This is a genomic window from Streptomyces sp. NBC_01428, from assembly GCF_036231965.1.
Lineage (GTDB): Bacteria > Actinomycetota > Actinomycetes > Streptomycetales > Streptomycetaceae > Streptomyces.
The window spans coordinates 5261038-5491723 of record NZ_CP109499.1; the positions used below are offsets into that span (position 1 = coordinate 5261038).

Sequence of the window (230686 nt, forward strand, 5' to 3'; positions counted from 1 at the left end):
CGTGATGAGCGGCTACTTCGAGGATGCGGCGGCGACGGCGGAGGTGGTGTCACCGGACGGCTGGCTGCGCACCGGAGACGTGGGCGTCCTGGACGCCGCCGGGAACCTCCGCATCACCGACCGGATCAAGGACATGTTCATCGTCGGCGGCTTCAACGCGTATCCCGCCGAGATAGAGCAACTCCTCGGCCTGCACCCGGACGTCGCCGACGTCGCGGTCGTCGGCACCCCGGACACCCGCCTCGGCGAGGTCGGCCGCGCCTACGTCGTCCGCCGCGCCCACTCGACCCTCACCGCGGACGACCTGATCGCCTGGTCCCGCCGCGAGATGGCCAATTACAAGGTCCCCCGCACGGTCGACTTCGTCCACGAACTCCCGCGCAACGCGAGCGGGAAGGTGGTGAAGGGGGAGCTGCGGGGGCGGTGAGGCACGCGCCGGCGGCACTGTGGGGCCGCCGCCCCCGGGACCCAGGCCGACCGCGGCCGACGCCGCTTCGGCCACAGCCCACGGCGGCGCACGCCGACAGCGGCACCCGTCCACGGCGGCACCCGTCCACGGCGGCACAGGCCCAAGGCGGCAGATGCCGACAGCGGCGCAGGCCCACGGTGGCGCACGCCGACAGCGGCACCCGTCCACGACGGCGCACGCCGACGGCGGCGGGCGCCCCCCCGGGACACCCGCCGCCGTCGTTCCCCCGTCGTTGCTCCCTCCGGTCCGCTCCCGGACACGAACGGCCCCCCGTTGTTCCCCCTACAGGCCGTCCCCCGGCACACGTCGGCCGCGGCGGCTCCCCCTCCGGGCCGCCGCGGCCTCCGGTGTCCCCGTGTGGTGCGGCTCTAGGCCGGGTTGTCCGTCACGTGGGTGTTGTCCGGCTTGGCCTCGCCGTCCGACGCGGCGAGCGGCTTGATCGGGCTGCTCGTCACGTGGGTGTTCAGCGGGGTGATCTCCTCGCCGTCCTCACCACCGGTGACGTGCGTGTTGTCCGGCTCGGCGATCGGCTTCTCGGTCTCGCTCATGGTGCTGCCTCCCCTTTGGTGGCTCTTCCTGGGACTACGGGGCCCGCCCGGCCATTCCCCCGAGGACGGCCGGGCGGGCCACTCGGATCGCCCACCCTAGACTGCGAGTTCGGCGACCACTTCGGCGGTCCGTCTGCCCCCCGACGCGACGGATCGACAACACAGAGACTGCCGCGTGGCGATAAACGAACGATGAACGCCCGCTGCGGTCCGGCTCCTTGCGGCGAGCGCTCCCGTCAGGCTCTACGCGGCGGCGACCGGGGTCAGCAGGGTGCGGACCTCCGCGGCCTCCGGGGAGTCCAGCTTCTCGTAGATCTCCAGGGCCTCGCGCCAGCAGACCTGCGCCCGGCCGGACTGGCCGATGCCGCTCAGCGACTTGCCCAGGACGGTCAGGACGTTGCCCCGGCGCCACTCACCCCCGATGCCCCGCAGCACGGTCAGTGCCATCTCCGCGTTGCTCGCGGCGCGGGCCGGCTTGCGGGCGTCGAGGTCGACCTCCGCGAGGCGGCACAGGGCCATGCCCTCCCACAGGCGCTGGCGGCTGTCGCGGAAGACCCGCAGCGCCTCCTCCAGCTCGCTCGTGGCGTCGGAATGCCGGCCGCTCTTGCCGAGGGCCATCCCGAGGGCGTAGCGGCCGTTGGCCACGCGCAGGGTGTGGCCGAGGGTCTCGTAGATCTCGGTGCCCTGGCCGGCGAGGACGACGGCGCTGTCGGCCCGGCCCGTCGCGAGGTGCAGCCGCGACAGATTGCAGAGCGGGCTCGCCGACCCGGCGAGGTCGCCGCAGCCGCGGAACTCCTCGATGGCCCGGCTGAAGTAGCCCTCCGCGTCGGCATAGCGCTTCTGGTAGAAGGCGATGCTGCCGAGGATGTTCGCCGCCCAGCAGCAGGGCAGCGGGTCGTCGGACGCCTCGGCGAGCCGGAGTGCCTGCTGGGCCTCCCGGTACGCCTGGTCGAACACCCCGGAGAACAGGAGCGCGTTACTGAGGACGACGCCCGCGCGCCCTTCGGCGCGGGTGTCCGCAGCGCCGCGGGCGGCGTCGCGCAGGGCCGCGGCTGCCGCCTCGTACTCCTTGGAGTTGGCTCCGGACTCGGCGAGGTCCACCGCCGCCCACAGCAGGTCGATGGCGCGGCGCAGCGTCGGACCGGTGGCCGACTGCCGTACGCAGGCGAGCAGGGGGACCGCCTCCGAGTACAGCCAGTCCCAGGAGGCCTTCCGGTCGGCGAAGGCGAGGCCCTCCGTCCGGGTCGGCTCCAGATGGTCCACCAGCCGGTCCCCCGGGCGTTCGAGGGCGTACACGCCCGCCGCCGTGGCCAGGTAGAAGTCCAGCAGGCGGGAGAGGGCCGCCGCCCGTTCCGTCGGGGGCTGTTCGTCGCGTTCCGCGCAGGAACGGGCGTAGAGGCGGACGAGGTCGTGGTAGCGGTAGCGGCCGGGGGCGGCGGACTCCAGGAGCGAGGTGTCGACGAGGGACTCCAGGAGATCCTCGGTGTCCTCGGCGGGGAGGTCGAGCACGGCCGCCGCGGCCGCGAGGGAGATGTCGGGGCCGTCGGCCAGACCGAGCAGCCGGAAGGCACGGGCCTGGGCGGGCTCCAGCTGGCCGTAGCCGAGTTCGAAGGTGGCCTTGACGGCGAGGTCGCCGGCCTGGAGCTCGTCCAGCCGGCGCCGCTCGTCGCCGAGCTTCGCCGCGAGCACCGACACCGTCCAGGTGCGCCGCGCGGCGAGCCGGGACGCCGCGATGCGGATCGCCAGCGGCAGGAACCCGCACGCGGCGACCACGTCGAGCGCAGCCTCCCGCTCGGACGCCACCCGCTCCCGGCCGACGATCTTCGTGAAGAGCTGCAGGGCCTCCTCGGGGGACATCACGTCGAGGTCGACGAGATGGGCGCCCGCGAGGTCCACCATCCGCATCCGGGAGGTGACCAGGGCGGCGCAGCCCTCGGTGCCGGGCAGCAGCGGGCGCACCTGGGCGGCGTCCCGGGCGTTGTCGAGCAGCACGAGGACGCGGCGGCCGTCGAGGACCGAGCGGTACAGCGCCGAGCGCTCCTCCAGCGAGTCGGGGATGGCGGTGTCCGCGGTGCCGAGGGCCCGCAGGAAGGCGCCGAGCACCGCCTCGGGTTCGGCGGCCCGCGATCCGGCGCCCTGGAGGTCGACGTACAGCTGTCCGTCGGGGAAGGCGCCGCGCGACTGGTGCGCCACGTGCACGGCGAGGGTCGTCTTGCCGACGCCGCCGATGCCCGCCAGCGCGGAGACGGCCATCACGCGGCCCTCCTCGGAGGAGGCGGCGGCGAGGACGTCGCTCAGTTCCCGGACGAAGGCGGCGCGCCCGGTGAAGTCGGTCACCGTGGCCGGGAGCTGGGCGGGGCGCACGGGAGCAGCGGCGGGTTCGGCCGCCGGTGCGGAGGGTTCCGCGAGGCCGGGATCGGCCTGCAGGATGCGCTGCTGGAGTTCCCGCAGGCCCGCCCGCGGGTCCACCCCGAGCTCGTCGGCGAGCAGCCGCCGGGTGTCGGCGAACACGGCGAGGGCCTCGGCCTGCCGGCCGGAGCGGTACAGCGCCAGCATCAGCAGTTCCCGCAGCCGCTCGCGCAGCGGGTGCGCGGCGGTCAGCGCGGTGAGTTCGGAGACGGCCTCCGCGTGAGCGCCCTGCTCCAGGTCCATGTCGAGCCGGGATTCGAGGAGTTGCAGCCGCCACTCCTCCAGCCGGGCCCGCTGGGTCTCCGCGTAGGGGCCGGGGATGCTCGCGAGGGGTTCGCCGTCCCACAGGGCGAGGGTGTTCCGGAGCAGGTCGCGGGCGCGGGGCAGGTCGCCCTCGGCGCGCGCCTTCTCCGCGAGGCCGGCGAGTTCCTGGGCGCGGGTGTGGTCGAGCGCCCCCTCGCCGAGGGAGCGGATCGCGTAGCCGCCGGACTCGCTGACCAGGACCTCGGGGCCGAGCGCCTTGCGCAGCCGGGAGGCGTACGTGCGGACGGCGGCCAGGGCCTGGGAGGGCGGCTCGTCGCCCCACAGGGCGTCGATCAGTTCGGCGGCCGTGGCCGTGCGGCCGTCGCGGAGCAGCAGCGCGGCCAGCAGCGCGCGTTGCTGCGGGGACCCCGCCGGCAACGCCTCCGCGCCGAGCCAGGCGCGCACCGGTCCGAGCACGCTGAAGCGCAACGCGGCGGGCTCCTCCGAGCCCGGGCGCCGCTGCTCCGGTACCCGCGGCACACCGTCCATCGCTGTCCCCCTGCCGAACGTCAGTACAACGAGGCCAGTTTGCCTTGTTCTCGGGGGATGCGTCAGCCGTGCGAGACAGCGATCACAGGGCGGGGCACGGCTACCCCACAGGGTCCTCACACGGCCTCCGCACCCGCCCGCGGTCATCCGCGCTGCTCCGCGCGCGATCACCCGCCGGACGGAGGTCGTCCACAGCGGGCCCGACAGGGAGCTGACGGGTCGTCAGATCGGCGCTACCGTGGCCGGTATGGAGACCACGGAATCCCCGCAGAGCCCTTCGGCGGACGACGGGACCGCCTTTCCGAGGATCATCTCGGTGGACGACCACACGGTCGAACCGCCCGACGTCTGGCGGGACAGGCTGCCCGCGAAGTACCAGGACACCGGCCCGCGCATCGTCCGGGCGCCCCTGAAGGAAATGACCTTCCTGGGCGGGAAGTTCGCGCCCGTCATGGGCGCCCCGGGCGACGAGGGCCCGGTGGGTGACTGGTGGGTCTACGAGGACCTGCACCGCCCCCTCACCCGCCTCGACACGGCCGTCGGCTACGACCGCGACGAGATCAAGCTGGAGATCATCACCTACGAGCAGATGCGCCCCGGCTCGTACGACGTGCCCGAGCGGCTCGCCGACATGGACGTCAACCACGTCCAGTCCGCCCTGTGTTTCCCCACCTTTCCCCGTTTCTGCGGCCAGACGTTCACCGAGGCGGGCGACCGTGAGCTGGGGCTGCTCGGCGTGAAGGCGTACAACGACTGGATGGTGGAGGAGTGGTGCGGGCCTAAGGCCCGGGGGCGGCTGATACCCCTGACGCTCGTCCCGCTCTGGGACGCCCGGCTCGCGGCGGAGGAGGTGCGGCGCAACGCGGCGCGCGGTGTCCGGGCGGTCGCCTTCTCCGAGATCCCGCCCCACCTCGGACTGCCCTCCGTGCACACCGACGACTGGGACCCCTTCCTCGCCGCCTGCGACGAGACCGGCACCGTCATCGCCATGCACATCGGGTCCAGCAGCAGGATGCCGTCGACCTCGGCCGACGCGCCGCCCGCCGTCGGCTCCACGATCACCTTCGCCAACTGCTGCTTCTCGATGGTCGACTGGCTGATGAGCGGCAAGTTCGAGCGCTTCCCGAACCTGAAGGTGATGTACGCCGAGGGGCAGATCGGCTGGATCCCCTACATCCTCGAACGCGCCGACGTCGTGTGGGAGGAGAACCGCGGCTGGGGCGGTGTCGCGGACAAGGTCCACCGGCCGCCGTCCGAACTGTTCACCGAGCACGTCTACGGCTGCTTCTTCGACGACGCCTTCGGGCTGAAGAACCTCGACGCGATCGGCGTCGGCAACGTCCTCTACGAGACCGACTACCCGCACTCCGACTCGACCTGGCCGAAGTCCCGGGAGATCGGCGAGGCCCAGATGGGCCACCTGGACGCCGACGTGGTCGACCGGATCGTACGGCGCAACGCGATCGACCTCCTCGGGCTCACCCCCGAAGGGCTCTGGGCCGGCTGAGGCACCCCGGCGGCGGGCCGGTGCCCGCCGACCCCTTGTCTGACGAACCGTCAGCTACGACGATGGCGGCAGCCGTCACATGACGGTCCGTCAGATAAGGGGTGCGGGCCCATGCAGGTACTGCCCGAAGGGCGGCTGGCGTACGGGATGCAGCTCCCGGTCCAGTCGCAGAGCACCATGTACGCGGAGGCGTGGGAGGCGGACGCCGGACCCGCGGACCTCGTCGACATCGCCCGCGCCGCCGACCGCGCCGGCTTCGCCTACGTCGCGGCCTGCGACCACGTCGCCATCCCACACCGGCTCGCCGACGCCATGAGCACCGTCTGGTACGACCCGGTCGCCACCCTCGCCCACCTCGCGGCGGTGACCGAACGGGTCCTGCTGCTCAGCCATGTCGCCATCGTCGGGCTCCGGCATCCGCTGGTGACCGCCAAGCAGTACGCGACCCTCGACCACCTGTCCGGCGGCCGGCTCGTCCTCGGGGTCGGGGCCGGCCACGTGGAGGAGGAGTTCACCGCGGTCGGAGCGGACTTCACCCACCGGGGAGCCGTCCTCGACGAGACGATCGACGCGCTGCGCGCCGCGCTCGGGCCGGACGAGTTCCCCGTCCACCACGGCAAGACGTACGACTTCGAGGGACTCGGCCAGCGCCCCCGGCCCGCCCAGGAGCGGGTGCCCGTGTGGGTGGGCGGCTCCTCGCCCGCCGCCGTCCGCCGGGCCGCGCTGCGCGGCGACGGCTGGCTGCCGCAGGGCGATCCGCGCGACAGGCTGCCCGGCCAGATCGCCCGGCTGCGGGAACTGCGCGAGGGGGCGGGTGTCGAGGAACCCCTCACGGTCGGCGCCATCACCGAACCGCTCTACGTCGGCGAGCCCGGCTGGGAGGTCGGGCGGCGCACGCTGCACGGCGCGCCCGAGGCGCTCGCCGAGTCGCTGCGCGCGTACGGCGCGATGGGCGTGCACCAGATCCAGGTGCGGTTCCGCAGCCGGGACCGCGCCGAACTACTCAATCAGATGGCGGCGTTCGGCTCGGACGTCGCACCCCACCTCACCTAGGGAGTCGGTCATGGGCAAGCTGGACGGGCGGGTCGTCGTCATCACCGGCGCGGCGCGCGGGCAGGGCGAACAGGAGGCGCGGCTCTTCGTGGCGGAGGGCGCGCGCGTCGTCGTCGCGGACGTGCTCGACGAGCAGGGGGAGGCGCTGGCGAAGGAGATCGGCGCGCACTACGTCCATCTGGACGTGAGCCAGGAGGCCGACTGGGCGGAGGCGGTGCGCTCGGCGAAGGCCGCGTACGGACGGATCGACGGACTGGTCAACAACGCCGGCATCCTGCGCTTCAACGCGCTCGTCGACACCCCCCTCGACGAGTTCGTGCGGATCGTGCAGGTCAACCAGATCGGCGTGTTCCTCGGGATCAAGACCCTCGCGCCCGAGATCACCGAGGCGGGCGGCGGCACGATCGTGAACACGGCGTCGTTCACGGGGCTCACGGGCATGGCGTACGTGGGCGCGTACGCGGCGACCAAGCACGCCATCGTGGGCCTCACGCGGGTGGCGGCGCTCGAACTCGCCGAGAAGGGGATCCGCGTCAACGCGGTCTGCCCGGGCGCCGTCGACACGGCCATGAGCAACCCGGCGCAGCTCTCGCCCGGCTCGGACGGTGCGGAGGCCTCGCAGGCGCTGGACGCCTTCTACAGCAAGCTCGTGCCGCTCGGCCGGATCGGCCGGCCCGAGGACGTGGCACGGCTCGCCCTGTTCCTGACGGGGGAGGACTCCTCGTACATCACCGGGCAGCCGTTCGTGGTCGACGGCGGCTGGCTCGCGGGCGTCAGCGTTCTCTGACGCCGTATCAGCTCTTGACGGTCCATGCGTGCGGTGGAACAGTCGGCTCACACGATCTGACGGTTCGTCAGATAACGGGATGGGGACGGTGAACCTCCTTGGAATTCGGGCTCTTTGTACAGGGATACGTGGGCAAGCGGGCCGAGACCGATCCGCTCGCGGAGCACAAGGCGCTGATGGAGGAGACCGAGTACGTCATCCAGGCGGACAAGTCCGGCTTCAAGTACGCCTGGGCCTCCGAGCACCACTTCCTGGAGGAGTACTCGCACCTCTCGGCCAACGACGTCTACCTCGGCTATCTGGCGCACGCCACGGACCGCATCCACCTGGGCTCGGGCATCTTCAACCCGCTCGCCCAGGTCAACCACCCGGTGAAGGTGGCCGAGAAGGTCGCCATGCTCGACCATCTCACCGGCAACCGCTTCGAGTTCGGGTCCGGGCGCGGCGCGGGATCGCACGAGATCCTCGGCTTCCTCCCCGGCATCACCGACATGAACTACACGAAGGAGATCTGGGAGGAGACCATCGGGGAGTTCCCCAAGATGTGGCTCCAGGACGAGTACGTCGGCTTCCAGGGCAAGCACTGGCAGCTCCCGCCGCGCAAGATCCTGCCGAAGCCGTACGGGAAGTCGCACCCCGCGATGTGGTACGCCGCCGGGTCGCCGCCCTCGTACTCCATGGCCGCCCGCAAGGGGCTCGGCGTGCTGGGCTTCAGCGTGCAGAAGGTCTCCGACATGGAGTGGGTCCTGGAGCAGTACAAGACCGCCGTCGTGAACGCCGAACCCATCGGCGACTTCGTCAACGACAACGTGATGGTGACCACCACCGCGATCTGCGCCCCCACCCACGACGAGGCGATCCGCATCGCCGTCGCCGGCGGACTGCACTACCTGCCCTCCCTCGTCTTCCGCTACCACGACACCTTCCCGCGCCCCGAGGGCTTCCCCGTCTGGCCGGAGACCCTCCCGGAGTACAACGCGGAGTTCGTCGAACTCCTCATCCAGGAGGAGCTGTTGATCTGTGGCGACCCCGGCGAGGTGCTCAGCCAGTGCAAGCGCTGGGAGCAGGCCGGCGCCGACCAGCTCAGCTTCGGACTGCCCGTCGGCGTCCCCAAGGAGGAGACCCTCCAGACGATCCGGCTGATCGGCGAACACGTCATTCCGAAGATCGACACGGACCCGGTGCACCGCACGACCCGGTTCCGCCAGGCCGTCTAGGGGGTACTTCCGCGATGCTCGACCACCTGATCAAGGGCGCGACCGTCGTGGACGGTACGGGCGCGCCCGCCCACACCGCGGACGTCGGGATCCGGGACGGCCGCATCGCCGTGATCGGCTCGGTCACCGAGCCGTCCCGGACCAGCGAGGACGCGCGCGGGCTCGTCCTCGCCCCCGGCTTCGTCGACCCGCACACGCACTACGACGCCCAGCTCTTCTGGGACCCGTACGCCACCCCGTCCCTCAACCACGGGGTCACCACGGTCGCGGGCGGCAACTGCGGGTTCACCCTCGCCCCGCTGCACCCCGACCGCCCCGAGGACGCCGACTACACCCGCCGCATGATGTCCAAGGTCGAGGGCATGTCCCTCGTCGCCCTGGAGGAGGGCGCCCCCTGGACCTGGCACAGCTTCGGCGAGTACCTCGACGCCCTGGAGGGGCGGATCGCCGTCAACGCCGGCTTCATGGTGGGGCACTGCGCGCTGCGCCGGTACGTGATGGGCGCCGACGCGGTGGGCGGCCGGCCGACGGTGGAACAACTCGACGCCATGCTCGCCCTGTTCCACCAGGCCATGGACGCCGGCGCCTGGGGCCTGTCCACCACCCAGTCCTCCACGCACTCCGACGGCGACGGCCGCCCGGTCGCCTCCCGGCACGCGGGCCCCGAGGAACTCCTCGCCCTCGCCCGGGCGGTGGGGGAGCACGAGGGCACGCAGATCGAGGCGATCGTGGCCGGCTGCCTCGACCAGTTCAGCGACGCCGAGATCGACCTGTTCGCGGAGATGAGCGCCACGGCGGGCCGGCCGCTGAACTGGAACGTCCTGACCATCGACGCCGCCGTCCCCGAACGCGTACCGCGCCAGCTGGAGGCGAGCGAACGCGCCCGCAAGTCCGGCGGCCGGGTCGTCGCGCTCACCATGCCGATCCTCACCCCGATGAACATGTCGCTCGGCACCTTCTGCGCGCTGAACCTGATCCCCGGCTGGGGACCGGTCCTCGGACTGCCCGTCCCCGAGCGGATCGAGCGGCTCCGCGAACCGGAGGTCCGCGCCGAGATGCTGCGGCGCGCGAACAGCAAGGAGGCGGGCGTCTTCCGACGGCTCGCCGACTTCGGCCGCTACGTCATCGGCGACACCTACAGCGCCGCCAACGAGGGCCTGACCGGGCGGGTGGTCCGCGACATCGCGGCCGAACGCGGCCAGGAGCCCTTCGCCTGCCTGGTGGAGATCTGCGCGGCCGACGAGCTGCGCACGGTCCTGTGGCCGATGCCGACCGACAACGACCCCGACTCCTGGGCGCTGCGCGCCGAGACCTGGCAGCACCCCGACGTCCTGCTCGGCGGGTCCGACGCCGGCGCCCATCTCGACCGGATGTGCGGGGCCCCGTACACCACCCGCTTCCTCGGCGACTGTCTGCGCGGCCGCAGGCTCGCCTCCCTGGAGCAGGCGGTGAAGATGCTCACGGACGACCCGGCACGGCTGTTCGGGCTGCGGGAGCGCGGACGCGTCGAGGTCGGCTTCCACGCCGACCTGGTGCTGTTCGACCCGGAGCGCATCGACGCCGGCAAGGCCACCCTCGTGCACGACCTGCCGGGCGACAGCCCCCGGCTCGACTCCCGGGCGATCGGCGTACGGGCCGTGTGGGTCAACGGCGTCGAGTCGATCCGGGACGACGTGGTGACCGGCGCCGTGCCGGGGACGGTGCTGCGCTCGGGCCGCGACACCCGCACGGTGAGCACCCGGTGACGGGCGCCGGGGGAGGGCACGGGGAGCAGCGCCTGTTCATCGGCGGCTCCTGGGTGGCACCGGAGAACGGGTTCTACGAGGTGACCGACCCGGCGACCGAGCGGGTCGTCGGGCTCGCCCCCGAGGCCTCCCGGGCCCAGGTGCACGCGGCGGCGGCGGCGGCCCGCGAGGCGTTCGGGGCGTGGTCGCGCACCCCCGCGGAGGAACGGGGCGCCGTCCTCGCCCGCGCGGCGGACCACATCGGGCGCCACCTGGTCCCGTACGCCGACCTCGCGCAGGCCGAGAGCGGCGCCACCACGGGCACGGCGCGCGGGATGCAGGTGGGGGTCGGGGCGGCCAGGTTCCGGCGCTACGCGCGGCCCGAACCGGTCGAGCAGCCGCTGCCGCCGCAGATCAACGAGGCGGGCCCGTTCGGTGCGGCCGCCGTCATGGGCGCGCTCGCGGTGCGTCAGCCCGTCGGCGTGGTCACCTGCATCACCTCGTACAACAACCCGTGGGCCAACCCGGCCGGCAAGATCGCCCCCGCGCTCGCGATGGGCAACACCGTGGTGGTGAAACCGGCGCCGCAGGACCCGCTGTCGGTGTTCCGGATGGCCGAGGCGCTGGAGGCGGCGGGGGTGCCGCCGGGCGTGGTGAACGTGGTGAGCGGCTCCACGCCGGAGTCGGGCGAGGCCGCGGTCGACTCCGCGGACGTCGACATGGTCAGTTTCACCGGCTCCACCGCCGTCGGACAGCGGATCGCCGAGGTGTGCGGGCGCGGCATGAAGCGCCAGCTGATGGAGCTGGGCGGCAAGGGCGCCGCCGTCGTGTTCGACGACGCCGACCTGGCCTCGGCCGTCGCCGGCATCGGCACGACCTTCTCCTTCTACAGCGGACAGATCTGCACCGCGCCGACCCGGGTCCTGGTCCAGCGCGGCGTGCACGACCTCCTCGTTCAGCAACTCGCGGCCTACGCGGGTCACTTGAAGGTGGGTGATCCTCGGGAGAAGGGCACGGTGGTCGGCCCGGTCATCTCGGCGGCCCACCGCGACCGGGTCGAGGCCCACATCGAACTCGGCCGCAAGGAGGGTGCCCGGGTGGTCGCGGGCGGCGAACGGCCGCCCCTGGACACCGGGTTCTACGTCGCCCCGACCCTGCTCGCCGACTGCACCCCCGACATGCGGGTGGTCCGCGAGGAGATCTTCGGGCCGGTCGTCGTGGTCCTGCCCTTCGACGACGAGGACGAGGCGGTCGCCCTCGCCAACGACTCGGACTACGGCCTGATCGACTACGTCTGGTCCGGCGACGTCGCCCGCGCCTTCCGGGTGGCCCGCCGGCTGCGCGCGGGCGGCGTCGGCGTCAACACCGTCGGCCGCAACATGGAGGCCCCGTTCGGCGGCTTCAAGAAGAGCGGCGTCGGCCGGGACGTGGGGTCCTACGCCCTGCACGCGTACAGCGAGACCCAGGCGATCGTCTGGCCGGGGTGAGGCGAGAGGCTCGGCCCCCGGTCGTCGGCGGGTGGCGTCGGCGCCCCGGTGCGACGGCACCCGCCGCCGTACCGGAGGAGCCCGTCGGCCGTCGGCGGACGGCACCGTCGGACCGGCCGCCGAGGGGAAGCCGGTTACCGGGCGTCTCCCAGGAAGATCGGGTTCGTGAACGCCGCCAGCGCGCCCGGCAGCGGCCCCGCCGCCGCCTCGTGGCGCAGTTCCGCGCGTACGTACGCCGCGTAGGCAGCCGTCGTGCGCCACTCCACCGTGCCCGCCCCGGACACCGGCAGCGGGTCGGAGGTGAACAGCAGACCCTCGTCGGTGACCAGGCGGACCGTGCAGCGCGGGGCGCCGGCGGCCTCCACGCGGACGGTGACCGGGGTGTCCGGGGCGACCTTCAGCCGCTCCCCGATCCCCGCGTGCTCGCCCCGGGCGCCGGACGCGGTGAACGCGAGGGAGACCAGCTGCGACTCGGCGACGTAGGAGCGGCCCGCGCGCAGGCCCGCCTGGACGGCCTCGCGGGTCAGGTCGTCGGCGAGCACGACCGTCTGCGGGGTGCCGACCTGGTCGGGGTCGCGGTGCGCGTCGCTGTTGCCCATCGCCGGGAGCCACCCGCGGCCGTCGTGACCGCCGCCGCTCCGGACGGCGGCGACGAGCATGTTGTCCCAGTCGGCGAGGGCGATCTCGTCGTCGGGGGTGTACGGGCCGTTCCACACCTCGACCGCGTCCGCCTCGCCGAAGCCGAACTTCCAGCCGCAGCCGATGCAGGTGGCGTGCGGATGGGCCGGCACCACGAGTCCGCCCGCCTCCCGGACACGGCGGGCGAACTTCCCGAAGCGGTTGTCGCGGGCCCGGTAGCGCCAGTCGACGAAGGTGCCCGGGTCCGTGCCGAGGGCCAGCACGTGGCCGTTGCGGGTGGTGATCTCCTCGCCGAGCAGGATCAGCAGGTCGTCACCGGCCTGGTCCGCCCAGTGCGGGTGCGAGGAATGGGTGTTGTGGTCCGAGGAGTTGATGAAGTCCAGGCCCGCGGCGCGCGCCAGCGCGGCGATCTCCGCCGGGGTGCGGCGGCCGTCGGAGTACCAGGAGTGCAGATGGCAGTCGCCGCGGTACCAGGCGCGGCCGCGGCCCCGGGCGCGGGCGGGCGGGTACACCGGCTTCGGCGTCACGGCCTGCTCCCCGTACGTCAGGGTGACCGTGACCTCGTACGGGAGCCCCTGCGGTGCCACCGTGTACGGGCCGAGCGCGATGTGCCAGGTGCCGGACCGGACGGGGCCGGGGAGGTAGCCGGGGGTCGCGTCGTCGCCGCGCAGGAAGAACTCGGAGCGCGCGCCGCCCGACCAGCCGCGGAAGCCCCGGCCGCCGAGGTCGGTGCCGCGCTCGTCGAAGATGCCGATGTCCAGGGCGTTGCCCGCGGTGCCGGCCGGCACCGACGGCTTCTCGTAGGTGTAGGCGACCTTGATCTCCCGCACCCCGCGCGGGACTTCGACCGGCAGGTACACGAAGTCCGGCGAACCCGTGGGCAGGGTGCCGCGCACCGTCCGGGTCTCCGTGCCGGAGGCCGGGGTGCCGGGTCCGCCGGCCGCGTCGGCGCCGCTCGCGAAGGTCACGCTTCCCAACGTAAGGGCCGCGGCCGCTCCCGTCACGAACAGGGCACGCCGTGGCACACCGTTTCCGTGGTCGTCGTCGCACATGGGCTGCTCCCGGGATCGGCGTGGCAGTGACATGACATGTTCGGGCAGGGGGCCGGCACCGGCAAGACTGCTGTCCGGCCGTGAACACCGGGGCACGGGAAGGTGAGCGGCACCGGTGCCCCTCCGTAACGCGACGCGGCGCGCACGGAATCGGCCATGCCCTGTAACGCCTGATCAACGCGATCGTATGCTCGAAGGATGACGACCTCCGCGACGGGCGCGACTCCCGGATCCGGGCCGACGGCGAACTCCATGCGGCGTGCGCTCAAGCGCGCAAGGGACGGCGTCGCGCTCGACGTGACCGAGGCCGCGGTGCTGCTCCAGGCCCGCGGCACGGACCTCGACGACCTGACGGCCTCCGCCGCCCGGGTACGGGACGCGGGCCTCGACGCGGCCGGCCGCCCCGGTGTCATCACCTACTCCAAGAGCGTCTTCATCCCGCTCACCCGGCTGTGCCGGGACAAGTGCCACTACTGCACCTTCGTCACCGTCCCCGGCAAACTGCGCCGGGCCGGCCACGGGATGTTCATGTCCCCCGACGAGGTCCTCGACATCGCCCGCCGGGGCGCCGAACTCGGCTGCAAGGAAGCCCTGATCACCCTCGGCGACAAGCCCGAGGACCGCTGGCCCGAGGCCCGCGAGTGGCTGGACGCGCACGGCTACGACGACACGATCGCGTACGTACGGGCCATCTCCATCCGCATCCTGGAGGAGACCGGCCTGCTGCCGCACCTCAACCCGGGTGTCATGTCGTGGACCGACTTCCAGCGGCTGAAGCCCGTCGCGCCGTCGATGGGCATGATGCTGGAGACCACCGCGACCCGGCTGTGGTCCGAGCCCGGCGGCCCCCACCACGGCTCCCCGGACAAGGAGCCCGCCGTCCGGCTGCGGGTCCTGGAGGACGCCGGCCGCTCCTCCGTCCCCTTCACCAGCGGACTGCTCATCGGCATCGGCGAGACGTACGAGGAGCGCGCCGACTCCCTGTTCGCGCTGCGCCGGATCTCCCGCGCCTACCACGGCATCCAGGAACTGATCATCCAGAACTTCCGCGCCAAGCCGGACACCGCGATGCGTGGGATGCCGGACGCGGAACTCGACGAACTGATCGCCACCGTCGCCGTCGCCCGGCACATCATGGGCCCGGCCGCCTGCCTCCAGGCGCCGCCCAACCTCGTCGACAGCGAGTACGGACGGCTGATCGGCGCCGGCATCGACGACTGGGGCGGGGTCTCGCCGCTCACCATCGACCACGTCAACCCCGAACGCCCCTGGCCGCAGATCGAGCTGCTGCGCGAGCAGTCGTCCGAGGCGGGCTTCGAGCTGCGCGAACGCCTCTGCGTCTACCCCGAGTTCGTGCAGCGCGGCGAGCCCTGGCTGGACCCGCGCCTGCTGCCGCACGTCCGCGCGCTCGCCGACCCGGAGACGGGCCTCGCGCTCCCGGACGCGGTCGTCGAGGGCCACCCCTGGCAGGAGCCCGAGGAGGCCTTCACGTCCTCGGGGCGCACCGACCTGCACCACACCATCGACACCGAGGGCCGCACCGGCGACCGCCGCGACGACTTCGACGCGGTGTACGGCGACTGGGAGGCCCTGCGGGAGGCGGCCGCCCCCGGCATGGTGCCGTCCCGCATCGACACCGACGTCCGCTCGGCACTGGCCACGGCGGCCGACGACCCGACGAAGCTGACCGACGACGAGGCGCTCGCCCTGCTGCACGCCGACGGCCCGGCCCTGGACGCCCTCTGCCGGATCGCGGACGACGTGCGCCGGGCCGCGGTCGGCGACGACGTCACCTACATCGTCACCCGCAACATCAACTTCACCAACGTCTGTTACACCGGCTGCCGCTTCTGCGCGTTCGCCCAGCGCCGCACCGACGCCGACGCGTACACGCTCTCCCTGGACCAGGTCGCGGACCGCGCCGCCCAGGCGTGGGACGTGGGCGCGGTCGAGGTGTGCATGCAGGGCGGCATCCACCCGGACCTGCCCGGCACCGCCTACTTCGACATCGCGAAGGCGGTCAAGGAGCGGGTCCCCGGCATGCACGTGCACGCCTTCTCCCCCATGGAGGTGGTGAACGGCGCGACCCGCACCGGCCTGTCCATCCGCGAGTGGCTGACCGCCGCCAAGGAAGCCGGCCTCGACACCATCCCCGGCACCGCCGCCGAGATCCTCGACGACGAGGTGCGCTGGGTCCTGACGAAGGGCAAGCTGCCCGCGGCGACCTGGATCGAGGTCGTCACCACGGCCCACGAACTCGGCATCCGCTCGTCCTCCACGATGATGTACGGCCATGTCGACCAGCCCCGGCACTGGCTCGGCCACTTCCGCACGCTCTCCCGCATCCAACAGCAGACCGGCGGCTTCACGGAGTTCGTGACCCTCCCCTTCATCCACACCAACGCCCCCGTCTACCTGGCCGGCATCGCCCGCCCCGGTCCGACGACCCGCGACAACCGCGCGGTCATGGCGATGGCCCGCCTCCTGCTGCACCCGCACATCCCCAACATCCAGACGAGCTGGGTCAAGCTGGGCACCGAGGGCGCGGCCGAGATGCTCCGCTCCGGCGCGAACGACCTCGGCGGCACCCTCATGGAGGAGACCATCTCCCGCATGGCGGGCTCCAGTTACGGCTCCTACAAGTCGGTCAAGGACCTGATCGCGGTCGCCGAGGCAGCGGGCCGCCCGGCCAGGCCCCGCACGACGACCTACGGCGAGGTCCCGGAGGAACGGCAGCGGACGGCGGCGGCCTCGGACGGCCACCTGCCGGAGCTGCTGCCGGTACTGGAGTGACAGAAAACCCTTTCAGTGCTGTCAGTGGCCCCTGTTAGCTTCTTGCCGCCCGTGTGATCCACGGGCGGCAAGCACGAACAGGGGAGGGCCACTTGAACACATTCCGAAGGACCGGCAGACGCAGACGGCTGCTGGTGGCGGGTTGCGCGACGGCGCTGCTGGCGGGCGCCGCGGGCACGGCGAACGCGGTGGACAACCTGCCGCCGAAGCAGCCGCTGGTGAAGGATCTCCAGACGGGCGGGAAGGCCTGCGCGACGGGGGACGACACGGTGTACGTCGACGCGGCGCCCACGCTCAGCGCGGTGTTGTACGACCCGGAGGAGGACGACCTGCCCGCAGAGGCCAACCGGGTCAAGGGGACCTTCGAGGCTTGGTGGACGGACTCGGCCGGTGTCGAGCAGCGCCGTGCGTTCACCACCGCCGAAGGCATGTCCGGGGGACAGCGAAGCTGGCCCATGCCGACCGACATCCCGGCGAACACCGTCGTCTCGTGGCACGTCCGCGCCGACGACGGAAAGGCGACCTCGGCGTGGAGCGACGCGGGCGACGGCTCGGTCTGCTCGTTCGTCCGCGACGACGTGAGTCCGGAGCGGCCGGTCGTCACCTCGTCGGACTATCCGGAGGAACAGATCCAGGACGGCGTCGGTGTCTACGGCTCGTTCACCCTGGACTCCCCCTCCCCGGACGTGGTCGGGTATCGCTACAACTTCATCGGCGAGCCGTACGCGATCGCGCGTCCGGACGAGATGGGCGGCCCCGCCACCATCCGCTTCCTGCCTGTGAGGAGTGGCACGGACTACCTCACCGTCCAGGCGATCGACCGGTCCAGCCGTGTCAGCACCACGACCACGTACTGGATCCGTGTGAAGTCAGGGCGTGCAGCTGTCGGTCACTGGAAGCTCGACGACCCGGCCGGCTCCCGCTCCGCCGCGGCAGAGACGGGCACCGCGGCCCGCGCGGGCACCGGCGTGACCTTCGGCGGCCCGGCCCCCTCGGGCACGGAGGCAACCGCCACCGTGAGCCTCGACGGCACCGGCCACGGCTTCCTCACCCCGGACGCCCCGGCCACCGACCTCCGCAAGTCCTTCGCCGTGAGCGCCTGGGCGCGCCCCGCCGAGACCGGCCGCACGATGACGGTCGCCAGCCAGGACGCGGCCGGGAAGCCGGGCTTCACCCTCGGCCTCCGGGCCGAGGACTCCGGCCCCGCCTGGTCCTTCGCGATCGGCGGCACCCGGATCACGGGCGGAGCGCCCGAGACCGGTGAATGGGCTCACGTACTGGGCCTGTACGACGCGGAGACCGGCAAGGCGCGGCTCTACGTCAACGGCCACGAGGTCGGCACCGCGGCGGACGCGACGCCCACCGAGGCGTCCGGTGCCTTCCAGATCGGCCGCGCCCGGGGCACCGCCGGCTACCGCGACCGGTGGCACGGCGAGGTCGGCGACGTCCGGGTCCACGACCGGGTCGTGGTGCCGGACGAGGTGACCGAACTGGCGCAGCGCAAGCCGAAACTGCTCGGTCACTGGTCGCTGGAGAACGCGACGGACAGCGCGAGCCCTGAGGGCTCCGGAGGTGCGCCGCTGCGGATCGGTGGCGGCGCGACCGTCTACCGCGCCTCCGACGGCTCCTGCCTCCCCGAGGTGGACCCCGACTGCCCGTACGTGCCGCCGGCGCTGGTCGGCGACGGACACCTGAGCCTGGACGGCGAGACCGGTTACGCCGCCGCCGACGGGCCGATCGTGGACACCGGGGACAGCTTCAGTCTCGGAGTCGTCGTGCGCCTGACCGACTCCGCGCCCTCCCACCCGATGACCGTGCTCTCGCAGGCCGGTGAGCACACCGATGCCTTCAAGGTGCGGTACCAGCCCTCCGACCACGCCTGGCAGCTCGTGATGCCCGTGAGGGACGAGCCCGGAGCACCCGAGAAGGTGGTGGCCCGGCTCGCGGGCGCGGACGGCGGCGAGGGCCAGGGCCACCAGCTGACCGTGGTCTACGACGACGGGACCGACACGATCCGGCTGTACCTCGACGGCTACACCACCGCCGACGCGACCGCGAGTCTTCCGGACGGCTGGCACAGCACCGGCGCCCTCCAGATCGGACGGGGCAAGGTCGACGGTGGCTGGGGCGAGTACCTGCACGCAGATGTGGACGAGGTCCAGGCGTACGCCGGGGCTCTGAGTGGCGGGCAGGTCCTCCAGTTGGGCTTGGGTGCGGGCACCGGCCCGTGACGGCGCAGATCCCGGAGCACTGATCTCCCGACGGCCGCCGGGACACTGGCCCGGCGGCCGTTTCGGCCGTTCCGCACGGATCGAATGCCCTGGCGCGGGCCCAGTTGGGCCAGACTGGATGCGCCGGTCCGGCTCGGACCGGCCGTGCGGCGGGGGAGAGAAGGGACGCAGGGTGGGGGCGCAGCCGTCGATGCAGGAGTTGATCGAGGAGCGCAGGCGGCTCTCGTTCGTCGGGCGGGGGGCCGAACGCGCCGCGTTCCTGCGGAACTTCGACGTGCCGGTGCGCGATCCGGGGCGGCGGTTCCTGTTCCACGTGCACGGCAACGCCGGCGTCGGGAAGACGTTCCTCGTCCGTGAGTTGGAGCAGCTCGCCCGTGAGGCCGGGGCACTGACCGCGTACGTCGACGAGAGCACCGGCAGCGTGCCCGAGGCGATGGAGACGGTCTGCGCCGGGTTCGCCCGGCAGGGACGCCGGCTCAAGGACCTGGAGCGGCTGCTGGAGCGGTACCGCGAGCGGCGCCACGAGGCCGACTCGCTGACCCGGGAGGCGGCCCCGGGCGAGCCCTCCGCCGCCGGGACGGCCCTGGCGCGGGCCGGCCTCGTGGGCCTCGGCATGGTCCCCGGTGTCGGACCCTTCGCCGGGGCCGTCGATCCGGGCCGGCTCGCGGGCGCCGCCGACCGGATGCGGGCTGGGCTGAGCGCACACTTCCGCAGCCGGGACGACGTACGGCTCGTCATGTCGCCCGAAGAGGTCCTCACCCCGGTGCTGCTGGAGGAACTGGCCCGCGCCGCAGGCCGGTTCCCCCGCCAGGTCCTGTTCTTCGACACGTACGAGCGGACCGGTCTCTTCCTCGACGCCTGGCTGCACGCGACGATGGCCCTGGAACGCCACGGCGTCATGCCCGGGAACGTGGTCGTCGTGACGGCGGGCCGGAACCCGCTGGACCTGGACCGCTGGGGAAGCTGCTCGGACTCGGTGACCGAGATGCCCCTGCTGCCGTTCACCGAGCAGGAGGCGCGCGAGGTGCTCGCCGGCCGGGGCGTGGTCGCGGAACCGGTCGTCGAGGAGATCCTGCGCCTCACCGGACGCCTGCCGGTCCTCGTCTCGACCCTCGCCGAGACCCGCCCCGCCGACCCGGACGACGTCGGCGACCCGAGCGCCACCGCCGTCGACAGCTTCCTCAAGTGGGAGCACGACCCCGAGCACCGCGCCGTCGCCCTCACCTGCGCCTTCCCGAGGCGCCTGGACGCCGACGTCTTCCGCGCGGCCGCGGAACGCCCCGAGGAGGAGGCCGACGCCCTGTACGACTGGCTGCGCGGCCTGCCCTTCGTCACCGAGCGCGGCGGCGGCATCCAGTACCACGACGTCGTACGGGCGCCGATGCTGCGCTCCCAGCGGCTCCGGTCGCCGCGCGGCTGGACCGGACGGCACGGCAGGCTCGCGGAGTTCTTCGGCCGGTGGCGCGAGGAGGCGGCGGAGGGCCTGGTCGTCCCCGACGAGGTGTGGAGACACGAGCCGTGGCGCAGGCTGCGGCTGGAGGAGTCGTACCACCGGCTGTGCGCCCGGCCGCGGTCGGCGCTGGGTGACGCGCTGCGCGACGTGGTCGAGGCCTGCCGTGCCGACCGGATGACCGGGCGTACCTGGGCCAGGATGATCGAGGAGGCCGGTGAGGCGGCGGGTGACCCGGCCGTCCGCGACCTGGGCCGGGAACTGGCCGACGCCCTGGAGGACGGTGACGACGGCGTGACCAGGGCGATGGATCTGCTGCTGGCCCGCCCCGCGCTGCAGGGACCCGGGCGGGCCCTGGCCCACGGGGTACGGGCCAGGGAGCTGCGGAACGCGGGGGAGTACGAGCGGGCCCTGGCCGAGTACGGCCGGGCGGTCGACATCGATCCGGACGAGGCGCGCGTCCACTACGGCCGTGGTGTCACCCATCAGCTCCTCGGCGACCACCCCGCGGCGCTGGCCGCCTTCGACCGCGCGGACGAACTCCGGCCGGACACGGGATGGATCATCGCGGGGCGGGCGGAGACATTCCGCCTGGCGGCACGTTTCGGGGAGGCGGTGGCCGACTTCGACCGGGCCGTCGCCCTCGACCCCACGGACGCGGACGCGCTGGCGTCCCGCGCGGTGTGCCGGCACGCACTGGAGCAGTTCGACGCGGCGGCCGCCGACTTCGAACGCGCGCTGAGCATCGACGGGACCGACCTGTGGACGCTCGTCCGCCGGGCCCGGCTGCGCCGTGACACCGACGAGTGGGACCTGGCGTTCACCGATCTCGACCGGGCGGTCCGGCTGGCGCCGGACTCCGCCTGGGTCGCCTCGGAACGGGGCGACGCCTACCGTCTCGCGGGCCGCTTCGAGGACGCCGTCACCGAGCTCGGCCGGGCCATCGGCCTCGAGCCCGACCACGCCTCGGCCCTGGCGGGCCGGGGTGCCTCGCACCACGAACTGGGCGACAGCGAGCGGGCGCTGGCCGACCTCGACCGCGCCGTCACGCTGGTGCCGGAATACTCCTGGGCCCTGGTGATGCGGGCGCGGGTGAGGCGACGGCTGGACGACGTGCCGGGCGCGAACGAGGATCTGCGGCGCGCGCTCGCGGCGGGTCCGGAGGCCGACTGGATCGAGATCGAGCTGGGGAACGCCCACTGGACCGACGGCAGGCACCAGGAGGCGATCGCCGTCTTCCGGCGCGTGCTGGAGCGAGATCCCGACAACGCTTCGGCGCTGGGCTGCCTGGGAGCGACCCACCGTGACCTCAAGGAGTACGCGGAGGCGCTGAGCCTGCTGGACCGTGCCCTGACGGCCGACCCCGACTACGCCTACGCCTACGACCAGCGGGCCCGCGTCCTCCTGGCGACCGGACGGACCGAACGGGCCCTGGCCGACTGGGAACGCCGGATCGCCCTGGGCGGCGAGGTGGACGCGGCGCACTACGAGGTCATGGAGACGCTGATCCACTGCGGCCGACGCGACGAGGCGATGGCCCGGCTGTCCGAGGTCGACCCGGCGCCGGACCCGGACGACGAGCTCGTGTTCGACCGCGACCTGATGCGCGTCGAGGCCCTCCGGTACGGCGGGCAGTGGGCGCGCGCCCGGAGCCTCGCCGAGCGGCTTCGCGCCGAGGACCCGGCACCCGGCACGTTCCAGCTCGCGATGACCGAACTGCGGTCCCGTGGACCGGAGGCCGCGGACCCCTGGTGGCGTGAACTGGCCGGGCTCCTGGACACGGAGGAGCTGGACGAGACCACCCGCCTGCAGGGCCGGTGCATCGTCGGCTGGGGCCTCGGGGACTGGGCCGCCGCGGACCGGGGCCTGACCGAGATCCTGGCCCTGAACCCCGACTGGGACGACCTGGCCGTCCTCGCGGACATCGTCGATGAGCTCCTGCTCGCCCCCGCCACCGACCACGCCCGCCTCCGCCGTTGTCTCGCGACCGTCACAGCGGCCCGCGACGCCGTACGGGCGCGCTGGACGGACTGACCGGTACCGGTGGCGTCCGGTGAGGGCGGCCGGGCGGGGCCGCCGTCCTGTCGGCCGCTGCCCGTACGTGATCGGTCAGTTGTACGGGATTGAGTCCCCTGCTTGGATCCGCGACCTCAACCGACCGTTCCCGTTCGATTACAGTGCTGAACTGTCGGACGTGCGGACGGTGCCTGAGGAGGTCTCGGTGGCTGCGACAGCCGGTGCCGTCTGGGGGCGTGCGGAGCAGCAGGACTTCCGCAGCCGGGTGCGCGGGACGCTGCTCGGCGCGGCCGTCGGTGACGCCCTGGGCGCGCCCGTCGACACGCTCTCCCTGGAGGAGATCCGGGAGGCGCACGGCGCGGAGGGCCTCCTCGACCTGGCCCCGGCGTACGGCAGCCGCGGCGCCGTCACCCACCTCACCCAGCTCACCCTGTTCAGCGTCGACGGACTGGTCCGCGCGCAGGTCCGCCGGGACACCGGGGCCTGGCACCCGCCGACCGACGTGCACCGCGCCTACCGCCGTTGGGCGGCCACCCAGAGCGACTGGGGACCCGACGAGCGGCGCAAGGAGGACGGCTGGCTGGCCCGCGAGGAGTGGCTCTACGCCCGTCGCGATCCGGCCAGATCCTGCCTGCTGGGCCTCGGCGACGACATCATGGGCACGCTGGACGCGCCCAAGAACCCCGGAGAGGCGGGCCCCGAGGCCACCGCCCGCTCCGCGCCGTTCGGCCTGCTCGTCGGCTGGGAGCCCCAGCTCGTGATGCAGCTCGCCGTCGAGTGCGCCGCGCAGACCCACGGACACCCCACGGCCTACCTGTCGGCGGGCGCGTACGCCGTCGTCGTGCACGCGCTGGCCCGCGGGGAGAGCCTCGACGCGGCCGTGCAGCAGGCCCTCGCGCTGCTCGCGGGACGCCCCGGGCAGCAACAGGTCACCGACGCCCTCCAGCACGCCCTGGGGGCCGTACGGCAGGGCATGCCCTCCCCGGGCCGGGTCGAGGAACTCGCCGGGGACGGCACCGCGGAGGGACTGCTCGCCGCCGCGGTGTACTGCGTGCTCGTCGGCGACGACGTCCGGCACGGCCTGTGCCTCGCCGTGAACCACGGCGGTCCCTCCGCCGCGGCCGGCGCCCTCACCGGCGGCCTGCTGGGCGCCCTGCACGGCGAGACGGCCCTCCCGCCGGCCTGGCTGGCCGAACTGGAGGGCCGTCCCTCGGTGCTGGTCCTCGCGGACGACTTCGCGATGGAGATGACCCAGGGGCCCGCTCTGCACGGCCCCGCGGGCTCCTCCCCGGGCTGGCTCACCCGCTACCCGCGGGCCTGAGCCCGGGCGGGCCCGAGCCGGCCCGCTCAGGTCCGGGGCGCTCCTCAGTCCTTGACCGGCGTCCCCAGCACCTCCCCCTCGGGGGCCTCGGCGGGAGCCGGGACCGCGGCGGCCGTGGTGCCGTCGTCGTCCGTGTTGATCTTCTCGATGATGGCGTCCCGCTCCGGTGTGTCCTCGGGCTTCACGATGCCGATGAGGATGTACAGGACGAGGGAGATGACCATCGGGAGGGCGACCTGGTACTCCAGCTTCACATCGGTGCGCTGGGAGAAGTCCAGGTTGTAGTTGACGAGGAAGAACGCGAGCAGACCGCACGCCCAGCTCGTCAGGGCGGCCGTCGGACCCGACTTACGGAACGGCCGGAGCAGACCCAGGATGAACGGGATCGCGATCGGCCCCATCAGACCCGCCACCCACTTGATGACGACGGTGATGATGTCCTTGAACGTCGGGGAGTTGACCTGGGTGGCCACCGCCATGGAGAAGCCGAGGAAGGCGACCGTGGTGACACGGCCCGCGATCAGCCCCGTGCGGGTGTCCCAGGCGCGTGCCGCACGCGAGAACGCCGGCACCACGTCCCGCGTGAAGACGGCCGCGATGGCGTTCGCGTCCGAGGAGCACATGGCCATCGTGTGCGAGAAGAACCCGACGACGACCAGGCCCAGCAGCCCGTGCGGCAGCAACTGGTCGGCCATCAGGCCGTACGCGTCCGAGCCGTCCGGCTTCTGCGCCGTCACCAGGAGCGGCGACAGCCACATCGGGATGAACAGGATGACCGGCCACACGAACCACAGTGCGGCGGACAGGAACGCGGACCGCGTGGCCTGCTTGGCGCTGCCGGTGGCCATGTAGCGCTGCGCCTGGTTCCACATGCCGCCGTTGTACTCGAACAGCTTGATGAACAGGTACGCGATGAAGAACACCGTCATGTACGGGCCGGCGAACCCGTCCGCGTGACCGTGCAGTTTCGGCGAGTCCAGCGCCTTGGACAGACCGCCCTGGTCGGAGATCTTGTTCAGCGCGATGATCAGCATCGCGAGACCGGCCATCAACTGGATGATGAACTGGCCGAGTTCGGTCAGCGCGTCCGCCCAGAGGCCGCCGATGGTGCAGTACACCGCCGTGATGCCGCCGGTGATGAGGATGCCCTGGGTGAGCGTGACGCCGGTGAAGACGCTGAGCAGGGTGGCGATGGCCGCCCACTTCGCGCCGACGTCCACGATCTTCAGCAGGATGCCGGACCACGCCAGCGCCTGCTGGGTCTGCACGTTGTAGCGGTCCTTGAGGTACTCGAGCGGTGAGGCGACGTGCAGGCGTGAGCGCAGCCGGTTGAGCCGGGGCGCGAAGGCCTTGGCGCCGATGGCGACGCCGATGGCGATGGGCAGGGCCCAGGTGACGTACGAGGTGATGCCGTAGGTGTACGCGATGCCGGCGTACCCGGTGAACATCACCGCGCTGTAGCCCGACATGTGGTGCGAGATGCCGGACAGCCACCACGGCATCTTGCCGCCCGCGGTGAAGAAGTCGCTGACGTCGTCCACGCGCTTGTGGGACCAGATCCCGATCGCGGTCATGACACCGAAATACGCGACCAGGACGGCCCAGTCGAGACCGTTCATGTGCCCCCTCCAGGGGTCCGCCTTGTGAACCTGCAGATACCGGACGGCACTTCGCCAGTACACATGGAGGTCCCTCCCCGCTCGGCCGGAGCCGAGCGATCGAAGGAGGGGCGGGGCCCCGTGCGGGAGCGGGGACTTGGGGGATTGAACCGCTGCGGCGACCGGCCGGTCAAGACCTCGCGCGGTCACGGATATGAACGCAGATCAGAAAGCAGAACGATTTTGCCTCTACTTTACCCGTCCGGCTGTTGTCGTGCTCGTGACGTGGAACACACGATGAGCGGGCACTTCGCCAGACCCACAGAGCAACGACACGACGACAGCCGTACGGGATGCGGGTCCCGTGCGCCTGGGAGAGGGGGCCCTCGGGCCGTACCGCCTACCGCATGAGTTCGCCGGCGTTCACGAGCAGCGACTGCCCCGTGATCGCCCGCGCCCGGTCGCACGCCAGGAACACCGCGGCGTCCGCGACGTCCCCGTCCGTGGCCAGCTCCGGCAGCGCCATCCGCTCGGTGAGCCGGCGCAGCACGTCCGCCTCGGGCACCTGCTCCGTGTGGGCCGTGAACTGCACGTACGCCTCGACGGGCGGGCCCCACATCCAGCCGGGCAGCACGGTGTTGACCCGGATCCGGTGCGGGCCGAGCTCCCGGGCCATCGAGTACATCGCACTCGTCAGCGCGCCCTTGGAGGCCGCGTAGGCGGCCTGCCGCACCTGGCTCGGCGCGGCGACCGACGACTGGGTGCCGATGACGACCACCGAACCGCCGCGCTCCTTCAGGGCGGGCAGGCAGGCGCGGGTCATCCGCAGGGTGCCGAGCAGGTTCACGTCGATGACCGACTGCCAGGTCGTGAAGTCCGCGTCCTCCAGACCGCCGAAGTAGCTGTCCCAGGCGGCGACATGGACGACCGCGTCGATCCTCCCGAACCGCTCCACCGCGAGCGCCGCCAGCGCCTCGCACTGCCCCTCGTCGGTGATGTCCGTCGCCCGGTACGCCGTGTGCGTGCCCTCCGGGTCGAGTTCGGCCGCGGACTTCGCCAGGTTCGCCTCCGTGCGGGCGCCGAGCACGGCGTTCCCGCCGTCGCGCACCACGGCCGCCGCGACCTGGTGGCCGAGTCCCGCTCCGACGCCCGACACCACGACGGTCCTGCCGGTCAGCAGTGACATCCGGGGCCTCCCCGACTCTGGCAAATTGTCTGACGGAGCGTCAGAGTATGGGCGTCCGGCGGAGGAAGGAAGCCCCGCGCACGCTCCACCGAGGAAGGGGACCGTCATGTCGGAGGAGACCCGCAGCGACACCTACGCGGACCTGGCCGCCCTCGGCCCGTACGGCGTCCGCCCGGGCCACGCCCTGATCACCCTGGTCGAACCGCACCCGGGCCACGAGTACGCCTACAACCGCTGGTACGAGGACGACCACTACTACGCGGGCGCGATGGCCATGCCCTGGATGTACGCCGGACGCCGCTGGGTGGCGACCCGGGACCTCCAACTGCTGCGCCGCCCCGAGAAGTCCGCGGTGGCGGAGCCGGTCACCGCCGGCTGCTACCTGTCGACGTACTGGGTCACGGACGGCCGCTACGACGACCACATGAAGTGGACCGTCGGGATCAACCGGCGGCTGAACCGGGACGGCCGCGTCTACCAGGACCGTACGCACGTCTTCACGGCCTTCCAGGACCACGAGGCCACCGTGTACCGGGACGGCGCCGCGGGCCCCCGGGACTTCCACGCCCTCGACCACCCCTACGCGGGGCTCGTCCTGGAGGTCGTCGACGCCGCATCACCGGAGCAGCGGGCGGAGTTGCTGGAGTGGCTGCGCTCCCGCCACCTGCCGAGGCGCCTGGCCGGCTCTCCCGCGGCCCTGGTGACCGTCTTCCGGCCCACCCCGCTCCCGGGTGACCGGATGACGTACGTGAAGCAGGTGGAGGGCGTGGACACCCGGCTCACCCTGCTCTGGTTCCTGGAGGCGGACCCCCGGGACTGCTGGGAGGACCACTTCACGGGCCTGGACGAGGCGGTGGCCGAATCCGGCCTGGGCCGGGTCGAGTTGCTCGCCCCCTTCATCCCCACGGTCCCGGGAACGGACCGCTACGTGAACGAGCTCCGCTGAACCGACGGCACCCCACGGCGAGTGAGCCGAAGGGGCGCGCCTGTGTCGGGAGGCCGAGCGCGCGGAGGCCCCGACGGAGGAGGGGTCGAGCACGGTCGGCCTCCCGACACAGGCTTCTGCGCCCCGGAGGCGAACCGAGCCCCAAAAAAAGAGGAGGGCCCCCTCGGCCAGGACGGCGGGCCGGTCGAGAGGGCTCTGTCGGTGGAACGTATGAAGTTGTGTCGGGGTCATCCGGCGTCAGACGAGGTCGGAGGCTCCTCGGCCGACCTCGGCCACGAAGGTGTTCCACGCGTCCGCGGGAAAGGCCAGCGTGGGGCCGGCGGGAACCTTGGAGTCACGCACGGCCATCGCCGTGAGAACCGGGGACTTGACCTCGACGCAGGCGCCGTTGCCGGTGGAGTAGGAAGACTTGGTCCACGTGTCGGTGGCACCCTGCTGAATTGCCATGATCGCTCCAGAAAGCAGTCGTTCTTCGGTGAGTTGCCGCCTTCGACGCCATCGACGCGCTGTCACCGGGCTGCGGATCCACTACGGAATCCGCAGCTCGGTTTGCGCCAACGTTGTTCTTCGGTGGCGTGATCGACGCTACTCGCCAACATCGGGAGGCGAAGCGACTATTCACTCGACTGGATGGCATATTCCAGTGGGGTCTTCCATGTTGAGGTGCCGAAGGTGTAGGGTCCGGCACCTTCTCTGCGGAGGGCCTTCACAAGTCCCTTTCGTGCCCCCGCAGTTCCTCTCGGCACGCCTCAGCGCGCGTACTCCTTCGCGATGTCCGCGATGAACTGACGCGACTGCTCCACGTTCAGGGCCTGGGCGCGCAGGTGCTCGTACATCACGCTGTACTTCTGGACGTCGTTCGCCTTCTCCAGGTACAGGTCGCTCGTCACGCCCTCGATGTAGACGACGCTGGAGTCCGCCGCGTCGGGGAACTCCAGGATCGCGTACTGGCCGTTGAGACCCGGGTGCGCGCCCATCTCGAAGGGGATCACCTGCACGGTGACGTGCGGCAGTTGGGACTGCTCGACCAGGTGCTCCAGCTGCTCGCGCATGAGGGAGCGGTTGCCGACGGCGCGGCGCAGGGCGGACTCGTCGAGCACGGTCCACAGGCGCAGCGGGTTGTCGGGGGCGGAGATTCGTTCCTGCCTCTTGAGGCGGACCTGGACGCGCTTGTCGATGTCGGCGGCCGCGGTCTCCGGCAGGGCTCCCGCGATCAGGGACTCCGCGTAGGGCCGGGTCTGGAGGAGGCCCGGGACGACCTGGGGGTCGTACACGCGCAGGCTCGCCGCGTCGGTCTCCAGGCCGATGTAGACGCTGTAGGGGATGTCGCCGAAGGAGTGCCACCAGCCCTGCTGGCGCGAGTCCTTGGCCATCTGCATCAGCGAGTCGACGATCCGGTGGTCCTCGACCTCGTAGACCCCGCACAGGTCGCGGACGTCGCGCTGGCTGATGCTGCGGCGCCCGTTCTCCAGGCGGCTGATCTTCGACTGCGAGACCAGCAGTCGCTCGGCGACCTCTTCGGCCGTCATGCCCTTGAGCTCGCGGAGCCGGCGCAGCTCCTGGCCCAGCCGGCGTCGTCGGACGGTGGGATTGACACTTGACGCCACGGGACGTGCACCTCCGGCTGCGGGCCTCTGCTTTGCGTATCTGCTGTTGAGCAGATTGCCACCAAGGTGCTTTCTACCGCTGGGAAACAGCGGATATGCGCTGGGTAGGCGCACATTCGGGGTTTCGGCGGGTATTCGCGTCCCCGCGCGGGCTCCTTGGCCGTGACCGCCCGTCGCGACGCCCCGGCGCGGTCGCCGGTTCCGGTCCGCGGAGCCGGTCGCCGGACCCGCCGTGGAATGCGGCCGCGCGGGGCGGCGGAACCGTGTCGTCGTCCGGACGTACGGTCCTGTCGCCCCGCGCGAGCCAGCGGCTCCCGAACCGGATCATGGGGACTGCGGTGCGGCGCTGTTGTCCTGCGGCGGTGCTGGTGCTGCGGGTGGTGCGAGTCGTGCGGTGTGCCGTGGGACTGCGGCTCAGTGGACCACGGCGCGCGCCATCGACCCATGACGCGGTTGCATCGGAACACCGCGCGCGGTCTCCGGTGCGGACCTGACTCCGGCGGTGGCCGGACGGCCTGCCGGTGCCGGGCTGCGGCGCGGCTGTGCGGCCACACCGTTCTGAACGTCCATCACGGCGTGCGCCACGAGTCCGCCCATGGGGTCGTGCCTGATCAGGTCCCGCAGCCGGGAGCGGGACGATCGTCCCTCGTTACCCGGATACAGGTGCTTGCCGAGTCCGACCGCATGGGCCAGCGCGGCGAGCGCCGCGGTCCGCGGGTCCGGCGGGACGCCGGTGCGGATCGCGTTGTCCAGCCGGACCCTGATCTCCCGGCTGATTTCCGTGTCCGTCGCCTGATAGCGAGTCGTCGGAAGCACCCCGCACATCTGGCCGGCCACGGCATGGACCATGCCGCACCTCTCCAGATGCGAGAGATAGGTCTGGCGCAGCCCCAGCCGGGGCCCGCCAATCCAGTTGACCGCGCGTACGGGTGCTCCGCGTCGGCGAAGCAGTTCCAACGCACAGTCCAGTGTTGGATCTCCAGTCGGCCGTGGCACCACCACGGCGATACGATCCCCGTCTGGGGCTATCCGTCCGGCCAGCGCCAGCTCCACTAGCTGCGCTCCGGCCAGACCGAGGTCGAGCGACTGCGGCTGCGCGGTGGTACCCGTGGTCGGGTCCAACGCCAGCAGCAGAAGCTCCTCCGGAATTGTTCTGCGGCTCCTGCCCATCCATGCCTCCCCGCGTGGATGAATGACAGGGTGACCCCTCTCACATTGGTCTGTCGAGGGTGCGTGACCGGAATGTAGTGGAACCAGTAGGTATGTCGTTCTCGTCTACCGCAGGGGTCAATCCCTCACACAGGACACTGGTACATGGTTCGGACAGCGATGTCCGGGCGGCGGGTTAAGGGTTTGACGGTTCGGTTCGGCGCGCGGAGGGCGTGCGTCACATGGAGGAGGCATCGGTGGCGGGCGAGTCCCCCGACAGGTCGAAGCAGAACGAGTCGTCGGCGTCGTCGGCAGAAGCGACGCCGGTGACCCCGGCGCCGGTTCCGGGTCCGGCGCGGCCGGGCGATCCGTCGTCGGCGGCGTCCTCGGCGTCGCCGGGGGCCGTCGCGCCCTCGTCGGCGCAGAGCACGGCTCCGGCCGATCCGCGCATGGCGATGGCCCGCGAGCGGGCGGCCACGGTCCGGGTGGACCAGGCGACGGCGGTCTTCTCCACGAAGGCCCTGGCGGCGGACACCTCGCGCCCGGCGGAGCCGACGGCATCGGCCACGGCCGATGCCAGGGCCACGGCGGAGGCCTCGCGCACCGCCGGGTCCGAGCGGGCCGCTGAGCCCGCGTCGGGCACGGACGCGGCCGAGGCGCCCGCCGAGGGCGACACCCGGCTGCGTGCCGCGGTCGCCGCGTGGGTCGCGGGATCGGACGAGAACCCGGCGTCCCCGGGCGCGTCCGGGAGCGGCGACGGTCACGGTGACGATGCCGTGAGCGCAGCCGCCGTGGCCGAGCGCACGGACCGCTCCGACGCCGCCACGGCGGCCGAGGGGCCCGAGGACGCCGCCGAGGACTCCGCGGACGCGGAGAGCGCCGACAGCGCGGCCGACGCCGGTTCCGGCAAGGACTCGGGCCCGTCCGCCGGGCCCGCCGCGGTGTCCGTGCCCGACGCGACGGCCGACACGACGGCCGATGCCGTGCCCGCCACCGACGAGCCGCGCACCGCCCCGAGGCCGGACACCGCCTCCCGCGAGACGTCCGACGCGGGCGAGCCCGGCCCCGACGCCGGGTCCGCGAAGGCCGCCACGCCGGCCACCGCACCCGCCTCCGCACCGTCCGAGCCCGCGGACGCCGCACCCGGGCCCGCCGCGTCCGACGGCGAGCCCGCGGACGCGAAGCCCGCGTCCGCCGACGTCGAGCCCGAGGACCGGCCCGGTGCCGAACCCGTACGGGATGCGGCTCCCGCGCCCGAGGACGCCCCCGAGGACGCTCCTGCGGCCGCCCCCGCCGCCGACGCGGCCCCGGGCGCGGACGCGGCGGGTGACACCGGCCCGGACGCCACCCACGACGGCGACACCGCCCCGCAGCCCCCCGTCGACGACGCCCCCGCCGACGAGCCCCCGGTCGACCAGCCGACCGCGATCTTCAAGGCGCCGCGGCCCGCCGTGGACCAGCCCACCACCATGCTCAAGCTGGGCGACGCGGCCCGCCGCCCGGCCGGCAGGAAGGCCGACGAGAAGACCGGCGAGAAGACCGCGGACAAGGCCGCCGCCGCCAAGGCCGTGGAGGAACCGGCGGCCAAGCCCGTCGGCGAGGCCGAGCGCACCAGCCGGTTCGTCGCCCTCAAGTCGCTGGACGAGGCCGCCGCCCCGGCCCGCCCGAAGCAGCCGGCCGCCCCGGCGGGCGCCGACAAGCCGGCCTCGGCCACCGCGGTCGTCCCGCAGGTCGGACCCGAGCGCACCACCCAGCAGCCGCTTCCGCCGAAGCCCCCGCTGGACCTCCTCGCCGAGCTGACGAACACCCCGCCGCCCCCGCAGACACCGGTCCGCACGATCGTGCGGCGGGTCAAGATCTGGACGCCGCTGGTCCTGCTGCTCATCGTGATCTTTGCGGTCGCACAGGCCTTCCGTCCGCTGCCGGCAGCGGGCCTCACGCTCACCGCCGACGAGACGTACACCTTCGAGGGCGGCACGCTCGACCTGCCGTGGCCCGGCCAGGGCCAGTCCGCGATCGAGGTCGACGGCGTCGGCAGCCTCGGCACCGACGGCAAGCAGACCCCCGCTCCCGTGGCGAGCGTCGCCAAGATCATGACGGCGTACGTGATCCTCCAGGAGCACCCGCTGAAGGGGAACGAGGACGGCGAGAAGATCACCGTCGACCAGCAGGCGGAGGACGAGTCGAAGCTGCCCGACGAGTCGACGGCGGCGATGTCGAAGGGCCAGCAGTTCACCGAGCGCCAGATGCTCCAGATGCTGATGATCCCCTCCGGCAACAACGTGGCGCGGCTGCTGGCCCGCTGGGACTCCGACAGCAAGAGCTTCGTCGCCAAGATGAACGCCGCGGCCAAGGACCTCGGCATGAAGAACTCGACGTACACGGACCCGAGCGGTCTGCAGAAGACCACGGTCAGCACGGCCGTCGACCAGATCAAGCTGGCCAAGAAGGTCATGCAGAACGACGTGTTCCGCAGCGTCGTCGGGATGGCCAAGGCGGACATCCCCGGGCTGGACAACACGATCTACAACAACAACGACCTGCTGGTGCAGCAGGTCGGCGTGATCGGCCTGAAGACCGGCTCCTCGACGCCGGCCGGCGGCAACCTGGTGTGGGCCGCGACGAAGAACGTCGACGGCAAGACGCAGACGATCTACGGCGCGGTGATGAACCAGAACGCCGGCACCGGCAAGGTCTGGGACAGCCTCCACCTGGCGCTCACCAACAGCCAGAAGCTGATCGACAAGGTCCAGAAGAGCCTGACCACCGCCACCGTGGTGAAGAAGGGCCAGGTCGTCGGCTACGTGGACGACCAGCTCGGCGGACGCACCCCGGTCGTCGCCACGAAGAACATGACGGCGGTCGGCTGGCCCGGTCTCAAGACCCACCTGTCGATCGGTGCGGGCGACACCGCGGTCCCGCACACCGGCAAGGCCGGCGCGGTCGTCGGTGAGCTGACGGTCGGCGACGGATCGAGCCGCTCCGTCAAGATTCCGGTCGCGCTGAAGTCGGACCTCGCCGAGCCCGGTCTCGGCGCGAAGCTGACCCGTATCGGGTGAGCCGACAGGGGCCGCCGGCGACGTGCCGGCGGACGGATCGGTGACGTACGCCGGGGAGCGGCACCCGCACCGCACGCCGCCGGACAGTGCCCCACCCGGGCGCTGTCCGGCGGAGTGCGTGCTAGCGTCGCGACAATCGGGGCTGCTCGCGAGCCGCGGGTCCCGGCCCAGAACGGACAACGGGACACGGGGAGAACCTTGCAGTGGCGACAGCGGAGCCGACCCACGCCGACGACGCCGATCCGGGCCCTGGAACGGACCCGCGAATACCGCTGCGCGGCCGTGTCCCCGAGCCGCTCGACGAGGCGGACGACCCCGCGGATTCCGGCGCCGCCGCAGCGGTAGCGCCCTCCGGCGCCGTCCGGCCGAACCTCTTCCGCCGCCATCCCGTCCTGCTCTCCACCGTCCTCGCCGGCGTCCTGCACGTCGTGTGGTTCTTCACCTTCGCGAACAGTGGCGGTGACCTGGCGGCGCAGGACGCGTGGGCGGAGTTCGTCGGCCGGCACCCGGACTCGGCGTACAACCTCGCCTGGTACGGCGGGATGCACCCGGTGTCGTACAGCGTGGTGTCGCCGTACCTGATGTCGGTGCTCGGCGTCCGCACGACGATGATGATCGCCGGGACGCTCTCGGCCGGGCTGCTGACGATGATCCTCATCCGCAGCCGTGCGGTCAGAAATCCGACGGCTCCGGCGCTCGCCGGTGTCTTCGCGCTGCTCTGCAACGCCGCCTCGGGCCGCGTGACGTACGGCCTCGGCACGGTGTTCGCGCTCGCCGCGGTCGCCGTCGTCTTCTGCTGGCCCTACCGCTGGCGCTACAAGCGCTGGGCGAAGGCGCTGTGCGCGGCGCCGCTCGCCGCCCTCGCGACGGCCGCCTCACCGGTGGCCGGACTGTTCGTCGGCCTGATCGCGGTCGCCCTGTTCCTCCAGAAGCGCCGCCCCGGCGCCTACGCCCTCGGCATCGCGCCGGCGATCGTCGTCGCCGTCTCCGCGTGGCTGTTCCCCTTCTCCGGCACCCAGCCGATGGCCGTCTGGTCGGTCATCCTGCCGTTCCTGTACGCGGTCCTGGTCTTCTTCCTGGTCCCCAAGGAATGGACGACGGTCCGCATCACGGCGGCGGTCTCCGGGCTCGCGGTGCTCGGCGTCTGGCTGATCAGCTCGCAGATCGGGTCGAACATCACGCGTCTGTCGATGCTGTTCGGCGGCGTCGCGCTGATCGCCGCGCTGCCCTTCGCCGTCCCGAAATCACGCAAGTGGTACGCCATCGTCATCGCGTTCGTCGGCTTCAACGCCTGGGTCGGCATCAAGTCGGTCGACGACGTCGTGCACACCACCCCGGCCGCGTCCTGGGCGCGTGAGCTGGCCCCGCTCGTCAACCAGTTGCAGGTGGTGAACGCCGAGAAGGGCCGCGTCGAGGTGGTCCCGGCCCGCTCGCACCGCGAGGCGTCCGCCCTCGCCCCGTACGTGAACCTGGCCCGCGGCTGGAACCGCCAGGCCGACATGGAGCGCAACCCGCTCTTCTACGACGACACACTCAACTCGGCGAACTACCACGAGTGGCTGCAGCGCTGGGCCGTCCACTACGTCGTGCTGCCCAAGGGCGAACCGGACGGCGACGGCGGCGAACGCGAACGCCAGCTCGTGCAGCGCGGCATGCCCTACCTCCGCCAGGTCTGGGGCGACGCCAACTGGCAGCTGTTCACCGTCACCGACCCGGCCCCGCTCGCCGAACCGCACGCCGTCGTCGACCGGGCCGAGCAGGGCGAGCTGACCATCGAGGTGAAGCAGGCGGGCCGCATCCTCATCCGCATCCCGTACTCGCCGTGGCTGAGCATCGTCGACGCGGACGGCAAGAGCCTGAAGCCGCCGCAGGAGACGAAGGCGTCGAAGGAGCGCGAGGAGGGCACCGCGAAGACGTACGACAACCTCAACGGCTGCCTGATGCCGACCGAGGAGACCGCGGCGGGCGACAAGTGGACGGAGCTGCTGGCCCCGAAGCCCGGCACCTACCGGCTCGCGGCGCCGTACCAGCTCCCCCGGGGCACCCCGTGCCCGGAGGAGCTGCGCTAGATCGCCGGAGGGCCGGTCCCCGGACCCGCCGGAAGGCCGGGTCTCAGTTCCGCTCGAAGGGGCCGCAGTACGCCAGGCCCGCGTCCTCCAGCGGCTCGTCGCGGAAGAACCGCACGAGCAGGTCGCAGAAGTCCTGCGGCCGCTGGAGGTGGGCCAGGTGCCCGCACTCCGCGATCGTCGTGAAGCGGGAGCCCGGCAGGTCCGCCGCCACCGCGCGGACCATGTCGGGCGTCGTGAGCGTGTCGTGCTCGCCGGTGAACGCCAGATACGGCACGGCGGGCACGGGGGCCCGCCGGTACCACTCGTGGGCCAGCAGCCGCCGGTTCCGCTCGATCGTCACCGCCACGTCGCGCGGGGTCTGCGCCGCGAACTGCTGGTGCATCAGACGGGCCAGCGCGGTGTGCTTGCGCACGGTGAGGTCGCCCGGCGGCGGCACGAAGCACCGCACGAACTCCTCCGCGGTCTCCTCGACGCGCCCCTCCTCCAGCATCCGCACCCAGCCCACGAGCGCCTTCGCGAACCAGCCCGGGACGTGGTCCGACATGCCCTGCACGGCGATCCGCCGCAGATGCTCCGGGTGGCGCTGGGCCAGCCGCAGGCCGACGGCCCCGCCGTAGCAGCCTGCGTACAGGTTCACCGGGCCGAGCCCCAGCTCGCGCAGCATGTGCGCGGCGCACTCGGCGAGGAAGTCGATGCCGTGCTCGGCGGGCAGGAAGTCCGCGTCCCCGAAGCCGGGCAGGTCCACCGTGACGACGGTCCCCAGCGCGCCGAGCCACCGCTCGTGACGCACCCACGAGTACCGCGTCTGGTCCGAGCCGCCGAGCACGAGGAGCGGCTCCGTGACGGGGTCGTTCCGCCGGACGACCCGGGCGGTGTACGCGTACCCCTCCCACGCGAGCGGGCGCTCCTCGACTTCCGTGGACGCCCCGCCTCCCGGCGCCTGGGCGGGGACGTGGACCGAGGAAGCGACAGAAGGCACAAGGAACTCCCGGGAGGGACGAGATCACCGAAACTCCCACTGGTACACGGCTCCCGGGAGCCGTGCCCGTTCCGTCACACGAAGGTGGACGGAGCTTCACCCGAAGGTGGGCGCGGCGCAGCGCATCGGTTTCCCTCCCCCGGGAGGGGGCGGGAGCGCGGCGCACCGGTACGCGTCCGGAGGGGGCGCGCGGCTAACGATCTCCGCCCGGAGGCGCGGTACGGAGGCCCGGTCGTGCGGGCCGCTGCGTCCCGGTCCGCGCTCGGAGCGGCGTCTCGCTCGCCGCTCGGAGGGGCGCGTCCCGGTCCGCCGGTCCGCCCGGACGGTGCTGCCGCGTCCCCTTCAAGGCCGGTCCCGTCCGGACGGGGACGCGGCACATAGGCCACGCCCCCGTCCGTCCGTCTGCTAGCCGTCCGTCTCCTGGCCGACCCGCCGCCGGACCGGGCGGCCGGTCACCGTACCGGGAACGCCACGTCGCACACCGGGTCCCCCGGCCCGGCCGCGTCCCAGTCGGCGAAGTAGATCTCCCGGCACGGGCCGTCGACGGTCAGCCCCTGCCCGGCGACCCAGTGCTCGACGGCCTCGAAGGCGGCGAGGATCTGCGGGTGGGCGACCTGCGCCTTGGTGATCCGGACGTAGGCGACGCGCCGCGCCGGCTCCACCCGGACCCGTGCCCCGGTGGCCCGGCCCTGCCGCTCCGCCCATGCCCGGGCGGCGGCCTCGTCGGCGACGGGCACACAGGACTCGGCGGGCCCGTCGCTCTCCACGCTCACCTCCGCGTGGTAGACGACGAAGGGCGACCCGGTGATCCCGCCGGACTCCCCGGCGCCCTGCTCCAGCCGGGCCAGCGAGCCAGGGATCCACACCGGCAGCTCGGGCGCGAGGACGTGCCGCGTCTCGCTCAGCACGACCTGCTCGGGCACCTCGGCGGTCTCGACGACGAACTTCTCGTACATCTCGGAACTCCTCCCGGAAAGACGTCCACGGAGGTAGCCGGCGAGGGCCCGCTGCGAGGCGAACCGTGCCTCGGCGCCGTCCCAGTACGCGGCGAGCAGCGCGGCCGCGTCGGACTCCGGCGCCTCCACCACCTCGGCGATGCGCGCCAGCGGCATGTCCAGCTGGCGCAGCAGCGCGACGAGCCGGGCCCGCTCGGTCTGCCCGGCGCGGTAGTAGCGGTAGCCGCTGACCTCGTCGACGTACGCCGGGCGCAGCAGCCCGAGGCGGTCGTAGAGGCGCAGCGCCTTGGCCGACAGCCGCGCCCGCGAGGCGAACGCGCCGATGGTGAGCAGGTCCTTGTCCACCCGGTCATCCTCCGTCACCGGGCGAGGGCCGCCCGGTGAGGAGGACGCTGCCCCTTGCCCCAGGGGCAAGGTCAACGAAAGGGTTCAGCCGATGGCCTTCTCGACCGCGGAGACCAGCTCGGCGGACTCGGGCTCGGTCTGCGGGGAGAAGCGGCCCACGATGGTGCCGTCCCGCCCGATCAGGAACTTCTCGAAGTTCCAGCGGATGTCGCCGGTGTGCCCCTCGGCGTCGGCGGTGCCCACCAGGCGCTCGTACAGGCCGTGCCGCGCGTCGCCGTTCACCTCGACCTTCTCGGTCATCGGGAAGGTCACGCCGTAGGTGGCGGAGCAGAACTCGGCGATCTCCTCGGAGCTGCCGGGCTCCTGGCCCATGAACTGGTTGCAGGGCACGCCGAGGACGGTGAAGCCCTGCGCGGCGTAGCGCTCGTGCAGCTGCTCCAGACCCGCGTACTGCGGGGTCAGCCCGCACTTGGAGGCCACGTTCACGACGAGGACGGCCTTGCCCGCGTACTGGGACAGGTCGGCGGAGCCCCCCTGGAGGGAGCCGATCTCGATGTCGAGCACAGAGTCAGAGTGGTCAGTAGTCATGAGCGGATGCTAGCTCCGGTGGATGACGGGACCGTCGGCCCCGCCCTCCCGTCCCTCGCGCTGGGCCGTGACGAGCACCTCGCCGGCGGCCGTCCGCGAGTACAGCACCGACCGGCCCGCCCGCCGGCGCCGCACGAGCCGCGCGTCCAGCAGCACCCGCAGATGCCGGCCCACCGATCCGAGCCCCTGCCCGGTCACGGCGACGAGCTGGCTGGTCGAGAGCGGTGAGTCGAGGAGGACGAGGACATGGGCGCGGGCGCTCCCGAGAAGGACCCCGAGACTCTCCGGGACGGCCGCCGCCCGTACGTCGGCCAGGGCGCCGGTGCACGGGTAGACCACGGCGTAGCGCCGGGTGGCCTCCCAGGACACCCATCCGGTCCTCGGCGTGACCGGCACGAAGACCAGCTGGGCGCCGGAGATCTCGCGCGGCGGGTACTCCTGCAGGTTCACCTGGAGGCGGTTGCCGCCCAGCCAGCGGGTCCCCGGCCGCAGCCCGTCCAGCGCCGCGGCCCAGCCGCCCTGGCTCAACTGCGCCGTCCGCGCGACCACATCGGCCTCCAGGACGCGCCGCCGCCGCTCCCAGTCGGGGCGTACGGACTCCTCCCAGAGGGCGGTGAGCAGCGCGGCGGCGCGCTCCGGCAGGTCGTCACGGTCCGCGAGGACGGCGGGCAGCGGGCCGCCCGTGGAGCGGACGAGGTGGGCGCGGGCCTCCTCGGCCGGTGCCTCCCGCACGCGGGCGATCTCGGTCTCGAAGGGCTCGTCGCCGTACGGGGTCGGGGTGAGGAAGTCGGCGATCCAGCCGCGCCCGAGTCCCGAGCGGACGAGCAGCGCGCTGACGGGGTCGGCGGCCAGCCGCCCGCCGTACGCGGGCAGGTGGGTGTCCAGCCAGGCCTGTTCACCGGGGTGCGCGGCGACGCCCGCGTGCAGCAGCTTCAGACAGGCGAAGGTCTCGGCGAGCGGCGACAGCACGAAGCGGCTTCCGGCGAGTGTGTCGGCGTTGACCTGCCACCAGCCCATACGGACGTCCCCCCGTTCCTCGGCCGCCCCCGGCATACCGCGAGCCTTACCGCCTTGCGTGCTCCGCGTGCTCCGCGTGCTCTGCGTGCTCTGCGTGCTCCACCCGGCCCCGGGTGACGTTTCGCGGGTGCGCGAAACAATATCGGGCGTCCCGTCCGGGCCGGAGACTCCCCGCATGCGCAGCTACTCGGAGCTCTTCCGCACGCGGGAGTTCACCCCGCTCTTCCTGTCCGCCTGCCTCAGAACCGCCGCCTCGACCGTGAGCGGCCTCGCCCTCGCCACCCTCGTCTACCGGGCCACACGGTCCCCTCTGCTCACCGCGCTCAGCATGTTCGGTCCCGCGCTGGCCCAGGTGGTCGGCGCGACGACCATGCTGTCGGCCGCCGACCGGCTGCCGCCCCGGGCGACCGTGTCCGGCATCGCGTTCCTCTTCGGACTCGGTACGGCCGTCATGGCGATCCCCGGCCTCCCGGTCTGGACGGTCTTCGCCCTCCTGCTCCTCCTCGGCCTGGTCCAGTCGTTCGGCGGCGGCGTCCAGTGGGGGCTGGTGAACGAGATCCTCGCCAAGGAGGGCTATCTGCTGGGGCGTTCGGTGTTCAACATGATGAGCGGCCTCGCGCAGATCACCGGATACGCGGCCGGCGGCGTCCTGGTGGCCCTGCTCTCCCCGCGCATCACGCTCCTCCTCGCGGCCGGCCTCTACCTGGCGTCGGCCCTCACCGCCCGCCTCGGCCTCACACCCCGGGCGCCCCGCGCCTCCGGCCGCCCGTCGATCGCCCGGACCTGGCGGACGAACGCCCGGCTCTTCTCCTCGCCGGAACGCCGCACCCTCTATCTCCTCCTCTGGGTGCCCAACGGCCTGGTCGTCGGCTGCGAGTCGCTGTACGTGTCCTACGCGCCGAGCAGGGCCGGCGTGCTCTTCGCCTTCGCGGCGTTCGGCATGTTCCTCGGGGACGTGACGACCGGGCGCCTCCTCGCGCCCCGGGTCCGGGCCCGCCTGGGCATCCCGTTCCTGCTGCTCCTCGCGACGCCCTACCTGCTCTTCGCGCTGCGGCCCGGAATCGGGGTGGCCGCCGCCTGCGTGACCGTCGCCTCGGTCGGCTTCGGGTCGAGCCTGATCCAGCAGGAACGCCTGGTCGCCCTGATCCCCGACGACCTCAGCGGTCACGCCCTCGGCCTGCACACCGCGGGCATGCTCACCATGCAGGGCGTGAGCGCCGCGATCGCCGGAGGCGTGGCCCAACTCGCCTCGCCCGCAACGGCGATGACCGTCATGGCGGCGGCGTCGATCGCGGTGACGCTGACGCTGGCGCCGTCGCTGCGCCGGGGGAGGGCCGCGTCGCCGGACCGCCAACACCGGGAGGCACCCGCGTCAAACGGAGGCCAATCGCAGGTGAACTCTCCCTGAAGAGGCACCTTTTGGGCGGTCCGGGTCACAACCGCCCCACCCCTCCCACGGTCGAACCGGGTGTCCGGACGCGCGTAACCGAACGCAGGCGAACCGGACCTCACGAGGGAGAGCCATGTTCAGTCGTCCGAGCCGCCCGAGCCGTCCCGGTCGTCCCAGCGCCGCTCTACCGAGGGCGCTAGCGCTCGCCGTGGCGACCGTCGCCGTCTCCGCGGTGGTGGCGGTCCCCACGGCCGGCGCCGCCACCGCGCAGGGCGCCACCGCGGTCTCCACCGGCCAGAAGCTCTTCTACACGGCCGCCGCCGGGCAGACGAACCACCTGAAGATCGACTGGGCCCTCGGCCCGACCGACCCGGACTCCCAACTGGCCGACTACATCTACACGTTCGACGACACCGTGACGATCACGCCCGGCGCCGGCTGTGTCCGCCCCGACGCACGGGACACCACGAAGGCCGTCTGCACGGTCACCGAACCCAACACCTCGGCGTCCGACCTCGACACCCTGATCGTCGACCTCGGGGACGGCGACGACACCGCGAACGTCGACCCCGACAACAGCGGCTACTCCCGCATCCACGGAGGCCCGGGCGACGACACCCTCACCGGCCACGGCAGCGACGTCCTCTACGGCGACGACGGCGACGACCACCTGTCCGGAGGCGGCGGCGTCTACGGCGACGGCGCGCTCGGCGGCGCCGGCGACGACACCCTCTCCGCCTGCGGTCACACCTGCCGCGGCGGCTCCGGCGACGACCTCCTCATCGGCGGCATCAGCGAGTCCGACGAGGAGTACACCGACTACGCCAACGCCCTCTACGGCGACGACGGCGACGACATCGTCCACGGCAACGAGGGCGACGACACCATCGAGGGCGGCCGCGGCAACGACCGCCTCTACGGCGGCCCCGGCGCCGACACGATCCACGGCAACACCGGCAACGACCTCCTCCACGGCGGCCCGGCCACGGACAAACTGTCGGGAGGTGCGGGGGTGAACCGGGTGTACCAGGACTGAGGAACTGGTGCCAGGACTGAGGGGCCGGGGCCGGAGTGACCGGGCCCGGAAGCGCCGGCGTCCCGGCGGCCGGAGAGAATCTCCTTCTCCGAGGTCCGAGACGCGAGGTCCGAGGTCCATGGGAGAGGCAACGGTCCGGTCCGTTCGTGGACTCCTTTCCTTGTGGAGGAGGTGCTCATGAGGGACGGCAAGCAGGTCCGGGACGCGGAGTTCCAGCAGTTCATGACGGGCCACTGGCCACGGTTGATGCGTACGGCGTTTCTTCTCACGGGGGATCGGCACGCGGCCGAGGACCTGGCGCAGTCGACGCTGGAACGCGTCTACGCGTCCTGGCGCAGGGTCGGCGCGGCCGACGACCCCGAGGCGTACGTGAGACGCGTGATGATCAACATGCACGCCCGTAAGCACAGACGAAAGCTGAAGGAGTTCCTCGCGCCGCGGGACGACTCCGACCTCGTCGGCGACATCGCCGACGCCGACGACCTGATGGCCCGGGCCGACGACCGCGACGCACTGCTCGGGGCACTGACCGGACTGCCGCCCCGGCAACGGGAGGCGGTGGTCCTGCGCTACTGGGCCGACCTCACCGAGACGCAGACGGCGGAGGCGATGGGCTGCTCGGTCGGCACCGTCAAGAGCAACGCGGCCAAGGGGATAGCGAAGCTGCGCGCCCTGCCGGTCCTGAACGACGTCGTGGGCCAGAGGGGGCGGAAGTGATGAGCACGGACCGGGAGAACGACACCATGGCGCCGAGGGAGATCTCCCCTCTTCTCACGGACATCGCGGACGAGTTCGAGGTCGGTGCCGCCCCCGTCCAGGCCGTCATGCGCGCCGGCGGCAGGCGCCGGGCCCGGCGGCGGACGGTCACGGCCGCCGCCGCGGTGGTACTGGCGGGATCGACGGGAGCCCTGGCCATGACGGGCCTGCCCGGCACGGGTGACGACACCTCGCCCGCGAAACCCGCCCCGGCGTACGAGCGTCAGGTGGACGAGCCGCGGATCTCGCACGTCGGCTTCGGCACGTACGACGGCGCGAAGTGGGGCGTGAACGTCCAGGTGTGGCCGGCGCCCCGCGACAAGACGGGGGCCGCCCGGCAGCTGAAGGCCATGAACAGCTGGGGGCTCACCCCGGTGACCACGGGCGGACCGTCCGACCTGGTGGGCAGGACCAGTTACTTCGTCCTGCGCGGATACGGCGACACCGGCACCCGGCTGGTGACCTTCGACACCGTCGCCCGGCTGCCGCGGCCGAAGGGGACCGAGATCGACGCGATCCCGCAGCCCCTCACCGAGCGGGGTGCCCCCCTCCGCCTGGTCGTCGGCACCGTCGCCAAGACCGCGAAGCAGGTCGCCTGCCACTGGAAGAACGGCAGCACGACCCTCGCCGACCTCGCGCCCGACAACTCGGCCCAGCACGACGTCCAGGCCGTGATCCGCTCGGTCGACGGGTACCCCACCGCCAACTGGTTCGCGTGCGTGGCCCCGGCATCGACGACGTACAAGTCGGCGGAGGTGACGAAGTAGGGGACGGGCGTGAGGGGTGGGGTGGGATGGGAGATAGGAGCTGGGCCGTGTCCGTCGCCGCGTCCGCCGACCACGACCACGAAGACGGTCGGCCCCGGGTGCACAGCGCACCCGGGGCCGACCGTTTCGTACGTGGGGGAGGTCCCCCTAGTTGCTGTGCGTGGTCCGCACCGACGCCAGGTCGGGCCGCGGTGCCGCCGGCACGTCCCGCACCGGACCGGTCGCGCCCACGGCGTCCCCGGCGAGCGGCGCGGAGAGCGCCGACTTCTGCGAGGCCGCTTCGACTCCGTTGTAGAACGGGAAGTACGACACGTTCGAGGTTCCCGCGCTGATCGCCGAGCCCGCAGCCGTCAGCTCGGACGACGAGATGGACGTCGTACCGCCGAACGCGAAGACGGCGCCCACGCCCGAGGCCTGCTGGCGCAGGTAGGTCGCGTCCGTCTCCGTCAGGGTCGCGTCGTCGGACCACAGGATCGGCCCGTACCAGAGCATGCCCGCGCCCGCGGAGACACCGCCGCGCCAGCTGTCCGTCCACGCCAGGCCCACCTGGGACGGCGCCGACCACCAGAACTCGGCGAGCGCCACCGAGGTGCCGTCGTGCCCGCTGCCGCTGACCGGATAGTACGTGAAGGTGTCGGGCCACTTGGAGAAGTAGGTGTGCGTGACCGCGTACTTCGCCGTGCTGCCGATGGGGATGATCATCGTCTCGTCGGGGTCGAGCGAGTTCAGGTACGCCTGCACGGACGACGTCAGCGAGTTGCCGTCGTTGAGGACGACCGTGGCCTTGCCCCCGGTGCCGAGCGACCCGGCGGCGGCGGAGGCCGCGAGCGCCGAGTGGTAGTCCGTTCCGGTGGCGACGAAGACGTAGTCCGGCGAACTGGTCACCGTCTTGGCGACGGCCACGGACGTCGAGTAGCGGGAGGTGCCCGCCAGCCGCTTCGGGGTGAAGCCCAGCGAACTGACCTTGCTGGAGACCGCGCTGGAGAGGACGTCGGTGCCGCCGACGAGATAGACCGTGGCACCCCGCTTCAGCGTCCGCTTCAGCTCCGCCTGCGTGGCGGACGACAGCGACGACTTCGACGTGACCAGCACCGGGCCCTGCTTCTGACCGCCGAGGGACTGCGCGGTCAGCGCGTAGGACGGGCTGTCCTGGTTGATGAGGACGGCCGACTTGGCGTCGACCAGACCCGGCTCGCTCTGGCCGAGCGTGTTCCAGGTCCAGCGCGACGCGGCCATGTTGGTGCCCGCCGAGTCGGCGCCCCAGATCCGGCCGGTGTTCTGGTTGCGCAGCGGCTGCCAGGCGACGTCGACGGTCGACGACGTGTGGGGCGGCAGCGGCAGCGTGGAGATGGAGCTGTCCGCGAGGTCCAGGACACGGGTCGACGAGACGTCGTCGTCACCGGTGTTGAACGCGATCTTCGTGCCGGTCGGCGCCCACTCCGGAGTGGTGGCGTGCGCCCCGGTGGTGAGCTGCCGCTCTCCGGTGCCGTCCACGTTAGTCACGAACAGCTCGCCGACCGAGTCCACCGTGCGGACGAAGGCGACGCGCGTGCCGTCGGGCGAGATCGCCGGGTGCGAGCCGTTGTCCGCGAGCTTGGTGAAGCCCTGGGTGTCGGCGTCGAACAGCCAGATCGCCGATCCGGTCGGGCTGCCGCAGGTGTCTCCGGTACGGACGAAGGCGATCAGCCTGTTGACCGACCCGCTCGGCTGACGGTCGCAGCCGTCCTCCGCCGTGGAGAACAGCGGCTGGGCGTAGCGGGAACCGTCGGACGGGGCCCAGCGGAGCCGGCCGCTCGCCGAGTAGACGATGATCCCGCCGCCGCCGACGAACGTGGGATCGCTCGCGCTGCCCACGGAACTGCTCTTCTCCTGGATCTTCACCAGGGTGGAGCCGGTGTACCGGCGGGTCTCGACGCGACCGCCGCGGACGTACGCGATCCGGCTGCCGTCGGGCGCCCAGGCCGGCTGCGTGGCCTGGTCGGCGATGGTGGTGTACGTGCTGCTGCCCGGCTTCACGAGCTGCAGGCTCTGCTCGGCCCCGTTGCGGAACGCGAGCATGCCGTCCTTCGCGTTCCACGTCACCGGACCGGAGGCGGCCGCGCCCGGAGCGACGGCCATACCCGCCGCCACGGCCACCGCGGTGCCCAGCGCCGCGAGCACGCGACGTCTGTGAATCTTCATGTGCCCCCACAAGAGTGATCAAAGGTCTGTCGTTCGTCTCCCCGACGCGGAACGGCAACCTCACGTTCCTGACGACAGTTGGATCACCGTAGCGGTGCAGGCGGCTCGAGGGAACAGAGTTCTCACAGGAAACATGGCAGGTACAACCGGGACGGCGTCGCCGAGCACCGGCTCCCGCCCCCTGCCGGCGGCCACCGGCGACGCATCGGCCCGCGCCCAGGACGGAACGCCCTGGCAGACTGCGTTCCGTCACCGTGCTTCGAGGAGATGCCATGCACCAGGTAGCCGTGGTCACCTTTGACGGATTCAACGAGCTCGACAGCTTCATCGCCTCCGCGTTGATCAACCGGTGCCGGAAGGACGGCCTGGAGGCCTTCATCACGACACCGACGCCGGTCGTCACGTCGATGAACGGTGTCGAGGTGACCGGACAGCGCCCGATGGAGTTCGTGACGGAAGCGGATGTCGTGCTGATCGGCAGCGGGGTGAAGGCGCACGAGGTGGTCGCCGACGACCGGCTCATCTCCCGACTGCCGCTCGACCCGTCGCGACAGCTGATCGGCGCGCAGTGCTCCGGCGCTCTGGTGCTCGCCCGGCTCGGCCTGCTCACCGGCATGCCGGCCTGCACGGACCGCAAGACCCGCCCCTTCGTGGAGGCCCACGACATCACCGTGCTGGACACCCCGTTCCACGCCGAGGGCAACATCGCGACGGCCGGCGGCTGCCTTGCCTCCCCGTACCTGGCCACCTGGGTCATCACCCGCACCCTCGGCGAGACCGCCGCGCGCGACGTCCTCGACTACGTGGCTCCGGTCGGCGAGAACGAGGAGACGGTCGAGCGCGCTCTGGGCGCCGTGCACGGGGGAGAGATCGCGCTGCGCTGAGATCCGGTGGGCGAGCGGGGGGCCGCCGGCCGGGTGCGCCTGGACCCGAGTGGTGTGCCGTCGCTCCGTCCCGGCTCGGCTCGACGCGGTGGACGACGGCACCCGAGCGACGACATCCGCTCCTCGGACAACCGGCGAAGAAACACCGATGAGTTCCGCCGACCGGGCCGGTCTATCAGGACGTACGCCATCGAGCCACCGACTGGAGACCCGCCATGACGAATCCCGCGCACCCGGGCCGCAACCTGTTCGTGAACCTTCCCGTGGCAGACCTGGAGCGCAGCAAGGCGTTCTTCGCCGGGCTCGGGTTCGGCTTCAACCCGCTGTTCGCCGACGAGACGTCCGCCTGCATGCTGGTCGGCGAGAACGCCTTCGTCATGCTGCTCAGCCGGGAGAAGTTCGCGCAGTTCGCGAAACTGCCGTTGGCCGATCCCACCACGCACACGCTGGCGCTGTACTGCTTCAGCGTGTCGTCCCGCGAAGAGGTCGACAAGGTCAGCGCCGCCGCGCTCGAGGCGGGCGCCACCAAGGCGGACGACGCCGAGGACTACGGCTTCATGTACTCCCGCAGCTTCTTCGACCTCGACGGTCACGGCTGGCAGGTCATGTGGATGGACCCGACCGCGGCGGAGCAGGGCCCGGAGGCAGCCACGGCCTCGCCCCAGGAAGCCGACACCCCAGCCTGACGCACACCGCACACGGCACGGCGGCGAAGCGGTCATCGACAGCGACCCCTCACGAAGGCCCCGGACCAATACCGGTCCGGGGTCTTTTCCCTGTGCCCGGGCGGGATGGGAACCTGCGCCAGCCGTATTGGGCGCGAGGTGGGGCGCACACAGGCCTGAGTCCCACGCCAGGCACGATAGAGGGAGCCAGGTTCCCCGTTCGGCTCGGACTGGGCCGAACTGAGCCGACCTGGCTCGGACTTGGGGAGTCGAGAGCGCCATGTGGGACGGTCCCTTTTACCGCGTGCGGCGGGACGGGTACGAGATCTGTTTCGTGCCCGCTGCGGGCGAAGCGCTTGAAGACGTCTGCAACGTCGATATGTGGGTGATCTTCGCGGACGGGCTCCGGTGGTCAGGGACCATCTTCACGCTCGCCGAGGTCCAGCGGCTCATGGAGAGGTGGGCGACGACAGGTGAGGAGCTTGGAGGAAGCTTCTTCGCCTGCTGGGACGGGCTCATCGTCCGTGACGCCGGTATACCGGCCATGGTGAGCGTCGTGGATCACCTGGTCCAAGGAGATGAGTACAGAACCGTGTTTCGCCGCGTAGGCCGCGCCGACTCTGCCGCGGACTGATCCCCTGAACGCGCGCAACGGGCGTGATGGTTGCCGAGGTCTGCTGGGCCGATCACCAGGTCGCTCGGTCACTGGGTGGCTGCGAGCCGGTGGCGGTCGACTGCGGTCGTGCCGGTTGCTGCATCTCACCGCTGTCCGGCAGGCAGGTCGGTCGGCGCGCGATCGACGGACTGCCGCTGACATGCTCCGGCATCATCGCGTGTGTGACGCAGAGCGAACACGTACTGAGGATGGCCGATCTCCGGCGAGCCTGTTCCGTACTCCTCGACGAGGCGGAACGCCGGTTCGGCGACGAGGTGAACCTCTCCGAACTCCCCGTTGACTACTACTGGACCCTCGACCTCGCAGCCGCGTTCGACATGAGCCAGACGCCGGTGCAGCTCGGTTGCGGGCAGGTCGGCGATGATGCCGCTGAGATCGGGGCGGTTGCGCGACGGCCCCCAGGGGACGTCGTCGCCCTGTGGCACGATCTCGATCACGTCGCCGGTGCGCTGCGCCTGCTCGCGCATCTCGATCTGCCGCGGTGAGCACAAGGCGCCTGCTGCCTACTGTCACCGGTGGTGCGTCGGGCGCGACGGCTGAGAGTCGAACCGGGACCGTCCGGCACCACTGGATGAACGCAGTCACGGCCGGAGGTACGTCCTCGACTGCCTGACTGCCTGACTGCCGGACGGCTGACTCCGACCGCCGCTCCAACCTGGTCTGCCGCCGCAGGCCGACTACTGGGTGGGGGAGGCGAACGGATTCCCGTCGAGAAGCGGTGGGCCACTCACGTGCGCTCCCGGAAGCAGGACCGGTGCCCAGTCCGGGCCGCGTTGCTCCTGCCACCACCTGCCGATGGTCCGGAACTTGTCCTCGAACCCGCGATCCCAGCAGAGGAAGCCGGTGATCGGCGCCCGCAGGCGAGTGCGACGGCCGTCTGCTTCATACAGCACGACGACTTTGGCACCCTGGAAACCCTCGATGCGGATGGCCTGGACGTCTGCCCACTGAACAGTCCGGCGGCGGAGGCTGTGCACGGTGGCCGTCGACTCCGTGAGAGTGACGCCGAAGTACCGCCCGGCGATCAAGAGGACGAGCAGCATGCCGCCCCACATGCCGAACGACTCGGTCATCTCGGCCCCGACGGGCGTCCCAGCCATCCAGTCCCAGATTTTCGTGGCCCAGACGATGACGAGAAGCGGCAGACCAGGCATCACGGATTGAAGAAGCGTGTGCCGGTAGCGAAGGCGCGACGGCGGCCCAGCTACGACGTGCGATTGCCCCACGGTCCCTACCTCCTGCACGACGCAGCCGACGTGGGCGCGTGATCACTCGGGCAGCATCGCGGACCGAAGGCGCGCTGTCCATCGACTACGCCTGCCGGCCCGAGCAGCAAGCCGAGATGCCGGCGTGCATTCCCACGACCTCCGGCACACCGGCAACACGCCCGCCGCGTCTGGCGAGAGCCTGCGCGGGAGCGGGTGACAAGGATGAGCGCAGCACGCCCGATGGACGTACCCGGGCGGGAGGAAGCCTGACCTGCTGCCCAACACGCTTTCCAACCGTGTCGGAGGAACTGTGCACAAGGGCGTTCACCTGCGGTATCGGCGTCTGGGCTTCCGACGCTCCTTAGGCCCCGTCCCGCCTGAACGACCGTGAACAGTGCTGAATGTGTCGGAAGCTGAGACGGCCGCACGCGGTTCTAGGCGCCTTCCCAACTGAAGCGGCCCTCCAGTCGGTCGGGGCTGAGGTAGGCGAATCCGCTGCCATACGCAAAGTTCAGGAAGTACGGTCCGTCGTCCTCCATTCCGCCGAGGCAGAAGAAGAAGCGCCACGGTGCCTCTACCCCGGCCCGGTCCGGATAGGCAGGCCTGCCTCCCAGGTAGTCGCGGACATCGACCGTGCCGTCCTTCTCCAGGCTGCGCTCCACCGCCTCTGGGACAGCCGTGGTCTGGATTCGGAACTGGACGGAACTCGCCCCTCGTCGGGGTCGAACCGCCAAAGGGAACGCCCTTTGTCCCGATCGGCCCGACGGCGGCGAACTTGGGGACTCGGCCCCCGGGTTGGATGAGCAGGACGGTTTCGCCGTCTTCCGGGTCCGTCCCGCCGGTCTCTTAGTCCTCGTAGGACAGGAAGAGATACGCCATGCGCCGCTCGTCGCCCGGTCCCATAGGGACGGGGAACTGTCCGATGAAGTCCAGTGGCTCCGCAGTGCGGGGGTGTACCGGCCAGCAGGGCTCATCCAGCCATAAGGGCTCACCGCCCAGTTTGGCGACGGGCTCGGTGATCGGCTCCTCGACAGGGTGGAACGTCATTGCCAACCGGGGGAGGTACCCGGCGTCGTAGGGACCTTCGGCCTCCTCGACCGGGCGCAGCAGCAGCACGCCAGGACTGTAGCCGTTGGCAGGGTGCGGTCAGTCTTCGGCTGGGCTGGGTGCCGTGAGGTCGACCCATGTCCACGGCTTGCTGTGCCAATCACGGACCTCGCCTATAACGAGGTCGACGGTCGCGCCCACTGGCGGCAGCTCCTGCACGAGTCGCTTCACTCCCGGCTCGCTTCCGCGGCGAATCTTGTCCAGTGAGGCTCCCACCAGGTCGTACGCGTCGAGCTTTGCCGTGAGGCCCCATGGCTGGTGACTAGTGATCGTTGCTTGGACTGTCTCGCCTTGCCGAAGTTCGCTGGGAGGCCGTCTCGGTAGATTTGCCATGGCGACATCCTCCTCCTCAACCCACCACTCACCCCTGCTCTCATCCCAGCCGCCGCAGACCCACACACCGTGGAGCGGGCGTGGTTCAGGGCGTCGAGGTGAAGCGCGCCACTTTGCGAACGACCGATGTCAGCTGTAGATGGCAGAGGGGCCTCATCCACCGAGACTGGTGGATGAGGCCCCTCTGGACTGGTGCCCCGGCAGGGTTCGAACCTGCGATACCCGCTTTAGGTGCGAGGTTGGATAGTTCCGGTCCTGACCTGTGGGTTTCCATTCATGGAAGGCGTGGACCAATCCTCCTTCTGAGTACCGTAGTTGCCCTTCGGTCCCCGCCTGTTCTGGCGCGAAAGTGGCACGATGCGGGGCCTGTTGGACTGGTCGGTCGGTTGTCCGGCCGCTGCGGATCACCGGGGACCGTCCGTATCCAGGAGCGCAGTTTCCAGCAGACTGCGACGGGGCCTACGAGCATGGAAATCATCCACAGGCCCACGCTGGCGGGGGAGATCATGTAGTACTCCCACCGATCCGGAAGCAGGGCGGGAAGTGCGATCGCCAGCATGAGGGCAACCCACGTGCCTATCACCGTGAGAACGGCCTTGGACACGATTACCGCTCTCCGCATTGAATCCCCCGCCTTCGATGCTCTCTTCTGGCCGTAGGTTACATCGCGATTTTGAGGTCTGGCCTCGTATCGATCAGGTCGATGACAGGGTGCTTCCGTCGCCGGTCCGCCGCCCGGTGGGTGCCGGGTATCGGGTTCCGTGGGCTCGAGTTCGCCGAAAGTCAGGAACTGGCGACGTGCCTGCGGCGTTGCTGGATCCACCGGTGTACGGGCGGCGTCGTGCCGGCACCCACGATAAATCCGACCACGACGCTCTGGCTCGCGTACGCGACTACTCCGATAACTGCGCACAGGACCATGGCGATCACCACAAGGCCCACGACCTTGGTGCGCGACGCCAGCTGGTTCAACCATCTCACAGCCGAGAAAGTCGTGAGATACACGGTGGAGCCGAAAGCGGCCGACGCCAGAACGGTTAGAGCGTCCATTCCGCAACCTTTCAAAATCGGAAGCCGAGATGTGTATATCCGGCCATCACGGTCAGCCGTACTCCCTTTTAGCGATCAATCGGCCGGCAGTCTGTTTACGTGCGGTATCCGTTTACTTGCAGTATCCGTCGCCGCTCTTGCCGCTGTAATCCGCCAAGAGCATGGCCCACCTCAAGGTGCCCTGCCAAAGCCTTCCCCCTGCCGCCAAGCCTCGGCCGGCCCGACGACTCAGTACCGGAAGCGTGCGGTATCGCCGTTGATTCGCAACAGGAAGTCTCTGATGACCTCGCCCCCACTCTCGGGCACCAATTCGAGGCCAAGCGCGTAGATCGCCTCGTCAGCCTTGATGGCCGCGTCCTGGTCCTTGCGTTCCCAGGCAGCCCGAGATGCGTCAATGAATGGCTTGAGGGCCGGCCAGCCAGTTGAGGGCTCGAACCGGCAGTCGGTCCAGAACATATCGATGGCTTCGAGTGTGAGTACGCCGACGACCTCATGGCCTCGACACAATCGCCAGACCTGGTCTTCCATCACCGGCCCCCTTCATGGAGGTTGCACCGTACCCCGGCCGTGGACTCACAGAGCACGCATCCGATACCGACCGACCTGAACTGCTGTTTCCGACAGAAACCACAACCTTCCTCAGCTCCCATCCCGTCCGCCGTCGACCCACACACCGTGGAGCGGGCGTGGTTCATGGCGTCCAGGTGGAGCGCGCCACTGTACGAAGGACCTGGACGCCATGGGCCGCGTCTGCTCGGCTCTGCCTGGGTCGATGGTGGACGGGATGGGAGCCCCCAACGCTCGCCACGATGTGCCCGCGGCCGGGAACGGCGCCCCCTCCCACCCGGTGCCGGCCGATCCCCCGCCGGAGGCATCGTCTGTGACCGTGGGCCGAACTCGTCGGGTGCTCGACTCATGACCTCCGGGCCTATCCGCATGTGGGCGGGCGTCGGCGCAGCCGGGAGCCCGCCCGGCGGAGCGGAGCGCAGCCGGGGCTTGATGAAGTAGAGAAAGTTCTACCGCGCTGCGATCAGGCTCTTGCCGTCGTGGCTCCGTACTGAGACCCGTTGCCGTCCAGGGAATCCAGGAGCCGGATCGCGAAGACCTCGGCCATGCGCTCGCTGAGCTTTTCCGGCGTGAGCCAAGCGACCGCGGTGGATTCGCTGGACGTGCGCTCGGTGCCGCCAGAGGGCTTGCAGCGGAAGACCAGAGCGACGATGCCCCGGGTGGTGTTCTTGTAGACCCCGGTGAGCTGGTCCACCTCGACGAGGATCCCAAGAGCCGTCGTCGCCGGGTCATCCCGTTGCCCGCGCTCTGCATTGCCCCATTGCGCTGGCACCGGATGCGGCAGTCGGCGGCACAGAGCAAGGCGGGGGAGCAGCGGCAGGAGTCGGGATACGTCTTCACCACCCGCACCGGCCGCCAGGTCGGGCCGCGGAACGTCTACCGGTCCTTCACCCGGGTCGCCGAGTCCGCCGACCTTCGTGTGATCCGGCTGCACGACGCTCGGCACGGCACGGCCACCCTGCTCACGGCGGCCGGAGTGGCGCCCCGCGTGGTGATGGAGATCCTCGGGCACTCGCAGATCAGCATCACCATGGACGTGTACACGCACGTCGTGCAGGACACCCAGCGCGAGGCCATGAGTCACATGGACCGGCTGCTCAGGAAGCGCCCTGGTCGTCCGTGACCGTCGCCGTTGATGTCAGGTCTGGATGTCAGAAGGGGCCCACCTCCGAAAATTCGGAGGTGGGCCCCTTCTGAACTGGTGCCCCCGGCAGGATTCGAACCTGCGACACCCGCTTTAGGAGAGCGGTGCTCTATCCCCTGAGCTACGAAGGCGTGCGGATCGTGTGCGATCCGGTGGCTAGCCTAGCGGATGTGGGCTGGGGGCTGGGAAGGTTCCCCTTTGCACAGGTCGGCGCAGGTGGGCCCCCGTCTGAGGGTGGGCGGCGCGAGCGGGTGCTGAGCCCGCGGGGGTCCGGATCGATGGGTGGCCGTTCGGGCCAGGGCGTGGGCCGGGGGTGCGAGAGGGCCCGGCGGATCAGGGGGTGGCCCGGGAGTGTGAGAGGGCCCGCGGATCAGAGGGTGGGCCGGAGGTGGGAGAGGGCTGGGCGGATCAGGTGGAGCGTCCGGGTCAGCCACTGGTCTCCCGTCTCACGCGGCCGGTCTCCCGCCTCGCGGGCCCCTTCTCCCCACTCGTACGGCCGGTCCCCCCTCTCAGGCCGACCGTTCCCCCACTCGTACGGCCGGTCTCCCGACGCGTACGGCCGGTCCCCGGACAGGGGTAGGCGGTCCCCGGACTCGGGCCGTAGGTTCCCCGACCCCGGTCGGTGGTCGCCCAACTCGGGCCGAAGGTCCCCCCACCCGGGCCGGCGGTCTCCCGGCTCGGGTCGATGGTCTCCCGGCTCGGTTCGGTGGTCCCCCCGTTCGTGTCGGCGGTCTTCCGCCTCGCGGGGTGGTCGGTGGCCCCAGTACGTGGGGCTCGTGCCGCGGCCGGTGAGGTGGGGGAGCGTTGTCGTGCCCGTGATCAACGAGAGGAGCAGGGACGCCGCCGCCGGGACGTCGACGTTGCTGAGCAGCGAGCCGTCGGCCTTCGCCCGGCGCAGCGCCCCGTGCAGCGCGCCCAGCCAGTTGAGGTGGACGTGGAGCGCCGGGTCGTCCGGGGTGCGGATCTCCTGCGTGAGGCGGGCGCCCGCGCGGACCAGGGCGTCGCTCTCCACGAGTCGTACGACGGCGTGGGTCATCGCGGTGGCGATCTCGAAGGCCGGCGTCTCGCGCCGCGCGATCTCCGCGAGCGCCGCCCCCGACACCGCGCAGGCGTCCGCCTGGACCGCCCGCGCCAGGTCGGCCTTGGCGGCGAAGTGGAAGGACAGGGCGCCCTTGGTGACCTGCGCGCGTTCGCTGATCGCCGACAGGGTGGCGCGCTCGTAGCCGGACTGGTCGAACACCGTCGACGCCGCCCCGACGAGGTTGCGCCGGGTTCGTTCGGACCTCTCCTGCCTCACCACGGCTGCTGCCTCACCACGACGCGATCACCCGGGCTCCTGTCGTTCAGCCGCTTCCGTCTGCTGCGGACGACGCTAGGAATTCCCTTTTGGATCTGTCAACGAGGCGGTCCTTCACCGATCATCTTCACGCCACCGGGCCGCGAGGGCCCGCTAGTTCAGCGGAACCCGCCGGAAGGATCCCGCGATGCGCAGGTCCTGCTCGACGCGTGTCGCCGTCGCGTGCAGGTCGGGCAGGACATCGCGGACGCACGACTCCGCCGTACGGCGGGTGCTGTGCATCGCGACGTTCACCGCGGCCACGACCCGCCCGTCGCGGTCCCGCACCGGAACGGCGATGGACCGCAGCCCCTGCTCCAACTCGCCTTCCACCAGCGCGTATCCGGCCTCCCGTACGCGGTCGAGTTCCGCTCTGAGGCGCTCCGGGTCCGTGATGGTCCGCGGGGTCAGGGGGCCCAACTCCGTTGGCAGCGGAGCCTGTCCCTCCGGAAGATCGGCCAGAATCACGCGGCCCAGCGCGGTGGCGTACGCGGGCAGGCGGGTGCCGACGGTGATGTTGACGCTCATGACGCGACTGGTCGAGACCCGGCCGGTGTACTGGATCTCGTCACCCGCCAGCACCGCCAGGGACACCGAGTCGTGCAGCCGTTCGGAGAGCTCGCTCAGGTGGGGTGCCGCGATCTCGGGGAGCGTGGTCCGGGAGAGCGGCGGATAGCCGAGGCCCAGCACGCGCGGCGTGAGCCGGAAGACGCGGTCGTGCGCGGTGACGTATCCGAGGTGTTCCAGCGTGATCAGGGCGCGGCGGGCGGTCGCGCGGGCGAGTCCCGTCGCCTGGGCCACCGCGGTGAGGGTGAGTTCGGTGCGGCCCTCGCCGAACGCGGTGATGACGGTCAGCCCGCGGGCCAGCGACTCGACGAACTCCCGCCCCAGTTCGTGCTTGGAGGCGCTGGTCCAGTCGGCGAGACCCGAGGGTGCCGGCCGGCCCGGGGCGGTGTGCCCCGCGCGGTCGGGGAGCGGGGTCGGGCGTTCCGTCGTCAACTCCCGTTCCATGGCGGCCACCGCGGTCCGCAGGCGGGGCAGCAGGGTCTCGCGCAGATCGGCCGCGCTGTGCCGGCTGGTGTGGCTCACCACGTTCACCACGCAGGCGATCCGGCCTCCGTCGCGCACCGGCATCGAGACGGCGACCAGCCCCGGTTCGATCAGCTGGTCGTCCGAGGCCCAGCCCAGCCGGCCCGCCTCGGCCGCCCGTTCCTCGAAGTCGTCCCCCACCGCGGGGAGTCGGTTCGCCGGGGGAGTGCCCGAGGTGCCCTTCTCGGCGCGGGGCGCCCCACCGTCGCCCCCGTCCGGCCTCCGTGCCCCCTCCGGGTACGCCCTCCCCGCCCCTTCCGCGTAGGGCCCGGCGTTCTCCTCGACGTACGGCCTGCTGCGGGCCGGTACGGCGGGGAAGCCGCGGTCCTCCGGGTCGGTCGCCCGGCGCCGGCGCCAGTGCGTCCACTCCTCCTCGTTCCACTCGGACGCGAACAACGGTCCCGGGGCGGTGCGTTCGGCGGGGAGCAGGTCGCCGATGCGGAAGCTGAGGGACATCGCGCGGCGCCGGGTCGCCTGGTGGATGAAGCGGATGCCGTCGCGGTCCCCGACGGCGAGGGACACCGACTCGTCCAGCTCGTCGGCGAGCGCGTCGGCGTGCGCACCCAGCAGGCGGGGGAGCCGGAGGGCGGCGAGGTAGGCGTTGCCGAGTTCCATCAGCCGGGGGGTCAGGACCGCGTCGCGGCCGTCGAGGCGTACGTATCCCATGCGGGCGAGCGTCGCGGTGATCCGGTCGACGGTGGACCGGGCGAGGCCGGTCGAGCGTTCCAGGGCGCTCAGGCTGGACGACCCGTCCGCCGAGGTCAGCCGCCGCAGCACCGCGATCCCCCGGATCAGCGGGGTGACCGCCTCCGCGGGAACACCGTCTTCCCGGGGATTGCCGGCCTCCCCAGGGCCACCGGCTCCTCCGGAAACAACTGCCGCCCCGGGGTCACTGCCAGTCCCGGGAGCAACTGCATCCCCAAGGCCACCGGCTTCTCCGGGAACGCGGGCCTCCCCTGAGCCACCGCCACCCCCGGCAACACCCGCCTCCCCGAAGACACCGGCCGCCCCGGAAGCACTTGCCCCCCGGGAGAGCCCGGCCGCCCCTCGGACCTTCGCCGGGGTGTCCGCGGAAGCGTCCGCCGGGCCGCCGGGTCCGCCCGCCGAGGGGACCACCGGAGCGGGAGTGCTCCCCGGAACGGGAACCTCCAGGGAGGCGTCCGGCGGCGTGGCACAAGGCGGCGTCCCACGAGGCGGTGTCGCACGCGGCGGCGTGGTGTTCGACGGGGTGGCGTTCGATGACATGGGCTCTCCGTTGCGGCTCTCGGAAGAGTCACCGTGTGGCGGATCTCAGACGAGCCACGGTAGTGCGTGCCCGGCCGGCGGGGCAGGCCGGCCGCTCCCGGGCCCGGCTGCCGGGTCTGCCGCGCGCGCCCGTCCCGACGGGCCCGCGGCGGCTCGTCCGGCCGTCGGCGGTGACGTCAGCGGCGCGTCACGTACACCCGATACTTCCCCTCGGTGTCCGCGTCCGCGACCCGGACGGTGAGTCCGGCCTTCGTGTCCTTGAACGTCTCACCGGGGGAGAAGGGCGCGTCGGAGAGCTCGGCGTGCACGTTGGGGGAGCGGGTGCAGCCGCCGCTGTCGCGGTGCGCGTCGGTCACCGTGACCGGCCCGTTCCCGGTGTCCACGTCCGTGTCGACCTTGTAGACGAGGATGCCGGGGCTGCAGACGGCGGAGTCGTTGCCGGCGCGGGTGCGCAGTTCGAGGACGTACCCGCTCTTCGGGCCGAGGGGGACGATGACGAGCTTGGCGCCGCCGCGCCGCTCCAGCGGGGTCAGCTCGTACTCGGTGGTGCCGGGCGCCGCCGCGCAGCGGATCTGGGAGTCGTCGAGCCAGCCGAGCTTCCACTTGTGCCAGCCCAGGAGGTCGTTGTCGGCCCCCCAGTCCTCGCTCATGATGTCCCAGTGCCCGACGGCCCCGCCGCCGGCCTGCGTGTAGAGGTCGGGCAGGCCGAAGGTGTGGCCGTTCTCGTGCGGCAGGACGCGATAGCCGGTGTCGGCGTAGGAACCGGAGCCGTCGTCCTGGCGGCTGTAGACGAAGGACGCGTTGGAGACCGGGACGCCGTCCGCGACCGGCGCCTCGGTGTTGCCGGCGAACGTCACGGACAGCACGGTGTCCAGGGCGGAGGGTCCGGCGTTGGGGGTGACCAGCACGTTCAGGATGTCGTACGAGCGGAAGTCGACCTCGGGGTCGGCCGCGGCCACGATGTCCTGGACCAGTTCGCGGTATCCGGGGTCGAAGGGCGCGCCGCGTTCTATGCCGTAGTCCTTGAACGCCTTGGGCATCCGCAGCCAGTGCCGGATGGGGGCTTCGGGGCGGTAGTCGAGGCGGCCGTAGGAGCCGGTGCGGAACCACTCCTGCGTCTTGGGGAAGAACTCGCCGTACCGGTCGAGCGCGCTGCCCTTGCCGGGCGCGTCGGAGAAGTCGACCATCAGCGTCAGTGCGCGGACCGTACCGGTGGAGCGGGCGTAGCCGGGGGCCGTCGGGATGCCTTCGCCCATCTGGATGCCCGCCGGACCGTTGATCATGCAGGGGCCCAGTGCCGTGGATCGGGCCAGCGGCACGGAGCCCGCCGTCGCCGAGCCCGCCGTCAGGCGCCCGCTGACCGCCGAGGTGCTGACGGCCAGGGTCAGCACGGTCACGGTGGCGAGGGCGGCCAGACGGCGCGGGCGTATCCGGCGGCTGGACGGCTGCATACGGGGGCCCTTCGCTCCGCGGCAGTCGCCGGTGTCCGACTGCGCCCTTTCGATCACCCTGAGTGGGCGACGCGCCGGGCGCGCGCTGGACGAGCCCGATCGGGTTCATCCCTCGGGCGGGCTTCGAAAGGGGCGGGGGCTGGGCCGATGGGGTGCTATCCGGCGGGGCTGGAGCCCCGATTCCGGCCCTGGTCCCCTCCTGCCCCGGCGGCCGAAGGCCCCCGGCGCCCCGAGACCCTGGCGTCCCAAGACCCCGGCGCCCCAAGACCCCGGCGCTCGAAGACCCCGGAAGCGGGCCGGGGAGCCCTGGAAGCAGGCCACAGAGGCCCGGAAGCGGGGCCGGGGAGGGCTGAAATCGGGCCTCGGAGGCCCCGAAAGAGGGCCACGGAGGCCCCGGCAGTGGGCCAGGGAGGGCCAGGTCTCCGGAGCCGTCGGCGACACCCTCCCCCAATGTGACCCAGGTCACATCATCTTCTTCGCTCCGGCGGAAATAACCGGGGATCGTTTCCCCGTTTAGCTCTACGTCCGAGCGAAACGGGGACCGAATCCCCGGATCGCGATCCGACACCGAGAAGCTTCGAGGAGTACACCGTGCAGACCGCACCCCCCGTGCAGCGCAAAGTGTCCAGGCCCCGCGCCGATGCTCTGCGCAACCGGGAGCGGATCGTCGCGGCCGCCCGGGAGATGTTCGTCGAGTTCGGGGCCGAGGTGCCCTTCGACGAGATCGCCCGCCGGGCCGGCGTCGGCAACGCCACGGTGTACCGCAACTTCCCCGACCGTGACGCTCTCGCCCGCGAGGTCGTCTGCTCGGTGATGGACCGCACCTCGGAGTGGGTCGAGGAAGCGCTGGCCCGGGGCGGCGACGCCTTCGAGTCGCTGAGCGGCTTCGTGCACTTCGCCGCCGACGAGCGGATCGGCGCCCTGTGCCCGATGCTCGCCGAGGGCTTCGACCAGCACCACCCCGACCTGGTCGCCGCGCGCGACCGGATCACCGAACTGATCGAGCGGCTGATGGCCCGCGCCCGCGAGGCCGGACAGCTGCGCCCCGACGTCGAGCTGGGCGATCTCATGATCGCCGTCAGTCAGCTCACCAGGCCGCTGCCGGGCACCGCGTGCCAGGGCATCGACCGCTTCGTGCACCGTCATCTGCAGCTGTTCCTGGACGGTATGCGGGCTCCGGCCCGTTCCGAACTGCCCGGAGTGGCCGCCACCGTGGAGGAACTGCGACGAGGCTGCTGACCGCCGGGACCCGGCGCGCGACCCGCGCCCGTATCCGCCCTCGGCCCTCGTGACCCGAACCCGAACCTGACACCGCCCTCGACCACACAACCGACCGCGCGACGCCCGCGCCCACCGCGTCCTCATCACGCGCGAAGGGCACCAGGCGCTCGGCACCGGGCACCGGCCCGCGTGACGAGCCGTGCCGCGCATCCGGCCGTCACCGTCGACGAGCCGTCCCTCCTTGCCGGTCTCGCCGGTTTTTCAATGGATTTTTTCGCTACGAAGTCCCGGAGTGGGTACCCCCATGTCTGAAACAGCAACGACCAAAGCAGCCCCGGACCAGGAGTCCGACGCGCACAGCAATCGCTGGAAAGCGCTCGTCTTCATCGCGCTCGCCCAGCTGATGGTGGTGCTCGACGCGACGATCGTGAACATCGCGCTTCCCTCCGCCCAGCAGGACCTCGGTATCACCGACGGCAACCGGCAGTGGGTCGTCACGGCCTACGCCCTCGCCTTCGGCGGTCTCCTGCTCTTCGGCGGCCGGATCGCCGACCTCTGGGGCCGCAAGCGCGCCTTCGTCGTCGGCCTCGTCGGCTTCGCCCTCGCCTCCGCCCTCGGCGGCGCGTCCCAGAGCGGCGCGATGATGTTCGGCGCCCGCGCCCTGCAGGGTGTCTTCGGCGCGCTGCTCGCGCCCGCCGCCCTCTCGCTCCTCGCCGTCATGTTCACCGACGCCAAGGAGCGCGCCAAGGCGTTCGGCATCTACGGTGCGATCGCCGGTGGCGGTGGCGCCGTCGGCTTCATCCTCGGCGGTGTCCTCACCGAGTACATGAACTGGCGCTGGACCTTCTTCGTCAACATCCCCTTCGCGATCGTCGCGGCCGCGGGCGCGTACTTCGTCATCCGTGAGCCCAAGGGCGGCCGCAACCGTTCGCCGCTCGACATCCCGGGCGTCGTCCTGTCCACCCTCGGACTGGTCTCCCTGGTCTACGGCTTCACCCGCGCCGAGTCCGACGGCTGGAGCGACTCCGTGACGCTCGGCCTGTTCGTGGCCGCCGCCCTGCTGCTGGCCGCGTTCGTCTACACCGAGTCCAAGGTCAAGGCCCCGCTGCTGCCGCTGCGCGTCCTCACCGAGCGCAACCGCGGTGGCGTCTACCTCTCCCTCGGTCTCGCGATCATCGCGATGTTCGGCACGTTCCTCTTCCTGACCTACTACCTGCAGATCGTGAAGGGCTTCTCGCCCATCTCCACCGGCTTCGCCTTCCTGCCGATGGTCGCGGGCATGATCACGGGTTCCACCCAGATCGGTGCCCGTCTGATGACCCGGGTCGCCCCGCGTCTGCTCATGGGCCCCGGCTTCCTGGTCGCCGCGATCGGCATGCTGCTCCTGACGCAGCTGGAGATCGGCTCCTCGTACTCCACCGTGGTGCTGCCGGGCCTGCTGCTCCTCGGCCTCGGCATGGGTACGGCGTTCATGCCGGCCATGTCGCTCGCCACGTACGGCATCGAGCCGCGTGACGCCGGTGTCGCCTCCGCGATGGTCAACACCTCGCAGCAGGTCGGCGGCGCGATCGGTACGGCCCTGCTGAACACGTTCGCCGCCTCGGCGACGACCGCGTACATCACGGACCACATCGCCGGTGCCACCTCCCCCGCGCAGCAGAAGCTCGTGCAGGCGCAGGGCGCGGTGCACGGCTACAGCATCGCGATCTGGCTGGCCGTCGGCATCCTCGTGCTCGCCGCGGGCATCGCTTTCACCCTCATCAACACCGGCCGTCCGGACGCCAACCTGGTCTCCGGCGCGGGCGAGGGCGCGGAGGACGAGCTGAAGGTGCCCGTCATCGCCCACTGACGGCAACGGCCCGCATCGGCTCACTCCGGGTACATCGGGTACTTCGCGTACGGACGCGGGGTGGGGACGCCTCGTCCGTACGACTCCGGGGACTGCCCCGGCTCCCAGCACAGGGAGCCGGGGCAGTCCCGCGTCCCGGACCGGTCCGCTAGCGGAGCCAGGGCAGGTCCGCGCCCGCGTCCTTCGGCTGGAGCCCCTCGGCGATGATCCGCATCGCCTCGCCGAAGGCCTTCTGCTGGTCCGGGCCGAGCCGGTCGAACAGCGCCTGGCGTACGGCGGCCACATGGCCCGGCGCGGTCCGCCGCAGCACCTCGTAGCCCTCGTCGGTCAGCACCGCGAACTGGCCCCGCTTGTCGGAGGGGCAGTCCTCGCGCCGCACCCAGCCGCTCTTCTCCAGCCGGGCGACCGCGTGCGAGAGGCGGGACCGGGTGATCTTCGCGTTCATGGCCAGCTCGGTCATCCGCAGCCGGCGGCGCGGGGCCTCGGCGAGCTGGACGAGCAGGCCGTAGTAGATGTGCGGCATGCCCGCGTCGCGCTGGAGCTGGCGGTCGAGATGGTCCTCGAGGAGGGTCGTGGCGTGCATGTACGCGCGCCAGATGCGCTGTTCCTCGTCGGTGAGCCAGCGCGGCTGTTCAGCGGGAGAGGATGCCGTGTTCATGTACTCCACTGTACGACCCCTTCTTGAAAATTAAACAAACCGGGCGTAGCCTCGTCGAAGAACTTGAGACTTTAAGCAACTGCTTCAAATATCAAACATCGCGGCCGTACGATCGAACGTGAACCCGCTGGAGGGAGCCACCATGTCCGCCGCCACCGAGGAGCGCCCCGCACCGGAGCGCATGCCCGCCCTCTATCTGAGCCACGGCGCCCCGCCGCTCGCCGACGACGCGGTCTGGCCCGGCCAGCTCGCCGCCTGGTCCGCGGACCTGCCCCGCCCCAAGGCGATCCTCATGGTCTCCGCCCACTGGGAGGAGGCCCCGCTCGCCCTCGGCGCGACGGAGACCGTCCCGCTCGTCTACGACTTCTGGGGCTTCCCCGAGCACTACTACCAGGTGACCTACGCGGCCCCCGGCGCCCCGCGGCTCGCCGAGTCCGTACGGAAACTGCTCCGCGCGCCCGGCACGCCGGTGCAGGACATCCCGGACCGAGGGCTCGACCACGGCGCGTACGTCCCGCTGGTCGAGATGTTCCCGGAGGCCGACATCCCGGTGCTTCAGGTGTCCCTGCCGACGCTCGACCCGGTCCGGCTCTTCGAGATCGGACGCAGGCTCGCGCCGCTGCGCGACGAGGGCGTGCTGATCGTCGGATCCGGCTTCTTCACCCACAACCTCGCGGCGCTGCGGCACACCGGCGGGGGAGTGCCCACCTGGTCGAGCGAGTTCGACGACTGGGGGCACCGGGCCCTGGAGGCCGGTGACGTGGACGCGCTGCTCGACTTCGAGCGCAAGTCCCCGGCGGGCCGGCTCGCCCACCCGCGCACCGAGCACTTCGCCCCGCTCTTCGTGACCATGGGCGCGGCGGACGCGGCCGGCGAACTGGACGGGCAGCGGTCCGTGATCGACGGCTTCTGGCTGGGAATGGCGAAGCGGTCGGTTCAGTTCGGCTGAGCGTGCGCGATGCAGGGAGTGCCCCGGTCGTCCGGACGGCCGGGGCCGTGCTCGGCCCCGGCCCGGTGTCACCAGGCCAGGTGCCGGGCCGAGGCCGGGGCCGGTGCTACGGGGTGAGGTCCTTCTCGTACCAGGCGACGTCCCAGTAGCGGCCGAACTTGCGGCCGACCTCGCGGTAGGTGCCCACGTGATGGAACCCGAAGCGTTCGTGCAGCCGCACGGACGCTTCGTTGGGCGGCACGATCCCGGCGTAGGCCCGGTGCACGTCCTCGGCCGCGAGCGCGGCGAACAGGGACGTGTACAGGAGCGTGCCGACACCGCGCCCCCCGGCGTCCGGGGCGACGTACACGGTGACCTCGACCGAGGTCTCGTACGCGGGCTTCACCCGGAAGGCGCTGGACGTGGCGTACCCCAGGATCGCCGGTGAATCGGTGTCCGTGGCAACCATCAGGCGGTGCCGTCCGTCTTCAGGGTGGGAGAGCAACCACGGCCGACGCTCCTCCGGCGTGAAGGCGACCGTGTCGAACGTGACGGGCGTCTCGCGCACGTAGTGGTTGTAGAGGCCGGTGAGGGCGTCGAGGTCGGCGGCGACTCCTGGCCTGACCTGCACCTCTGTACGTTCCGACGGCATCAGCCCTCCCGTGTGGTGCGACAGGGTACTGCATGATCAGAAAAATCAAGGGGCGCCTTGGGAATTCTGTCCTGATTCCAGTCGTTGTTTCCTTCGGATGCCGGGCACCCGGAATGGTGAACGGAAGTCCAGGACCACCCGCAAGCCCACCATCGCAAGGGAGCACGCATGGCAACCCGTGCCGTCGCCCGTCGTAAGTCCGCCACCGGCGAGACCACCGACGCGGCACGCAGTGTTCGCGCCGTTGGCGGCGAGATCGCCGATCGCGACCTGGTCGGCATGTACCTCGACGAGATCGCGCGTACACCGCTGCTCGACGCCGCCAAGGAAGTCGAGCTGTCCCAGGTCATCGAGGCGGGTGTGTTCGCGCAGCAGATCCTCGACGGCGAGGCGGAGGCCAAGGCGGACGCCTCGCGCGAGGAGCTGGAGGCGCTCGTCGCCGACAGCGAGCGCGCGAAGGACGTCTTCATCCGCTCGAACCTCCGCCTGGTCGTCGCCGTGGCGCGCCGTTACCCGCGCAGCGGCCTCCCCCTGCTCGACCTGATCCAGGAGGGGAACGCCGGCCTGGTGCGCGCGGTCGAGAAGTTCGACTACCGCAAGGGCTTCAAGTTCTCCACGTACGCCACCTGGTGGATCCGGCAGGCCATCACCCGTTCCATAGCCGACCAGTCGCGCACGATCCGCCTCCCCGTCCACCTGGTCGAGGAGCTGGGCCGGATCCGCCGCGTCCAGCGCGAGTTCAACCGTGAGAACGGCCGGGAGCCGGAGCACGCGGAGATCGCCAAGGAGCTCGACTCGACGCCGGAGCGCGTGGGCGACGTCCTGGACTGGGCCCGCGACCCGGTCTCGCTCAACATGGCGGTGGACGACGACGGCGACACCCAGTTCGGTGACCTCCTGGAGGACACCTCCGCCGTGTCCCCCGAGCAGTCCGTCCTGACCCTGCTGCGCAGCGAGGAGCTGGACGACCTGATCGGCCGCCTCGACCAGCGCACGGCCTCCATCATCAAGATGCGGTACGGCATCGAGGACGGCCGGGAGCGCACGCTGACCGAGGTCGGCAAGGAACACGGACTGACCCGCGAGCGCATCCGCCAGATCGAGAAGCACGCCCTGCTCGAACTGAAGAAGCTCGCGCGGGACACCGGATTCGACGCGGCGGCGTGACCCGTGCGAGGGTGCGGGACGTGTCCGTGACGAGCGGGCGAGCGACGTGAGTGCGCCGTACGGGTTCACTCGCGGACGGGGTACGAGACCCCGCTCGCCCGGTTCGCGCAGGGGCACGCGTGCCACGTTGGCCACAAGTCGACCAGACATGGCCATGTAAGACCGCTTCAAGCTGCTGGGCTCAGGGAACAAGACTTCTGGGCCCAGGGTTCAGGGCTCCGTCCGGGCGGACGTGACCCGCCCCCGAGAACCGAGTCCCGACGCACACCCCCCCCCGCGCCGGGACTCTTCCAGAGCCGGGCTCCGGCGCCTTCCCCCCCCTGGCGCCGGGGCCCGGCTCCATTTTTCGTGGGGGCGGTCCCGGCGAGCGATGCTTCGAGCCGGGACCGGCGGGTGCCTGATCCGGTGCCTGATCGGATTGCGGGCAGGACGGGGACGGGCCACCCCGGACCTGAACCCCGGGGTGACCCGGATGGCAGATTCTGCCACAGCGGCATAGCCTGCCGTTCGTGAGCGGTAGTGAACGTGAGGCACGCACCCCGACCGGCCGAACGGGCCCCGACACCGCCTCCGACCCCGCCGGGCGTGCGGCCGTGGACGGCCCCTCGCTCGTCGAGCGGCGCAAGGCGGCCACCCGTATGGAGATCGCCCGGGCCGCCGCGGGTCTTTTCATGCGCAACGGACTGCGGGCCACCCGCGCGGAGGACATCGCCCGCGCGGCCGGAATCGCACCCCGCACCTTCTATCGCTACTTCGCGGCCAAGGAGGAGTCGCTCGGCCCCCTCTTCGCCGCCGGAGCCCAGCGCTGGGCCGAGGCGGTCCGCGACGCACCGGCCGGCCTGCCCGTTCCCGAGGCACTCCGGCACGCGGTCGTCTCCACGCTGACCCCCGGCGTCGGCGTCCGGTACGAGTCCCTCGACTGGGTCCGCTCCCTGCTGAGGCTGGCCGAGGCGAACCCGGCCCTGCTGCGGGTCTGGGGCGAGGCGTGCCAGACGGCGGAGCGGACGCTCGCGACGGTACTGGCGGCGAGGACGGCGGGGGAGCCCACCGGCACCGGGACTCCTGGAGAGGGGCCCCGCCCGATGGAAGCCGGGGGTTCCGGTGCGCCCGGGATTCCGGCGGTCGCCGACCTGGACGCCGGACTGCGGTTCACGGCCGCCGTGGCCAGCGCCGCCGTCCGCGTGGCCGTCGAGGCCTGGGCGGCGGGCGACGCCACCTCCGACGGACCGGCCGGCCCGGTCGCTCTCGCCCTGCGCAACCTCGAAGCGCTGGACGGCTTCCCGTGGAGCATGCGCACGGGATGAGGAGCGGGTGGGACAGCCGCCTCCACGGCCGACGCCCAGGGCGTCAGTCCCCGGCGCCGCCCGCCGCGCGACGCAGACGGGCACCCAAGTCCCGTACGTAGTGCACCAGTTCTCCGGGCTCGTGGACCGTGAACTCGCAGTCGACCATCGCTATCCGCACCGCCAGCCACTCCACGGAGTCGCCGGAGGAGGCGCGGAGCCGGCAGCTGTGCTCGTCGATCGGTTCGGGGGCGCCGAGCCAGGCGGGCAGACGTGCCGTGACGAAGTCGGCCGGTGCGGCGAAGGTGACGTCGAAGGCGTACGTCTCCTGGCGCCCGTAGACCGACTGGCGCAGGTACTCGGCGGCGCTCCCGGTCGGCAGCTCGCGCGGCGTGAACCGGGCGCCGGTCGCGACGGGTTCGGTGACCCGGTCGACGCGGAAGGTCCGCCAGTCCTCGCGGTCGAGGTCGTACGCCACGAGGTACCAGCGGCGGCCGGTGGACACCAGCCGGTACGGCTCGGTCAGCCGCCGCGACGGGGTTCCGTCCCCCGAGCGGTAGGCGAACCGCAGCCGCTCCCGGCCCGCCACGCTCGACGCCATCACGGTCAGCGTCTCCGGCGCGATACTGGCGCCGTCACCACTGGTCAGCGGTGTCGTCGCGGCCTGGAGCGTGGACACGCGGTGCCGCAGCCGGGACGGCAGGACCTGCTCCAGCTTGGCGAGCGCCCGGACGGACGCCTCGTCCACACCCTCGACCGCGTGACCGGCGCCGGCCCGCAGACCCACCGCGATCGCCACCGCCTCCTCGTCGTCGAGGACGAGCGGCGGCATCGCCTTGCCCGCGACCAGCCGGTATCCGCCGTCGGCCCCCTTGCTCGCCTGCACCGGATAACCCAGCTCGCGCAGCCGGTCGATGTCACGGCGGACCGTGCGCCGGGACACCCCGAGCCGCTCGGACAGCTCGCCGCCGGGCCATTCACGGGGTGTCTGGAGGAGGGAGAGGAGCTGGAGGAGTCGCGCCGGGGTGTCCGTCGTCATGCCCTCCAGGGTGCCGCACCACTAGGACACGATCTGACCTAATGGGGGCCTAGCTTGACCGCATGACCTCTTCCACCGAGTCCTCTGCGACAGAGACCTCAGACCTTCCCGGCGGCCCGGCCGCCGGTACCGCGGCCGACCGGCGGCGCTGGTTCGCCCTCGCCATCGTGATGACCGCGGCCTTCATGGACCTGGTCGACGTCACGATCGTCAACATCGCGATCCCGTCGATCCAGCGGGACGAGGGCGCCACGTTCAGCCAGATCCAGTGGATCACCGCCGGATACGCGCTGGCCTTCGCGGCGGGGCTCATCACCGGTGGGCGGCTCGGTGACATCCACGGCCGCAAGCGGCTCTTCCTCCTCGGCATAGCGGGCTTCACCGTCGCGTCCGCGCTGTGCGGCTTCGCGGTGAACCCGGAGATGCTCGTCGCCTCGCGCATCCTCCAGGGCGCCATGGCCGCGATGATGGTGCCGCAGGTGCTGTCGATCGTGCACGCCACCTTCCCCGCGCACGAACGCGGCAAGGTCTTCGGCCTGTTCGGCGCGATCGTCGGCCTCGGTGCCGTCTCGGGTCCCCTCCTCGGCGCCCTGCTCACCGAGTGGAACCTGTTCGGCCTGGAATGGCGGCCGATCTTCCTCATCAACCTGCCCGTCGGCATCGTCGCGCTGATCCTCGGCCGTCGCTTCATCAGCGAGTCCAAGGCCCCGCGCGCCCTCAAGCTGGACCTGGTCGGCGTCGCCCTCGTCACCCTCGCTCTGCTGATGCTGCTGTACCCGCTGACCCGCGGCCGTGAGCTGGGCTGGCCGCTGTGGGGGTACCTGTCGATGGCCGGCTCCGCCCTCGTGTTCGCGGCGCTGGTGGCCTTCGAGAAGCGGAAGGCGGCGCGGGACGGTTCGCCGCTCGTCGAGCTGTCGCTGTTCAAGGTGAAGAGCTTCGCGGCGGGCATCGCCGTGCAGACCGTCTTCGGTATCGCGCTCGGCATCTTCTTCCTGGTCTGGACGCTGTACATGCAGGTGGGCCTCGGCTGGACCGCGCTGCGGGCGGGGCTCACCGGAGTGCCGTTCTCGATCGCGGTCTCGGCCGCGGCGGGCATGTCCGTGCAGCTCCTCGTCCCGCGCTTCGGACGCAAGGTGCTCCAGGCCGGCGCCCTGCTCATGGCGCTCGGCGTCCTGCTCTACATCTGGGAGTCCGACCGGTACGGCATGGACATCGCCTCCTGGCAGATGGCCCTTCCGCTGGTCGTCATGGGCGCGGGCATGGGCTTCATCGTCGCCCCGCTGACGGACGCCGTGCTCTCCGACGTCCCGCGCGAGCACGCGGGCTCGGCATCGGGTCTGATCAACACCGTGCAGCAGATGGGCAACGCGCTCGGCCTCGGCCTGGTCTCGGTCGTCTTCTTCGGCGAGATCAGCGACCACCTGACCCGCTCCCAGGTGGGTCCCGCCTTCGTGAACGCCTTCCAGCACGCGCTGGGCTGGGTCGCCGGGGTCCTGGTCGTCATCTTCCTGGTGATGTTCGCGCTGCCCAAGAAGCCCGCCCAGCATGTGGAGGGTGTGGAGGACGCGGTCGTGACCGGGGAGACCGACCCGAAGCAGCCCGAACTCGTCGGCTGAGCCGACCGAGCGGGTCCGAGTGGGCCGACCTCCATGTCGACCGCCCGAAGGGGCCCGGCGCTTCATGTGCCGGGCCCCTTCGGGCTTTTCGGCTCTCCTCACGCGAGAGCCCCGGCGGCCCGGGAGTTCCGGCCCCCCCCCGGGTGAGCCCGGCTGCCCGGAGACTCCGGCTCCTCCCAAGAGCCCGTCCGTCCCTGCCGTCTCCCCGTTCCTCTGATGTCCGTTCGTGCCCGAAACGGGCCCGAACCTGTTTACTTCCCGGACGCGGGCGCGTAGCCTCCGTCTGAAACCACAGGTTCGGACATCAGGCGGAGGCGAACGGACATGTACGCACCGGAGCGGCAGCAGGAGATCCTGCGGCTCGCCCGTGACGGCGGCCGGGTGGACGTCCTCTCGCTGGCCGACACCTTCCAGGTCACCGCGGAGACCATCCGGCGGGACCTGAAGGCGCTGGACCGCGCCGGACTGGTGCGCCGGGTGCACGGCGGCGCGATCCCCGCGGGCCGCCTCGACTTCGAGCCGGACCTCGCCGAGCGTGAGTCGACCGCCGCCGACCAGAAGGACCGTATCGCCGAGGCCGCGATCGCCGAACTGCCGCACGACGGCACGGTGATCCTGGACGCCGGCTCCACGGTTGCCCGGCTCGCCGCGTCCCTCCCGCTGGAGGCGACGCTCACCGTCGTCACCCACAGCCTCCCGATAGCCGCCCGCCTCGCCGACCACCCCGGCGTCCAACTGCACCTCGTCGGGGGACGCGTGCGCACCCGGACCCGTGCCGCGGTGGACGCCTGGGCGCTGCGCGCGTACGCCGAGATCCGCGCCGACGTCGTCTTCGTCGCCGCCAACGGCTTCTCGCCCGCGAGCGGACTGACCACGCCCGATCTCGCGGAGGCGGCGGTCAAGCGCGCGGCCCTGCACGCCGCACGCCGGGTCGTCCTGCTCGCGGACTCCTCCAAGAGCGGCCAGGAACACTTCGCGCGGTTCGGCGACCTCGACGAGGTGGACCTGCTGATCACCGACAGCGGGCTCGACCCCGAGGACGCCTCCGCCGTCGAGAGCGGCGGCACCGAAGTGCTCCGCGTCTAGCGACCGCCGCCGGACCCCAGGACGCGCGGCCACCCTGCCGAGAGCCGAGAGCCGAGAGCCGAGAGCCGAGAGCCACCGGCGCCCCGCCGCAGGCCACGTGCCGCGAGCCGGGAAACCACTGGCCACCCGCCGCAGGCCACGTGCCGAGAAACGAGAGCGCATGATCCTCACCGTCACCCCCAACCCCTCGCTGGACCGCACGTACGAGGTCCCGGCCCTCGACCGCGGCGAGGTCATCCGGGCCACCGGGGAACGCGTGGACCCGGGCGGCAAAGGCGTGAACGTCTCCCGGGCGGTCGCCGCCGCCGGACGGCGCACGGTCGCCGTCCTGCCCCTCGGGGGCGCCCCCGGCGCGCTCGTCGCCGAACTCCTCGCGGCCCAGGGCATCGAGGTCGCGCCGGTCCCGGTCGCCGGGGCCACCCGCTCGAACATCTCGGTCGCCGAGCCGGACGGCACCCTGACGAAGATCAACGCGCCCGGCCCCGACCTCTCCGCCGCCGAGGCCGAACTCCTGCTGGAGACCGTCCGCCGCGCCCACCGCCCCGGCGACACCGGTTGGATCACCTGCTGCGGCAGCCTGCCCCGCGGACTCGCCCCGTCCTGGTACGCCGAACTCGTCGCGCGGGCCCACACGGTGGGCGCCCGGATCGCCCTCGACACCTCCGGCCCGGCGCTCCTCGCGGCGCTGCGCGAGCGGCCCGACGTGGTGAAACCCAACGCCGAGGAACTGGCCGCGGCCGTCGGCCGTCCCCTCGCCACGGTGGGCGACGCGGTGAAGGCGGCCGAGGAACTGCGCGCGATGGGCGCGGGCGCCGTGCTCGCGAGCCTCGGCGCCGACGGGCAGGTGCTCGTCGACGCCGCCGGCACCTGGTTCGGCAGCGCCCGCGTCGACACCGTACGCAGCAACGTGGGCGCCGGTGACTCCTCGCTCGCCGGGTTCCTGATCGCCGGGGGCAGCGGGCCGCACGCCCTCGCCTCGGCGGTCGCGCACGGCGCCGCCGCCGTCCAGCTCCCCGGCAGCGTGATGCCGGGCCCGGCCGACCTCGCCCCGGACGCCGTGACCGTCACCACGGAGATCCCGGAGTCCCGCCTCCTGACGGAGCCGGTGTCGTGACCGGCCCCGCCCCCACCGAACTCCACACCCCCGTCCCCACCGAACCCCGTACCCCCGTCCCCACCTCTGTCCCCGTCCCCCCTTCCGTTCCCGCCCATGACTCCCCCCGGGCGATACGCGTGCGAAGGAGCCCGCGATGAGCGAGATGATCACCGCGGACCTGGTCGATCTCGACCTGTCCGCCGACACCAAGGAGGCGGCGGCCCGTGCCCTCGCCGAGCGCATGGCCGCCCTGGGCCGGGTCACCGACCTGGACGGGTTCCTCGCCGACGTGGCCGCCCGCGAGGCCCAGATGCCGACCGGCCTGGACGGCGGCATCGGCATCCCGCACTGCCGCAGCGAACACGTCACGGAACCGACGCTCGCCTTCGGACGCAAGGCCGCCGGGATCGACTTCGGTGCGCCGGACGGCCCCGCCGACCTGATCTTCCTGATCGCCGCCCCGGCGGGCGCGGACGACGCCCACCTCACCATCCTGTCGGCCCTCGCCCGGCAGCTGACGAACACCGCGTTCACCGCCGCACTGCGGGCCGTGGGCGACACGGAGACCGCCGCGGCGCTCATCCGCGGCGACCGGACCCCGGCATCCGCGGACGTGCCCGCAGACGCCGGGAACGCCGAGCGTCCGGAGGGCTCCGGGGCGACGGAGGCGGGCGCGGCCGGCGCGGTGGCCTCCGCCGAGGACACCGCCGTGAGCGGCACGGCCCCGGTGCCGAGTGCGGGCGTCGAGGACGGATCCGACCCGGTGCCCGGCGCCACCGCTGCTCCGGACGGCCGCCCGTTCCGTGTCGTCGCCGTCACCTCCTGCCCCACCGGCATCGCGCACACCTACATGGCGGCAGAGTCCCTGGAGAACGCGGGCCGCGAGGCCGGGATCGAACTCGTCGTGGAGACGCAGGGGTCGGCCGGCTTCACCCGCCTCGACCCGGCGGTGATCGCGGCCGCCGACGGCGTGATCCTCGCCCACGACGTGCCCGTACGGGAGAAGGAACGCTTCGCCGGGAAGCCGACCGTCGACGTCGGGGTGAAGGCGGGGATCAACCGTCCCGCCGAACTCGTCGCCGAGGTACGGGAGAAGGCCGCCCGCGGCGAGGTCACCGCCGGATCGGCGCCGGGCTCCGCCGCCGGCTCGGCCTCCGGCACGCCCGTCGAGCGCACCGGCGGCACCGGCGACGGCTACGGCACCCGGCTCCGCACCTGGCTGATGTCCGGGGTGAGTTACATGGTCCCGTTCGTCGCCGCGGGCGGTCTGCTCATCGCCCTCGGCTTCGCGATCGGCGGCTGGCAGGTCAACAAGGCACCGTCCGTCATGGACCACTTCGTATGGACCCAGGCGGACAGCTGGGGCGCGCTGCTGTTCCAGATCGGCGGCGTCGCCTTCAACTTCCTGATCCCCGTCCTGGCCGGCTACATCGCCTACGGCATGGCGGACCGGCCCGGTCTCGTCCCCGGGTTCGTCGGCGGCTCGATCGCCCTCACCATCAACGCGGGCTTCCTCGGCGGCCTCGCGGCGGGCCTGATCGCCGGCGGCGTGGTCATGGCGATCCAGAAGGTCCGCATTCCGGCGGCGGTGCGCGGCATCATGCCGGTGGTGGTGATCCCGCTGATCTCCTCGGCGGTCGTCGGATTCCTGATGTTCGTGGTGATCGGCAAGCCCATCGCGTCCGCGCAGAAGGGCATGACCGACTGGCTGAACGGCCTCACCGGCGCGAACGCCGTCCTGCTCGGCGCCCTCCTCGGCCTGATGATGTGCTTCGACCTCGGCGGCCCGGTCAACAAGGTCGCCTACACCTTCGCCACCGCGGGGATCGCCGTCGCGAACCCCGGCGACTCGGCGATGAAGATCATGGCGGCCGTGATGGCGGCGGGCATGGTCCCGCCGCTGGCGATGGCCCTCGCGACGACCGTGCGCGCCCGCCTCTTCACCCCGACCGAGCGCGAGAACGGCAAGGCCGCCTGGGTGCTGGGCGCCTCCTTCATCACCGAGGGCGCGATCCCCTTCGCCGCCGCCGATCCGCTGCGCGTCATCCCCTCCGCGATGGCGGGCGGCGCCGTCACCGGCGCCCTGTCGATGACGTTCGGTGCCACGCTGCGCGCCCCGCACGGCGGCATCTTCGTGGTCCCGCTGATCGGCAACCCGTTCCTCTACCTCATCGCCGTCGCCGCAGGCGTCGGTGTCACCACCGCTCTGGTCGTCGTCCTGAAGGGCCTGCGCCAGCGGTCCCCGTCGGGTGCCGGCGCCGAGAGCACCGGCACCGGCGCGGTGTCCCCGGCCGGTTCGAAGGAGCCGGTCGCGGCCTGAACCGCCTGCCACCGTGCCCCTTTGGGGCATCTGTGAGGCGTTCACCGCTTCTGCGAGATGCGTCACGGTCCGGGGCCAAAGTCCCGGACCGTGGTGTCTACTGGGGCGCATGCCCGAGCACGTGTCGATCCTCCAGCTGACCGGCGTGGCGTTCCTCGCGCTGGCGACCGTCGTCTGGGTCGTCGGCCTGGCCCGCCTGCTGCGCGGCGGCCCTTCCGTCACCATGGCGCCGCATCCCGGCGAGGCGCTCCGGGCACTGCCCGGTCAGCGCGACCACGGCCCCGACACGGAAGCCGTGGAACTGACCCCCGAGGAACGCGTCGCCTTCGCGCGCCTGGTACGGCAGTTCAGCGACAGCCGTCCGTAGGACGGGTCCGCCAGGCCGCGCACCGGGTCGGCGGAGTCGGACAACCACGTCCGACGGCCAGACCGGGCCGGCCGAATCGGTTCAGCCGCGCCTGGGCGGGCCGAGCCGGGCCGGGTGGGCCGAGCCAGGTGGGCCACATCGCGTCAGCCGGCTCGCGTCAGTCGGCTCGCGTCAGCCGAGCCGGGTGGGTCGCATCGCGTCAGCCGAGTCGGGTCAGCCGAGTCGGGCCGCGCGCCGTTCCATGGCGTCCCGTGCCGCGTCCTCCGTGGCGTACACCTCGCACATGTGCCGGCGGTCCGGTGTCGCCGTGTGCTCGACCTCCCACAGGGAGATCTCCCGCCCGTCCCGCAGCAGGAACGCGTGCTCGTACAGCGAGAAGGACAACCCCGCCTGGCCGGTGCGTCCGGGGCGGCCGAAGGCCTGGGTGATCTGGTGCGCGAAGGCCTCGCGCAGCAGCAGTGCCGACAGCTCGGCGTCCGGCCCGTCCGCGTTCTCCGCGCGGCGCAGGAGCCGACGCGCGTGATCGGCGGAGGCGTCGGGCACGTAGGTGTGCCGAGGCTCGGGAATCGACGAAAGCTGCACGAACGCGGGCAGTTCGAAGTCCGGTGCGTCCGGCGGGAGGGCGAGCCGGGCCGTGGCCGCGCGCACCTCCTCCTCGTCGATGTACACCTCGTGCTGTGCGTCGCGGCCGACCGCCGTGTTGTGCACCAGCTCCCACAGGGTGACGGCGGAGCCGTCGGAGAGCAGCCACGTGTGCCGGTACGTCTCCCGGTGCAGTCCGGCGCTGTGGTGCGCAGAGTGCAACGAGCTGTCGTGCGCCAGCGCGCAGTCGAGAAGCCGTATCGTCTCGTCGGGCAGCTCGAACGAGTTCAGGGCGCGGCCCAGAAGCCTTTCGAGATGCTCCTCCGGAGACTCGGGCGACTCGGGTGGTTCGTACGCTGCTGTCTCGTACGGAACGCTCAAGGTTTCTCCCGGCGTTGCTGCATGTCACCTTGTGGGTGCATACCGTAGCCCCTCGGTCGGACATCATGTCCGCGAACCGAGAAAACGTACGGACGGAAAACGGGCGGGCCGGGCGGGGAGTTCCCGCGCGGCCCGCCCGGCCCTCAAAAGGCCCTCGTCAGAGGGCACTTCCGGCGGTCCAGGCACTCCACGACATGTTCCAGCCGTTGAGCCCGTTGTCCGGCGCGACCGTCTTGTCGGGCGAGTTCTTGACCGTCACGACGTCCCCGACGAGCGAGTTGTCGAAGAACCACTTGGCGGGGGTGGCGCCCTGCGTGCCCTGCTCGTCGGCGAGGCCGACACAACCGTGGCTGGTGCCCTGCCGGCCGAAGGGCGCGTTCCCGCGGCTGTACCAGTAGTTGCCGTGGATGAACGTCCCCGACGACGTCAGACGCATCGCGTGCGGCACGTCGGGGATGTCGTACTCGCCGCCGTATCCGACCGTCGAACCGTTCATCCGCGTCCGCTCGAACTTCTCCGAGATCACCATCTGCCCGTTGTACGTGGTGTGCTCGGGGCTGCCCGCCGAGATCGGCACGCTCTTGACGGTCTTCCCGTCCCGCACGACCGTCATCGTCTGGGTGTTCACGTCGACCGTGGAGACCTGGGAGCGGCCGACGGTGAAGGCGACGGTCTTCTTCTGCACCCCGTAGACGCCGTCGGCGCCCTCGACGCCGTCCAGGTCGATCTTCATCGTGACCTTGGAGCCGGCCTTCCAGTACGTCTCGGGCCGGAAGTCGAGGCGCTGCGTCCCGAACCAGTGGCCCACGACCTGCTGGCCGGTGCTGGAGGTGACCCTGATGTGCGACTGGACGGTCTTCCTGTCGCCGATCGCCTTGTCGAAGGTGAACGACACCGGCATGCCGACCCCGACCGTGGAGCCGTCGTCCGGCGTGTACGTGCCGATGAAGCTGTTGCCCGAAGAGACCGTGGTGAAGATGGAGTTGGCCGCCGCGGTCCGCCCGTCGGCGTCCTTCGCCGTCGCCGAGATCTGGTACTTCGTGCCCCGCTCCAGCTGCTCCTTCGGCTTCCAGGAGCCGCCGTCCGCCGCGATCGCCCCCGGCACGGCCGTCCCGGCTCCGGCGACCGTCATCTTCACGTCGGTCAGCCTGCCGTGGCTCACCTTCACGCCCGTCGCGTTGATGGACGCGCTCGTCGAGCCGTCCTTCGCCGAGATGACGATCCGTGCCGTGGACGTCCGGGCGGAGTTCCCGCCGCCCTTGCCGTCCTTGCCGCTGGTGGTGTCGGCGCTGGCGTCGCCGCCGCAGGCGGTGAGGGTGAGAGCGCCGATCATCAGGGCGGCACAGGCCCCCAGTGCGCGTGCTGTCCTCTTCGGCGTTGTCACGTCTGCTCCCCGTTGTCGTCGTCTGCGGCGTCCGCTGCGGTACGGGGAGAAAGAGCGAGCGGCGCCGGGAGGGGTTCCCGCCGACTCGGGCCGGGGACCGTCACGTGACACAACCAGGACAATCGCCCGCCCGACGGCCGGAAACCCCTGGGCCGGCCGCCCGGATCAGGCCCTACCCCCTCCCATAGAGCTCCTCGTACGACGGCCACACGCCGCCCGGCCCCTCCACCGGACCGGCGGCGCGCACGGCCCGCACGATGGCGCGCGTCACCAGGTCCGCGCCCGCCGCCAGGATCTCGTTCAACGCGAGCGGGTTCCCGGCGTCGAGCGCCCGCGCGCCCGTGGCCAGCGCGAACACCGTGTCCCCGTCGTTCAGCAGATGCACCGGGCGTACGGCGCGCGCGATCCCGTCGTGCGCCGTGCCCGCGAGCTTCTGCGCCTGCGCGCGCGTCAGATCGGCGTCGGTCGCGACCACGGCCAGGGTGGTGTTCAGCGGCGGCGGCGCGTTCCTCGCCGCGGTCTCCGCGAGCCGCCGCCGAGCGGCCTCGTGCACCGACCCGGCCGGATACTCCGCACGTCCCACCGTCAACTCCCCGTACAGCGCGCCCGTCACCGGTTCCACCGCCGAGCCCGCCGCGTTGGCCACCACCAGCGCGCCGACCGTGATCCCGGACTCCAGCACGACGCTCGCCGTTCCGACCCCGCCCTTGATCTCCCCGACCACCGCTCCTGTTCCGGCACCCACCCCTCCCTCGGGCACCTCGGCGCCCGGCTCGCTCGCGTCGGCCGCCTCGACCGCGGCCCGACCGGTGGCGGCGTCCGGCCGGCACCGGAAGCTCCCGCCCCGGCCCAGGTCGAAGACGCAGGCGGCGGGCACGACCGGGACGACGTGCAGCGGGTCGGGGCCCACCCGTACCCCGCGCCCCCGCTCCTCCAGCCAGGCCATCACGCCCGAGGCCGCGTCCAGCCCGTAGGCGCTGCCGCCGGTCAGCACCACCGCCTCGACCTTCTGCACGAGGTTGCGGGGATCGAGCGCGTCGGTCTCCTTGGTGCCGGGCCCGCCGCCCCGCACGTCCACGGCGGCGATCGCACCGCCTTCGGGGGTGAGCACGACCGTCGTCCCCGTGAGCCACCCGTCGCCGGTACGCGTCGCGTGCCCCACCCGCAGACCGGCCACATCCGTCAGAGCGTCAACTGTCATGCGCCCAGTGTTCCCCGGCACCTGCCCCGGCCCACTGCAGCCGCATCGGGAACCCCGGCCCCCGCGTGCCTACGCGCCCGCGTCCACCGGCGCCTCCCGCGTCACCATCCGTGCCGTCAGCACCACACCCACCGCCACGGCCAGCGCCGCGACGATCCCCGCGGCGGGCACCGCCCAGTCGCCGAGGAACGTGCACAGGATGATCAGCAGGGCGGTGGTCGGCAGGACGAGCTGCTGACCGATGCCCACCTTGAAGTAGCGCGAGTGCAGCACCCACACGGCGAGGAAGTACAGCGCGGTCGGCAGGGTCACGGCGGCGGACGCCGCGAGGGTCGAGACGTGTGCCGTGCCCACCGCCTGCTCGACCGCGACCTCCAGGCCGGCGCCGATCGCGGCGGCCGACGCGAAGATCAGATAGTGCCCGTACCCCCACAGGAACGCCTGTCCGCTGGTCCGCAGGTGTCCGTGGATCGGGACCACGAAGTAGATCCACCAGGCGGCGAACACGATCAGCAGCCCGCCCGCCGCGATCGGCAGCAACTCGCCGAGGGCGTCGTGCTCGTCCACCGCCGACTTCACCGCGACCGTGGCCGCGGCGATCGTCTCGCCCAGCACGATGATCGTGAACAGCCCGTAGCGCTCGGAGATGTGGTGCGGGTGCCAGGACGTCGAGTAGTCCTTCTCCGCGAACAGCGGCACGCACAGCTCGGCGATCACCACGACCAGGAACACCCACGGCAGGGCTCCCTCGGGCGTGAACAGCAGACCGAGCCAGCCGACCTGGCAGAGCAGCACGCCGCCCGCGTAGCGCAGCGCCATCGTTCTCTCGGCGCCCTCCGTGGAGCGCGCCACCCGCAGCCACTGGGCGATCATCGCCAGCCGCATGATCACGTAGCCGATCCAGACGACCAGGAAGTCATGGCTCTCGAACGCCTTCGACACCCCGGCGGCCAGCACCAGCACGCCCGCGATCTGCACCAGCGTGACGACCCGGTAGAGCACGTCGTCGTTGTCGTACGCCGACGCGAACCAGCTGAAGTTCATCCACGCCCACCAGATGGCGAAGAAGACCATCGCGTAGTTGAGGATGCCCTTGCCCGCGTGTCCCTCGGCCACGGCGTGCACCAGCTCGGCGCCGGCCTGGGAGATGGCCACCACGAAGCACAGGTCGAAGAAGAGCTCCAGCGGTGACGCCACCCGGTGGGCCTCGTCGCGCCCGCGGGCGGTCATTCTGCGCAGGGGCCGACGGCCCGCGGGCCGTGCCGCCGCGGTGGGCTCGGGAGTGGAACGGGAGGTCATGCGGCCAAGCACAGCAGAAAAGCGGAGCGAATTCGTGTGAAGGAGGTCACCCGCGGTCGTGGCGCCGAAGTCCCCCGGACGCCGCCGGGCGGGTGCCGTGCCGCCCGAGACGTACTCTGGAGGCATGAGTACCGCCCCCGCCTCCGAACCGCGCGATCCGAAGCCGGCGCTGGTCTTCGACGACCCGCTGAGCCAGCAGTCCTCGGACGACACGGACCGCGGATGGGGAGAGCAGGCCGACAGCACCGGTGACAGTGCCGCCGACCTGAAGCGCTTCCTCGACGAGAAGCCGCCCCACCACATCTGAGCGCGGCCCGGGGCCCCCGCCGTCAGCTTTCGCGGTGGCCGTTCCCCCGCTGGGCGACCAGCGCGTCGCGGATCTCCTTGAGCACCTCCAGCTCGGTCACGTCCATGACCTCCTTGGTGTTCTCCTTCGCCTTCTGGCGGGCGGCCTGCCGGGCCAGGAACTTGGCCATGGGCAGCACCATCAGGAAGTACACGACGGCGGCCGTGATCACGAAGCTGAGCGTGGCGCCCAGCACCGAACCCCACATGATGCGGATGCCCTCGGCGGTGTCGCCGGTTCCGCGACACGGGCTCTGCAGGCACGAGCTGTAGTTGTCGAGGTTCTTCGTCCCGATCGCCCCGACCACCGGGTTGATGATGCCCTTCACCACGGAGTTGACGATGTTGGTGAAGGCCGCGCCGATGACCACCGCGACGGCCAGGTCGATCACGTTGCCGCGCATCAGGAAGGCCTTGAAGCCCTCCCAGACGCCGGGCTGCTGCTTGTCGCTCACCAGGAGGCCCCTCTGCACAAGTCGTGGAACAAACAGCTCCGAAACCTACGGCAGGGCCTGCCGGGCGTGTCCAATTGGGTCGCTCCAACGAGGGACTTGACACGGTTCCTCCCCTCATCGCAACGTCACCGCCAGCCGTGACGTCGTGCCCGCGCCGGCCAGGCGCACGGCCGTCGGGCGGGGCACGGCGAGGACCACCAGCGCGCCGGTCTCGGTGGCGCCGACGTCCGGCACCTCGGTGACGCGCGCACCGGTCGCCACCACCCGCACGGCGCCACGGCTGTCCGCGGCCACCACGTCCACGCGGTCACCGGGGTGCAGCAGTCCGACCGTCGCACCGTCGGCGATCCGGACGGGGGCCGTCACGGTGCGGACAGGGCGCGTCCCGCGTGCGCGAGCAGGGTCGGATCCGTCGGCTGAGGCGGCCACCGAGCCCGCGGGCCGAGCGGGCGCCGGATGTCCGCGTGCCCCTTCGGCGTCCTGCGGGCCGGCCGCCACGAGAGCGGCCGCCGTCATCGCCAGGCCCGCGGCGATCGCCCGCCTCCGGTGCCTGACGAGGCGCCGCAGCCGGTACCGCCCGCCGCGCACGTGGACCGGCGCGAAGAGCGGAACGGCGCAGGTCGGAGGAGCGTCCCCGCCAGGTGGACGGTCGAGTCCCGTGAGCTGTGCCCGAGAAGGGCGTGGGTGCGGGTCATGGGACGGTGCCGGCCGCTGTGACCGCGGATGGAGCGATGCCGCCTGCTGCGGGTGCCGGGGGAGTTGGGCCCGCCGGGTGAGCTGGGCGGGGCGGGTGTACTGAGCCATGGAGACCACCACCTGTGACGAGGGACCGGCTTGCGATCCCACGATGAGGCCTCGCGGCGAAGCCCGCCGGAGCCGGTGGACGGCCGACGGATTGTGGACAACTCCCTCACCCGAACGGGAGATTCCTGCCTGTGCGCGGGCCGGGCGGGCCGGCTCCACCGACGGTGGGGCTCACCGGCGTCACCGCCGAGGAGGCTCACTGGCGCCACAGCCCGTGAGCCCCCGCCCGTCACTCACCGCCCCCGCGTCCCGAGATACGGCGCCCCGACCCCGTAACGGCAACCCGGCGGGACCCGCCCCGAAGTCCCCGGCGGAGTGCGCCTACGGCAGCTCGAACCCGGGATCCATCCCGCCCAGGGCCGTCGTGCACAGGCAGTCCCGGGAGCCGTTCTCCGGGAGCCCCGCGACCGCGTCGAAGAGCACGCCCCGCAGCCGGTCCACGTTCGCCGCGAACACCTTCAGCACGTCGTCGTGGGAAACGCCCTCGCCGCTCTCGGCGCCCGCGTCCAGGTCGGTGACCAGCGTCAACGAGGTGTAGCAGAGCTCCAGTTCGCGGGCCAGCGCCGCCTCGGGGTGACCGGTCATGCCGACCACCGACCAGCCCTGTGCCTGGTGCCAGAGGGACTCGGCCCGGGTGGAGAAGCGGGGGCCCTCCACGACGACGAGCGTGCCGCCGTCCACCGGCTCCCAGTTCCGGCCGCGCGCCGCTTCCAGGGCGACCTTGCGGCCGACGGGGCAGTAGGGGTCGGCGAGGGACACGTGCACCACGTTCGGCACCGAGTCGTCCGGCAGCGGCAGCCCGTCGAAGTAGGACTGGGCCCGCGCCTTCGTACGGTCCACGAACTGGTCCGGCACGAGCAGGGTTCCGGGCCCGTACTCCTCGCGCAGACCGCCCACGGCGCACGGCCCGAGGATCTGGCGTGCGCCGACGGAGCGCAGCGCCCACAGGTTGGCCCGGTAGTTGATGCGGTGCGGCGGCAGGTGGTGGCCGCGGCCGTGGCGGGGGAGGAAGGCGACCCGCCGGCCGGCGATCTCGCCGAGGAACAGGGAGTCGCTGGGCGGCCCGTAGGGGGTGTCGACCTGGAGTTCGGTCACGTCGTCGAGGAAGGAGTAGAAGCCCGAGCCGCCGATGACACCGATCTCGGCCCGGTCCGCCTGCTCGCCGGCCGGGCTCTGTGGGTTGTCCGTATTCGCCATGGACCGCACCCTAACCGGGCCGGAGAAACACCGAAGACCCCGTCGTCGTAGGGCGACGGGGTCGGGTGCGAACGAGCCGTGAGAGGTCTCCCGGGGCCGGGGCGGTCGCCCTGGCCGGCCGGAGAGGTCCTAGGCGGCGGAGCTGCCGGCCGAGCCGGAGCCCGACGACTTCGAGTCCGAGGACGACGAACCGGACGTCGACTTCGAGTCGGACGACGCCGCGGTGGACGTCGACGGCTTGGACGCGGGCGAGCTGCTCGACGAGGAGCCGCGGCTGTCATTGCGGTAGAAGCCGGAGCCCTTGAAGACAATGCCGACGGCCGAGAACACCTTCTTCAGGCGGCCACCGCAGTTGGGGCACTCGGTCAGGGCATCGTCGGTGAACTTCTGCACCGCCTCGAGGCCCTCGCCACACTCGGTGCACTGGTACTGGTAGGTCGGCACTTGTCTTCCTCCTGGCACTCTCACTCAATGAGTGCTAACGACGGTCCATAGTGACGTATTCCGCGGGATCAGTCCACTGTCACCGGCACTCGGTGACCGACGCCACGTGCGACCGTCCGGCTCGGGGCGCTCGTGGTGAGGCGTGACCGCAGGGTCAGGAGTGTCGCCAGCGCAAGGACCGTACCGGCCATCGGCACCAGGAAGCCGGCGCCGTCCCAGGCGTGGTCCTCCAACTGGCCGGCGACCGTGACGGCCGCCGCCTGGCCGAGCGCGACCGCGCCGGTGAGCCAGGTGAAGGCCTCGGTGCGGGCCCCCTGCGGGACCAGGCTCTCGACCAGGGTGTAGCCGGTGATCAGGGCCGGGGCGATGCACATGCCGACCAGGAGGCCGATTCCGGAGAGCACGACCACGGAGTGCGCGGCCCACAGTCCGGAGGCGGTCAGCGCGAGGGCGGCGTACCCGACGAGGAGCCGTCGCTGCGGGGCGACCTTCCAGGCGACGGCGCCGCAGACGATGCCGGAGACCATGTTGCCCGCCGCGAAGACGCCGTACAGGACGCCGTTCAGGCCGGGCTCGCCGATCGACTCGCTGAACGCGGCCAGGGAGACCTGCATGCCTCCGAAGACGGAGCCGATACCCAGGAACGTGACGATGAGGACGCGCACCCCGGGGACGCGCAGCGCGGAACCGTGGTCCACGCGCGTGTGCCGGTCGGCGGAGACGGAGGGCTGGGTGCTCCGCTGGGCGGCGAACAACAGGCCGCCGACGAGGGTCAGCGAGGCCTCCGTGAGCAGGCCGGCCGCGGGGTTGACGGCCGTACACAGGGCGGTGGCGAGCAGCGGGCCGAAGACGAAGGTCAGTTCGTCCGTGACGGACTCGAAGGCCGCCGCGGTCGTCATGAGGGGGGAGCCCTGGAGCTTCACGCCCCAGCGGGCCCGCACCATGGGGCCGACCTGGGGCACCGAGGCGCCGGTGGGCACCGCGGCGGCGAAGAGCGCCCACAGCGGGGCGTCCGCCAGTGCCAGCGCGGTCAGGGAGAGGCCCGCCACGGCGTGCACGAGGACGCCCGGCAGCAGGACGGCCCGCTGTCCGTGGCGGTCGGCCAGCCGGCCGGTGAAGGGCGCGAACAGGGCCATGGCGACGCCGGTCACGGCCGCGACGGCGCCGGCCGCTCCGTAGGAGCCGGTGGTGTGCTGCACGAGCAGCACGATGGAGATCGTCAGCATGGCGAACGGCTGCCGTGCGGCGAATCCGGGAAGCAGGAACGTCCAGGCGCCGCGGGTGCGCAGCAGTTGGCCGTATCCAGGACGGGAAGTGACCGTGGATGCCACGGCCCGTGCCTTTCTGCCGCCTGGTAGCGCGCCCGTGCGGGGGCGCCGAGAGCTGTCCTCTTGCGCGGATCTGCGGTAGATACCGGCGTCCTCGGCAGGAGGGCGTCACGGCCGCCATACGGTCGCGCCAGCTCTGCGTCAGGCAGAGTTGGTCCGATCTAGGTGTGCCTTCATCGTACAGGGGTCGGGCCTCCCCTCGCCTGTGAAAGCGAGCACCGTGGCAACGTACGCCTGGGAATGCCCGCCGTCCCCAGTGTCCCGTTAAAGGCCCTTTTGGTGGGCCGTGTGGCCGCGCTGGTTCTCCGTGGCAACCTCGCCGGTGCCCAGCCAGCCGGCCAGCTTGCCGCCCTGGCCCACCGCGCGGAGCCGCTTCTCGGCGGCGTCCCGGACCGGGTCGGTGGCCACCACCAGCAGCTCGTCGCCGAGCCGCAGCACCGTCGTGGGCATCGGCACGAAGGACTTCCCCTCGCGGACGACGAGGGTGACCGCGGCGCCCGGGGGCATCCGCAGCTCGCCCACCTCGACCCCGTGCATCCGGGACCCCTCGGGGATGGAGACCGACAGCAGGTGGCCGCGCAGCCGCTCCAGGGGGGCCGACTCGATGCCCAGGTCGGCGGCGCCGGGGGATGCTCCGAGCCGGAGCTTGCGGGCCAGCCAGGGCAGGGTCGGGCCCTGGACGAGGGTGTAGACGACGACCAGGACGAAGACGATGTTGAAGATGCGCCGGCTGTCCGAGACGCCGTTCACCATGGGGATGGTCGCCAGGATGATGGGCACGGCGCCGCGCAGGCCCGCCCAGGAGAGCAGGGTCTGCTCCTGCCAGGGCATGCGGAAGGGCGCCAGGCTGACGATCACGCTGAGGGGCCGCGCCACCATGGTCAGAATCAGGCCGACGAGCAGGGCGGGCACGATGTCGTCGCCCATCTCGTGCGGTGTGACCAGCAGGCCGAGCAGGACGAACATGCCGATCTGGGCGATCCAGCCGAGCCCCTCGGCGAAGCCGCGGGTGGCGGGCCAGTGCGGGAGCTTGGCGTTGCCCAGCAGCATCGAGGCGAGGTAGACGGCGAGGAATCCGCTGCCGTGCGCGAGGGCCCCCGCGGCGTAGGCGACGACCGCGATGGCCATCACGGCGATCGGGTAGAGGCCGGAGGCGGGCAGCGCCACGTGCCGCAGCCCGAAGGAGCCGAGCCAGCCGACCGCGATCCCGATGGCGGCGCCGATCGCGAGTTCCAGGGCTATCTCGCCGACCAGCGCGTACCAGTGCTCCACCGGTCCGGCGGTGGAGAAGGCGACGACGAGGATGACCACAGGGGCGTCGTTGAAGCCGGACTCGGCCTCCAGGATGCCCGTCACGCGCGCGGGGAGGGGGATCTTCCGCAGGACGGAGAAGACCGCCGCGGCGTCCGTCGAGGACACCACCGCCCCGACGATGAGGGCCTGCCGCCAGTCCAGGTCGATCAGGTAGTGCGCCGCCGTCGCGGTGACACCGACGCTCACCGCGACACCCACCAGTGCCAGCGAGGAGGCCGCCGGGAGCGCCGGCTTGATCTCCTTCCACTTCGTGCCGAGTCCGCCCTCGGCCAGGATCACGACCAGGGCCGCGTACCCGATGACCTGGGTCAGTTCGGCACTGTTGAAGTGGACGTCGCCGATGCCGTCCTGGCCCATGGCGACGCCGATCCCCAGGTACACGAGCAGGGTGGGGAGCCCGCTGCGTGAGGAGATCCGGACCGCCGCCACGGCGACGAGGAGGACGAGCGCGCACACGAGCAGGAGCTGGTTGAGGTGGTGGACAGTCAGGGGCTGTTCCTTTCTCGCCGATCCGGTCCCGCCGGGACGAGTACGCGGATCCGAGCACCGGAAGCCGGGTACTTCAGTGCAAGTACTTCGTTACCTTACCTAACTCTTGACGCTTTCTTGACGTTCCGGGAGGCAAGATCGAACGCCCGTGCTTCTCGGTTCCCCACTCCGCGTCAAGGCGCGGTTGGCCCTGCGCCTATGGTTGCTCCAGCACTCCAGGACCGCCTGCCGCTCGCGTTAGGACAGCAAGGACAGCGATGCCCCCCAACACCACCGCCTCTTCCGGCCAAAAGCCCGGCAAGTCCGGCAGGAAGAAGGGGCGCAAAGCCCGACTGTTCTTGATTGTCCTGGTTCTTGCCATCATCGGGGGCATCGCCTTCGGCGCGTACTGGAGCGTCAGCACCGTGCGCGCCTCCTTCCCGCAGACCAAGGGCTCCATAAAGCTCGACGGTCTGTCGGGGCCGGTGAACGTGAAGCGCGACGGCAACGGCATCCCCCAGGTCTACGCCTCGTCCGACGAGGACCTGTTCATGGCCCAGGGCTTCGTCCAGGCGCAGGACCGGTTCTACGAGATGGACGTGCGCCGCCACATGACCTCGGGCCGGCTGTCCGAGATGTTCGGCAAGGGCCAGGTCAAGAACGACGAGTTCCTGCGCACGCTGGGCTGGAACCGGGTGGCGCAGAAGGAGTACGACACCAAGCTGTCGGCCTCCACGAAGAAGCACCTCCAGGCGTACGCCAAGGGAGTCAACGCCTACCTGAAGGGCAAGGACGGCAAGGAAATCTCCCTGGAGTACGCCGCCCTCGGCTTCAGCAACGACTACACGCCCCAGCAGTGGACCCCGGTCGACTCCGTGGCCTGGCTCAAGGCGATGGCCTGGGACCTGCGCGGCAACATGCAGGACGAGATCGACCGCTCCCTGATGACGAGCCGGCTCGGACCGAAGCAGATCGCCGACCTGTACCCGGAGTACCCGTACAGCCGGAACAAGGCGATCGTCCAGGAGGGCGCGTACGACAGCGTCACCGGGACGTACGCGCGGACCGGCACCGCCTCGGGCGCGTCGTCCACGGCGGGCACGGGGCTCACGGGCAACACCGAGGCACCCGCCGGCTTCCAGAGCCAGCTCTCGGGCCTCTACGACGTGCTCGACAAGGTGCCCACCGCCGTCGGCGTCAACGGCAACGGCATCGGCTCCAACTCCTGGGTCGTCTCGGGCAGCCACACCATCACCGGCAAGCCGCTGCTCGCCAACGACCCCCACCTGTCGGCCTCGCTGCCCTCGGTCTGGTACCAGATGGGCCTGCACTGCACGGCGCTCTCCGCCAAGTGCCAGTACGACGTCGCCGGCTACACCTTCGCGGGGATGCCCGGCGTGGTCATCGGCCACAACCAGGACATCGCCTGGGGCATGACCAACTCCGGGGTCGACGTCACCGACCTCTACCTGGAGAAGATCACCGGCGAGGGCTACGAGTACGACGGCAAGGTCCGGCCCTTCAGTACCCGCAAGGAGACCATCAAGGTCGCGGGCGGTGCGAGCAAGACGATCGTGGTCCGGTCGACCGAGGACGGCATGCCGCTGCTCTCCGACCGCGACGACGAACTGGTCAAGGTCGGCAAGAAGGCCACCGTCGACGCCGGGGCGCCCGACCGCGGGGACGGCTACGCCATCGCGCTGCGCTGGACCGCGCTGGACCCCGGCAACTCGATGGACGCCGTCTTCGAGATGGACAAGGCGTCGGACTGGACCGAGTTCCGCAAGGCGTCCACGTCGTTCGACGTGCCCTCGCAGAACCTCGTGTACGCCGACACCGAGGGCAACATCGGCTACCAGCTGCCGGGACGGATCCCGACGCGCGCCGAGGGCGACGACGGTTCGCTGCCCTCGCCCGGCTGGGAGTCCAAGTACCGCTGGACCGGTTACATCAAGCAGTCCGCGCTGCCCTACGAGTACAACCCGAAGCGCGGGTACATCGTCACCGCGAACCAGGCGGTCGTCGACAAGGACAAGTACCCCTACACGCTCACCACGGACTGGGGTTACGGCACGCGCAGCCAGCGGATCAACGACCTGATCGAGTCGAAGATCAACGGCGGCGGCAAGATCTCCACCGACGACATGCGGCAGATGCAGCTCGACAACAGCAGCGAGATCGCCAAGCTGATCGTGCCGAAGCTGCTCAAGATCGACGTGGCCGACCCGGACGTCCGGCAGGCGCAGAAGCTCCTGGAGGGCTGGGACTACACCCAGGACTCCGACTCCGCGGCGGCCGCCTACTTCAACGCCACCTGGCGCAACATCCTCAAGCTCGCCTTCGGCAACAAGCTGCCCAAGGAACTGCGGGTCAAGGGCCAGTGCCTGAACGTCGACCGGGTCGACACCACGGGCCCCGCGGACGCGGACCAGAAGGTGCGCGAGTGCGGCGAGCGCGACGCGGACCAGGCGCAGCCGGACGGCGGCGACCGCTGGTTCGAGGTCGTCCGCAAGATCATCAACGATGAGAAGAACGACTGGTGGCAGCTGCCGAAGACGCGCACCCAGAAGGCGACCGACACGCGTGACGAGCTGTTCGGCCGCGCTCTGCGGGACGCCCGCTGGGAGCTCACCGCCAAGCTCGGCAAGGACATCGACACCTGGAGCTGGGGCCGGCTGCACCGCCTGTTCCTGAAGAACCAGACCCTCGGTACCGAAGGCCCCCGTTTCCTCCAGTACATGCTCAACCGCGGCCCGTGGAAGCTCGGCGGCGGCGAGGCGACGGTCAACGCGACCGGCTGGAACGCGGCGGGCGGCTACGGCGTGGTGTGGGTCCCCTCGATGCGGATGGTCGTGAACCTCGGCGACCTCGACAAGTCGAAGTGGATCAACCTGTCGGGAGCCAGCGGGCACGCGTACAGCGCGCACTACACGGACCAGACGGACCTGTGGGCCAAGGGCGAACTCCTGCCCTGGGCCTTCTCGGACAAGGCCGTCGACAAGAGGACCAGCGACACCCTCGTCCTCGAACCGTGACGGTGCCGGAGACCGGCGGGGTGTGACGCCCCGCCCCCGGCCCGGCCGAAGTGGCCCTCCACGCACGCGTGGAGGGCCACTTGGCGTTCCGGGCGGGTCAGCGGAAGCGGCGGACCCCGGAAGGGGTCACCACGGCGTGGACGGGCCGGTCGTGGGCCTCCGCCGGTACCCGCTCGACGACTTCGGTGTCGTACAGGAGCACCACCAGGGCGGGGTCCGCGCCCGACCGCTCCAGGCGGGCCAGGACGCGGTCGTAGGAACCCCCGCCGCGGCCCAGCCGCATCCCGCGCCCGTCGACGGCGAGACCGGGCAGCAGGACCACGTCCGCCCCCGAGACGGCCTCCGGGCCCAACCGGTCGCCCACAGGCTCCAGAAGGGCCATTCTCGCGCCGTGCCGGACCGGGGCGAGGGAGCCGGCCCCCTCGTACGGGCCCCAGTCCAGGTCGTTGTCCGGCAGCAGGACCGGCAGCAGAACCCGCACCCCGCGCGCGTGGAGCGCGTCCAGGAGTGCGAGGGTACCGGGCTCGCTCCCCACGGAGACGTACGCCGCCACCGAGCGCGCGTGCGCCAGTTCGGGCAGCTCCAGGGCTCGGACGGCGAGCGCCGCGGCGGACTTCCGCACGTCATCGTCCGTCAACCCGGTTCTCACCGACAGGAACCCTCGGCGCAACATTGGCTTCGTAGGGTCCGGTTCGGGTCCCAGGTGGCTCACAGGTGGCTCCCGTACTCTTCTCAATGCGCTCATATGAGAGCGAATTAACCGGAGCCACAGATTCAGCACATAGCCACCGGATATGGTTACGGGCATGACTGAGTCACACCCCAGGATCAGTAAGGCTGTCATCCCCGCGGCAGGCCTCGGGACCCGGTTCCTGCCGGCCACCAAGGCCACGCCCAAGGAGATGCTGCCGGTCGTCGACAAGCCGGCGATCCAGTACGTGGTCGAAGAGGCCGCGTCGGCGGGTCTTGACGACGTCCTGATGATCACGGGCCGCAACAAGCGCCCGCTGGAAGACCACTTCGACCGCAACTACGAGCTCGAATCGGCGCTCCAGAAGAAGGGCGACGCCGGGCGGCTCGCCAAGGTCCAGGAGTCCAGCGACCTCGCGACCATGCACTACGTGCGCCAGGGCGACCCCAAGGGACTCGGTCACGCCGTCCTGTGCGCGGCCCCGCACGTCGGCCACGAACCCTTCGCCGTCCTCCTCGGCGACGACCTGATCGACCCGCGCGACCCCCTGCTGGCCCGCATGGTCGAGGTCCAGGAGCAGCACGGCGGCAGCGTCATCGCCCTCATGGAGGTCGCTCCCGAGCAGATCCACCTCTACGGATGCGCCGCCGTCGAACCCACGGGCGAGGGCGACCTCGTGAAGGTGACCGGGCTGGTCGAGAAGCCCGACGCGTCCGACGCGCCCAGCAACTACGCCATCATCGGGCGCTACGTCCTGGACCCGCACATCTTCGACATACTGCGCACGACCGAGCCCGGCCGTGGCGGCGAGATCCAGCTCACCGACGCGCTCCAGCAGCTCGCCTCCGACGAGAAGGTCGGCGGCCCCGTGCACGGCGTCGTCTTCAAGGGCCGCCGCTATGACACCGGCGACCGTGGCGACTACCTGCGTGCCATTGTCAGACTCGCGTGCGAACGTGAAGACCTGGGACCGGACTTCCGGACCTGGCTTCGAAGTTACGTAGCCGAGGAGATGTAGGACTTTGAGCAGCGCCGCGACCCGCACCGCCGGCCAGGATCACCTCTGGTCGGTGGACGACCACCTGGAGGACATCCTCGGCACCGTCCGCCCCCTCGAACCCATCGAGCTGCAACTCCTCGACGCCCAGGGCTGCGTCCTGGTCGAGGACGTCACGGTGCCGGTGTCCCTGCCGCCCTTCGACAACAGCTCGATGGACGGGTACGCGGTCCGGGTCGCGGACGTCGCGGGCGCGAGCGAGGAGTACCCGGCGGTCCTGACGGTCGTCGGCGATGTCGCGGCCGGCCAGGCCGAGGCGCCCTACGTGGGCCCCGGCCAGGCCGTCCGCATCATGACCGGTGCCCCGCTGCCGCCCGGCGCCGAGGCCGTCGTCCCCGTCGAGTGGACGGACGGAGGACTCGGAGAGGGCCCGGTCACCGGGATGCGCGCGCACAGCGCCTCCCCGGAGGGCGCCTTCGGGCAGGTGCACATCCACCGCGCCGCCGAGGCACGCGCGCACGTGCGCGCCGCCGGCAGCGACGTGAAGGCGGGCGACCGCGCCCTCGAAGCGGGCACCATCCTCGGCCCCCCGCAGATCGGCCTGCTCGCCGCGATCGGCCGCGCCACCGTGCGCGTACGGCCCCGCCCCCGCGTGGTCGTCCTCTCGACCGGCAGCGAACTCGCCCAGCCCGGCGAGGCGTTGGGCACCGGCCAGATCTACGACTCGAACAGCTTCGCGCTGTACGCCGCCGCCCGTGACGCCGGCGCCATCGCCTACCGCGTGGGCGCGGTCGCCGACGACGCCGAGACCCTGCGCGCCACCATCGAGGACCAGCTCATCCGCGCCGACCTCGTGGTCACCACCGGCGGGGTGAGCGTCGGCGCCTACGACGTGGTCAAGGAGGCGCTGTCCTCCGTGGGCGACGAGGACGAGGCCGGCGGCGGCATCGACTTCCGCAAGCTCGCCATGCAGCCCGGCAAGCCCCAGGGCTTCGGCTCCATCGGCCCCGACCACACCCCGCTGCTCGCCCTCCCGGGCAACCCCGTCTCGTCGTACGTCTCCTTCGAGCTCTTCGTGCGCCCCGCCATCCGCACGCTCGCGGGCCTCAAGGACGTCCACCGGCCCACCACACGGGCCACCCTCGCCGCGGACAAGGCGCTGACCTCGCCGGAAGGCCGCCGCCAGTTCCTGCGTGGCACCTACGCGGACGGCACCGTGACACCGGTCGGCGGCGCCGGATCGCACCTGGTCGCCGCCCTCGCGCACGCCGACGCGCTGATCGTCGTCCCCGAGAGCGCCACCTCGGTCGAGCCCGGCACCGAGGTCGAGGTCGTGCTCCTCGGCTGAGCGGCCGGGACCCGGGCCGCCCGCCGACGCACCGCCGGGTCACGAGAGGGGCGCACGCTCATCACGGAGGCGTGGCGGCGGACGACCGGGCGGTAACGTGTCGCGCACACCAGGCCCACGCGCCGCACCGCGACGGGCCCTGACCGGGAGCGCCCACGCACATGACTGTTCCGTCCCGGGGGGACACCTCCGGACCCCCCGTGCAGGACCGACTGACGCACATCGACGAGGCGGGCGCCGCCCGCATGGTCGACGTGTCCGGGAAGGACGTGACCGCGCGCACCGCGCGGGCCAGCGGCCGCGTCCTGGTCTCGCCCCGCGTCGTCGAGCTGCTGCGCGGCGAGGGAGTTCCCAAGGGCGACGCCCTCGCCACCGCCCGCATCGCGGGGATCATGGGAGCCAAGCGCACCCCGGACCTGATCCCGCTGTGCCACCCGCTGTCCGTGTCGGGCGTCAAGGTCGACCTGTCGGTCGCGGACGACGCCGTCGAGATCCGCGCCACCGTGAGGACGACCGACCGCACCGGCGTCGAGATGGAAGCCCTCACGGCGGTCAGCATCGCGGCGCTCACCGTGATCGACATGGTGAAGGCCGTCGACAAGGGAGCGGTCATCACGGACGTCCGGGTGGAAGAGAAGACGGGCGGGAAGTCCGGCGACTGGAGCCGGACATGAGCGCCGGCACCGGCCCGGCCGCCGCGCGGACCTACCGCGCCCTGGTGGTCACCGCCTCCAACCGCGCCTCCGCCGGCGTCTACGAGGACCGGGGCGGCCCGTTGATCGCCGCCGGACTCTCCTCGTTCGGCTTCACGGTCGAGGGACCGCAGGTCGTGCCGGACGGCGACCCCGTGGAGGCCGCGCTGCGCGCCGGTGTCGAGGCGGGCTACGACGTCATCGTCACCACCGGCGGCACCGGGATCTCACCGACCGACCGCACCCCCGAGGCGACGCTCCGGGTGCTCGACCACGAGATCCCGGGCATTCCCGAGGCGATCAGGGCGTTCGGCCGGGAGAAGGTGCCGACCGCGGCGCTCTCCCGCGGGCTCGCCGGCGTCGCCCGGGGGACACTGATCGTGAACCTGCCGGGTTCCCCCGGCGGGGTGAAGGACGGCCTGGCCGTCCTGGAGCCCCTTCTGGTCCACGCCGTCGACCAACTGCGCGGCGGCGACCACCTCAGACCCAGCGGCAGTGGGGGTGCGTGCTGAACAGCCCATCCTGGCCCGTCGAGCTGGTGGACGGCGACGTCGTCCTCCGGCCGATAAGGCTGCGCGACCAGCGGACGTGGCGTGAGGTCAACCGGCGCAACCGCGACTGGCTGCGGCCCTGGGAGGCGACCATTCCGCCGCCCACGCCGAGCGGTCCGATCGCGCACCGGCCGACCTACCGTCAGATGGTCCGGCACCTGCGGGCCGAGGCCAACGCGGGCCGCATGCTGCCCTTCGTGATCGAGTACCAGGGGCGGCTGGTCGGTCAGTTGACCGTCGCCGGGATCACCTGGGGCTCGATGTGCTCGGGGCACGTCGGCTACTGGGTGGACCAGTCGGTCGCGGGCCGCGGCGTGATGCCGACGGCGGTGGCGCTGGTGACCGACCACTGCTTCCGCACGGTCGGACTGCACCGCGTCGAAGTCTGTATTCGCCCCGAGAACCGGCCCAGCCGCAGGGTCGTGGAGAAACTCGGATTCCGTGAGGAAGGGCTTCGCCCGCGCTATCTCCACATCGACGGCGCGTGGCGGGACCATCTCGTCTTCGCGCTCACCGCGGAGGAAGTGCCCGAAGGACTGCTCGCCCGCTGGCGCCGCGGCCGATCGGTCCAGACCAGGCCGGAACAGCTGGGACCGGATCAGTCGGGATCGCAGAACCCGAGCACGCCGGGCAACGCCGGTAAATGAAATGAGTGTTCGAAATTGATCGCTGTGCGATCAGCTCAGGGCATTAATTTCGCGCTCCCGGTGGCCTGCTGATCGCATCGGTCACAAAAAAAGCTCGAAATATCAGCCAGATCGTGCGACACACCGGCGCAATTGGCAGATGGCCTCACACAAACCCCTCTACCGTGTGAGGCGTGAGCAGCAGCGGCCTCATCTACGCAGTCATTGTCGGGGCCTGGGCCGCCTACTTGGTGCCGATGTGGCTCCGTAGGCAGGACGAGCTGAACGAAGCTCGTCCGACGGAACGCTTCAGCACCGCCATCCGGCTGCTGTCCGGACGGGCGGGCATGGAGCGTCGATACGCCAAGGACCTGCGGGCGCGCTCCGCCGACGAGGGGGAGCCCGACGCCGACCCGGACGACGCCACCGATTCGGTGGACGTCCGGTCCTTCGCCATGCCTCCGACCCGGCCCCAGACGGCGGTCCAGCACCGCCCACAGGTCCAGGAGCGTGTGCCGTCACCGGACCCGGCCCAGGCGGAACAGAACCAGGGCGGCCGGACGGCCGGCAGGGAGAGCGGCGCGTACGAGACACCGGGCGCGGCCCGGCCCGTACCGCAGCAGTCGTCCCCGTCCACGCCGAGACAGCCGGCCAAGTCCGCGCCCCAGCAGGCCACGTCGTCCGCGGCGGGCCGCGCACCCGGCGTGCGGCGGGCGCCCTCGGCGGAAGCCGAAGCGCGCGCCCGGCGCGTCAAGGTCCTCGCGCGCCGCCGGCGTACGACGGTCATGCTCTTCCTCGCCTTCACCCTCGGCGCGATCGTCGCGGCCGTCGGCGGCCTCGGACTCCTCTGGGCGCCCGCCGTGCCGGCCGTGATGCTGAGCTCCTACATCGTGTATCTGCGGGCCCAGGAGCGGCGGCGCTTCACCTACGTCATGGACCGCCGCCGGGCCGAGGTCGCCGCGCAGCGGCTGCGGGAGCGTCAGCCGCGCCGCCGGGCGGCCGCCGACCTCGCCGTGGACGAACCGGAGGAAGGACCAGGAGCCGACACCGACACCGGACTCTCCGCGCTCGCCGCGGACCGGCGCGCCCTCGTCGAGCAGACGGACCACGCCGAGTGGGTCGACCAGCAGCGTGAACGCCGGCGCGGCCCCCGACAGGGCGACAGCTGGGACCCGGTGCCCGTTCCGCTGCCGACCTACGTGACCGCGCCCGTCGCGCCGCGGGCCACCTCCGACGTCGACCTGGGAGCGCCGGACGCGTGGAGTTCCGCGCGGTCGAGCTCCGTCGAGCCGAGCGCCCACGAGGCCGAACCGGTCGAGGAGAACCCCGAGTGCGACGACGACTGCGCGGACGCGGCGGACGACGGCCGCAGCGACGCCCGCCGCGCCGCGTCCGCGCGCCGCGCCCGCGAACGCGGCCGCACCCCGCTCTTCGACCAGTACGAGGACGGCGAACGGCCGCGCGCGGCCAACGAGTGAGAAGCCGGACGACCGGTGCCCGGAAGGGCCTGGCTGACCAGCCAGGAACGGATTTCCAAGCACCGCGATCGGGATGCTAGAGTTTCACTCGTTGCAAGGGCCTGTGGCGCAGTCTGGTAGCGCACCTCGTTCGCATCGAGGGGGTCTGGGGTTCAAATCCCCACAGGTCCACCGCAGCCAAGAGCCCCAGTCGGAGAGATCCGACTGGGGCTCTTGCCATGTCCGCACCGTGACGCGGACAACTCCCTTCGTGGAGCGGGCCCCTGGGGCCCGCTCCGGCTGCCGCCCGCTCCGGACGCCGGGTCCTAGAGGGCCTTGGCGTAGCAGAGGCTCAGATCGTGGAAGCGGTAGTAGCCGAACTTCGCGCACGGGGCATAGCCGCTCGACGCGTAGAGGGACACCGCCTCGGGCTGTTTGGCGCCGGTCTCCAGGACCATGCGGACGCGGCCGGCCGCACGTGCGTCCTCCTCCAGGGCGGCGAGGACGCGCCGGGCGAGACCGAGACCGCGGGCCTCGGGGACCACGTACATGCGCTTGAGTTCGGCGTCGCCGTCCGAGTAGGCCTCGGCGTTCTCGTCCTGGGTGCGCCAGCCGCCCGTCGCCACCGGCCGGTCCCGCTCGTCGTAGGCGATCAGGTAGAGGCCCACGGGCGGGGCGAACATCCACGCGTCGAGGTGCGTGGCGTCGCCGTCGTCGCCGTAGCGCTCGGCGTACTCGGCCTGCACCTGGTCGTTGAGCTTCACGGCGTCGGGATGGTCGAAGGGGACCTGGCGGATGTTCATGCGGAATACCGTACATCTATGCGATTGCGGGTGATGGAGTGGTGACGCGTCGTGCGGGACCGGCGCGAGCGGTGGCTCCCGTCCTGCCGGGCGGGTGATCGAGTTCGGGTGCGGGCGCACCGGTTCAGTATCGTGCCCGGGTGCTGACTGTGACCTCTGTGAATGTGAACGGGCTCCGGGCCGCCGCGAAGAAGGGTTTCGTGGGGTGGCTCGCGGAGACCTCCGCGGACGTGCTGTGCCTCCAGGAGGTGCGGGCCGAGCCCGGGCAGCTGCCCGAGGAGGTGCGCGCGCCCGAGGGCTGGCACGTCGTGCACGCCCCCGCCGCCGCCAAGGGCCGTGCCGGTGTGTCCCTCTACACACGCCGCGAGCCGGACGCCGTCCGCGTCGGCTTCGGGTCCGAGGAGTTCGACGCCTCCGGCCGCTACGTCGAGGTGGACCTGCCCGGCGTCACCGTGGCGAGCCTCTACCTGCCCTCCGGCGAGGTCGGCACCGAGCGGCAGGACGAGAAGATCCGCTTCATGGCGGAGTTCCTCGGCCACCTCAAGGGACTCAGGGAGCGCGCCGCCGCCGACGGGCGCGAGGTCGTCGTCTGCGGCGACTGGAACATCGCCCACCAGGAGGCCGACCTCAAGAACTGGCGCGCCAACCGCAAGAACTCCGGCTTCCTGCCCGAGGAGCGCGCCTGGCTGGGCCAGGTCCTCGACGCGGCCGACGGCGGCTACGTGGATGTCGTCCGCGCCCTGCACCCGGACACCGAGGGGCCCTACTCGTGGTGGTCGTACCGGGGGCGGGCTTTCGACAATGATTCAGGGTGGAGGATCGACATGCACGTCTGCACGCCCGGGCTCGCGGCCAAGGCGGTCAAGGGCTTCGTGGAGCGCGCCGCGACGCACGAGGAGCGCTGGTCCGACCACGCGCCGGTGACGGTCGTCTACGACCTCTGAGCCGGGACGGGAGTGCCGGGACCGGCCGCCGGTGTGCGGTCGTCCCCGGCAGGCCCTACGTCCTACGCCTCACCCTCGCCGTTCTCCTTGTCCCGCAGGCGGCGGTCCAGGGCCATCGACAGTTCCGCCTCCACCACGCTCTTCGCGAGGGGGCGCAGGCGTTGGAGGTCCTGTGGGGTGCGGTCCTCGGTGAGGACCAGGGTGGTGAAGAGTTCGGCGAGGGCGTCGGTGTGGTCGCGGACGCGGCGGGCGGCGCGCAGGACGTCGGCGAGCGGGATGCCCTCGCGGACCAGCGCGGCCGAGACGTCCAGCAGACGGCGGCTGATGTGGACGATCTCGCCGCCGTCCGTGCCGAGATAGCCGAGGTCGAGGGCGGCGGCGAGGTTCTCCGGGGTCGCCTGCCCGGCGAAGACGTCGGCGAGTTCCTCGGGGGAGAGGCGGACCGGGGTCTCCTCGGTGGGCTCGCCCAGGCCGAGCAGCTCGCCCACGTCGCGCCCGTGGTCGAAGGCCTCGGCCAGCTCCGCGATGCCGTTGAGGGTGTGGCCGCGTTCCAGGAGCGCCGAGATGGTGCGCAGGCGGGCCAGGTGGGTGTCGTCGTACCAGGCGATGCGGCCCTCGCGCCGGGGCGGCGGTATGAGCTTGCGTTCCCGGTAGAAGCGCAGGGTGCGCACGGTGATGCCGGCCTTCGCGGCCAGTTCCTCCATGCGGTACTCGTGCCCGCCGGGGTCCGGGAGGCCGCTGTCGGCGAGGGGTGTCGGGCCCTGCTCGCGGGCTGCGCCCGCCTGTGCGCCGGCGCCGCGCGCGCCGTTCCCCGGCGTCCGCGCGCCCCGTGCTCGCGCCCCGGCGTCCCGCTTTCCTGATCCCTCGGCCACCTGCGCACCCTACGTCGTACCCCCGGTAACTTTCCCGTCCCCGACCCCTACCCATCAGTACGAAGCTGTTCTACGCTCCGATTGCGCCAGTGTTCACTGGCGGAGTCGTGCGGACCAGGAGGCGTCGGGATGACCGAGCACGAGCATGTACGGGTGGCGGTGATCGGGTCCGGGTTCGGCGGGCTGGGAGCCGCGGTGCGGCTGCGCCGCGAGGGCATCACCGACTTCGTCGTCCTGGAGCGGGCCGACAGCGTGGGCGGCACCTGGCGGGACAACAGCTACCCCGGGTGCGCCTGTGACGTCCCGTCGCACCTGTACTCGTTCTCGTTCGCGCCCAACCCCGAGTGGCCGCGCACCTTCTCCGGCCAGGAGCACATCCGGGCCTACCTGGAACACGTGGCCGACGTCTTCCGGCTGCGCCCGCATCTGCGGTTCAACTCCGAGGTGCGGATGATGACCTGGGACGCGGAGAAGCTGCGCTGGGGGATCGAGACGAGCAGCGGCTACCTCACGGCGGACCTCGTGGTCTCCGCGACCGGGCCGCTGTCCGACCCCAAGATCCCCGAGATCCCCGGGATCGCCACGTTCACCGGCAAGGTGTTCCACTCCGCCCGCTGGGACCACGACTACGACCTGCGCGGCAAGCGCGTCGCCATGATCGGCACCGGGGCCTCGGCCATCCAGATCGTGCCGGCGATCCAGCCGGACGTCTCCCGGCTCACCCTGTTCCAGCGCACCCCGCCCTGGGTGATGCCGCGGGTCGACCGGGCGATCACCGGTGCCGAGCGGTGGCTGCACCGGCAGCTGCCGTTCACCACGCAGGCCCGGCGCGGACTGCTGTGGGGCATCCGGGAACTGCAGGTGCAGGCGTTCACCAAGCGGCCCGACGAACTCGGCCTGGTCGAGCGGCTGGCCAAGCGGAACATCGCGCGGGCCGTGAAGGACCCGGCGCTGCGCGCGAAGCTGACGCCCGACTACCGGATCGGCTGCAAGCGCATCCTGCTGTCGAACGCCTACTATCCGGCGCTCACGAAGCCGAACGTGGACGTCGTGGCCTCCGGGCTCGCCCGGATCGAGGGGTCCACGCTGGTCGCCGCCGACGGCAGCACGGCGGAGGCCGACGCGATCGTCTTCGGGACCGGCTTCCACGTCACCGACATGCCGATCGCCGACCGCGTCGTCGGGGCGGAGGGCCGGACGCTGGCCGAGTCGTGGAAGGACGGCATGAAGTCGCTGCGCGGCGCGACCGCGGCCGGCTTCCCCAACTGGATGACGATCATCGGACCCAACACCGGGCTCGGGAACTCGTCGATGATCCTGATGATCGAGTCCCAGCTGAACTACATGGCCGACTTCGTACGGCAGTTGGACGTGCTCGGCGGGCGTGTGGCGCTCGACGCGCGGCCCGCCGCCGTCGACGCCTGGAACGACCGAGTGCAGGAACGCATGAAGCGCACCGTGTGGAACACCGGCGGCTGCACCAGCTGGTACCTCGACGCCAACGGCGTCAACACGACCGTGTGGCCCGGCACCACCACGGAGTTCCGTGGCGCCACGCGCCGGGTCGACCTGGCGGAGTACGAGGTGGTGCGCGCGGCGGAACCCGACCCCGGACCGGCTGTGACGGGCACCCGCAAGAAGAAGGCGGTGGCGGACGCGTGAGCCGGCTGACGCACGACGCGCACGGGACGTACGCGCCTCCCCCGCCCGTACGGGAACTGGTCGCGCACTCCGCGGACGGCGCGACCCTGCACGTCGAGGTGCACGGTCCCGAGGGCGCGCCCGCCGTGATCCTCGCGCACGGCTGGACCTGTTCGACGGCCTTCTGGGCGGCGCAGATCCGGGACCTCGCCGTCGACCACCGGGTCGTCGCCTACGACCAGCGCGGTCACGGGCGCAGTCCGGCGAGCGAGCTGTGCAGCACGGACGCGCTCGCCGACGACCTGGAGGCGGTGCTCGCGGCGACGCTGGCGCCGGGCGAGAAGGCCGTGCTCGTGGGGCACTCGATGGGCGGGATGACGCTGATGGCGGCGTCCACCCGGCCCCGCTTCACCGAGCACGCGGCGGCGGCGCTGCTGTGCAGCACCGGGAGCACCCGGCTGGTCGCCGAGTCGCGGGTCGTCCCGCTGCGGGCCGGCCGGCTCCGGACGCGGGTCACCGCGGCGGTGCTCGGTTCCCGCGCGCCGCTCGGGCCCGTCACACCGGTCGCCCGCCGGATCCTCAAGTACGCGACCATGGGCGCCGGTTCGTCGCCGCTGATGGTGGACGCCTGCGCGCGGATCGTGCACGCCTGCCCGCGGACCGTGCGGCACGCCTGGTCGGCGGTCCTGGAGTCGCTCGATCTCGACCACGGGGTACGGGAGTTGCGGGTGCCGACGGCGGTGATCGCCGGGACGGCGGACCGGCTCACGCCGGTCGTGCACGCGCGGGCCCTGGTGGCGGCTCTGCCGAACTGCGTCGGCAGCACCGAACTCCCGGGGGTCGGCCACATGACGCCGATCGAGGCACCGGAGCTCGTGACCGCCCGGATCCGGGAACTCGTCACGACGTACACGCAGACCGCCGAGGAGATCGAAGAGATCAAGGAGGGCGCATGAGCAAGGTGAGTCTCGAAGGACAGGTCGCGGTCGTCACGGGGGCGGCGCGCGGCGTCGGGGAGCTGCTCGCGCGCAAGCTCTCGGCGCGCGGGGCGAAGATCGCGCTGGTCGGCCTGGAGGCGGACGCGCTGAAGCAGGTCTCGGAGCGGCTGCACAGCGAGAGCGACCACTGGTACGCCGACGTCACCGACCACGAGGCGATGGCGCGGGTCGCGCAGGAGGTGAAGCAGCGGTTCGGCAAGGTCGACATCGTCGTCGCCAACGCCGGGGTGGCGAGCGGGGGCCCGTTCCTGGACTCCGACCCGGTCGCCTGGCGGCGGGTCATCGAGGTGAACCTGATCGGGTCGGCGGTGACGGCACGGGCGTTCCTGCCGGTGCTGATGGAGAGCCGCGGGTACCTGCTGCAGATCGCGTCGCTGGCGGCGATCACGCCGGCTCCGATGATGACGGCGTACTGCGCGTCCAAGTCCGGTGTGGAGGCGTACGCGCACAGCCTGCGGGCCGAGGTCGGCTACAAGGGCGTCCGGGTGGGCGTCGGCTATCTGTCGTGGACGGACACGGACATGGTGCGGGGCGCCGACCAGGACGAGGTGATGCGGGAGCTGCGGCAGCGGCTGCCGTGGCCGTCGAACAAGACGTATCCGCTGGGCCCGGCCGTCGACCGGATCGTGGCGGGGATCGAGCGCCGCTCCAGCCATGTGTACGCCCAGTGGTGGCTGCGCGGGATGCAGGGCATCCGCGGGTACCTGCCCGGGATCATCGGTGCCGTCGGGCAGCGGGAGATGCGGCGGTTCGAGCCGCGGCTCGGGACGGTGCGGACCGGGCTGGTCGGGGCCGGCGGGGCGGCCGACGAGCAGGAGCGGGAGGCGTCGGCACCCTGATTCACCGGGGGGTCTCACGGAGCGTGACTGATCGAAATGCGGGGTCCGTCCCTGCGTGTCAGTCTGATCGAGGCCCGAACACCCGTCCCTCACAACGGGATCGGGCCGACCCCCCTCACCCACTACGGGAGTGAATCTCATGGGCATGCAGGACCAGTTCAAGGACAAGGCCGAGCGTCTTCAGCAGAAGGCCAAGGGCAAGCCGGGCGCCGCGCGTGACGAGGCGAGCGAGCGGTCCCCGCAGGAGCGCGACCACGCCATGCCGGCCACGGACCGTGCCCGGCAGGAGGCGCAGGACCGCTTCGACCAGGACTTCGACGCCTGATCGGCCGTCCGTTCTGCATGAGTTGGGGTGTCCTCCACACGGAGGGCACCCCAACTCCGCTGTCCCGCCGGTGCCGTCCCGTCTCGCGGGAAGGCACCGGCCGCTGTCAGGTCGCTGTCGCTGTCAGGTCGCTGTCACTCCGGGCGCGGGGGGAGTTTCGGGCGGGTTCTGTCCGGGACATTGGAGTAGTCCGGAGGGGACGCGGCCGGCCGGCTGCGCAGCAGGTCCAGGGAGAGCTGGATGGCGTCGTCGAGCTGGGCGTGGCGGCCCTCCGCCCAGTCGAGCGGGGTCCGCAGGATCTCCAGGTCGGGGGCGACGCCGTGGTTCTCGACGGACCAGCCGTAGGCGTCGAACCAGGCCGCGTTCATCGGCACCGTGATGACGCTGCCGTCGCCGAGCTGATGGCGGCCGGTCATACCGACGACCCCGCCCCAGGTGCGCTGCCCCACCACGGGGCCGAGCTTCAGCAGTTTGAACGCGGCGGTGATCATGTCGCCGTCGGAGGAGGTCGCCTCGTCGGCGAGGGCCACGATCGGGCCGCGGGGGGCGTTGGAGGCGTACGAGACGGGCTGGGCGTTGCGGGTGAGGTCCCAGCCGAGGATGGTGCGGGTCAGTTTCTCGACGACCAGCTCGCTGATGTGACCGCCCGCGTTGCCGCGTACGTCGATGATGAGGGCCGGGCGGGAGACCTCGAGCCGCAGGTCGCGGTTGAACTGGGCCCAGCCCGAGCCGCCCAGGTCCGGGATGTGCAGATAGCCGCAGTGGCCGCCGCTCAGCTCCCGGACCACCTGGCGGCGTTTGGCCACCCAGTCCTGGTAGCGCAGCGGCCGTTCGTCGATCAGCGGGACCACCGCGACCCGGCGGGAACGGCCCGCGCCCTCGCCCTCGGTCTCGGCGGGCCGGAAGGTCAGTTCCACCGTGGTGCCGCCCGCGCCCGCGAGCAGGGGGTAGGGGCCGGTGACCGGGTCCACCGGGCGACCGTCGACATGGGTGAGGACGGCGCCCGCGCGGATGCCGGTGCCCGCCAGCGGGGAGCGCGCCTTGGAGTCGGAGGAGTCGCCGGGCAGGATCCTCTTGAGCATCCAGTTCCCGTCGCGGCACACGAGGTTGGCGCCCAGCAGGCCCTGCCGGCGCTGGTAGTGGGCGGGGCCCTCGTTGCGGCGGGCGGCGCTGACGTAGGCGTGCGAGGTGCCCAGTTCGCCGAGGACCTCGCGCAGCAGGTCGGCGAACTCGTCGGGGGAGGCGACCCGTTCGACCAGCGGGCGGTACTGCGCGAGGACCGCGTCCCAGTCGATGCCGCACATGTCCGGGTCCCAGAAGTAGGCGCGGGTGATCCGGCCGGCCTCGTCGTAGGCCTGGCGCCACTCGGCGGGCGGGTCGACCTCGTGGAGGATGCGGCGCAGGTCGATCCAGACCGTGGAGTCGCTGTCGCCGGACTCGGTGGAGGGGACGGCGCGCAGGTCGCCCTCGTCGACGACGACGAGCCGGGAGCCGTCGCCGCTGACCGCGAACCAGTCGAGGTGGTCGACGAGTTCGGACTTCTTGGCCTTGGTGATGTTGAAGAACTCCAGGGTGGGGCGGCCGGTCGTGTCGTCCGGGTTGGCGAAGGTCTCGCCGAGCGCGCCGGAGATCGGCCAGCGCAGCCAGACCAGGCCGCCGCCCGCGACCGGGTACAGCGCCGAGTACTTGGAGGCGGTGACCGGGAAGGGGGTCACCCGGCTCTCCAGCCCTTCGAGTTCGACGGTCGCCGCCGTACCGTCGTCCGACTCCTCCTCGACCGGGTCGAGGCCTCCGGCGACCGGCCGCCCGTCCGGGTTCAGGGCGAAGGGGGAGGGCGTGGCGGAGGACAGGGGGACGAGGTAGGGGCGGCAGCCGAGCGGGAAGGACAGGTCGCCGGTGTGCACGTCGTAGACGGGGTCGAAGCCGCGCCAGGACAGGAAGGCGAGGTAGCGGCCGTCCCGGGTGAACACGGGGTTCTCGTCCTCGAAGCGGCCGTTGGTGACGTCGACGACCAGGCGGTCCTTGATGCGGGCCATCTTGATCTGCCGCAGGGAGCGGCCGATCCCGGGGTGCGACCAGGTCAGCCAGGCGCCGTCCGGGGAGAACGCGAGGTCGGTGACCGGGCCGTTGATGGACCGGATCAGCTCGGTCACCTCACCGGTGGACTCCTCCGTCGCGTCCAGCAGGAGCAGCCGCCCGTCGTTCGAGGCGACGGCGAGGCGTTCGCCCTGCGGGTCCGCGACGAGTTCCAGGACGCGGCCGAGGTCGCCCGAGGCGAGGCGGCGCGGTGCGCGGTCGCCGGTCGCGCGGGGCAGGTAGGCGATCTCGACGGCGTCCTCGCCCCGCGCGTCGGTGACGTAGGCGACCTGGCCGCCCGAGCCGAGCATCTCCGGGAGCCGGACGCGGACGCCGGGGGTGTCCGCGATGGTGCGGGCGGGGCCGTCGCGGTGGGTGAGCCAGTACAGGCTGCCGCGGACGACGACGGCGCTGGCCCGGCCTGTCTCGTCGACGGAGATGCTGTCCACGTGCTGGGCGGCCGGCACCTGGTACGGGCGCCGGCCCGCGCGCGGGCCGCCGAGCCGGACGTCGAGGCGGCGCGGGACCGAGGCGGGGGAGAGGTCGTCGACGATCCACAGGTCGCCGGCGCACTGGTAGACGACGCGGGTGCCGTCGGACGCGGCGTGCCGGGCGTAGAAGGCGTCGTGGTCGGTGTGCCGGCGCAGGTCGGAGCCGTCGTGGGCGCAGGAGTAGAGGTTGCCGACGCCCTCGTGGTCGGAGAGGAAGGCGATCCGTCCGCCGACGAACATCGGGCAGGCGAGGTGGCCTCCGATGTCGGCGACGAGTTGCCGGCCGTGCAGCCAGATGCGGCCCATGGCGCCGCCCCGGTAGCGCTTCCAGACGGCGGGTTCGTGCGGGGGCGTGCCGGTGAGCAGCAGGGTCCTGCGCTCGCCGTCGATGTCGGCGACGGCGATGTCCGAGACGGGCCCCCAGGGCAGTTTGCCCCCGGGGTCGCCGTCGGTGGGGACGCTGTGGGCCCAGGTGAAGTACGAGAAGGGCTGTCCGTGCGAGGCGACGGCGAGGATGTCGCCGTCGGGGGACCAGCCGCAGACCTGGGTGTCCGGGCTGCCCCAGTAGGTGAGCCGGCGGCCGGGGCCGCCGTCGACCGGTGCCAGGTGGATCTCCGGGACGAGGCTGCGCCAGCTCGTGTAGGCGATGGTCCGGCCGTCCGGCGAGAAGCGGGGGTGGCCCACCTTGGTGCGGTCGACGGTGAGCCGCCAGGCGCGCCCGCGGCCGTCGAGCGGGGCGACCCACAGGTCGTCCTCGGTGACGAAGCAGAGCCGGTCGCCGCTCAGGTGCGGGAAGCGCAGGTAGCCGGGGGAGTGCTCGTCCGTGGTCGCGTTCTCGTGCTCGTCGCTCACCTCCCCATGCTTTTCCGCCCGGGGGGCCCCGGCAACTCGTGGAACGGGGGAATCCGGCGCCGTCGCCTTCACGGCGGCCGTCCTTTCCCCGCGCCGGCGGTCGGGTTCCCGGTGCGGGGGTGACTCAGCCCACGTACGAAACGGTTTCGTTTCGTTGACGGCGGGGGTATCTTCAGAGACATACGAATCCGTGTCGTACGAAGCAGAGGTGACCGGGATGACTGAGGCCGCAACGGTGCGTCGCAGTCGGATCACGCCCGAGCGCGAGGCCGAGCTGTACACGGCCGTGCTCGACCTGCTTCGGGAAGTCGGCTACGACGCCCTCACGATGGACGCCGTCGCCACCCGTACCCGTGCCAGCAAGGCCACGCTCTACCGCCAGTGGGGCGGCAAGGCCGAGCTCGTCGTGAAAGCGCTGCGGCACCACAAGCCGCTGAAGTTCTCCGACATGGACACGGGAAGCCTGCGGGGCGACTTCCTGGCACTCGCCGCCCGGCAGGACGACTGCCAGATGGAGCAGGACTCCGCGCTGATGCGGGGCCTGGCCATGGCGGCGCACGGGAACCCGGATCTGCTGAAGGCGTTCCGGGAATGGCTGGTCGAGCCGGAGATGGAAGAGCTGCGCCTGGTGCTCCAGCGCGGTGTCGACCGAGGTGAGATCCGTGCGGACAACCCCGCGATGCAGTTCGTGATGCACATGCTGATCGGCGGCTTCGCGGCGCGCACCATGATCGACGAACTCCCGCCGACCCAGGCCTTCCTGCATTCGTACATCGACGCCGTGGTTCTCCCCGCTCTCGGCGCCTGATTCCTCGGCCCTGCACCCCCTTCACCTTCCTCACCCTCTCCAAGCCCCTGTAGTTGCACCTGACGCGCCGCTCACGTCGTCGGGCTGATCACCCCTGCCCCCACTCGGGTGGTCACACCAGCCCCTGCCATCCCACGACCTGACCGGGAGTTCGCCCTCGTGGCCACGTTCCTCTACAAACTCGGCCGATTCGCCTTCCGGCGACGGCATTTCGTCGCCCTGATGTGGGTGGCGCTGCTGACCCTCGCGGGGGTGGGCGCGGCCTCCGCGCCCGTCGCCGGAGCGTCCTCCTTCTCGATCCCCGGCACCGAGGCGCAGAAGGCCTTCGACCTGCTGGAGAGCCGCTTCCCCGGGATGAGCGCCGACGGAGCGACCGCACGCGTCGTCTTCAAGGCCCCCGAGGGCGAGAAGATGGCGGACAAGGACAACAAGGCCACGGTCGAGAAGACCGTCAAGGTGCTCGGCACCGGGTCCGAGGTCACCTCCGTCGACGACCCGTTCGAGACGCACACCGTCAGCAAGGACGGGTCGGTCGCCTACGCCTCGGTCAAGTACAAGGTCTCCGGCATGGAGCTGGAGGACTCCTCGAAGGACGCCCTGGAGTCGGCGGCGCAGGACGCGCGGGACGCCGGGCTCACCGTCGAGGTCGGCGGTGACGCGCTCCAGGCGACACCCGAGACCGGGTCCACCGAGGTCATCGGCATCGCGATCGCCGCGGTCGTCCTCGTCATCACCTTCGGCTCACTGATCGCGGCCGGGCTGCCGCTGCTCACCGCGCTGATCGGCGTCGGTATCGGCGTCTCGACGATCACCGCGCTCGCCAGCGCCCTCGACCTCGGCTCCACGACCTCCACCCTCGCGATGATGATCGGCCTCGCGGTCGGCATCGACTACGCCCTGTTCATCGTCTCCCGCTACCGGGCGGAACTGGCCGAGGGCCGAGAACGCGAGGAGGCGGCCGGACGGGCCGTCGGCACCGCGGGCTCCGCCGTGGTCTTCGCGGGCCTGACCGTCGTCATCGCCCTGGTCGGCCTGTCGGTCGTCAACATCCCGATGCTCACGAAGATGGGCGTCGCCGCCGCGGGCACCGTCGCCATCGCCGTCCTCATCGCCCTGACGATGATCCCCGCGCTGCTCGGCTACGCGGGCCGTAGGGTCCAGCCGGCCGGCAAGAAGAGCAGGCTCCTCGGCGGCGGGCGCGCCGCCAAGAAGGAGGGCAAGCCCAACATGGGCACCCGCTGGGCGAGCTTCGTCGTCCGCCGGCCGCTCGCCGTGCTGCTGCTCGGCGTGATCGGTCTCGGCGCGGCGGCCCTCCCCGCGACCTCCCTCGAACTGGGTCTGCCCGACGACGGTTCGCAGCCCACGTCCACCACGCAGCGCCGTGCCTACGACCTGCTGTCCGACGGCTTCGGGCCCGGTTTCAACGGCCCGCTGATGATCGTCGTCGACGCGAAGGCGAGCGATGCCCCCAAGGCCGCGTTCACCAAGGTCACCGACGAGATCAAGGGCCTCAAGGGCGTCGTCAGCGTGTCGCCCGCGGTGCCCAACAAGTCCGGCGACACCGCGATGATCACGGTGGTCCCCGACTCGAAGCCGTCCTCCGTCAAGACCGAGGACCTGGTGCACGCCATCCGCGGCACCGGCGGCGAGATCAAGGCCGACACGGACGCCACGGTGCTCGTCACCGGCTCCACGGCCATGAACATCGACTTCTCGCAGAAGCTCAACGACGCGCTGATCCCGTATCTCGCGCTCGTCGTCGGCCTCGCGTTCCTGCTCCTCATCGTGGTCTTCCGCTCGATCCTCGTCCCGCTGAAGGCGGCCCTCGGCTTCCTGCTCAGCGTGATGGCGGCCCTCGGCGCGGTCGTCGCGGTCTTCCAGTGGGGCTGGCTGGCCAACCTGATGGGCGTGGAGGAGACCGGCCCGATCATGTCGATGATGCCGATCTTCATGGTGGGCGTCGTCTTCGGTCTGGCCATGGACTACGAGGTGTTCCTCGTGACCCGCATGCGCGAGGCCTACGTCCACGGCGAGAAGCCGAGCCAGGCGATCGTCACCGGGTTCCGGCACGGGGCGCGGGTCGTCACCGCGGCCGCCGTCATCATGATCGCCGTGTTCTCCGGGTTCATCGGCTCCAGCGAGTCGATGATCAAGATGATCGGCTTCGGTCTCGCGATCGCCGTCTTCTTCGACGCGTTCGTGGTCCGCATGGCCATCGTCCCGGCGGTGCTCGCCCTGCTCGGCAAGCGCGCCTGGTGGCTGCCGAAGTGGCTGGACCGCGCGCTGCCGAACGTGGACGTGGAGGGCGAGGGCCTGCGCGCCCTCGACGAGAAGCGCCGCGACGGCGACGAGGACCGGGAACTGGCCCGCGTCTGATCCGTCAGTGAGCCACCGGGGTGGCGGCCGTGTACGTGCGACGAAGGAAGCGGATCAGGGCTTTCGCGTCGAGCTGCACGACCGCCACCCCTTTCGGCGAGTGGAACTCCAGGACCGCCTGCACCCGGCCGCACGGCCAGACCCGGACGTCCCCGCTGCTGGCCGGGACCCGCAGGCCCTGCTCCAGGAGTTCACGGGCGAAGACCCATTCCTTGGGACCCGGCAGGGTGATGTGCACCTGCGGCGGATCGCTCTCCGGGTCGTAGCGGAGGGCCACCGGGACGGCCCGGTGTTCGTCCTCGGCGGAGTCGGCGGTGTCGGTGACGATGTGAGCGCGTGCGTATTGTTCGACGGCGTACATGAACCGACTCCTCACGCTGCGTAACCTGTGCGGAATGTGTGAATCCGTCACCATTCCAATGTCGCACATCTCACGGAAACCGCTCTCCGGCCGCCCGCGACCCCTCCTCCATGTGCGTCGTGTCGTTCCTGAACGTCTTCCCGGTCACGGCGCGCGCATGTCCGGAACACCGTGAGGCACTGGTCACGCTCGTCGGCACGCGGGGTGGGTGGCGGGCCGTCGTGAACTATTCGAGGGTCCCTCGCTCTTGCAAGTAGTTCGCAACTGGGCACTATCATCGAACGGTGCATGTGCCTGACGGATTCATCAACGCCCCTGTCTCCGCTGTCACGGGAGTGGTCGCCGCCGGCGCCATCGCCGTCAGCCTGCGAGGCGCCCGCCGCGAACTCGACGAGCGGACCGCCCCGCTCGCCGGCCTGGTCGCCGCCTTCATCTTCGCCGTGCAGATGCTGAACTTCCCGGTCGCCGCCGGGACCAGCGGACATCTGCTCGGCGGCGCCCTCGCCGCGATCCTCGTCGGCCCCTACACAGGGGTCCTCTGCGTCTCCGTCGTCCTGCTCATGCAGGGCATCCTGTTCGCCGACGGCGGCCTCACCGCGCTCGGCGTGAACATCACCGACATGGCGATCGTCACCACCGTCGTCTCCTACGCACTCTTCCGCGGCCTGGTGAAGGTGCTGCCCCGCACGCGGCGCTCGATCACCGTCGCCTCCTTCGTCGCCGCGCTGCTGTCCGTCCCGGCCGCCGCCGTCGCCTTCACCCTCATCTACGCCGTCGGCGGCACCACCGACATCGCGATCACCAAGGTGGCCACCGCGATGATCGGCGTCCACGTCCTCATCGGCATCGGCGAGGCGGTCATCACCGCGCTCACCGTGGGCGCCGTCGTCGCCGTACGCCCCGACCTCGTGTACGGCGCCCGCGGCCTCCAGCAGCGGCTCAAGCTGCGGGTGAACGGCGAACTCGTCGACACGCCCGCCGCACCCGCCGCGACCCCGGCGCCCGTCGCCGCCCGCTCCTCGCACCGCACGGTGTGGATCACCGGACTCGTCACCTCCCTCGTCCTCGCCGGATTCGTCAGCTTCTACGCGTCCGCCAGCCCCGACGGCCTGGAGAAGGTCGCCAAGGACAAGGGCATCGACGCGAAGACCGAGAAGCACGCCACCGAGGACTCCTCGCCGCTCGCCGGATACGGCGTCAAGGACGTCTCCGACGCCCGCGTCTCCGGCGGTCTGGCCGGCGTGATCGGCGTCGGCGTCACGGTCGTCGCCGGGACCGGCGTCTTCTGGGCGGTCCGCAGGCGCCGTACGGCCGACAGCTCGCCCACCTCCGTGCCGGAAGGCGTCTGACATGGGGGCGGGCCACACCCACAAGCTCTACCGGCACGGGCACTCGCCCGTGCACGGCCTGCCGCCGCACACCAAGCTCGCCGCCACCCTCGCCTTCGTGATCGTGGTCGTGTCCACGCCCCGCGAGGCGATGTGGGCGTTCGCGCTGTACGCCCTGCTGCTCGCCGCCGTCGCCCAGCGCGCCCGCGTACCGGCCGGCGTGCTGCTGAAGCGGCTGCTGATCGAGATCCCGTTCGTGGCGTTCGCCGTGCTCATGCCGTTCGTCGCCGAGGGCGAGCGGGTGCACGTCCTCGGCCTGTCCCTGAGCGTCAACGGGCTCTGGGGCGCCTGGAACGTCCTCGCCAAGGGCACCCTCGGCGTCGCCGCCTCCGTACTCCTCGCCTCCACCACCGAACTGCGCGAACTGCTCCTCGGCCTGCAGCGCCTGCGACTCCCGCCGCTCCTCGTGCAGATCGCCTCCTTCATGATCCGCTACGGCGACGTCATCACCGACGAGATGCGGCGCATGCGCATCGCGCGGGAGTCCCGCGGCTTCGAGGCGAGCGGGGTCCGGCACTGGGGCGTCCTCGCCAAGTCGGCGGGCGCGCTGTTCATCCGCTCCTACGAACGCGGTGAGCGCGTCCACCTCGCCATGGTGAGCCGGGGGTACGCCGGCACCATGCCCGTCATCGACGAGGTGACCGCTTCCCGGGCGCAGTGGTCGTACGCCCTCGCCCTCCCGTGCGCCGCCCTCGTCGTCTGTGTGCTGGGATGGACGCTGTGATGTCTGCCGAAACCACCGTGACGCCCTCCGGGGACCCCGTCGTGCCCGCCTCCCTGGAGGTCTCCGGCCTCGCCTTCGCCTACCCCGACGGCCACCAGGCCCTCTTCGGCGTCGACTTCACCATCGGGCGCGGCGAGCGCGTCGCACTGCTCGGTCCGAACGGCGCGGGCAAGACCACCCTCGTCCTGCACCTCAACGGCATCCTGACCGGCGGCGCCGGCACGGTGCACGTCGCCGGACTCCCGGTCGGCAAGCGGCACATGGCGGAGATCCGGCGCCGGGTCGGCATCGTCTTCCAGGACCCGGACGACCAACTGTTCATGCCGACCGTCCGCGAGGACGTCGCCTTCGGACCGGCCGCCGCGGGAGTGAAGGGCGCCGAGCTGGAGGAACGCGTCCGCACGGCCCTGGAGCGCGTCGGCATGGAGGCCTTCGCCGACCGCCCGCCGCACCATCTGTCCTTCGGACAGCGCCGCCGGGTCGCCGTCGCGACCGTCCTCGCGATGGAGCCGGAGATCCTCGTCCTCGACGAGCCCTCCTCCAACCTCGACCCCGCCTCCCGGCGTGAACTCGCCGACATCCTCCGCTCGTTGGACGTCACCGTCCTCATGGTCACCCACGACCTGCCGTACGCCCTCGAACTGTGCCCGCGCGCCCTCGTCCTCAGCGACGGCGTGATCGTCGCCGACGGCCGCACCGGCGAGCTCCTCTCCGACGACGCCCTGATGCGCACGCACCGCCTGGAGCTGCCCTTCGGCTTCGATCCGCGCTCCGTGACAATGGGAGCGTGACGAGACAAGAGGACGCCGGAGTGCCGGCCGGGCCGTACACCGCGACCCCGGCTACGGCCGGCGCGGACGGGCCCGTGGACGTGAACGGCACCGTGGCCGAGGGATTCGAACCGGTCACGGAGGCGTTCGCCCGCAACTTCGCCGCCCTCGGCGACCGGGGCGCCGCCGTCACCGTGTACCGCGACGGGCACCGGGTCGTCGACCTGTGGGCCGGCACCCGGGACGTCGACGGCACCGAGCCCTGGCAGCACGGCACCGCTCAGATCGTGCGCTCCGCGACGAAGGGCGTCGCCGCCGCCGTCGTCCTGCTCCTCGCCCAGCGCGGCCTCCTCGACCTCGACGCACCCGTCGCGTCCCACTGGCCCGCGTACAAGGCGCGCGGCAAGGAGCACACCCGGGTCCGGCACCTCCTCGCGCACCGCGCGGGCGTCCCGGTCCTCGACCGGCCGCTCACCCCCGCCGAGGCCGCCGACCCAGACATCGCGGCGGCGGCCGTGGCCGCGCAGACACCGGTCTGGCGGCCCGGGACCGACCACGGCTATCACGCGCAGACGTACAGCTGGCTGACGGGCGAGCTGGTCCGGCGGGTCACCGGGCGCACGCTCGGCGCGTGGATCGCCGACGAGATCGCCCGGCCGCTGGACCTGGACCTGTGGGTCGGACTCCCGCCCGAGCAGGCCGGCCGGGTGGGCCGGGTCGCCCAGGTCGAGGCACCGCCCGCGCCCGGCGGCCTGCGCACCCGCCCCAAGCGCGCGGTCGTGGAGGCCTACGCCGACCCGGACAGCGTCACCCGCCGCGCCTTCGCCGCGATCACGCCGATGCCCGACGAGAACGACCCCGCCTACCGGGCCGCCGTCCTGCCCGCCTCGAACGGCATCGCCACCGCCGACGGCCTGGCCCGCTTCTACGCCGCGCTGATCGGTGAGGTGGACGGCGTCCGCCTGTTCACACCGGAGACGGCGGCGCAGGCACGGGCGGAGCACTCGGCCGGACCCGACCGGGTCCTGGTGGTCAACACCCGCTTCGGCCTCGGCTACATGCTCCACGGCCCGGCCTCGCCGCTGCTCTCCCCGGATTCGTTCGGTCACCCCGGCCGCGGCGGCGCCCTCGGCTTCGCCGACCCGGAGTCGGGCATCGCCTTCGGCTACGTCACCAACGGCTTCCGCACGAGCGTGACGGCGGACGCCCGGGCGCAGGCGCTGGTCCGTGCGGTGCGGGCGGCCGTCGACGCGTAGACCGGTGAGCGGCGGGACCGGATGAGGGGGCGAGGGCGGTGAGGGGGGTGGGGTGCGGCTGGTCCTCCTTCACGCCCGAGGTGGCTTCCGGGGCGCTACCAGTACCCACCCCCCTGTGCCGCGGGCCCCGCGCGGGGGCGTCTCCGTCCGGCCTCGGTGCCGACCCTAGCGGCGCCCACTGACAACCGGCGGGCCCGCGGCGGCTATCCGGTGTGCAGCATCAGACCGATGCCGACGACCAGGAGGCCGGCCGCGGCGATCCGGGGCGCCCCGAAACGCTCCTTGAAGAACACCGCGCCGATGGCCGCGCCCACGATGATCGACGACTCCCGCAGGGCCGCGATCGGCGCCAGCTCGGCCCGCGTCTGGGCCCACAGGACCAGCCCGTACGCGGCGACCGAGAGGGCCGCGCCGAGGAACCCGACCGCGGCGACCGGCTTCAGCACCGCCAGGGTGTCGCCGCGCCAGCGGTGGATCGCGAACGCGGGGATCACGACGCCCTCGACCGCCATCAGCCAGGCGATGTACCCGAGGGAGCTGCCGGAGGCCCGTACGCCCAGACCGTCGACGACCGTGTAGGCGGCGATCGACACGCCCGTCGCGAGGGCCGCGCCGATCGCCGCCCAGTGGGGACGCCGGCCGCGCAGCCCCCACAGCGCGACCCCGGTCAGCCCCGCGCAGGACAGGGCGACCCCCGAGGCCGCCCAGCCGTCCGGCACCTCGTGCGCGAACACCGCCGCGAGGACCGTGACGATCAGCGGTGCGGTACCGCGCGCTATCGGATACGCCTGCCCGAAGTCGCCGAGCCGGAACGACCGCATCAGCAGGACGTAGTACGCGACGTGGATGACGGCGGAGGCGAGCAGGTACGGCCACGCCCCGGACGCCGGGAACGCCACGAACGGCACCATGACGAGGCCGATCAGCATGCCGCCGCCGGCGATCAGGGTGAAGCCGACGAGCTTGTCGGTGATGCGGTGCGCGATCGCGTTCCAGCACGCGTGCGTGACGGCGGCGAGCAGCACCGCCGCGGTGACGACCGGTGTCATCCGGTGCGCTCGCGCACGTCCACCAGCGTGCCGCCCGCGTGCGCGACCAGGCTCTGGGGGTCCATCGGGAAGACGGTGTACGGGGTGCCCGCCGCGGCCCACACCGTGGCGTGGTCGAGCAGGGAACGGTCGGCCAGCACACGGGTCTTCGTCCGGTGCCCGAAGGGCGGCACCCCGCCGATCGCGTACCCGGTCGTCTCCCGTACGAGGTCCGCGCGGGCCCGGGTCACCTTCTCGGCGCCGAGCGCGTCCCGGACACTTTCCACGTCGACGCGGGAGGCGCCGTCCATCAGCACGAGCACGGGGACGCCGTCCGCCGCGAAGATCAGGGACTTGCAGATCTGGTTCAGGTCGCAGCCGATCGCGGCGGCGGCCTCGGCGGCGGTGCGGGCCGCGTCCGGGAAGCGCCGGACCCGCCCGGTCAGCTCGTCGAGCCCCAACTCCCGCAGCGCTTCGGCGAACCGGGGGTGCACGGTGTCTTCGCCACGGGACGCGGATCCCGCGGAGTTCTCATCGGTGGCGGTCATGCGCAGCACGCTAGCGGTCGGTGTACCCGGCACGCGACCGGGTTCCCGTCGCACCGGGAACACGGGGAGGGGACGCCCGCGCGGGGCCCCCTCCTCGTGCCGGAACTAACTGCCCGCCTTCAGCAGCGCCGCGACGATCGGGCCGGCCGTGTCGCCGCCGTGGCCGCCCTGCTGGACGACGCCCGCGCCCGCGAGGTCGCCCTTCCACGCGGTGAACCAGCCGTTCGGCTGCTTCTGGTTGTCGACCTCGGCGGAGCCGGTCTTGGCGCCGTAGTCGGGGCCGAGGCCGGACATGGCCTCGGCGGCGGTGCCTGCGGCGGCGGTGTACTGCATGACTTCGCGCAGCTGGGACAGCGTGGACGCCGACAGGGTGCGGGAGGCCTTGGCCAGGGTGCGGTGGTCGACGTCCGGGGAGACCAGGTAGGGCTGGTGGAAGGTGCCCGACTTCACCGTGGCGGCGATGGACGCCATGTTCAGCGGGTTCATCCGGACACCGCCCTGGCCCATCAGGGACGCCGCCATCTGCGCCGCGCTCTGCACGGGCACCGAACCGTCGAACGAGGGCACACCGACGGCCCAGTTGTTCATGCTCAGCCCGAAGACCTGCTGGGCCTGCTTCGTCAGGTCGTCGTTCTCCAGCTTCTTCGCCTGGGTGATGAAGGCGGTGTTGCAGGACCGCGCGAAGCTCGCCTTGAACGTGCCGTCCTTGATCTCGAAGTCGTCGTCGTTGTGGAACTTCCAGCCGCCGTACGTCGCCGTCTTGGGGCAGGGGTGCGGCTTGTCCGCGGAGGCCAGGCCCTTGTCGAAGAGGAGCGAGGCGGTGATGACCTTCATGGTGGAGCCGGGCGCGAGGGAGCCCTGGAAGGCGGTGTTGAAGCCGTGGGAGGTGTTGGCGACGGCGAGGATCTCGCCGGTCGAGGGGCGCAGCAGGACCACCGACGCCTTCTCCTTGGCGGCGACCCGGCGTTCGGCCTCGGCCTGGAGGGCGGGGTCGAGGGTCGTCGTCACCTTGCCGGGGGTGCCCTCGCTGAGCGTCACGAGGGTCTTGTCGGGCGTCTTCTGGGCGCCCTTCTTCGCGGCCTTGCGGACCACGCGCAGTTCGATGCCGGCCTTGCCGCCGGCCGTCTTGCCGAACTTCTCGCGCAGCCCGTCGAGGACCGTGCCGAGGGACGGGTACTTGGCGGTGGTCAGTTCCCCGCCGTCGCGGTCGAGGGCGGTGACGGGCGGCGTCCCGGACGCGCCGGTGACGAGCCGGTCGCCGTCCTGGAGGTCCGGGTGGACGACGGACGGCTTCCAGCCGACCAGCGCGGCACCGTCCTTGGCCCGCCGTACGACGGTCAGCTTCGAGGAGTACGTCAGGGGCTTGGACGTGCCCTTGTAGCCGACCGTGGCCTTGACGGTGAACGGGACGTCGGTGCCCGACGGTTTGCCGCCGGTCAGGGTGACGCCGGTGATGTGGGCGTCCTTGCCGTAGCCGGTCAGGACGGTCGTGGCGGAGGCCGAGTCGTCGGTGGCGGCGGCGGCCCCGGCGACGTCGCCCTTCTGCCAGGCGGTGAGGAAGGCGGTCGACGCGGTGTGGATCTCGGTCGCCGACAGCGGGCCCGTCCTCACCGTCGTGTGCGCGCCGCCGGCGGACGTGTCGTCCCCGGCGGCGCCGCCCCCGTACAGGCTGTAGGCGCCGAACGCGCCGCCGGCGACGACCACCGCGATCACGCCGCCGATCACGGCGGGCTGTCTGGTCCTCGGTCGCTCGGCGACCCGTCTTCTCTTGCCCACGGCTGATCGTCCTCCGCTGTCCCCTGGTGCCCTGTGGCGCCCCCGCGCCTCTCGCTCCTCAACGAGATGCCCCACCCTAGGGTCCCGCCCTGTGCGAAGTGACCTCAGCCACCCGTTCGTAGCACTGCTGCGACGATCGGACCGGCCGCGTCGCCGCCGTGTCCGCCCTCCTGGGTCATGGCGGCGGCGGCGATGTCGTTGCGGTAGCCGGTGAACCAGCTGTTGGAGACGGTCTGTCCGTCGACCTCGGCGGAGCCGGTCTTGGCGCCGATGCTGCCGCCGAGTCCGGCCATCACCTGGGCCGCGGTGCCGCTGACCGCCGTGCGGTTCATCATCGTGCGCAGCTGCGCGACCGTACCGCCGGACAGGCCCTTGGCGGTGGCCAGGTCGCGGCCGTCGAGGGAGCGGGCCACGATGACCGGCTGGCGGAAGGCGCCGGTCATGGCGGTCGCGGTCACCGAGGCCATGTTGAGGGGGCTCATCTGGACCTGGCCCTGGCCGATCATGTTGGCCGCGGTGTCCGGGCCGCCGGAGGCGGGCACCGAGCCGTCGAACGACTCGATGCCGGTCTTCCAGTTGTTCCTGCCGAGCCCGAAGCGCTGCTGGGCCTCGTTCGTCAGCGAGTCGACCTTCACCTCGTCCGCGTACTTCACGAACGCGGTGTTGCACGAGCGGGAGAAGCTGTCGGACAGCGTCGCGTTCTCCTGCGGCTGCATGCCCTTGAGGTTGTGGAAGGTCTGGCTCTGCCAGGTCGCCGTGGGCGGGCAGGGCGCGGGTCCGGTCGACGTGGTGATGCCGTTGTCGATGAGGGTCGCCGCGCTGATGATCTTCATGGTGGAGCCGGGGGCGAGCTTGCCGAGGAACGCCGCGTTGAAGCCGTCCTGGCGGTGGTTGGCGACGGCCAGCACCTCGCCGGTGCTCGGCTTCACCGCCACCACGGACGACTCCGCGTACCGCTCCACCGCCTTCTCGGCGGCGGCCTGCGCGCTCGCGCTCAGCGTCGTGCGGACCTTGCCGGGACGTCCCTCGGCGAGGGTGGCCAGCGTGGTGTCGGGGGTCTCGGTGGTGCCGTGGTGGATCGCCAGCTCGATGCCGGGCGTGCCGCCCGCCTTGTCGCCGTACTTGTCGCGCAGCGCGTCCAGGATCGGCCCGAGCGAGGGGTACTTGTCCTTGCTCAGGACAACGTTGTTCCGGTCCACGGCCTCGATGGCCGGGCTGGCCGACTCGCCGGTGACCAGGGTGTCGCCGTCCTTCAGCTGCGGGTGGACGACGGACGGCTTCCAGTCCACCAGGGCCTTGCCGGTCGTCTCCCCGCGGACCACGGTCAGCCGGGAGGCGTACGCGAGGGGCTTGCTCTTCCCGTCGTAGGACACCGTCGCCTTCACGGAGAACGGCACGGTCGCCCCGGCCGTCGCGCCCGGCGTGATCCGCACACGGGTCAGGTGCGCGGCGCCGCTGTACCCGGCGAGCAGGCTCTCGGCGCCGGACTCGTAGTTCGTGTAGCCCGCCGCCTTCGCCGCGTCGCCCTTCTCCCAGGCCGCGAAGAACGCGCGGCTGGTCTCCTTGACCTCGGAGCCGCTGGGCGGCCCGGTCTTCACGGGCGCCGGCCCGGCGGCCCCGGTGCCCCCGCTGACCGCGGTGACGAAGTTGTACGCGCCGTACCCGACGCCCCCCAGTACGACGGCGAACACACTGCCGATGACGGCAGCCTTGGCCCCCTTGCGCATCGCGCGATTCCCTCCCCGTGAACCCTTCCCGAACTTCTGAACGCGTTCAGAAAAGCCGTTCTCCCCGAACTGTAGATGCGAGCGGGGCCGCCATGACAGCGGTTTCTCCGAATCGTTAGCGCGGGGCGGGCGGTTATGGGTGTGAACACCATCTATCGACGGGACCGGGTGCACGGGATCCGGCCACGGCAACGCCGGAGGGCGCGGCCACCGGCCGCGCCCTCCTGGTCCGATGCCCCGCTAGACCCACGTATCCAGCCACATCCGCGATCTCCACTGGTCGATGGGGATCGCGGTGCCGGTGTAGAGGGGCCAGAAGTAGATGAACTCTGCGAATCTCAGTCCGATGGAGCGTTGACCAGGGCTTGCAGCTCTGGTCAGCGTCACATCCGACTCCTGGGGCCGCCTACGGGCCGTGATCTTGAAATTCTGCGAGTAAAGCAGACCCCCGACCGGGCTCGGGGCGTCCGAAGCAGACGTGGCCACCGAGCCAGTCTGCGCGCCGGCTGCTGTGCGGGGGGCGTTATGTCCGACTCCCGTGGCTACTCCTGGTGGCAGCGATCTCGCCTCTAACGAGTTGGTGCGTGATAGCGGGTGAGGCGTCGTTGCTGGCTGGTGGCATGATCCGGATGTGGCGATCATGATCAAGCGATCGGTTCTCGCGCATCGAGTGTTCACCGGGCTCTCCAGGCGCCATCTCGCCCGTCTGGTTGAGGAGTTGGCCGAGCCGTGGCAGGCGGGTGTCGAGGGCCGCCATCACGCGGCACGTGGCGGTTCCGGAAGGCGGGCAGTTGGAGCCGGCACCCGACATCAGCTGGTATTCATCGACCGATTGACGGCGACCCTCATTCATCTGCGGCACGATCTGCCGCACGCCGGCCTCGGACTTTTCTACGGCGTGGACCACTCCACCATCACCCGCGCGACCGGCGAGATACGCGTCCTCCTTGCCGAGCGGGGGTGCTCGGTCCCCCGACCGCCCTGAGCTGCGTCTTCGGACCTTGCCGGGAGTCCTCGCTTAGGCCCAGGCCGAGGGCATCGAATTACGCCTGGACGCCACCGAGATCCAGGTCCGCCGACCGCCTGCCGGGTGCGGCGGACGGCGGGCGGTCGTCTCCGGAAAAAGAAGGAGAACACGATGAAGGCCACCTATATCGCCGACCAACAGGGCCGCACCTTATGGGTCGATGCCTTGCGACCTGGTCGGATACATGATGCGACCACCGCACGCAACGAAGGCATCGGGCTCTGCTTCCAGCACTTTCCCGAGGTCGAGGTACTTCTGGACGACGACTCTCTGGGGCTCCGCCGCGATCGCCCCGGCCAGGCCCTCACCCCGCCGAGGAAGGGCAACAAGATCAGCCCGCCCGAGGTCTTCGAAGCCCGTCAGCGAGCCCGTCGCCGGCACTCCTCTAAACGCATCATCGTCGAACATACCCTCGCCGACCACAAACGCTGGAAACAACTGCCCCGTTGGACTCGCCGAGGCGAGACGTTGCCCGCCACCTACCAAGCCATTGCCGGCCTCGTCTCCGACCGAGCTACTGCAGCCTGAAATCGGCCGTGAACGCGAAAAGCACGCCTCACCCGCTATCACGCACCAAATCGTAAGTCCTTACCGCGTGCCAGGATCCCCGCCTCTTGGCCGATCCTGATGGTCATGGTCCGAAGGCCATAGTTCTTCCTTGGTCACTGCAAAAACTCCATCTCCGTTTAACTAGTGGTTTCAATGTGTCGAAGGATCAGTTCGGCGATAAGTGTCGGGTGTTGTTCTGGAATCCAATGCGTTACACCTTCCAAGGGTTTGAAGCTATACTTCCCCGCAACCCAACGGCCGGTCATTTGTGCCGCTTTCTCACCGACGGCCAGATCTTTCTTTCCCCAAACGTATAGAGTGGGAACTTGAATTGATCCTGCCCTTATTCCATACGCTGCATCCAGTGGAAGTGCACGGTACCAATTCAAAGCGCCCGTGAATAGACCGCGATCTTCTGCAAATTTTGCGGCATAGGCGGCAGCAGTATCTTCTTCTAATCCGAGCTTCCTAAGCCATGCTCGCCCGAGCTGCCCGCGCCTCCTCGTAAGTAGCCATTCCGGCAGAGCGGGAAGCTGGAAGAACAATAGGTACCAAGACAAGAGAACCTGCTTACTTGTCAGCAGGGTGCGCGCGAGGGCGCGTGGGTGCGGAGTTGAAACCGCAGTCAAAGAGGCAACTCTCGACGAATGCTGATCAGCTAAGAACCAGCCCACTCCACCCCCCCAATCATGTCCGACAATGTGGGCACGTTCGCACTGCAGAGAATTCAACAGTTCTACGATATCCGCCCCCAGCTTTTTCAGTCGGTAAGCAGAAATTTTACTAGGCCGGGCGGTTGCGACATAGCCGCGCTGAAAAGGGACGATGATGCGCAGCCCGGTGGCAGAGAGTGTTTCTGCAGTGCTAACCCAACTGTTTGCGTCAGCAGGAAAGCCATGCAGTAGTACAACCACTGGTCCATCCTTTGGGCCGAAGTCCAGCACCGGGAAATCTAAACCGTCGGACGTATAACTCTTCACGATTGCCTACTAGGTCGGATTTTTTTCGGAAAGGCCGTCTCTATGAATCGACTCATGGGGTGAACCTCTGCAGAGGCTAACTCGCCAAGAATTTCGTCGACCCGCAACAACTTTGACACGTACTCGCTGTCATCAAACAGCGGACCAAATACTTTCAACCACCTAGCTGATCCGAGAAGATCGACACCCGGAGGTCGCCACAAGCGATTGATCAGCGCAACTGTCACCCATCGTGCAGATGGTTCCGCTAGAAGAACCTTTGCTGCCTCCGTATAGAAGCGCATGTGTCGGCCCTCTTGGCGCGCAATTTGACGGAGAAGTCCATCGAGAGCCGCATCACCAACCCTGTTCGCGATGTGCCTGTATGTCGTCAGAGCGATGTACTCCTGTAGTGATCCAAGCGTGCAGTAGGCAGCGTCAAGATGCGGTATCAAGGCGCCTGACACGTACAAGGCCGGCCATGTAGTTACTGACCGCACATCTCGAAACATTGGTCGTTTCTCAGGGGTACGCAGATGAACTCCGAGACGTTCAGCTGCTGCACTGAGTGCCCGACCGTGCTCGGCCTCCTCGGCTAGCCAGAGGACATTGAACTGCTTGATTGGGTTACTTCGATCGGCGCGAGTAGCGGCTAGTTTGCGACGCATGACGGCGGAATCCGTCTCGATCATGCTAAGGGCGCACAGCATCTGGCCATGCTCTAAGTCCCTACGTGCGGTGATCTTTCCGCATACTTCGCGCCATGATATCGGCCCCCACGAGCGCGCGTAGCTGTCGAAGAGGGCATCTATACGGGATTCCTGATCTGCTCGCACTGTTACCTCTAGTACCAAAGGATGACGAGGGCGTACACACCGCTCGCGGTTGCCAGTAACTGAAGAAAGGCGAATACTATGTCGCGGGGACGGCTGAATGGCATGGACTTGATCGAGCCAACTCTTTGGATTCGCTGCACTACTGCTTCGACTTCCGCATGGTAGCGACTGTTCGATTCAAGGGTTGCGCGGCTGTCTTCTACGCTCCTGAGATAGCGTCCCAATCGTGCAATCTCGCGACCCCGAAACTCCACAACCCCTCGACGCGTCAACTTGGGAGGTAGTCCCACGTAAAAGGGCAGGGTCATAACCCATTGCCCTAGGGCAGGCAGCAACACCCAGAAGCCGATTGGCTGAGGGAGTGATATCGACACCAAGACGAGGCAAAATCCGTGTAGGAGAATAGCTATGTAGGTAGGGAGTAGGACGCCCCTCGCGGCTCCCCAGCCGTGATAACCATCTCGGTTGTACGAGTCCGCCTGATAAGAAATTGTTTTACGAAGTCGCCACAAGGAGACGAGAACTCGTCCGCCGGACAGGTTCATAATGATGATGAAGTATAGGCCAGCGGTCCCAGTGCACCAGTAGAACACCGCGGTAACCGGCGCGATCTTCCAGCTGGCCCACCAGTCCGAATAGATCCTGGCGCCCCAATCGTTCCCTCCATTTTCTGCAGGGTTGAATGAGCTATAGATGCCCAATTTATATTCAGCCACGGATACCATCAGGCTGCATACTCCGGCCGCTACTAGAACAGCCTTCGCGTGGCGCCCTACCGATTCGAGGTATCTGTTCGCAGTTCTTATCTCATCTTGCATGGCAGCGCGCTCTACGACCGTGGGGGTTCTTAAGGCGCCGGTGCGCACCATGGAGGGAAGGAGTACTTCAATAGATGACCATTGTCGAAATATCAAATATGGGGTAGCGGCTAGGGCAACAATTACAAAAAGGGAGGGAATGTCCCGCCACATAGGGAAGTCGCTACTCAAGGTTGTTTGCTTGAGGCACTTCAGCTTCTCCATGTGGAGAAAAGTCGCCGCATCGCGGCAAATTTGACCACCCACGCCCCGCATGGAGAGATGACCGTAAATTGCTGACAGTACGGCCATAAAAAATAGAATCGCGGGGGCTAGCATTAGAAGCCATCCTGTGCGCCATCTGTTCGCCCGAAAGCGGGCCAGCAAAAAGGGCTCCGCTTGGAATATCTCGAATCTGTACCCGCTGACAGGCGGCAATGGAGCCACGCGTGCCCTCCGTTTTTAGATACCAAAAATGCGCTACAGGAATTTTGGTCGGCGGCAACCCGTAGCGCACCCAAAGTACAGACAGAGTATAGGGAGGGAGTGGCGGTCAGGGAACCGTGAGGAGAAGATTTTATCTTCCGGTAACCGGAGCGAGAGGTGCCACTTAGAATGATCAAACGAATATCGAACAAGTTTTGCATGCGCGGTGGCGTGTGAAGCATGCAGTGCCTTGACGGAAGAGGCCCCCGGGGGCTTTGGGGACATCCCTGGGGGCGAGCAGCCGGTCTACTGGGACGTCGTCATCGAAGCTGAGTGCTGAGAGAGTCGCTCCGATGGGATGCAAGGTTACTTGGTCGCGTTCTGGGGTGTTTGATGGCTTTAGGGTTCTTTAGGGTCGCGATCTTGTGGAGCGGACGCCACGTAGAGGCTGTCCACAGCCTCTCGGGTCCGTCCCTCACTGCTGGGCATCATGTGCGTGTACGTCCGGAGCGTGAACCCTGGATCGCTGTGACCGAGGTACTGACTCAAGGCCCGGATGTTTTCGCCAGCGTCCAGCAGCACGGACGCGTAGAAGTGCCTGAGTGCGTGCATGCCGTGCTCGGGAGCGGATGCGTATCGGGCGCCCGCGTCTCGTGTTGGGATGATGCCGGCCGTGGCCAGAGCGGGCTTCCAGTGGTGGTCGTTGAAGTTGCTGACGCGGACGTGATTGCCCTCCGGTCCGCTGAAAAGGAGCCGCTTTGTGACGGGCGGTCCGTCAGGTGTGCGCCAAGGCAGCGTCACGGTGATCGGCTCGAACTGCTTCGCATGGGCCTGTAGAGCGGCGACCACGGCCTTGGGAAGCGGCACATCCCGGACCTTGCCGCCCTTCGGCAACGCGAACACGTACTTGCCCCGGATGCGCTTGAGCTGATGGCCGACGGTCAGCCACGCTCTTTCGACGTCGAGTTCTTCGAGCGTCAGGCCGAAGATCTCGCCCTGACGCAGTCCGCACCCCGCCCCGGCGTCAACGACCGCCTGATAGCGCTGGGGAAGACTGGCGCGTACGCCGAAGACCTGCGCTGCCGTCCACGGGAGGACGCGGGGCTTGCCCGGTTTGGGGAGCTGCACGGTGCGGGCTCGGCAAGGGTTCTTGCTGAGTAGTCCGTCATCGACTGCCGCGCTCAGAGCTGCCGAGACGGTGCCAACGATGATGCGGCGATGGGACTCCGCCGGCACGGTGAGTTCGAGAGCGGCGATCCAGGCCCGGATGTGCTCGGGCTTGAACGAGCCGAGCGGGCGAGTCCCGATGTGAGGGTAAGCATGGAGGCGAAGCCGACGCTCAGCGGCTTCGCGGCTATTGATCTCGCCCGTGTGCGCTTTGACCCAACGGTCCGCGTATTGGCGGAAGGTGGTGCGCGCCTTGCGCGGGTCGATGTACTGTCCGCGCGCCATGTCGGACTCGGTCTGCGCGAGCCACAGTTCCGCGAGGCGCTTCTGACGGTCGGGGAAACTCTTGCTCTTCTCGGTGCCGTCAGGGCCGGTGTAGCGGGCTCGGTAGCGCATGCCGGTGCCGTAGCGATCGGACTTGCTTCGGACTGTCTTGCCGTTGGCGTCGTTCTCGGTCTTGAACCAGCGGTCCTGGATATGGCCGGCCATATGGTGTCTGTGTCTCCTCATGCAGAGGGAGGGCCACCGCGGTAGCCCTCCCTGGGACAGCGAATGCGGGTCTACGCCGCGTCAATCTCGGCGCGCTGCTGCTGAATGACGAATGCCTGGACATCGGCGGGGTCGTATCGCACGTGCTTGCCGATCCGGAACCCGGCCGGGCCGGTGCGCTTCTTGCGCCACTGGTAGACGGTTTCGAGGGGGACACCGAAGATCTGGGCGATGTCGTCAGGGGTGAGGTACCGATCGGGCAGGCCGCCGCGAAGGGCGGCGCGGGGGTCGGTCTGAGCGGAACTGATTCGGCTCACGGGGTTCCTCGGAGGTTGCGGCATATTGGCTTCCGGGCGCCCTCGGACTTCGTGTGTGTCCGAGGTTCGGATTTCTGCGTCACCGCGTCACCTGCGTCATTTAGGGCTCTGACCTGCGGCTTTCGGTGACGCGCCGGATCGGGCCTGCGTCACCCGTGCGTCATCGGCTGCGTCACCGGGTGACGCAGGTGACGCAGGATGACGCAGAGAAATCCGTCTGCGTCACCGCTGTTACCGCAGGCCAGGGGCCGTTTTCCGGCCGTGGTGACGCAGGTGACGCAGCGCCTTCTTACTTAGGACAAAGAAGGGGCTGCCTGTAGTAGTTCTGTGCGCCTTACAGAGCGAAGAAGGAGCCGCTGCGCGGCGCGACCTGGGGCGGCGTTCCGCCGAACAGCAAGAGGAGCACGTGCTCCTCTTGCTGTTCGCTTGAGCGCGCAGATCGCGGGTCAGAACGCCTGCGTCTGCTCGTGCGGACTCACGGTCAGGGCGACCGTGCGGGTCATTTCGAGGTAGCGGCCCGCCTTGGTGCGCCCCGAGTCGATGAGCACGCCCCGGGCCGCCAAAGTCGGTTGAAGACGCTTGAGGCGGTCCGAGAGCACCTTGCCGGTCGTCGGCCATCCCTTGGGCAGCGCACGGCCCTCGTCGCCGCTGTAGAGGCGGCTGAGGCAGGCAAGCCACTCCGTGGACGTCATCTGCTGCGCCGTTCCCGGCTCGATGGTGTCGGCATGCAGGAGGACGGTCTGCGCGAGGAGGTCACCTTCGATGACGTCGTCGTTCAGGTCGTCCAGGCTCGCCCGGTAGGCGGGGAGCGCCCCGAGCCCGGTTGCCGCGTCGAACTGCGCGCACAGGTGCGCGAAGTCAGCCATCCGCAGATCCGTGGGTGTGTCCGCGCCCACGGCGCGGACCTTGACCGTGAGGTCCAGGAGCGAGCCGAGGACGACGGGCAGCACTTCCGCGTAGTCCGCCCACAGTTCGGCCTCGGTGCGCCGGACGCGAGGCCGCTCCAGGCGCAGGGGCAGGAGCCGTTCGGCGAGGTCGGGGCGGATGACGCCGACGTCGATGCCGGTCAGGAGCAGGGGCCGGCGGTAGCCGACGCGAAACACGTCCCCGTCGGTGAACAGGGCCCGCTTGACGCTCTCGGCCCCGGTCACGATGCAGCACATCGCGTCGGACAGGTCTGGCGTCATGTGGGAGAGGTTGTCCAGCGCGGTGACCCACCCCGCCGCCACCGCGGCAATCAGGTTCTCCTCGTCCTTGGGCGCCCGGCGCAGGTCACCGCTCATGCCCTCAACAATCCGCACGAGCATCCGTCCTCCGGTCGACTTGCCCGCGCCCTGCGGCCCGGTGAGGAACGGCGCGGGTACAGGCACGGAGGGTCCAAGGCAGCCGATCAGCCACACGATGGCCAGGCATTCGGTTTCGGCGTTGGCGAAGTTGCACAGACGCATCAGCAGGTCGATCCCCTTGCCGTCGGTGTCCTTGACCGGCAGGGGAAGTTCCCCGGTGAGCTGCGTACGCCGCCAGCACACTTCACGCGGGTCGGGCGCACTTGCGCCGGGCGAATGGGTTGTGGAGCTGCACCGGACCACGTACACGGCGGACGGCACCGTGGTGGAATTCGCGATCGGCGTTCACGCGGCGACACGCTTCGCCTGGACGTACGACTTTAAGGTCCCCGACTCAGCGAAAGCGGAGGGCGAGAGCAAGTGATCTCAGCACAAGCATGGGCCGACGCTCAACGGCTCTGGGACTTCCAGCAGATGGGGCACGAGCTGCGCCCATGCTCCGTCGCGATCGGACTCGGCAGTCATGACCTCGGCGTCGCGGACACAACCGCGGATCTCTACCACCGAGGCATGACGCCGCTGATCGTCTTCACCGGGGCGACCAGCCGCACCACACGCGACCGCATGCCGCGCGGTGAGGCTGAGCACTACCGCGAGCGCGCGATGGAGCTGGGGGTGCCGGCTGACGTCATCCTCGTGGAGCCGCTGGCTCGGAACACAGGAGAGAACATCCGCTTCTCGCGCGCACTGCTGGAAGTGCACCAGGTCGCAGTGTCGTCCGTTCTGCTGGTCAGCAAGCCGTATGAGGAACGACGGGCCTACGCAACCGCACGCAAACTATGGCCCGAAGTCGAATGGGTCAGCGTATCCACGCCCATGACCCTCGCTGACTATGTCGACTCGATCGGAGACGCACGCCTGGTCATCGACATGCTGGCCGGCGCGCAGGAGCGGCTCATGCTCTACCCGCAACAGGGCTTCATGATTGAGCAGTTCGTACCCGAGGACGTGGCTGCTGCGTACGAGCGCCTACGCGACGCAGGGTTCACAAGTCGACTCGTGGCGAACACCGCAGAGCGGAAGTGACCACACCACGGTAGCCCGCGGCCTCGAAGAGGCGGCGCTCCGGCTTCCTCACTTCAACTGCCCCCCGTCGAAGAGTGGAGCGGCGCCGGTCTGAGCGAGCTTGGCGTGCGGGAGCTCTCTGCGCAGCGATGCCGCCTAAGCTGCCGAGACCCTTATCAATGCAGCGAGTTACGTGTCCAGCGTCCATCCTCAGGCCAGCGAAGACAACAGCATGAATCATCACCTCACCGCCGCCGTTGCCTTAGCCCTCCTTGATGTCGCCCATGCTATACGTCAAGGAGGGGACCGCATCGCTCAGGCCATCGAAAGGGGCACCGACGACTGACCTGATCAATGGGTACCAAGGCACCCGCCTCAAGGACGCTGTCCGTAAGGCGGGGGCCTCCTTGTCGCTCCAAGAGCAAGAACTCCAGTCCCCGTTGGAGATACCACCTACGAAGCGTTCAGCTCGGAGTGGATGGCTGCCACAAATGCGTCGCGTGCCACCTGGAGTGCATGCTCCCGCCGCAGCAGATCTATGGGGTTGTGTAGCCCGTGCATGAGGCTGTCGACCTGAACCTTCGTCAGCCGACTCAGAGAGCGCAACCCACTGTTGAGGGCATAACTTGCTGCCATCATTTGACCGTTGCGCCACTGCACCTCAGCTTGGGTGAACTGGGGGTAGAGGCTCGCCCGCACGTAAGCCTCAAACATTCTGCGAATGTTCGGCATATCGGCGTGGGATTCCGACTCTAGCTGCTCCAAGGCATCTTTCGCCTGCCGCTCCCGAGCAGCCCGTACCTCGCTGCTAGCGTTCCAGTGTGCCGCGTCCAGGAGTCTCATGGCTTGGTCTGAGAGATCCGGTGCCTCGATCCGAAGGACGTAATACGCCTCTGTGGCACGCCGGTGGATTTCCTTGATAGCCGTCTCAACAGCCTTAAAGTTCGCCTCTGTTCGATCCGCGTCCAGCCGGTCACGGTCCAACCGTTCGAACTCGGCTGTCACGACCAAGAACTGCACTCCGGCCTCGCGGCGAAGCGATCGCCGCCACTGCTCACGGTCCGAGACAGCTGTCGCCCGCACGACGTCGATCGCCGCACGCATCTGCCAGCGGCCGACCACGAGTGCCGCTGGGATGCCCAGGGCGGCGACCGCCGCAGCAGCTATCGCCCCGATGCCCGAAAGGTCCACCCGCTCATTCTCGCTTGCTAGCGCTACCTTGTCCCGCTTCTTACCCAAGCCTCTTGCGCTCCGCCGAGAGGTGTAAGGCTACGGGCGTGGACGTCAACAACACTCTGATCCCGGCTCTGGCGATCATCGCAACGACCGTCATGTCAATCGGCGCCCTGTCGCACCAGCGGCGCCAAAGTGAGGCCGCAAGGCTATGGGAACGGCGCGCAGAGTTGTACGTCGACCTGCTGGCAAACCAGCGCCCGCACCTCGCCGAGGACGTCAATGACCCGGCGGTCCGGCCGCTCTTCGGCGCGGAGACAGAGGAGGAACGAGAGCTACAGCGGACGCTGACGGCCCGTGTCGACGCGTTCGCTACAGACACGGTGGGTGCCAGATGGCGAGCCGCCATGCTCTCCATTTGGGAGGTGAACTGGTTCATCGGCGAGGAAATGAGCAACCCGCTAGCCCCGACGCCGGAGGACGAAGCAGGGATCGCACCGCTGCTAGCGGCGCGAACCGAAGCCGTCGCGGCGCTGCGGAAGCAGATCCGCACCGAACTCAAGACCGATCAGCACCGACAAGCCTCTTGGTCTCGACTCTTGTGGTCGGACCGCAGCCGTCGCCCGACCTAGCGCGCCGACACGGGCCTGCAATCGAAGGCGACGACGGCAAGCTGGAGTTGTGCCTGTCTGCAGACTAGACCGGCCTGCAGACAGGCACCGAGTAGCGGGCGTTCGGTGTATCCGAACCCGGGCCACAGGGTTCGCCAGTCCACAACCTCTTCTTCCCGAACGCGGTCAAGGACCCTCGTGACGTCGCAACAAAGGCACCAGTGCGGCCGGTCCGACTCGTTTGGCCCCCTGTATGCGCCTTCATCCTGTGGTCCACAGCCGGCCGCGCGGGGCGCAGATGTGGATGTGGGATGCCAGTCTGCACACCTGCGCTGCGAGCCTCACGGATCGCCACAACCGAGGAGCGCCTTGAGAACGCGCGGATACAGTCTGCTCCACACCACAGGGACGGCGACCCGGCCTCGTTGTCAGTGGCGGCAGATAGCGTCTGTTCAGATGAGAGAGGGCGACGGATGGCGACTCCCAACATGTACCGCTTGGTTGCAAACCTGAAGTACTGGCTTGTGGCTGGGGTGACCACGGCAGCTGGCGTGGGACTTCTGTACGTGTCAGGCATTGCCTGGTTCAAGAAACACGAGTCTCTGGGAACCCTCGCCAACCAGCTGGGGGGCCTCTTGATCGCTTCGGTTGCTCTAGCGACAATCTGGGACTTGGTGGGTCGTCGGTCGTTCTTCCTCGAGATGCTAGAAGTACTCAAGCTGAAGCATGACATTCATCTGTCTGGCCTTGAGTCTGTCAGTACTGACTACAGCAAGGTTGTTGACTGGGATGCCTGCTTGGGCTCGGCCAAGAAGGTTGACGTCTTTGCTGCGTGGGCGACCACGTGGCGAAACACGAATCAAGTGAAGCTTCAGAACCTGGTGTCGCAGAGTGATGCAAAGCTCAGGGTGTGCCTCCCTGACCCCAACGATCCCGCATGTGTCAGATTGCTCGCCACTCGCTTCAAAAGCATGTCCGCAGCTGACGTTCGAACCAAGCTTAACGAGGCGATCGACGGGTATAAACAGCTTGATGGGAACAGTCGTAGCGGCCGAGTGGAGATCTACACGACTCCTGTTTTCAGGGCTTTCACTGCTTATCGCATAGATAATCGTTTTGTGGTCACCCTCTACCATCACAAAGACAGTCGTAGCGGTTCCGTCCCGGCATTTACTTGCCATCAGGGCGGATCTCTTTATGGATTCTTCGAGGATGATTTGGAGGGCGTGCTCAGTGCAAGCGTCAAAGTCTACCCGTGATTTTCCCGCTACGGGACCTGTCCATGTGCTGGTTCACGACCTCACCCTTGATGCCTACCACCGGTTGACAGAGAGCGGACGAGTGGCGTGGGACATCGAGACGAATGGGCTAGAGCCGCAAGAGGCGATGATTGGAACGTGCCAGATCCATTCGCCGGAGGTCGGGACTTTCATCGTCACCGGAGTGGCAGGTCGGGTTCCATCGCTGCTTACGCGACTCCTCGCGAATCCGCGTGTGGTGAAAGTCTTCCATCACGCTCCATTTGACCTGTCCTTCATGGCTCACGCATGGAATGTCGAGCCGTGCAATGTTGCGTGCACCAAGATCGCCGCGAAGATACTCATGCCTGGAGAAGCGGCAGAAAAGTACTCGTTGAAGTACTTGATGGCGTGTCATTTTGGACTCGTGTTGGACAAGAAGGTTCGATTTACGGACTGGATGTCCGAGTCGTTGAGTGAGGAACAACTGCAATACGCGACGGGAGACGTCATTCGCCTGTTGGAGCTCTACGACCTCTTGAAGGGGAGGTTGGAAGAGCGAGGTCTTGACGGGCTGTACGGAGAATGCGTGGAGTTCTTGTCTGCGCATGTCCGCTTGCGCCTTCGTGGTTGCGCTGATCCGTTCAGCTACTAGGTCGGTGAGCTGGCGCAAATTTCCAGAAGGAAGGCAGTGGGTGGGGCGGCCGTGCTACGCGCGCCTATTGGGGCAGGAACCCAGGCTTCTGCTGGCCGAGTGCGTGGAGTCGCGCGAGGTAATCCTGTGCGGCCGGTTCTGAGCTGTACCGGCGCTTCATCTCGGCAGCGAGTTCGCGGCTGGTCATGATGAGCGACGGCACTGATTGGCGGTCGCCTTCGAGAGCGCCGGCTCCCATGATGAGTGCCTCCTCCAAGTCGCCCTCACGTGCCGCCGTTACTCCCAGCGTGACGCGGGCTTCCGCGTTGCGCATCGGTGAGCGCTCGCTTCCGTAGAAGTCTGTTCCGGCGCGGAGGACTTCCTCAGCGAGGGTCCGCGCGAGCTTGTCCTCACCCACCAGGCGATAACAGTCCATCGAGTAGAAGTCGAACTTCGCAGGGTCCACCACGAAGTGGTTGTCCAGGTTCTCGGGGTGCGGCATTCCTTCGAGCAGGCGCCGGCCCTTGTCGAGAGCTACCTCGACCTGTCGGCGGTCTCCGAGCCGCGCCCATGCCTTGGCCTCCTGGCCCGCGAGTTGCACGGCCACACTGTGGTGCGGCGCTACCTCGCCCCCGGCCTGGGCTGCCGAAATCACGCCGCGGTAGTCGCCGGTAGTGAGCGCGAACCATGCGCGCATCTCGTGCGCCCACCCGGCAATCTCTGAATGGTTGGCTTCGGTCGCGAGCGAGAGGGCCGCCCGCCGCGTCGACTCGGCAGCGTGGCGCGCGGCCGCTAATCAGACCTATTGAACCGAGCCCGGCGCGGGGTTGCCGGCCCCGAGGTCGAGAGCGTCGCCTGCCCAGAGCAGCCCGCTTGGCGTGGCGGTCTCCTGAGTGAGGTGTGGCGAACCCTGGCGAACAGTTAGCTCGGCCATGCGGATGTTCGGAGCCCAGGTATGTTGCGAGACGTCCGGCCGTCTCTCCAGGAGCACCTGCCTAAATCGGGCAGGTCCCAACGCAGTTGGGAACTCAGAGAGGCAGGAGGTCGGACGAGATGGAGCGATCGACAAGGCGGAGGAGGTGTCGCGGGCACCGCCAGCGGCCGGGCTGGGCGGAGTTAGCGGCACTGTTCCTCACGGCGATCACTGCCATCGCGGGGTGCGTCGAACACTTCCTCTGACGCACGAGAGGTGAGTCGGACGGCTGGTCGGGATGAGTGAGTCCGACCGACGCTTACGCGGCCGGACTCACCCGGCCCCGCGCACGAGCCTGGCTTCGGGCTGCATTCCCGAAGCCAGGCCTTGTGTGGTCGCGGGGAGACCAGAACCCAGGCGGCGTGCCCACTCGGGCACTGCTAGATGAGGTAACCCCAAGGGCGGGTATCCATCAAGCCCCCGCGGATTCGCCTAACCCCACTTTGCCCGCTTTTGCCGGTGGCTAATGATCTTGCTACCCCTAGCGTTTGACTGGCGGAAAAACTAAAGAGCCAGGTGGCAGGCTTGGGGGGGTAGCGAAACCTGGCGAATCCACTGTTGGCTTTAGCTGAAATGGGTGCCGTCTCGGAGATTTCATGCTAAGACGGTGTCTTGATTGGCTGTGGCTCGTTGTTTGGGCGTGGACATAGTTGAGCGGTTGGTGCCGGACGGCTTGTGGGAGATCTTCAGGGACGTGGCGCCGGAACCGCCGATCCGCACCCAGGGTGGAGGCCGACGGCGGTGCGATGATCGCGCGGTACTGGCGGCGATCGTGTTCGTGGCTACCTCGGGCTGCACCTGGCGGCAGCTGCCGCCGGTCTTCGGCGCGTCGTGGCAGACGGTCCATCGGCGTTTCACCGACTGGTCCGCAGCCCGGGTGTGGGCCAAGCTGCACCGGGTGGTCCTGGACCGGCTCGGTGCGAACGGCGATCTGGACTGGTCGCGGTGCGCGATCGACTCGGTCAGCGTCCGCGCGGTCAAAGGGGGCCATTGACCGGACCGAATCCGACCGATCGAGGCAAGCTCGGGTCGAAGATCCACGTCATCTGTGACCGCAACGGGCTGCCGATCTCGGTGGGTATTTCCGGCGCCAACCTGCACGACAGCCAGGCGCTGATCCCCCTGATGCGCGGCATCCCTCCGGTCCGCTCCCGCTACGGACCCCGGCGCCGTCGTCCGGCCAAGCTGCACGCGGACAAGGGCTACGACTTCGACCACCTGCGCGGATGGCTGCGCCGACGGCAAATCGTGCCGCGGATCGCCCGCCGCGGCGTCGAGAACTCCGGCCGCCTGGGCCGGCACCGCTGGGTGGTCGAGCGGACGATGTCCTGGCTGAACGGCTGCCGCCGCCTGCACCGACGTTACGAACGCAAGGCCGAGCACTTCCTCGCCTTCGTCGGCATCGCCAGTGCCCTCATCTGCTACCGCAGGCTCAGCTGACACCGTTCGCTCAACGCCGAAGCAGCCGACTCCCCGAAGGCTGCCGGCAAGTGGTTCGCTGGCGGTATGAGCGGTGCAAACAGCGGACACCTGGCCCTGATCGCCCGGTGGGTGCGCGGGGAGGTCGTAGACAACACGGTGGGCATCAAGGTGCGCGGAGGGCCGTTCAACGGCCGCACTCGCATCGTGGAACTCAACGAACGCCACCAGCCGCCGCAGCGGCAACGCGCCCGCGGCTCGCGCAAGCACCCACCGATTGACGTGTGGCACGTCTACGACCTCATGCCTGCACCCGACACGACCGCGGGATGGTCGTACGACTACGCCGGAACCGAACCTTTCGACGTCACATGACACTTCGCCAAGCCAACTGAGACAACGTCTAAGTGTCGAAGGATTGTGTGGCTCGCAGTTGGTTGGCGGTGTGTCCGCCTTGGCGCTACCTCAAAGCCTCTGCTGAGATTCGCGGCCGATGGGCGTGAGAGCCAGGCGCGGAAGCGGGAGTGGCTGGTTGCGACATCGCCGCAGGCTGAGGTCTCAGCGACAGGCCTCTGGACGAGATGTGGACGGTCGTGGCCTATTGCCGTGCTCACTACGACGTTTCGGCAGGTCAGGCCTCGGTCGTGTGGAGGTTCGCAGGAGGACTGTAAATCCGCCGTGCCCCAGAGCGGGGCCCTCTGTAGGTCTTCGGGGGCTGGCGCTGGTTGACCACCCAGCCGGCCGCGTCCGCAGTACGTCTCAGGCCAACTTGCGCAGCCCAATGTCATTGCCCGTAGCTAGTGTTCGGGCGTGGATGAACTCTTGAGTGAGGTGCTCAACCTTCAGAAGGTGTGGCAGGCGAAGAACACCGCAGAGATGCAGCGTCGTGGCTTCGTCGTTCGTACCGAGATCCGCGATTGGCTGCGTGCGCACGCCGGGGCTCTCGCTGCGGCCATGGAGATACCCCTCGACGACGTAGGAGTGGAGGGCAAGGACGGGGCCGGTCAGAGGGCTGAAGTCGTATGGACCCGGGTCTACTCGAAGAGCAGAACCCCGAGCGCAACTGACGGCTGGTACATCGTCTATCTGTTCAGCGGCGACGGTGAACGCATCTACCTGTCACTTATGCAGGGCACGACCGAGTGGATCGCCGGTGAGCTCAAGCCTCGCGAGCCGGCCGCCCTGAAGAAGCGCATCGACTGGGCCCGCCCGCTCATCGAGCAAGCTGGCGCCGAGCGCGCCGAGCGCGCCGAGCGCGCCGACTTGGTGACAGAGATCCGTCTCAATGCGCGAACGAAGCTCGGCAGGGGTTACGAGCCGGGCAACGTCGTGGCCATCGAGTACCAGCGCGATGCGATCCCCGACTCGGGCGCTCTTGGCGACGATTTGCTCTTCATGGCACGGCTCTTGGGGCGTTTGTACAAGGCCACGGACGACGCGACCTACGTTCCCGGCGACGTGGCGGTAGAGGTCCGTGAGGCAACCCAGAGCGCGGCGACCACAGCGAACCGCAGGAACGCCCGGAGGGGCGGTCAAGGGTTCCTCCTGACCGCCGACGAGCGTATGGCCATCGAGAAGCGCAGTGTCCTACTCGCCACGGAGCACTTCCAAACGCAGGGATGGGCCGTGAAGGACGTCGGCGCCAGCAAGCCGTACGACCTACACCTGACGCGAGGGGACGAGAAGCTTCACGTAGAGGTGAAGGGGACCACGTCCGATGGCAGCCAGGTCATCCTGACGCGGGCCGAGGTCGACTGGCAGCGCAGATTTGCGCCGAACAACGCCCTCGTGATCGTCCACTCCATCGAACTGGATCGCACCGATGAACCTGTGACTGCGAGCGGTGGAATCCTCCACTGCACCGCCGTGGACCATCGAGGAGAAAACCTTGACCGTCATCTCTTACATCCACCGAACCGGACTGTGAGGCGGTCGGAGAGCGACTTCCTCCCCAGGTGTTCCCCGCCAGAGGGCTGCCCACGGAACTTCGCAGCTCGTAGGCGGTCCACGGAGCCCTGTGTAAGTCTGCCCATGGGTGGGGTGGCTGTGTACGGCTAGGACGAGCACGGGCGTGGTTGCCGCCCCGGTTTCCCGGGTCGGCAACCACGTCTGGTGGCCGGACGCACCCCAAATGCGTTCTGGCCGGGGACCCAATACCTGTGATGTCCGAGTGTGGGAACCACGGCCACTCTGACCTACTGACCACGGCCCTTGCAACGGCAAGTCCGGACGAGGCTGGAACAACCAGCGGCGCAGATCGACGCTCTGGCTCGGGAAGGGTTCTGACTGTTGCTTTAGGGACTACTCGGTTGCGCTGGACAGCGTTGGAACAAAATCCGGAACGTCGCCATCCGGTGGATTCCGGGCTAGATGCTGGGACACCATCAACTGCGTGCCGCGCCGTAGAGCCCCAAACTCCCGGCCGTACAAGACGTGCATGTCCGAGTGGAATGAAACCGTGGAAAGGTTCCGACATGACCGAGACTGTTACCTGCATCGCCCCCTGTGCCCTCGTCGTCGTGATTTACGTGCTCGTCGTCGTGCTTCACACCGCCGACACGGGGCTTCGGTCGATGTGGCTCATGGTCCGCGACGACCTGGCCGCACTGACCAGTCTGGCGGCTCCGTTCATCCCCCAGGCCAGCCACGGCCAGTGCTGATCGAGTGCTCCTGATGGGCCGTCGTGAGCAGATAACTCCAGCGCACGTCCCAGAGATGGAGGAGGTGGCGCAACTGCTGCAGCAGGCGCGCCGCCTCGCTCGTCTCTCCTTCCGTCAGCTGGAGGAAATGACAGGGGTCGCCAGTTCGAGCCTGAACCGGGCTGCGAAGGGGCATCGCACATCCTGGGAAGTCGTTGAAGCGTTCGCGCACGGCTGCGGGGCCGACCCGGAGGAAGCTCTTGCCGCATGGCAGCGAGCACAGCCCGTCCGCCGCGAACTCGCAGCAAAGCCGCAGCCACAGAACATCAATACTTTCGGCGACTTGGTCTGGGCGATGCGGGTATTGCGTGCCCGCCACTCCAAGCCGCCGACCCTGAGAGAGGTCGAAAGTGCCGGATCTGGTCTGATGCCACGGTCCACCCTCAGCTCGCTTCTTGGTAGCGCCCCGCCGCGCCGGGTCCGCAAAGACCTGCTGCTTGCCTACATGCGGGCAATGGGTGAGACCGTGGACCAGGTAGAGCAGTGGGGAGCTGCGTGGGAGCGAGCAAACGCCAACTATGTGGCCAACCCACCTGTACCTGTCCGCATGATGGTGTCGCCTGCGCTCCTATCGCAACTGGCTGATCCGGAGCTGCCTCGCTGGAACTGCGTCGCCGCGCTAGTTGATCAGGCCTCCGCCGGCAGGCGTGATGGTCGGTCAAAACCAATTCGAGTGTCCCTCGCATTGGAGGCTCCATCTGACGCTGGAGGACGCCCCAGTTTGCGCGTCTCCGATGACGGCCCGGGTCTGGATGCGGATAGCCTCCTACAGAGGCTGAGTGATGGCTGGACCACCAGTACTCGCGGTCGTAACCGTGCCTTCGGTGTCAGCTTCAATATCGCCACCATGCGACTCGGAACGCTCATCACTATCCGTACAGCCCAGGCGGAAATGCGTCGATGGGCAGTGCTTAAGCTCGACCTGCGAGCGCTGGTCCGTTCTCCTGAGTCTGACTGGATAACCTTGGCGAGTGAGCGAAAGGCTAAGTCCAGTGATCACGGTACCCACATCGCCATCGATGGTCTGCGTGAGAGCTGGAGCGACGACGCTTGGCAGCAACTCCGCATTAGGCTAGGCGACCTCTATAGCTATCCGCTTCGTGAAGGACAGATAGAGATCACCATGAACGGCCGTAAGGTCAGGCCACGTATGCCTTGCGTTTGGGGGGAGCATCGTTCGGTCACGCGTTACGGCAGCGACATCAGCGCGGTGCAACGAATTGACAGCCCGCAGCGAACTGTGCACGAGTGCTTGGATTGCGGGCACAGGGGCGTCACCAGCGACGTGTGCGTGGTGTGCGGAGGGGGTGATCTACGCCCGATGACCGCCCACATCTGGGGCTGGGTGGGTGTACAGCGGTACCTTGATCGGATCGACTATGGGCTCGACTTCTACCGTAACGGTAGAAAGATTCTTACCCGGGACAAGAAGATCTTTGAATGGCACGACGACGACACCGGAAAAAGCGAGTTGGAGTACCCGATTGAACTCGGTCACCGTGGTGGCCGGATCGTCGGTGAAGTTCACTGTGACCACCTACGCGTCACCCCCACCATGGATGCATTCGCTCATGATCCGGCCGCATGGCGCGCGGTCGTAGAGGCAGTCCGTGGCACTGGCCCTCTCCGTCCTCGATATCGCGAAATGCTTGGATACGGGGTGCCTAACACCAGCCCGCTTGGGACGATTTTCAGTGCCTTCCGCAGAGTCGATCCCGGACTGAGATGCCTCATTCCAGGCGATGGGCTAAGGGCAATTCATGAAGAAGCACGGAGGTGGGCTGAGCAGTTCCACAAGGGTGACCCGAGGTACCAGAGTGACGACGTCTGGTACGAGGCTGTGCTCCACCACGAAGGGCTGGGTAGTGCCCGTCAGCTTCCCCCAGATGTCCCCCGCTGACCACGCCGTTGAAGAAACTCCCCGGTGAGGCGGTTCCGGCAGTGCCCACTGTAAATCTGCCGACAGGCCCTGAGCTGGGCCGTCCTCGGGCCGTGCGACGAGGGCCAGTAACGGCCGCCAGCGACCAACAACGACCGAAGGGGCCCGGCTGAGTGCCGGGCCCCTTCGTTTCATCTGTGCAGCTAGACCCACGTATCCAGCCACATCCGCGATCTCCACTGATCGATGGGGATCGCGGTGCCCGTGTACAGGGGCCAGAAGTAGATGAAGTTCCAGGCGATCAGGAGGACCAGGACGCCTGCCGCCGCCGCGCCGACCGTGCGGCGGCGTTCCGTCGCGCCCGGTGGGCCGAGGATCGCGCCGATCATCATCGTGACGGCCAGGCAGAGGAACGGCACGAAGACGACGGCGTAGAAGAAGAAGATCGTGCGCTCCTGGTACAGGAACCAGGGGAGGTACCCGGCGGCGACGCCGCAGGCGATCGCGCCCGCGCGCCAGTCGCGACGGAACGCCCAGCGCCACAGCACGTAGAGGATCGCGAAGCAGGCCGCCCACCACAGCAGGGGCGTGCCGAGGGCCAGCACCTCGCGGGCGCACTTGTCGCCCGCGTCGGAGGGGCAGCCGTCCTTGCCGGGCAGCGGGGACTCGTAGAAGTACGAGACCGGGCGGCCGAGGACGAGCCAGCTCCACGGGTTGGACTGGTAGGTGTGCGGCGAGGAGAGGCCGACGTGGAACTTGTAGACCTCGTGCTCGTAGTGCCACAGGCTGCGCACCCAGTCGGGCAGGAACGTCCAGGTGCCGCCCCTGCCGTCCGTCGCCGCCCAGTTGCGGAAGTAGCCGCCGCTGCCGTCGGTCGGCGACAGGATCCAGCCGGTCCAGGAGATCAGGTACACCGCGACCGCGACCGGGACCGTGGCGAGGAAGGTGATGCCGGTGTCGTGCTTGAGCGCCGCCGTGTACGGGTGGCGGGCGCCGGCGACCCGGCGCGAACCCACGTCCCACAGGACCGCCATCACGCAGAACGCGGCGAGGACGTACAGGCCGTTCCACTTCGTGCCGATGGCCAGGCCGAGCATCAGGCCGGCCGTCCAGCGCCAGGGCCGCCAGCCGAGTCGGGTGCTCTCGGCGGCCTCCGCGTCGGGCCGGACCGTGCCGTCCTCGTCGACGGGCAGCGCCGCCGCCAGCCGGGCCCTCGCCTTGTCCCGGTCGATGACCAGGCAGCCGAAGGCCGCGAGCACGAAGAACATCAGCACGCCGTCGAGCAGCGAGGTGCGGCTCATCACGAAGTGCAGGCCGTCCACCGCCATGAGCGTGCCCGCGAGACAGCCGAGGAACGTCGACCGGAACAGCCGCCGCCCGATCCGGCACAGCAGCAGCACCGACAGCGTGCCGAGCACCGCCGTCATGAAGCGCCAGCCGAAGGGGTTGAACCCGAACATCCACTCGCCGAGCCCGATGACGTACTTGCCGACCGGCGGGTGCACGACATAGGCGGCGTCGCTGGGGATCCGGACGTCGCCGTTGCCCTGGAGGATCAGGTCGTTGGCGTTCTTGGCCCAGTTCACCTCGTACCCGCGGTGGATCAGGGCCCAGGCGTCCTTGGCGTAGTACGTCTCGTCGAATATCACCGCCTTGGGGCTGCCCAGATGCCAGAACCGCAGCAGCCCGGCGAACAGGGTCACCAGGAGCGGGCCACCCCACCCCGACCAGCGGTGGAAGCGGTCGGCGACCTCCTGGCGCAGACCGAGGGCGGCCCAGATCCGCGACCGTGGCTCGGGGTACGGCGGTACGAGCCGGTCGCGCACATCGCTTCGGGGCGGCGCCGTGTAGCCGAATCGGCGCAGCCGCCGCTGCCACGACGGCCGCTGATCGTCGGCGGCCTGGCCCTGCCGGGTGTCCGTGGAGGACGCGGTACTGGTCACCGCGCCATCGTAGGGAACGCGTCTGTGGGAGTCCCGCGCCCGGGCCCTTCCGGCCGGATGAGCTTGTCGGACGGTACCCCTGCGAGGATGGGAGCGTGACAGGAATCCTTGTGTTGGCAGGCACCCCCATCGGCGACATCTCGGACGCGCCGCCACGGCTCGCCGCGGAACTGGCCGGAGCCGATGTCGTCGCCGCCGAGGACACCCGCAGGCTGCGCCGGCTCACCCAGGCGCTCGGCGTCCAGACGACCGGCCGGGTCGTCTCCTACTTCGAGGGGAACGAGGCCGCCCGGACCCCGGAGCTCGTCGAGGCGCTGGCCGGCGGGGCGCGGGTGCTGCTGGTGACCGACGCCGGGATGCCGTCCGTGTCGGACCCCGGCTACCGGCTCGTGGCCGCCGCGGTCGAGAAGGACATCAAGGTCACCGCCGTACCGGGCCCCTCCGCCGTGCTCACCGCGCTGGCCCTGTCCGGGCTGCCCGTCGACCGGTTCTGCTTCGAGGGCTTCCTGCCGAGGAAGGCCGGAGAGCGGCTCTCCCGGCTCCGGGAGGTCGCCGAGGAACGCCGGACGCTGGTCTACTTCGAGGCCCCGCACCGCCTCGACGACACCCTCGCCGCGATGGCCGAGGTCCTCGGCACGCAGCGCCGCGCCGCCGTCTGCCGCGAGCTGACCAAGACGTACGAGGAGATCAAGCGCGGCCCGCTGGGCGAGCTGGCCGCCTGGGCGGCCGAGGGGGTCCGCGGCGAGATCACCGTGGTCGTCGAGGGCGCCCCCGACAAGGGCGCCGAGGAACTCGACGCCGCCGAGCTGGTGCGCAGGGTGCAGGTGCGCGAGGAGGCGGGGGAGCGCCGCAAGGAGGCGATCGCCGCCGTCGCCGCGGAGGCCGGAATTCCCAAACGTGACGTCTTTGATGCCGTCGTCGCGGCAAAGAACGCCGCCCGAACCACCCCATAGAAGGGCAAAGGGCCGGCTTCAAAGGCAAAGCTCAGGCCGCGTAGCGGGGCCGTTCCGACAAGGAACGGCCAAGACGGCTCCAACAGTCGACAGGGCGGATGCGTTCGCGCCGGGAGAAGCGTCCACTGGATGAAGGGACGCACCCGTCCCTCGCCTGCGGCGCATCGGCGGACTCCAGGGGGAAATCCCGTCGATGGAGGTGCCGGAGGTGCTTGTCCAGCGGACAAGAGGAGCAGTCGGAATGAGTGAGACCACAGGACGGACCGGCGGCGTCGCCGCGGGTCGGGTCACCGAACAGACCGGGCATCGCAGTGCGGCGACGGCCGTTGTCCACGAATCGTATTCCTTCGCCTGCATGCGCTGCGGGCACGGCTGGGAGCAGTCCTACGCGATCGAGCACCACCACGACGGGGACGGCACCGAGTTCGTGACGTACGTGGCGGACGGCCGGACCGTGCCGTCGCCGCTCAGCCGCCCTTCCTGCCTGAACTGCGACAGCCACGTGGTGCGCATCATGCGCGCCGGCCAGGTGTCCTCCGTCCTCGATTCCCTGCACTCCGTGACCAAGCCCCGACCGGTGCCGCGGCGACCCGCCGAGGGTGCGGAAGGGGCCGCTCCGGGCGACTCCTCCGAGACGCCGAAGGAACCGCACCACTGGCACCTGTCGGACCTGCTGCACCCGTTCCAGCACCGCAAGGCCGGCTGATCCCGCAGACCCGGGCGGCGACGGCCGCGACGTGAAGGACGGCATGCCCCCTTCGTAGGATCGGGGTATGCCTTCCTCCGTGTCCGACGCCAAGGACAAGAACGCCGCGCCCCCGCTCCCCGAGCCCCTGCGCGTCCCGGTCGCCGACTCGCACACCCACCTCGACATGCAGTCCGGCACGGTCGAGGAGGCCCTCGCCAAGGCCGCGTCGGTCGGCGTCACGACCGTCGTCCAGGTCGGCTGCGACCTGAACGGCTCCCGCTGGGCGGCCGAGACGGCGGCCGCGTACGACGCCGTCCACGCCACCGTCGCCCTGCATCCCAACGAGGCGCCCCGGATCGTCCATGGCGATCCCGACGGCTGGTCCCGGCAGGGCGCCCGCCAGCCGGGCGGCGACGCCGCGCTGGACGAGGCGCTCGCGGAGATCGACCGCCTCGCGGCCCTCCCGCAGGTCAAGGGCGTCGGCGAGACCGGCCTCGACAACTTCCGCACCGGCCCCGAGGGCAAGGCCGCCCAGGAGCGCTCCTTCCGCGCCCACATCGAGATCGCCAAACGGCACGGCAAGGCCCTGGTCATCCACGACCGCGACGCCCACGCCGACGTGCTGCGCATCCTCAAGGAGGAGGGCGCCCCCGAGCGGACCGTCTTCCACTGCTACTCCGGCGACGCCGCGATGGCCGAGGTCTGCGCCCGCGCCGGCTACTTCCTGTCCTTCGCCGGGAACATGACCTTCAAGAACGCCCAGCCGCTGCGCGACGCGCTCGCCGTGGCCCCGCTCGACCTCGTCCTCGTCGAGACGGACGCGCCCTTCCTGACCCCCGCGCCGTACCGCGGACGGCCCAACGCTCCGTATCTCGTTCCGGTCACGGTGCGCGCCATGGCCGCGGTGCGCGGGATCGACGAGGACACCCTCGCGACCTCCCTCTCCGCCAACACCGCGCGCGCGTTCGATTACTGATCGATAACGGCTCCGGGGGTTTTCCCTGGTCGGACGCCCGTCTCCGGCGGGGGAGTGTCGCGACACAGCGTAGCCGCGTTGCTTGGGAGAGTGACGACCGCTCCGCTAGGTTCTGGTCGCCCGATCCGGACCCTGGAGCGTGTCGTCGTGAGCAGCTCGCGGTACGAGCAGTACGAGACGTACGGACCGACCGGTGGCGCCGACGCCACCACGGTCGTCGACGCCACCGGCGCCGCCGTGACCGCCGGCCCGCCCCCCGGAGCCGCCGCGCCCGGTGGACGCCACGCGCGCGTCCCGGTCCCCGCGCGGGACACGGCGGACGGGCCGGGCGGGGCGGTCCCGCCGCCGGGATCCGGAGAGGTCCGCGCGGCACACGAGGCGTACGGCGCATACTCCGGCTCCGCATCCGGCTCCGCATCCGGCTCCGAATCCGGCTCGGGCTCCCGTCCGGGTTCCGGCTCGGGCTCCGGCCATGTGGAGTACGTGCGCTGGGAGCCGTACGGCCACGGGTACGCCGACACCTACCGCCCGGCGTACGAGGCACGCACGCCAGGACACCGGGCGCCGGACACGCCCGGTGCGCCCGCCTCCGGGGCTCACCGGGGCTTCGCCGAACCCGCCGGCCCCGCCGCCCCCACCGAGCCGTTGCTCCCGCGCCAGTACACGGACGCGCCCGCCCAGGCCGGCCCGGACGTGCACGGGAGGGGTTTCGCGCAGGCCGACACCGTCGCCGACGGAAGCGGGTTCGCGCGGGCCGACACCGTCGTGCTCACCGACCCGATCGCCTTCGCGGACACCGTGGTCGTCACCGTGCCCGACCGCGGGGCCGTGCGACCCGACGCGGGCGACGGGATCCGTCCGGCCGGCGGACGGGCCGACGCGCGCCGCGCGGCCCGGCGCAAGCGCGTCACCGACCGGCCCGACGCGCTGCGCCGACTGCTCCCGCAGGCCCTGGTCGTCGCCTTCCTGGCCGGCGGCACCTCCGCGTTCGTCGCCAGCGACAAGGCGATCGAGCTCAGCGTCGACGGCAGACCCCGCACGCTGCACACCTTCGCCGACGACGTGACGGAGCTGCTCGCCGACGAGGGCGTGAAGGTGGGCGCCCACGACGTCGTCGCGCCCGCCCCCGGCACACCCCTGTCGAACGGCGACGAGGTCGCGGTGCACTACGGACGCCCGGTGAGCCTCACCATCGACGGCACCCAGCGCCGGGTGTGGACCACCGCGCACACCGTCGAGGGGGCGCTCAGACAGCTGGGGGTGCGTGCGGAGGGCGCCTACCTGTCGGCCTCGCGCTCCCAGCCGATCGGGCGCACGGGGCTGGAGCTCGACGTGCGCACCGAGCGCACCGTCACGATCATGGCCGACGGCCGGGCGCGGACCATCCGCACGAACGCGGCGAGCGTGGGCGAGGCCGTCGAGGCGGCCGGGATCACCCTGCACGGGCAGGACACCACATCGGTCCCGGCCGGGAGCTTCCCGCGCGACGGGCAGACGGTCACCGTCCTGCGGGTCACCGGGACCCGGGAGGTCCGCGAGGAACGGATCCCGTTCGAGGTCCGGCGCACCGAGGACGCCTCCTTGTTCAAGGGCACCGAGGTGGTCGAACGCCCCGGCCGGTTCGGGGCGCGGCGCGTGACGTACGCGCTGCGGACCGTCAACGGCGTCCACGAGAAGCCGCGCCGCATCCGCGCCGAGGTGGTGCGGGAGCCGCAGGTCCAGCTGGTCAGGGTCGGTACGAAGCCGCATCCGGCCTCCGTCGACGGCGCCGACCACCTGAACTGGTCCGGCCTCGCCGCGTGCGAGTCCGGCGGCCGGCCCGGCGCGGTGGACCCGTCGGGCACCTACGGCGGCCTCTACCAGTTCGACACCCACACCTGGCAGACCCTCGGCGGCAGCGGACGCCCCCAGGACGCGTCCGCCGCCGAGCAGACGCTGCGCGCGAAGAAGCTGTACGTACGCCGGGGGGCGAGCCCCTGGCCGCACTGCGGCGCCCGCCTCCACGGCTGAGCCCGTCCGGCGGTTCGTCCCGCTCTCCCCGGACGGGACCCGACTCCGTTCGAACGCCGGGGAGCCGGCCGGAGTCCCCGCCGCGGGGGACGCGCCCCGCGCCCGGTGAGGGGCGTGAGCTCGGCGGGGGGTTCCGCACCCGTACCCTTGGGGCGTGACCAGCCCCACCCCCGACGCCCTCCTGGGCCCCGCCGACGTCCGCGAACTCGCGGCAGCACTCGGCGTACGGCCCACCAAGCAGCGCGGCCAGAACTTTGTGATCGACGCGAACACGGTGCGCCGCATCGTGCGGACCGCGGAGGTGCGGCCCGACGACGTGGTCGTGGAGGTGGGACCCGGCCTCGGCTCGCTGACGCTGGGCCTGCTGGAGACGGCCGACCGGGTCGTCGCCGTCGAGATCGACGACGTCCTCGCGAGCGCCCTGCCCGCGACGGTGGCGGCGCGCATGCCCGAGCGGGCCGACCGTTTCACGCTGGTCCACTCGGACGCCATGCAGGTCCGGGAACTGCCGGGCCCGCCGCCGACCGCCCTGGTCGCGAATCTCCCGTACAACGTCGCCGTGCCCGTCCTGCTGCACATGCTCGACACCTTCCCGACCATCGAGCGCACCCTCGTGATGGTCCAGGCGGAGGTCGCCGACCGGCTCGCCGCGGCGCCCGGTTCGAAGGTGTACGGCGTGCCGTCCGTGAAGGCGAACTGGTACGCGGAGGTCAAGCGCGCCGGTTCCATCGGCCGCAACGTCTTCTGGCCGGCGCCCAACGTCGACAGCGGGCTCGTGTCGCTCACCCGGCGTGCCGAGCCGGTCTCCACGGCCGCCCGGAAGAACGACGTGTTCGCGGCGGTGGACGCGGCCTTCGCGCAGCGCCGCAAGACGCTGCGCGCCGCCCTCGCCGGATGGGCCGGTTCGGCCCCGGCGGCCGAGGCCGCGCTGGTCGCCGCCGGTGTCTCCCCGCAGGCCCGCGGGGAGTCCCTGACGGTCGAGGAGTTCGCCCGGATCGCGGAGAACCGCGGCGACGCGAAGGGCGCCGACACCAGGAACGCCCGCCGGTACCGCCCCGAGACCGAGCACACCGAGCACCCTGCGCACGCCGAGCACACCGAGCACACCGAGCACGAGGAGTCGACCCAGCCGTGACGGAGACGGTGACGGTACGCGTCCCTGCCAAGGTCAACGTCCAGCTCGCGGTCGGCGGTGTCCGCCCCGACGGTTTCCACGACCTGGCCAACGTGTTTCTCGCGGTCGGCCTCTACGACGAGGTCACGGTCACCCCGGCCGACGAGCTGCGCGTCACCTGCGCGGGCCCGGACGCCGGCCAGGTGCCCCTGGACCGTACGAACCTCGCGGCCCGTGCCGCCCTCGAACTCGCCCGCCGGTACGGCGTCGATCCCGCCGTCCACCTCCACATCGCCAAGGACATCCCCGTCGCCGGCGGCATGGCGGGCGGCAGCGCGGACGGGGCCGCCGCGCTCCTCGCCTGCGACGCACTGTGGGGCACGAACGCCTCGCGTGACGAACTCCTCGACATCTGCGCCGAGTTGGGCAGTGACGTGCCGTTCAGCCTGGTGGGCGGGGCGGCGCTCGGCACCGGCCGGGGCGAGCAGCTGCGCGCCCTGGAGGTCGGCGGGAGCTTCCACTGGGTGTTCGCGATGGCCGAGCACGGGCTGTCGACCCCGGCGGTCTTCCGGGAGTTCGACCGGATGCACGAGGGGGCGCCCGTCCCGGAGCCGGTCGCCTCGCAGGACCTGCTGGACGCCCTGGCGAAGGGGGACGCAGCGGCCCTCGCGAGTACCGTCTCCAACGATCTCCAGCCCGCGGCCCTCTCGCTCTTCCCCGCCCTCGCCGACACCCTCGTCGCGGGCCGCTCGGCCGGCGCGCTCGCCGCGCTCGTCTCCGGCTCGGGGCCGACCACGGCGTTCCTCGCCCCGGACGCGGTGGCCGCGCGCACGGTCGCCGAGGCGCTGAGCGCGTCGGGCACCTGCCGGTCGGTCCGCGTCACCCGGTCCCCGGCACCCGGCGCGCACGTCCTCGGCTGACCTGCGGACCGGCCCCCGACGGGCCGGGAACGGGCAGGGAAGGGCGAGGGGGAGCGCGCGGGAGGGGACGCCCGGCTCGCGGACTACCCTTGAGGGTCGATCGTCCCCCTTGTTCAGGAGAGAAATGGCCGTCAACCTGGTCAATGTCGAGTCCGTCAGCAAGGTGTACGGCACCCGTGCGCTGCTCGACGGGGTCTCCCTCGGCGTCAGCGAGGGGGACCGCATCGGCGTGGTCGGCCGGAACGGCGACGGCAAGACCACCCTGATCCGCATGATCGCCAAGCTGGAGGAGGCGGATACCGGTCGGGTCACCCACTCCGGGGGCCTGCACACCGGCGTCCTCACCCAGCACGACTCGCTCGACCCCACCGCCACCGTCCGCCACGAGGTCATCCGCGACATGGCGGACCACGAGTGGGCGGGCAACGCCAAGATCAGGGACGTGCTGACGGGTCTCTTCGGCGGCCTCGACCTGCCCGGCTTCCCGCAGGGCCTCGACACCGTGATCGGCCCGCTCTCGGGTGGCGAGCGGCGCCGCATCGCACTCGCCAAGCTCCTCATCGAGGAGCAGGACCTGATCATCCTCGACGAGCCCACCAACCACCTGGACGTCGAGGGCATCGCCTGGCTCGCCCAGCACCTGCGCGAGCGCCGTTCCGCGCTCGTCTGCGTGACCCACGACCGGTGGTTCCTCGACCAGGTCTGCACCCGCATGTGGGACGTGCAGAAGGGCGCGGTCTACGAGTACGAGGGCGGCTACTCGGACTACGTGTTCGCCCGGGCCGAGCGGGAGCGCATCGCCGCGACCGAGGAGGTCAAGCGGCAGAACCTGGTCCGCAAGGAACTGGCGTGGCTGCGGCGCGGCGCCCCCGCCCGCACGTCCAAGCCCCGCTTCCGCGTCGAGGCCGCCAACGAGCTGATCGCCGACGTGCCGCCGCCCCGCGACAAGAGCGAGCTGATGCGCTTCGCCGGTACGCGGCTCGGCAAGACCGTCTTCGAGCTGGAGGACGTCACCGTGCAGGCCGGGCCCAAGGTGCTGCTCAAGCACCTGACCTGGCAGCTCGGCCCGGGCGACCGGGTCGGCCTCGTCGGCGTGAACGGCGCGGGCAAGACGTCCCTGCTGCGCGCCCTGGCCGACGCCGCCCGCAGCGGCGGCGAACAGCAGCCCGCCGCCGGCCGGATCGTCACCGGCAAGACGGTGAAGCTCGCCTACCTCTCCCAGGAGGTCGCCGAACTCGACCCCACCTGGCGGGTCCTCCAGGCCGTCCAGTCGGTCCGCGACCGCGTCGACCTCGGCACCGGGCGTGAACTGACCGCCGGGCAGCTGTGCGAGACGTTCGGCTTCAACAAGGAGAAGCAGTGGACGCCGGTCGGCGACCTCAGCGGTGGTGAGCGCCGTCGGCTCCAGCTGCTGCGTCTGCTGATGGACGAGCCGAACGTCCTCTTCCTCGACGAGCCCACGAACGACCTCGACATCGAGACCCTCACGCAGCTGGAGGACCTCCTCGACGGCTGGCCCGGCTCCATGATCGTGATCTCCCACGACCGCTTCTTCGTCGAGCGCACCACCGACAACGTGTTCGCGCTCCTCGGGGACGGCACGCTGCGCATGCTGCCGCGCGGGATCGACGAGTACCTGGAGCGGCGCCGGAAGATGGAGGAGGTGGCCGCGGCCGCCGTCCTCGCCGCCGCCCCCGCCCCCGTCAAGTCGGCCTCCGCGGCCGACGCGCGGGCCGCGAAGAAGGAACTCCAGAAGATCGAGCGGCAGCTGGACAAGATGTCCGAGAAGGAGACCAAGCTGCACGCGCAGATCGCCGACAACGCCACGGACTTCGGGAAGGTCGCCCAACTCGACGCCGAGCTGCGCGAGTTGACCGGCGAGCGCGAGGAGCTGGAGATGCGCTGGCTGGAACTGGCCGAGGACGCGTGACTCCCGGGGGCGCCCGCCCGGCGTGATCCTCGGGCGCGCACGGCTCACCGGGACGGCGTACGCCTCCCGGTGGGCGCCCCCGTGTTGAGGGGCGCGCCCCTCCCCGTCGCCGGGGAGGAACCGCCTCACCGGCGGAGAAGATCCCCCGCGCTTCCGGCGTGAAGGCCCCGTGAAGACGCGTAACGACGGCATCACAGCCCGGTTCTCCCTTGGGAACAGGGCGCGCACCGGCCCCCTGCCCGCGCCCCCCGCAGTGATAGAAAGAGCCGTCTGAGAACAGTCTGAGAACCACCGGGTGTGGCGGAGATCCAGTGCCGCCGATGGGGCGCCACATCAGTGAAGAGGGGGAAGCGCTGATGAGTCAGCCGCCGAGTCAGCCGCCGCAGGGCGGGTTCGGAGCACCGCAGGACCAGCCGCCGCAGGGCGGTTCCGGCACACCGCAGGACCCGCGCTCACAGGGCGGCTTCGGCACACCGCAGCCTCCGCCCCAGCAGCCGCCGCAGACCCCGCCCGCGGGTCCGCCGCCGGCCGCGCCGCCCACCACGCCTCCGCCGCCGCAGGGCGCACCGCCGCCCCCGCAGCCCGGCTACGGCTACCCGCAGCAGCCGGGACCGTACGGACAGCCGCAGCAGCCCGGTCCGTACGGGCAGCCGCAGCAGCCGGGCCCGTACGCCCAGCCCGGGCCCTACGGCCAGCCCGGCCCGTACGGCTACCCGCAGCAGCAGCCGGGCTACGGCTACCCGCAGCAGCCCACGTACCCGGGCGGTCCCGGCACCCCGCCGCCCGGCGGTTCGAAGAACCCGTTCAAGGGCAGGCCCGGGCTCGTCATCGCGGCGGCCGTGGCCGGACTGCTCGTCGTCGGCGGCACCGTATGGGCCGTCACGAGCGGCGGTGACGACGGGAAGAAGCCCGTCGCCAAGGAGAGCCCGAGCGGGAGCCCGAAGGCGTCCGCGTCGGACGACCCGGTCAACCCCGGAGACGGCAGCGGCAACGGCGGCACGGACGACGAGAACCTGAACGCCGGCCGCAAGCCGGGCGAGGCGAAGGTGCTCTGGTACAAGTCCGCCCCGGACGCACCCGGTTCGGGTGCCGACGCGCCCGGCCTGTGGATCACCGGCAAGGCGGCGGTCAAGGCCGCGTACAAGCAGGTCTTCGCGTTCGACGTCGGCAACGGCAAGCCGGCCTGGGACGCGCTGACGTTCCCGCAGAAGATCTGCGCCGCCACCCCGCAGAAGACGTCCGACGACAAGGTCGTCATCGCGTACATGAGCGGCTCCACCAGCAGCGCCAAGTGCAACCAGCTCCAGCAGATCGACCTGAACACCGGTGCCAAGGGCTGGAGCGGGAAGGTCGCCGACGGCGGCCTGTTCGACAGCGCGCTCTCCGTCGAGCTGTCCATCACCGGCGACACCCTGACCGTCGGCCGCTCGATGTCCGGCACGGCGTACGACGTCTCCAGCGGCAAGAAGCTGTGGGACAAGGAGAAGTACGGTGCCAGTTGCTACCCGGCCGGGTTCGCCGGCGGCAGCAAGCTGCTCTCCGTCGCGTCCTGCGGCGCCGGCAGCGACACCGAGCACGACGAGGTCCAGGAACTGGACCCCGCCACCGGCCACGTGAAGTGGACGACGAAGATCGCCAAGGGCTGGAAGGTCCAGCGCGCCTACTCCGTCGACCCGGTCGTCCTCTACCTGACCAACGACGCGAAGAAGACCGTCAACGTCAGTGTCCTGAACGACAGCAACGGCAGCATCCGCGCGCAGCTCAAGAGCGACGACGGGTTCGCGCCCGAGTGCGGCTTCGCGATCCTCAGCCGCGACCTGACGGGCTGCTTCGGCGCCGTCGCCGACGCGACCACGCTGTACCTCCCGACCGACGAGAAGACCGGGGCCAACGAGGTCGTCGCGTTCGACCTGGCGACCGGCAAGGAGAAGTGGCGGGTCAAGTCCCCCGCGGACGCCACGATGATGCCGATGCGGACGGAGGGCGGCACCCTCGTCGCCTACGTCGAGGCGTCCTACGACGGCGGCGGACGCGTCGTGTCCGTCCCGACGACCGGCAGCCACAAGCCCAGCACGCTCCTCCAGAACCCGCAGGGCACGGCGAACATCGAGAGCAGCTTCTTCTCGAAGGCCGTCGACTACGTGGACGGGCGGTTCTACATCTCCACCACCCGGCTGACGGGCAACGACGAGGCGAAGGAGAAGCTGATGCTGGCTTACGGCAAGTGACCGCAGCCCGCCTCCCCTTACCGCGCGATCCCCGCGCGCACCGGCCCGCCGCCCCTTCGTCCCCCGAGGTACCCACGCCATGAGCCAGCCGCCCCCGCCGCCCCCGAACCAGCCGCCGTCGGACCAGCCCCCGTCGGACCAGCCCGAGCCGAAGGAACCGCAGAAGGGCGGCTTCGGCGCGCCCCAGGACCCCCCGCCCGGCGGGTTCGGCGCCCCGCAGAGCCCCCCGCCCGGTGGCTTCGGCGCGCCGCAGAGCCCGCCCCCCGGTGGCTTCGGCGCCCCCACGCCGCCCCCGCCGCCCGCGCAGGGCCCCGGCTACGGCTACCCGCAAACCCCCCCGCCCCCGCAGACGGCACCGCCCGCGGCCCCGCCGCAGCAGCCCTACGGCTACCCGCAGACCCCGCCCCCGGCCCAGCCGGGCTACGGCTATCCCGGCCAGCCGCAGAGCCCGTACGGCGCACCCGGCCAGCCGCAGGCCCCGTACGGCGCGCCCGGTCCCTACGGCTACCCGCAGCAGCAGACCATGCCGATGCAGCCGCAGGCTCCCCAAGGGGGCTCCGGCGGCGGGAAGTTCAACGCCCAGATCGCCATCATCGTGGCGGCCGTGGTGGTCGTCGCGCTGATCATCGGCGGCGGCGTCTGGTACGCGAACTCCTCCGGCAAGAGCGACGACAAGAAGACCTCCGCCGACTCGGGCGGCGGCACCGGCGGCAAGGGCGGCGACGGCAAGGGCACCGGCGGCACCTCGTCCAACGGACAGGAGAAGGTGCCGGCGAGCACCGCCTCCACCCCGCTGTTCCAGATCCCCGCGCCCGCCATCCCCAAGGACGACACGAGCGTGACCACGGTCGGCTCCTGGCTCACCGACAAGGTGTACGCCAAGAGCGGTGTCGCCGAGATCAACGGCTACGACCCGGACTCCGGCGCCAAGACCTGGACGATCAAGCTCCCGGGCCCGGTCTGCCAGGCGAGCCGGCACACCACCGAATCCGACCGCACGGCGATCATCTACGAGCCCGCCATGCCCACCAAGGCGGAACCGTCGCACGGCTGCAGCCAGCTCGCCGCCATCGACCTCGACACCGGCAAGAAGCTCTGGACCCGGACGATCAAGTCCGGTGACCAGCCGATCAACCTCGACAACGTGACGGTCAGCGGCAACACGGTCGCCGCGGGCAGCACCAGCGGCGGCGGCGCGTTCGACATCTCCACCGCCAAGCCGCTCTGGGCCCCGAAGACCACCGACAGCTGCTACGACTCCGGTTACGGCGGCGGCTCGAAGCTCGTCGCGGTCCGCAAGTGCGGCGAGTACGGCAGCACGCGCCAGTTGCACATCCAGACCATCGACCCGAAGACCGGGAAGGTGATCTCCGAGTACAAGATGTCGCCGGGCATCGAGTACGCGAGCGTCGTCTCCACCGACCCGCTGGTCGTCGCGGCCGACGTCGGCGACTCCGCCGGGGACGGCAGCGGCATCTCGGACTTCTTCTCCATCGACAACAAGACCGGCACGCTGCGCACCAAGATCTCCGCGCCGGGCAAGACGTACGCGGCCCGCTGCGACGGCATCACCAGGATCGAGTACTGCTCCTCGCTCGCCGTCGGCAACGACAGGCTGTACATCCCGACCGAGGAGCACGACGGCTCCGGCGAGTACAGCCGGACCAACGAGATCGTCGCCTTCGACCTGGCCACCGGCAAGCAGACCGGCCAGCGCGCGGACGCCGGGGACGGCTACACCATCACCCCGCTGCGCATGGACGGCACCAACCTCCTCGCGTACAAGCGGCCGCCGTACGACAAGGGCGGGCAGATCGTCACGATCGACGGCACCTCGTTCAAGGCGACCAAGCTCCTGGAGAACCCGGCGGACCAGTCGGTGCGCGACGCGGAGTCCAGCATGCTCCCGGAGTACGCCGAGATCCTCTTCCACGACGGGCACCTGTACATGTCCCAGGTCTTCGCCGACAAGCCGTCGACGACGGGCACCAAGGACTACCTGGCGATCGCCTTCGGAACCAAGTAGCCCACGAAGCGGACCGTTTCGTTCGGTTCCTGTCGCGTTGGCGGCCCCGTCCCTGTTCAGGGGCGGGGCCGCACGCGTATCCGGCATCAATCCCCACGGCGAGAGAATTCGATATTCCGGGGCACTTCTCTCCGGTAGGGGAAGCGCAACGTCGAACAAGCGTGTAGCTTCCGGGGGATGGAGAGCCGGGGGGCTTCTCATCCACGGGGAACCAGTGGGGATGCTTGGGGGGACTGGGGGGTTGCCTGATGGGAGTGCGGCTCATGGTGGTCGATGACCACCGACTGCTGGCCGAGGCGCTGGCCTCGGCACTGAAGCTGCGCGGGCACCGGGTGCTCGCCGCGGCGGCGCCCGCCGCGGGGGCGGCGGAGCTGGTGATCACCCGGGCGCCCGAGGTCTGCCTGATCGGCACCGCGACGCCGGCCGAGCCCGGCATCTTCGACCCGGTCGTGCGGATCAAACGTGAGCGTCCCCAGGTGGCGGTCCTGGTGCTCGGTCCGGTCCCGAACCCGCGCGGTATCGCCGCCGCGTTCGCCGCCGGCGCCTCCGGTTACGTACGCCACGACGAGCGCATCGAAGGGGTCGAGCGCGCCATCATGAAGGCGCGGGCGGGCGAGGCGGCCGTCGCGCCGCAGCTGCTCCAGGGGGCCTTCAGCGAACTGCTCAACCCGGCGGCCCAGCCCGACGACGAGGGCCAGCGGCTGCTCCAGATGCTCACGCCCCGGGAGGTGGAGGTCCTCGTGCGGGTCGCGGACGGGGAGGACACCCGGCTCATCGCGGCCGGCATGGGCATCGCGCCCTCCACGGCCCGCACCCACGTCCAGCGGGTGCTGATGAAACTGGGCGTCGGCTCCCGTCTGGAGGCCGCGGCGCTCGCGGCCCGCACGGGACTGCTCGACCGCGCGGGCCCGATCCCGGCGCCGGCGGCACCGCACCCTTCGGAGACCGAGCCCCTCTGACGTCGCCCGGGCGCCTCGGTGCCCCGGCCGCTGAGATCGTTCGGCCGGGGGCCTTCCCGGTGCCACCGGCCTTACGGGGCCGGGGGCTTGTCCTCGTCGAAGCTGGCGAAGTACGCGGCGGCCATGTCCTCGTCCCCGTGGCCCTGGGCCGCGGCGCGGGCGAAGCGTTCGGCGGCGGCCTCGGCGACATCGAGCCGGACGCCGTTCTGCCTCCCGGCCGTGACGATCAGCCGGGCGTCCTTCTCGGCGGTCGTGACGGCGAACGCGGCGGGGGAGAGCCGCTCCTCCAGGACGAGGCCGGCCTTGGCGTGCAGATAGCCCATGTCGAGCGGTCCGCCGGCGATGAGGCCGAAGAAGTCCTGCGGGTCGACCCCGAGCCCCTTCGCCAGCGCGAGGGCCTCGCCGGTCGCGGCGGTGGCCGCCAGGACCCAGCTGTTGGCGACGAGCTTGAGCCGGGTGGCGCTGCCCGCCGCTCCGTCCTCGCCGGTCCACACGGTCCGCGAGCCGACCGCGTCGAAGACCGGCGTCACCGCGTCCCGCGCGGCCATCGGGCCCGCGGCCAGCACGGTCAGCTGTCCGGCCTCCGCGGGGGCGCGTGTCCCGAGGACCGGCGCGTCGAAGAAGGCGAGCCCGTGCGCGCGGGCGAAGCCGGCGAGTTCCGCGACGGCGTCGATCCCGGCGGTCGTGGACTGCGCCCAGACGGCCCCGTCGCGCAGCCCGGGCGCCGCCTGCCGCATCGTGTCGAGGGTGGCGGGCCCGTCGTACAGCATGGTCAGGACGACATCGGCGCCCCGCACGGCCTCCTCGGGCGACGCCGCGACGTACGCGCCGTCGGCGGCCAGCGGTTCGGCCTTGGCGGCGGTACGGTTCCAGACCCGGACGGTGTGCCCGGCCCGGGCGATGTTCCGGGCCATCGCGGCCCCCATGATCCCGGTACCGAGGACGCTGACGGTGAGTGTGTCGTTCATGGGGTCAGCCTTCCCGCTGGGCACGATTCATGCGCGACGCCCCGCCCTTCGACGGTCAGCCGCCGTAGCCGTCCAGCAGGATCCGCCGGGCCACCGTCCTGCGGACGCCCGCGAGCTCCGCCGCGATGCGTCCCTCACGGCCGGCGTCGGAGACGACCGCGGGCGGTACGGGCGGTGCGAGGAGCAGCGCGGTCTGGCGCAGATGGGTCGGCGGGTGGGTGGAGTCGACGCTGTGCCCCCGCCGGATGCCGGCCCGGCGCTGGCGCTCGCGTTCGTGTTCCGGGACGGACCTCAGGTCGGTGGCGAGACGCTCCCACAGCCCGTCGATCCGCTCGTCGTCGTGCCGGGATCCGCCCCGTCCGCGCAGCGCGGAACCGTTGGCCTCGCGCATCAGCGTGACCTCGGCCGACTCGGAGACGAGCAGCCGGTCGAGGACCCCCACCGCTGCCTCGGTCGACCCGGCGCGGGCGGCCAGCCGGTCGGCGAGGTACTCGCAGCGCTGGGTGGCGCGCAGGGTCAGCAGATCGAGGAGGAGCAGCAGCCCGGTCAGGAGCCAACGCGGCACGGTGAAGAACGCGTTGACGACCACCTCGAGCAGGGTGGGCTCCCGGTAGGGGTGGAAGAAGTACAGCCAGGTGTTCAGCGACCGGTAGGCGGCCCCGACGACCCGCCCGTGGCGTGTGTCGCCGTTGCTGTAGTGGCCCAGTTCGTGACCGAGCAGGGCGATCCGCTGCTGGGGCGTGAGGATCTCCCACAGGGGCAGCCCCAGGACGAGCAGGCGGCGGTTCCGGATCCCGTAGGTCCCGACGCTCGCGTTCACCCTGTCGTCGACGGCGATCGTGTCGACTCCGCGGGTGCCGACGACGGTGGCCACCTCGTCGACGAGGGCGAACAGCTCCGGTGCGTCGGCGCGGTGCAGCACGAGCGCGTCCTCGGCCAGGCGCGGCAGCCGGGGTCTGATCGACCATGCGAGGCCGAGCAGCAGCAGACCCGGCACCATGCCGAAGCCGCCCCACCCCCGGATCAGGAAACCGAGGCCGGCCACGACGACGGCCACGGTCAGGGCGTGGATGGCGAGGGCGAGCGCGTAGGTGAGCACCGAGGCGGTGTCGCGCCGGGCGCGCAGGGCCCCGCCCGCGGTCAGTTCGGCCAGCAGTCGCTCGCTGTGGCGTCGGGTCCGGTGGCGCCGGGCCCGCGCGAGCCGGCCCGGCTTCTCCTCGGGCGGCGTGGGGTCGACGTTCCAGTCGCAGGCGGCGCACCACGCGCTGAACCTGCTGTGGACGCGGATCTCGCTCCCGCAGTCCGGGCATCCCCGGACCGATTCCTCCGTGGTGGTGTGCATCGTGGACTCTCCCCTGCCCCCACGGCCCCTCCCCAGAGGCCGCCTGTACATGACACAGCGAAGCTGATCACACGGGTGTCACCGCGTAAAGCGCCTGGTCCGGGCAGAGTTGGGGTTCCTGCCGGGCCGGGCGCCTCGCCGGTACATGCCTCGGGGCCGGGTTCCCGTGGGAACTCCGGCCCCGGGCAGCGGGGTTGAGCGGTGGAGCTACTCCTTCGGACCGGTGGTGTCGTCGGCCGGGATGTCCGGGACCGGGGCCGCCAGGGGGCGGAGCCAGAGCCAGCCCACGAAGAACAGGCCGAGGATCAGCATGCCGAGGCCGGTCCACAGGTTGATGTTGACGCCGACCGCCTTGTCGATGTCGGCGTCGGAGGCCGTGATGCCGGCGATCGTGAGGATGATGCCGTAGAGGACGAACAGGCCGCCGATGATGAGGCGGATGTCGAACAGGCGAGCGGCGGTCGTGGACTCCTTCTGAAGTTCCGTGACCTCGCGCTGGACGTCGCGTTCGGGATTGTCGGACATGGTTTCTTGATTCTCCCTCGTCGGAAGTCGGAACTCGTCAGAGCGAGAACGGGATGTAGCAGGCGGCCGCCAGGATCACGGCACCCCAGCCGAGCAGCGCCGGCCTGCGGTACCAGGCGTCGTCACCGGCGGCCGGCGGCTCGGCCATGCCGGGCGAGCGGGTGCCGTAGACCAGCCCCTCCAGCTCCTCGGCCGGCTTCGGGGCGGTGAACAGCGACACCGCGACCATGACCACGGCACCGGCGACGAAGCCGGCGATCGCGGAGACGAAGTTGGCGCCCTGGTCGGAGGGGAAGCCGATGATGCCCTGCTTGTAGAAGACGAAGTAGTTCACCATCGCGGCCGTCGTACCGGCCAGCAGACCCCAGAAGCCCGACTTCACCGACGCGCGCTTCCAGAACATGCCGACGATGAAGACCACGAACATCGGCACGTTGAAGAAGGAGAAGAGCGTCTGGAGGTAGCTCATGATGTTGGAGAACGACGACGCCAGGAAGGCCGTGCCCATCGACGCCAGGACACCGATCACGGTGATCCCGCGGCCGAAGCGCACGTAGTACGCGTCCTCGCGGTCCTTGACCACGTACCGCGCCCAGATATCGGTCGTGAACACGGTGTTGAAGGACGAGACGTTGGCCGCCATGCCCGCCATGAACGCGGCCAGCAGACCGGTCACGGCGATGCCGAGGACACCGTTCGGCAGCAACTCCTGCATCAGGTACGGGATCGCGTCGTTGTACTGCAGATTCCCCTTCATCCCGATCTTCGGGACCAGGACGGCCGCGACCAGGCCCGGGATCATCACCAGGAACACGATGAAGATCTTCGGGTAGGCCGCGATGAGCGGGGTGCGCTGCGCGGCGGAGAGGTTCTTCGCGGACAGCGCGCGCTGCACCTCCGCGAAGTTCGTCGTCCAGTAGCCGAAGGACAGCACGAAGCCGAGACCGAGCACGATGGTCAGCCAGTTGGCGCCGAGCGGGTTGGCGCTGCCGATGCCGGTGCCGCCCCAGGCCGTCGTGAAGTTGTGGCCGTGCGACGCGTCGAGGGAGTCCGTCAGACCGTCCCAGCCGCCGACCCGCTTCAGGCCGAGCGCGGCGATCGGGATCAGCGCCGCCAGGATCACGAAGAACTGGAGGACCTCGTTGTAGATCGCGGAGGACAGCCCGCCGAGGGTGATGTAGGCGAGCACGAAGAAGCCGGCGACGACGATCGCCACCCACTGCGGCCAGCCGAGGAGCGCCTCGACGACGATCGCGAGCGAGTACAGGTTGACGCCGGCGATGAGGATCGCGGCGAAGGCGAACAGGATCGAACTCAGCAGGTGCGCGTACTTGTCGAAGCGCAGGAAGAGGAACTCCGGCACCGAGCGGACCTTGGAGCCGTAGTAGAACGGCATCATCACCAGGCCCAGGAAGACCATCGCCGGGATGGCGCCGATCCAGTACCAGTGCACGGTGTAGACGCCGTACTGGGCGCTGTTGGCCGCCATGCCGAGGATCTCGGTGGCCCCGAGGTTCGCCGAGATGAACGCGAGGCCGGTGATCCAGGCCGGGAGCGAGCGCCCGGAGAGGAAGAAGTCGAGGCTCGTCTTGACGGAGCTACGGGCCGCGAAGCCGATGCCGAGGACGACCACGAAGTAGATGCCGAGGATCGTGTAGTCGAGTGCGTTCGTGGGGAGCCGCAGCTCGGCGGCCAGCACGCTGCCCGATGGTGGGAGATATGTGGGGGACTGCATCAGAACTCGCTTCGTCGCGTGAACGTATCGGACCGGAACCTACGCCGCCGCTTCTAATAAATGAACACTTCCGATGGTGTCCTTTGTTTGATTGTGATGTTGACGGCGCTGGTGCCTTGTGGTTTGTTATGTTCGGTTATGTTTGAAGGTTTGAGCGGGTGTGGATGGGGAGTCCGACAGTGAAGAAGACCTCGACCCGGCTGGCCGACGGTCGTGAGCTCATCTACTACGACGCACGGGACGACCAGGTCCGCGACGCGGTGGACCGGCGTCCGCTCGACCCGACCGTCACCACCTCCGAGGTGCGCCGCGACCCGCTGCTCGGGGACGCCGTCGCGATCGCCTCGCACCGCCAGGGCCGCACCTATCACCCGCCGGCCGACGAGTGCCCGCTGTGCCCGTCCTCGGGCGACCGGCTGAGTGAGATCCCCGACTCCTCGTACGACGTCGTGGTCTTCGAGAACCGTTTCCCCTCGCTGGCCGGCGACGCGGGCCGCTGCGAGGTCGTCTGCTTCACCTCCGACCACGACGCGTCCTTCGCCGATCTGACGGAGCGGCAGGCGGCACTCGTGCTGGAGGCGTGGACGGACCGCACGGCCGAGCTGTCGCATCTGCCCTCCGTGGAACAGGTCTTCTGCTTCGAGAACCGGGGCGCCGAGATCGGCGTGACACTCGGTCACCCTCACGGGCAGATCTACGGCTACCCCTTCACCACGCCGCGTACCGCCCTGATGTTGCGGTCGCTCGCGGCCCACAAGGAGGCGACCGGCGGCGAGAACCTGTTCGACGAGGTCGTCGCGAAGGAAGTGGCGGACGGTTCACGCGTCGTCCTGTCGAGTGACCACTGGGTCGCCTTCGTGCCCTACGCCGCCCACTGGCCCTACGAGGTCCACCTCTACCCCCGCCGCCGCGTCCCCGACCTGCTCGGCCTCGACGAGGAGGCGCGCACAGAGTTCCCCCAGGTCTATCTGGAACTCTTGAGGCGCTTCGACCGGATCTTCGACGGCCTGGACGGTGCGAAGGACGGGACGAGCGGGTCCCCGACGCCGTACATCGCGGCCTGGCACCAGGCCCCCTTCGGCCCGCTCGACGAGTTCGAGGGCGTCAACCGCGACGACTTCGCACTCCACCTCGAGCTTTTCACCATTCGCCGCACTTCCGGCAAGCTGAAGTTCCTCGCGGGTTCCGAGTCCGGCATGAGCGTGTTCATCAACGACGTGCCGCCGGAGACCGCGGCTCAGCGACTGCGAGAGGTAGCGAGTTCATGAGTGGGAAGTACCTGGTCACCGGTGGAGCCGGCTATGTGGGCAGCGTGGTCGCCCGCCACCTGCTGGAAGCGGGCCACGAGGTCACCGTCCTCGACAACCTCTCGACGGGATTCCGCGAGGGCGTCCCCGCCGGCGCCGCCTTCGTCGAGGGCGACATCCGCGACGCCGCCAAGTGGCTGGACTCCTCGTACGACGCCGTCCTGCACTTCGCCGCGTTCTCCCAGGTCGGCGAGTCCGTGGTGAAGCCCGAGAAGTACTGGGACAACAACGTCGGCGGCACCATGGCGCTGCTCGCCGCGATGCGCGACGCCGGCGTGCGCCGACTCGTCTTCTCCTCCACCGCCGCGACCTACGGCGAGCCGGAGACCACCCCCATCGTCGAGTCCGCCCCGACCCGCCCGACCAACCCCTACGGCGCCTCCAAGCTCGCCGTCGACCACATGATCACCGGCGAGGCCGCCGCCCACGGACTGGCCGCGGTCTCCCTGCGGTACTTCAACGTGGCCGGCGCCTACGGCGACAGCGGCGAGCGGCACGACCCCGAGTCGCACCTCATCCCGCTCGTCCTCCAGGTCGCCCAGGGCCGCCGCGACGCCATCTCCGTCTACGGCGACGACTACCCGACCCCGGACGGCACCTGCATCCGCGACTACATCCACGTCGCGGACCTCGCCGAGGCGCACCTGCTCGCGGTCGCCGCCGCCGCGCCCGGCGAGCACCTGATCTGCAACCTCGGCAACGGCAACGGCTTCTCCGTCCGCGAGGTCGTCGAGACCGTGCGCCAGGTGACCGGACACCCGATCCCCGAGGTCGTGGCACCGCGCCGCGGCGGCGACCCGGCGGTGCTCGTCGCCTCCGCGGACACCGCCCGCGAGCGGCTCGGCTGGAACCCGTCCCGCGCGGATCTCGCGGGCATCGTCGCGGACGCGTGGGAGTTCGCACAGAACGTAGCGAAGGGATAGCAGGTGGAGCAGGTGGGGGTACGTGAGGGCTTCGAGGAGCTGTACGGTGCCGCGCCCGAGGGCGTCTGGGCGGCACCGGGCCGCGTCAACCTGATCGGCGAGTACACGGACTTCAACGAGGGGTTCGTGATGCCGCTCGCGCTGCCGCACACGGCGGTCGCGGCGGTCTCCCGCCGCTCCGACGGGGTGCTGCGGCTCGACTCGGCGGACATCGACGGGCCCGTCGTCGAGCTGCGGGTCGACGAACTCGTGCCCCGCTCGGACACCGGCTGGGCCGCGTACCCGGCGGGCGTCGTGTGGGCGCTGCGCGAGGCCGGCCACCCGGTCGGCGGCGCGGACATCCACCTCGCCTCCACGGTCCCCACCGGCGCCGGCCTGTCCTCCTCGGCCGCCCTGGAGGTCGTCACGGCCGTCGCCCTCGACGAGCTGTACGGCCTCGGCCTGACCCGCCCCGAACTGGCCCGTGTCGCGCAGCGCGCCGAGAACGACTTCGTCGGCGTGCCGTGCGGGGTCATGGACCAGACCGCGTCGGCGTGCTGCACCGAGGGCCACGCCCTGCACCTCGACTGCCGGGACCTGTCGATCCGCCAGGTCCCCTTCGACCTCGCCGCCCAGGGGCTCGAACTCCTCGTCGTCGACACCCGCGTCAAGCACGCGCTGGGCGACGGGGCGTACGCCGAGCGCCGGGAGGGATGCGAGGAGGGGGCCCGTCAGCTGGGCGTCTCCCATCTGCGGGACGTTCCCTTCGACGGGCTCGACGCGGCACTCGCGCGGCTCTCCGACGAGCGGGTGCGCCGCTATGTCCGGCACGTCGTCTCCGACGACCACCGGGTGGAGCGGGTCATCACGCTGCTCGACGCCGGTGATGTCCGCGCCATCGGGCTCGTCCTGACGGACGGTCACCACTCGCTCCGCGACGACCTGCGGATCTCCTGCCCCGAACTGGATCTCGCCGTCTCGGCGGCCAACTCGGCGGGGGCGCTCGGGGCGCGGATGACCGGGGGCGGTTTCGGGGGGTCCGCGATCGTGCTGCTCGAATCCACCGACGTGGACTCCGTCAGCAAGGCGATCGCGGAGGCGTTCCTGTCCGCGGGCTTCACCGCCCCGCGCATCTTCCCGGCCGTTCCCTCGGCGGGGGCCCGGCGGATCGGCTGAACCCCCGTCCCGTACCCGGGGACTCCGCCCCCGGACCCCCGGCTCCTCAATCGCCGGAGGGGCCGAACCCCTTCCAGCGCTTCGTCAACGTGTACTCCGTGATTCCCGGGGGGTAGTCGGGGATCACGGAGACCACCTCGTAGCCCTGTTTGCGGTAGAAGTCGGGGGCCTGGAAGTCCCAGGTCTCCAGGCGGGCCGCGACGCAGCCGCGCCGCGCCGCCGCCCGTTCGGCGTCGGCGAGGAGCCGGCTGCCGAGACCGGTGCCGCGATGGCGGCCGTCGACCCACAGGTAGGTGACGTGGAGCCAGGTCGTCCACGTGTGCCCCACCAGCCCGCCGGCCAGGTCACCCGCGTCGTCCAGGGCCCACAGCTGGAGCGGACGCTGACGCTCGCCCGGGGTCCCGCGCAGCGCGCGCAGCACCGGGGACGCCGCCGTGTTGGTCTCCAGCAGGCGCCGACGGAGCAGTTCCCGACGCTCTTTGTCGTCTCCTGTCTCGATACGAAACATACGGCTCACCATAAACGCGCTGGCCAACCAGTTCTGCAAATTGCCTTCCGCTCCCCGCCCCCGCCCGTACCCTGATGAGCAGTACCGGTGGGGGCCGGTGCTGATCAGGGGGCGAGACAGTCGGGTACGACGCCCGAAGTGGGGGTAGCACTTCCAGCACGGCGGCGGCCGTGCGGCTGCGGCACCCCGCTTCCGGGTCGCAAGCTGGCTCGGGAACACTTCGGGCGCCGTACCCGTACCGACCGTCCCCCGACAGTGGGGGTTTCAGTGGTTCGCATCCGAGTACTGGTCGTCGACGATCACCGCATCTTCGCCGAGTCGCTCGCCGCAGCTCTCGCGGCCGAGCCCGATGTCGACGTGTCCGCGGCAGGCAGCGGGCCCGCCGCGCTGCGCTGCCTGGAACGCGCCGCGGCCGAGGGGCGCCGTTTCGACGTGCTGCTCGTCGACGCCGATCTGGGCGGCAATCTGCCCGGCATGCGCCCGGCGGTACCCGTCCAGGAGAGCAACGAGGACGGCCTGGTGGACGGCATCTCGCTGGTCGCCGGCGTGCGCACCGGGCAGCCGGGCGTCCGCATGGTCGTCCTGGCCGAGAAGGACGACCCGCGCCGCGCCGCGCTCGCCCTGCAGGCCGGCGCCTCCGGCTGGGTCGCCAAGGACTGCTCGCTGTCGCGGCTGCTCACCGTCATACGGGGTGTCCTGCGGGACGAGACGCATCTGCCGCCCGCCCTGCTCACCGGGGTGCTGCGGGAGCTGACCGCCGCGCGCAAGCACCGCACCGAGAGCGAACGGCTCGTGGAGTCGCTGACGCCCCGTGAGCGCGAGGTGCTGCGCTGCATGGTGGCGGGGCTCGGCCGCAAGGCCGTGGCGGAGCGGCTGTTCCTCTCCCCGCACACCGTCCGCACCCATATGCAGAACGTGCTCGGGAAGCTCGGCGTGCACTCGACCCTCGCCGCCGTGGCCCTCGCCCGGCGCGCCGGGGTCGGACCCGTCGACCTAACCGGGGATGTTGTCGAACGGGGCGGTCAACTGGCGTAGCAGCCCGGCCAGTTCACCGCGCTGCCCGCGGCTCAGCTCCGCGAGGATCGCCCGCTCCTGTTCGAGCAGCCCGGCCAGCGCCTGGTCGGCGCGGTCGCGGCCCTCCTCGGTCAGCCGGACGAGCACGCCCCGGCGGTCGCTCGGGTCCGGGAGGCGCTCCACCAGGTCCTTCTTCGTCAGGCGGTCGATGCGGTTCGTCATCGTGCCCGACGTGACCAGCGTCTGGGTGAGGAGCTGTCCTGGGGAGAGCTGATACGGGGATCCCGCGCGCCGCAGCGCCGTCAGGACGTCGAACTCCCAGGGCTCCAGACTGTGCTCGGAGAACGCCAGCCGGCGGGCGCGGTCCAGGTGCCGGGCGAGCCTGCTCACCCGGCTCAGTACCTCCAGCGGTTCCACGTCGAGGTCCGGGCGCTCCCGGCGCCACGCAGCGACCAGCCGATCGACCTCGTCCTCCATGACGATCAGTGTAGTGGTTGTGTCGACATGAAGTCTCTTGATGTGGAGTCTCTTGACGTCGAGATACTTTGTGGGTGAGGCTGGACCGGCGGAACGACCGGCCCCGGGCAGCCCGTCCGGAGGCCCGCGACCGCTCCGCCGACCCGCGAGGAGACCGCCCATGGCAGCCACCCCCACCTGGGACCCCCACCAGTACCTGCGCCACGCCGCACACCGCGCCCGCCCCTTCGCCGACCTGCTCGCCCAGGTCACCGAGCTGCCCGCCGACCCCGCCCGCATCGCCGACCTCGGCTGCGGCCCCGGCAACGTCACCGTCCAGCTCGCCGAACGCTGGCCCACCGCCCACATCACCGGCTACGACAACTCCGCCGAGATGCTCGCCGAGGCCCAGGAGCACGCCGGACCCACCCCCGGCGGCGGCCGCCTCGACTTCACCCACGCCGACCTCACCGACTGGACACCCACCGAGACCTACGACCTCATCGCCTCCAACGCCGCCCTCCAATGGGTGCCAGGACACCTGGAAGCGCTCCCCGGCTGGCTCGACGCCCTCGCACCCGGCGGCACCCTCGCCGTCCAGATGCCCGACAACATCGACGCGCCCCTGCACGTCCTCATGCGCGACCTCGCCGGCTCCGCCCGCTGGAAGACCCGCCTCACGGGCGTCCTGCGCGCCACCGACTCCGTCCACGACCCGCTCGTCTACCTGGACCGCCTCGAAGCCCTCGGCTGCACCACCGACATCTGGCAGACCACCTACATGCAACTCCTGAACGGACCCGACGCCGTCCTCGACTGGGCCAAGGGCACCGGACTGCGGCCCCTCCTAACCACCCTCGCCGACGACCCCGAGGCCCGCGACAGCTTCCTCACCGCCTACCGCGACCTGCTGCGCGACGCCTACCCCGAGCAGTCCTACGGCACCGTCCTGCCGTTCCGCCGCCTCTTCGTCGTCGCCCGGAAGAAGAGCTGATGCTCACCGCCGTCGACCACGTCCAGCTGGCCGCCCCGCCCGGCTCCGAGGACCGGCTGCGCGCCTACTACGTCCACGCCCTCGGGATGACCGAGACACCCAAGCCGCCCACCCTCGCCGCCCGCGGCGGCTGCTGGTTCCGGGCCGGAGCCGTCCAGCTCCACCTCGGCGTCGACACCGGCTTCCGGCCCGCCAAGAAGGCCCACCCCGGACTCCGCGTCACCGGCATCGACGCCTACGCCGCACGGATCGCCGCCACCGGGGCCCCCGTCACCTGGGACGACGAACTGCCCGGCCACCGGCGCTTCTACTCCGAGGACCCCGTCGGCAACCGCCTCGAATTCCTCGAACCCCGCCCGGAAACCCTTCCGGGCGGGACCGCCACAGGGGAGCGGTCCCGCCCGGAAGAACACCCACAGATCCGGTCCTAGGCCTTGCGGTGCCCGATCAGCCGGGGCTTCGGCTCCAGACCGTCCAGACCGTGCCAGGCCAGATTCACCAGATGCGCCGCCACCTCCGCCTTGCGGGGCTTGCGGACGTCCAGCCACCACTGACCCGTCAACGCCACCATGCCCACCAGGGCCTGCGCGTACAGCGGAGCCAGCTTCGAATCGAAACCGCGACTCTTGAACTCGCGGCCCAGAATGTCCTCCACCTGAGTGGCGATGTCCGAGATCAGCGACGCGAACGAACCCGTCGACTGCGGGATCGGGGAGTCACGGACCAGGATCCGGAAACCGTCCGTGTACTCCTCGATGTAGTCCAGCAGCGCGAAAGCCGCCTGCTCGCACAACTCCCGCGGATGCCCCGCCGTCAGCGAACTCGTCACCATGTCCAGCAGCCGGCGCATCTCCCGGTCCACCACCACCGCGTAGAGGCCCTCCTTGCCGCCGAAGTGCTCGTACACCACCGGCTTGGACACCCCGGCCTTCGCCGCGATCTCCTCCACCGACGTGCCCTCGAACCCCTTCGCCGCGAACAAGGTGCGGCCGATCTCCAGCAACTGCTGACGACGCTCCGCGCCCGTCATCCGGGTACGGCGCGCACGCCGCGGCTTCTCGTTGCTGCCTGAGGTGCTGCTGGAGTCGGTCGCCACGCCGTCAATCATGCCGCTTCAGCGGATTCCGTCGTGCGCCGGGAGCCGTTCCCCTCGCCGCTCCGGCGGGAATCGAGCCGCGAGCGCGACGGCCACCGCACGTCGTACGCCCAGCCGAGCTGCTCGCACCAGCGGATGATCCGCGCCGACGAGTCGATCTGGCCACGGTCCACACCGTGCCGCGCCGACGTCGGGTCCGCATGGTGCAGGTTGTGCCAGGACTCACCGCACGACAGCACCGCCAGCCACCACACGTTCCCCGAACGGTCACGCGACTTGAACGGCCGCTTGCCCACCGCGTGACAGATCGAGTTGATCGACCACGTCACATGGTGCAGCAGCGCCACCCGCACCAAAGACCCCCAGAAGAACCCGGTGAACGCACCCCACCAGGACATCGTCACCAGACCGCCGATCAGCGCCGGCAACGCCAGCGACAACAGCGTCCAGAACAGGAACTGCCGCGAGATCGCCCGGATCACCGGGTCCTTCACCAGATCCGGCGCGTACTTCTCCTGCGGCGTCCGCTCCTCGTCGAACATCCAGCCGATGTGCGCCCACCACAGGCCCTTCAGCAGCGCCGGCACCGTCTCGCCGTACTTCCACGGCGAATGCGGGTCACCCTCCGCGTCCGAGAACTTGTGGTGCTTGCGATGGTCGGCCACCCAGCGCACCACCGGCCCCTCGACCGCCATCGAACCCGCGATCGCGATCGCGATCCGCAGCGGCTGCTTCGCCTTGAAGGAGCCATGCGTGAAGTAACGGTGGTAGCCGATCGTGACGCCGTGGCATCCCAGGTAGTAGAAGAACACCAGCAGGCCGAGATCCAGCCAGCTCACCCCCCACCCCCAGACCAGCGGCACCGCCGCGAGCAGCGCGACGAACGGAACGGCGATGAACAGAAGAAGAGTGAGCTGTTCGAGCGACCCCTTCCTCTCACCGCCCAGCGTCGCGGCCGGAAGCCGGTTGCCGTCGCCGTCCGCCCCCGGGGCGTCGTCGATCACATCGGAACTCGTGGTCATGGGCGTCCCCTGTGGGGTTCGAAGGAGAGGAAGGGCGGGGAAGAGAGTCCGGGTGCGGCCCCCATGGTTCACCCGTCGAACGACGGGAGACCCTACGGGTCCGTAACCTACGGCGTCGTAAGTATGTCAGCGCGTAGCCCGGCGGCAAGAGCCCGACAGCCTGCGCGTCCTGATGGACACCTATCCTTGGAGTCGGTCGGACAGCGCGGTCCGTTCTGATTTCTTCCCGGATGCCTCCTCGCCGAGCGGCACCCGCCGCGCGGTCGAACACCCGGGTTCCCTCCCAGCCGAGCTTCAGACGAGATTCCCCACTCTTCAGACGAGCTTCAACACTGCAAGGAGCCGCACCTGTGAGCAGTGCCGACGACCAGACCACGACGACCAGCAGCGAGCTGCGCGCCGACATCCGCCGCCTGGGCGATCTGCTCGGTGAGACCCTCGTACGGCAGGAGGGCCCCGAGCTCCTGGAACTGGTCGAGAAGGTCCGCCGCCTGACCCGCGAGGACGGCGAGGCCGCCGCCGACCTGCTGCGCGGCACCGAACTGGAGACCGCCGCCAAGCTGGTCCGCGCCTTCTCGACCTACTTCCACCTCGCCAACGTCACCGAGCAGGTCCACCGAGGCCGCGAACTGCGCGCCCGGCGCGCCGCCGACGGCAGCCTCCTCGCCCGCACCGCGGACCGCCTCAAGGACGCCGACCCCGAGCACCTGCGCCAGACGGTCAAGAACCTCAACGTCCGACCCGTCTTCACCGCCCACCCCACCGAAGCGGCCCGCCGCTCCGTCCTCAACAAGCTGCGCCGCATCGCCGCCCTCCTGGAGACCCCGGTCATCGAGGCCGACCGCCGCCGCTACGACACCCGCCTCGCCGAGAACATCGACCTCGTCTGGCAGACCGACGAGCTCCGCGTCGTGCGCCCCGAACCCGCCGACGAGGCCCGCAACGCCATCTACTACCTCGACGAACTCCACGCCGGCGCCGTCGGCGACGTCCTCGAGGACCTCACCGCCGAACTCGAACGCGTCGGCGTCACCCTCCCCGAGGAGACCCGCCCGCTCACCTTCGGCACCTGGATCGGCGGCGACCGCGACGGCAACCCCAACGTCACCCCCGACGTCACCTGGGACGTCCTGATCCTCCAGCACGAACACGGCATCAACGACGCCCTGGAACTCATCGACGAACTCCGCGGCTTCCTGTCGAACTCCATCCGCTACACCGGCGCCACCGAGGACCTCCTGGAATCCCTCCAGACCGACCTCGAACGCCTCCCGGAGATCAGCCCCCGCTACAAGCGCCTCAACGCCGAAGAGCCCTACCGGCTCAAGGCCACCTGCATCCGGCAGAAGCTGGAGAACACCAAGCTCCGCCTCGCCAAGGGCACCACACACGAGGACGGCCGCGACTACCTCGGCACCGCCGAACTCCTCCGCGACCTCATCCTCATCCAGACCTCGCTGCGCGCACACCGCGGCGGCCTGATCGCCGACGGCCGGATGAACCGCACCATCCGCACCCTCGCCGCCTTCGGCCTCCAGCTCGCCACCATGGACGTACGCGAACACGCGGACGCCCACCACCACGCCCTCGGCCAGCTCTTCGACCGCCTCGGCGAGGAATCCTGGCGCTACGTGGACATGCCGCGCGACTACCGCGCCAAGCTCCTCGCCAAGGAACTGCGCTCCCGGCGCCCCCTCGCCCCCACCCCCGCACCCCTCGACGCCGCCGGCCACAAGACCCTCGGCGTCTTCGAGACCGTCAAGAAGGCCCTGACGATCTTCGGGCCCGAGGTCATCGAGTCGTACATCATCTCCATGTGCCAGGGCGCCGACGACGTCTTCGCCGCCGCCGTCCTTGCCCGCGAGGCCGGACTGCTCGACCTGCACGCCGGCTGGGCCAAGATCGGCATCGTGCCGCTCCTGGAGACCACCGACGAGCTCAAGGCCGCGGACACCATCCTGGAGGACATGCTCTCCGACCCCTCCTACCGCCGCCTCGTAGCCCTGCGCGGCGACGTCCAGGAGGTCATGCTCGGCTACTCCGACTCCTCCAAGTTCGGCGGCATCACCACCTCCCAGTGGGAGATCCACCGCGCCCAGCGCCGCCTCCGCGACGTCGCCCACCGCTACGGCGTCCGCCTGCGCCTCTTCCACGGCCGCGGCGGCACCGTCGGCCGCGGCGGCGGCCCCTCGCACGACGCCATCCTCGCCCAGCCCTGGGGCACCCTGGAGGGCGAGATCAAGGTGACCGAACAGGGCGAGGTCATCTCCGACAAGTACCTCGTCCCCTCCCTCGCCCGCGAGAACCTCGAACTGACCGTCGCCGCCACCCTGCAGGCATCCGCCCTGCACACCGCGCCGCGCCAGTCCGACGAGGCCCTCGCCCGCTGGGACGCCGCCATGGACGTCGTCTCCGACGCCGCCCACTCCGCGTACCGGCGCCTCGTCGAGGACCCCGACCTGCCGACCTACTTCCTCGCCTCCACCCCGGTCGACCAGCTCGCCGACCTCCACCTGGGATCACGGCCCTCCCGCCGCCCCGGCTCCGGCGTCTCCCTCGACGGACTGCGCGCCATCCCCTGGGTCTTCGGCTGGACCCAGTCCCGGCAGATCGTGCCCGGCTGGTACGGCGTCGGCTCCGGCCTCAAGGCACTGCGCGAAGCCGGCCTCGACACCATGCTCGACGAGATGCACGAGCAGTGGCACTTCTTCCGGAACTTCCTCTCCAACGTCGAGATGACCCTCGCCAAGACCGACCTGCGCATCGCCGGCCACTACGTCGACACCCTCGTACCCGACGAACTCAAGCACGTCTTCGAGGCCATCCGGGCCGAGCACGAACTCACCGTCCGCGAGGTACTGCGCATCACCGGCGGAGAAAAGCTCCTCGACACCAACCCGGTGCTCCAGCAGACCTTCTCCATCCGCGACGCCTACCTGGACCCGATCTCCTACCTCCAGGTCGCCCTCCTCAAGCGCCAGCGCGAGGAGGCCGCCGCCGGCCAGGAACCCGACCCGCTGCTCGCGCGGGCCCTCCTCCTGACCGTCAACGGCGTCGCCGCCGGCCTGCGCAACACCGGCTGAGCCCACCCTCCGCCGGGGCGCCACAGCCCGACGGAACACGAAGGCGCCCTCCCCGTCCGTCGCAACCGACCGGACAGAGAGGGCGCCTTCGGCGTCCGATGAAAGAGAAGAGCCCCGACCCCGGAGCGGACGGCTACAGCGCCACGAACGCGGCCGTCAGCAGCGCAAGCCCCGCACCCGCCATCACCCACGCCACCCGCGTCAGCCGCAGCCCGCCCGCCACCACCACCGACGCCAGCAACAACGCACCGGCCAGCGGCGACCACGCGTACAGCAGACCGGCCGGACCGCTGCGGACCACCTCGTCACTGTCCGGTTTCACCGTCACCGTGTACGTCCGGCCCTTCCGCACCGCCGGCTCCTGGCCGATGCTCACCCGGTCCCGCGCCCGGTACCCCGGCGAGGACGGCGTGAACGGCCCCCAGCACGTCCCGTCCGCACACGACACCACCGCCAGCGTGCCCCGCTCCCGGCCCTTGCCCAGCATCACGTGCTGAGCGGTGCCCCACGAGGCCCAGACACCCGCGACCAGAATGAGCAGCGTGACCGCGCCCATCGCCGCGAGCCGCCCGAAACGCAGCGCCGCGTGGGCGCTCTGACGGGAGGTGACAGCAGGCATGGCGGGGATCATTGGCCATGGCTGAGCGCTCGGTCAACTCCGGCAGGGACAAGTCCCCCGTTGTACCCGCACAACGACCGCCTCCGAGCCACCCGGGCACCCCACCCGACCTCAGGAGTTGTACGTGCCCTGCGCCCGCTCCAGACCCTCGATCACCAGAGCCTCCACCGCGTCCGCAGCCCGGTCCACGAAGTAGTCCAGCTCCTTGCGCTCCGCCGACCCGAAATCCTTCAGCACGAAATCCGCCACCTGCATCCGCCCCGGCGGACGCCCGATCCCGAACCGCACCCGGTGATAGTCCGCGCCCATCGCCTTCGTCATCGACTTCAGCCCGTTGTGACCGTTGTCCCCGCCACCCAGCTTCAGCCGCAACACCCCGTAGTCGATGTCCAGCTCGTCATGGACCGCCACGATGTTCCCCGTCGGCACCTTGTAGAAGTCCCGCAACGCCGTCACCGGCCCACCCGACAGATTCATGTACGACATCGGCTTCGCCAGGATCACCCGCCGGTTCGCCGGACCCGGCGGCCCGATCCGCCCCTCGATCACCTGCGCCTGCGCCTTCCCCGCCCGCTTGAACTTCCCACCGATCCGTCCCGCCAGCAGATCGGCCACCATGAAGCCCACGTTGTGCCGGTTCATGGCGTACTCCGGGCCCGGATTCCCCAGGCCCACGATCAGCCAGGGCGCGCTGGCGTCGGTCGTCACGTCCGTCTCTCCCATGTGTCCTTGATACGCGACAGCCGCCGCCCCTGACAGGAGCGGCGGCCGGCACGACTGAAGATGGCGGTGAGGATCAGGCCTCGGCGGGCGCGTCCGCCGCAGCGGCCTCGTCCTCGGCCGCCGGCTCCTCGGCCTGCGCGGACAGGACCTGGAGGACGACCGCGTCCTCGTCGATCGCCAGCGTGGTGCCCTTGGGGAGCGTGATGTCCTTGGCGTGGATGGAGGCACCGGCCTCCAGGCCCTCGATGGACACGGTGACCGACTCCGGGATGTGCGTGGCCTCGGCCTCGACGGTCAGCGTGTTCAGGACGTGCTCCAGCAGGAAGCTGCCCGGGGCCAGCTCACCCTCGGTCTGCACGAAGACCTCGACGGTGACCTTCTCGCCACGCTTCACGAGCAGCAGGTCGACGTGCTCGATGAAGCCCCTGATGGCGTCACGCTGGACAGCCTTCGGGATCGCCAGCTCGGTCTTGCCCTCGATGTCCAGCGTCAGCAGAACGTTCGGGGTACGCAGGGCGAGCAGCAGCTCGTGACCCGGCAGCGTGATGTGGACCGGCTCCGTGCCGTGACCGTAGACGACCGCCGGAACCTTGCTCTCACGGCGGATGCGGCGGGCAGCGCCCTTGCCGAACTCGGTGCGGGTGCCGGCGGCGAGCTTGACCTCGGACATGTTCACTCCTCGTAGAACTGGGAAACCTGACGAAAAAGGTCACCCGGCCAAACCGTCGGCCTGCTACGAAGAGCGCGTCGATAACGGACCGCCGTACCGCCGATGACAGCGGAACGGCCTCCCTCGCCGAGCAACTGTGACAGCTTACGGGGCGGGGAGGCCGTACAAGAAATCGATCTAGAGGACCGGCGGAACCGAGGCCTACTGCTCCTCGAACAGGCTCGTCACCGAACCGTCCTCGAAGACCTCACGCACCGCGTTCGCGATCGTCGGCGCGATCGACAGCACCGTGATCTTGTCGAGCTCCAGCTCACCCGGAGTCGGCAGCGTGTCCGTGAACACGAACTCACTGACCTTCGAGTTCTTCAGACGGTCCGCCGCGGGACCCGACAGCACACCGTGCGTCGCCGTCACGATGACGTCCTCCGCACCGTGCGCGAACAACGCGTCCGCCGCCGCACAGATCGTGCCACCCGTGTCGATCATGTCGTCGACCAGGATGCACACCCGGCCCTTCACGTCACCGACCACCTCGTGCACCGTGACCTTGTTCGCCACGTCCTTGTCACGACGCTTGTGCACGATCGCCAGCGGCGCGTCCAGACGGTCGCACCAACGGTCCGCCACCCGCACCCGGCCCGCGTCCGGCGAGACCACCGTCAGCTTCGACCGGTCCACCTTGGCACCCACGTAGTCCGCCAGGATCGGCAGCGCGAACAGATGGTCCACCGGACCGTCGAAGAAGCCCTGGATCTGGTCCGTGTGCAGATCCACCGTCAGAATGCGGTCCGCACCCGCCGTCTTCATCAGGTCCGCGATCAGACGCGCCGAGATCGGCTCACGCCCACGGTGCTTCTTGTCCTGGCGCGCGTAACCGTAGAACGGCACGATCACCGTGATGCTCCGCGCGGACGCCCGCTTCAGAGCGTCGATCATGATCAACTGCTCCATGATCCACTTGTTGATCGGAGCCGTGTGGCTCTGCATCAGGAAGCAGTCCGCACCACGCGCCGACTCCTGATAACGGATGTAGATCTCACCGTTCGCGAAGTCGAAGGCCTTCGTCGGGACAACCCCGACACCCAGCTTGTGGGCGACCTCCTCGGCAAGCTCGGGGTGGGCGCGGCCGGAGAAGAACATCATCTTCTTCTCGCCGGTCGTCTTGATCCCGGTCACAGCACTGTCTCCTCAGAGGTCTACTCAGTGGGCGCGAGAGGTCGTCTCAGCTGGGTTGCGAGAAGCCCTCTCAGCTGGGGTGTGCACCTATCACGGTACGCCGTCCCGGACGTACCGCTTTCCGGTCAGTCTTCGCTTTCCGTCCCCCGGACAGCCGTCTCCGCGGCCTTCGCCGCCGCGCTCCCGGGACGCTTACGGGCCACCCAACCCTCGATATTCCTTTGCTGGCCACGGGCCACGGCCAGCGAACCCGCCGGCACATCCTTCGTGATCACCGAGCCCGCCGCGGTGTACGCGCCGTCCCCCACCGTGACAGGAGCCACAAACATGTTGTCCGAACCCGTCCGGCAGTGCGACCCGATCGTCGTGTGGTGTTTGTCCTGTCCGTCATAGTTCACGAACACACTCGCAGCACCGATGTTCGAGTACTCGCCGATCGTCGCGTCCCCGACATACGACAGATGCGGAACCTTCGTCCCCTCACCGATCGTCGCGTTCTTCGTCTCCACGTACGTGCCGACCTTCGCCTTCAGACCCAGCCGCGTCCCCGGACGCAGATACGCGAACGGACCCACCGTCGCCTGCGGACCCACCTCCGCACTGTCCGCCACCGTGTTGTCCACCCGGGCCCCCGCACCCACCCTGGTGTCCCGCAGACGGCAGTTGGGACCCACCTCCGCACCCTCCGCCAGATGCGTCGCACCCTGCAACTGCGTCCCCGGGTGCACGATCGCGTCCTGCTCGAACGTCACCGTCACATCCACCCACGTCGTCGCCGGATCCACCACACTCACACCCGCCAGCATCGCCGCGGTCAGCAACCGGTCGTTCAGGATGCGCCGCGCCTCCGCCAACTGCACCCGGTTGTTGATGCCGGCGATCTCCCGGTGGTCACCCGCCACCGCCGCGCCCACACGGTGCCCGGCCTCCCGCAGGATCCCGAGGACGTCCGTCAGGTACTCCTCGCCCTGACTGTTGTCCGTCCGCACCTTGCCCAGCGCGTCCGCCAGAAGCTGCCCGTCGAAGGCGAAGACACCCGAGTTGATCTCACGGATCGCACGCTGCGAGTCACTCGCGTCCTTGTGCTCCACGATCGCGGTGACCGCGCCGCTCGCGCCGTCCCGCACGATGCGGCCGTAACCGGTCGCGTCGGGGACCTCGGCGGTCAGCACCGTCACGGCGTTGCCGTCGGCGGCGTGCGTCTCGGCGAGGGCGCGCAGCGTCGCGCCGCTGAGCAGGGGGGTGTCGCCGCAGACCACGACGACGGTGCCGTCCACACCGCCGCCCAGCTCCTCCAGGCCCATCCGCACGGCGTGCCCGGTGCCGTTCTGCTCGGCCTGCACCGCGGTCCGCACGGCGGGGTCGATCCCGGTGAGGTGGGCGACGACCTTCTCGCGGGCGTGACCCACGACGACGACCAGGTTCTCGGGGTCCAACTCGCCCGCCGCGGCGAGCACATGACCGACGAGGGAACGGCCACAGATGTCGTGCAGGACCTTGGGTGTGGCCGATTTCATACGGGTGCCCTCACCCGCTGCGAGAACGACGACGGCTGCCGGGCGATTGGCGCTCACGGGAATGCCCTTCGGCTTCGGATGCTTGGGGTGTGGACATCCGCAGGATACCGGGGCGTATCAGGAGGGACATGAGAGCGGGCCCTGACAGAGGTGTCAGGGCCCGAACCAAGGACGTGTATACCGTGGCTCCCCCGCAAGGATTCGAACCTTGTCCTGCTAGTACCAAAAACTAGTGTGCTGCCAGTTACACCACGGGGGATGGCCCTTGAGACCTTACCTGAGTCGGGTCTGCGTATGGGCCACGATTCCGCCCCACCAGCCTTCGATGCGGCAGTAGAGATCGGCTCCCTGCAGCACGCGGACGACCAGGCAACCGCGGTACGCGTCACCGACGTTCTTGCGAACGGTCTTGGGGTTGTGCTTCTTGAGCGTCGTCGGCAGGAGTGTGGTGGCGTCGATCCCCACGAGGTCGGCCCAGTACCTCTCGGCTGTATCCACATCCGCGGTTTCGTGGATCATGACACGGAAGCGCAGTCGCTCTCGGGGCACGTCGAGCAGGTCCAGCCAGGCGAGGTAGACCTGAATCACTCCCGGATCGCTGTTGACGAAGGCGACTGTCTCGCGGCGTTGGTACGGCTTGCTCTTCTGGCCCTCGGCCCAGTAGAGGGCGACCCCGGCCATGAACAGTTCTCGGTCTGACAACTCTCCGATGGATTCCGCGGCCTGCCGCTTGGTCTCCTCCCGTACCTGATCCTGCTCGGCGCGCAGCCGCGCCAGGCCCGCGTTCATGCGTGCGCGTTGCTCCTCCGGGGTGCAGCGGGGCTCCGGGTGGGGGAGATCGCGAACCCAGAGGGATACCGAACTCTTCGAGCAGCCCAGCTCGGCCTGGATCTCGTTGTACGTCCGGCCCTGCCTCCGCAGCTCGCGAGCCCGCTCTCGCAGGGAGTCCTTTGCCCTCGGTCGTTTTGTCCACTCGGGTGGTGGTTCGCCTGCCACCAGTCGTTGGAGGGTGTCGTTGTTGTGGACCTGAAGTTCGTCCCGGATCTGTCGGAGGCTGAGCCCGGCCCGTCGTAGTGCGACTGCTCGTTCCCGAAGCCCCTCGAAGTCTGCGTACTTGCCCTTTGCATGTGCCATGGGCATATCGTCCGGGCGGAATCGGGCCTTCCGGGAGCGAAGGGTGAGTCAGTCAACAGTTCGAGGGATAACTGTTGATTTCGCTTCTGTTCGAGGGGGTGGGTGGTGTAGGCCAGTAGGTGAAACTCACCGGAAAAGGGGCGGGGCCCGCCCGTAGGCTGGAGTCATGACCACGACGGGGGAAGAGCACACCGCGGCCGGGACCGGCCCGTGGTGGTGGGTCAGGTGGCGCAGTGCCGTACTGGACGCGGGGCTCGCGCTGGCGTCCGCGGCGGAGTGCGGGGGCGAGGGAGTCAGGTTCGCGCACGACGCGGGGCTGCCCGTTCCGATCGGTGTCGTCTTCGGGGTGATCGCCGGGTCCGTGCTGCTGGTGCGGCGGAAGTGGCCGATCGCGGTCGTGCTGGTGTCCATCGCGATCACGCCCGCCCAGATGGGGTTCCTCATGGGCCTCGTCGGGCTGTACACGCTCGCCGCGTCCGAGCTGCCGCGCCGTATCACCGCCGCGCTGGCGGCGATGTCCTTCGCCGGCATGCTGATCGTGACGTTCGTGCGGACGCATCAGGGTGTGATGAGCGGCGATGTGACGATGGGGGACTGGTTCGTCCCGTTCGCGTCGATCACGACCGCGATCGGCATGACCGCGCCGCCCGTGCTGCTCGGCCTGTACATGGGGGCGCGGCGCCGGTTGATGGAGAGCCTGCGGGAGCGGGCGGACTCGCTGGAGCGTGAGCTGCAGTTGCTCGCGGAGCGGGCGGAGGAGCGGGCGGAGTGGGCCCGTAACGAGGAGCGGACGCGGATCGCGCGGGAGATGCACGACGTGGTCGCGCATCGGGTGTCGTTGATGGTCGTGCACGCGGCGGCGCTTCAGGCGATCGCGCGGAAGGATCCCGAGAAGGCGGTGAAGAACGCGGCCTTGGTGGGGGACATGGGGCGGCAGGCGCTGACGGAGTTGCGGGAGATGCTGGGTGTTCTCCGGTCGGGGAACGGGGCGGACGGGCGGGTGTCGGCGGCCTCGTCGTCCGCCGCGTTGTCTTCGTCCCCCTCCTCCTCGTCCTCGTCTTCGGGGGCGGCGGTCGCGGCGGTGCCGTTGGCGGCAGTGGGTGTGGCGGCGGCTGTGGCGGCTTCGCGGGCGGCGGACGGGTCCGGGGTCGGCGCGGTGTCGGGTGCGGGTGCCGGTGGTGTCGTGGAGGGGCCGTGTCTCGCGGAGCTCGACGAGCTGGTGGGGCAGTCGGCGGCGGCCGGGATGGTCGTGGCGCTGTCGGTCGAGGGGGATGTGCGCGCGTATGCGCGGGAGATCGAGCAGACCGCGTACCGGGTGGTGCAGGAGGCGTTGACGAACGTCCACAAGCACGCGGCGGGCGCGAAGACGTATGTGCGGCTGGCGCATCGGATGTCGGAGATCGCGATGCAGGTGGAGAACGAGTGTCCGCCGGAGGTGGGCGCCGGGTCGTCGGTGCGGTTGCCCAGTGGGGGGAACGGGTTGCTGGGGATGAAGGAGCGGGTGGCGGCGCTGGGGGGCGTGTTCGTTTCGGGGCCCACGGATGCCGGGGGGTTCCGGGTGTCGGCGGTCATTCCCGCGTAGCAGGTTCGCCGTGTCTGCTGTCGCGGCTCCGGTCCGGTGGGTGGGGCGGGGCCGCGCCGGTACATCCGCCCGTCGCCGCTGCATCAGACGTGAGGGGAGAAGCGGACCGCTGCTCGATCCGGGCGTAAGCGACGGGCATCTGATGTACCGGCACGGCCCCTCCCGCCGGATGCCGACTGCGGGCAGCGACTGGCTGGGGCACGGCCCCCTCCCGTCGGACGCCGACTGCGGGCCGTGGGCTGCTGGGCTCGTCCCTTCCGGCGGTCGCCGGGGCGAGAGAAGGTCTGTTACGCCGTCGTCAGGCGGGTGGGGGGTGTGCCGGTGAGGAGGGTGGTGAGGGCTGCGTCGATGTGCGCGCCCACGTACCAGTCGCCGGTGTGGTCGAGGGTGTAGACGCGGCCCTCGGCGTCGATGGCGAGGAGGGCGCGGGAGTCGGACTCCTCGCCGAGGGGGCAGACCTCGGTGTCGAGGGCGCGGCCGAGGTCGACGAGGGTGCGGGCGAGGTGGAGTCCGTGCAGCGGGTCGAGGTCGAGGGCGGTGGGTGCGACCTGTCGTCCGGGTCCCGTGGCGGTGACGTGCAGTCCTCCGAACTCCGCCCATGCCTCGACCGCCGCCGGGAACACGGCGTGCCGGTGTCCGGCGGGTGAGGCGTGGCCTCGTAGGGCGTCGGCCCAGTACTCGGCCTGCTTTATGTCCCAGCGTCCGGGCTGCCATCCCGCGGAGCGCAGCGCGGAGTCCACGGGTTCGGGGAAGCGGGTCGACGTGGGTCCCCCGGGCCCGGGGGGAGCGGTGAGCTTGGAGGAGGAGCGTTCTGCTTGCATCTGCCGTTCGTTCGTCGGGGGATGGGACGGTGGCGTCGCGGGGCGCCGGTTGTGGATACGTGTGCGGGGGTGGGGGGTGTTCAGGCGCCCGGTGCCGACGGGTCGACGATGCGGACGCCGAAGTGGTCGCTGAGGGCGGTGCAGGAGCGGCAGGGTGCGGCGAAGCTGCCGTGCAGGGGGTCGCCGTCCTCGCGGATGCGGCGGGCGGTGAGTTTGGCCTGCTTGAGGGCTTTGCGTGCTTCGCCGTTGGTCATCGGCTTGCGGGCGGCGCGCTTGCTGCGTTCGGCGTCGGCGGTGGCGATGTGCCGGGAGATGAGGATGGCCTCGGCGCAGCGTCCGGTGAAGCGGTCGCGCTGGGCGTTGGTGAGGGTGTCGAGGAAGTCCTGGACCAGGGGGTGAAGGGCGGGTGGCTGGTCGCCGCGGGCGGCGGTGCCGGTGAGGGTGGCGCCGCGGACGGAGAGGGCGGCGGCGACGGTGGGGAGTATGCCGTCGCGTCGGTGGAGGAGGACGGGGGTGTGCGGTGCTTCGTCGCTGCTCCAGCCGACCCGGGGATCCCCGGACGTGCCCGTATGCGTCGCGCTCATGATCTTTTTCCCTCCCGTGCATCCCCCGGTGCGGAGACAGACTGCCAAATGCCGTGGCGTGTGCGGAAGCTGGGGCGTCGCGACACGCCCGGTCTTCGGCTGTGGGTCACGGCGGGGTGACGGCTGGTCACGGAACCGGAGGCCCGGTGACCGGTGTCGTACGACCGCATAGGCTGTCGACATCCGGGCTCCATCCAGCTACTGAGAACGCCGCAGGGGGCAACAGCCATGACGACAGGTCGGCTCGGGCTGGGGGCACCTCCCAGCCGCCAGGCTGGGGGGCAAGCCGTGCCGCCGAACGCGGCCTATGCCGGGCAGGTCGTGCATTTTCCGGATCCTGTCCGGGCGGCCCGCCATCCCAGGGGTGTGCGGATCGATGAGCACGGTTATCCCGACTTCTCCCTCTACGCGCGTGCTGCCGCGGAGATCGCCGAGCCCCCGGAGGGGTTCGGTGTCGACGAGTTGCGGCTGACGGACTATGTCTCGGCGAACGCGGCTCTGGCCGCGGCCGGGCACGATCTGTGGGACACGATCCCGTCGGTGGCGACGCCGCACGGGTGGACGTGGCATCACGTGGCGGGGACCAGGCGGCTGGAGCTGGTGCCGGTCGAGGTCAAGGCGTTGTTGCGGCATCACGGTGGTGTGGCGACGACGGTCGTGGATCAGGACAAGCGGGGGACGCGGCCGTTGCAGGAGACGCGGCCCGCGCACTTCGGGTTGCCGAAGTCGTCGGTCGCGGTGACGGAGGAGCAGGTGCAGGGGGTCGAGGAGGAGCTCGGCTACCGGCTGCCGGGTGCCTATCGGTCGTTCCTGAAGGCCGCGGGCGGGTGTGCGCCGGTGGGTGCGGCGCTCGACGCGGAGCTGGGTCTGCTGGTGGACCAGCCGTTCTTCACGGTGCGGGACGAGGCCGCGGTGAACGATCTGGTCTATGTCAACAAGTGTCTGCGCGACCATCTGACCAAGGACTACCTGGGTGTGGGGTTCGTGCAGGGTGGTCTGCTGGCGGTGAAGGTGAAGGGCGACCGGATCGGTTCGGTGTGGTTCTGCGCGTTCGACGATGCCCGTGACCAGGACGCGTGGCCGCCGGCCGAGCGGGTGGAGCGGTTGCTGCTGCCGTGCGGTGAGGACTTCGACGCGTTCCTGTCCCGGCTCGCGGGCAATCCGCCGGAGCTGGAGACGGTGGCGAATCTGATGGTGGACGGCGGGTTCGCGTACGCGGTGTCCGTGGTGTCGGACTCCGAGGGGCCGGCGGATTCGGTGTCGTCGGTGTCCTCGGTGTCTTCGGTGGGGGAGTGAGCTTGCGATGGTGACGTTCGCGCAGGCGCAGGAGCGCGCCGAGGAGTGGATCAACGGGGACGTGCCCGGGTACCAGCATCGTGAGGTGCGGGTGCGTGAGTTCGAACTCGGTTTCGTGGTGTGGGCGGAGGACCGGGCCGAGGGGCCGCGTTCCGACGGGGGCGCGCAGCGCCTGGTGATCGCCCGGGACAGCGGGGAGGCCACGTTGTGGCCCGCGCTGCCGGTGGGTGAGGTCATCCGCCGGTATGAGGAGGAGTACGGGGGTCCGGACGGTGCTCCCGAGCCGGCGCCGGAGCCTCCGGCGCGGGTGGATCTGAATCAGACGTCGTTCTTGCTGAGTCCTCCGGAGTGGTTGCAGGAGGCCGCGGACCGGATGGGTATTCCGGACCGGCGTGCGGGTGCGGGTGCGTCGGACGGTGCGGGATCGCGTCCGGCTGCGGCTGCGGCTGCGGCTTCGTCGGGTGACGGGTCCGTGAACGGTGCTTCGGGGGACGGGAGTTCGCTTCCGGGTGCATCGGGACATTCGGGGGCGCACGGTGTTCCGTCCACGCCGGGGGCGCACGCTGCTTCCTCGCCGTCGGCTCCGGTTCCGCCGCCCGCCGACGCGCCGGCCACTCCGCCGCCGGGTGTGCCGTCCGCTCCCGGTGGTGCCACGCCGTGGCCGGCCGCCGCGAGCGCCGACGACGCGGATCCGGGCCTGCGGGACACGACGCCGGGAGTGCCCGCCGACGCGACGCCGTGGGCCGGGACGGACACGAACGCCGACGCGGGGGACGACCGTTCCGTACCGCTGCCGGCGACCGTGTTCGCGCCGCCGCTGACCGGCTCCGACGATTCCGGCACCCCGCCGCCCGCCTCGCTGCCGGAGGCCAAGACGGCCCTGATGTCCGGGGGCAGCCGGCTTCCGCGCACGGCCATGGCCCCGAAGGTCGAACAGCCCGGCCCGGGTGCGCCGTCCGGTGACGCGCAGGGACACGGCGAGCCTTCGGGCCCGCCGCCGGCGCCCTCGTACGGCTATCCGCAGGGTCCCGGTGCCGGTCCCGGTACGCAGCCTCCCGGTGCGCCCGTTCCCGGCGGTCCGCAGGGGACGCCGCCCGCGTACGGGTTCCCGCACGGGCCCGGCACGCCGCCGCCCGCCGCTCCGCAGGCTCCGGGTGCTCCCGGCACGCCGCCCGCGGCGCCGGCACGGCCGCTGCCGCCGCACGCCGGTGACATCGCCGACGCCGCGACGAGCAAGGCCCAGCCGCCGCGCGGGGCCCGCGCGGCCGGGTCGGGGACGCCGCATCCGCCGAGCGCTCCGGGTGTGCCGGGCGCACGGCCGGGCAGCGTTCCGCCGCCGGCCGGGCCCGGCGCTCCCGGTGCCCCCGCGGGCGGGTACGTGCCGACGAGTCTCGTCCCGCAGCTCGGCCCCGAGGGGCCGGAGGGTCCCGTGGGTCCGCCGGGCGCACCCCGGCCCCCGGCCGCCACGCCTCCGGGTGACGGGGTGCACCACGCCGCGACCATGCTGGCGGGGCCCGCGGTGGGCGGTCCGGGCGCTCCGCAGGCGCCGGGCGCACCCGGTGCTCCGGGTGCTCCCTGGCAGCAGCAGAACGGTCCCGGCGCGCCGAACTCGCCGGGTGGTACGCCTCCGGGTGACGGTGTGCACCATGCCGCGACGATGCTCGCCGGGCCCCCCGTCGGTGGTCCGGGCGCGCCGCAGCCGCCGGGTGCTCCCGGTGCGCCGCAGCCTCCCGGCGGTATGCCCCCGGGCGGGGCGCACCACGCGGCGACGGTGTTCGGGGGTCCGCCGGTCGGTGGCCCCGGGGCGCCGCTCCCGCCGCAGGCTCCCGGCACGCCGCCGGGTGGGCCGGGGCCGTTGCCCGGTCAGCAGCCGCCGGCGTACGGCTATCCGCAGGCGGCGCAGCCGACCGTCGGGCCCGGCTACCAGGCGGTGTTGCGCTACCGCGCGCAGGACGGTTCGGAGCAGCAGCTGATCCGCCGGTCCGCGCCGGGCACCCCGCACCCGGAGTGGCAGATCCTGCACGAGCTGCGTGCGATGAACGTGCCGCCGCAGCAGGTGCTGGAGCTGCACACGGAGCTGGAGTCCTGTGAACTGCCGGGTGCGTACTGCGCGCGGATGATCCGGGAGACCTGGCCGCAGGCGCGGATCACGAGCATCGCTCCGTACGGCACCGACCATGCGAGCCGGCAGCAGGGAATGCATCAACTCCTGGCTCATCAGGGCGAGTTGCACCAGGTGGCGGACGGGCCCGCGCGTCCCGCGCCGGTCCGGGCGCCGATCCCGCCGGTGCATCCCGTGCCGCCGGTCCCGCCGGAGGCGATCGGGCAGGAGCTGGCTGCCGCGTTCGGGCCGGGTGTGTTCCGGTTCGACCAGGGCGCCGTGTCGCGGCAGGGGGTGCCCGACATCGTGGCGCACACCCTGGTCGTGGCCGGACTGCCGCTCGACATGGGGCCGTTCTTCTGGGCGCAGGCCCAGCCGGGCCGGCCCGTGCCGACGCTCGCCGAGCTGGCGCAGGAGCGCGGGGTGGCGGCCGGTCCCGACGCGGGTTCGTACCTCGTCATGGGCAGCGACTTCGGCAAGGCGATCTGTGTCCAGTACGGCACGGCGAACATCGTCGCGGTGCCGGTGGAGGCCGGTCCGGGCGGTGCTCCGGTGCCCCCGCAGTTCGTGAACACGGGGCTGCCCGAGTTCGCGCGCTGCCTGGGTCTGCTGGGCCGGATGTGGCGGCTGCGGTTCGGGCTCAACCAGGAGCAGGCGGGCCGCTGGACCGTCGACTTCCAGGCCCAGCTCGCCGCGCTCGACCCCGCGGCGCTCGGTTCGCCCGAGAGCTGGTGGTCGGTCCTGCTGGAGCAGATGTGGGACGGACTCCTGTAGCCGCGATGCGGAGGTAGGGGAACAGCGGGGCGGCGGCAGGGCCGCTGCGGAGAACGGTCGAGGCGCCCGCCCGGTGACGGGGCGGGCGCCTCGTCGTGTGTGCGGGCGTTCCGGCCCGACGCGTTCGCGTTCCCCTCCCGTCCCGTCTTGTCCCGTCCCGTCTTGTCCCGTCCGGTCCCGGCCTGTCCGGTCCGGGGCGGGGTTCAGGGGCGTGCGGTGTGATGGGGCGCGTCCGTCCGGGGGTCCGTACGAAGGGTCGGGTGCCCCCTTTCCGTGCCCGGCGCGCCGCCCCCCGCGGGCTCCTGACCTCAAATGACGCGTGAACGACCCCTTCACGTCCGAACCTGCGGGCGGAGTGTCGCGTTATGAACACTTCCGTGTGATCCATCAAGATGTGCGCCAAATCGTCATTTTGTGTGGGTCGGCGGAGAGGGGTCAAAGGATGAGCAGCACATCGGTGTCGCCGCACGGCTTCGTGGCCGTACGGGGACGTGGTTACCGTCCCGAACAGGTCGACGCGTACGCCGCGGCGCTCTCCGCGGACCGCGACGCCGCCTGGGAGCGGGCCGCCCGGCTGACCGTGCTGGAGAAGGAGATGGAGGCCGAGGCGGAGCGGATGCGGGAGACCGTGGCCGGGCTCGTCCCGCAGACGTACGACGAACTCGGTGAGCGGGCCCGGCGGATCTTCGAGCTCGGCGAGGAGGAGGCCGAGGCGCTGCGCGAGGCGGCGCGGCAGGGGGTCCGCTCGGCGCTGGAGGAGACAGAGGCGGCGGACCGCGCGGTACGGGAGGCGGCACAGGCCTACGCCGACGAGGTGTGCGGCGAGGCCGAGGAGCGCGCCCGGCAACGGCTGCTCGCCGCACGGGCCGAGGCCGACGACGTACGGATCTCCGCGCGGCGCGAGGTCAAGGAGAACCGGGGCGAGGCCCTGGCCGGGCTGCGCGAGGTGCGCCGGCGGACCGAGGGGCTCCTCGTCGAGCAGGAGAAGGAGCAGGCGGTGCGCTGGGCGGAGGCCGAACGGGCCGCCGTCGAACGGGAGGCCGCGTTCGAGGCGCACCACGAGGACCGGGTGGCCCGCGCCGAGGCCGCGCTCGCCGAGGCCGGCCGGGCCCTCGCCGAGGCGGAGGAGTCGGACCGGCGCCGGCAGGACGAGGCGGAGGTGCGGGCGGCCGAGGTGATCGCCGAGGCGCGGGTCCGCGAGGACCGGATCGCCCGCGAGACCGAGCGGGTGCTGCGTGAGCACGGGGAGCGGTGGGACGACGTACGGGCCCACATGGACCACGTACGCAGCAGCCTCATGTCCCTGACGGGCCGCGCCCCCGTCGAGTAGGCCCGCCCCGCTGCGGCACCCTCACCTCCCCCGGCGCACGGCCCCCGCCAGGATCCAGCCCTCCACCGCCTCGTACTGCCGGCGCTGTTCCTCGGCCTTGCGGCGGCCCGAGACCACCGTGCCGAGCCAGCCGTAGGCGAAGCCCAGCGGGATCGAGACGATGCCCGTGGTGGTGAACGGGAACCAGTTGAGGTCGGCGTCCGGGAAGGCCGCGGCGGGGGAGCCGGAGACGAGGTTGGTGCCGGGCATGAGGAGGAGGACCGTGAGGGTGCCGCCGATGAGGGTGGCGAGCAGGCCGGTGCGGGTGTAGCGGCGCCAGAAGAGGCTGTAGATCAGCGCGGGCGCGATCGCGGAGGCGCCGAGGCAGAACGACAGCGTGACCAGCGGCTGCAGGCTGCGGTGCTGGACGAGGGTGGCGAGCAGGATGGCCGGCCCGCCCACCGCCAGCGCGGAGACGCGGGCGAGGAGCATCTCGCGGCGCGGGGAGAGCTCGTCGCCGCGGCGGCGGCCCCGGAAGAACCGGCTGTGCGCGAACACGTCGTGGGCCAGGGAGTTGGCGCAGGCCAGGATCATCCCGGCGACGGAGGCGAGCAGGGTCAGGAAGATCGCCGTCGTGACCGTGGTGAAGAGCAGGGTCTCGGCGGTGGAGACGGACGCGCCGAACACGGCCCGGGACCCCAGCAGATAGGCCGTGTTGCCCTGCGGGTCGCCCGCGACGATCACGTCCCGCCCGACGAGGGCGGTGGCCCCGAAACCGATCACGCTGATGACGAGGACGAACAGGGCCACGCACGGCACCGCCCAGGACAGCGAGCGGCGCACCTGCCGGGCGCTGCCGGCCGTGTACATGCGCATGGTGACGTGCGGGAGGCAGGCGCCGCCGAGGACGACCGTCAGCTCCGAAGTGATCATGTCCAGGCGGGGGTTGGAGCCGCCCGCGAACTGGAGCCCGGAGTGGAGGTAGGCGGCGCCGGCACCGCTGTTCGCGGCGGCGCTGTCGAGGAGCGCGCCGGGGTTCCAGTCGAAGCGGTTCAGGACGAGGGCGGCGACCACGGCGCCCGAGCCGAGCAGCATCACGATCTTCAGGATCTGGATGAGGGCGGTGCCCTTCATGCCGCCGATCGCCGCGTAACTGATCATCAGGGCGCCCAGGCCGATGACGCAGCCGGTCTTCAGGGAGTCGCTGGAGAAGCCGAGGATGAAGGCCAGCAGGTCGCCGGCGCCCGCGAGTTGGACGAGCATCAGCGGCAGCAGCGCGACGATGGTCACCGCGCAGGCCGTGTTGCGGACGGCGCGGCCGGGGGTGCGGCGGGTGAGGGCGTCGCCCATGGTGAACCGGCCCGCGTTGCGCAGGGGTTCGGCCAGCAGGAACATCAGGAGCATCAGGGACAGGGCGGTGCTCAGGGCGAGGACGACGCCGTCGTAGCCGGCCAGGGCGATGACGCCGCCGGTGCCGAGGACGGTCGCCGCGGAGATGTAGTCGCCGGCGATCGCGAGGCCGTTGCGCATCGGGGAGAGCGATCCGTACCCGGTGTAGAACTCGTCGAGGTCGTCGCGGTCCGGGCCCGTCATCACGCACAGCAGGAGCGTGATCGTGGCCACGGCGGTGAACGCCACCAGCGACATCGTCTGCGCGGAACTGCTGAACCCGGTCATCATGCCGCCTCCCGCCGTGCGTCCAGTTCGGCCTGTCTGCGGATCCGGTCGGCGATCGGGTCGACGCTCCGGCGCGCGGTGTGCTCGTACAGCCCGATCGCCAGGCAGGTCACGGGGACCTGGAGCAGACCGAGGAGCAGTCCGGTCGACAGTCCGCCGGACACGGTGCTCGTCATGAGCGACGGGGCGAACGCCGACAGGACGAGGAAGAGGGTGAAGTAGCCGAGCGCGGTGAGGGTCGCGACGCGGCGCTGCCGGCGGTAGGCGCCGCGCAGCACGCGGATGTCGCTGTGCTGTCCGAGCGCGCGATGGCGCGGCCTGCGCGGCGGGGCCGGCTCGGGCGGCTGCGGCCGGGGCTGCCAGGGATAGGTCAGGTGCGGCTGGTCCGGTTGGTACGGCTGCTGCGGGGGCCGTGCCCGAGGCGGCTGGTACGGGGGATAGGCGGGGTAGGAGGGGTCTCCCTGCGGCGGGGGAGGCGGGGTCTGGGGACTCTGGTCGTACGGCCGGTTCTGCCGGTACGGGTGCTGCGGGTGCTGCTGATGTGGCCTTGGGTGCTCGGGGGACGAGAATGCGTCGGGCATCCCGGTTCTCCTTGCGTGGCTCGGGTCCGGTGCGGGGACCGCAGGGAGCTGGGGGGTGAGCAGCGCACGCTACTCGTAGGTAGCTCGCGTGCGTAGCGGTTTGACCGAACTGGTCGGTCGGTACGCGCTTACTTCGGTGACCTGGGGTGTTACCCGCGTTCACCTGTGGAGTTCCGCCGGAGTTCCGGAGGGGTTTCGCAGGACGTCACGTGGGGGACTGGAGTGCACCCCGTGACGGATGGGATGTGAACGCGCTTTCTCCGGGCGCGGGCGGTGCCGGGTCCGGCGGTTCCTCGACGGGCCTGTGCGCGCCGGTGTCCGGGCCCCCGTTCCCGGCCGCGGGCGGTGCCGGCCCGCGGTCAGTCCGTCGCGTCCTTGAGGACGGGGAAGCGGCGCGGTGCGACGAACAGCAGGACGAGGAAGGCGAGGGCGGCGGCCCCCGCGGCGCCGAGGTAGACGGCGTGGACGGCGTCGGCGACCGCGTGCCGCAGATGTCCGGCCGGCGCGCCCGAGTCGAGGGCCCGGGTCACCGCGTCGAGGTCTCCGGCGCCGCCGAGCCGCGCGGCCAGCACTCCGTTGGCGACGGCGCCGAACAGGGCGGCGCCCAGGGTCTGTCCGGTCTGGCGGCAGAAGAGGACGGAGGCGGTGGTCGTGCCGCGCTCGGCCCAGCCGACGGTGGACTGGACGCCGATGAGCAGGGGGAGCTGGAAGAGCCCGAGCGCGCCGCCGAGCAGCAGCATCAGCAGCGCGGGCTGCCACGGCTCACCGGGATAGGGGAGGAAGGGGAAGGCGAGCAGCAGGAGGGTGGCGGTGCCGATGCCGAGCATGGCGGTGTTGCGGAAGCCGATCCTGCGGTACACGTGCTGGCTGAGCGCCGCGGACACCGGCCAGCTCAACGTCCATACGGAGAGCACGAATCCGGCGGCGACCGGGGCGAGACCGAGGACGGCCTGCGCGTAGGTGGGCAGGAAGACCGTCGGCGCGACCATGAGCAGGCCGAGCGCGCCGAGGGCCAGGTTGACGGCGGCGATCGTCCGGCGGCGCCACACCCAGCCGGGGATGATCGGCTCCGCCGCGCGCCGCTCGACGGCCACGACGACGCCGACCAGCGCGAGTCCGGCGCCGAACAGGGCGAGCGAGGGCGCCGACAGCCAGGCCCAGGCGACCCCTCCCTGCACGAGGGCGGTCAGCAGGACGCCGCCGCAGGCGAACACGGCGAGGGCGCCCGCCCAGTCGACGCGGGGCCGGTGGGCCAGCGGGGCCCGCTGCGGTTCGTGCAGGTGGCGGACGATCAGCCAGAGGGCGACGGCGCCGATCGGCAGGTTGATGAGGAAGATCCACCGCCAGTCGGCGTACGCGGCGAGGACACCGCCGAGGGCGGGGCCCGCGATCGCCGAGGTCGCCCACACCGTGGACAACTTGGCCTGGATCCTGGGGCGTTCCTTCAGCGGGTACAGGTCGGCGGCGAGGGTCTGCACGGTGCCCTGGAGGGCGCCGCCGCCCAGCCCCTGCACGACCCGGAAGGCGATGAGCGCGGCCATGTTCCAGGCGGTGGCGCACAGCAGCGAGCCGAGGAGGAAGACGGCCGCGCCCGCGACGAGGACCGGTTTGCGGCCGAAGGTGTCGGAGAGCTTGCCGTAGACGGGGAGGGTGACCGTGACGGCCAGCAGATAGCCCGAGAACAGCCAGGAGAAGACGGAGAACCCGCCGAGGTCGCCGACGATCTGCGGTACGGCCGTCGACACGATGGTGGAGTCGAGTGCGGCCAGCCCCATCGCCAGCATGAGCGCGGCGACGACGGCCCGCCGGCGCCGGTCGTCCGCGCGGTCTCCGACCGGCGGCTTCTGCTGTACGACCGGTATCCCGGTGTCCCCCTCGCCCACGGGATCCCTTCCCCCTGCATCCGTCTGCCGGGACCAGCTTGCCACTTGGGGGCAGGGGCGCGGGAGGGCGTCAGCCGGTGGGCCCGGGGGTGGACGCGACCCCGAGGAGTTGTCCACCGAAGGGTGGAGGTCCCCTAGGGGGACCTCCTTACTACGGGTCGGGGCGGGTTCGTCCCGGCGGAGGACGAGACGGGCCGGGGTGCTTCCTTAACCTGGCTTTACGTCGTCGGAGGGCGGGTTCGCCTCGTACGGACCACACCTTGGGGGGTGGGGTTTTCCCCAGCAGAAGACGGGGCCGTGCACCAGCGCGCCCGACCCTCCGCCGGCACCAGACTTACGGACGTAGGCAGCGCACCACACGGGGGCAGCGCGAACACCGCCGTCCTTCCCGACCGTTCGAACCTTCGCAGCCCAGCAGCTCGCCCTGCTGGCCGACATAGGAGACATACCGTGACATCGGCTGTAACCATTCCCAGGCACGGGGGCACTGGAGGGCGTACGGCCGTTGCCGCGCGAGCGCGGCAGGTCGTCAAGGCGTACGGGTCGGGGGAGACCCGCGTCGTCGCCCTCGACCACGTCGACGTGGACATCGAGCGGAGCCGCTTCACCGCGATCATGGGCCCCTCGGGGTCCGGCAAGTCCACGCTGATGCACTGCCTCGCCGGCCTCGACACCGTCACCTCCGGCCAGATCCACCTCGACGAGACCGAGATCACCGGCCTCAAGGACAAGAAGCTGACGCAGCTGCGCCGGGACCGGATCGGGTTCATCTTCCAGGCGTTCAACCTGCTCCCGACGCTGAACGCGCTGGAGAACATCACGCTCCCGATGGACATCGCGGGCCGCAAGCCCGACAAGGCGTGGCTCGCCCAGGTCGTCGAGACCGTCGGGCTCGCGGACCGCCTCAAGCACCGGCCGAACCAGCTCTCCGGCGGCCAGCAGCAGCGCGTCGCGGTGGCCCGGGCGCTGGCCGCCCGCCCCGAGATCATCTTCGGTGACGAACCGACCGGAAACCTCGACTCCCGGGCCGGCTCCGAGGTGCTGGGCTTCCTGCGCCGCTCCGTGGACGACCTCGGCCAGACCATCGTGATGGTCACGCACGACCCGGTGGCCGCCTCGTACGCGGACCGCGTCCTGTACCTCGCCGACGGCCGGATCGTCGACGAGATGCACCAGCCGACGGCCGACCAGGTCCTCGACCGCATGAAGGACTTCGACTCCCGCGGGCGGACGTCATGACCGTCCTCAAGACCTCGATGCGCAACTTCTTCGCGCACAAGGGACGCATGGCGCTCTCCGCCGTGGCCGTCCTGCTCTCGGTGGCCTTCGTCTGCGGCACCCTGGTGTTCACCGACACCATGAACACGACGTTCGACAAGCTCTTCGCGGTCACCTCCTCCGACGTGACCGTGCTGCCGAAGGCGGCGAAGAGCGACGACACCCCGCAGAACGGCAAGCCCGAGTCGGTCCCGGCCGCCGCGCTCGCCCAGGCCAGGCAGGCGGACGGCGTCAAGTCGGCCGAGGGCGCGGTCAGTTCGATGAACGTGACCGTCGTGAACGGCGACAACAAGAACATGGGCTCCACGACCGGCGCCCCGACCATCGCCGGCAACTGGACGCACAACGACCTGCGGTCCATGGAGATCACCTCCGGCCACGCCCCGCGCGGACCGACCGAGGTGATGGTCGACGCCGACACCGTCGACAAGCACCACCTGAAGATGGGCGACGAACTGCGCACCATCGCCGTCACCGGCGACTTCAAGGCCAGGATCGTCGGTGTCGCCACCTTCAAGGTGACCAACCCCGGTGCCGCCGTCGTCTACTTCGACACCGCGACCGCCCAGCGCGAACTCCTCGGCTCCACCGGCCGGTTCACGCAGATCAACGTCACCGCCGCGGCGGGCGTCCCGGACGCGCGCCTCAAGCAGAACGTCTCCACCGCGCTCGACGGGTCCTACAAGATCCAGACGCAGAAGGAGAACGCCGACGAGAACCGCGAGGGCGTCGGCGCGTTCATGAACGTCATCAAGTACGCCATGCTCGGCTTCGCCGGGATCGCGTTCCTGGTCGGCATCTTCCTCATCATCAACACCTTCTCGATGCTGGTCGCCCAGCGCACCCGCGAGATCGGCCTGATGCGCGCCATCGGCTCCTCCCGCAAGCAGGTCAACCGCTCCGTCCTGGTCGAGGCGCTGCTCCTCGGCTTCATCGGATCCGTCCTCGGCGTCGCCGCGGGCGTCGGCCTCGCGGTCGGCCTGATGAAACTCATGTCCTCCATGGGCATGGACCTCTCCACCCGTGACCTGACCGTCAAGGCGGCCACCCCCGTCATCGGCATGATCCTCGGCGTCGTCGTCACCGTCCTCGCCGCCTACCTCCCGGCCCGGCGCGCCGGCAAGGTCTCCCCGATGGCCGCGCTGCGCGACGCCGGAACCCCGGCCGACGGCAGGGCCGGTCTCGTCCGCGGACTGATCGGCCTCGTACTGACCGGCGCCGGAGCGTTCGCCCTGTACCTCGCGGCCACCGCCGACAAGGCGAGCGACGGTTCGCTCGTGCTCGGCGCGGGCGTCGTGCTCACCCTGATCGGCTTCGTGATCGTCGGCCCGCTGCTGGCCGGCGGCGTGGTCCGGGTGATCAGCGCCGTCCTGCTCCGGATGTTCGGCCCGGTCGGCCGGCTCGCCGAACGCAACGCGCTGCGCAACCCGCGCCGCACCGGCGCCACCGGCGCGGCCCTCATGATCGGCCTGGCCCTGGTCGCCTGCCTCTCGGTGGTCGGCTCGTCCATGGTGGCCTCGGCGACCGACGAGCTCGACAAGTCGGTCGGCGCGGACTTCATCGTCCAGGGACAGCAGCGGATCGTCCCGCAGGCCGAGAAGGCCATGCAGGACACCCCCGGCCTCGACCACGTCACCCGCTACAAGGACCTCTCGACCACGATGACCTCGCCCGACGGCAAGGCCGAGGACTACGAGATCACCGCGGCGGACCCCTCGTACGCCCAGGACCTGCGGCGCGAGACGACCGCCGGTGACCTGTCGGCGGCGTACGGCACGAACGCCATGTCGGTCGGCTCGGAGTACGCCAAGAAGCACCACGTCACGGTCGGCGACACCCTGAGCGTCGCCTTCAAGGGCGGCTCGACGGCGAAGCTGAAGGTCGCGGCCATCACGGACGACGACGTCGCCATCGACAAGGGCGCCCGCTACACCAGCATCGCGACCATGAAGAAGTACGTGCCGGCGAGCAAGATCCCGCCGAACGAGATCATGTTCGCCAAGGCCAAGGAAGGCCAGCAGAAGCAGGCCTACGCGGCCCTGAAGAAGGCCATGGAGCCGTACCCGCAGTACCAGGTGCGCGACCAGACCGACTACAAGCAGGAACTCAAGGACCAGGTCGGCCAGCTCCTGAACATGGTCTACGGCCTGCTCGGCCTCGCGATCGTGGTGGCGATCCTCGGCGTCGTCAACACCCTGGCCCTGTCGGTCGTCGAGCGGACCCGCGAGATCGGCTTGATGCGCGCCATCGGCCTCTCCCGCCGCCAGCTGCGCCGGATGATCCGCCTGGAGTCGGTCGTCATCGCCCTCTTCGGGGCCCTCCTCGGACTGGGGCTCGGCATGAGCTGGGGCGCCACCGCCCAGAAGCTCCTCGCCCTGGAGGGTCTGAAGGTCCTGGACATCCCGTGGCCGACGATCATCGGCGTCTTCATCGGATCGGCCTTCGTGGGCCTGTTCGCCGCCCTGATCCCGGCGTTCCGGGCCGGCCGGATGAACGTCCTGAACGCCATCGCCACCGAATAACCGGCGATCCCGGCCGGGGACGGCCGCACCGGACCACCGCGCACGGGGGTCGCGGCGGACGGGCCCGGTCCGAGGAGCAGCACGCTCCTCGGACCGGGCCCTCGGCGCGTCCCGGCCCCCGCCTCACCGAACGAGGCCAGGGGTGCCGTCCGGACGTCCACCCCGGCGAGGCCCGGGTTCCTCGCACGGACGCGGGCCGGGGACACAGGGAAGCGCCCGGCCTCCGCGCCCGTGCGTCACGCTGGGTGACCGGTCCCACGAGGAACGGCCACGCGCGAGTCGGCGCGGAGTCGTAGGCTGGAGACCCCCGGCCCGTCCCACGTGTCGGGCGCCTCGCGTTGCCCACTCCCCGGGATGGAAGCCCTTCATGAGCCTGCACGGTCTGCTCGACGCCGTCGTCAAGGACGCCGCCCTCACGGAAGCGGTCAAGGCCGCCGGCGACGGCAACCGGATGCACGTCGACCTGGTCGGCCCGCCCGCCGCACGCCCCTTCGCCATCGCCGCCCTGGCCCGGGAGGCCGGCCGCACCGTCCTCGCCGTGACCGCCACGGGCCGCGAGGCCGAGGACCTGGCCGCCGCCCTGCGCACCCTCCTGCCCCCGGAGGGCGTCGTCGACTACCCCTCGTGGGAGACGCTGCCGCACGAACGGCTCTCGCCCCGCTCGGACACCGTCGGCCGCCGCCTCGCCGTGCTGCGCCGGCTCGCCCACCCGCGCCCCGACGACCCGGAGACCGGCCCAGTGTCCGTCGTCGTCGCCCCCGTGCGCTCCGTGCTCCAGCCGCAGGTGCAGGGGCTCGGCGACCTGGAGCCCGTCATCCTGCGCACCGGGCACAGCGCCGACCTGGGCGAGACCGTCGAGGCGCTCGCGGCGGCCGCGTACTCCCGCGTCGAACTCGTCGAGAAGCGCGGCGAGTTCGCCGTCCGCGGCGGCATCCTCGACGTCTTCCCGCCCACCGAGGAACACCCCCTGCGCGTGGAGTTCTGGGGCGACGACATCGAGGAGATCCGCTACTTCAAGATCGCCGACCAGCGGTCCCTGGAGGTCGCCGAACACGGCCTGTGGGCGCCGCCCTGCCGCGAACTGCTGCTCACCGACGACGTGCGGCGCCGGGCGGCGGAACTCGCCGAGGCCCACCCGGAACTCGGCGAACTCCTCGGCAAGATCGCCGAGGGCATCGCCGTGGAGGGCATGGAGTCCCTCGCCCCCGTCCTCGTCGACGACATGGAACTGCTCCTCGACGTGCTGCCCGAGGGCTCGATGGCCGTCGTCTGCGACCCCGAGCGGGTCCGCACCCGGGCCGCGGACCTCGTCGCCACCTCGCAGGAGTTCCTCCAGGCGTCCTGGGCGGCCACCGCGGGTGGCGGCGAGGCACCCATCGACGTCGGCGCCGCCTCCCTGTGGTCCATCGCGGACGTACGGGAGCGGGCGCGCGCGCTGGACATGATGTGGTGGTCGGTGTCGCCGTTCGCCGCCGACGGGGAACTCGCCGACTTCGCCCCGGGCGCCGCGGGCGACACCCTCAAGCTGGGCATGCACGCCCCCGAGACCTACCGCGGCGACACCGCCCGCGCACTGGCCGACACCAAGGGCTGGCTGGCCGAGGGCTGGCGCGCCGTCTACGTCACCGAGGCACAGGGACCGGCCGCCCGCACCGCCGAGGTCCTGGGCGGCGAGGGCATCGCGGCCCGCCTGGACATCGATCTCACCGAGATCGGCCCCTCCGTCGTGCACGTGGCGTGCGGCTCCATCGACTACGGCTTCGTCGACGCGGCCCTCCGGCTCGCCGTCCTGACGGAGACCGACCTCTCCGGCCAGAAGGCGGCCGGCAAGGACGGCGCCCGGATGCCGGCCCGCCGCCGCAAGACGATCGACCCGCTGACCCTGGAGGCCGGCGACTACATCGTCCACGAACAGCACGGTGTCGGCCGCTACATCGAGATGGTCCAGCGCACCGTCCAGAGCGCCACCCGCGAGTACCTGGTCGTGGAGTACGCACCCGCCAAGCGCGGCCAGCCCGGCGACCGCCTCTACATCCCCACCGACCAGCTGGAGCAGATCACCAAGTACGTCGGCGGCGAGGCCCCGACCCTGCACCGACTCGGCGGCGCCGACTGGACCAAGACCAAGGCGCGCGCCAAGAAGGCCGTCAAGGAGATCGCCGCCGACCTGATCAAGCTGTACTCGGCGCGGATGGCCGCCCCCGGGCACGCGTTCGGCGCCGATACCCCCTGGCAGCGCGAGCTGGAGGACGCCTTCCCGTACGTGGAGACGCCCGACCAGCTCACCACGATCGCCGAGGTCAAGGACGACATGGAGAAGACGGTCCCGATGGACCGCCTGATCTGCGGTGACGTCGGCTACGGCAAGACGGAGATCGCGGTCCGCGCCGCGTTCAAGGCGGTCCAGGACGGCAAGCAGGTGGCGGTCCTGGTTCCCACGACCCTGCTGGTGCAGCAGCACTTCGGCACGTTCTCCGAGCGCTACTCGCAGTTCCCCGTCAACGTCCGCGCCCTGTCCCGCTTCCAGTCCGACACCGAGGCGAAGGCGACCCTGGAAGGGCTGCGCGACGGATCGGTCGACGTCGTCATCGGCACCCACCGCCTGTTCTCCTCGGAGACCAAGTTCAAGGACCTGGGCCTGGTCATCGTCGACGAGGAGCAGCGGTTCGGCGTCGAGCACAAGGAACAGCTGAAGAAGCTCCGCGCGAACGTCGACGTCCTGACGATGTCCGCGACGCCGATCCCGCGCACCCTGGAGATGGCGGTCACCGGCATCCGCGAGATGTCGACGATCACCACCCCGCCGGAGGAGCGGCACCCGGTGCTGACCTTCGTCGGCCCGTACGAGGAGAAGCAGATCGGCGCGGCGGTCCGCCGTGAACTGCTGCGCGAGGGACAGGTCTTCTACATCCACAACCGGGTCGAGTCCATCGACCGAGCGGCGGCCCGGCTGCGCGAGATCGTGCCCGAGGCGCGCATCGCGACGGCCCACGGACAGATGTCGGAACAGGCCCTGGAGCAGGTGGTCGTCGACTTCTGGGAGAAGAAGTTCGACGTGCTCGTCTCCACGACGATCGTCGAGTCGGGCATCGACATCTCGAACGCGAACACGCTGATCGTGGAGCGCGGCGACAACTTCGGTCTCTCGCAGCTGCACCAGCTGCGCGGCCGCGTCGGCCGTGGCCGCGAGCGCGGTTACGCCTACTTCCTGTACCCGCCGGAGAAGCCGCTGACGGAGACGGCCCACGAGCGGCTCGCGACGATCGCCCAGCACACCGAGATGGGCGCGGGCATGTACGTGGCGATGAAGGACCTGGAGATCCGCGGCGCGGGCAACCTGCTCGGCGGCGAGCAGTCCGGCCACATCGCCGGGGTGGGCTTCGACCTGTACGTCCGCATGGTCGGCGAGGCCGTCGCGGACTACCGCGCCGCGCTGGACGGCGGGGTGGAGGAGGAGCCGCCGCTGGAGGTCAAGATCGAGCTGCCGGTCGACGCGCACGTCCCGCACGACTACGCGCCGGGCGAGCGGCTGCGTCTCCAGGCGTACCGGTCCATCGCCTCCGCGAACACCGAGGAGGACGTGAAGGCCGTACGCGAGGAACTCGTCGACCGCTACGGCAAGTTGCCCGAGCCGGTCGAGAACCTGCTCCTCGTCGCGGGGCTGCGGATGCTGGCGCGGAGCTGCGAGGTCGGGGAGATCGTCCTCCAGGGCAACAACATCCGCTTCGCTCCGGTGGAGTTGAGGGAGTCCCAGGAGCTGCGTCTCCAGCGGCTCTACCCGGGGACGGTCGTCAAGCAGGCCGCCCACCAGCTCCTGGTCCCCCGCCCGAAGACGGCGAAGGTGGGCGGCAAGCCGCTGGTCGGCCGCGAACTCCTCGGCTGGACCGGCGAGTTCCTCGCCACGATCCTCGGGTCGTAGCCCGGCCGCACGGCGGGAGCCCGGTCGTCTTCGGCGGCCGGGCTTCCGTCGTCCGTAGGCGGGACGCCGTCAGGGACCGGCGGTTCTGCGGCGTCGGCAGGGGTCGGTGGTCCGTGATGCCGGCAGGGACCGGTGGTCCGCGGCGTCGGCAGGGGTCGGTGGTCCGTGATGCCGACGGGGACCGGTGGTCCGTGGTCCGTGACGCCGTCAGGACCGGTGGTACTCCGCCACGGCCCCGGCCGGGGCCGTGGCCCCCGTGCCGAGGACGCCGGGCCCGCCCGGGTCCTCGGTCAGGGCTGCCGGGGGCGGAACAGCATGCCCGTCAGGGCGTGGAACACCTCGTCGGGGTCCTGGTCGCCCACCGGGCCGTCCAGATTGTGGCTGAGCAGGAGCGTGGCGAAGCCGTGGGCCAGTGACCAGGCCGCGACCCCGGCGAGCCGGGCGTCCTCCCCCCGGCCCTCGGTGGGGACGTCGGAGACGGCGGCGCGCAGCCGCTCGCCCGCGAGGGTCCTGGCCGCCGTCAGCTCCAGGTCGTTCCCGCGGAGCAGCTCCGGGGAGAACATGACCTGGAAGTGGGCGGGGTGCTCCCGCGCGAAGCGGACGTAGCGCACGCCGGCGTCCCGCAGGTCGTCGGCCGTGTCGAGTGCCGCCGCCAGCAGCGCGTAGCCCTCCGCCGCGATCGCCGTGAGCAGTCCGGTGCGGTCCTTGAAGTGGTGCGCCGGGGCGGCGTGGGAGACACCCGCGCGGCGGGCCAGGTCGCGCAGGCTCAGCGCGGTGGGGCCCTCGGCGCCGATGACGTCGAGCGCGGCACCGAGGATGGCGCGCCGCAGGTCCCCGTGGTGATAGGGGCGCGCGGAGTCGCTGGGCGGGGCGGGATTCATGGGCGCCAGCGTACGCGCAATCTAGTCATTGACAAGTTGGCGTGGGTTCCGGCAATCTTGTCGGTGTCAAGTTGTGGGGTGTGTCGTCACGTGACAAGGGGTGCGGTCATGTCGGGGAGCGTCAGCGGGGCCGGCGGGACGGATCGGTTCGAGGGGAGCGCCGGGGGCGGCGGTGTGGCGGCGGCGGAGGGTGGTGCCGGCGAGGGCGGGATCGAACCGGGCCAGGTGCGCCGGCTGTGGCATCTGCTGGAGCCCCTGCACGCCGTGCTGTATTACGCGCCGGAGAGCTTCGAGGAGGCGGCCGCGCTCGGGTTCGGGACCGAGGAGCGCTGGCCGAGCTACTTCCCTTATCGCGCGGCCCCGTTGGGCCCCGTCGGCGCCGAGCGGGTTGCCTCCGCCTTCTACAGCTTCAGCCCTCGCATGGTCGACGAACACATCACGTCGGCCTGGCGGACGGCGAGTCCGCAGGAGGTGCTCGCCGCGCGGGAGCGATCCGTCGACCGCGCCTACCGGGCGCTGCTGGGTGACGGAATCGCCGGGCCGGGGATGGCCGAGGCCGCGGCTCTCGCCCGGCGGGCTGCCGAGGCGGCGGACACGGCGGGGCGCCCGCTCGCCGCGGCCGGCGCCGCGTTGGACTGGCCCGAGCCGCCGCACCTCCAGCTGTGGCACGCGGCGACGATCCTGCGCGAGCACCGCGGCGACGGCCACCTCGCGGCTCTGCTCGTCGCCGGTCTCGATCCCGTCGAGTCCCTCGTCTCGTTCGCCGCGATAGGCGCGGCCTCGGTGGAGCGCTTCGAGAGCCGCGGCTGGAGCCCGCGGGAATGGGCGGCCGGCCGTGAGCGGCTCACCGCCCGCGGCCTGGTGGACGCCGGAGGTGTCGCGACGGACGCCGGCCGTGCGCTGCGCCGCGAGGTCGAGGAGCGAACCGACCGACTGGCCGCCGGGCCCTGGCAGTCGCTCGGTCCGGACGCCACCGGTCGACTCGCCGATCTGCTGGGCGAGTTCTGGGTGGCCGTCATCGGCTCGGGTCTGCTGCCCGCGGAGACGACGCTGGGGATCGGGAAGGTGTGAGACGGGCGAGACACCCGGGCCGCCGTCGGGTCGTCGGGCCCGAGTCCGTGACGACGCCGGCCCCACCCGGTGGGACACCGTGGTGGGGCGGGACGTGAGGGGCGCACGAGGTGGGCCAGGGCCACCGGTCCGTTCACACCGGCCGTGGGATCACTGGCCTGTCGGGGTCCGAGACGGACCTCTGGGGTTCTGAGACGCCGTCACCTCGGCACGCGACGGACTGCGGGAAGGTCGAGGGGATGCCCGCTCGGACACCCGCTCCGGATATGGCTGCGGGCCGGTCAGGACCGATCAAGGCCGGTCGCGGTCACGGTCCATACCCATCGCGCCTTCGGCCTTGCCCTGCGCGTCGTCGACCTTGTCCGTGTACTTGTCGCCGGTCTTCTTGTTGACCTGCTTCTCCGCGGCGTCGGACATGTCCTTCGCCTTGTCCTGCGCCGCGCGGTTGCTCTTGAACCTGTCGAAGATGCCCATCCAGAGCTCCTTCCGGGGGCTGACTCACCACCGACGATACGCCGGGCGTGCGCCAATTGCCCGTTGGGTCGGGTATGACCCGGGAGTACGCCCCGATAGGTTGGGCAGAGGGGAAGCACGCCCGGGCAGGGCGGACCCGGGGAGGCGAAGGGGAGGGCGTTTGTCGTGCGTATGAGGGGTGGGGCGGCTGCTGCCGCGGCGGTGCTGATCGTGCTCGGTGCCGGGGTCAGCGGCTGCAAAGAGGACGCCATAGGTTCCGCGGGACCCGAGGAGACGGCGGGCGGTGGCGGCGCTGGTGGTGGCGGGGCCGCGCTCTCCGCGGTGGACTCACTGACCGTCAAGGGGCGTGCCCCGAAGACCGGTTACAGCAGGGAGCGGTTCGGCACGGCCTGGGCCGACACCGACGCGAACCACTGCGACACCCGCGACGACATCCTCAAGCGGGACCTCAAGGACGTGAAGTACAGCGACGGCAAGTGCAAGGTGTCGCACGGAGTCCTCGAACCCGACCCCTACGGCGGCAAGGACGTCACCTTCACCCGCGGGCGCAGCCTGGTCGACATCGACCACCTCGTCGCCCTCTCGGACGCCTGGCAGAAGGGCGCCAAGTACTGGGACGCGAGCAAGCGGATAGCGCTGGCCAACGACCCGCTCAACCTCGCCGCCGTCGGCGCCAGCGCCAACCGCAGCAAGGGCGACGGCGACACGGCGACCTGGCTCCCGCCGAACAAGGAGTACCGCTGCACGTACGTCGCGGGGCAGGTGGCCGTGAAGAAGAAGTACGGGCTGTGGGTCACCGGCTCCGAGAAGGCCGCGATGAAGAAGGTCCTGTCCGGCTGCCCCGGCCAGAAGCTCCCCTCGGGCGGCAACCCGACGGACGCCCCGAAGCGGTTCACCGCGAACTAGCGGCCGTGCCCGGCGCCGCGTCCCCCGGCCGCGCCCGGTCGGGGGCCGGGCGCCGGACGGATGCCGCACCCCCGCGCCCGGCCGGTCAGCTGCCGAGCTTGTCGATGTCGATGACCTTGCCGGCGGGCTTGGTGGCGGGGACCGGCTTGTCGTAGTCGCCGAAGGTGATCGTGCCGGGGTCCTTGGCGGAGGTGCTGTCGACCCGCAGCAGGTAGGGCTTGCCCTTCGTGGCGACGTACAGGGTGTACCGGTCCTTGCCGTCCTTCTCGTGCAGGATGATCGCCTCGGTCCCGTCGACGGTGGTCGTCCTGCCGCGCGTCGCATTGGAGTTCACGTCCTCCGCGCCGGCGAGCACCGAGTCGAGATCGCAGAAGCCCGCGATGTCCTTGGCGTCGGAGCCGGTCGCGGACATCTTGGTCCACTTGCCGGCCAGCATGTTCACGACCGCGTCCGTGTCGGCCTTGGAGTCGCCCTTGCCCTGGGCGCGCAGGAACGCCTCGTCGTACTTCATGTAGACGGTGTCGCCGGTCTTGATGAGATCGGCCTTGCCCTGGCCGCCCATGCCCAGCGTTCCGGCACAGTCGCCCTTCTTGCTGAGGGCCATGTCGATACGGATGGTGCCGCCGTCCTCGTCGTCGGGCACGTCGCCCTTCATCCGGAGCGAGGCGGCGCCGTCGGTGGCCTTCACGGCCCGGTCGGCGATCTCGCCCCCGGACAGACCGGCGAACGGACCCTTCGGCTTGCTGTCCGCCTTGCTCTCGCCGGGCAGGCAACCGGTGAGACCGGCGGTGGCCGCGGCGGCGAGGCAGAGAGCGGCAAGTGCGGTGCGACGCATGAGAGTTCCTTGGCGTGGTGTGGGTGGCGGTGTCGGCGAAGCCAGGGGCGACCGGATCGCTCCGGCGGCCTGCCCGTTCGATGGGTCAATAACAGCAGAGCGTGTGAACCGAGTCAACACGGTTCACGGAGAAGGTTGTGTACACGCCTGTGAAGGGGTAGATCTGGCTTGCGCCGGTATGCTCGGCGCCACACACCGGAACACCGGAATGCCGGAGCACCGGAATGCCGGAGCGCCAGAACACCGGGACCGCGGTGCGGGGGTGACGGCGGGCCGGCCGGGGTCACAGGGGCGCCGACCAGAACGAGGGGAGCCGGGCGGGTGCAGCACAACGCGACAGAGGTGACCGCCGCCGGAATCGCACGGCTCGCCGGAGTCGGCCGCGCGGCCGTCAGCAACTGGCGCCGCCGCCACGCCGACTTCCCCAAACCGGTCGGCGGCACCGAGACCAGCCCCTCCTTCGCCCTCGCCGAGGTCGAGGCCTGGCTGCGCGACCAGGGGAAACTCGCCGAGGTCCCCCTCCGCGAACGCGTCTGGCAGCAGCTCGCCGGTCACCCCGAAGGCCCGGTCACCGCCCTCGTCCACGCGGGCTGCGTGCTCCTGCTCATCCACGACCGCCCCACCGACTGGCTGGAACTGAGCGCCGGTTCCGACGAACGGCTCGCCGCGCTGCTGCCCGCCGCCCTCGACCAGGTGATCACCCCGAGGTTCGGCCCCCCGCGCGAACGCGCCGTGAACACCCCGGCCGGTCCGGAGCTGCTCACCTCCGCCCCCCTGCTGCGCGGCGCCGCCGAACTGGCCGCCGAGCTGGGCGCCCGCCAGACGTACGAGTTCCTTCTGGGGCGCCACCTCGACGCCAACCCCCGTCAGTACACGCTCACCCCCGCCGGCCTCGCGACGCTGATGGCGGAACTCGCGGGACCGGCACGCACCGCACTCGACCCGGCGTGCGGCACCGGCGCCCTGCTGCGCGCCGTGGCCGCCCGGCCCGGACAGGAGCTGTTCGGGCAGGACAGCGCGCCCGAACTCGCGGCGCTCTCCGCGCTGCGGCTGGCGCTCCAGGGCAAGGCCGCCGTGCGGACCGCCGCCGGTGACAGCCTCCGCGCGGACGCCCTTCCCGCGCTCCGCGCCGACGTCGTGCTGTGCCACCCGCCGTTCAACGAACGCAACTGGGGACACGACGAACTCGCCTACGACGCCCGCTGGGAGTACGGCTTCCCGGCCCGCACCGAGTCCGAACTGGCGTGGGTGCAGCACGCGTTGGCGCACCTCAAGGACGGCGGCACCGCCGTCGTCCTCATGCCGCCGGCCGCCGCCTCGCGCCGCTCCGGCCGCCGTATCCGCGCCGACCTGCTGCGCCGCGGCGCGCTGCGGGCCGTGATCGCGCTGCCGATCGGCGCGGCACCGCCGTACAACATCCCGCTGCACGTCTGGGTGCTGCGCCGTCCCGAGAAGGCGCCCGCACAGCCCGAGCTGCTGCTCGTGGACACCGGCGCATCGGCCGGGGAGGGCAGGGCCTTCGACTGGGCCGCCGTGCGCGGAGCGGTGCTCGACGCGTGGCGGCCCTTCGAACGCGCGGGCAGCGCGCGGGAGGAGCCGGGGTTCAGCCGTTCGGTGCCGGTCATCGAACTCCTCGACGACGACGTGGATCTGGCGCCCGCCCGCCATCTGCCGCCGGCCGCCGCGGGAGGCGGCTCCGAGCGGCTCGCGAGCGTACGCGAGGACCTCGGTGAGACCCTGCGGCTCGCCGCAGGTCTCACGCCCCCCGAGGCACTGCACACCCCCGCCGTGCGCTGGCCGCTCATCACCGTCGGCGAACTGGCGCGCGGAGGAGCCCTGTTGCTGCGCACGGGCGGAAACAGCGCCCCCGCGCGCGCCAGGGTGCTCACCGACCACGACGTGCTCGCCGGGACCGCCCCCTCCGGGAGTCTCCCCGAGGGCGACGAGGAGACCGTTCCGGTCGAGGCGGGCGACGTCGTGGTCCCCGTGCTCGGGGGCGGCTCCGTCGCGCGCGTGATCGACGCGGACACGGCGGGCGCGGTACTGGGACGCAACCTCACCCTCCTGCGCCCCGACCGCGCCGCGCTGGACCCGTGGTTCCTCGCGGGATTCCTGCGCGGCACCGCCAACAACCGGCAGGCCAGCAGCTACGCGTCCACCGCCACCCGGCTCGACGTACGGCGGCTGCACCTGCCGCGCCTGCCGCTGGAGGACCAGCGCCGCTACGGCGAACGCTTCCGCGCCCTCGCCGAGTTCGAGGACGCGCTGCGCCGCGCCGGGCGCCTCGGGGAGCAGCTCGTCCGCGGCATGTACGACGGGCTGACGGACGGGACGGTCGCTCCCGACTGACCCGCGCGGGGCGACGGCGGCGCCGCCCCGGACGGGCGGAACGGCGGCTTCCCGCACGGGCGCCACGAGGGCGCCGGACCACGTGAAGTGATCAGCGCGACAACGGTTCGGTACAACCCGGGACCGGTTGTCCTTGTCGGCCTATACGCTCGGACTTCCAACTCGTACGTCCGTCCCCATCAGGCCTCCAGGAGCAGCCATGCACGGCCACGGCTACGCGCCGCCTCCGCCGAAGCGACCCCCGACCGGGCTGCTCGTCGTGCTGCGCGTGATCTTCGGAGCGCTGCCGCTCCTGAGCATCGGCTTCCTGGCATGGGGGTCCACCCTGCGCGTGGCGCTGGTGACGCGCCGCGCCGTGGACTGGTGGATCTTCCTCGGGTCGCTGCTGGCGATGGGGATCAGCTTCGCCTACCTCAGCACCGACCACACCGACGACTTCAGCAGCCCGAACGGCAACGTCGGAATGATCATCCTGCTGCTCAACGCGGCCGCCTGCACCGGGTACTTCCTGTTCGCGGACATCCGCCACTACAGCCGGCTCGCCCCGCCCGGCTACCCGGCGCCGCTCCACCGGACCCCGCAGCCCGGCCCGCACTACGGCTACCCGCAGACGGCCGGTACGGGATCGCCGTACGGGACGCCGGTGCCGCACCAGCAGCCGTCCCTGCCGCAGCCGCCCGTCGTGCCGCCGCCTCCGCAGCGGCCCGCGCCCGTGCGGATCGACCAGGTGCGCGCCGAACTCGACGAACTCAGCGACTACCTCCGCAAGCGCGACGGCCGGACCGACAGCGGGGACGGCAGGTGAGCCTTGCGACGGGCCGGGTGATCGCCGACCGCTACGAACTGTCCACGCTCATCGGCCAGGGCGGCATGGGCCAGGTCTGGACGGCCTACGACCAGCGCCTGGACCGGCGGGTCGCGGTCAAGCTGCTGCGCCCGGACAAGGTGGCGGGCCAGGAGGCCGACGAACTGCGCCGCCGCTTCGTGCGCGAGTGCCGGGTGACCGCCCAGGTCGACCACCCGGGGCTGGTCACGGTCCACGACGCGGGCAGCGTCGGCGAGGAGCTGTTCCTCGTCATGCAGTACGTCGACGGGGCGGACCTCTCCGACCACCTCGCCGAGCACGACCCCTACCCGTGGCAGTGGGCCGTCGCGGTCGCCGCCCAGCTGTGCGCGGTGCTGAGCGCGGTGCACGCCGTGCCGATCGTGCACCGCGACCTCAAGCCGCGGAACGTGATGGTCAAGCAGGACGGCACGGTCACCGTCCTCGACCTCGGCGTCGCCTCCGTCATGGACACCGACACCACGCGGCTGACGCACACCGGTTCGCCCATCGGCAGCCCCGCCTACATGGCCCCCGAGCAGGCGATGGGCGGCGCGGTCGGCCCGTACACCGATCTGTACGCGCTCGGGGTGCTGCTGCACGAACTGCTCAGCGGGGACGTGCCGTTCTCCGGCTCGACCGCGCTCGGCGTGCTGCACCGGCACCTGTACGAGCCGCCGCTGCCGGTGCGCCGGCTGCGCCCCGAGGTGCCGCCCGCGCTGGAGGACCTGGTGCTGCGCCTGCTGTCCAAGGACCCCCAGCACCGCCCGGGTTCCGCGCAGGAGACGTACGAGCAGCTCCTCCCGCTGCTGCCCGCGCGCGGCACGCCCACCGGCGCGCCGCTGGACCCCACGCGGCCGTTCCTGCGCCCGCACGCCCCGTGGCCGGACCGGGCCCGGACGCCCGCGACCCAGCCGCAGGCCGCGCCCGCGGTGGAGAAGCCCGACGTGGCGGGTGCCGTGGACGAGGTGAAGCGGCTGCTCGGCGAGGGCCGCATCACGCAGGCCGTGGACATCCTCGGCTCGATCCTCCCGGCCGCCGCCGTCGAGCACGGGGAGCACTCGCCGGTGGTGCGCACCCTGCGCAAGCAGTACGCGGCCACGCTCATGGACGACGGCCAGTACCGCCGCGCCCTGCCGGAACTGCGCCGGCTCGCCGACGAGCGCGCCTCCGAGGCGGGCCACGCCGACCCGCAGTCGCTGCGTTTCCGCTACGACGCCGCCCAGTGTCTGGAACAACTCGGCGAACCCGCCGCGGCCCTGGCGGAGTACCGCGCGCTCCTGCCGTACTACGAGAACCAATACGTCGCGGGGGACCCGGCGATCTCGCTCGAAGTGCGCCGCAGGATGGGCCACTTGCTGCTCGCGCTCGGCGACCGGGCCGCCGCCCACGACACGCTGGCCCGGCTCCTGCACGACGTGGACCGGCTGCGCGGGCCCGGGCACCCCATGGCGGGGGAGATCCGCCGCACACTCCAGTGGCTCGGGCAGGTCCGGGGCTGAGCCCACCCGGACACCGAAGGTTTTTGCGCCGCCTTGGCCGAAACTTGTGATGATCAGGGGGCGGGGTTACCCGGGCGGAGGGACGCGCCGGGTAAGTTGCGGTCTCCCGTGCGCCACGCGCGCGTGCGCGGCCCGGTCCGGACGCGCCGCACGACCGCGTGACCCGCACCGGCACACAGCACCGGCACGGCAGCCCTGGCGGTCGCCGCCCCGGCGTGCCGTTCCGACCGTCGTACCCGTCGTACCCGTTGCACCAGTTGAACCATGGGGTGGGAATTTTCATGTCCAGCCATCGGCATTCCAAGAAGCGCAGATACGCGGCCTGGGCCGCGGCCGGCGCCGCCGTCGTCGCCGGCGCGGGGATCGCCGCGCAGACCTCGATGGCCGCGACCACGTGGCCCGCGCAGCGCACCTTCACCGGCCGCGCCTTCGACGCCTGCGCCGCGCCCTCGCTGTCCGCGATGAAGGCCTGGCACACCGGCTTCTACGGAGCCGCCGCCGTCTACGTGGGCGGCACGAACCGCGGCTGCGCGCAGCCCAACCTGACCGCCTCCTGGGTGAAGTCGGTCAGCGCGCTCGGCTGGAAACTGGTCCCCCTGTACGTCGGCGCGCAGCCGTCCTGCCAGACGGGGAGCAGCCCCGAGAAGATGACCGCCTCGACGGCCGCCTCCCTCGGAGCGAAGGACGGCGCGGACGCGGTCGCCAAGGCCGCGGCCCTCGGCATGAAGGCCGGCAGCCCGGTCTACCTCGACATGGAGTCGTACGACGTCACGAACAAGGCGTGCAACGACGCCGTGCTGACGTACGTGCGGGCCTTCGACAAGACCCTGCACGCCAAGACGTACCGCACCGGCTACTACGGCTTCACCAGCTCCAGCGCCAAGGCGATCGCGACGGCGAGCGACAGGACGGACCTGCCGGGCAACCTCTGGTACGCGCTGTGGGACAAGAACAACACCACGACGGCCGACTGGCCGTGGGGATCGACCCAGTTCACGAACCACAGCCGCGCGCACCAGTACATGGTCAACAGCAAGGAGACCCGCGGCGCCTACACGATCACGGTGGACCGGGACGCGTGGGACGCGCCCGTCGCGATCACGGGCTGATCGCGATGTGACGTGCGGCGGTGCCCGAAGTCGTCGTGAATCGTTGGTCGAATGGCTGGCCGGGAGGCGAGCCACTGCCTACCATCGATCACCGCAAGACTTTGTGCACCGCCGCACAATCTCCTCGGGAGGCTTCCTTGCACCGCCGCCGTCGCACCGCGCTCGTCCTCTCCGCCGCGATCGTCGCCGCGGCTCCCTTGCTGACCGGTTGCGGAAGTGACGCCCATCCGGGCGCGGCCGCGGTCGTCGGGGGCCGGCGGATCACCGTCGCGCAGCTGGAGAGCCGGGTGAACGAGGTGCGCTCGGCGCAGCGCGCCGCCACCAAGGACGAGGCGCAGTACGAGCAGGCCATCGCCAAGACCGGCACGCTCACCCGCGACACCCTGCACGGCATGGTCCTCGACCAGGTCCTCGACCGGGCGGCGAAGAACGAGGGGGTGACAGTGACCCGCAAGGACTCCCAGCAGATGCGGTCGGCCCTCGAACAGCAGGCGGGCGGCTCGAAGGCCCTGGAGACGGCCTGGCTGCAGAACTACGGGGTCGCACCGAGGCGTCTCGACGACAGCCTGCGCACCGAGATCGAGGCGCAGAAGCTTGCCGCCGCGCTCGGCGCCGACATGAACACCACGGGCGGCAAGGCCGTCTTCTGGAAGGCGATGTCCACCGCCTCGAAGCAGCTCCACGTCGACCTGAACCCGCGCTACGGCGCCTGGGACGTCCAGAAGAGCAGCCGGGTCGACGCGAAGACGCCGTGGCTGCGCGAGGTCACGTCGGCGGGGACCCAGCAGACGACGTGATCCGCGCGGGGGCCGTGACCGGTCCCCGGCGGACCTGTGGACAACCTCCGGGGCCGTCGGCGGGGTGGGTTACGTTCGAGGGGTGAACGCAACCAGCAGCTCCGAGGGCGGCCCCACCGCCACCGACCCCGGCCGTATCGTCCTGCTCACCACCAGCCACCGGGTCGCTCCCGGACTGCTGTCCTGGCCGGCCTGGCAGGCGCTGCACGGCGCGGACCGGGTGCTGTGCGCCGACGGCGCGCATCCCCAGATCCCGTATCTGCGCGAGGCGGGCATCGGTGTGGACGAGGTGTCCCCGACCGCCGAGGACCTGGTCGACGCCTGCGCGGGCGGCCGGACCCTGGTGGTCGTCGCGACCGGCGAGGGCGAGCCGCGGCTCACCGACGGACTGGCCCGGCTGGCCGGCTCCGGCCGGGTGCGGATGCCGGACCTGGAGCTGCTCCCCGCCTCGTACGACCTGCCGGGCGCCCGCCTCCTCGACCTGGTCCAGGTGATGGACCGTATCCGCGTCGAGTGCCCCTGGTCGTCCCGGCAGACCCACGAGGGCCTGGCGAAGTACGGCATCGAGGAGGCGTACGAACTCGTCGAGGCCATCGAGGACGGCGACCGGGACGAGCTGCGCGAGGAACTGGGCGACGTGCTGCTCCAGGTCGTCTTCCACGCCCGCATCGCCGAGGAGGACGAGGACGCGCCCTTCTCGGTCGACGACGTCGCGGGCGGCATCGTCGCCAAGCTGATCCACCGCCACCCCCATGTCTTCGGCGACGCCACGGCGACGACCCCCGAGGAGGTCAAGGAGCACTGGCTGCGCACCAAGGCCGAGGAGAAGCGGCGCACCTCCGTCACCGAGGGCGTCCCGCTCGGCCAGCCGGGTCTCGCCCTGGCCGCGAAGCTGTCGTCCCGGGTGCGCACGGCGGGCCTCGATGTGCCGCTGCCCGCCGGCGAGGGGGTGGGGTACGAGCTGCTGGCCCTGGCGGCGCGCGCCGAGGCCGGAGGCGTGGACCCGGAGGCCGCGCTGCGGGCGGCGGCCCGCGCCTACCGGGACGCGATCCTCGCGGAGGAGCGGGCAGGAGCTCCGGTGGAGCAGCAGGAGGAAGAGCTGGAGTTGGAGCAGGAGGAGTAAGAAGCCGGACGGGCGGGGGAGTTCAGGCTCGCGGGGCGCGGCCGGTCGGGTTGTGCCAGCTCGGCCGCGGGCGGTCGAGGAGCCACTCCGCCGCGCCCAGCGGACGGTTCCCGCCGGTCGGCGGCAGCAGGTCGTGGAAGAGCCGGCCGTCCGGTGTGCCGAGGGAGGGCAGGGTGTCGGCGACCTCCTCGACGAGGTCGGGCGGCCCCGCGAGGTAGACGTCGTGCCGGGTCCAGCCCGCCCGGTTGCCGAGCGCGGTCAGCAGCCGTTCGGTCGCCTGGGCCTTGGGGCGGCCGGGCGCGGGGGTGATGTGGGTGACGGTGAGCCGGGGAAGCCGGGCCCGCAGGCGGTCCACGGAGGGCTGGTCGTAGAGGTACGCGATGTCGCGGGCGACGAGGAACAGGCGGGCCTCGTGGGCGGGTTCGAGCTGTTCCAGCAGGGCCTTCACGGGTGCCCAGCCGGTGCCGGCCGCGATGAGGGTCAGCGGGCGGTCCGCCGGGGTCCGCAGGGTGAGGCCGCCACCGGGCGCGCCGAGCCGCAGGACGTCGCCCACGCGGGTCTGGCGGACGAGAGCGGTGGAGAGCACTCCGCCCTCGACCCGGCTGACGTGCAGGTCGACGGTGCGGTCGGGCCGGGGCGCGTTGGCGAGGGAGTAGGGGCGCCAGATGCCCGGCAGATGCGGCGTGCTGACACTGACGTACTGGCCGGCGGAGTAGGTGAGGCGCTGCCGTGGCCGCAGGGTGAGGACCACGAGGTCGTCGCCGTGCCGGGTGCGGGCGACGATCTCCGCGTCCCACCAGCCGGGCTCGCCCTGGTGCTGGGCCTCCCAGGCGCCCTGGAGCATGATGTTCGCGATCGCCCCGTACGCCTCGGACCAGGCCTTCTCGGTCTCGCCGCTCCAGGCGGATCCGGCGACGGCCGCGAACGCCGCGATCAGGCTCGACCCCACCGCCGCGTAGTGGTCCGGCTGGGCCAGGTACTTGCGGTGGTCCCGTCCGAGATCCCGTAAGTAGTCGGGCAGTTCGGGGTCCTCGAGCCGGTCCATGACGAAGGTGAGCGCCGCGAACAGCCGGTCCCGCTGCCGCTCCATGTCCTCCGGGAAGTCCGTCGGGAACAGCTCGCGGAGTTCCGGGTGGTGCCGGAACAGGTGCGCGTAGAAGTACTTGACGGCGAACTCGGCCCGGCGCTCCACGACCGCGAAGCTGGACTTGAGTATTTCGGGGTCCACTGCGTGAATGTGGGAGCTGCCGAGCGGCCGAGTCAAACAGCCTCCGATGTGCGGACAGCCCCGGGCGAACCGGACGAGTGGCGCCCCGCCTCCGCGCGCGGCCCCCACGCGCGGGCCCGCCCCGGCGTTCCGGCCGCCGGCGGATACCGTCGGGGAGTGACCGAGCACGAGACCCCCGCGAGCCCCGCCCCCGAACTCTTCAGCTGGGAGTTCGCCACCGATCCCTACCCGGCGTACGCCTGGCTCAGGGAGCACGCGCCGGTGCACCGGACGCGGCTGCCCAGCGGGGTGGAGGCCTGGCTCGTCACGCGGTACGCCGACGCCCGGCAGACCCTCGCCGACCAGCGGCTCTCCAAGAACCCCGCGCACCACGACGGGTCCGCGCACGCGAAGGGCAGGACGGGGATCCCGGGGGAGCGCAAGGCCGAGCTGATGACGCATCTGCTGAACATCGACCCGCCGGACCACACCCGGCTGCGCCGGCTCGTCAGCAAGGCGTTCACCCCGCGGCGCGTCGCCGAGTTCTCCTCGCGGGTGCAGGAGTTGACGGACGATCTCATCGACGGGTTCGCGGAGAAGGGGTCGGCGGACCTCATCCACGAGTTCGCGTTCCCGCTTCCCATCTACGCCATCTGCGACATGCTCGGGGTCCCTCGCGAGGACCAGGACGACTTCCGGGACTGGGCGGGAATGATGATCCGGCACGGCGGCGGTCCGCGGGGCGGGGTCGCCCGCTCGGTCAAGAAGATGCGCGGGTATCTCGCCGAACTGATCCACCGCAAGCGGGAGGCGCTGCCCGCCGAGGCCGGGCCCGGCGAGGACCTCATCTCCGGACTCATCCGCGCCTCCGACCACGGTGAGCACCTCACGGAGAACGAGGCCGCCGCCATGGCCTTCATCCTGTTGTTCGCGGGGTTCGAGACCACGGTCAACCTGATCGGGAACGGCCTGTACGCCCTGCTGACCCACCCCGGGCAGCGGGCCCGCCTCCAGGCCTCCCTCGCGGCCGGGGAGAGCGGCCTGCTGGAGACGGGGGTGGAGGAACTCCTGCGCTACGACGGGCCCGTGGAGCTGGCCACCTGGCGGTTCGCGACCGAGAGCGTGCGGATCGGCGGCCAGGACATCGCCGCGGGCGACCCCGTGCTCGTCGTCCTCGCCGCCGCGGACCGCGACCCCGAACGCTTCGAGCAGCCGGACACCCTCGATCTCGCCCGGCGTGACAATCAGCACCTCGGCTACGGCCACGGCATCCACTACTGCCTGGGCGCGCCGCTCGCCCGGCTGGAGGGGCAGACCGCGCTGGCCACCCTCCTCACCCGGCTCCCCGACCTCCAACTCGCCGGAGATTCGGCCGATTTGCGATGGCGTGGCGGGCTCATTATGCGGGGATTGCGGACGCTTCCTGTGGAGTTCACCCCGGTCGGACAGTCCGGAACCGGTTCATCCGGAACGCCTGGTGACGGTGTGGGGCAGGACTCCCGCGGGCACCGGGAGGACGCCCGGCCGACCGACCCGACGGACGACGTCAACTGACACGCCGTCACAACTGTGATCTTCACGTGATCTGCGCTGCATCGACTTGTGACAAGCGTTCGAGTCCATATACGTTCACCCATCAATGCGGCCCCGGCGATCGTCACTTCGCCGTAGGTGCCGTAGTCACCCCGTTGTCACGCGAAAGGCTCCCGCATGCTCTCCGGGAACGGCCGTCACCGGCGCCCCCGTCAGGCCCCGGCCCTCATCGTCGCCGCAGGGGTGACCGGGTCCGCCATCGCGATCCCGCTCCTCGGGGCGTCGAGCGCGAGCGCGGCCGACGGGACCACCTGGGACCGGGTGGCCGAGTGCGAGAGCGGCGGCGCGTGGAGCGCCGACAGCGGCAACGGGTACTACGGCGGCCTCCAGCTCACCCAGGACAACTGGGAGCGGTACGGCGGTCTCGAGTACGCCCGGAGCGCCGACCAGGCCAGCCGCTCGCAGCAGATAGCCGTCGCCGAGAAGGTGCTCGACGGCCAGGGCCTCGTCGCCTGGCCGACCTGCGGACCGCTCTCCGGCCTCAGCAAGGACTCGGCCGGGGTCGACGTCGACACGGGCATGGGTGACGGCGCGTCGGACGACGCCGGCGACTCCGGTTCGAGCGGGCTGTCCACCTCGCCCAGCGCCTCCCCTTCCACCGAATCGTCCAGATCGTCGGATTCCTCCGGTGCGAGTGACACCGCCTCGCCGAAGGCGACCGAGAGCGGCACGAAGTCCGGCGGCTCACAGGACGCCAACAGCTCCGACAAGTCGGACAAGTCGACGTCCGATGCATCAGAGTCGGACAAGTCGGGCCGCAGTGACGCCTCTTCGGAGCCCTCCGGGGACGCGTCCACCGCGGCCGGACGGCACCGCGGCGGCAGCGCCGACGAGGACGGGGCGGACGCGGCGACCGACAGCCGTACCGACGGCACTGCCGGGCGGCACGCCTCGCGCGGTTCGGACGACGCGCGTGACGCCGGCGACGGCACCTACGTCGTGCGCTCCGGCGACAACCTCTGGAAGATCGCCGACGCCCTCGACGTCACGGGCGGATGGGCCGACCTGTACGCCGCCAACGAGAAGACCGTGGGCATCGACCCGGACCTCATCCTGCCCGGTCAGAGCCTTGCTGTTGATAGCGAATCGGTCGAAAAGTAGCGGGAGTTCACGTCACGGTTCGCCGTGGAATGTCCGGTTTGGTGCGAGTGAGACATGAGTCTCAGAAGCCCTGATCGTCTTTGAAATTCAGGCGATCGACTGCTTACGGTCGTGACCGCTCGCCACAGCGGGCCCCGACGGTCGCAACGCCGAATCCTGCCAGCGGCCGTACGGGAACAGTCGTCGCGTCAAGCGCCGTAGGCAGGAGCGGGGGACCCAAGGTAAGTGCCGCGACCGGGAGTTGAGAGACGCCCGGGGACGGCTTGGGGTAAAGCCGCACGCCGTGGTTCCGAGACGGGACCGGGGACGTGCGGCCGGGCAACTCAACCGGCCCGAACCCGACAGCTCACCTCGCAGGCGTCGGTGAGGGGATCTCTCGATGCTGTTTTCCAGCAAGGGCAAGCACCGCCGTCCGAACAAGGCCACCCGGGTCGCCACGCTCGCCGGTGTCACCGGTGTCGCCATCGCCGCGCCGCTGATGGCCGCGGGCAACGCCTCCGCCGCGACCGGCTCCGAGTGGGACGCCGTCGCCCAGTGCGAGTCCGGCGGCAACTGGTCGATCAACACCGGCAACGGGTACTACGGCGGCCTGCAGTTCTCGTCCTCCACCTGGGCCGCGTACGGCGGCACCGCGTACGCCTCCACCGCCGACCAGGCCTCGAAGTCGCAGCAGATAGCCGTCGGCGAGAAGGTCCTCGCCGCGCAGGGCAAGGGTGCCTGGCCGACCTGCGGCACCGGCCTGTCGAGCGCCGCCTACAGCGGTGGCAGCTCCACCCCCGCGGCGCCGTCGACCTCCTCCGGCTCCTCGTCGGCCGGCAGCTCGCAGGACCGCACGTCCGAGCAGCCCGCCTCCCGTTCGCAGGAGCGCCCGGCCGCCAAGAAGACCGTCACCACCCCGACCGGCAAGAAGGTCGAGAAGGGCGACGGCGAGTACAAGGTCGTCAAGGGTGACACCCTCAGCTCGATCGCCCAGAAGCACCACGTCAAGGGCGGCTGGCAGAAGCTGTTCAAGCTGAACCACGACATCGTGGACGACGCCGACTTCATCTTCCCGGGCCAGCAGCTCCACCTGCACTGAGCGAGGCCGCACACCGGCCGGACGTGGTCGCCCTCGGCGGACGGCGACCACCACCCGGCCCGGCGGCTCCGCCCGGCTGAACGACAGCCCCTCGCGGGCCCGGTCCCCGGGCCTGATCCCCACCGAGGGTTCCCGTCCCCACGGGCTCCCCGCTCCGGCGCGTGTTCCCCCGTACGCGCCGGAGCGGGGTTTTTCATCTCGTTTTTGTTCCGATCGGGAACAATATGTACCCCGAGTTCTGCCCAAGGGGTGGTCGATCGGCTGGCCGATCCCTCCGGGCCGGTTAGGCTCGTCCCGCAGGACTAGCCAAGCCCTGCGTATTCGCGTCACATCCCAGAAGGAGATGCTCGTGCCGTCCATCGACGTCGTCGTAGCCCGGGAAATCCTGGACTCCCGAGGCAACCCCACGGTCGAGGTCGAGGTCGGCCTCGACGACGGCAGCACGGGTCGTGCCGCCGTTCCGTCCGGCGCCTCCACCGGTGCCTTCGAGGCCATCGAGCTCCGTGACGGTGACCCCAACCGTTACCAGGGCAAGGGTGTCGAGAAGGCCGTCCTCGCCGTCATCGAGCAGATCGGCCCGGAGCTCGTCGGCTACGACGCCACCGAGCAGCGCCTGATCGACCAGGCGATGTTCGACCTGGACGCCACCGACAACAAGGGCTCGCTCGGCGCCAACGCGATCCTCGGCGTCTCGCTCGCCGTCGCGCACGCCGCCTCCGAGGCGTCCGACCTGCCGCTCTTCCGCTACCTGGGCGGCCCGAACGCGCACCTGCTGCCCGTTCCGATGATGAACATCCTGAACGGCGGGTCGCACGCCGACTCGAACGTGGACATCCAGGAGTTCATGATCGCCCCGATCGGCGCGGAGTCGTTCTCGGAGGCCCTGCGCTGGGGCGCCGAGATCTACCACACGCTCAAGAAGGTGCTGAAGACCAAGGGCTTGTCGACCGGCCTCGGTGACGAGGGCGGCTTCGCCCCGAACCTGGAGTCCAACCGCGCCGCCCTCGACCTCATCGTCGAGGCCATCAAGCAGGCCGGTTACATCCCCGGTGAGCAGATCGGCCTCGCGCTCGACGTCGCCGCGTCCGAGTTCTACAAGGACGGCAAGTACGAGTTCGAGGGCAAGTCCCGCTCGGCCGCCGAGATGACGGAGTACTACGAGGAGCTCGTCTCCGCGTACCCGCTCGTCTCCATCGAGGACCCGCTGTACGAGGACGACTGGGCCGGCTGGAAGGTCATCACCGACCGGCTGGGCGACAAGGTCCAGATCGTCGGCGACGACCTCTTCGTCACCAACCCGGAGCGTCTGGCCCGCGGCATCGAGGAGGGCTCCGCCAACGCCCTGCTCGTCAAGGTCAACCAGATCGGCTCGCTGACCGAGACGCTGGACGCCGTCGAGCTGGCCCAGCGCAACGGCTTCAAGTGCATGATGTCCCACCGCTCCGGCGAGACCGAGGACGTCACCATCGCCGACCTCGCGGTCGCCGTGAACTGCGGCCAGATCAAGACCGGCGCCCCGGCTCGCTCGGACCGCGTCGCCAAGTACAACCAGCTGCTGCGCATCGAGGAGATCCTCGACGACGCCGCGGTGTACGCCGGCCGCAGCGCCTTCCCCCGCTTCAAGGGCTGAGCACCACCCGCTCCTTAGGAAGCGTCGTACGTACGTCCCCGTACTCGGTCCCGTACCGTGTGCGGGGACGTACGCACGTGACGGGCCCGCACCACGGTGGGCCGGTACTGGGGAGGCGGGACTCATGGCCGTGAAGGACCGGGACCGGTTCTCCACCTCGACCAGGCTCAAGCTGCTCGGCGAGCAGACGGCGGCCCGGGTCTACCGCTCCCAGACCAAACGGCAGGCCCGCCGTTCCCGGCTCACCGGCCGGGCCGCGCTCCTCGCTCTCGTCCTGTGCTCCCTGATCGTCGCGCTCGCCTATCCCATGCGGCAGTACGTCTCCCAGCGTGCCGAGGTCGCCGACCTGGAGCACCGTCAGGAGCAGGCCCGTCAGCGGGTCGAGCAACTGCGTGACCTGAAGGCCCGCTGGCAGGACGACGCGTACGCCGAGCACCAGATCCGGCAGCGGCTGCACTACGTCATGCCGGGCGAGAACGGCTACATCGTGGTCGACCCGGACGCGGCGAAGCAGGCCCGCGCCGGCCAGGGTGCCGCCGACCGCCCCTGGTACACCAACGTCTGGGACGGCGTGGACAAGTCCGACGCCGCCGACCAGTGACGAACCCCTGAACTGACCAGAAAGACACGTGACTCACGGCATGGAAACGCCACCGCCGACCACCCCGCGCACCGAGCCCACCGACGCCGACGTCGAGGCCTTCAAGCAGCAGCTCGGCCGGCCGCCGCGCGGGCTGCGCGCGATCGCGCACCGCTGCCCCTGCGGTCAGCCCGACGTGGTGGAGACGGCGCCCCGCCTCCCCGACGGCACCCCCTTCCCGACCACGTACTACCTGACGTGCCCCCGGGCGGCGTCCGCGATCGGGACCCTGGAGGCCAACGGGGTCATGAAGGAGATGACGGACCGGCTGGCGACCGACCCGGAACTGGCCGCCGCCTACCGCGCCGCCCACGAGGACTACATCGCGCGCCGTGACGCCATCGAGGTCCTGGCGGGCTTCCCGAGCGCGGGCGGCATGCCGGACCGGGTCAAGTGCCTGCACGTCCTCGTCGCCCACTCGCTGGCCGCGGGACCGGGCGTGAACCCGCTCGGCGACGAGACCATCGCGATGCTGCCGGAGTGGTGGCGCAAGGGAGCGTGCGTGACGGTCCCCGGCGCGCCGGCCGGCGAGGGGTGGCAGACGGGGACGACGGAGGACGGCACCGGCCACTTCGCCGTGAAGCCCGTGGAGGCCGCTGAGACCGCCGAGCCCGTCGAAGGTGACGGCCGGTGACCCGCGTCGCCGCGATCGACTGCGGTACGAACTCGATCCGCCTGCTGGTCGCCGACGCGGACCCGGAGACCGGGGAACTCGTCGACCTGGACCGCCGGATGACCATCGTCCGGCTCGGCCAGGGCGTCGACCGGACGGGACGGCTCGCCCCGGAGGCGCTGGAGCGGACGTTCGCCGCGTGCCGCGAGTACGCCGCCGTCATCAAGGAGCACGGCGCCGAGCGGCTCCGCTTCGTGGCCACCTCCGCCTCCCGGGACGCCGAGAACCGCGACGACTTCGTGCGCGGCGTCCTCGACATCCTCGGCGTCGAACCCGAGGTCATCAGCGGGGACCAGGAGGCGGAGTTCTCCTTCACCGGCGCGACCCTGGAACTGAAGGGCAGCGACGACCTGGCCAAGCCGTACCTCGTGGTGGACATCGGCGGCGGCTCGACCGAGTTCGTGGTCGGCGCCGACACGGTGCGCGCGGCACGCTCCGTGGACGTCGGCTGCGTGCGGATGACGGAGCGGCACCTCGTGTACGACGGCGGCGTCACCGACCCGCCCACCGCCGAGCAGGTCGCGGCCATGCGCGCCGACATCGAGGCGGCCCTCGACCTCGCCGCCGAGACCGTCCCGCTGCGCGAGGCACGCACGCTCGTCGGCCTGGCGGGCTCGGTCACCACGGTCTCGGCGATCGCCCAGGAGCTGCCCGCCTACGACCCCGCGGCCATCCACCACTCGCGGATCCCCGTCGAGCGGGTCCGCGAGATCACCGAGTGGCTGCTGCGCTCCACCCACGCCGAGCGCGCGGCCGTCCCCTCCATGCATCCGGGGCGCGTCGACGTGATCGGCGCGGGCGCCCTGGTCCTCCTGTCGATCATGGAGCGCACCGGCGCCCGGGAGGTCGTCGTGAGCGAGCACGACATCCTCGACGGCATCGCCTGGTCGGTGGCCTAGGCCGGTCGCCCGGGCGGTGGCCTGGGTCTCCTTTGCTACCGATCAGTAGCCTCGGCTGAGCAGGTCGGCTAGCGTATGAGCGGGTCCGAGGGGGTCGGGAGAGCCCCTCGGGCGCACCGCGCCGAGAAAGTTCGTGAAGTTCTTCACAAGGAAAAAACCCCTGCTGGGCGTGGAAGGGGCCGGTTGGGCCTCCGAGCGGGGTCCGGTCACCCCCGGAGCGGGTTCAACGGCGCGTTGCGGGCGCGTTTCCGGTCGGTGAAACAGAGGAGTTGCCCACTGGGCCGAACGGGTCGGAGTGCAGCTCACGCGGTGTTGACAAGGGTACGAACCGTACGCGTGCCGCCCTCGCGGACCATGACCTCGATCATGCGAGCCGCGCAGTGTAGCAGAGCACCTGCCCAAGCTTGTGAAGGGGCGCACGAGCGACCCCCCATGACCGGGTGGATACTCGATGGCATGAGCACCACGGAGCGTCCCAGGATCCTCGTAGTAGGCGGTGGGTACGTAGGCCTGTACGCAGCTCGGCGCATTCTCAAGAAGATGCGCTACGGAGAGGCGACCGTCACGGTCGTCGACCCCCGGTCGTACATGACCTACCAGCCCTTCCTCCCCGAAGCCGCCGCCGGCAGCATCTCCCCTCGGCACGTCGTCGTCCCGCTGCGACGCGTGCTGCCGAAGGCGGAGGTCCTCACCGGCCGGGTCACCACCATCGACCAGGACCGCAAGGTAGCCACGATCGCCCCCCTCGTGGGCGAGGCGTACGAGCTGCCTTTCGACTACCTCGTCATCGCGATGGGCGCGGTCTCCCGCACCTTCCCGATCCCCGGCCTCGCCGAGCAGGGCATCGGCATGAAGGGCATCGAGGAGGCCATCGGCCTGCGCAACCACGTCCTCGAGCAGCTCGACAAGGCTGACTCCACCACGGACGAGGACGTCCGCCGCAAGGCGCTGACCTTCGTCTTCGTGGGCGGCGGATTCGCCGGCGCCGAGACCATCGGCGAGGTCGAGGACATGGCCCGCGACGCGGCCAAGTACTACAGCAGCGTGTCCCGCGAGGACATGCGCTTCATCCTCGTCGACGCCGCGGACAAGATCCTCCCCGAGGTCGGTCCGAAGCTCGGTCAGTACGGCAAGGAGCACCTGGAGAGCCGCGGTGTGGAGATCTACCTCTCCACCTCCATGGACTCCTGCGTCGACGGTCACGTGGTGCTGAAGAACGGCCTCGAGGTCGACTCCAACACCATCGTGTGGACGGCCGGCGTCAAGCCGAACCCCGTTCTCTCCCGCTTCGGTCTGCCGCTGGGCCCGCGCGGTCACGTGGACACGCAGACCACCCTCCAGGTGCAGGGCACGGACTACATCTGGGCCGCGGGCGACAACGCCCAGGTGCCGGACATGGCCGCCCGCAAGGCCGGCGTCGAGAACGCCTGGTGCCCGCCGAACGCCCAGCACGCGCTGCGTCAGGCCAAGGTGCTCGGCGACAACGTGGTCTCCGGTATGCGGGGCTTCCCGCAGAAGGAGTACGCGCACTCCAACAAGGGTGCGGTGGCCGGTCTCGGCCTCCACAAGGGCGTCGCGATGATCGTCATGGGCAAGATGAAGATCAAGCTCAAGGGCCGTCTCGCCTGGTACATGCACCGTGGCTACCACGGTCTGGCCATGCCGACCTGGAACCGCAAGATCCGCGTCTTCGCGGACTGGACGCTCGCCATGTTCCTCAAGCGCGAGGTGGTCTCGCTCGGCGCCATGGAGACGCCGCGCGAGGAGTTCTACGAGGCTGCCAAGCCGGCTCCGGCCGCCGCGGCCCCGGCGTCCGCCGCCAAGTCCGAGGAGAAGGCCAAGGCCTCCTGACCGAGGTCCGCCGACCTCCGGTCACCGAACGCCCCGAAGGGGCCGCCCGCCATCCGTGGTGCGGGCGGCCCCTTCGGCGTTCCCGGGGGCTGTCCGCCGGCCGGGCGGACAGCCGGGGCGAACCGGCACAGAAAGCATGGTGTGTACACGTATTTTGCCAAGCCGTGACGCGAGGAGGGGACTGCGCGAGGGGCGGGTAGGTGTTTACGTGGTGTTGGAGCGTTCGGGAGTGTTGTCTCGGAGGTGTACGTCATGCAGGACGCCGCGCCGCGGCTGAAGAGCCTTGTCGAACAGTTGATGGGAGCTCCGCTCCCGCTGCGCATCCGTGCCTGGGACGGTTCCGAGGCCGGGCCGCCCGGCGCTCCGGCACTCGTCGTGCGCAACCGCCGGGCCCTGCGCCGGCTGCTGTGGAAGCCGGGCGAGCTGGGCCTCGCGCGGGCCTGGGTCTCCGGCGACCTGGGCGTGGAGGGCGACCTCTACACCGCCCTCGGCCACCTGTCCGGGCTGGTCTGGGAACGGGGCGAGGACGCCCGGGGGCTCGGCGAGGCCCTGCGCGACCCGGAGGTGCGTGCCGCGGTGCGCGGGCTGGTGAAGCTGGCCGGGCCGCCGCTGCCGCCCGCGCCGCCCGCGGAGGAGATGCGCAGACGCCGCCACCTGCACACCAAGCGCAGCGACAGACGCGCCATCAGCCACCACTACGACGTGGGCAACGACTTCTACGAGATCGTCCTCGGCCCCTCGATGGTCTACTCGTGCGCCTACTGGCAGGACGGCGGCACCCTGGAGTGTGCCCAGCGCGACAAGCTCGGACTCATCGCCCGCAAGCTCGACCTGAAGCCCGGTCAGCGGCTCCTCGACGTCGGCTGCGGCTGGGGCTCGATGGCCATTCACGCCGCCCGCGAGCACGGCGTGACCGTGGTCGGGGTGACGCTGTCCCAGGAGCAGGCCGCCTACGCCCGCAAGCGGGTCGCCGAGGAGGGCTTGACCGACAAGGTGGAGATCCGGGTGCAGGACTACCGGGACGTCACCGACGGGCCCTTCGACGCGATCTCCTCCATCGGGATGGCCGAACACGTGGGCGCCGAGCGCTACCTGGAGTACGCCGAGGTGCTGAACCGCCTGCTCAGGCCCGGCGGACGGCTTCTGAACCACCAGATCGGCCGGCGGCCCCGGCGCGACGAGTCGGCGTACGCCGTCGACGAGTTCATCGACGCCTACGTCTTCCCCGACGGCGAACTCGCGCCCGTCGGCACCACCGTGACCCAGCTGGAGCGGGCCGGGTTCGAGGTGCGCGACGTGGAGTCCATCCGTGAGCACTACGCGCTCACGCTGCGCCGCTGGGTCGCCAACCTGGAGGCCGACTGGACCCGCGCCGTCCACCTCACGAGCCCCGGCCGCGCCCGGGTCTGGCGGCTGTACATGGCGGCCAGCGCCCTGGCCTTCGAGCGCAACAACATCGGCGTCAACCAGGTCCTGGCGGTGAAGACACCGGAGGGAACCGGAGCGTCCGGGATGCCGCTGCGGGCGAGAACCTGGAACTGACCCCGGGGACGGCCGGGCAGCAGCCCGCGGTGCCCCAAGGGTGAGAGCCCCGTTCCGTGTCGGGAACGGGGCCCTCACCCCTCGTGCGTCCGGTCGTGCGCCCGGGCCGCTACTCCGACTTGATGGCCGTCAGCATGTTCAGGCGGGCCGCGCGGCGGGCCGGCCACAGCGCCGCGAGCACGCCCACCGCCGCCGCGAGGAGGAGGAAGACCGCCATCCGGCCCCAGGGCAGCACCAGTTCGTACGTCGGCATCTTGCTGCCGATCAGCTCCCCGGCCGCCCAGCCGAAGAACACGCCGAGACCGATCCCGAGGACACCGCCGAAGAGCGAGATGACCAGGGACTCCAGCCGGACCATCCGCTTGATGCCCTTGCGGTCCAGGCCGATCGCGCGGAGCATCCCGATCTCCTGCGAGCGCTCGAAGACCGACATCGCGAGGGTGTTGATGACGCCGAGGACGGCGACGATCACGGCCATCGCGAGCAGTCCGTAGAGCATGTTGAGCATCAGCGTGAACATCTTGGCGATGCTGTCGGAGAGGTCCTTCTTGCTCTGGACCTGGATCGCCGGGTTGTCGCCGAGGGCCTTCTCCAGCCGGTTCTTGGCCGCGTCCGAGGCGCCGCCCGCCGTCTTCACCATGACCTGCATGTCGGAGACGCGGCTCTGGTGCGGGGCGAGCGTGGCGTTGTCCAGGATGATGCCCCGGATCAGCTCGTTGCCCTCGTAGACCCCGGCGACGGTCAGGTTCTGCCGCTTGCCGTCCTCGTAGGAGACGCGGAAGGCGGAGCCGGCCTTCCAGCCGTGCGACGCGGCCGTGTCCGCGTCGACCACCACGCGCGGGCCGCCGACCGTGAACGAGCCGTCCTTGACGGTGAGATCGGTGAGCTTGCCGATGGCCGCGCCGTTGACGCCGGTCAGGTACTCGGTCTGCCGGTCGATGCGGGAGGGCGCGTTGCGCAGCGGGCTGACGTCGGTGACCCCGTCGGCCCCGGTGAGCTTCTTCTCGACGTCCGGGGAGAGCGAGTTGCCGTTCGCCATCGAGACGACGTAGTCCGCGCTGACCGCCGAACTGGCCATCTTGTCGATCGACTTCTGCAGACTGCCCGCCATCACCGTCATACCGGTGATCAGGGTGAGGCCGATCATCAGCGCCGAGGCGGTGGCCGCCGTACGGCGCGGGTTGCGCACCGAGTTCTGCCGGGCCAGCTTCCCCGAGATGCCGAAGATCCGCAGGACGGGGGCCGCCGCGGCGATCAGCGGGCGGGACAGCAGCGGGGTGAGGACGAAGACGCCGATGATGAGCAGGACCGCGCCGAAGCCCATCGGGGCCTGGCCGTCCGAGCCGTCCATCGTCGTCGCGGCCAGGACGACGGCGACACCGGCGGCGGCGAACAGGGCGCCGATCGTGTTCCGCAGCACCAGGGACTTCGTCGTCGCCTTCGCGTGCACGCTGCTCATCGCGGCGACGGGCGGGATCTTCGCGGCCCGGCGGCCGGGCAGCCAGGCGGCGAGCATCGTGATGAGGACGCCGACGAGCAGCGCGGTGGCGACCGTGCCGGGGGACACGACGAGCGGGCCGTCCGGGACGGTGGCGCCGAGCGTGCCCATCAGGGAGCGCATGCCCGCGCCGATGCCGATGCCCGCGGCGAGTCCGGTGACCGCGGCGACCGCGCCGACCACGAAGGCCTCGAGCAGCACGGACCGGGTGACCTGGCGGCGGGAGGCGCCGACCGCGCGCAGCAGGGCCAGCTCCTTGGTGCGCTGCGCGACCAGCATGGTGAACGTGTTCGCGATGATGAACGTGCCGACGAAGAGCGCGATCCCGGCGAAGACGAGCAGGCCCGTCTTCATGCCGCTCATCGACGAGGAGATCATCTCGGCCTGGTCGTCGGCGAGTTGCCGGCCGGTGGTCGTGGACGCGACCTCCTTGGGCACGACCTCGTCGAGCGCGGTGCGCAGCGCCGTCTGGCTGGTGCCGGCGGCGGCCTTCACGTCGATCTCGTCGTACGAGCCGACGGAGTGGAACAGCTTCTGGGCGGTCTCCGTGTCGAACAGCGCGAGGCTGCCGCCCGCGGCGACGTTGCCGTCGTCGGTGGTGAAGATGCCGGTGACGACGGGTTCGAGGACGGGACCGTCGACCGACAGCCGGACGGTGTCGCCGACGTGGTAGCCGGCGCGCTGCGCGGTCTCGGCGTCGATCGCCACCTCGCCGGTGCCGTGCGGGGCGTGACCGGCCGTCAGCGGGTAGCGGGGGTCCTTGTCGCCCCAGTAGTTGCCGCCCTGCGACTGGAATCCGCCGCCGATGAGCTTGCCGTCCTTGTCGGCGATGGCGGTGAAGCCGTCGACCACGCCGATGGCGGAGGCGGCGCCCGGTGTCCGGGCCGCCTTGTCGAGCAGCGGCCGGGTCAGCTTGTGGGTCGCGCCGACGGTGTCTCCCCTGTCCTCGGCGCTCTCCGGGCGGATGGCGACGTCGACCTGGTCGAAGCCCTTGGCGGAGCTCTTCTGGTAGGCGTCCGAGATGGTGTTGGTGAAGACCAGGGTCCCCGACACGAACGCCACGCCGAGCAGTACGGCGAGCACGGTCATCAGGAGCCTGGCCTTGTGCGCGAGCACGGTGCGCAAGGCGGTACGGAACATGGGTCTTCTCAGTCCAGGAGTCGCAGGAGGGCGCGGGAGGCCGCGAGCGGGCGCGGCAGGGTCGGAACGGTGCGGGGCGCCGAGGAGGAGCGGGGTGCCGGGGCCCGTGCGGCGGTGGGCCGTCCGGCCGGGGTCAGCTCGTGCGGACCTTGCCGTCGAACTGCTTCATACGGTCGAGGACGGAGTCGGCGGTCGGCTCGTACACCTCGTCGACGATCCGGCCGTCGGCGAGGAAGACGACCCGGTCCGCGTAGGCGGCGGCCACCGGGTCGTGAGTCACCATCACCACGGTCTGCCCCAGTTCCCGCACCGAGTTGCGCAGGAAGCCGAGGACCTCGGCGCCGGAGCGCGAGTCGAGGTTTCCGGTCGGCTCGTCGCCGAAGATGATGTCGGGCCGGGAGGCGAGGGCGCGGGCCACCGCGACGCGCTGCTGCTGGCCGCCGGAGAGCTGCGACGGGCGGTGGCCCAGCCGGTCGGCGAGGCCGATCATCCGGATCACCGTGTCCAGCCACTGCTTGTCGGGCTTGCGGCCCGCGATGTCCATCGGGAGCGTGATGTTCTCCAGGGCGGTCAGCGTGGGCAGCAGGTTGAACGCCTGGAAGATGAAGCCGATCTTGTCCCGGCGCAGCTTCGTGAGCTGCTTGTCCTTGAGGGAGCCGAGTTCGGTGTCGCCGATGCGCACCGATCCCGAGGAGAAGGTGTCCAGGCCGGCCACGCAGTGCATCAGCGTGGACTTGCCCGAGCCGGAGGGGCCCATGATCGCGGTGAACTCGGCCTGGCGGAAGCTGACGGAGACCTGGTCGAGGGCGACCACCTGGGTCTCGCCCTGCCCGTAGACCTTCGACAGTTCCGTGGCGCGGGCTGCGACCGCGGTGCTTGTGCCGGCGAGGGGAGTGGTGGTCACGGGAGGGTGCTCCTGTCGGGACGACGAGTTGTGCGAGGGACGGATTCCATCGTCCGTGCCGATCCGCGCCCCGGAGTCAGCCGCTGTTCCGGTTCCGGGGGCAGACTCCGGTCGCACCGCGAGCCGTTGTGTCATACCTGGGGATGACGGCTCTGCCCTGAGGGTCCTCCGGGTCGCGCTCCGCCGGGGGACCGCCCGGACGGTGAAATTCCGTCATTCCGTATACGGGGGCCGCGGCCGTCGGAAAGGCTGTTGGCAAGTGCTGATGGCCCTTACCCGGTGCTGATGCACCCTCAGACGTCAATAAAATAAGACAACATCGGTTCGCCCGGCCGCTGTTCGGGGGGCGGGCCCCGATAGGCTCGGAGTCTCGATGCGGGGCTCATGGCCTGCCCGGATGGTGGAATGCAGACACGGCGAGCTTAAACCTCGCTGCCCCTCGCGGGCGTGCCGGTTCAAGTCCGGCTCCGGGCACCTCCGATCTTCCCCTTGCTCCTGCTCACCCCTCCCCCGTGCCTGCCGGCCGGCCGTTGACAGCGGTCGTGCGGCGGCGGAGACTCCCTTCCGGGAAAGGTGAAGGAAATTTCACCAGGCGAACAAGGGGAAGCGAAGGGGCGTGCCGATGCGTACCACCGTGGGGATCGTCGGGGCCGGTCCGGCGGGGCTGCTGCTGGCCCGGCTGCTGCACCGCGCCGGGATCGACGCCGTGGTCCTGGAGAGCCGGGACCGCGCCTATGTGGAGCAGCGGCAGCGGGCGGGGATCCTGGAGCAGGGCACCGTCGACGTGCTCCGCGCCGCCGGCGCCGGGGAGCGGATGGACCGGGAGGGGCTGCGCCACGACGGGATCGAGCTGCGGCACGCCGGCCGGCGGCACCGGATCGACTTCCCGGCGCTCACCGGCGGACGGTCCGTGATGGTGTACGCGCAGACCGAGGTGTGCAAGGACCTCATCGCGCTCCAGCTCAAGGAGGGCGGTCCGCTGCTCTTCGGGGCCGAGGCGCTCGCCGTGGAGGGTGCCGAGGGCGACCGGCCCCGCGTGCGGTTCCGGCACGAGGGACGCGAGGACGTCCTGGAGTGCGACTACGTCGTCGGCTGCGACGGCTTCTGGGGCGTCGCCCGCAAGGCCGTGCCCGCGGCGCTCAGCCGCGTCTTCGAGCGGACCTACCCGTTCGCCTGGCTCGGCATCCTCGCCGACGTGCCGCCCTCGCACGACGAACTCGTCTACGCCCGCCACGACCGCGGCTTCGCCCTGCTCAGCATGCGCTCGCCCACCGTCTCCCGGCTCTATCTCCAGGTGCCCGAGGGAACCGATCCCGCGGCCTGGGGCGACGAGGAGATCTGGGACGAGCTGGAGCGGCGCCTGGCGACCACCGACGGATGGCGGCTGCGCCGGGGTCCCGTCACGGCGAAGTCCGTCACCCCCATGCGGAGCCACGTCCACGAGCCGATGCGGCACGGTCGGCTCTTCCTCGCCGGCGACGCGGCCCACATCGTGCCGCCGACCGGCGCCAAGGGCCTCAACCTCGCCGTCGGCGACGTCGTGACCTTCGCGCGCGCCCTCGTCCACCTCCGGGACACCGGATCGGCCGCCCTGCTCGACTCCTACGGCGAGACCTGTCTCGGCCGGGTCTGGCAGGCCGAGCGGTTCTCGTACGACATGACGACCCTGCTGCACCGCGACCCCGCCGCGAGCCCCTTCGAGGAGCGCCTCCAGCTCGCCCGCCTGGAGCGGCTCGCCACCTCCCGGTCGGCGGCGGCCGACCTCGCGGAGGGCTACACGGGCTTCCCCTTCGAGGCCGCGGCACCGGGCGGGACGCCCAGGCCGTAGGCGCGGCGGAACAAGAAGGGATCAAGGGCGGTTGACAGGGCACGTGAGCCGTCGAAGCCGGTGGTCACGGCTTCGTACCAGTACGGGCGTGCGTGGGGGCACACGCGTACGGTGGCACCACAAGGGAAAGATCCTCCCCAAGCACTAGGGTCAGTCCTTTGCCTACCTATTACTCTTGAGCCAAGGCCACGCAGGGTGGCCATGGAGGAGTGAAATGAGGAGCAGTAACCCGGTCTTCTCGCGACGGGGGTTCAGCCGCGACAACGGCTACGCGGGCTTCAACGCGGCGCCGCAGGCCGGGGGACCCGCTGTCGGCACGCAGGGGAACCCGTACGCCCAGCAGGGCGGCAACCCCTACGCGCAGAACCCGTACGCACAGCAGGACCTTCAGTACGGCGCCCCGCCGCAGGCCCCGGCCTCCGCCGGCCGTATGACGATGGACGACGTCGTCATGCGCTCGGCCATGACCCTCGGCACCGTCGTCGTGGGTGCCGTCCTGGCCTGGGCGCTGCTGCCGGTCTCCAGCACCAGCTACGGCCTGGCCATCGGCTCGGCGCTCGTCGCCTTCGTGCTGGCGATGGTGCAGTCGTTCAAGCGCAAGGCCACCCCGGCCCTGATCATCGGGTACGCCGCCTTCGAGGGTGTCTTCCTCGGGGTCCTCAGCGAGATGTACAACTCGCAGTGGTCCGGCGCGCCCTTCCAGGCCGTGCTCGGCACCATGGCGGTCACCGGCGCCACCCTCCTCGTCTACAAGGCGGGCTGGATCCGGGTCACCGCGCGGTACGCGCGCATCGGCATGACCATCGCCATCGCGTTCGTCGTCGTCCTGGCGGTGAACCTGCTGCTGGTCGCCTTCGGTGTCGCCCCGGACGGCGGTCTGCGCAGCAGCGGCCCGCTCGGCGCGATCGTCGGCATCCTGGCGATCCTGATCGGCGCCTTCTTCCTCACCCTCGACTTCAAGCAGATCGAGGACGGCATCGCCTACGGCGCGCCGAAGGACGAGGCGTGGCTGGCCGCGTTCGGCCTGACCCTCACGCTCGTGTGGATCTACGTCGAGATGCTGCGGCTGGTCGCCATCTTCAGCGGCGACGACTAGCGGCGCCGGCGGCCCTCGCGGCCGTCGACCGACACGAAGGGCCCGCGGACCTCACCGGTTCGCGGGCCCTTCGTCGTGGGTGCCGGTCGTCTCGGTCGTGCGCGCGCTCACCGGAGGTTGCGCGCGGCCCTCCTCAGGTCGTACTCGTGAATGATCGCCTTGGCGTGGCCGTACGCGAGGTCGTGCTCGGCGCGGAGCCAGCTCACCTTCTCCTCGAAGCGGAAGAGGGAGGGGCCTTCGTCGACGGTGCGGATCCAGTCGGAGATCTCACGACCGGTGCAATGGGGGATGCGGGCGAGCAGATTGCGATGGGTCTCCTCGGAGAAGACGTGGGACATCGGCGCCTCCGGACGCAAAGGGGATGTAAGCCGGTCCTTCACGCCACCGTGCCTGAGCGTTGGGTTGTTGGCAACAGTCCCGCCGCTGCGCGTAGTCTCGCGGCGTGCTGGATACGACGCCGTTGACCCGAGCCGTGGACCACTTCGCCGACCGGCTGCGCGCCGCGCCGCAGAGCCGCCTGCAACGCGGTGCGGCGGCCGAGGCCCTGGGCCTGGCCAGGGAGTTCGCACTGCGCACCCAGCGGGTCGAGGACCCCGCGGGGGAGCCGCGGGAGATGCCCGACGCCGGGATGTTCGCCGCCGCCGACCAAATCACCGTCGCCGCGCACGACTTGGCGCTCGTACTGAAGGACGAGGACGAACTGGCCGAAGCGGTCACGCTCGTCGCGGAGGCACAGAAACGCGCCGGGGTCTGATCCAGGGGATCGACTCCGGCGCGCGGTGTGCCGCTCGGTGGGGCGCTCGTGGCGCCGACGTCACAGGGACGCTATGACGCGGTCCGCCAGGATGTACACGTTCTCCTCGCCGAAGGCGAAGGTCAGGGCGTACGCGCCCGAGACGCCGGAGCCGCCCAGCAGGACCGGGGTCTCACCGGCGTCCAGCGCGGCGGCGAGCTGCTCGGCGGTCTCGCGGTGGCCCGGGGTCATGCACAGCGTGGTGCCGTCGGCGAAGACGTAGACGTCGAGCGTGCCGAGCGGGCCGGGACGGACGTCCGCCAGCTCCGTACGGGACTCGGCGAGCTCCTCCAGGCAGGCCACCGTGCGTTCGTGGTCGTCGACCACGGGTGACTGCACGGGGACGAAGTCCGGATGCGAGGGGTGCCGGCGGCGGGCCGCGGCGAGTTCCGGCGAGTCGCCGGAGGTGGCGCCCTGGAGGAAGTCCTCGACGTCGGGACCGGCCTCGGTCACCGGCTCCAGGTGCTCCAGGCCCACGAAGTCCGAGTGGCGCGGCAGGAACAGCTCACTGTCGGGCAGGCCGAGCAGCGAGGGCGCGTCGGAGGCGTCCCGCGCCTCCTGGGCGGCCCAGAAGGCCCGCGCCTCGGCGAGCTCGCGCTCCCTCTCCTCGGCGAGCGCCTCGGCCACGGCCGTGCGTATCTCGTCCGCGTCGGCCGCTCCACGCGCCGCGGGCACGAGGCCGCGCGCGTCACCGGCGCGGCTCTCTACCAGTTCGTTGTGCAGGGCCGCGACCTGCCGGCGCAGACCCCGCAGGGTGCGCAGAGCGGCGACGCCCACGGCCGCGGTGGCGGCGGTGGTGAGCAGCAAAGCAATCGGCATGGCGCTCACTGACGTACTCCCGGTTCAAAGTCGGCCCCCGACTTCCTACATCAGCTTGAAGGGCGAACCACCAAACTGTCAGTGCGTAACGTCACAAATGGGACAGGACTTTGGGGCCGGGGTTTAGCCACGTAACCACTTTGACCTGCGCGAACGCCGGTCGGGAGGGACATAGGTCACATCTTGGATGGGATTGGATCACAAATCGGCCCAGAGCCCCGGTGGTTGTGGGAGTCTGGGCCGTTTCGGTCACCGTGCGTTCAACTCCCGTCACCCACAGGGTGACGGGAGTTCGCGGGTGTCCTAGCTGAGGCGCTCGATGACCATCGCCATGCCCTGGCCGCCGCCGACGCACATGGTCTCCAGGCCGAACTGCTTGTCGTGGAACTGGAGGCTGTTGATGAGCGTGCCGGTGATGCGGGCGCCGGTCATGCCGAAGGGGTGGCCGACGGCGATGGCGCCGCCGTTCACGTTCAGCTTGTCCAGCGGGATCTCCAGGTCGCGGTAGCTCGGGATCACCTGGGCGGCGAAGGCCTCGTTGATCTCGAACAGGTCTATGTCGCCCACGGTGAGTCCGGCGCGGCGCAGCGCCTGCTTGCTGGCCTCCACCGGGCCGAGGCCCATGATCTCGGGGGACAGGCCGGTGACGCCGGTCGAGACGATGCGGGCGAGCGGGGTCAGGCCGAGCTCGCGGGCCTTCGTGTCCGACATGATCACGAGGGCGGCGGCGCCGTCGTTCAGCGGGCAGCAGTTGGCGGCGGTGACCATGCCGTCGGGGCGGAAGACGGGCTTGAGGCCCTGGACGCCCTCCAGCGTCACCCCCGCGCGCGGGCCGTCGTCCTTGCTGACGACCGTGCCGTCCGGGGTGGTGATCGGGGTGATCTCCCGCTCCCAGAAGCCGTTCTTGACGGCTTCCTCGGCGAGGTTCTGCGAGCGGACGCCGAACTCGTCCATGTCCTGGCGGGTGACGCCCTTGAGGCGGGCCAGGTTCTCGGCGGTCTGGCCCATCGCGATGTACGCGTCCGGGATCAGGCCGTCCTCGCGCGGGTCGTGCCAGGACGAGCCCTCCGACTGCGCGACCTCGACCGTGCGGGCCTCGGCGTCGGCGAAGAGCGGGTTGTGGGTGTCCGGCATGCCGTCGGAGGTGCCCTTGACCGACCGCGACACCATCTCGACGCCCGCCGAGATGAAGACGTCGCCCTCGCCGGCCTTGATGGCGTGCAGGGCCATGCGGGAGGTCTGGAGCGAGGAGGAACAGTAACGGGTGATCGTGCAGCCGGGGAGGTGGTCCATCCCCATCTGCACGGCCACGATCCGGGCGAGGTTGTGGCCCTGCTCGCCGCCGGGGAGGCCGCAGCCGAGCATCAGGTCGTCGATGTCCCTCGGGTCGAGCCCGGGGACCTTGGCCAGGGCGGCCTCGATGATCGTGGCGGTCAGGTCGTCGGGACGCACGTCCTTCAGGGAGCCCTTGAAGGCGCGGCCGATCGGGGAGCGGGCGGCTGAGACGATCACGGCTTCGGGCATCACGGCTCCATTGGCGCTCTGGGATGTGTACAGGGCTGCTTGGGAAGTTACCCGCACGTACCGCCCGGGTCACCGGTCTCGACGTGTGACACGGGCCGCACTTTCCAAGCGCTTGCTTTTTTCTGGCGGGGGCGCCTTGGGGGAGGGGGGTCCGCTTTCCCCGCCGGGTTTCATCGGCGGCCCGGCGCTGGTGTCCCCCCCACCTGGGGCTCCGCCCCAGACCCCGCTCCTCAAACGCCGGAGGGGCTGAATTTCCCTCCCCTCGGCCGAGCCCCCAGGGGCGCGGGGAACTGCGCGAACGGTGCGGCTCCCGGGGCCGCGCTTCTCGATGCCGGCCGGGGTGGGATGCCCAGGGGCGCGGGGAACTGCGCGAGCAGGCCCCCGCGCCCGCGGGCGACAGCGGGGTGGGCCGGGCGGGGGCAGGTCGACCCGGCCCGGGCCCGGGCGAGGTCAGGGCGAGGGGGCCGGGGTCGGGTCTGTGGCGGGGAGGCGGCGGCGTCGGCGGCGTTTGAGGAGGGCCCAGGGGCCGCGAGGCCCCGTCGGCATCGCGGCGGCCACCTCCGTGCCGGGCTCGGACGCCGCCTCCGCGGCGGCCCGCGCGACCGGCAGGAACCCCTCGTTGCGCGAGACGTCCGGCCGCTCCTCCTCCGGCCACAGACTCAGCGCGGCGCACACCGTGGGCAGCAGCGCCATGGCCGCCGTCGCGTACCCCTCGGCCGAGGGGTGGTAGTGGTCGGGCCCGAACAGCTCCCGCGGATTCGCCTCGAACTCGGGCCCCAGCAGGTCGCCCAGCGACACCGTGCGCCCACCCTGCTCGACCGTGCCGATCGTCTGCGCCGCGGCCAGCTGACGGGACGCCCGCCGGGCGAGCCACCGCAGCGGCTGCTGGACCTGCTCGACCGTCCCGAGGTCGGGACACGTGCCGACGACCACCTCCGCGCCGGCCGTCCGCAGCCGCCGTACCGCGGCCGACAGATGGCGCACGGACCGCGTCGGCGGCATCCGGTGCGTCACGTCGTTCGCGCCGACCATGATCACGCAGATGTCCGGCAGCGGGGAGCCGTCCGTCAGGGCGAGCGCCACCTGCCGGTCCAGGTCGTCCGACTGGGCCCCGGGCAGCGCCACGTTGCACAGCTCCACCGGCCGCTCCGCCACCGCCGCGAGCCCCGACGCCAGCAGCGCCCCCGGCGTCTGGCGGGCCCGCCGCACACCCTGGCCCGCGGCCGTGGAGTCACCGAGCATCATCAGACGCAGCGGCGGCTCGTCAGGGGAGGCGCCCGCGTAGTCGTACCCGTACAGACCGTCCGCGCGCGGGGCGTACGGAGCGTGTCCGTTGCCCACGTGCCGTTTCGCCAGCTGCACCTCCGCCAGCACCAGACCGACGGCCGCCGCGCCCACCAGCCCGACCCCGCCACCGCCGTACGCCGCTCCCGCAGCGATCCGCCGGGCCACCCTCGCCCTCGACAAGCTCGACATCCGTCGCCGCCACCTCCTCGTAGCCGTACAACCACTGCTTGCCCCGAAGAGGAGGTCGGCCAATCTCAACGGGGCGTGAACGCCTGCCCAGGGCCGTAGGCTGACGGGACCATTCCTGTAAAAAACGCAGCTCCGGAGACAACGGTGCAATTCCACGACTCGATGATCAGCCTCGTCGGCAACACCCCGCTGCTGAGGCTCAACAACGTGACCGCGGGCATCCAGGCGACCGTCCTGGCGAAGGTCGAGTACTTCAACCCCGGCGGTTCCGTGAAGGACCGCATCGCCCTGCGCATGATCGAGGCCGCCGAGGAGAGCGGCGCCCTCAAGCCGGGCGGCACGATCGTCGAGCCGACCAGTGGTAACACCGGTGTCGGCCTCGCCATCGTGGCGCAGCAGAAGGGGTACAAGTGCATCTTCGTGTGCCCCGACAAGGTCTCCACCGACAAGATCAACGTGCTGCGCGCGTACGGGGCGGAGGTCGTGGTCTGCCCCACCGCCGTGGACCCGGAGCACCCGGACTCGTACTACAACGTCTCCGACCGGCTGGTCCGTGAGACGCCCGGAGCCTGGAAGCCCGACCAGTACTCCAACCCGAACAACCCCCTGTCGCACTATCACTCGACCGGCCCCGAGCTGTGGGACCAGACGGAGGGGAAGATCACCCATTTCGTCGCGGGTGTGGGCACCGGCGGGACCATCTCCGGCACCGGCCGGTACCTGAAGGACGCCAGCGACGGCAGGGTCCAGGTCGTCGGCGCCGACCCCGAGGGGTCCGTCTACTCCGGCGGTTCGGGCCGCCCGTACCTCGTCGAGGGCGTCGGTGAGGACTTCTGGCCGACCGCGTACGACCGTACGGTCGCCGACGAGATCGTCGCCGTGTCCGACAAGGACTCCTTCCAGATGACGCGCCGCCTCGCCAAGGAGGAGGGCCTGCTCGTCGGCGGCTCCTGCGGCATGGCCGTGGTCGCCGCGCTGCGCGTGGCCGAGCGCCTCGGCCCGGACGACGTCGTCGTGGTGCTGCTCCCCGACAGCGGGCGCGGCTACCTCAGCAAGATCTTCAACGACGAGTGGATGGCCGACTACGGCTTCCTGGAGGACACCGGCCCGAACGCGCGCGTCGCCGACGTGCTGAAGGACAAGGCGCACGGCTCCATCCCGTCCCTCGTCCACATGCACCCGGAGGAGAGCGTCGGCGAGGCCATCGAGGTGCTGCGCGAGTACGGCGTCTCGCAGATGCCGATCGTGAAGCCGGGCGCCGGCCACCCGGACGTGATGGCCGCCGAGGTCATCGGTTCGGTCGTGGAGCGCGAGCTGCTCGACGCGCTGTTCACCCAGCGGGCCTCGCTGAACGACCCGCTGGAGAAGCACATGTCGGCGCCGCTGCCGCAGGTCGGTTCCGGTGAGCCGGTCGGCGACCTGATGTCCGTGCTCGGCACCGCCGACGCCGCGATCGTGCTCGTCGAGGGCAAGCCCACCGGCGTCGTCAGCCGTCAGGACCTGCTGTCCTTCCTGGCCAAGGGCGGCACCCGCCAGTAGCCCGGACCGGCTGTTCAGGACGCACGACACCGTCCCG

General features: G+C 70.9%; 184 protein-coding genes, 4 tRNA genes, 5 pseudogenes and 1 riboswitch (1 of these 194 cut by a window edge). Of the genes and pseudogenes, 110 read left to right on the forward strand and 83 right to left on the reverse strand.

Annotation, left to right across the window (positions count from 1 at the left end; translation table 11 throughout):
- Positions 1–427: the final stretch of a FadD3 family acyl-CoA ligase gene (locus tag OG406_RS22890; RefSeq protein WP_267051097.1), read on the forward strand. The gene continues 1172 nt to the left of window position 1, outside the view; the window shows 427 of its 1599 coding nt (coding positions 1173–1599); the start codon falls outside the window, past its left edge; the stop codon is at positions 425–427.
- 410 nt (positions 428–837) lie between these two features.
- On the opposite strand, the gene OG406_RS22895 is transcribed toward OG406_RS22890, so the two are convergent.
- Positions 838–1017, reverse strand: coding sequence for a hypothetical protein (locus OG406_RS22895; RefSeq protein WP_081217831.1), 180 nt, complete (start codon positions 1015–1017; stop codon positions 838–840).
- Positions 1018–1260: 243 nt separating this feature from the next.
- Positions 1261–4218, reverse strand: coding sequence for an AfsR/SARP family transcriptional regulator (locus tag OG406_RS22900; RefSeq protein ID WP_267051096.1), 2958 nt, complete (start codon positions 4216–4218; stop codon positions 1261–1263).
- Between the two features lie 247 nt (positions 4219–4465).
- Between OG406_RS22900 and OG406_RS22905 the strand changes: the two genes are divergently transcribed.
- The 6 genes from OG406_RS22905 (at position 4466) to OG406_RS22930 (ending at position 11993) form a co-directional block, all read left to right on the forward strand.
- Positions 4466–5725, forward strand: coding sequence for an amidohydrolase family protein (locus OG406_RS22905; RefSeq protein ID WP_329187495.1), 1260 nt, complete (start codon positions 4466–4468; stop codon positions 5723–5725).
- 111 nt (positions 5726–5836) lie between these two features.
- Entirely contained in the window at positions 5837–6778 is a 942-nt protein-coding gene (locus OG406_RS22910) for a TIGR03619 family F420-dependent LLM class oxidoreductase (protein WP_329187497.1), read from the forward strand.
- Between the two features lie 10 nt (positions 6779–6788).
- Positions 6789–7565, forward strand: a complete 777-nt coding sequence (locus OG406_RS22915; RefSeq protein ID WP_267051094.1) for an SDR family NAD(P)-dependent oxidoreductase — start codon at positions 6789–6791, stop codon at positions 7563–7565.
- Between the two features lie 98 nt (positions 7566–7663).
- A complete protein-coding gene (locus tag OG406_RS22920; RefSeq protein WP_081217827.1) occupies positions 7664–8782 on the forward strand; it encodes an LLM class flavin-dependent oxidoreductase in 1119 nt (372 codons plus the stop codon).
- Positions 8783–8796: 14 nt separating this feature from the next.
- Positions 8797–10527, forward strand: a complete 1731-nt coding sequence (locus OG406_RS22925) for an N-acyl-D-amino-acid deacylase family protein (RefSeq protein ID WP_329187499.1) — start codon at positions 8797–8799, stop codon at positions 10525–10527.
- Positions 10524–11993 carry an aldehyde dehydrogenase family protein gene (locus OG406_RS22930; protein WP_329187501.1) on the forward strand — a complete coding sequence of 490 codons (1470 nt, stop codon included), beginning with the start codon at positions 10524–10526 and terminating at the stop codon, positions 11991–11993. Before OG406_RS22925 ends, OG406_RS22930 begins: the two co-directional genes overlap by 4 nt.
- A gap of 134 nt (positions 11994–12127) precedes the next feature.
- Here OG406_RS22930 and OG406_RS22935 read toward each other — a convergent pair whose 3' ends face one another.
- Positions 12128–13684, reverse strand: a complete 1557-nt coding sequence (locus tag OG406_RS22935; protein WP_267051091.1) for a CehA/McbA family metallohydrolase — start codon at positions 13682–13684, stop codon at positions 12128–12130.
- A 198-nt stretch (positions 13685–13882) separates the two neighbouring features.
- Between OG406_RS22935 and OG406_RS22940 the strand changes: the two genes are divergently transcribed.
- The 4 genes from OG406_RS22940 (at position 13883) to OG406_RS22955 (ending at position 23495) form a co-directional block, all read left to right on the forward strand.
- Complete coding sequence (locus OG406_RS22940) at positions 13883–16477, forward strand: bifunctional FO biosynthesis protein CofGH (RefSeq protein WP_164371725.1); 2595 nt, start codon at positions 13883–13885, stop codon at positions 16475–16477.
- Between the two features lie 131 nt (positions 16478–16608).
- Positions 16609–18708: a LamG domain-containing protein gene (locus tag OG406_RS22945; RefSeq protein WP_329190930.1), complete on the forward strand. Its 2100-nt coding sequence runs from the start codon at positions 16609–16611 to the stop codon at positions 18706–18708.
- A gap of 172 nt (positions 18709–18880) precedes the next feature.
- Positions 18881–22192 carry a tetratricopeptide repeat protein gene (locus OG406_RS22950; protein WP_329187503.1) on the forward strand — a complete coding sequence of 1104 codons (3312 nt, stop codon included), beginning with the start codon at positions 18881–18883 and terminating at the stop codon, positions 22190–22192.
- Between the two features lie 187 nt (positions 22193–22379).
- Positions 22380–23495: an ADP-ribosylglycohydrolase family protein gene (locus tag OG406_RS22955; protein WP_329187504.1), complete on the forward strand. Its 1116-nt coding sequence runs from the start codon at positions 22380–22382 to the stop codon at positions 23493–23495.
- Positions 23496–23539: 44 nt separating this feature from the next.
- Here OG406_RS22955 and OG406_RS22960 read toward each other — a convergent pair whose 3' ends face one another.
- Together OG406_RS22960 and OG406_RS22965 are read right to left on the reverse strand one after the other, a co-directional pair.
- Positions 23540–25114 carry a sodium:solute symporter family protein gene (locus tag OG406_RS22960; RefSeq protein WP_329187506.1) on the reverse strand — a complete coding sequence of 525 codons (1575 nt, stop codon included), beginning with the start codon at positions 25112–25114 and terminating at the stop codon, positions 23540–23542.
- A gap of 379 nt (positions 25115–25493) precedes the next feature.
- On the reverse strand, positions 25494–26279 hold the full coding sequence (locus OG406_RS22965) for an SDR family oxidoreductase (protein ID WP_164371722.1): 786 nt from the start codon (positions 26277–26279) through the stop codon (positions 25494–25496).
- A 106-nt stretch (positions 26280–26385) separates the two neighbouring features.
- On the opposite strand from OG406_RS22965, the gene OG406_RS22970 reads away from it, so the two are divergent.
- Complete coding sequence (locus tag OG406_RS22970; RefSeq protein WP_329187507.1) at positions 26386–27225, forward strand: hypothetical protein; 840 nt, start codon at positions 26386–26388, stop codon at positions 27223–27225.
- Positions 27226–27462: 237 nt separating this feature from the next.
- On the opposite strand, the gene OG406_RS22975 is transcribed toward OG406_RS22970, so the two are convergent.
- The 4 genes from OG406_RS22975 to OG406_RS22990 all read right to left on the reverse strand — a co-directional run bounded on the left by OG406_RS22975 (position 27463) and on the right by OG406_RS22990 (position 30459).
- On the reverse strand, positions 27463–27672 hold the full coding sequence (locus tag OG406_RS22975; protein ID WP_164371720.1) for a DUF397 domain-containing protein: 210 nt from the start codon (positions 27670–27672) through the stop codon (positions 27463–27465).
- A 302-nt stretch (positions 27673–27974) separates the two neighbouring features.
- On the reverse strand, positions 27975–28832 hold the full coding sequence (locus OG406_RS22980) for a helix-turn-helix domain-containing protein (RefSeq protein WP_081217815.1): 858 nt from the start codon (positions 28830–28832) through the stop codon (positions 27975–27977).
- 414 nt (positions 28833–29246) lie between these two features.
- On the reverse strand, positions 29247–30002 hold the full coding sequence (locus OG406_RS22985; protein WP_081217814.1) for a GOLPH3/VPS74 family protein: 756 nt from the start codon (positions 30000–30002) through the stop codon (positions 29247–29249).
- A 217-nt stretch (positions 30003–30219) separates the two neighbouring features.
- Entirely contained in the window at positions 30220–30459 is a 240-nt protein-coding gene (locus OG406_RS22990; RefSeq protein WP_329187509.1) for a hypothetical protein, read from the reverse strand.
- Between OG406_RS22990 and OG406_RS22995 the strand changes: the two genes are divergently transcribed.
- Together OG406_RS22995 and OG406_RS23000 are read left to right on the forward strand one after the other, a co-directional pair.
- Entirely contained in the window at positions 30431–33040 is a 2610-nt protein-coding gene (locus OG406_RS22995; protein WP_329187511.1) for a D-alanyl-D-alanine carboxypeptidase, read from the forward strand. The genes OG406_RS22990 and OG406_RS22995 overlap by 29 nt on opposite strands.
- A gap of 203 nt (positions 33041–33243) precedes the next feature.
- Positions 33244–35109: an MFS transporter gene (locus OG406_RS23000; protein WP_266847935.1), complete on the forward strand. Its 1866-nt coding sequence runs from the start codon at positions 33244–33246 to the stop codon at positions 35107–35109.
- A gap of 43 nt (positions 35110–35152) precedes the next feature.
- Here OG406_RS23000 and OG406_RS23005 read toward each other — a convergent pair whose 3' ends face one another.
- The 4 genes from OG406_RS23005 to OG406_RS23020 form a co-directional block, all read right to left on the reverse strand.
- Positions 35153–36088: an alpha/beta fold hydrolase gene (locus OG406_RS23005; RefSeq protein ID WP_164371718.1), complete on the reverse strand. Its 936-nt coding sequence runs from the start codon at positions 36086–36088 to the stop codon at positions 35153–35155.
- A gap of 452 nt (positions 36089–36540) precedes the next feature.
- A complete protein-coding gene (locus tag OG406_RS23010) occupies positions 36541–37407 on the reverse strand; it encodes a MerR family transcriptional regulator (RefSeq protein WP_329187515.1) in 867 nt (288 codons plus the stop codon).
- A gap of 66 nt (positions 37408–37473) precedes the next feature.
- Positions 37474–37977, reverse strand: coding sequence for a glutathione peroxidase (locus tag OG406_RS23015; protein ID WP_329187517.1), 504 nt, complete (start codon positions 37975–37977; stop codon positions 37474–37476).
- Between the two features lie 9 nt (positions 37978–37986).
- Positions 37987–38994, reverse strand: a complete 1008-nt coding sequence (locus tag OG406_RS23020) for an ArsR family transcriptional regulator (RefSeq protein WP_329187519.1) — start codon at positions 38992–38994, stop codon at positions 37987–37989.
- A 175-nt stretch (positions 38995–39169) separates the two neighbouring features.
- Between OG406_RS23020 and OG406_RS23025 the strand changes: the two genes are divergently transcribed.
- From OG406_RS23025 to OG406_RS23040, 4 genes are all read left to right on the forward strand, one after another.
- The gene (locus tag OG406_RS23025; RefSeq protein ID WP_267051083.1) at positions 39170–40402 is read left to right on the forward strand and encodes an MFS transporter; all 1233 of its coding nucleotides are present in this window, start codon (positions 39170–39172) and stop codon (positions 40400–40402) included.
- 190 nt (positions 40403–40592) lie between these two features.
- Entirely contained in the window at positions 40593–41420 is an 828-nt protein-coding gene (locus tag OG406_RS23030; RefSeq protein WP_329187521.1) for a calcium-binding protein, read from the forward strand.
- Positions 41421–41597: 177 nt separating this feature from the next.
- Positions 41598–42137: a SigE family RNA polymerase sigma factor gene (locus OG406_RS23035; protein WP_081217807.1), complete on the forward strand. Its 540-nt coding sequence runs from the start codon at positions 41598–41600 to the stop codon at positions 42135–42137.
- Positions 42137–42943 carry a hypothetical protein gene (locus tag OG406_RS23040; protein WP_329187523.1) on the forward strand — a complete coding sequence of 269 codons (807 nt, stop codon included), beginning with the start codon at positions 42137–42139 and terminating at the stop codon, positions 42941–42943. Before OG406_RS23035 ends, OG406_RS23040 begins: the two co-directional genes overlap by 1 nt.
- A gap of 147 nt (positions 42944–43090) precedes the next feature.
- Here OG406_RS23040 and OG406_RS23045 read toward each other — a convergent pair whose 3' ends face one another.
- Positions 43091–45124 (reverse strand): cell wall-binding repeat-containing protein, encoded by a 2034-nt coding sequence (locus tag OG406_RS23045; RefSeq protein ID WP_329187525.1) that lies wholly within the window; start codon positions 45122–45124, stop codon positions 43091–43093.
- A gap of 272 nt (positions 45125–45396) precedes the next feature.
- Here OG406_RS23045 and OG406_RS23050 point away from each other — a divergent pair, with 272 nt between their 5' ends.
- From OG406_RS23050 to OG406_RS23065, 4 genes are all read left to right on the forward strand, one after another.
- Complete coding sequence (locus tag OG406_RS23050) at positions 45397–46008, forward strand: DJ-1/PfpI family protein (RefSeq protein ID WP_164371708.1); 612 nt, start codon at positions 45397–45399, stop codon at positions 46006–46008.
- 215 nt (positions 46009–46223) lie between these two features.
- Positions 46224–46694 (forward strand): VOC family protein, encoded by a 471-nt coding sequence (locus tag OG406_RS23055; RefSeq protein WP_326842979.1) that lies wholly within the window; start codon positions 46224–46226, stop codon positions 46692–46694.
- A gap of 259 nt (positions 46695–46953) precedes the next feature.
- On the forward strand, positions 46954–47307 hold the full coding sequence (locus tag OG406_RS23060) for a hypothetical protein (protein ID WP_329187528.1): 354 nt from the start codon (positions 46954–46956) through the stop codon (positions 47305–47307).
- A gap of 26 nt (positions 47308–47333) precedes the next feature.
- Positions 47334–47834 carry a hypothetical protein gene (locus tag OG406_RS23065; RefSeq protein ID WP_329187529.1) on the forward strand — a complete coding sequence of 167 codons (501 nt, stop codon included), beginning with the start codon at positions 47334–47336 and terminating at the stop codon, positions 47832–47834.
- A gap of 192 nt (positions 47835–48026) precedes the next feature.
- On the opposite strand, the gene OG406_RS23070 is transcribed toward OG406_RS23065, so the two are convergent.
- The 6 genes and pseudogenes from OG406_RS23070 to OG406_RS23095 all read right to left on the reverse strand — a co-directional run.
- Entirely contained in the window at positions 48027–48503 is a 477-nt protein-coding gene (locus OG406_RS23070) for a hypothetical protein (RefSeq protein ID WP_329190932.1), read from the reverse strand.
- A 488-nt stretch (positions 48504–48991) separates the two neighbouring features.
- A complete protein-coding gene (locus OG406_RS23075; protein ID WP_329187531.1) occupies positions 48992–49219 on the reverse strand; it encodes a hypothetical protein in 228 nt (75 codons plus the stop codon).
- A gap of 184 nt (positions 49220–49403) precedes the next feature.
- A complete protein-coding gene (locus OG406_RS23080; protein WP_329187533.1) occupies positions 49404–49673 on the reverse strand; it encodes a hypothetical protein in 270 nt (89 codons plus the stop codon).
- Positions 49674–50780: 1107 nt separating this feature from the next.
- On the reverse strand, positions 50781–50978 hold the full coding sequence (locus tag OG406_RS23085) for a hypothetical protein (protein WP_329187535.1): 198 nt from the start codon (positions 50976–50978) through the stop codon (positions 50781–50783).
- Between the two features lie 297 nt (positions 50979–51275).
- Positions 51276–51575, reverse strand: coding sequence for a hypothetical protein (locus OG406_RS23090; RefSeq protein ID WP_329187537.1), 300 nt, complete (start codon positions 51573–51575; stop codon positions 51276–51278).
- Between the two features lie 488 nt (positions 51576–52063).
- Positions 52064–52323, reverse strand: a pseudogene (locus tag OG406_RS23095) (NUDIX hydrolase); the annotation flags it as partial.
- On the opposite strand from OG406_RS23095, the pseudogene OG406_RS23100 reads away from it, so the two are divergent.
- A pseudogene (locus OG406_RS23100) lies at positions 52312–52737 on the forward strand (tyrosine-type recombinase/integrase); the annotation flags it as partial. The pseudogenes OG406_RS23095 and OG406_RS23100 sit on opposite strands and share 12 nt — an antisense overlap.
- Positions 52738–52813: 76 nt before the next feature.
- Here OG406_RS23100 and OG406_RS23105 read toward each other — a convergent pair.
- The 4 genes from OG406_RS23105 to OG406_RS23120 all read right to left on the reverse strand — a co-directional run bounded on the left by OG406_RS23105 (position 52814) and on the right by OG406_RS23120 (position 57879).
- A tRNA-Arg gene (locus OG406_RS23105) sits at positions 52814–52889 on the reverse strand.
- Positions 52890–53128: 239 nt separating this feature from the next.
- Positions 53129–54055 (reverse strand): TetR/AcrR family transcriptional regulator, encoded by a 927-nt coding sequence (locus tag OG406_RS23110; protein ID WP_329187538.1) that lies wholly within the window; start codon positions 54053–54055, stop codon positions 53129–53131.
- Positions 54056–54208: 153 nt separating this feature from the next.
- Positions 54209–55960 carry an IclR family transcriptional regulator domain-containing protein gene (locus tag OG406_RS23115; RefSeq protein WP_443067101.1) on the reverse strand — a complete coding sequence of 584 codons (1752 nt, stop codon included), beginning with the start codon at positions 55958–55960 and terminating at the stop codon, positions 54209–54211.
- Positions 55961–56604: 644 nt separating this feature from the next.
- Positions 56605–57879 carry a M6 family metalloprotease domain-containing protein gene (locus tag OG406_RS23120; protein ID WP_266847951.1) on the reverse strand — a complete coding sequence of 425 codons (1275 nt, stop codon included), beginning with the start codon at positions 57877–57879 and terminating at the stop codon, positions 56605–56607.
- 591 nt (positions 57880–58470) lie between these two features.
- On the opposite strand from OG406_RS23120, the gene OG406_RS23125 reads away from it, so the two are divergent.
- On the forward strand, positions 58471–59118 hold the full coding sequence (locus OG406_RS23125; RefSeq protein ID WP_164374056.1) for a TetR/AcrR family transcriptional regulator: 648 nt from the start codon (positions 58471–58473) through the stop codon (positions 59116–59118).
- A 286-nt stretch (positions 59119–59404) separates the two neighbouring features.
- A complete protein-coding gene (locus OG406_RS23130) occupies positions 59405–60949 on the forward strand; it encodes an MFS transporter (protein WP_267051078.1) in 1545 nt (514 codons plus the stop codon).
- Between the two features lie 148 nt (positions 60950–61097).
- Here the strand turns inward: OG406_RS23130 and OG406_RS23135 are convergent, their stop codons facing one another.
- Positions 61098–61607, reverse strand: coding sequence for a MarR family winged helix-turn-helix transcriptional regulator (locus OG406_RS23135; protein WP_267051077.1), 510 nt, complete (start codon positions 61605–61607; stop codon positions 61098–61100).
- Between the two features lie 142 nt (positions 61608–61749).
- On the opposite strand from OG406_RS23135, the gene OG406_RS23140 reads away from it, so the two are divergent.
- Positions 61750–62556: a dioxygenase family protein gene (locus OG406_RS23140; protein ID WP_266614455.1), complete on the forward strand. Its 807-nt coding sequence runs from the start codon at positions 61750–61752 to the stop codon at positions 62554–62556.
- A gap of 106 nt (positions 62557–62662) precedes the next feature.
- Here OG406_RS23140 and OG406_RS23145 read toward each other — a convergent pair whose 3' ends face one another.
- The gene (locus tag OG406_RS23145; protein WP_164374052.1) at positions 62663–63187 is read right to left on the reverse strand and encodes a GNAT family N-acetyltransferase; all 525 of its coding nucleotides are present in this window, start codon (positions 63185–63187) and stop codon (positions 62663–62665) included.
- Between the two features lie 168 nt (positions 63188–63355).
- On the opposite strand from OG406_RS23145, the gene OG406_RS23150 reads away from it, so the two are divergent.
- The gene (locus OG406_RS23150) at positions 63356–64354 is read left to right on the forward strand and encodes a sigma-70 family RNA polymerase sigma factor (protein ID WP_164374051.1); all 999 of its coding nucleotides are present in this window, start codon (positions 63356–63358) and stop codon (positions 64352–64354) included.
- A gap of 638 nt (positions 64355–64992) precedes the next feature.
- Positions 64993–65658: a TetR family transcriptional regulator gene (locus OG406_RS23155; protein ID WP_327411067.1), complete on the forward strand. Its 666-nt coding sequence runs from the start codon at positions 64993–64995 to the stop codon at positions 65656–65658.
- 43 nt (positions 65659–65701) lie between these two features.
- Here OG406_RS23155 and OG406_RS23160 read toward each other — a convergent pair whose 3' ends face one another.
- On the reverse strand, positions 65702–66676 hold the full coding sequence (locus OG406_RS23160) for a helix-turn-helix transcriptional regulator (protein WP_081217791.1): 975 nt from the start codon (positions 66674–66676) through the stop codon (positions 65702–65704).
- Positions 66677–66738: 62 nt separating this feature from the next.
- Here OG406_RS23160 and OG406_RS23165 point away from each other — a divergent pair, with 62 nt between their 5' ends.
- The 5 genes from OG406_RS23165 (at position 66739) to OG406_RS23185 (ending at position 73161) form a co-directional block, all read left to right on the forward strand.
- Positions 66739–68292, forward strand: coding sequence for an MFS transporter (locus tag OG406_RS23165; protein WP_329187543.1), 1554 nt, complete (start codon positions 66739–66741; stop codon positions 68290–68292).
- Positions 68293–68616: 324 nt separating this feature from the next.
- Positions 68617–69378 (forward strand): DeoR/GlpR family DNA-binding transcription regulator, encoded by a 762-nt coding sequence (locus OG406_RS23170; protein ID WP_164374048.1) that lies wholly within the window; start codon positions 68617–68619, stop codon positions 69376–69378.
- Positions 69379–69538: 160 nt separating this feature from the next.
- A complete protein-coding gene (gene pfkB, locus OG406_RS23175; RefSeq protein ID WP_329187545.1) occupies positions 69539–70492 on the forward strand; it encodes a 1-phosphofructokinase in 954 nt (317 codons plus the stop codon).
- 136 nt (positions 70493–70628) lie between these two features.
- Complete coding sequence (locus OG406_RS23180) at positions 70629–72794, forward strand: PTS fructose transporter subunit IIABC (protein ID WP_329187547.1); 2166 nt, start codon at positions 70629–70631, stop codon at positions 72792–72794.
- A gap of 109 nt (positions 72795–72903) precedes the next feature.
- Positions 72904–73161, forward strand: a complete 258-nt coding sequence (locus OG406_RS23185; protein WP_164374045.1) for a hypothetical protein — start codon at positions 72904–72906, stop codon at positions 73159–73161.
- Between the two features lie 213 nt (positions 73162–73374).
- On the opposite strand, the gene OG406_RS23190 is transcribed toward OG406_RS23185, so the two are convergent.
- The 4 genes from OG406_RS23190 to OG406_RS23205 all read right to left on the reverse strand — a co-directional run bounded on the left by OG406_RS23190 (position 73375) and on the right by OG406_RS23205 (position 78008).
- Positions 73375–74124, reverse strand: coding sequence for a DUF6227 family protein (locus tag OG406_RS23190; protein ID WP_081217785.1), 750 nt, complete (start codon positions 74122–74124; stop codon positions 73375–73377).
- A gap of 157 nt (positions 74125–74281) precedes the next feature.
- Complete coding sequence (locus OG406_RS23195) at positions 74282–75457, reverse strand: L,D-transpeptidase (protein ID WP_266849531.1); 1176 nt, start codon at positions 75455–75457, stop codon at positions 74282–74284.
- Positions 75458–75680: 223 nt separating this feature from the next.
- Positions 75681–76709 (reverse strand): P1 family peptidase, encoded by a 1029-nt coding sequence (locus OG406_RS23200; RefSeq protein WP_329187549.1) that lies wholly within the window; start codon positions 76707–76709, stop codon positions 75681–75683.
- Positions 76710–76778: 69 nt separating this feature from the next.
- Positions 76779–78008 (reverse strand): low temperature requirement protein A, encoded by a 1230-nt coding sequence (locus OG406_RS23205; protein ID WP_267051071.1) that lies wholly within the window; start codon positions 78006–78008, stop codon positions 76779–76781.
- Between the two features lie 124 nt (positions 78009–78132).
- On the opposite strand from OG406_RS23205, the gene OG406_RS23210 reads away from it, so the two are divergent.
- The gene (locus OG406_RS23210) at positions 78133–78315 is read left to right on the forward strand and encodes a hypothetical protein (protein WP_081217781.1); all 183 of its coding nucleotides are present in this window, start codon (positions 78133–78135) and stop codon (positions 78313–78315) included.
- 22 nt (positions 78316–78337) lie between these two features.
- Here OG406_RS23210 and mscL read toward each other — a convergent pair whose 3' ends face one another.
- From mscL to OG406_RS23240, 6 genes are all read right to left on the reverse strand, one after another.
- Positions 78338–78808, reverse strand: coding sequence for a large conductance mechanosensitive channel protein MscL (gene mscL, locus OG406_RS23215; RefSeq protein WP_327409590.1), 471 nt, complete (start codon positions 78806–78808; stop codon positions 78338–78340).
- Between the two features lie 114 nt (positions 78809–78922).
- Positions 78923–79174 (reverse strand): hypothetical protein, encoded by a 252-nt coding sequence (locus tag OG406_RS39440; RefSeq protein WP_382752867.1) that lies wholly within the window; start codon positions 79172–79174, stop codon positions 78923–78925.
- Positions 79175–79933: 759 nt separating this feature from the next.
- The gene (locus OG406_RS23225) at positions 79934–80809 is read right to left on the reverse strand and encodes an S-methyl-5'-thioadenosine phosphorylase (protein WP_266847966.1); all 876 of its coding nucleotides are present in this window, start codon (positions 80807–80809) and stop codon (positions 79934–79936) included.
- A gap of 129 nt (positions 80810–80938) precedes the next feature.
- The gene (locus OG406_RS23230; RefSeq protein WP_329187556.1) at positions 80939–81253 is read right to left on the reverse strand and encodes an FmdB family zinc ribbon protein; all 315 of its coding nucleotides are present in this window, start codon (positions 81251–81253) and stop codon (positions 80939–80941) included.
- Positions 81254–81321: 68 nt separating this feature from the next.
- Positions 81322–82584 (reverse strand): MFS transporter, encoded by a 1263-nt coding sequence (locus OG406_RS23235; protein ID WP_327409592.1) that lies wholly within the window; start codon positions 82582–82584, stop codon positions 81322–81324.
- A gap of 261 nt (positions 82585–82845) precedes the next feature.
- The gene (locus OG406_RS23240) at positions 82846–84357 is read right to left on the reverse strand and encodes a potassium/proton antiporter (protein WP_384809169.1); all 1512 of its coding nucleotides are present in this window, start codon (positions 84355–84357) and stop codon (positions 82846–82848) included.
- 284 nt (positions 84358–84641) lie between these two features.
- Between OG406_RS23240 and OG406_RS23245 the strand changes: the two genes are divergently transcribed.
- Complete coding sequence (locus OG406_RS23245) at positions 84642–87398, forward strand: penicillin acylase family protein (protein ID WP_329187560.1); 2757 nt, start codon at positions 84642–84644, stop codon at positions 87396–87398.
- 97 nt (positions 87399–87495) lie between these two features.
- Here the strand turns inward: OG406_RS23245 and OG406_RS23250 are convergent, their stop codons facing one another.
- A complete protein-coding gene (locus tag OG406_RS23250; RefSeq protein WP_164374036.1) occupies positions 87496–88071 on the reverse strand; it encodes a 5-formyltetrahydrofolate cyclo-ligase in 576 nt (191 codons plus the stop codon).
- A gap of 133 nt (positions 88072–88204) precedes the next feature.
- Here OG406_RS23250 and galU point away from each other — a divergent pair, with 133 nt between their 5' ends.
- The 7 genes from galU (at position 88205) to OG406_RS23285 (ending at position 93952) form a co-directional block, all read left to right on the forward strand.
- Positions 88205–89107 carry a UTP--glucose-1-phosphate uridylyltransferase GalU gene (galU, locus tag OG406_RS23255; protein ID WP_164374035.1) on the forward strand — a complete coding sequence of 301 codons (903 nt, stop codon included), beginning with the start codon at positions 88205–88207 and terminating at the stop codon, positions 89105–89107.
- A gap of 4 nt (positions 89108–89111) precedes the next feature.
- The gene (glp, locus tag OG406_RS23260) at positions 89112–90434 is read left to right on the forward strand and encodes a molybdotransferase-like divisome protein Glp (RefSeq protein WP_266614426.1); all 1323 of its coding nucleotides are present in this window, start codon (positions 89112–89114) and stop codon (positions 90432–90434) included.
- Between the two features lie 161 nt (positions 90435–90595).
- The gene (gene moaC, locus OG406_RS23265; protein WP_266614424.1) at positions 90596–91108 is read left to right on the forward strand and encodes a cyclic pyranopterin monophosphate synthase MoaC; all 513 of its coding nucleotides are present in this window, start codon (positions 90596–90598) and stop codon (positions 91106–91108) included.
- On the forward strand, positions 91105–91638 hold the full coding sequence (locus OG406_RS23270; protein ID WP_164374032.1) for a MogA/MoaB family molybdenum cofactor biosynthesis protein: 534 nt from the start codon (positions 91105–91107) through the stop codon (positions 91636–91638). Before moaC ends, OG406_RS23270 begins: the two co-directional genes overlap by 4 nt.
- Positions 91635–92324 (forward strand): GNAT family N-acetyltransferase, encoded by a 690-nt coding sequence (locus tag OG406_RS23275; protein WP_203661077.1) that lies wholly within the window; start codon positions 91635–91637, stop codon positions 92322–92324. The genes OG406_RS23270 and OG406_RS23275 overlap by 4 nt, the downstream gene beginning before the upstream one ends.
- A gap of 173 nt (positions 92325–92497) precedes the next feature.
- Positions 92498–93781: a divisome protein SepX/GlpR gene (gene sepX, locus OG406_RS23280; protein WP_329187564.1), complete on the forward strand. Its 1284-nt coding sequence runs from the start codon at positions 92498–92500 to the stop codon at positions 93779–93781.
- Between the two features lie 97 nt (positions 93782–93878).
- Positions 93879–93952 (forward strand) — tRNA-Ala (locus OG406_RS23285).
- 134 nt (positions 93953–94086) lie between these two features.
- Here OG406_RS23285 and OG406_RS23290 read toward each other — a convergent pair.
- Entirely contained in the window at positions 94087–94563 is a 477-nt protein-coding gene (locus tag OG406_RS23290) for a GNAT family N-acetyltransferase (protein ID WP_266614419.1), read from the reverse strand.
- Between the two features lie 140 nt (positions 94564–94703).
- Here OG406_RS23290 and OG406_RS23295 point away from each other — a divergent pair, with 140 nt between their 5' ends.
- On the forward strand, positions 94704–95507 hold the full coding sequence (locus OG406_RS23295; RefSeq protein ID WP_266614417.1) for an exodeoxyribonuclease III: 804 nt from the start codon (positions 94704–94706) through the stop codon (positions 95505–95507).
- A 62-nt stretch (positions 95508–95569) separates the two neighbouring features.
- On the opposite strand, the gene OG406_RS23300 is transcribed toward OG406_RS23295, so the two are convergent.
- Positions 95570–96211 carry a MerR family transcriptional regulator gene (locus OG406_RS23300; protein ID WP_164374064.1) on the reverse strand — a complete coding sequence of 214 codons (642 nt, stop codon included), beginning with the start codon at positions 96209–96211 and terminating at the stop codon, positions 95570–95572.
- Between the two features lie 297 nt (positions 96212–96508).
- Between OG406_RS23300 and OG406_RS23305 the strand changes: the two genes are divergently transcribed.
- The 4 genes from OG406_RS23305 (at position 96509) to OG406_RS23320 (ending at position 100182) form a co-directional block, all read left to right on the forward strand.
- Complete coding sequence (locus tag OG406_RS23305) at positions 96509–98041, forward strand: flavin-containing monooxygenase (RefSeq protein WP_329187567.1); 1533 nt, start codon at positions 96509–96511, stop codon at positions 98039–98041.
- Complete coding sequence (locus tag OG406_RS23310; RefSeq protein ID WP_266847973.1) at positions 98038–98976, forward strand: alpha/beta fold hydrolase; 939 nt, start codon at positions 98038–98040, stop codon at positions 98974–98976. The genes OG406_RS23305 and OG406_RS23310 overlap by 4 nt, the downstream gene beginning before the upstream one ends.
- The gene (locus OG406_RS23315; RefSeq protein ID WP_164374025.1) at positions 98973–99857 is read left to right on the forward strand and encodes an SDR family oxidoreductase; all 885 of its coding nucleotides are present in this window, start codon (positions 98973–98975) and stop codon (positions 99855–99857) included. The genes OG406_RS23310 and OG406_RS23315 overlap by 4 nt, the downstream gene beginning before the upstream one ends.
- 139 nt (positions 99858–99996) lie before the next feature.
- Entirely contained in the window at positions 99997–100182 is a 186-nt protein-coding gene (locus tag OG406_RS23320; protein ID WP_267051063.1) for a hypothetical protein, read from the forward strand.
- A gap of 134 nt (positions 100183–100316) precedes the next feature.
- On the opposite strand, the gene OG406_RS23325 is transcribed toward OG406_RS23320, so the two are convergent.
- Complete coding sequence (locus tag OG406_RS23325) at positions 100317–103601, reverse strand: S41 family peptidase (protein WP_267051062.1); 3285 nt, start codon at positions 103599–103601, stop codon at positions 100317–100319.
- 217 nt (positions 103602–103818) lie between these two features.
- Here OG406_RS23325 and OG406_RS23330 point away from each other — a divergent pair, with 217 nt between their 5' ends.
- Both OG406_RS23330 and OG406_RS23335 read left to right on the forward strand, forming a co-directional pair.
- Positions 103819–104409, forward strand: coding sequence for a TetR/AcrR family transcriptional regulator (locus OG406_RS23330; RefSeq protein ID WP_164374022.1), 591 nt, complete (start codon positions 103819–103821; stop codon positions 104407–104409).
- Between the two features lie 159 nt (positions 104410–104568).
- A complete protein-coding gene (locus OG406_RS23335; RefSeq protein WP_267051061.1) occupies positions 104569–106785 on the forward strand; it encodes an MMPL family transporter in 2217 nt (738 codons plus the stop codon).
- A gap of 4 nt (positions 106786–106789) precedes the next feature.
- On the opposite strand, the gene OG406_RS23340 is transcribed toward OG406_RS23335, so the two are convergent.
- Entirely contained in the window at positions 106790–107146 is a 357-nt protein-coding gene (locus OG406_RS23340) for an SsgA family sporulation/cell division regulator (RefSeq protein ID WP_164374020.1), read from the reverse strand.
- A gap of 284 nt (positions 107147–107430) precedes the next feature.
- Between OG406_RS23340 and OG406_RS23345 the strand changes: the two genes are divergently transcribed.
- The 4 genes from OG406_RS23345 (at position 107431) to OG406_RS23360 (ending at position 111284) form a co-directional block, all read left to right on the forward strand.
- Positions 107431–108495: an energy-coupling factor ABC transporter permease gene (locus OG406_RS23345; protein WP_327409607.1), complete on the forward strand. Its 1065-nt coding sequence runs from the start codon at positions 107431–107433 to the stop codon at positions 108493–108495.
- Position 108496: 1 nt separating this feature from the next.
- On the forward strand, positions 108497–109258 hold the full coding sequence (cbiQ, locus tag OG406_RS23350; RefSeq protein ID WP_164374019.1) for a cobalt ECF transporter T component CbiQ: 762 nt from the start codon (positions 108497–108499) through the stop codon (positions 109256–109258).
- On the forward strand, positions 109258–110049 hold the full coding sequence (locus OG406_RS23355; protein WP_267051060.1) for an energy-coupling factor ABC transporter ATP-binding protein: 792 nt from the start codon (positions 109258–109260) through the stop codon (positions 110047–110049). Before cbiQ ends, OG406_RS23355 begins: the two co-directional genes overlap by 1 nt.
- 74 nt (positions 110050–110123) lie before the next feature.
- Positions 110124–111284 (forward strand): serine hydrolase domain-containing protein, encoded by a 1161-nt coding sequence (locus OG406_RS23360; RefSeq protein ID WP_329190940.1) that lies wholly within the window; start codon positions 110124–110126, stop codon positions 111282–111284.
- Positions 111285–111487: 203 nt separating this feature from the next.
- On the opposite strand, the gene OG406_RS23365 is transcribed toward OG406_RS23360, so the two are convergent.
- From OG406_RS23365 to OG406_RS23380, 4 genes are all read right to left on the reverse strand, one after another.
- On the reverse strand, positions 111488–112333 hold the full coding sequence (locus OG406_RS23365; protein ID WP_329187573.1) for a DMT family transporter: 846 nt from the start codon (positions 112331–112333) through the stop codon (positions 111488–111490).
- The gene (locus OG406_RS23370; protein WP_329187575.1) at positions 112330–112860 is read right to left on the reverse strand and encodes a YbaK/EbsC family protein; all 531 of its coding nucleotides are present in this window, start codon (positions 112858–112860) and stop codon (positions 112330–112332) included. The genes OG406_RS23365 and OG406_RS23370 overlap by 4 nt, the downstream gene beginning before the upstream one ends.
- A gap of 105 nt (positions 112861–112965) precedes the next feature.
- A complete protein-coding gene (locus OG406_RS23375) occupies positions 112966–114636 on the reverse strand; it encodes a penicillin-binding transpeptidase domain-containing protein (protein WP_326843001.1) in 1671 nt (556 codons plus the stop codon).
- 104 nt (positions 114637–114740) lie between these two features.
- Entirely contained in the window at positions 114741–116363 is a 1623-nt protein-coding gene (locus tag OG406_RS23380) for a penicillin-binding transpeptidase domain-containing protein (protein ID WP_329187576.1), read from the reverse strand.
- A gap of 640 nt (positions 116364–117003) precedes the next feature.
- On the opposite strand from OG406_RS23380, the pseudogene OG406_RS23385 reads away from it, so the two are divergent.
- Positions 117004–117918: pseudogene (locus OG406_RS23385) on the forward strand (transposase family protein).
- Positions 117919–118076: 158 nt separating this feature from the next.
- Here OG406_RS23385 and OG406_RS23390 read toward each other — a convergent pair.
- The 4 genes and pseudogenes from OG406_RS23390 to OG406_RS23405 form a co-directional block, all read right to left on the reverse strand.
- Positions 118077–118919: an alpha/beta fold hydrolase gene (locus tag OG406_RS23390; protein WP_329187577.1), complete on the reverse strand. Its 843-nt coding sequence runs from the start codon at positions 118917–118919 to the stop codon at positions 118077–118079.
- A gap of 2437 nt (positions 118920–121356) precedes the next feature.
- Positions 121357–122613, reverse strand: coding sequence for a tyrosine-type recombinase/integrase (locus tag OG406_RS23395; RefSeq protein WP_329187579.1), 1257 nt, complete (start codon positions 122611–122613; stop codon positions 121357–121359).
- Between the two features lie 71 nt (positions 122614–122684).
- Positions 122685–122954, reverse strand: coding sequence for a helix-turn-helix domain-containing protein (locus OG406_RS23400; protein ID WP_443067102.1), 270 nt, complete (start codon positions 122952–122954; stop codon positions 122685–122687).
- Positions 122955–123376: 422 nt separating this feature from the next.
- A pseudogene (locus OG406_RS23405) lies at positions 123377–124474 on the reverse strand (ATP-binding protein); the annotation flags it as partial.
- A gap of 4 nt (positions 124475–124478) precedes the next feature.
- On the opposite strand from OG406_RS23405, the pseudogene OG406_RS23410 reads away from it, so the two are divergent.
- Both OG406_RS23410 and OG406_RS23415 read left to right on the forward strand, forming a co-directional pair.
- Positions 124479–124640, forward strand: a pseudogene (locus OG406_RS23410) (GntR family transcriptional regulator); the annotation flags it as partial.
- Entirely contained in the window at positions 124637–125302 is a 666-nt protein-coding gene (locus tag OG406_RS23415) for a YdcF family protein (protein ID WP_329187580.1), read from the forward strand. The pseudogene OG406_RS23410 and the gene OG406_RS23415, both read left to right, overlap by 4 nt.
- 432 nt (positions 125303–125734) lie before the next feature.
- Here OG406_RS23415 and OG406_RS23420 read toward each other — a convergent pair whose 3' ends face one another.
- Positions 125735–126520: a hypothetical protein gene (locus tag OG406_RS23420; protein WP_329187582.1), complete on the reverse strand. Its 786-nt coding sequence runs from the start codon at positions 126518–126520 to the stop codon at positions 125735–125737.
- Between the two features lie 38 nt (positions 126521–126558).
- Here OG406_RS23420 and OG406_RS23425 point away from each other — a divergent pair, with 38 nt between their 5' ends.
- The 3 genes from OG406_RS23425 to OG406_RS23435 all read left to right on the forward strand — a co-directional run bounded on the left by OG406_RS23425 (position 126559) and on the right by OG406_RS23435 (position 128958).
- Positions 126559–127086, forward strand: a complete 528-nt coding sequence (locus tag OG406_RS23425) for a hypothetical protein (protein ID WP_329187584.1) — start codon at positions 126559–126561, stop codon at positions 127084–127086.
- 452 nt (positions 127087–127538) lie between these two features.
- Complete coding sequence (locus OG406_RS23430; RefSeq protein WP_329187586.1) at positions 127539–128324, forward strand: hypothetical protein; 786 nt, start codon at positions 127539–127541, stop codon at positions 128322–128324.
- Positions 128325–128349: 25 nt separating this feature from the next.
- Positions 128350–128958: a ribonuclease D gene (locus OG406_RS23435; RefSeq protein ID WP_329187588.1), complete on the forward strand. Its 609-nt coding sequence runs from the start codon at positions 128350–128352 to the stop codon at positions 128956–128958.
- A 64-nt stretch (positions 128959–129022) separates the two neighbouring features.
- Here OG406_RS23435 and OG406_RS23440 read toward each other — a convergent pair whose 3' ends face one another.
- Positions 129023–129634: a hypothetical protein gene (locus OG406_RS23440; RefSeq protein WP_329187589.1), complete on the reverse strand. Its 612-nt coding sequence runs from the start codon at positions 129632–129634 to the stop codon at positions 129023–129025.
- Positions 129635–130556: 922 nt separating this feature from the next.
- On the opposite strand from OG406_RS23440, the gene OG406_RS23445 reads away from it, so the two are divergent.
- From OG406_RS23445 to OG406_RS23465, 5 genes are all read left to right on the forward strand, one after another.
- A protein-coding gene (locus OG406_RS23445) for an IS5 family transposase (protein WP_266849602.1) occupies positions 130557–131350 on the forward strand; the annotation gives its coding sequence in 2 pieces (ribosomal slippage) (positions 130557–130892 and positions 130895–131350; 792 coding nt in all).
- Positions 131351–131416: 66 nt separating this feature from the next.
- A complete protein-coding gene (locus OG406_RS23450) occupies positions 131417–131704 on the forward strand; it encodes a hypothetical protein (RefSeq protein WP_164375098.1) in 288 nt (95 codons plus the stop codon).
- A gap of 435 nt (positions 131705–132139) precedes the next feature.
- Positions 132140–133387, forward strand: a complete 1248-nt coding sequence (locus tag OG406_RS23455; RefSeq protein ID WP_329187591.1) for an MrcB family domain-containing protein — start codon at positions 132140–132142, stop codon at positions 133385–133387.
- Positions 133388–133803: 416 nt separating this feature from the next.
- Entirely contained in the window at positions 133804–133989 is a 186-nt protein-coding gene (locus OG406_RS23460) for a hypothetical protein (RefSeq protein WP_329187593.1), read from the forward strand.
- 64 nt (positions 133990–134053) lie between these two features.
- Complete coding sequence (locus tag OG406_RS23465; RefSeq protein ID WP_329187594.1) at positions 134054–135928, forward strand: helix-turn-helix domain-containing protein; 1875 nt, start codon at positions 134054–134056, stop codon at positions 135926–135928.
- A gap of 182 nt (positions 135929–136110) precedes the next feature.
- Here the strand turns inward: OG406_RS23465 and OG406_RS23470 are convergent, their stop codons facing one another.
- The gene (locus OG406_RS23470) at positions 136111–137850 is read right to left on the reverse strand and encodes a dolichyl-phosphate-mannose--protein mannosyltransferase (RefSeq protein ID WP_267051055.1); all 1740 of its coding nucleotides are present in this window, start codon (positions 137848–137850) and stop codon (positions 136111–136113) included.
- 95 nt (positions 137851–137945) lie between these two features.
- Here OG406_RS23470 and rsmI point away from each other — a divergent pair, with 95 nt between their 5' ends.
- The 10 genes from rsmI to OG406_RS23520 all read left to right on the forward strand — a co-directional run bounded on the left by rsmI (position 137946) and on the right by OG406_RS23520 (position 151654).
- Positions 137946–138803 carry a 16S rRNA (cytidine(1402)-2'-O)-methyltransferase gene (rsmI, locus tag OG406_RS23475; protein ID WP_329187596.1) on the forward strand — a complete coding sequence of 286 codons (858 nt, stop codon included), beginning with the start codon at positions 137946–137948 and terminating at the stop codon, positions 138801–138803.
- 241 nt (positions 138804–139044) lie between these two features.
- Complete coding sequence (locus OG406_RS23480) at positions 139045–139509, forward strand: hypothetical protein (protein ID WP_329187599.1); 465 nt, start codon at positions 139045–139047, stop codon at positions 139507–139509.
- A gap of 67 nt (positions 139510–139576) precedes the next feature.
- Positions 139577–140467 (forward strand): TatD family hydrolase, encoded by an 891-nt coding sequence (locus tag OG406_RS23485; RefSeq protein ID WP_329187601.1) that lies wholly within the window; start codon positions 139577–139579, stop codon positions 140465–140467.
- A 798-nt stretch (positions 140468–141265) separates the two neighbouring features.
- Positions 141266–142477 (forward strand): ubiquitin-like domain-containing protein, encoded by a 1212-nt coding sequence (locus tag OG406_RS23490; protein WP_443067147.1) that lies wholly within the window; start codon positions 141266–141268, stop codon positions 142475–142477.
- A gap of 154 nt (positions 142478–142631) precedes the next feature.
- Complete coding sequence (gene rsmA / locus OG406_RS23495) at positions 142632–143612, forward strand: 16S rRNA (adenine(1518)-N(6)/adenine(1519)-N(6))-dimethyltransferase RsmA (RefSeq protein WP_267051050.1); 981 nt, start codon at positions 142632–142634, stop codon at positions 143610–143612.
- On the forward strand, positions 143609–144511 hold the full coding sequence (locus OG406_RS23500) for a 4-(cytidine 5'-diphospho)-2-C-methyl-D-erythritol kinase (RefSeq protein ID WP_164374009.1): 903 nt from the start codon (positions 143609–143611) through the stop codon (positions 144509–144511). The genes rsmA and OG406_RS23500 overlap by 4 nt, the downstream gene beginning before the upstream one ends.
- 124 nt (positions 144512–144635) lie before the next feature.
- Positions 144636–146441 (forward strand): ABC-F family ATP-binding cassette domain-containing protein, encoded by a 1806-nt coding sequence (locus OG406_RS23505; protein ID WP_164374008.1) that lies wholly within the window; start codon positions 144636–144638, stop codon positions 146439–146441.
- Between the two features lie 356 nt (positions 146442–146797).
- Positions 146798–148669 carry an outer membrane protein assembly factor BamB family protein gene (locus OG406_RS23510; protein ID WP_329187604.1) on the forward strand — a complete coding sequence of 624 codons (1872 nt, stop codon included), beginning with the start codon at positions 146798–146800 and terminating at the stop codon, positions 148667–148669.
- Positions 148670–148748: 79 nt separating this feature from the next.
- Positions 148749–150695, forward strand: a complete 1947-nt coding sequence (locus OG406_RS23515) for an outer membrane protein assembly factor BamB family protein (RefSeq protein ID WP_329187605.1) — start codon at positions 148749–148751, stop codon at positions 150693–150695.
- Positions 150696–150943: 248 nt separating this feature from the next.
- Positions 150944–151654 (forward strand): helix-turn-helix transcriptional regulator, encoded by a 711-nt coding sequence (locus tag OG406_RS23520; protein ID WP_164374005.1) that lies wholly within the window; start codon positions 150944–150946, stop codon positions 151652–151654.
- A gap of 71 nt (positions 151655–151725) precedes the next feature.
- Here the strand turns inward: OG406_RS23520 and OG406_RS23525 are convergent, their stop codons facing one another.
- From OG406_RS23525 to OG406_RS23540, 4 genes are all read right to left on the reverse strand, one after another.
- Positions 151726–152622 (reverse strand): NAD(P)-dependent oxidoreductase, encoded by an 897-nt coding sequence (locus OG406_RS23525; protein ID WP_327409617.1) that lies wholly within the window; start codon positions 152620–152622, stop codon positions 151726–151728.
- A gap of 55 nt (positions 152623–152677) precedes the next feature.
- Positions 152678–153964, reverse strand: a complete 1287-nt coding sequence (locus tag OG406_RS23530) for a M48 family metallopeptidase (protein ID WP_329187606.1) — start codon at positions 153962–153964, stop codon at positions 152678–152680.
- 207 nt (positions 153965–154171) lie between these two features.
- Positions 154172–154489 (reverse strand): hypothetical protein, encoded by a 318-nt coding sequence (locus tag OG406_RS23535; RefSeq protein WP_081217741.1) that lies wholly within the window; start codon positions 154487–154489, stop codon positions 154172–154174.
- A 37-nt stretch (positions 154490–154526) separates the two neighbouring features.
- On the reverse strand, positions 154527–156224 hold the full coding sequence (locus OG406_RS23540; RefSeq protein ID WP_266848002.1) for a sodium:solute symporter family protein: 1698 nt from the start codon (positions 156222–156224) through the stop codon (positions 154527–154529).
- Positions 156225–156403: 179 nt separating this feature from the next.
- On the opposite strand from OG406_RS23540, the gene galT reads away from it, so the two are divergent.
- The 3 genes from galT to galK are packed head-to-tail and all read left to right on the forward strand — an operon-like array spanning position 156404 to position 159609.
- Entirely contained in the window at positions 156404–157492 is a 1089-nt protein-coding gene (gene galT / locus OG406_RS23545; protein ID WP_329187609.1) for a galactose-1-phosphate uridylyltransferase, read from the forward strand.
- Entirely contained in the window at positions 157489–158454 is a 966-nt protein-coding gene (gene galE / locus OG406_RS23550; RefSeq protein ID WP_267051042.1) for a UDP-glucose 4-epimerase GalE, read from the forward strand. Before galT ends, galE begins: the two co-directional genes overlap by 4 nt.
- 12 nt (positions 158455–158466) lie before the next feature.
- The gene (galK, locus tag OG406_RS23555; RefSeq protein WP_329187611.1) at positions 158467–159609 is read left to right on the forward strand and encodes a galactokinase; all 1143 of its coding nucleotides are present in this window, start codon (positions 158467–158469) and stop codon (positions 159607–159609) included.
- Between the two features lie 46 nt (positions 159610–159655).
- Here galK and OG406_RS23560 read toward each other — a convergent pair whose 3' ends face one another.
- Complete coding sequence (locus tag OG406_RS23560) at positions 159656–160129, reverse strand: GNAT family N-acetyltransferase (RefSeq protein WP_267051040.1); 474 nt, start codon at positions 160127–160129, stop codon at positions 159656–159658.
- Between the two features lie 255 nt (positions 160130–160384).
- On the opposite strand from OG406_RS23560, the gene OG406_RS23565 reads away from it, so the two are divergent.
- On the forward strand, positions 160385–161152 hold the full coding sequence (locus tag OG406_RS23565; RefSeq protein ID WP_081217736.1) for a LuxR C-terminal-related transcriptional regulator: 768 nt from the start codon (positions 160385–160387) through the stop codon (positions 161150–161152).
- Here the strand turns inward: OG406_RS23565 and OG406_RS23570 are convergent.
- Positions 161111–161608: a MarR family winged helix-turn-helix transcriptional regulator gene (locus tag OG406_RS23570; RefSeq protein WP_164373996.1), complete on the reverse strand. Its 498-nt coding sequence runs from the start codon at positions 161606–161608 to the stop codon at positions 161111–161113. The genes OG406_RS23565 and OG406_RS23570 overlap by 42 nt on opposite strands.
- Before the next feature lie 160 nt (positions 161609–161768).
- Here OG406_RS23570 and OG406_RS23575 point away from each other — a divergent pair, with 160 nt between their 5' ends.
- Positions 161769–162581, forward strand: coding sequence for a trans-aconitate 2-methyltransferase (locus tag OG406_RS23575; RefSeq protein WP_164373995.1), 813 nt, complete (start codon positions 161769–161771; stop codon positions 162579–162581).
- Positions 162581–163012, forward strand: a complete 432-nt coding sequence (locus OG406_RS23580) for a VOC family protein (protein ID WP_329187615.1) — start codon at positions 162581–162583, stop codon at positions 163010–163012. Before OG406_RS23575 ends, OG406_RS23580 begins: the two co-directional genes overlap by 1 nt.
- On the opposite strand, the gene OG406_RS23585 is transcribed toward OG406_RS23580, so the two are convergent.
- A complete protein-coding gene (locus OG406_RS23585; protein ID WP_164373993.1) occupies positions 163009–163689 on the reverse strand; it encodes a TetR/AcrR family transcriptional regulator in 681 nt (226 codons plus the stop codon). The genes OG406_RS23580 and OG406_RS23585 overlap by 4 nt on opposite strands.
- Positions 163686–164699: an acyl-CoA desaturase gene (locus OG406_RS23590; RefSeq protein WP_081217731.1), complete on the reverse strand. Its 1014-nt coding sequence runs from the start codon at positions 164697–164699 to the stop codon at positions 163686–163688. Before OG406_RS23590 ends, OG406_RS23585 begins: the two co-directional genes overlap by 4 nt.
- 350 nt (positions 164700–165049) lie before the next feature.
- Here OG406_RS23590 and ppc point away from each other — a divergent pair, with 350 nt between their 5' ends.
- Positions 165050–167782 carry a phosphoenolpyruvate carboxylase gene (gene ppc, locus OG406_RS23595; protein WP_164373991.1) on the forward strand — a complete coding sequence of 911 codons (2733 nt, stop codon included), beginning with the start codon at positions 165050–165052 and terminating at the stop codon, positions 167780–167782.
- A 133-nt stretch (positions 167783–167915) separates the two neighbouring features.
- Here ppc and OG406_RS23600 read toward each other — a convergent pair whose 3' ends face one another.
- From OG406_RS23600 to OG406_RS23630, 7 genes are all read right to left on the reverse strand, one after another.
- On the reverse strand, positions 167916–168413 hold the full coding sequence (locus tag OG406_RS23600; RefSeq protein WP_164373990.1) for a hypothetical protein: 498 nt from the start codon (positions 168411–168413) through the stop codon (positions 167916–167918).
- Between the two features lie 99 nt (positions 168414–168512).
- On the reverse strand, positions 168513–169124 hold the full coding sequence (gene pth, locus OG406_RS23605; protein WP_329187616.1) for an aminoacyl-tRNA hydrolase: 612 nt from the start codon (positions 169122–169124) through the stop codon (positions 168513–168515).
- A gap of 73 nt (positions 169125–169197) precedes the next feature.
- Positions 169198–169794, reverse strand: a complete 597-nt coding sequence (locus tag OG406_RS23610) for a 50S ribosomal protein L25/general stress protein Ctc (RefSeq protein WP_327409623.1) — start codon at positions 169792–169794, stop codon at positions 169198–169200.
- A gap of 201 nt (positions 169795–169995) precedes the next feature.
- The gene (locus OG406_RS23615; protein ID WP_164373987.1) at positions 169996–170970 is read right to left on the reverse strand and encodes a ribose-phosphate diphosphokinase; all 975 of its coding nucleotides are present in this window, start codon (positions 170968–170970) and stop codon (positions 169996–169998) included.
- A 125-nt stretch (positions 170971–171095) separates the two neighbouring features.
- Positions 171096–172544 carry a bifunctional UDP-N-acetylglucosamine diphosphorylase/glucosamine-1-phosphate N-acetyltransferase GlmU gene (glmU, locus tag OG406_RS23620; protein WP_267051036.1) on the reverse strand — a complete coding sequence of 483 codons (1449 nt, stop codon included), beginning with the start codon at positions 172542–172544 and terminating at the stop codon, positions 171096–171098.
- Between the two features lie 126 nt (positions 172545–172670).
- A tRNA-Gln gene (locus tag OG406_RS23625) sits at positions 172671–172746 on the reverse strand.
- 14 nt (positions 172747–172760) lie between these two features.
- Entirely contained in the window at positions 172761–173621 is an 861-nt protein-coding gene (locus tag OG406_RS23630) for a hypothetical protein (protein WP_329187619.1), read from the reverse strand.
- A 166-nt stretch (positions 173622–173787) separates the two neighbouring features.
- Between OG406_RS23630 and OG406_RS23635 the strand changes: the two genes are divergently transcribed.
- The gene (locus tag OG406_RS23635; protein WP_329187621.1) at positions 173788–175203 is read left to right on the forward strand and encodes a sensor histidine kinase; all 1416 of its coding nucleotides are present in this window, start codon (positions 173788–173790) and stop codon (positions 175201–175203) included.
- 287 nt (positions 175204–175490) lie between these two features.
- Here OG406_RS23635 and OG406_RS23640 read toward each other — a convergent pair whose 3' ends face one another.
- On the reverse strand, positions 175491–176024 hold the full coding sequence (locus tag OG406_RS23640) for an SUKH-3 domain-containing protein (protein WP_164373983.1): 534 nt from the start codon (positions 176022–176024) through the stop codon (positions 175491–175493).
- An 80-nt stretch (positions 176025–176104) separates the two neighbouring features.
- Positions 176105–176608 (reverse strand): YwqJ-related putative deaminase, encoded by a 504-nt coding sequence (locus OG406_RS23645; protein ID WP_164373982.1) that lies wholly within the window; start codon positions 176606–176608, stop codon positions 176105–176107.
- 228 nt (positions 176609–176836) lie between these two features.
- Between OG406_RS23645 and OG406_RS23650 the strand changes: the two genes are divergently transcribed.
- From OG406_RS23650 to OG406_RS23660, 3 genes are all read left to right on the forward strand, one after another.
- Positions 176837–177904 (forward strand): HNH endonuclease, encoded by a 1068-nt coding sequence (locus OG406_RS23650; protein ID WP_164373981.1) that lies wholly within the window; start codon positions 176837–176839, stop codon positions 177902–177904.
- A gap of 7 nt (positions 177905–177911) precedes the next feature.
- On the forward strand, positions 177912–180779 hold the full coding sequence (locus OG406_RS23655; protein WP_329187623.1) for an SUKH-4 family immunity protein: 2868 nt from the start codon (positions 177912–177914) through the stop codon (positions 180777–180779).
- Between the two features lie 442 nt (positions 180780–181221).
- Positions 181222–182109, forward strand: a complete 888-nt coding sequence (locus OG406_RS23660) for a cellulose-binding protein (RefSeq protein ID WP_329187625.1) — start codon at positions 181222–181224, stop codon at positions 182107–182109.
- Positions 182110–182130: 21 nt separating this feature from the next.
- Here the strand turns inward: OG406_RS23660 and OG406_RS23665 are convergent, their stop codons facing one another.
- The 3 genes from OG406_RS23665 to OG406_RS23675 all read right to left on the reverse strand — a co-directional run bounded on the left by OG406_RS23665 (position 182131) and on the right by OG406_RS23675 (position 186208).
- On the reverse strand, positions 182131–183765 hold the full coding sequence (locus tag OG406_RS23665) for a sodium/solute symporter (RefSeq protein WP_329190945.1): 1635 nt from the start codon (positions 183763–183765) through the stop codon (positions 182131–182133).
- Positions 183765–184139 carry a DUF485 domain-containing protein gene (locus OG406_RS23670; RefSeq protein ID WP_266849541.1) on the reverse strand — a complete coding sequence of 125 codons (375 nt, stop codon included), beginning with the start codon at positions 184137–184139 and terminating at the stop codon, positions 183765–183767. Before OG406_RS23670 ends, OG406_RS23665 begins: the two co-directional genes overlap by 1 nt.
- Positions 184140–184705: 566 nt before the next feature.
- Positions 184706–186208, reverse strand: a complete 1503-nt coding sequence (locus OG406_RS23675; protein WP_329190948.1) for an MFS transporter — start codon at positions 186206–186208, stop codon at positions 184706–184708.
- A 471-nt stretch (positions 186209–186679) separates the two neighbouring features.
- Between OG406_RS23675 and OG406_RS23680 the strand changes: the two genes are divergently transcribed.
- From OG406_RS23680 to mfd, 3 genes are all read left to right on the forward strand, one after another.
- Positions 186680–187468, forward strand: a complete 789-nt coding sequence (locus tag OG406_RS23680; protein WP_164370929.1) for an ABC transporter ATP-binding protein — start codon at positions 186680–186682, stop codon at positions 187466–187468.
- Complete coding sequence (locus OG406_RS23685) at positions 187465–190029, forward strand: ABC transporter permease (protein ID WP_329187627.1); 2565 nt, start codon at positions 187465–187467, stop codon at positions 190027–190029. The genes OG406_RS23680 and OG406_RS23685 overlap by 4 nt, the downstream gene beginning before the upstream one ends.
- 367 nt (positions 190030–190396) lie before the next feature.
- Positions 190397–193948: a transcription-repair coupling factor gene (gene mfd, locus OG406_RS23690; RefSeq protein ID WP_329187629.1), complete on the forward strand. Its 3552-nt coding sequence runs from the start codon at positions 190397–190399 to the stop codon at positions 193946–193948.
- A 290-nt stretch (positions 193949–194238) separates the two neighbouring features.
- On the opposite strand, the gene OG406_RS23695 is transcribed toward mfd, so the two are convergent.
- Complete coding sequence (locus tag OG406_RS23695; protein WP_329187630.1) at positions 194239–194829, reverse strand: TetR/AcrR family transcriptional regulator; 591 nt, start codon at positions 194827–194829, stop codon at positions 194239–194241.
- Positions 194830–194937: 108 nt separating this feature from the next.
- On the opposite strand from OG406_RS23695, the gene OG406_RS23700 reads away from it, so the two are divergent.
- On the forward strand, positions 194938–195900 hold the full coding sequence (locus OG406_RS23700; RefSeq protein ID WP_266848026.1) for an SCO6745 family protein: 963 nt from the start codon (positions 194938–194940) through the stop codon (positions 195898–195900).
- Positions 195901–196191: 291 nt separating this feature from the next.
- Here the strand turns inward: OG406_RS23700 and OG406_RS23705 are convergent, their stop codons facing one another.
- Positions 196192–196374, reverse strand: coding sequence for an Rv0909 family putative TA system antitoxin (locus OG406_RS23705; protein ID WP_164370925.1), 183 nt, complete (start codon positions 196372–196374; stop codon positions 196192–196194).
- Positions 196375–196545: 171 nt separating this feature from the next.
- Here OG406_RS23705 and OG406_RS23710 point away from each other — a divergent pair, with 171 nt between their 5' ends.
- Positions 196546–197280 (forward strand): HNH endonuclease family protein, encoded by a 735-nt coding sequence (locus tag OG406_RS23710; protein WP_164370935.1) that lies wholly within the window; start codon positions 196546–196548, stop codon positions 197278–197280.
- An 85-nt stretch (positions 197281–197365) separates the two neighbouring features.
- On the opposite strand, the gene OG406_RS23715 is transcribed toward OG406_RS23710, so the two are convergent.
- Positions 197366–198115 (reverse strand): hypothetical protein, encoded by a 750-nt coding sequence (locus OG406_RS23715; RefSeq protein ID WP_267051028.1) that lies wholly within the window; start codon positions 198113–198115, stop codon positions 197366–197368.
- A gap of 321 nt (positions 198116–198436) precedes the next feature.
- Here OG406_RS23715 and OG406_RS23720 point away from each other — a divergent pair, with 321 nt between their 5' ends.
- From OG406_RS23720 to OG406_RS23745, 6 genes are all read left to right on the forward strand, one after another.
- A complete protein-coding gene (locus OG406_RS23720) occupies positions 198437–200464 on the forward strand; it encodes an N-6 DNA methylase (protein ID WP_329187635.1) in 2028 nt (675 codons plus the stop codon).
- A gap of 199 nt (positions 200465–200663) precedes the next feature.
- The gene (locus OG406_RS23725; RefSeq protein ID WP_329187637.1) at positions 200664–201269 is read left to right on the forward strand and encodes a hypothetical protein; all 606 of its coding nucleotides are present in this window, start codon (positions 200664–200666) and stop codon (positions 201267–201269) included.
- Positions 201270–201307: 38 nt separating this feature from the next.
- Positions 201308–202789, forward strand: a complete 1482-nt coding sequence (locus tag OG406_RS23730; protein WP_329190950.1) for a serine/threonine-protein kinase — start codon at positions 201308–201310, stop codon at positions 202787–202789.
- A gap of 281 nt (positions 202790–203070) precedes the next feature.
- A complete protein-coding gene (locus tag OG406_RS23735; RefSeq protein WP_329187639.1) occupies positions 203071–203898 on the forward strand; it encodes a glycoside hydrolase domain-containing protein in 828 nt (275 codons plus the stop codon).
- 137 nt (positions 203899–204035) lie between these two features.
- Positions 204036–204695 (forward strand): SurA N-terminal domain-containing protein, encoded by a 660-nt coding sequence (locus tag OG406_RS23740; RefSeq protein ID WP_329187641.1) that lies wholly within the window; start codon positions 204036–204038, stop codon positions 204693–204695.
- An 82-nt stretch (positions 204696–204777) separates the two neighbouring features.
- Positions 204778–205818 (forward strand): nucleoside triphosphate pyrophosphohydrolase, encoded by a 1041-nt coding sequence (locus OG406_RS23745; protein ID WP_164370919.1) that lies wholly within the window; start codon positions 204778–204780, stop codon positions 205816–205818.
- Positions 205819–205840: 22 nt separating this feature from the next.
- Here the strand turns inward: OG406_RS23745 and OG406_RS23750 are convergent, their stop codons facing one another.
- Positions 205841–207046, reverse strand: coding sequence for a globin domain-containing protein (locus tag OG406_RS23750; protein WP_164370918.1), 1206 nt, complete (start codon positions 207044–207046; stop codon positions 205841–205843).
- 156 nt (positions 207047–207202) lie between these two features.
- Here OG406_RS23750 and OG406_RS23755 point away from each other — a divergent pair, with 156 nt between their 5' ends.
- The 9 genes from OG406_RS23755 to OG406_RS23795 all read left to right on the forward strand — a co-directional run bounded on the left by OG406_RS23755 (position 207203) and on the right by OG406_RS23795 (position 218032).
- Complete coding sequence (locus OG406_RS23755; RefSeq protein ID WP_266614331.1) at positions 207203–208579, forward strand: cytochrome P450 family protein; 1377 nt, start codon at positions 207203–207205, stop codon at positions 208577–208579.
- 156 nt (positions 208580–208735) lie between these two features.
- Positions 208736–209719: a transglycosylase family protein gene (locus OG406_RS23760; RefSeq protein ID WP_329187644.1), complete on the forward strand. Its 984-nt coding sequence runs from the start codon at positions 208736–208738 to the stop codon at positions 209717–209719.
- A gap of 183 nt (positions 209720–209902) precedes the next feature.
- Positions 209903–210094, forward strand: a riboswitch (cyclic di-AMP (ydaO/yuaA leader).
- Positions 210095–210098: 4 nt separating this feature from the next.
- Positions 210099–210797, forward strand: a complete 699-nt coding sequence (locus OG406_RS23765; RefSeq protein WP_266614329.1) for a LysM peptidoglycan-binding domain-containing protein — start codon at positions 210099–210101, stop codon at positions 210795–210797.
- A gap of 343 nt (positions 210798–211140) precedes the next feature.
- Positions 211141–212427, forward strand: coding sequence for a phosphopyruvate hydratase (gene eno, locus OG406_RS23770; RefSeq protein WP_164370915.1), 1287 nt, complete (start codon positions 211141–211143; stop codon positions 212425–212427).
- A 124-nt stretch (positions 212428–212551) separates the two neighbouring features.
- The gene (locus OG406_RS23775) at positions 212552–213028 is read left to right on the forward strand and encodes an FtsB family cell division protein (protein WP_329187648.1); all 477 of its coding nucleotides are present in this window, start codon (positions 212552–212554) and stop codon (positions 213026–213028) included.
- 40 nt (positions 213029–213068) lie between these two features.
- The gene (locus OG406_RS23780) at positions 213069–213701 is read left to right on the forward strand and encodes a DUF501 domain-containing protein (RefSeq protein WP_329187649.1); all 633 of its coding nucleotides are present in this window, start codon (positions 213069–213071) and stop codon (positions 213699–213701) included.
- Positions 213698–214639 carry a Ppx/GppA phosphatase family protein gene (locus tag OG406_RS23785; RefSeq protein WP_329187651.1) on the forward strand — a complete coding sequence of 314 codons (942 nt, stop codon included), beginning with the start codon at positions 213698–213700 and terminating at the stop codon, positions 214637–214639. Before OG406_RS23780 ends, OG406_RS23785 begins: the two co-directional genes overlap by 4 nt.
- A gap of 456 nt (positions 214640–215095) precedes the next feature.
- Entirely contained in the window at positions 215096–216490 is a 1395-nt protein-coding gene (locus tag OG406_RS23790; protein ID WP_164370913.1) for an NAD(P)/FAD-dependent oxidoreductase, read from the forward strand.
- 252 nt (positions 216491–216742) lie between these two features.
- Positions 216743–218032 (forward strand): cyclopropane-fatty-acyl-phospholipid synthase family protein, encoded by a 1290-nt coding sequence (locus OG406_RS23795; RefSeq protein WP_329187655.1) that lies wholly within the window; start codon positions 216743–216745, stop codon positions 218030–218032.
- A 109-nt stretch (positions 218033–218141) separates the two neighbouring features.
- On the opposite strand, the gene OG406_RS23800 is transcribed toward OG406_RS23795, so the two are convergent.
- Together OG406_RS23800 and OG406_RS23805 are read right to left on the reverse strand one after the other, a co-directional pair.
- Complete coding sequence (locus OG406_RS23800) at positions 218142–220670, reverse strand: ABC transporter permease (protein ID WP_266614326.1); 2529 nt, start codon at positions 220668–220670, stop codon at positions 218142–218144.
- Positions 220671–220803: 133 nt separating this feature from the next.
- Positions 220804–221574: an ABC transporter ATP-binding protein gene (locus OG406_RS23805; protein WP_164370910.1), complete on the reverse strand. Its 771-nt coding sequence runs from the start codon at positions 221572–221574 to the stop codon at positions 220804–220806.
- A gap of 391 nt (positions 221575–221965) precedes the next feature.
- Here OG406_RS23805 and OG406_RS23810 point away from each other — a divergent pair.
- The 3 genes from OG406_RS23810 to OG406_RS23820 all read left to right on the forward strand — a co-directional run bounded on the left by OG406_RS23810 (position 221966) and on the right by OG406_RS23820 (position 224498).
- Positions 221966–222048, forward strand: a tRNA-Leu gene (locus OG406_RS23810).
- A 148-nt stretch (positions 222049–222196) separates the two neighbouring features.
- Entirely contained in the window at positions 222197–223402 is a 1206-nt protein-coding gene (locus tag OG406_RS23815) for a 4-hydroxybenzoate 3-monooxygenase (protein WP_267051023.1), read from the forward strand.
- Positions 223403–223616: 214 nt separating this feature from the next.
- Positions 223617–224498, forward strand: coding sequence for a Bax inhibitor-1/YccA family protein (locus OG406_RS23820; RefSeq protein ID WP_164370908.1), 882 nt, complete (start codon positions 223617–223619; stop codon positions 224496–224498).
- A gap of 107 nt (positions 224499–224605) precedes the next feature.
- Here OG406_RS23820 and OG406_RS23825 read toward each other — a convergent pair whose 3' ends face one another.
- Complete coding sequence (locus OG406_RS23825) at positions 224606–224836, reverse strand: DUF4287 domain-containing protein (protein ID WP_081217692.1); 231 nt, start codon at positions 224834–224836, stop codon at positions 224606–224608.
- Between the two features lie 104 nt (positions 224837–224940).
- Between OG406_RS23825 and OG406_RS23830 the strand changes: the two genes are divergently transcribed.
- Entirely contained in the window at positions 224941–225252 is a 312-nt protein-coding gene (locus OG406_RS23830) for a hypothetical protein (protein ID WP_266614320.1), read from the forward strand.
- Between the two features lie 60 nt (positions 225253–225312).
- Here OG406_RS23830 and OG406_RS23835 read toward each other — a convergent pair whose 3' ends face one another.
- The 3 genes from OG406_RS23835 to OG406_RS23845 form a co-directional block, all read right to left on the reverse strand.
- Entirely contained in the window at positions 225313–226119 is an 807-nt protein-coding gene (locus OG406_RS23835) for a hypothetical protein (RefSeq protein ID WP_164370907.1), read from the reverse strand.
- Between the two features lie 294 nt (positions 226120–226413).
- On the reverse strand, positions 226414–227634 hold the full coding sequence (locus OG406_RS23840) for an acetyl-CoA C-acetyltransferase (RefSeq protein WP_164370906.1): 1221 nt from the start codon (positions 227632–227634) through the stop codon (positions 226414–226416).
- A 450-nt stretch (positions 227635–228084) separates the two neighbouring features.
- Positions 228085–229110 (reverse strand): SGNH/GDSL hydrolase family protein, encoded by a 1026-nt coding sequence (locus tag OG406_RS23845; protein WP_267051022.1) that lies wholly within the window; start codon positions 229108–229110, stop codon positions 228085–228087.
- Between the two features lie 144 nt (positions 229111–229254).
- Here OG406_RS23845 and OG406_RS23850 point away from each other — a divergent pair, with 144 nt between their 5' ends.
- Positions 229255–230649, forward strand: coding sequence for a cystathionine beta-synthase (locus OG406_RS23850; protein ID WP_164370905.1), 1395 nt, complete (start codon positions 229255–229257; stop codon positions 230647–230649).
- The last annotated feature ends 37 nt before the right edge of the window (positions 230650–230686 follow it).

Coding starts and splice junctions, on each gene's coding strand:
- OG406_RS22895 (WP_081217831.1), bottom strand. CDS start 1,017: ATGAGCGAGACCGAGAAGCCGATCGCCGAGCCGGACAACACGCACGTC.
- OG406_RS22900 (WP_267051096.1), bottom strand. CDS start 4,218: ATGGACGGTGTGCCGCGGGTACCGGAGCAGCGGCGCCCGGGCTCGGAG.
- OG406_RS22905 (WP_329187495.1), top strand. CDS start 4,466: ATGGAGACCACGGAATCCCCGCAGAGCCCTTCGGCGGACGACGGGACC.
- OG406_RS22910 (WP_329187497.1), top strand. CDS start 5,837: ATGCAGGTACTGCCCGAAGGGCGGCTGGCGTACGGGATGCAGCTCCCG.
- OG406_RS22915 (WP_267051094.1), top strand. CDS start 6,789: ATGGGCAAGCTGGACGGGCGGGTCGTCGTCATCACCGGCGCGGCGCGC.
- OG406_RS22925 (WP_329187499.1), top strand. CDS start 8,797: ATGCTCGACCACCTGATCAAGGGCGCGACCGTCGTGGACGGTACGGGC.
- OG406_RS22935 (WP_267051091.1), bottom strand. CDS start 13,684: ATGTGCGACGACGACCACGGAAACGGTGTGCCACGGCGTGCCCTGTTC.
- OG406_RS22940 (WP_164371725.1), top strand. CDS start 13,883: ATGACGACCTCCGCGACGGGCGCGACTCCCGGATCCGGGCCGACGGCG.
- OG406_RS22960 (WP_329187506.1), bottom strand. CDS start 25,114: ATGAACGGTCTCGACTGGGCCGTCCTGGTCGCGTATTTCGGTGTCATG.
- OG406_RS22965 (WP_164371722.1), bottom strand. CDS start 26,279: ATGTCACTGCTGACCGGCAGGACCGTCGTGGTGTCGGGCGTCGGAGCG.
- OG406_RS22970 (WP_329187507.1), top strand. CDS start 26,386: ATGTCGGAGGAGACCCGCAGCGACACCTACGCGGACCTGGCCGCCCTC.
- OG406_RS22975 (WP_164371720.1), bottom strand. CDS start 27,672: ATGGCAATTCAGCAGGGTGCCACCGACACGTGGACCAAGTCTTCCTAC.
- OG406_RS22985 (WP_081217814.1), bottom strand. CDS start 30,002: ATGGGCAGGAGCCGCAGAACAATTCCGGAGGAGCTTCTGCTGCTGGCG.
- OG406_RS22995 (WP_329187511.1), top strand. CDS start 30,431: ATGGCGATGGCCCGCGAGCGGGCGGCCACGGTCCGGGTGGACCAGGCG.
- OG406_RS23015 (WP_329187517.1), bottom strand. CDS start 37,977: ATGACTACTGACCACTCTGACTCTGTGCTCGACATCGAGATCGGCTCC.
- OG406_RS23020 (WP_329187519.1), bottom strand. CDS start 38,994: ATGGGCTGGTGGCAGGTCAACGCCGACACACTCGCCGGAAGCCGCTTC.
- OG406_RS23025 (WP_267051083.1), top strand. CDS start 39,170: ATGCGCAGCTACTCGGAGCTCTTCCGCACGCGGGAGTTCACCCCGCTC.
- OG406_RS23035 (WP_081217807.1), top strand. CDS start 41,598: ATGAGGGACGGCAAGCAGGTCCGGGACGCGGAGTTCCAGCAGTTCATG.
- OG406_RS23040 (WP_329187523.1), top strand. CDS start 42,137: ATGAGCACGGACCGGGAGAACGACACCATGGCGCCGAGGGAGATCTCC.
- OG406_RS23045 (WP_329187525.1), bottom strand. CDS start 45,124: ATGAAGATTCACAGACGTCGCGTGCTCGCGGCGCTGGGCACCGCGGTG.
- OG406_RS23050 (WP_164371708.1), top strand. CDS start 45,397: ATGCACCAGGTAGCCGTGGTCACCTTTGACGGATTCAACGAGCTCGAC.
- OG406_RS23055 (WP_326842979.1), top strand. CDS start 46,224: ATGACGAATCCCGCGCACCCGGGCCGCAACCTGTTCGTGAACCTTCCC.
- OG406_RS23060 (WP_329187528.1), top strand. CDS start 46,954: ATGTGGGACGGTCCCTTTTACCGCGTGCGGCGGGACGGGTACGAGATC.
- OG406_RS23065 (WP_329187529.1), top strand. CDS start 47,334: ATGGTTGCCGAGGTCTGCTGGGCCGATCACCAGGTCGCTCGGTCACTG.
- OG406_RS23070 (WP_329190932.1), bottom strand. CDS start 48,503: ATGCCTGGTCTGCCGCTTCTCGTCATCGTCTGGGCCACGAAAATCTGG.
- OG406_RS23090 (WP_329187537.1), bottom strand. CDS start 51,575: ATGGAAGACCAGGTCTGGCGATTGTGTCGAGGCCATGAGGTCGTCGGC.
- OG406_RS23120 (WP_266847951.1), bottom strand. CDS start 57,879: ATGCAGCCGTCCAGCCGCCGGATACGCCCGCGCCGTCTGGCCGCCCTC.
- OG406_RS23130 (WP_267051078.1), top strand. CDS start 59,405: ATGTCTGAAACAGCAACGACCAAAGCAGCCCCGGACCAGGAGTCCGAC.
- OG406_RS23135 (WP_267051077.1), bottom strand. CDS start 61,607: ATGAACACGGCATCCTCTCCCGCTGAACAGCCGCGCTGGCTCACCGAC.
- OG406_RS23140 (WP_266614455.1), top strand. CDS start 61,750: ATGTCCGCCGCCACCGAGGAGCGCCCCGCACCGGAGCGCATGCCCGCC.
- OG406_RS23145 (WP_164374052.1), bottom strand. CDS start 63,187: ATGCCGTCGGAACGTACAGAGGTGCAGGTCAGGCCAGGAGTCGCCGCC.
- OG406_RS23150 (WP_164374051.1), top strand. CDS start 63,356: ATGGCAACCCGTGCCGTCGCCCGTCGTAAGTCCGCCACCGGCGAGACC.
- OG406_RS23155 (WP_327411067.1), top strand. CDS start 64,993: ATGGAGATCGCCCGGGCCGCCGCGGGTCTTTTCATGCGCAACGGACTG.
- OG406_RS23160 (WP_081217791.1), bottom strand. CDS start 66,676: ATGACGACGGACACCCCGGCGCGACTCCTCCAGCTCCTCTCCCTCCTC.
- OG406_RS23165 (WP_329187543.1), top strand. CDS start 66,739: ATGACCTCTTCCACCGAGTCCTCTGCGACAGAGACCTCAGACCTTCCC.
- OG406_RS23170 (WP_164374048.1), top strand. CDS start 68,617: ATGTACGCACCGGAGCGGCAGCAGGAGATCCTGCGGCTCGCCCGTGAC.
- pfkB (WP_329187545.1), top strand. CDS start 69,539: ATGATCCTCACCGTCACCCCCAACCCCTCGCTGGACCGCACGTACGAG.
- OG406_RS23180 (WP_329187547.1), top strand. CDS start 70,629: ATGAGCGAGATGATCACCGCGGACCTGGTCGATCTCGACCTGTCCGCC.
- OG406_RS23185 (WP_164374045.1), top strand. CDS start 72,904: ATGCCCGAGCACGTGTCGATCCTCCAGCTGACCGGCGTGGCGTTCCTC.
- OG406_RS23195 (WP_266849531.1), bottom strand. CDS start 75,457: ATGATCGGCGCTCTCACCCTCACCGCCTGCGGCGGCGACGCCAGCGCC.
- OG406_RS23200 (WP_329187549.1), bottom strand. CDS start 76,709: ATGACAGTTGACGCTCTGACGGATGTGGCCGGTCTGCGGGTGGGGCAC.
- OG406_RS23205 (WP_267051071.1), bottom strand. CDS start 78,008: ATGACCTCCCGTTCCACTCCCGAGCCCACCGCGGCGGCACGGCCCGCG.
- OG406_RS23210 (WP_081217781.1), top strand. CDS start 78,133: ATGAGTACCGCCCCCGCCTCCGAACCGCGCGATCCGAAGCCGGCGCTG.
- OG406_RS23225 (WP_266847966.1), bottom strand. CDS start 80,809: ATGGCGAATACGGACAACCCACAGAGCCCGGCCGGCGAGCAGGCGGAC.
- OG406_RS23245 (WP_329187560.1), top strand. CDS start 84,642: ATGCCCCCCAACACCACCGCCTCTTCCGGCCAAAAGCCCGGCAAGTCC.
- OG406_RS23250 (WP_164374036.1), bottom strand. CDS start 88,071: ATGTTGCGCCGAGGGTTCCTGTCGGTGAGAACCGGGTTGACGGACGAT.
- galU (WP_164374035.1), top strand. CDS start 88,205: ATGACTGAGTCACACCCCAGGATCAGTAAGGCTGTCATCCCCGCGGCA.
- moaC (WP_266614424.1), top strand. CDS start 90,596: ATGACTGTTCCGTCCCGGGGGGACACCTCCGGACCCCCCGTGCAGGAC.
- OG406_RS23270 (WP_164374032.1), top strand. CDS start 91,105: ATGAGCGCCGGCACCGGCCCGGCCGCCGCGCGGACCTACCGCGCCCTG.
- OG406_RS23290 (WP_266614419.1), bottom strand. CDS start 94,563: ATGAACATCCGCCAGGTCCCCTTCGACCATCCCGACGCCGTGAAGCTC.
- OG406_RS23300 (WP_164374064.1), bottom strand. CDS start 96,211: ATGGAGGAACTGGCCGCGAAGGCCGGCATCACCGTGCGCACCCTGCGC.
- OG406_RS23305 (WP_329187567.1), top strand. CDS start 96,509: ATGACCGAGCACGAGCATGTACGGGTGGCGGTGATCGGGTCCGGGTTC.
- OG406_RS23315 (WP_164374025.1), top strand. CDS start 98,973: ATGAGCAAGGTGAGTCTCGAAGGACAGGTCGCGGTCGTCACGGGGGCG.
- OG406_RS23320 (WP_267051063.1), top strand. CDS start 99,997: ATGGGCATGCAGGACCAGTTCAAGGACAAGGCCGAGCGTCTTCAGCAG.
- OG406_RS23330 (WP_164374022.1), top strand. CDS start 103,819: ATGACTGAGGCCGCAACGGTGCGTCGCAGTCGGATCACGCCCGAGCGC.
- OG406_RS23340 (WP_164374020.1), bottom strand. CDS start 107,146: ATGTACGCCGTCGAACAATACGCACGCGCTCACATCGTCACCGACACC.
- cbiQ (WP_164374019.1), top strand. CDS start 108,497: ATGGGGGCGGGCCACACCCACAAGCTCTACCGGCACGGGCACTCGCCC.
- OG406_RS23355 (WP_267051060.1), top strand. CDS start 109,258: ATGTCTGCCGAAACCACCGTGACGCCCTCCGGGGACCCCGTCGTGCCC.
- OG406_RS23365 (WP_329187573.1), bottom strand. CDS start 112,333: ATGACACCGGTCGTCACCGCGGCGGTGCTGCTCGCCGCCGTCACGCAC.
- OG406_RS23370 (WP_329187575.1), bottom strand. CDS start 112,860: ATGACCGCCACCGATGAGAACTCCGCGGGATCCGCGTCCCGTGGCGAA.
- OG406_RS23380 (WP_329187576.1), bottom strand. CDS start 116,363: ATGCGCAAGGGGGCCAAGGCTGCCGTCATCGGCAGTGTGTTCGCCGTC.
- OG406_RS23395 (WP_329187579.1), bottom strand. CDS start 122,613: ATGGCCGGCCATATCCAGGACCGCTGGTTCAAGACCGAGAACGACGCC.
- OG406_RS23400 (WP_443067102.1), bottom strand. CDS start 122,954: ATGCCGCAACCTCCGAGGAACCCCGTGAGCCGAATCAGTTCCGCTCAG.
- OG406_RS23430 (WP_329187586.1), top strand. CDS start 127,539: ATGGCGACTCCCAACATGTACCGCTTGGTTGCAAACCTGAAGTACTGG.
- OG406_RS23440 (WP_329187589.1), bottom strand. CDS start 129,634: ATGCGCGCATGGTTCGCGCTCACTACCGGCGACTACCGCGGCGTGATT.
- OG406_RS23450 (WP_164375098.1), top strand. CDS start 131,417: ATGAGCGGTGCAAACAGCGGACACCTGGCCCTGATCGCCCGGTGGGTG.
- OG406_RS23460 (WP_329187593.1), top strand. CDS start 133,804: ATGACCGAGACTGTTACCTGCATCGCCCCCTGTGCCCTCGTCGTCGTG.
- OG406_RS23480 (WP_329187599.1), top strand. CDS start 139,045: ATGAGTGAGACCACAGGACGGACCGGCGGCGTCGCCGCGGGTCGGGTC.
- OG406_RS23485 (WP_329187601.1), top strand. CDS start 139,577: ATGCCTTCCTCCGTGTCCGACGCCAAGGACAAGAACGCCGCGCCCCCG.
- OG406_RS23505 (WP_164374008.1), top strand. CDS start 144,636: ATGGCCGTCAACCTGGTCAATGTCGAGTCCGTCAGCAAGGTGTACGGC.
- OG406_RS23510 (WP_329187604.1), top strand. CDS start 146,798: ATGAGTCAGCCGCCGAGTCAGCCGCCGCAGGGCGGGTTCGGAGCACCG.
- OG406_RS23515 (WP_329187605.1), top strand. CDS start 148,749: ATGAGCCAGCCGCCCCCGCCGCCCCCGAACCAGCCGCCGTCGGACCAG.
- OG406_RS23520 (WP_164374005.1), top strand. CDS start 150,944: ATGGGAGTGCGGCTCATGGTGGTCGATGACCACCGACTGCTGGCCGAG.
- OG406_RS23525 (WP_327409617.1), bottom strand. CDS start 152,622: ATGAACGACACACTCACCGTCAGCGTCCTCGGTACCGGGATCATGGGG.
- OG406_RS23530 (WP_329187606.1), bottom strand. CDS start 153,964: ATGCACACCACCACGGAGGAATCGGTCCGGGGATGCCCGGACTGCGGG.
- OG406_RS23535 (WP_081217741.1), bottom strand. CDS start 154,489: ATGTCCGACAATCCCGAACGCGACGTCCAGCGCGAGGTCACGGAACTT.
- OG406_RS23540 (WP_266848002.1), bottom strand. CDS start 156,224: ATGCAGTCCCCCACATATCTCCCACCATCGGGCAGCGTGCTGGCCGCC.
- galE (WP_267051042.1), top strand. CDS start 157,489: ATGAGTGGGAAGTACCTGGTCACCGGTGGAGCCGGCTATGTGGGCAGC.
- OG406_RS23560 (WP_267051040.1), bottom strand. CDS start 160,129: ATGGTGAGCCGTATGTTTCGTATCGAGACAGGAGACGACAAAGAGCGT.
- OG406_RS23570 (WP_164373996.1), bottom strand. CDS start 161,608: ATGGAGGACGAGGTCGATCGGCTGGTCGCTGCGTGGCGCCGGGAGCGC.
- OG406_RS23575 (WP_164373995.1), top strand. CDS start 161,769: ATGGCAGCCACCCCCACCTGGGACCCCCACCAGTACCTGCGCCACGCC.
- OG406_RS23580 (WP_329187615.1), top strand. CDS start 162,581: ATGCTCACCGCCGTCGACCACGTCCAGCTGGCCGCCCCGCCCGGCTCC.
- OG406_RS23585 (WP_164373993.1), bottom strand. CDS start 163,689: ATGATTGACGGCGTGGCGACCGACTCCAGCAGCACCTCAGGCAGCAAC.
- OG406_RS23590 (WP_081217731.1), bottom strand. CDS start 164,699: ATGACCACGAGTTCCGATGTGATCGACGACGCCCCGGGGGCGGACGGC.
- OG406_RS23600 (WP_164373990.1), bottom strand. CDS start 168,413: ATGATCCCCGCCATGCCTGCTGTCACCTCCCGTCAGAGCGCCCACGCG.
- pth (WP_329187616.1), bottom strand. CDS start 169,124: ATGGGAGAGACGGACGTGACGACCGACGCCAGCGCGCCCTGGCTGATC.
- OG406_RS23610 (WP_327409623.1), bottom strand. CDS start 169,794: ATGTCCGAGGTCAAGCTCGCCGCCGGCACCCGCACCGAGTTCGGCAAG.
- OG406_RS23630 (WP_329187619.1), bottom strand. CDS start 173,621: ATGGCACATGCAAAGGGCAAGTACGCAGACTTCGAGGGGCTTCGGGAA.
- OG406_RS23635 (WP_329187621.1), top strand. CDS start 173,788: ATGACCACGACGGGGGAAGAGCACACCGCGGCCGGGACCGGCCCGTGG.
- OG406_RS23640 (WP_164373983.1), bottom strand. CDS start 176,024: ATGCAAGCAGAACGCTCCTCCTCCAAGCTCACCGCTCCCCCCGGGCCC.
- OG406_RS23645 (WP_164373982.1), bottom strand. CDS start 176,608: ATGAGCGCGACGCATACGGGCACGTCCGGGGATCCCCGGGTCGGCTGG.
- OG406_RS23650 (WP_164373981.1), top strand. CDS start 176,837: ATGACGACAGGTCGGCTCGGGCTGGGGGCACCTCCCAGCCGCCAGGCT.
- OG406_RS23655 (WP_329187623.1), top strand. CDS start 177,912: ATGGTGACGTTCGCGCAGGCGCAGGAGCGCGCCGAGGAGTGGATCAAC.
- OG406_RS23660 (WP_329187625.1), top strand. CDS start 181,222: ATGAGCAGCACATCGGTGTCGCCGCACGGCTTCGTGGCCGTACGGGGA.
- OG406_RS23665 (WP_329190945.1), bottom strand. CDS start 183,765: ATGACCGGGTTCAGCAGTTCCGCGCAGACGATGTCGCTGGTGGCGTTC.
- OG406_RS23685 (WP_329187627.1), top strand. CDS start 187,465: ATGACCGTCCTCAAGACCTCGATGCGCAACTTCTTCGCGCACAAGGGA.
- mfd (WP_329187629.1), top strand. CDS start 190,397: ATGAGCCTGCACGGTCTGCTCGACGCCGTCGTCAAGGACGCCGCCCTC.
- OG406_RS23695 (WP_329187630.1), bottom strand. CDS start 194,829: ATGAATCCCGCCCCGCCCAGCGACTCCGCGCGCCCCTATCACCACGGG.
- OG406_RS23700 (WP_266848026.1), top strand. CDS start 194,938: ATGTCGGGGAGCGTCAGCGGGGCCGGCGGGACGGATCGGTTCGAGGGG.
- OG406_RS23705 (WP_164370925.1), bottom strand. CDS start 196,374: ATGGGCATCTTCGACAGGTTCAAGAGCAACCGCGCGGCGCAGGACAAG.
- OG406_RS23710 (WP_164370935.1), top strand. CDS start 196,546: ATGAGGGGTGGGGCGGCTGCTGCCGCGGCGGTGCTGATCGTGCTCGGT.
- OG406_RS23715 (WP_267051028.1), bottom strand. CDS start 198,115: ATGCGTCGCACCGCACTTGCCGCTCTCTGCCTCGCCGCCGCGGCCACC.
- OG406_RS23725 (WP_329187637.1), top strand. CDS start 200,664: ATGCACGGCCACGGCTACGCGCCGCCTCCGCCGAAGCGACCCCCGACC.
- OG406_RS23735 (WP_329187639.1), top strand. CDS start 203,071: ATGTCCAGCCATCGGCATTCCAAGAAGCGCAGATACGCGGCCTGGGCC.
- OG406_RS23760 (WP_329187644.1), top strand. CDS start 208,736: ATGCTCTCCGGGAACGGCCGTCACCGGCGCCCCCGTCAGGCCCCGGCC.
- OG406_RS23765 (WP_266614329.1), top strand. CDS start 210,099: ATGCTGTTTTCCAGCAAGGGCAAGCACCGCCGTCCGAACAAGGCCACC.
- eno (WP_164370915.1), top strand. CDS start 211,141: ATGCTCGTGCCGTCCATCGACGTCGTCGTAGCCCGGGAAATCCTGGAC.
- OG406_RS23775 (WP_329187648.1), top strand. CDS start 212,552: ATGGCCGTGAAGGACCGGGACCGGTTCTCCACCTCGACCAGGCTCAAG.
- OG406_RS23780 (WP_329187649.1), top strand. CDS start 213,069: ATGGAAACGCCACCGCCGACCACCCCGCGCACCGAGCCCACCGACGCC.
- OG406_RS23790 (WP_164370913.1), top strand. CDS start 215,096: ATGAGCACCACGGAGCGTCCCAGGATCCTCGTAGTAGGCGGTGGGTAC.
- OG406_RS23795 (WP_329187655.1), top strand. CDS start 216,743: ATGCAGGACGCCGCGCCGCGGCTGAAGAGCCTTGTCGAACAGTTGATG.
- OG406_RS23800 (WP_266614326.1), bottom strand. CDS start 220,670: ATGTTCCGTACCGCCTTGCGCACCGTGCTCGCGCACAAGGCCAGGCTC.
- OG406_RS23815 (WP_267051023.1), top strand. CDS start 222,197: ATGCGTACCACCGTGGGGATCGTCGGGGCCGGTCCGGCGGGGCTGCTG.
- OG406_RS23820 (WP_164370908.1), top strand. CDS start 223,617: ATGAGGAGCAGTAACCCGGTCTTCTCGCGACGGGGGTTCAGCCGCGAC.
- OG406_RS23825 (WP_081217692.1), bottom strand. CDS start 224,836: ATGTCCCACGTCTTCTCCGAGGAGACCCATCGCAATCTGCTCGCCCGC.
- OG406_RS23840 (WP_164370906.1), bottom strand. CDS start 227,634: ATGCCCGAAGCCGTGATCGTCTCAGCCGCCCGCTCCCCGATCGGCCGC.
- OG406_RS23845 (WP_267051022.1), bottom strand. CDS start 229,110: ATGTCGAGCTTGTCGAGGGCGAGGGTGGCCCGGCGGATCGCTGCGGGA.